This window comes from Pseudomonas sp. S2_A10 (assembly GCF_054668465.1).
In genome coordinates, this window is the sequence record NZ_CP162773.1 from 805,086 (window position 1) to 1,033,013 (window position 227,928).

Annotated in this window: 212 protein-coding genes, 8 tRNA genes, 3 rRNA genes, 1 other RNA gene, 2 pseudogenes and 1 riboswitch (2 of these 227 running past the window's edge); of the genes and pseudogenes, 106 read left to right on the forward strand and 120 right to left on the reverse strand. The window is 60.0% G+C overall.

The features are described from left to right. On the forward strand, positions 1–167 hold the 3' end of the coding sequence (locus tag AB4N41_RS03620) for a hypothetical protein (protein WP_252876867.1). The gene continues 568 nt to the left of window position 1, outside the view; only the last 167 of its 735 coding nucleotides appear in the window; its start codon lies off the left edge, out of view; the stop codon is at positions 165–167. 71 nt (positions 168–238) lie between these two features. Further along, positions 239–2,158 (forward strand): alkaline phosphatase D family protein, encoded by a 1,920-nt coding sequence (locus AB4N41_RS03625; RefSeq protein WP_252876868.1) that lies wholly within the window; start codon positions 239–241, stop codon positions 2,156–2,158. Between the two features lie 123 nt (positions 2,159–2,281). On the opposite strand, the gene AB4N41_RS03630 is transcribed toward AB4N41_RS03625, so the two are convergent. After that, positions 2,282–3,454: an aspartate aminotransferase family protein gene (locus tag AB4N41_RS03630; RefSeq protein ID WP_252876869.1), complete on the reverse strand. Its 1,173-nt coding sequence runs from the start codon at positions 3,452–3,454 to the stop codon at positions 2,282–2,284. Positions 3,455–3,556: 102 nt separating this feature from the next. Here AB4N41_RS03630 and AB4N41_RS03635 point away from each other — a divergent pair, with 102 nt between their 5' ends. Beyond that, positions 3,557–4,483 carry a LysR family transcriptional regulator gene (locus AB4N41_RS03635; RefSeq protein ID WP_252876870.1) on the forward strand — a complete coding sequence of 309 codons (927 nt, stop codon included), beginning with the start codon at positions 3,557–3,559 and terminating at the stop codon, positions 4,481–4,483. A gap of 134 nt (positions 4,484–4,617) precedes the next feature. Further along, positions 4,618–5,319 carry a hypothetical protein gene (locus AB4N41_RS03640; RefSeq protein WP_016773307.1) on the forward strand — a complete coding sequence of 234 codons (702 nt, stop codon included), beginning with the start codon at positions 4,618–4,620 and terminating at the stop codon, positions 5,317–5,319. 267 nt (positions 5,320–5,586) lie between these two features. Here AB4N41_RS03640 and AB4N41_RS03645 read toward each other — a convergent pair whose 3' ends face one another. The 10 genes from AB4N41_RS03645 to hmpA form a co-directional block, all read right to left on the reverse strand. Next, on the reverse strand, positions 5,587–6,078 hold the full coding sequence (locus AB4N41_RS03645; RefSeq protein ID WP_016773306.1) for a RidA family protein: 492 nt from the start codon (positions 6,076–6,078) through the stop codon (positions 5,587–5,589). A 187-nt stretch (positions 6,079–6,265) separates the two neighbouring features. After that, positions 6,266–6,580, reverse strand: a complete 315-nt coding sequence (locus tag AB4N41_RS03650; protein ID WP_041479944.1) for a helix-turn-helix domain-containing protein — start codon at positions 6,578–6,580, stop codon at positions 6,266–6,268. After that, positions 6,577–6,921, reverse strand: a complete 345-nt coding sequence (locus AB4N41_RS03655) for a toxin (RefSeq protein ID WP_252876871.1) — start codon at positions 6,919–6,921, stop codon at positions 6,577–6,579. Before AB4N41_RS03655 ends, AB4N41_RS03650 begins: the two co-directional genes overlap by 4 nt. A gap of 115 nt (positions 6,922–7,036) precedes the next feature. Continuing rightward, positions 7,037–7,924 carry a heme o synthase gene (cyoE, locus tag AB4N41_RS03660; protein ID WP_016773305.1) on the reverse strand — a complete coding sequence of 296 codons (888 nt, stop codon included), beginning with the start codon at positions 7,922–7,924 and terminating at the stop codon, positions 7,037–7,039. A 10-nt stretch (positions 7,925–7,934) separates the two neighbouring features. After that, positions 7,935–8,270 carry a cytochrome o ubiquinol oxidase subunit IV gene (gene cyoD / locus AB4N41_RS03665; protein ID WP_011335842.1) on the reverse strand — a complete coding sequence of 112 codons (336 nt, stop codon included), beginning with the start codon at positions 8,268–8,270 and terminating at the stop codon, positions 7,935–7,937. Then, complete coding sequence (gene cyoC / locus AB4N41_RS03670) at positions 8,270–8,893, reverse strand: cytochrome o ubiquinol oxidase subunit III (RefSeq protein ID WP_016773303.1); 624 nt, start codon at positions 8,891–8,893, stop codon at positions 8,270–8,272. The genes cyoD and cyoC overlap by 1 nt, the downstream gene beginning before the upstream one ends. Before the next feature lie 3 nt (positions 8,894–8,896). Continuing rightward, positions 8,897–10,927 (reverse strand): cytochrome o ubiquinol oxidase subunit I, encoded by a 2,031-nt coding sequence (cyoB, locus tag AB4N41_RS03675; protein WP_041479948.1) that lies wholly within the window; start codon positions 10,925–10,927, stop codon positions 8,897–8,899. Positions 10,928–10,930: 3 nt separating this feature from the next. Beyond that, a complete protein-coding gene (cyoA, locus tag AB4N41_RS03680) occupies positions 10,931–11,872 on the reverse strand; it encodes a ubiquinol oxidase subunit II (protein ID WP_024014231.1) in 942 nt (313 codons plus the stop codon). Positions 11,873–12,699: 827 nt separating this feature from the next. Next, positions 12,700–13,209 carry a disulfide bond formation protein B gene (locus tag AB4N41_RS03685; RefSeq protein WP_041479949.1) on the reverse strand — a complete coding sequence of 170 codons (510 nt, stop codon included), beginning with the start codon at positions 13,207–13,209 and terminating at the stop codon, positions 12,700–12,702. A gap of 218 nt (positions 13,210–13,427) precedes the next feature. Then, the gene (gene hmpA / locus AB4N41_RS03690; protein ID WP_252876872.1) at positions 13,428–14,609 is read right to left on the reverse strand and encodes an NO-inducible flavohemoprotein; all 1,182 of its coding nucleotides are present in this window, start codon (positions 14,607–14,609) and stop codon (positions 13,428–13,430) included. Between the two features lie 163 nt (positions 14,610–14,772). Here hmpA and norR point away from each other — a divergent pair, with 163 nt between their 5' ends. From norR to AB4N41_RS03715, 5 genes are all read left to right on the forward strand, one after another. Further along, positions 14,773–16,335, forward strand: a complete 1,563-nt coding sequence (gene norR, locus AB4N41_RS03695) for a nitric oxide reductase transcriptional regulator NorR (protein ID WP_150741853.1) — start codon at positions 14,773–14,775, stop codon at positions 16,333–16,335. A gap of 579 nt (positions 16,336–16,914) precedes the next feature. Further along, complete coding sequence (locus AB4N41_RS03700; protein ID WP_016773296.1) at positions 16,915–17,817, forward strand: chemotaxis protein CheV; 903 nt, start codon at positions 16,915–16,917, stop codon at positions 17,815–17,817. A gap of 3 nt (positions 17,818–17,820) precedes the next feature. After that, positions 17,821–18,303, forward strand: coding sequence for a GNAT family N-acetyltransferase (locus tag AB4N41_RS03705; RefSeq protein ID WP_252876873.1), 483 nt, complete (start codon positions 17,821–17,823; stop codon positions 18,301–18,303). A 144-nt stretch (positions 18,304–18,447) separates the two neighbouring features. Continuing rightward, positions 18,448–18,774, forward strand: coding sequence for a hypothetical protein (locus AB4N41_RS03710; protein ID WP_056790191.1), 327 nt, complete (start codon positions 18,448–18,450; stop codon positions 18,772–18,774). Positions 18,775–18,857: 83 nt separating this feature from the next. Then, positions 18,858–19,607 (forward strand): YkgJ family cysteine cluster protein, encoded by a 750-nt coding sequence (locus AB4N41_RS03715; protein ID WP_252876874.1) that lies wholly within the window; start codon positions 18,858–18,860, stop codon positions 19,605–19,607. A 135-nt stretch (positions 19,608–19,742) separates the two neighbouring features. Here AB4N41_RS03715 and AB4N41_RS03720 read toward each other — a convergent pair whose 3' ends face one another. Continuing rightward, positions 19,743–19,982: a hypothetical protein gene (locus AB4N41_RS03720; protein WP_016773292.1), complete on the reverse strand. Its 240-nt coding sequence runs from the start codon at positions 19,980–19,982 to the stop codon at positions 19,743–19,745. A gap of 407 nt (positions 19,983–20,389) precedes the next feature. Between AB4N41_RS03720 and AB4N41_RS03725 the strand changes: the two genes are divergently transcribed. The 7 genes from AB4N41_RS03725 to AB4N41_RS03755 all read left to right on the forward strand — a co-directional run bounded on the left by AB4N41_RS03725 (position 20,390) and on the right by AB4N41_RS03755 (position 30,426). Then, positions 20,390–21,550 (forward strand): efflux RND transporter periplasmic adaptor subunit, encoded by a 1,161-nt coding sequence (locus AB4N41_RS03725; protein WP_252876875.1) that lies wholly within the window; start codon positions 20,390–20,392, stop codon positions 21,548–21,550. Next, on the forward strand, positions 21,547–24,660 hold the full coding sequence (locus tag AB4N41_RS03730; RefSeq protein WP_252876876.1) for a multidrug efflux RND transporter permease subunit: 3,114 nt from the start codon (positions 21,547–21,549) through the stop codon (positions 24,658–24,660). The genes AB4N41_RS03725 and AB4N41_RS03730 overlap by 4 nt, the downstream gene beginning before the upstream one ends. 7 nt (positions 24,661–24,667) lie before the next feature. Then, positions 24,668–25,345: a heavy metal response regulator transcription factor gene (locus tag AB4N41_RS03735; RefSeq protein ID WP_016773287.1), complete on the forward strand. Its 678-nt coding sequence runs from the start codon at positions 24,668–24,670 to the stop codon at positions 25,343–25,345. Next, complete coding sequence (locus AB4N41_RS03740) at positions 25,335–26,699, forward strand: heavy metal sensor histidine kinase (protein ID WP_252868270.1); 1,365 nt, start codon at positions 25,335–25,337, stop codon at positions 26,697–26,699. The genes AB4N41_RS03735 and AB4N41_RS03740 overlap by 11 nt, the downstream gene beginning before the upstream one ends. 299 nt (positions 26,700–26,998) lie before the next feature. After that, positions 26,999–27,220: a hypothetical protein gene (locus tag AB4N41_RS03745; RefSeq protein WP_016773285.1), complete on the forward strand. Its 222-nt coding sequence runs from the start codon at positions 26,999–27,001 to the stop codon at positions 27,218–27,220. A 194-nt stretch (positions 27,221–27,414) separates the two neighbouring features. Continuing rightward, complete coding sequence (locus AB4N41_RS03750; RefSeq protein WP_252876877.1) at positions 27,415–28,731, forward strand: OprD family porin; 1,317 nt, start codon at positions 27,415–27,417, stop codon at positions 28,729–28,731. A gap of 186 nt (positions 28,732–28,917) precedes the next feature. Next, a complete protein-coding gene (locus tag AB4N41_RS03755) occupies positions 28,918–30,426 on the forward strand; it encodes a sensor domain-containing diguanylate cyclase (RefSeq protein WP_252876878.1) in 1,509 nt (502 codons plus the stop codon). Positions 30,427–30,574: 148 nt separating this feature from the next. Here the strand turns inward: AB4N41_RS03755 and lpxC are convergent, their stop codons facing one another. The 18 genes from lpxC to rsmI form a co-directional block, all read right to left on the reverse strand. After that, positions 30,575–31,486 carry a UDP-3-O-acyl-N-acetylglucosamine deacetylase gene (lpxC, locus tag AB4N41_RS03760; RefSeq protein ID WP_007916984.1) on the reverse strand — a complete coding sequence of 304 codons (912 nt, stop codon included), beginning with the start codon at positions 31,484–31,486 and terminating at the stop codon, positions 30,575–30,577. Between the two features lie 112 nt (positions 31,487–31,598). Then, positions 31,599–32,795 (reverse strand): cell division protein FtsZ, encoded by a 1,197-nt coding sequence (gene ftsZ, locus AB4N41_RS03765; protein ID WP_016773283.1) that lies wholly within the window; start codon positions 32,793–32,795, stop codon positions 31,599–31,601. 68 nt (positions 32,796–32,863) lie between these two features. Then, positions 32,864–34,123, reverse strand: coding sequence for a cell division protein FtsA (ftsA, locus tag AB4N41_RS03770; RefSeq protein ID WP_016773282.1), 1,260 nt, complete (start codon positions 34,121–34,123; stop codon positions 32,864–32,866). Between the two features lie 15 nt (positions 34,124–34,138). After that, positions 34,139–35,005, reverse strand: a complete 867-nt coding sequence (locus AB4N41_RS03775; RefSeq protein ID WP_039761388.1) for a cell division protein FtsQ/DivIB — start codon at positions 35,003–35,005, stop codon at positions 34,139–34,141. A 4-nt stretch (positions 35,006–35,009) separates the two neighbouring features. Next, entirely contained in the window at positions 35,010–35,984 is a 975-nt protein-coding gene (locus AB4N41_RS03780) for a D-alanine--D-alanine ligase (protein ID WP_016773280.1), read from the reverse strand. Then, positions 35,981–37,441 (reverse strand): UDP-N-acetylmuramate--L-alanine ligase, encoded by a 1,461-nt coding sequence (gene murC / locus AB4N41_RS03785; RefSeq protein WP_024014243.1) that lies wholly within the window; start codon positions 37,439–37,441, stop codon positions 35,981–35,983. The genes AB4N41_RS03780 and murC overlap by 4 nt, the downstream gene beginning before the upstream one ends. Then, a complete protein-coding gene (murG, locus tag AB4N41_RS03790; RefSeq protein WP_460138345.1) occupies positions 37,434–38,504 on the reverse strand; it encodes an undecaprenyldiphospho-muramoylpentapeptide beta-N-acetylglucosaminyltransferase in 1,071 nt (356 codons plus the stop codon). The genes murC and murG overlap by 8 nt, the downstream gene beginning before the upstream one ends. Next, positions 38,494–39,711 carry a putative lipid II flippase FtsW gene (gene ftsW, locus AB4N41_RS03795; RefSeq protein WP_016773276.1) on the reverse strand — a complete coding sequence of 406 codons (1,218 nt, stop codon included), beginning with the start codon at positions 39,709–39,711 and terminating at the stop codon, positions 38,494–38,496. The genes murG and ftsW overlap by 11 nt, the downstream gene beginning before the upstream one ends. Then, entirely contained in the window at positions 39,708–41,054 is a 1,347-nt protein-coding gene (gene murD / locus AB4N41_RS03800; protein ID WP_076564071.1) for a UDP-N-acetylmuramoyl-L-alanine--D-glutamate ligase, read from the reverse strand. Before murD ends, ftsW begins: the two co-directional genes overlap by 4 nt. Positions 41,055–41,059: 5 nt before the next feature. Next, complete coding sequence (mraY, locus tag AB4N41_RS03805) at positions 41,060–42,142, reverse strand: phospho-N-acetylmuramoyl-pentapeptide-transferase (protein ID WP_016773275.1); 1,083 nt, start codon at positions 42,140–42,142, stop codon at positions 41,060–41,062. Further along, a complete protein-coding gene (locus AB4N41_RS03810) occupies positions 42,142–43,509 on the reverse strand; it encodes a UDP-N-acetylmuramoyl-tripeptide--D-alanyl-D-alanine ligase (protein WP_056790214.1) in 1,368 nt (455 codons plus the stop codon). The genes mraY and AB4N41_RS03810 overlap by 1 nt, the downstream gene beginning before the upstream one ends. After that, positions 43,502–44,965, reverse strand: coding sequence for a UDP-N-acetylmuramoyl-L-alanyl-D-glutamate--2,6-diaminopimelate ligase (locus AB4N41_RS03815; protein WP_016773271.1), 1,464 nt, complete (start codon positions 44,963–44,965; stop codon positions 43,502–43,504). Before AB4N41_RS03815 ends, AB4N41_RS03810 begins: the two co-directional genes overlap by 8 nt. Continuing rightward, positions 44,965–46,704 carry a peptidoglycan D,D-transpeptidase FtsI family protein gene (locus AB4N41_RS03820; RefSeq protein ID WP_174823877.1) on the reverse strand — a complete coding sequence of 580 codons (1,740 nt, stop codon included), beginning with the start codon at positions 46,702–46,704 and terminating at the stop codon, positions 44,965–44,967. Before AB4N41_RS03820 ends, AB4N41_RS03815 begins: the two co-directional genes overlap by 1 nt. Beyond that, positions 46,704–46,997: a cell division protein FtsL gene (gene ftsL / locus AB4N41_RS03825; RefSeq protein ID WP_016773269.1), complete on the reverse strand. Its 294-nt coding sequence runs from the start codon at positions 46,995–46,997 to the stop codon at positions 46,704–46,706. The genes AB4N41_RS03820 and ftsL overlap by 1 nt, the downstream gene beginning before the upstream one ends. Next, complete coding sequence (rsmH, locus tag AB4N41_RS03830) at positions 46,994–47,941, reverse strand: 16S rRNA (cytosine(1402)-N(4))-methyltransferase RsmH (protein WP_024014247.1); 948 nt, start codon at positions 47,939–47,941, stop codon at positions 46,994–46,996. The genes ftsL and rsmH overlap by 4 nt, the downstream gene beginning before the upstream one ends. After that, a complete protein-coding gene (gene mraZ, locus AB4N41_RS03835; protein ID WP_007917012.1) occupies positions 47,938–48,393 on the reverse strand; it encodes a division/cell wall cluster transcriptional repressor MraZ in 456 nt (151 codons plus the stop codon). Before mraZ ends, rsmH begins: the two co-directional genes overlap by 4 nt. A 402-nt stretch (positions 48,394–48,795) precedes the next feature. After that, positions 48,796–49,147, reverse strand: an RNA gene (gene rnpB / locus AB4N41_RS03840) — RNase P RNA component class A. Between the two features lie 73 nt (positions 49,148–49,220). After that, on the reverse strand, positions 49,221–50,126 hold the full coding sequence (gene rsmI / locus AB4N41_RS03845) for a 16S rRNA (cytidine(1402)-2'-O)-methyltransferase (RefSeq protein ID WP_252876879.1): 906 nt from the start codon (positions 50,124–50,126) through the stop codon (positions 49,221–49,223). Between the two features lie 177 nt (positions 50,127–50,303). On the opposite strand from rsmI, the gene AB4N41_RS03850 reads away from it, so the two are divergent. From AB4N41_RS03850 to AB4N41_RS03865, 4 genes are all read left to right on the forward strand, one after another. Then, positions 50,304–52,115, forward strand: a complete 1,812-nt coding sequence (locus tag AB4N41_RS03850; protein ID WP_252876880.1) for a penicillin-binding protein activator — start codon at positions 50,304–50,306, stop codon at positions 52,113–52,115. Then, the gene (locus tag AB4N41_RS03855; protein WP_016773265.1) at positions 52,115–52,477 is read left to right on the forward strand and encodes a YraN family protein; all 363 of its coding nucleotides are present in this window, start codon (positions 52,115–52,117) and stop codon (positions 52,475–52,477) included. The genes AB4N41_RS03850 and AB4N41_RS03855 overlap by 1 nt, the downstream gene beginning before the upstream one ends. A 101-nt stretch (positions 52,478–52,578) precedes the next feature. Next, positions 52,579–53,172, forward strand: coding sequence for a phosphoheptose isomerase (locus AB4N41_RS03860; protein WP_008082788.1), 594 nt, complete (start codon positions 52,579–52,581; stop codon positions 53,170–53,172). Continuing rightward, positions 53,169–53,747: a BON domain-containing protein gene (locus AB4N41_RS03865; RefSeq protein WP_024014250.1), complete on the forward strand. Its 579-nt coding sequence runs from the start codon at positions 53,169–53,171 to the stop codon at positions 53,745–53,747. Before AB4N41_RS03860 ends, AB4N41_RS03865 begins: the two co-directional genes overlap by 4 nt. A gap of 153 nt (positions 53,748–53,900) precedes the next feature. On the opposite strand, the gene AB4N41_RS03870 is transcribed toward AB4N41_RS03865, so the two are convergent. The 7 genes from AB4N41_RS03870 to rplM all read right to left on the reverse strand — a co-directional run bounded on the left by AB4N41_RS03870 (position 53,901) and on the right by rplM (position 58,790). Further along, positions 53,901–54,314: a ClpXP protease specificity-enhancing factor gene (locus AB4N41_RS03870; RefSeq protein ID WP_016773263.1), complete on the reverse strand. Its 414-nt coding sequence runs from the start codon at positions 54,312–54,314 to the stop codon at positions 53,901–53,903. A 16-nt stretch (positions 54,315–54,330) separates the two neighbouring features. After that, positions 54,331–54,948: a glutathione S-transferase N-terminal domain-containing protein gene (locus AB4N41_RS03875; protein WP_007961620.1), complete on the reverse strand. Its 618-nt coding sequence runs from the start codon at positions 54,946–54,948 to the stop codon at positions 54,331–54,333. Between the two features lie 146 nt (positions 54,949–55,094). Beyond that, a complete protein-coding gene (locus tag AB4N41_RS03880) occupies positions 55,095–55,877 on the reverse strand; it encodes a cytochrome c1 (protein WP_252876881.1) in 783 nt (260 codons plus the stop codon). Continuing rightward, a complete protein-coding gene (locus AB4N41_RS03885; protein WP_016773261.1) occupies positions 55,877–57,088 on the reverse strand; it encodes a cytochrome b in 1,212 nt (403 codons plus the stop codon). The genes AB4N41_RS03880 and AB4N41_RS03885 overlap by 1 nt, the downstream gene beginning before the upstream one ends. Beyond that, positions 57,088–57,681, reverse strand: a complete 594-nt coding sequence (gene petA / locus AB4N41_RS03890) for a ubiquinol-cytochrome c reductase iron-sulfur subunit (protein ID WP_007917031.1) — start codon at positions 57,679–57,681, stop codon at positions 57,088–57,090. The genes AB4N41_RS03885 and petA overlap by 1 nt, the downstream gene beginning before the upstream one ends. Positions 57,682–57,954: 273 nt before the next feature. After that, complete coding sequence (gene rpsI / locus AB4N41_RS03895; RefSeq protein WP_003228056.1) at positions 57,955–58,347, reverse strand: 30S ribosomal protein S9; 393 nt, start codon at positions 58,345–58,347, stop codon at positions 57,955–57,957. Between the two features lie 14 nt (positions 58,348–58,361). After that, complete coding sequence (rplM, locus tag AB4N41_RS03900) at positions 58,362–58,790, reverse strand: 50S ribosomal protein L13 (RefSeq protein WP_003228062.1); 429 nt, start codon at positions 58,788–58,790, stop codon at positions 58,362–58,364. A 244-nt stretch (positions 58,791–59,034) separates the two neighbouring features. Between rplM and AB4N41_RS03905 the strand changes: the two genes are divergently transcribed. Continuing rightward, entirely contained in the window at positions 59,035–60,075 is a 1,041-nt protein-coding gene (locus AB4N41_RS03905) for an NADP(H)-dependent aldo-keto reductase (RefSeq protein WP_252876882.1), read from the forward strand. Between the two features lie 156 nt (positions 60,076–60,231). Here the strand turns inward: AB4N41_RS03905 and AB4N41_RS03910 are convergent, their stop codons facing one another. Beyond that, positions 60,232–61,368 (reverse strand): acyl-CoA dehydrogenase family protein, encoded by a 1,137-nt coding sequence (locus AB4N41_RS03910; RefSeq protein ID WP_041479969.1) that lies wholly within the window; start codon positions 61,366–61,368, stop codon positions 60,232–60,234. 250 nt (positions 61,369–61,618) lie between these two features. On the opposite strand from AB4N41_RS03910, the gene AB4N41_RS03915 reads away from it, so the two are divergent. Then, a complete protein-coding gene (locus tag AB4N41_RS03915) occupies positions 61,619–62,515 on the forward strand; it encodes a GlxA family transcriptional regulator (protein WP_163012735.1) in 897 nt (298 codons plus the stop codon). 171 nt (positions 62,516–62,686) lie between these two features. Here AB4N41_RS03915 and zapE read toward each other — a convergent pair whose 3' ends face one another. From zapE to AB4N41_RS03930, 3 genes are all read right to left on the reverse strand, one after another. Beyond that, entirely contained in the window at positions 62,687–63,781 is a 1,095-nt protein-coding gene (gene zapE / locus AB4N41_RS03920) for a cell division protein ZapE (RefSeq protein WP_016773254.1), read from the reverse strand. Positions 63,782–63,871: 90 nt separating this feature from the next. Further along, the gene (locus AB4N41_RS03925) at positions 63,872–65,227 is read right to left on the reverse strand and encodes a tryptophan--tRNA ligase (protein WP_041479971.1); all 1,356 of its coding nucleotides are present in this window, start codon (positions 65,225–65,227) and stop codon (positions 63,872–63,874) included. 24 nt (positions 65,228–65,251) lie between these two features. Further along, positions 65,252–65,881: an alpha/beta hydrolase gene (locus AB4N41_RS03930; protein ID WP_252878192.1), complete on the reverse strand. Its 630-nt coding sequence runs from the start codon at positions 65,879–65,881 to the stop codon at positions 65,252–65,254. 144 nt (positions 65,882–66,025) lie between these two features. Here AB4N41_RS03930 and AB4N41_RS03935 point away from each other — a divergent pair, with 144 nt between their 5' ends. Continuing rightward, the gene (locus tag AB4N41_RS03935) at positions 66,026–66,460 is read left to right on the forward strand and encodes a Z-ring associated ZapG family protein (protein WP_042609742.1); all 435 of its coding nucleotides are present in this window, start codon (positions 66,026–66,028) and stop codon (positions 66,458–66,460) included. 255 nt (positions 66,461–66,715) lie between these two features. Here AB4N41_RS03935 and AB4N41_RS03940 read toward each other — a convergent pair whose 3' ends face one another. The 7 genes from AB4N41_RS03940 to AB4N41_RS03970 all read right to left on the reverse strand — a co-directional run bounded on the left by AB4N41_RS03940 (position 66,716) and on the right by AB4N41_RS03970 (position 77,464). Further along, entirely contained in the window at positions 66,716–67,450 is a 735-nt protein-coding gene (locus tag AB4N41_RS03940) for an OmpA family protein (protein ID WP_041479972.1), read from the reverse strand. 120 nt (positions 67,451–67,570) lie between these two features. Further along, on the reverse strand, positions 67,571–68,215 hold the full coding sequence (locus AB4N41_RS03945) for an MBL fold metallo-hydrolase (protein WP_024014263.1): 645 nt from the start codon (positions 68,213–68,215) through the stop codon (positions 67,571–67,573). Positions 68,216–68,275: 60 nt separating this feature from the next. Beyond that, entirely contained in the window at positions 68,276–71,011 is a 2,736-nt protein-coding gene (locus AB4N41_RS03950; RefSeq protein WP_460138346.1) for a LuxR C-terminal-related transcriptional regulator, read from the reverse strand. Between the two features lie 253 nt (positions 71,012–71,264). Continuing rightward, entirely contained in the window at positions 71,265–72,629 is a 1,365-nt protein-coding gene (locus AB4N41_RS03955) for a DUF1329 domain-containing protein (RefSeq protein WP_024014265.1), read from the reverse strand. 27 nt (positions 72,630–72,656) lie between these two features. Continuing rightward, on the reverse strand, positions 72,657–74,546 hold the full coding sequence (locus AB4N41_RS03960) for a DUF1302 domain-containing protein (protein WP_073473478.1): 1,890 nt from the start codon (positions 74,544–74,546) through the stop codon (positions 72,657–72,659). Between the two features lie 337 nt (positions 74,547–74,883). Next, positions 74,884–76,566 carry a fatty acid--CoA ligase gene (locus AB4N41_RS03965; protein ID WP_460138347.1) on the reverse strand — a complete coding sequence of 561 codons (1,683 nt, stop codon included), beginning with the start codon at positions 76,564–76,566 and terminating at the stop codon, positions 74,884–74,886. A 268-nt stretch (positions 76,567–76,834) separates the two neighbouring features. Then, the gene (locus tag AB4N41_RS03970) at positions 76,835–77,464 is read right to left on the reverse strand and encodes a LysE family translocator (protein WP_056790244.1); all 630 of its coding nucleotides are present in this window, start codon (positions 77,462–77,464) and stop codon (positions 76,835–76,837) included. Between the two features lie 286 nt (positions 77,465–77,750). Here AB4N41_RS03970 and AB4N41_RS03975 point away from each other — a divergent pair, with 286 nt between their 5' ends. The 3 genes from AB4N41_RS03975 (at position 77,751) to AB4N41_RS03985 (ending at position 80,583) form a co-directional block, all read left to right on the forward strand. Further along, positions 77,751–78,716: a 2-hydroxyacid dehydrogenase gene (locus AB4N41_RS03975; RefSeq protein ID WP_460138348.1), complete on the forward strand. Its 966-nt coding sequence runs from the start codon at positions 77,751–77,753 to the stop codon at positions 78,714–78,716. Between the two features lie 31 nt (positions 78,717–78,747). Then, positions 78,748–79,746 (forward strand): class I SAM-dependent methyltransferase, encoded by a 999-nt coding sequence (locus tag AB4N41_RS03980; RefSeq protein WP_056790248.1) that lies wholly within the window; start codon positions 78,748–78,750, stop codon positions 79,744–79,746. A gap of 39 nt (positions 79,747–79,785) precedes the next feature. After that, positions 79,786–79,910: riboswitch (yybP-ykoY riboswitch) on the forward strand. An 88-nt stretch (positions 79,911–79,998) separates the two neighbouring features. Further along, positions 79,999–80,583, forward strand: coding sequence for a TMEM165/GDT1 family protein (locus tag AB4N41_RS03985; RefSeq protein ID WP_016773243.1), 585 nt, complete (start codon positions 79,999–80,001; stop codon positions 80,581–80,583). 157 nt (positions 80,584–80,740) lie between these two features. On the opposite strand, the gene AB4N41_RS03990 is transcribed toward AB4N41_RS03985, so the two are convergent. Beyond that, positions 80,741–81,559 (reverse strand): M48 family metallopeptidase, encoded by an 819-nt coding sequence (locus AB4N41_RS03990; RefSeq protein ID WP_016773242.1) that lies wholly within the window; start codon positions 81,557–81,559, stop codon positions 80,741–80,743. Between the two features lie 1,430 nt (positions 81,560–82,989). On the opposite strand from AB4N41_RS03990, the pseudogene AB4N41_RS03995 reads away from it, so the two are divergent. Continuing rightward, positions 82,990–83,046 (forward strand): annotated as a pseudogene (locus AB4N41_RS03995) (hypothetical protein); the annotation flags it as partial. Between the two features lie 201 nt (positions 83,047–83,247). Further along, the gene (locus AB4N41_RS04000; RefSeq protein WP_370695149.1) at positions 83,248–83,952 is read left to right on the forward strand and encodes a methyl-accepting chemotaxis protein; all 705 of its coding nucleotides are present in this window, start codon (positions 83,248–83,250) and stop codon (positions 83,950–83,952) included. Positions 83,953–84,158: 206 nt separating this feature from the next. Here AB4N41_RS04000 and AB4N41_RS04005 read toward each other — a convergent pair whose 3' ends face one another. Genes AB4N41_RS04005 through AB4N41_RS04015 form a run of 3 tightly spaced genes read right to left on the reverse strand, consistent with a single transcriptional unit; the run spans position 84,159 to position 85,270 of the window. Beyond that, complete coding sequence (locus tag AB4N41_RS04005) at positions 84,159–84,782, reverse strand: SOS response-associated peptidase (RefSeq protein WP_039761324.1); 624 nt, start codon at positions 84,780–84,782, stop codon at positions 84,159–84,161. A gap of 35 nt (positions 84,783–84,817) precedes the next feature. Continuing rightward, positions 84,818–85,078, reverse strand: coding sequence for a putative signal transducing protein (locus AB4N41_RS04010; RefSeq protein WP_041479982.1), 261 nt, complete (start codon positions 85,076–85,078; stop codon positions 84,818–84,820). Between the two features lie 9 nt (positions 85,079–85,087). After that, positions 85,088–85,270 carry a CPXCG motif-containing cysteine-rich protein gene (locus AB4N41_RS04015; RefSeq protein ID WP_041479983.1) on the reverse strand — a complete coding sequence of 61 codons (183 nt, stop codon included), beginning with the start codon at positions 85,268–85,270 and terminating at the stop codon, positions 85,088–85,090. Between the two features lie 138 nt (positions 85,271–85,408). Here AB4N41_RS04015 and AB4N41_RS04020 point away from each other — a divergent pair, with 138 nt between their 5' ends. Continuing rightward, positions 85,409–86,575, forward strand: coding sequence for a 1-acyl-sn-glycerol-3-phosphate acyltransferase (locus tag AB4N41_RS04020; RefSeq protein WP_041479984.1), 1,167 nt, complete (start codon positions 85,409–85,411; stop codon positions 86,573–86,575). 132 nt (positions 86,576–86,707) lie between these two features. Here the strand turns inward: AB4N41_RS04020 and AB4N41_RS04025 are convergent, their stop codons facing one another. Beyond that, on the reverse strand, positions 86,708–86,986 hold the full coding sequence (locus AB4N41_RS04025) for a hypothetical protein (protein ID WP_016770663.1): 279 nt from the start codon (positions 86,984–86,986) through the stop codon (positions 86,708–86,710). 193 nt (positions 86,987–87,179) lie between these two features. Here AB4N41_RS04025 and AB4N41_RS04030 point away from each other — a divergent pair, with 193 nt between their 5' ends. Then, on the forward strand, positions 87,180–87,386 hold the full coding sequence (locus tag AB4N41_RS04030; RefSeq protein ID WP_095181665.1) for a hypothetical protein: 207 nt from the start codon (positions 87,180–87,182) through the stop codon (positions 87,384–87,386). A 348-nt stretch (positions 87,387–87,734) separates the two neighbouring features. Here AB4N41_RS04030 and AB4N41_RS04035 read toward each other — a convergent pair whose 3' ends face one another. Next, positions 87,735–88,319, reverse strand: a complete 585-nt coding sequence (locus tag AB4N41_RS04035) for a YajG family lipoprotein (RefSeq protein WP_039761315.1) — start codon at positions 88,317–88,319, stop codon at positions 87,735–87,737. Between the two features lie 205 nt (positions 88,320–88,524). Between AB4N41_RS04035 and AB4N41_RS04040 the strand changes: the two genes are divergently transcribed. Together AB4N41_RS04040 and mqo are read left to right on the forward strand one after the other, a co-directional pair. Further along, the gene (locus tag AB4N41_RS04040; protein ID WP_039761314.1) at positions 88,525–88,758 is read left to right on the forward strand and encodes a hypothetical protein; all 234 of its coding nucleotides are present in this window, start codon (positions 88,525–88,527) and stop codon (positions 88,756–88,758) included. A 703-nt stretch (positions 88,759–89,461) separates the two neighbouring features. Next, complete coding sequence (mqo, locus tag AB4N41_RS04045; protein ID WP_024014277.1) at positions 89,462–90,970, forward strand: malate dehydrogenase (quinone); 1,509 nt, start codon at positions 89,462–89,464, stop codon at positions 90,968–90,970. Between the two features lie 137 nt (positions 90,971–91,107). Here mqo and AB4N41_RS04050 read toward each other — a convergent pair whose 3' ends face one another. The 3 genes from AB4N41_RS04050 to AB4N41_RS04060 all read right to left on the reverse strand — a co-directional run bounded on the left by AB4N41_RS04050 (position 91,108) and on the right by AB4N41_RS04060 (position 92,676). Continuing rightward, complete coding sequence (locus AB4N41_RS04050; protein WP_041479985.1) at positions 91,108–91,395, reverse strand: PA4642 family protein; 288 nt, start codon at positions 91,393–91,395, stop codon at positions 91,108–91,110. Between the two features lie 63 nt (positions 91,396–91,458). After that, positions 91,459–91,938 (reverse strand): hypothetical protein, encoded by a 480-nt coding sequence (locus AB4N41_RS04055; protein WP_056790257.1) that lies wholly within the window; start codon positions 91,936–91,938, stop codon positions 91,459–91,461. Between the two features lie 180 nt (positions 91,939–92,118). Further along, entirely contained in the window at positions 92,119–92,676 is a 558-nt protein-coding gene (locus tag AB4N41_RS04060) for a hypoxanthine-guanine phosphoribosyltransferase (protein WP_016773231.1), read from the reverse strand. Between the two features lie 164 nt (positions 92,677–92,840). On the opposite strand from AB4N41_RS04060, the gene upp reads away from it, so the two are divergent. Then, positions 92,841–93,479: a uracil phosphoribosyltransferase gene (gene upp, locus AB4N41_RS04065; protein WP_024014279.1), complete on the forward strand. Its 639-nt coding sequence runs from the start codon at positions 92,841–92,843 to the stop codon at positions 93,477–93,479. Between the two features lie 2 nt (positions 93,480–93,481). Then, on the forward strand, positions 93,482–94,756 hold the full coding sequence (locus AB4N41_RS04070) for a uracil-xanthine permease family protein (protein ID WP_071173568.1): 1,275 nt from the start codon (positions 93,482–93,484) through the stop codon (positions 94,754–94,756). Positions 94,757–94,861: 105 nt separating this feature from the next. Here AB4N41_RS04070 and hemH read toward each other — a convergent pair whose 3' ends face one another. Together hemH and AB4N41_RS04080 are read right to left on the reverse strand one after the other, a co-directional pair. Next, positions 94,862–95,887: a ferrochelatase gene (gene hemH, locus AB4N41_RS04075; protein ID WP_129997672.1), complete on the reverse strand. Its 1,026-nt coding sequence runs from the start codon at positions 95,885–95,887 to the stop codon at positions 94,862–94,864. A gap of 13 nt (positions 95,888–95,900) precedes the next feature. Continuing rightward, on the reverse strand, positions 95,901–96,803 hold the full coding sequence (locus AB4N41_RS04080) for a TIGR01777 family oxidoreductase (RefSeq protein ID WP_056790263.1): 903 nt from the start codon (positions 96,801–96,803) through the stop codon (positions 95,901–95,903). 197 nt (positions 96,804–97,000) lie between these two features. On the opposite strand from AB4N41_RS04080, the gene AB4N41_RS04085 reads away from it, so the two are divergent. The 12 genes from AB4N41_RS04085 to AB4N41_RS04140 all read left to right on the forward strand — a co-directional run bounded on the left by AB4N41_RS04085 (position 97,001) and on the right by AB4N41_RS04140 (position 107,123). Further along, positions 97,001–97,987 (forward strand): NAD(P)/FAD-dependent oxidoreductase, encoded by a 987-nt coding sequence (locus AB4N41_RS04085; protein ID WP_041479990.1) that lies wholly within the window; start codon positions 97,001–97,003, stop codon positions 97,985–97,987. Next, positions 97,984–98,199, forward strand: coding sequence for a TIGR02450 family Trp-rich protein (locus tag AB4N41_RS04090; protein ID WP_252876888.1), 216 nt, complete (start codon positions 97,984–97,986; stop codon positions 98,197–98,199). Before AB4N41_RS04085 ends, AB4N41_RS04090 begins: the two co-directional genes overlap by 4 nt. A gap of 214 nt (positions 98,200–98,413) precedes the next feature. Then, on the forward strand, positions 98,414–99,376 hold the full coding sequence (locus AB4N41_RS04095; protein ID WP_041479992.1) for a YbgA family protein: 963 nt from the start codon (positions 98,414–98,416) through the stop codon (positions 99,374–99,376). Next, a complete protein-coding gene (locus AB4N41_RS04100; protein WP_056790272.1) occupies positions 99,376–100,317 on the forward strand; it encodes a MerR family transcriptional regulator in 942 nt (313 codons plus the stop codon). The genes AB4N41_RS04095 and AB4N41_RS04100 overlap by 1 nt, the downstream gene beginning before the upstream one ends. Before the next feature lie 16 nt (positions 100,318–100,333). Continuing rightward, positions 100,334–101,779: a deoxyribodipyrimidine photo-lyase gene (gene phrB / locus AB4N41_RS04105; protein ID WP_252876889.1), complete on the forward strand. Its 1,446-nt coding sequence runs from the start codon at positions 100,334–100,336 to the stop codon at positions 101,777–101,779. Then, the gene (locus AB4N41_RS04110) at positions 101,772–102,194 is read left to right on the forward strand and encodes a nuclear transport factor 2 family protein (RefSeq protein WP_041479995.1); all 423 of its coding nucleotides are present in this window, start codon (positions 101,772–101,774) and stop codon (positions 102,192–102,194) included. The genes phrB and AB4N41_RS04110 overlap by 8 nt, the downstream gene beginning before the upstream one ends. Further along, complete coding sequence (locus AB4N41_RS04115) at positions 102,191–102,973, forward strand: SDR family NAD(P)-dependent oxidoreductase (protein WP_041479996.1); 783 nt, start codon at positions 102,191–102,193, stop codon at positions 102,971–102,973. The genes AB4N41_RS04110 and AB4N41_RS04115 overlap by 4 nt, the downstream gene beginning before the upstream one ends. After that, positions 102,970–104,217 carry an NAD(P)/FAD-dependent oxidoreductase gene (locus tag AB4N41_RS04120; protein WP_252876890.1) on the forward strand — a complete coding sequence of 416 codons (1,248 nt, stop codon included), beginning with the start codon at positions 102,970–102,972 and terminating at the stop codon, positions 104,215–104,217. The genes AB4N41_RS04115 and AB4N41_RS04120 overlap by 4 nt, the downstream gene beginning before the upstream one ends. After that, a complete protein-coding gene (locus AB4N41_RS04125; protein ID WP_056790285.1) occupies positions 104,214–105,029 on the forward strand; it encodes a DUF1365 domain-containing protein in 816 nt (271 codons plus the stop codon). Before AB4N41_RS04120 ends, AB4N41_RS04125 begins: the two co-directional genes overlap by 4 nt. Then, the gene (locus AB4N41_RS04130) at positions 105,016–106,281 is read left to right on the forward strand and encodes an SAM-dependent methyltransferase (RefSeq protein ID WP_150638780.1); all 1,266 of its coding nucleotides are present in this window, start codon (positions 105,016–105,018) and stop codon (positions 106,279–106,281) included. Before AB4N41_RS04125 ends, AB4N41_RS04130 begins: the two co-directional genes overlap by 14 nt. Beyond that, positions 106,274–106,765, forward strand: a complete 492-nt coding sequence (locus AB4N41_RS04135; RefSeq protein WP_150741822.1) for a DUF2878 domain-containing protein — start codon at positions 106,274–106,276, stop codon at positions 106,763–106,765. Before AB4N41_RS04130 ends, AB4N41_RS04135 begins: the two co-directional genes overlap by 8 nt. Before the next feature lie 52 nt (positions 106,766–106,817). Then, positions 106,818–107,123: a YkgJ family cysteine cluster protein gene (locus AB4N41_RS04140; protein ID WP_024014290.1), complete on the forward strand. Its 306-nt coding sequence runs from the start codon at positions 106,818–106,820 to the stop codon at positions 107,121–107,123. A gap of 133 nt (positions 107,124–107,256) precedes the next feature. On the opposite strand, the gene AB4N41_RS04145 is transcribed toward AB4N41_RS04140, so the two are convergent. The 6 genes from AB4N41_RS04145 to hemA all read right to left on the reverse strand — a co-directional run bounded on the left by AB4N41_RS04145 (position 107,257) and on the right by hemA (position 112,616). Continuing rightward, positions 107,257–107,775: an acyloxyacyl hydrolase gene (locus tag AB4N41_RS04145; RefSeq protein WP_041480001.1), complete on the reverse strand. Its 519-nt coding sequence runs from the start codon at positions 107,773–107,775 to the stop codon at positions 107,257–107,259. Positions 107,776–107,886: 111 nt separating this feature from the next. Continuing rightward, a complete protein-coding gene (gene murI, locus AB4N41_RS04150) occupies positions 107,887–108,678 on the reverse strand; it encodes a glutamate racemase (protein WP_150638776.1) in 792 nt (263 codons plus the stop codon). Next, positions 108,671–109,426, reverse strand: a complete 756-nt coding sequence (locus AB4N41_RS04155; protein WP_024014293.1) for a molybdopterin-synthase adenylyltransferase MoeB — start codon at positions 109,424–109,426, stop codon at positions 108,671–108,673. The genes murI and AB4N41_RS04155 overlap by 8 nt, the downstream gene beginning before the upstream one ends. Then, positions 109,420–110,250: a peptide chain release factor N(5)-glutamine methyltransferase gene (gene prmC / locus AB4N41_RS04160; protein WP_252876891.1), complete on the reverse strand. Its 831-nt coding sequence runs from the start codon at positions 110,248–110,250 to the stop codon at positions 109,420–109,422. Before prmC ends, AB4N41_RS04155 begins: the two co-directional genes overlap by 7 nt. Further along, a complete protein-coding gene (prfA, locus tag AB4N41_RS04165; RefSeq protein WP_150638770.1) occupies positions 110,251–111,333 on the reverse strand; it encodes a peptide chain release factor 1 in 1,083 nt (360 codons plus the stop codon). It abuts the gene before it with no gap. Further along, a complete protein-coding gene (gene hemA, locus AB4N41_RS04170; protein WP_016773209.1) occupies positions 111,330–112,616 on the reverse strand; it encodes a glutamyl-tRNA reductase in 1,287 nt (428 codons plus the stop codon). Before hemA ends, prfA begins: the two co-directional genes overlap by 4 nt. Positions 112,617–112,798: 182 nt before the next feature. On the opposite strand from hemA, the gene AB4N41_RS04175 reads away from it, so the two are divergent. From AB4N41_RS04175 to ychF, 8 genes are all read left to right on the forward strand, one after another. Then, on the forward strand, positions 112,799–114,523 hold the full coding sequence (locus AB4N41_RS04175) for a tetratricopeptide repeat protein (protein WP_252876892.1): 1,725 nt from the start codon (positions 112,799–112,801) through the stop codon (positions 114,521–114,523). Positions 114,524–114,526: 3 nt separating this feature from the next. Beyond that, entirely contained in the window at positions 114,527–115,144 is a 618-nt protein-coding gene (gene lolB, locus AB4N41_RS04180; protein ID WP_016773207.1) for a lipoprotein insertase outer membrane protein LolB, read from the forward strand. A 3-nt stretch (positions 115,145–115,147) separates the two neighbouring features. Then, positions 115,148–115,999: a 4-(cytidine 5'-diphospho)-2-C-methyl-D-erythritol kinase gene (ispE, locus tag AB4N41_RS04185; RefSeq protein WP_122706695.1), complete on the forward strand. Its 852-nt coding sequence runs from the start codon at positions 115,148–115,150 to the stop codon at positions 115,997–115,999. A 37-nt stretch (positions 116,000–116,036) separates the two neighbouring features. Next, positions 116,037–116,111 (forward strand) — tRNA-Gln (locus AB4N41_RS04190). 45 nt (positions 116,112–116,156) lie between these two features. After that, the gene (locus AB4N41_RS04195) at positions 116,157–117,098 is read left to right on the forward strand and encodes a ribose-phosphate pyrophosphokinase (protein ID WP_003171603.1); all 942 of its coding nucleotides are present in this window, start codon (positions 116,157–116,159) and stop codon (positions 117,096–117,098) included. Between the two features lie 141 nt (positions 117,099–117,239). Further along, positions 117,240–117,842 carry a 50S ribosomal protein L25/general stress protein Ctc gene (locus AB4N41_RS04200; protein ID WP_056790308.1) on the forward strand — a complete coding sequence of 201 codons (603 nt, stop codon included), beginning with the start codon at positions 117,240–117,242 and terminating at the stop codon, positions 117,840–117,842. A gap of 170 nt (positions 117,843–118,012) precedes the next feature. Beyond that, positions 118,013–118,597: an aminoacyl-tRNA hydrolase gene (gene pth, locus AB4N41_RS04205; protein ID WP_016773203.1), complete on the forward strand. Its 585-nt coding sequence runs from the start codon at positions 118,013–118,015 to the stop codon at positions 118,595–118,597. Between the two features lie 22 nt (positions 118,598–118,619). Further along, entirely contained in the window at positions 118,620–119,720 is a 1,101-nt protein-coding gene (gene ychF / locus AB4N41_RS04210) for a redox-regulated ATPase YchF (protein WP_016773202.1), read from the forward strand. A 144-nt stretch (positions 119,721–119,864) separates the two neighbouring features. On the opposite strand, the gene AB4N41_RS04215 is transcribed toward ychF, so the two are convergent. Further along, entirely contained in the window at positions 119,865–121,082 is a 1,218-nt protein-coding gene (locus AB4N41_RS04215; protein ID WP_039761258.1) for an MFS transporter, read from the reverse strand. 436 nt (positions 121,083–121,518) lie between these two features. Between AB4N41_RS04215 and AB4N41_RS04220 the strand changes: the two genes are divergently transcribed. The 9 genes from AB4N41_RS04220 to ggt all read left to right on the forward strand — a co-directional run bounded on the left by AB4N41_RS04220 (position 121,519) and on the right by ggt (position 128,501). Further along, positions 121,519–123,576 carry a methyl-accepting chemotaxis protein gene (locus tag AB4N41_RS04220; protein WP_095181651.1) on the forward strand — a complete coding sequence of 686 codons (2,058 nt, stop codon included), beginning with the start codon at positions 121,519–121,521 and terminating at the stop codon, positions 123,574–123,576. Positions 123,577–123,691: 115 nt separating this feature from the next. Continuing rightward, positions 123,692–123,768, forward strand: a tRNA-Met gene (locus AB4N41_RS04225). A gap of 226 nt (positions 123,769–123,994) precedes the next feature. Beyond that, a complete protein-coding gene (locus AB4N41_RS04230) occupies positions 123,995–125,050 on the forward strand; it encodes an S-type pyocin domain-containing protein (protein WP_460138349.1) in 1,056 nt (351 codons plus the stop codon). A gap of 20 nt (positions 125,051–125,070) precedes the next feature. Next, positions 125,071–125,241 carry a hypothetical protein gene (locus tag AB4N41_RS04235; RefSeq protein ID WP_330221322.1) on the forward strand — a complete coding sequence of 57 codons (171 nt, stop codon included), beginning with the start codon at positions 125,071–125,073 and terminating at the stop codon, positions 125,239–125,241. 6 nt (positions 125,242–125,247) lie between these two features. After that, positions 125,248–125,523 carry a bacteriocin immunity protein gene (locus AB4N41_RS04240; RefSeq protein WP_076564112.1) on the forward strand — a complete coding sequence of 92 codons (276 nt, stop codon included), beginning with the start codon at positions 125,248–125,250 and terminating at the stop codon, positions 125,521–125,523. 97 nt (positions 125,524–125,620) lie between these two features. After that, positions 125,621–125,887 (forward strand): bacteriocin immunity protein, encoded by a 267-nt coding sequence (locus tag AB4N41_RS04245; protein ID WP_252876894.1) that lies wholly within the window; start codon positions 125,621–125,623, stop codon positions 125,885–125,887. Continuing rightward, complete coding sequence (locus AB4N41_RS04250) at positions 125,884–126,153, forward strand: bacteriocin immunity protein (protein WP_076564114.1); 270 nt, start codon at positions 125,884–125,886, stop codon at positions 126,151–126,153. The genes AB4N41_RS04245 and AB4N41_RS04250 overlap by 4 nt, the downstream gene beginning before the upstream one ends. Positions 126,154–126,203: 50 nt before the next feature. Then, positions 126,204–126,452, forward strand: a complete 249-nt coding sequence (locus AB4N41_RS04255) for a bacteriocin immunity protein (RefSeq protein WP_252876895.1) — start codon at positions 126,204–126,206, stop codon at positions 126,450–126,452. A gap of 216 nt (positions 126,453–126,668) precedes the next feature. After that, complete coding sequence (gene ggt / locus AB4N41_RS04260; protein ID WP_252868285.1) at positions 126,669–128,501, forward strand: gamma-glutamyltransferase; 1,833 nt, start codon at positions 126,669–126,671, stop codon at positions 128,499–128,501. Positions 128,502–128,554: 53 nt separating this feature from the next. Here ggt and AB4N41_RS04265 read toward each other — a convergent pair whose 3' ends face one another. The 4 genes and pseudogenes from AB4N41_RS04265 to AB4N41_RS04280 all read right to left on the reverse strand — a co-directional run bounded on the left by AB4N41_RS04265 (position 128,555) and on the right by AB4N41_RS04280 (position 132,115). Then, positions 128,555–129,154, reverse strand: coding sequence for a flavin reductase family protein (locus tag AB4N41_RS04265; RefSeq protein ID WP_252876896.1), 600 nt, complete (start codon positions 129,152–129,154; stop codon positions 128,555–128,557). 216 nt (positions 129,155–129,370) lie between these two features. Beyond that, complete coding sequence (locus AB4N41_RS04270) at positions 129,371–129,979, reverse strand: methyl-accepting chemotaxis protein (protein WP_370695150.1); 609 nt, start codon at positions 129,977–129,979, stop codon at positions 129,371–129,373. Beyond that, positions 129,959–130,687 (reverse strand): annotated as a pseudogene (locus AB4N41_RS04275) (PAS domain-containing protein); the annotation flags it as partial. The gene AB4N41_RS04270 and the pseudogene AB4N41_RS04275, both read right to left, overlap by 21 nt. Before the next feature lie 114 nt (positions 130,688–130,801). Then, a complete protein-coding gene (locus tag AB4N41_RS04280) occupies positions 130,802–132,115 on the reverse strand; it encodes an MFS transporter (RefSeq protein WP_460138350.1) in 1,314 nt (437 codons plus the stop codon). Between the two features lie 342 nt (positions 132,116–132,457). Between AB4N41_RS04280 and AB4N41_RS04285 the strand changes: the two genes are divergently transcribed. Next, a complete protein-coding gene (locus tag AB4N41_RS04285) occupies positions 132,458–133,876 on the forward strand; it encodes a short-chain fatty acid transporter (RefSeq protein ID WP_016773194.1) in 1,419 nt (472 codons plus the stop codon). A gap of 60 nt (positions 133,877–133,936) precedes the next feature. Here the strand turns inward: AB4N41_RS04285 and AB4N41_RS04290 are convergent, their stop codons facing one another. Next, positions 133,937–134,227 (reverse strand): nucleotidyltransferase family protein, encoded by a 291-nt coding sequence (locus AB4N41_RS04290; RefSeq protein ID WP_042609686.1) that lies wholly within the window; start codon positions 134,225–134,227, stop codon positions 133,937–133,939. A 217-nt stretch (positions 134,228–134,444) separates the two neighbouring features. Between AB4N41_RS04290 and AB4N41_RS04295 the strand changes: the two genes are divergently transcribed. Continuing rightward, complete coding sequence (locus tag AB4N41_RS04295) at positions 134,445–135,617, forward strand: hypothetical protein (RefSeq protein ID WP_460138351.1); 1,173 nt, start codon at positions 134,445–134,447, stop codon at positions 135,615–135,617. A 173-nt stretch (positions 135,618–135,790) separates the two neighbouring features. Next, positions 135,791–136,315, forward strand: coding sequence for an SET domain-containing protein (locus AB4N41_RS04300; RefSeq protein ID WP_460059174.1), 525 nt, complete (start codon positions 135,791–135,793; stop codon positions 136,313–136,315). A gap of 9 nt (positions 136,316–136,324) precedes the next feature. On the opposite strand, the gene can is transcribed toward AB4N41_RS04300, so the two are convergent. After that, positions 136,325–136,969: a carbonate dehydratase gene (gene can / locus AB4N41_RS04305; protein ID WP_039761245.1), complete on the reverse strand. Its 645-nt coding sequence runs from the start codon at positions 136,967–136,969 to the stop codon at positions 136,325–136,327. A gap of 140 nt (positions 136,970–137,109) precedes the next feature. Between can and AB4N41_RS04310 the strand changes: the two genes are divergently transcribed. After that, positions 137,110–137,514 carry a serine kinase/phosphatase gene (locus tag AB4N41_RS04310; RefSeq protein WP_095181643.1) on the forward strand — a complete coding sequence of 135 codons (405 nt, stop codon included), beginning with the start codon at positions 137,110–137,112 and terminating at the stop codon, positions 137,512–137,514. 119 nt (positions 137,515–137,633) lie between these two features. Here the strand turns inward: AB4N41_RS04310 and rimI are convergent, their stop codons facing one another. Together rimI and AB4N41_RS04320 are read right to left on the reverse strand one after the other, a co-directional pair. Further along, entirely contained in the window at positions 137,634–138,086 is a 453-nt protein-coding gene (gene rimI / locus AB4N41_RS04315; protein ID WP_039761243.1) for a ribosomal protein S18-alanine N-acetyltransferase, read from the reverse strand. After that, complete coding sequence (locus AB4N41_RS04320) at positions 138,079–138,825, reverse strand: energy transducer TonB (RefSeq protein ID WP_252878193.1); 747 nt, start codon at positions 138,823–138,825, stop codon at positions 138,079–138,081. The genes rimI and AB4N41_RS04320 overlap by 8 nt, the downstream gene beginning before the upstream one ends. 242 nt (positions 138,826–139,067) lie before the next feature. Between AB4N41_RS04320 and mksB the strand changes: the two genes are divergently transcribed. From mksB to mksF, 3 genes are read left to right on the forward strand one after another with little or no spacing between them, the layout of a single operon-like run. Next, positions 139,068–140,348: an Mks condensin complex protein MksB gene (mksB, locus tag AB4N41_RS04325; RefSeq protein WP_460138352.1), complete on the forward strand. Its 1,281-nt coding sequence runs from the start codon at positions 139,068–139,070 to the stop codon at positions 140,346–140,348. Then, positions 140,338–141,039 (forward strand): Mks condensin complex protein MksE, encoded by a 702-nt coding sequence (gene mksE / locus AB4N41_RS04330; protein WP_016773189.1) that lies wholly within the window; start codon positions 140,338–140,340, stop codon positions 141,037–141,039. Before mksB ends, mksE begins: the two co-directional genes overlap by 11 nt. Then, the gene (gene mksF, locus AB4N41_RS04335) at positions 141,036–143,876 is read left to right on the forward strand and encodes an Mks condensin complex protein MksF (protein WP_041480021.1); all 2,841 of its coding nucleotides are present in this window, start codon (positions 141,036–141,038) and stop codon (positions 143,874–143,876) included. Before mksE ends, mksF begins: the two co-directional genes overlap by 4 nt. A 176-nt stretch (positions 143,877–144,052) precedes the next feature. On the opposite strand, the gene AB4N41_RS04340 is transcribed toward mksF, so the two are convergent. From AB4N41_RS04340 to AB4N41_RS04405, 14 genes are all read right to left on the reverse strand, one after another. Then, positions 144,053–146,356 carry a PqiB family protein gene (locus AB4N41_RS04340; protein WP_041480022.1) on the reverse strand — a complete coding sequence of 768 codons (2,304 nt, stop codon included), beginning with the start codon at positions 146,354–146,356 and terminating at the stop codon, positions 144,053–144,055. Beyond that, a complete protein-coding gene (locus AB4N41_RS04345; RefSeq protein ID WP_071173597.1) occupies positions 146,349–146,972 on the reverse strand; it encodes a paraquat-inducible protein A in 624 nt (207 codons plus the stop codon). The genes AB4N41_RS04340 and AB4N41_RS04345 overlap by 8 nt, the downstream gene beginning before the upstream one ends. Then, positions 146,959–147,618: a paraquat-inducible protein A gene (locus AB4N41_RS04350; protein WP_056790348.1), complete on the reverse strand. Its 660-nt coding sequence runs from the start codon at positions 147,616–147,618 to the stop codon at positions 146,959–146,961. The genes AB4N41_RS04345 and AB4N41_RS04350 overlap by 14 nt, the downstream gene beginning before the upstream one ends. Before the next feature lie 148 nt (positions 147,619–147,766). Next, positions 147,767–147,882 (reverse strand): 5S ribosomal RNA (rrf, locus tag AB4N41_RS04355). A 154-nt stretch (positions 147,883–148,036) separates the two neighbouring features. Beyond that, positions 148,037–150,930 (reverse strand): 23S ribosomal RNA (locus AB4N41_RS04360). Between the two features lie 238 nt (positions 150,931–151,168). Then, positions 151,169–151,244 (reverse strand) — tRNA-Ala (locus AB4N41_RS04365). A 10-nt stretch (positions 151,245–151,254) separates the two neighbouring features. Further along, a tRNA-Ile gene (locus tag AB4N41_RS04370) sits at positions 151,255–151,331 on the reverse strand. 123 nt (positions 151,332–151,454) lie between these two features. Then, a 16S ribosomal RNA gene (locus tag AB4N41_RS04375) occupies positions 151,455–152,991 on the reverse strand. The 16S, 23S and 5S rRNA genes sit together here with 2 tRNA genes alongside, the layout of an rRNA operon. 541 nt (positions 152,992–153,532) lie before the next feature. Next, positions 153,533–154,156 (reverse strand): protein-methionine-sulfoxide reductase heme-binding subunit MsrQ, encoded by a 624-nt coding sequence (gene msrQ, locus AB4N41_RS04380; protein WP_252876900.1) that lies wholly within the window; start codon positions 154,154–154,156, stop codon positions 153,533–153,535. Continuing rightward, on the reverse strand, positions 154,156–155,169 hold the full coding sequence (gene msrP / locus AB4N41_RS04385) for a protein-methionine-sulfoxide reductase catalytic subunit MsrP (protein ID WP_056790377.1): 1,014 nt from the start codon (positions 155,167–155,169) through the stop codon (positions 154,156–154,158). The genes msrQ and msrP overlap by 1 nt, the downstream gene beginning before the upstream one ends. A 63-nt stretch (positions 155,170–155,232) precedes the next feature. Then, complete coding sequence (pssA, locus tag AB4N41_RS04390; RefSeq protein WP_016773182.1) at positions 155,233–156,090, reverse strand: CDP-diacylglycerol--serine O-phosphatidyltransferase; 858 nt, start codon at positions 156,088–156,090, stop codon at positions 155,233–155,235. A 148-nt stretch (positions 156,091–156,238) separates the two neighbouring features. Next, positions 156,239–157,255, reverse strand: coding sequence for a ketol-acid reductoisomerase (ilvC, locus tag AB4N41_RS04395; protein ID WP_003228216.1), 1,017 nt, complete (start codon positions 157,253–157,255; stop codon positions 156,239–156,241). 46 nt (positions 157,256–157,301) lie between these two features. After that, positions 157,302–157,793 carry an acetolactate synthase small subunit gene (gene ilvN / locus AB4N41_RS04400; RefSeq protein WP_003176102.1) on the reverse strand — a complete coding sequence of 164 codons (492 nt, stop codon included), beginning with the start codon at positions 157,791–157,793 and terminating at the stop codon, positions 157,302–157,304. Between the two features lie 2 nt (positions 157,794–157,795). Next, positions 157,796–159,520 carry an acetolactate synthase 3 large subunit gene (locus tag AB4N41_RS04405; protein WP_252876901.1) on the reverse strand — a complete coding sequence of 575 codons (1,725 nt, stop codon included), beginning with the start codon at positions 159,518–159,520 and terminating at the stop codon, positions 157,796–157,798. A 399-nt stretch (positions 159,521–159,919) separates the two neighbouring features. On the opposite strand from AB4N41_RS04405, the gene AB4N41_RS04410 reads away from it, so the two are divergent. Then, positions 159,920–160,336 (forward strand): DUF4124 domain-containing protein, encoded by a 417-nt coding sequence (locus AB4N41_RS04410; RefSeq protein WP_252876902.1) that lies wholly within the window; start codon positions 159,920–159,922, stop codon positions 160,334–160,336. Positions 160,337–160,451: 115 nt separating this feature from the next. On the opposite strand, the gene AB4N41_RS04415 is transcribed toward AB4N41_RS04410, so the two are convergent. Genes AB4N41_RS04415 through mrcB form a run of 3 tightly spaced genes read right to left on the reverse strand, consistent with a single transcriptional unit; the run spans position 160,452 to position 163,877 of the window. Beyond that, positions 160,452–160,787: a YqcC family protein gene (locus AB4N41_RS04415; RefSeq protein ID WP_016773180.1), complete on the reverse strand. Its 336-nt coding sequence runs from the start codon at positions 160,785–160,787 to the stop codon at positions 160,452–160,454. Beyond that, complete coding sequence (locus AB4N41_RS04420) at positions 160,787–161,536, reverse strand: tetratricopeptide repeat protein (protein ID WP_041477844.1); 750 nt, start codon at positions 161,534–161,536, stop codon at positions 160,787–160,789. Before AB4N41_RS04420 ends, AB4N41_RS04415 begins: the two co-directional genes overlap by 1 nt. Positions 161,537–161,552: 16 nt before the next feature. Further along, positions 161,553–163,877, reverse strand: a complete 2,325-nt coding sequence (mrcB, locus tag AB4N41_RS04425) for a penicillin-binding protein 1B (protein WP_095181816.1) — start codon at positions 163,875–163,877, stop codon at positions 161,553–161,555. Positions 163,878–163,993: 116 nt separating this feature from the next. Here mrcB and AB4N41_RS04430 point away from each other — a divergent pair, with 116 nt between their 5' ends. The 4 genes from AB4N41_RS04430 to AB4N41_RS04445 all read left to right on the forward strand — a co-directional run bounded on the left by AB4N41_RS04430 (position 163,994) and on the right by AB4N41_RS04445 (position 167,358). Next, complete coding sequence (locus tag AB4N41_RS04430) at positions 163,994–165,550, forward strand: bifunctional aminoglycoside phosphotransferase/ATP-binding protein (protein WP_056790394.1); 1,557 nt, start codon at positions 163,994–163,996, stop codon at positions 165,548–165,550. A 91-nt stretch (positions 165,551–165,641) separates the two neighbouring features. After that, on the forward strand, positions 165,642–165,986 hold the full coding sequence (locus AB4N41_RS04435) for a pentapeptide repeat-containing protein (RefSeq protein WP_041477841.1): 345 nt from the start codon (positions 165,642–165,644) through the stop codon (positions 165,984–165,986). A gap of 289 nt (positions 165,987–166,275) precedes the next feature. Then, complete coding sequence (locus tag AB4N41_RS04440) at positions 166,276–166,548, forward strand: TfoX/Sxy family protein (RefSeq protein WP_016773175.1); 273 nt, start codon at positions 166,276–166,278, stop codon at positions 166,546–166,548. A gap of 15 nt (positions 166,549–166,563) precedes the next feature. Then, a complete protein-coding gene (locus tag AB4N41_RS04445) occupies positions 166,564–167,358 on the forward strand; it encodes a Crp/Fnr family transcriptional regulator (protein WP_252876903.1) in 795 nt (264 codons plus the stop codon). A 232-nt stretch (positions 167,359–167,590) separates the two neighbouring features. Here the strand turns inward: AB4N41_RS04445 and AB4N41_RS04450 are convergent, their stop codons facing one another. From AB4N41_RS04450 to AB4N41_RS04465, 4 genes are read right to left on the reverse strand one after another with little or no spacing between them, the layout of a single operon-like run. Then, positions 167,591–168,439 (reverse strand): ChaN family lipoprotein, encoded by an 849-nt coding sequence (locus AB4N41_RS04450; protein WP_252876904.1) that lies wholly within the window; start codon positions 168,437–168,439, stop codon positions 167,591–167,593. Between the two features lie 19 nt (positions 168,440–168,458). Beyond that, positions 168,459–169,226, reverse strand: a complete 768-nt coding sequence (locus AB4N41_RS04455) for a heme ABC transporter ATP-binding protein (protein ID WP_252876905.1) — start codon at positions 169,224–169,226, stop codon at positions 168,459–168,461. Beyond that, positions 169,226–170,209 carry a FecCD family ABC transporter permease gene (locus tag AB4N41_RS04460; RefSeq protein WP_162999784.1) on the reverse strand — a complete coding sequence of 328 codons (984 nt, stop codon included), beginning with the start codon at positions 170,207–170,209 and terminating at the stop codon, positions 169,226–169,228. Before AB4N41_RS04460 ends, AB4N41_RS04455 begins: the two co-directional genes overlap by 1 nt. 50 nt (positions 170,210–170,259) lie before the next feature. Next, positions 170,260–171,132 carry a heme/hemin ABC transporter substrate-binding protein gene (locus AB4N41_RS04465; RefSeq protein WP_252876906.1) on the reverse strand — a complete coding sequence of 291 codons (873 nt, stop codon included), beginning with the start codon at positions 171,130–171,132 and terminating at the stop codon, positions 170,260–170,262. A gap of 164 nt (positions 171,133–171,296) precedes the next feature. On the opposite strand from AB4N41_RS04465, the gene AB4N41_RS04470 reads away from it, so the two are divergent. Next, positions 171,297–171,614 (forward strand): Rieske (2Fe-2S) protein, encoded by a 318-nt coding sequence (locus AB4N41_RS04470; RefSeq protein ID WP_122506697.1) that lies wholly within the window; start codon positions 171,297–171,299, stop codon positions 171,612–171,614. Here AB4N41_RS04470 and sfsA read toward each other — a convergent pair. Next, entirely contained in the window at positions 171,611–172,324 is a 714-nt protein-coding gene (gene sfsA / locus AB4N41_RS04475) for a DNA/RNA nuclease SfsA (protein WP_024014329.1), read from the reverse strand. The genes AB4N41_RS04470 and sfsA overlap by 4 nt on opposite strands. After that, positions 172,324–173,493: a pyridoxal phosphate-dependent aminotransferase gene (locus AB4N41_RS04480; RefSeq protein WP_095181823.1), complete on the reverse strand. Its 1,170-nt coding sequence runs from the start codon at positions 173,491–173,493 to the stop codon at positions 172,324–172,326. Before AB4N41_RS04480 ends, sfsA begins: the two co-directional genes overlap by 1 nt. Before the next feature lie 332 nt (positions 173,494–173,825). Between AB4N41_RS04480 and dksA the strand changes: the two genes are divergently transcribed. The 14 genes from dksA to AB4N41_RS04550 all read left to right on the forward strand — a co-directional run bounded on the left by dksA (position 173,826) and on the right by AB4N41_RS04550 (position 193,531). Continuing rightward, on the forward strand, positions 173,826–174,269 hold the full coding sequence (gene dksA, locus AB4N41_RS04485) for an RNA polymerase-binding protein DksA (RefSeq protein WP_041477831.1): 444 nt from the start codon (positions 173,826–173,828) through the stop codon (positions 174,267–174,269). A 209-nt stretch (positions 174,270–174,478) separates the two neighbouring features. After that, positions 174,479–175,372: a tRNA glutamyl-Q(34) synthetase GluQRS gene (gene gluQRS / locus AB4N41_RS04490; protein ID WP_150638523.1), complete on the forward strand. Its 894-nt coding sequence runs from the start codon at positions 174,479–174,481 to the stop codon at positions 175,370–175,372. Positions 175,373–175,449: 77 nt separating this feature from the next. Next, positions 175,450–175,626: a hypothetical protein gene (locus AB4N41_RS04495; RefSeq protein WP_003176118.1), complete on the forward strand. Its 177-nt coding sequence runs from the start codon at positions 175,450–175,452 to the stop codon at positions 175,624–175,626. Then, positions 175,610–178,564 (forward strand): sensor histidine kinase, encoded by a 2,955-nt coding sequence (locus AB4N41_RS04500; protein WP_024014332.1) that lies wholly within the window; start codon positions 175,610–175,612, stop codon positions 178,562–178,564. The genes AB4N41_RS04495 and AB4N41_RS04500 overlap by 17 nt, the downstream gene beginning before the upstream one ends. Before the next feature lie 22 nt (positions 178,565–178,586). Further along, entirely contained in the window at positions 178,587–180,023 is a 1,437-nt protein-coding gene (locus AB4N41_RS04505; RefSeq protein WP_039761623.1) for a sigma-54-dependent transcriptional regulator, read from the forward strand. A 733-nt stretch (positions 180,024–180,756) separates the two neighbouring features. After that, positions 180,757–182,157 carry a polynucleotide adenylyltransferase PcnB gene (locus tag AB4N41_RS04510; RefSeq protein ID WP_039761624.1) on the forward strand — a complete coding sequence of 467 codons (1,401 nt, stop codon included), beginning with the start codon at positions 180,757–180,759 and terminating at the stop codon, positions 182,155–182,157. Between the two features lie 3 nt (positions 182,158–182,160). Beyond that, a complete protein-coding gene (folK, locus tag AB4N41_RS04515; RefSeq protein ID WP_252876907.1) occupies positions 182,161–182,646 on the forward strand; it encodes a 2-amino-4-hydroxy-6-hydroxymethyldihydropteridine diphosphokinase in 486 nt (161 codons plus the stop codon). Between the two features lie 436 nt (positions 182,647–183,082). Continuing rightward, positions 183,083–183,883: a 3-methyl-2-oxobutanoate hydroxymethyltransferase gene (gene panB, locus AB4N41_RS04520; protein WP_041477826.1), complete on the forward strand. Its 801-nt coding sequence runs from the start codon at positions 183,083–183,085 to the stop codon at positions 183,881–183,883. Continuing rightward, positions 183,880–184,740 (forward strand): pantoate--beta-alanine ligase, encoded by an 861-nt coding sequence (panC, locus tag AB4N41_RS04525; RefSeq protein ID WP_252876908.1) that lies wholly within the window; start codon positions 183,880–183,882, stop codon positions 184,738–184,740. Before panB ends, panC begins: the two co-directional genes overlap by 4 nt. A 358-nt stretch (positions 184,741–185,098) precedes the next feature. Continuing rightward, entirely contained in the window at positions 185,099–186,763 is a 1,665-nt protein-coding gene (gene pgi / locus AB4N41_RS04530) for a glucose-6-phosphate isomerase (RefSeq protein ID WP_016773160.1), read from the forward strand. Positions 186,764–186,964: 201 nt separating this feature from the next. After that, positions 186,965–188,902 (forward strand): acetate--CoA ligase, encoded by a 1,938-nt coding sequence (gene acs, locus AB4N41_RS04535; protein WP_041477824.1) that lies wholly within the window; start codon positions 186,965–186,967, stop codon positions 188,900–188,902. A gap of 142 nt (positions 188,903–189,044) precedes the next feature. Then, positions 189,045–190,061: a class I SAM-dependent rRNA methyltransferase gene (locus AB4N41_RS04540; RefSeq protein ID WP_252876909.1), complete on the forward strand. Its 1,017-nt coding sequence runs from the start codon at positions 189,045–189,047 to the stop codon at positions 190,059–190,061. 222 nt (positions 190,062–190,283) lie between these two features. Further along, on the forward strand, positions 190,284–193,235 hold the full coding sequence (locus tag AB4N41_RS04545; RefSeq protein ID WP_252876910.1) for a DUF748 domain-containing protein: 2,952 nt from the start codon (positions 190,284–190,286) through the stop codon (positions 193,233–193,235). Continuing rightward, complete coding sequence (locus tag AB4N41_RS04550; RefSeq protein WP_252876911.1) at positions 193,232–193,531, forward strand: DUF2845 domain-containing protein; 300 nt, start codon at positions 193,232–193,234, stop codon at positions 193,529–193,531. The genes AB4N41_RS04545 and AB4N41_RS04550 overlap by 4 nt, the downstream gene beginning before the upstream one ends. 264 nt (positions 193,532–193,795) lie before the next feature. Here AB4N41_RS04550 and AB4N41_RS04555 read toward each other — a convergent pair whose 3' ends face one another. Together AB4N41_RS04555 and AB4N41_RS04560 are read right to left on the reverse strand one after the other, a co-directional pair. Next, positions 193,796–194,149: a BON domain-containing protein gene (locus tag AB4N41_RS04555; RefSeq protein ID WP_071173629.1), complete on the reverse strand. Its 354-nt coding sequence runs from the start codon at positions 194,147–194,149 to the stop codon at positions 193,796–193,798. A gap of 295 nt (positions 194,150–194,444) precedes the next feature. Then, positions 194,445–194,867 carry a pilin gene (locus AB4N41_RS04560; protein WP_252876912.1) on the reverse strand — a complete coding sequence of 141 codons (423 nt, stop codon included), beginning with the start codon at positions 194,865–194,867 and terminating at the stop codon, positions 194,445–194,447. 226 nt (positions 194,868–195,093) lie between these two features. Between AB4N41_RS04560 and pilB the strand changes: the two genes are divergently transcribed. From pilB to yacG, 5 genes are read left to right on the forward strand one after another with little or no spacing between them, the layout of a single operon-like run. After that, complete coding sequence (gene pilB / locus AB4N41_RS04565; RefSeq protein ID WP_056790439.1) at positions 195,094–196,794, forward strand: type IV-A pilus assembly ATPase PilB; 1,701 nt, start codon at positions 195,094–195,096, stop codon at positions 196,792–196,794. 2 nt (positions 196,795–196,796) lie between these two features. After that, on the forward strand, positions 196,797–198,014 hold the full coding sequence (locus AB4N41_RS04570) for a type II secretion system F family protein (RefSeq protein WP_252876913.1): 1,218 nt from the start codon (positions 196,797–196,799) through the stop codon (positions 198,012–198,014). A gap of 1 nt (position 198,015) precedes the next feature. After that, the gene (locus AB4N41_RS04575; protein WP_252876914.1) at positions 198,016–198,888 is read left to right on the forward strand and encodes a prepilin peptidase; all 873 of its coding nucleotides are present in this window, start codon (positions 198,016–198,018) and stop codon (positions 198,886–198,888) included. After that, positions 198,885–199,508 carry a dephospho-CoA kinase gene (gene coaE, locus AB4N41_RS04580; protein WP_252876915.1) on the forward strand — a complete coding sequence of 208 codons (624 nt, stop codon included), beginning with the start codon at positions 198,885–198,887 and terminating at the stop codon, positions 199,506–199,508. Before AB4N41_RS04575 ends, coaE begins: the two co-directional genes overlap by 4 nt. Continuing rightward, a complete protein-coding gene (gene yacG, locus AB4N41_RS04585) occupies positions 199,505–199,705 on the forward strand; it encodes a DNA gyrase inhibitor YacG (RefSeq protein ID WP_016773149.1) in 201 nt (66 codons plus the stop codon). Before coaE ends, yacG begins: the two co-directional genes overlap by 4 nt. Positions 199,706–199,712: 7 nt before the next feature. Here yacG and AB4N41_RS04590 read toward each other — a convergent pair whose 3' ends face one another. Then, entirely contained in the window at positions 199,713–199,928 is a 216-nt protein-coding gene (locus tag AB4N41_RS04590) for a hypothetical protein (protein WP_016773148.1), read from the reverse strand. A gap of 65 nt (positions 199,929–199,993) precedes the next feature. Further along, the gene (locus AB4N41_RS04595) at positions 199,994–200,683 is read right to left on the reverse strand and encodes an energy-coupling factor ABC transporter permease (protein WP_236168695.1); all 690 of its coding nucleotides are present in this window, start codon (positions 200,681–200,683) and stop codon (positions 199,994–199,996) included. A 117-nt stretch (positions 200,684–200,800) separates the two neighbouring features. Between AB4N41_RS04595 and AB4N41_RS04600 the strand changes: the two genes are divergently transcribed. The 6 genes from AB4N41_RS04600 to AB4N41_RS04625 all read left to right on the forward strand — a co-directional run bounded on the left by AB4N41_RS04600 (position 200,801) and on the right by AB4N41_RS04625 (position 204,837). After that, on the forward strand, positions 200,801–201,427 hold the full coding sequence (locus tag AB4N41_RS04600) for a DUF1780 domain-containing protein (protein WP_007909887.1): 627 nt from the start codon (positions 200,801–200,803) through the stop codon (positions 201,425–201,427). Continuing rightward, positions 201,424–201,951 carry an MOSC domain-containing protein gene (locus tag AB4N41_RS04605; protein WP_252876916.1) on the forward strand — a complete coding sequence of 176 codons (528 nt, stop codon included), beginning with the start codon at positions 201,424–201,426 and terminating at the stop codon, positions 201,949–201,951. Before AB4N41_RS04600 ends, AB4N41_RS04605 begins: the two co-directional genes overlap by 4 nt. A gap of 51 nt (positions 201,952–202,002) precedes the next feature. Beyond that, on the forward strand, positions 202,003–202,176 hold the full coding sequence (locus AB4N41_RS04610; protein ID WP_007909875.1) for a DUF3094 domain-containing protein: 174 nt from the start codon (positions 202,003–202,005) through the stop codon (positions 202,174–202,176). A 66-nt stretch (positions 202,177–202,242) separates the two neighbouring features. After that, positions 202,243–203,541 (forward strand): NAD(P)/FAD-dependent oxidoreductase, encoded by a 1,299-nt coding sequence (locus tag AB4N41_RS04615; RefSeq protein ID WP_016773144.1) that lies wholly within the window; start codon positions 202,243–202,245, stop codon positions 203,539–203,541. Between the two features lie 160 nt (positions 203,542–203,701). After that, positions 203,702–204,004, forward strand: a complete 303-nt coding sequence (locus AB4N41_RS04620; RefSeq protein WP_252876575.1) for a transposase — start codon at positions 203,702–203,704, stop codon at positions 204,002–204,004. Beyond that, on the forward strand, positions 204,001–204,837 hold the full coding sequence (locus AB4N41_RS04625) for an IS3 family transposase (protein WP_041475818.1): 837 nt from the start codon (positions 204,001–204,003) through the stop codon (positions 204,835–204,837). The genes AB4N41_RS04620 and AB4N41_RS04625 overlap by 4 nt, the downstream gene beginning before the upstream one ends. Positions 204,838–204,945: 108 nt before the next feature. Here AB4N41_RS04625 and AB4N41_RS04630 read toward each other — a convergent pair whose 3' ends face one another. The 8 genes from AB4N41_RS04630 to rluD all read right to left on the reverse strand — a co-directional run bounded on the left by AB4N41_RS04630 (position 204,946) and on the right by rluD (position 211,823). Beyond that, positions 204,946–206,571, reverse strand: coding sequence for a methyl-accepting chemotaxis protein (locus AB4N41_RS04630; RefSeq protein ID WP_041477812.1), 1,626 nt, complete (start codon positions 206,569–206,571; stop codon positions 204,946–204,948). Between the two features lie 161 nt (positions 206,572–206,732). Continuing rightward, positions 206,733–206,809 (reverse strand) — tRNA-Pro (locus AB4N41_RS04635). A 97-nt stretch (positions 206,810–206,906) separates the two neighbouring features. Further along, a tRNA-Lys gene (locus AB4N41_RS04640) sits at positions 206,907–206,982 on the reverse strand. 5 nt (positions 206,983–206,987) lie between these two features. Further along, a tRNA-Pro gene (locus AB4N41_RS04645) sits at positions 206,988–207,064 on the reverse strand. A gap of 9 nt (positions 207,065–207,073) precedes the next feature. Then, positions 207,074–207,149: transfer RNA gene (locus tag AB4N41_RS04650), tRNA-Asn, on the reverse strand. A gap of 297 nt (positions 207,150–207,446) precedes the next feature. After that, the gene (clpB, locus tag AB4N41_RS04655; protein ID WP_073475480.1) at positions 207,447–210,011 is read right to left on the reverse strand and encodes an ATP-dependent chaperone ClpB; all 2,565 of its coding nucleotides are present in this window, start codon (positions 210,009–210,011) and stop codon (positions 207,447–207,449) included. A gap of 130 nt (positions 210,012–210,141) precedes the next feature. Next, positions 210,142–210,864: a peptidoglycan editing factor PgeF gene (gene pgeF / locus AB4N41_RS04660; RefSeq protein ID WP_252876917.1), complete on the reverse strand. Its 723-nt coding sequence runs from the start codon at positions 210,862–210,864 to the stop codon at positions 210,142–210,144. Beyond that, complete coding sequence (gene rluD, locus AB4N41_RS04665; RefSeq protein WP_016773140.1) at positions 210,861–211,823, reverse strand: 23S rRNA pseudouridine(1911/1915/1917) synthase RluD; 963 nt, start codon at positions 211,821–211,823, stop codon at positions 210,861–210,863. The genes pgeF and rluD overlap by 4 nt, the downstream gene beginning before the upstream one ends. Before the next feature lie 151 nt (positions 211,824–211,974). Between rluD and AB4N41_RS04670 the strand changes: the two genes are divergently transcribed. The 4 genes from AB4N41_RS04670 to AB4N41_RS04685 all read left to right on the forward strand — a co-directional run bounded on the left by AB4N41_RS04670 (position 211,975) and on the right by AB4N41_RS04685 (position 216,273). Continuing rightward, positions 211,975–212,991, forward strand: coding sequence for an outer membrane protein assembly factor BamD (locus AB4N41_RS04670; protein WP_056790462.1), 1,017 nt, complete (start codon positions 211,975–211,977; stop codon positions 212,989–212,991). A gap of 126 nt (positions 212,992–213,117) precedes the next feature. Continuing rightward, the gene (locus tag AB4N41_RS04675) at positions 213,118–213,351 is read left to right on the forward strand and encodes a PP0621 family protein (protein ID WP_252868302.1); all 234 of its coding nucleotides are present in this window, start codon (positions 213,118–213,120) and stop codon (positions 213,349–213,351) included. Beyond that, positions 213,341–214,930, forward strand: coding sequence for a sensor histidine kinase (locus tag AB4N41_RS04680; RefSeq protein ID WP_252876918.1), 1,590 nt, complete (start codon positions 213,341–213,343; stop codon positions 214,928–214,930). Before AB4N41_RS04675 ends, AB4N41_RS04680 begins: the two co-directional genes overlap by 11 nt. After that, a complete protein-coding gene (locus tag AB4N41_RS04685) occupies positions 214,927–216,273 on the forward strand; it encodes a sigma-54-dependent transcriptional regulator (RefSeq protein ID WP_252876919.1) in 1,347 nt (448 codons plus the stop codon). The genes AB4N41_RS04680 and AB4N41_RS04685 overlap by 4 nt, the downstream gene beginning before the upstream one ends. A gap of 92 nt (positions 216,274–216,365) precedes the next feature. Here the strand turns inward: AB4N41_RS04685 and thiO are convergent, their stop codons facing one another. The 7 genes from thiO to AB4N41_RS04720 are packed head-to-tail and all read right to left on the reverse strand — an operon-like array spanning position 216,366 to position 223,136. Next, positions 216,366–217,466 carry a glycine oxidase ThiO gene (thiO, locus tag AB4N41_RS04690; RefSeq protein ID WP_460138353.1) on the reverse strand — a complete coding sequence of 367 codons (1,101 nt, stop codon included), beginning with the start codon at positions 217,464–217,466 and terminating at the stop codon, positions 216,366–216,368. A gap of 57 nt (positions 217,467–217,523) precedes the next feature. Continuing rightward, entirely contained in the window at positions 217,524–217,925 is a 402-nt protein-coding gene (locus AB4N41_RS04695; RefSeq protein ID WP_252868305.1) for a type IV pilin protein, read from the reverse strand. Between the two features lie 15 nt (positions 217,926–217,940). Then, positions 217,941–221,030 carry a pilus assembly protein gene (locus AB4N41_RS04700; protein WP_460138354.1) on the reverse strand — a complete coding sequence of 1,030 codons (3,090 nt, stop codon included), beginning with the start codon at positions 221,028–221,030 and terminating at the stop codon, positions 217,941–217,943. Then, entirely contained in the window at positions 221,017–221,496 is a 480-nt protein-coding gene (locus AB4N41_RS04705) for a pilus assembly PilX family protein (protein WP_041477802.1), read from the reverse strand. The genes AB4N41_RS04700 and AB4N41_RS04705 overlap by 14 nt, the downstream gene beginning before the upstream one ends. A gap of 10 nt (positions 221,497–221,506) precedes the next feature. Next, positions 221,507–222,220 carry a PilW family protein gene (locus AB4N41_RS04710; protein WP_073475497.1) on the reverse strand — a complete coding sequence of 238 codons (714 nt, stop codon included), beginning with the start codon at positions 222,218–222,220 and terminating at the stop codon, positions 221,507–221,509. After that, positions 222,217–222,666, reverse strand: a complete 450-nt coding sequence (pilV, locus tag AB4N41_RS04715) for a type IV pilus modification protein PilV (RefSeq protein WP_252876922.1) — start codon at positions 222,664–222,666, stop codon at positions 222,217–222,219. Before pilV ends, AB4N41_RS04710 begins: the two co-directional genes overlap by 4 nt. Next, positions 222,663–223,136: a GspH/FimT family pseudopilin gene (locus AB4N41_RS04720; protein WP_122698535.1), complete on the reverse strand. Its 474-nt coding sequence runs from the start codon at positions 223,134–223,136 to the stop codon at positions 222,663–222,665. The genes pilV and AB4N41_RS04720 overlap by 4 nt, the downstream gene beginning before the upstream one ends. 130 nt (positions 223,137–223,266) lie before the next feature. Between AB4N41_RS04720 and AB4N41_RS04725 the strand changes: the two genes are divergently transcribed. Then, complete coding sequence (locus AB4N41_RS04725) at positions 223,267–223,836, forward strand: GspH/FimT family pseudopilin (RefSeq protein WP_252876923.1); 570 nt, start codon at positions 223,267–223,269, stop codon at positions 223,834–223,836. Here AB4N41_RS04725 and ispH read toward each other — a convergent pair. The 4 genes from ispH to ileS all read right to left on the reverse strand — a co-directional run. After that, positions 223,793–224,737: a 4-hydroxy-3-methylbut-2-enyl diphosphate reductase gene (gene ispH, locus AB4N41_RS04730; RefSeq protein ID WP_016773129.1), complete on the reverse strand. Its 945-nt coding sequence runs from the start codon at positions 224,735–224,737 to the stop codon at positions 223,793–223,795. The genes AB4N41_RS04725 and ispH overlap by 44 nt on opposite strands. 206 nt (positions 224,738–224,943) lie before the next feature. Continuing rightward, positions 224,944–225,396 carry an FKBP-type peptidyl-prolyl cis-trans isomerase gene (gene fkpB, locus AB4N41_RS04735; protein WP_056790492.1) on the reverse strand — a complete coding sequence of 151 codons (453 nt, stop codon included), beginning with the start codon at positions 225,394–225,396 and terminating at the stop codon, positions 224,944–224,946. Next, positions 225,389–225,901: a signal peptidase II gene (gene lspA / locus AB4N41_RS04740; protein WP_095181846.1), complete on the reverse strand. Its 513-nt coding sequence runs from the start codon at positions 225,899–225,901 to the stop codon at positions 225,389–225,391. Before lspA ends, fkpB begins: the two co-directional genes overlap by 8 nt. Further along, positions 225,894–227,928: the 3' portion of an isoleucine--tRNA ligase gene (gene ileS / locus AB4N41_RS04745; RefSeq protein WP_041477795.1), read on the reverse strand. Its footprint extends 797 nt past the window's final position; the window shows 2,035 of its 2,832 coding nt (coding positions 798–2,832); the start codon falls outside the window, past its right edge — the gene reads right to left on this strand; it ends in the stop codon at positions 225,894–225,896. The genes lspA and ileS overlap by 8 nt, the downstream gene beginning before the upstream one ends.

Below are 227,928 nucleotides of genomic sequence, written 5' to 3' on the forward strand. Positions count from 1 at the left end.
ACAAGGATCAGGTCTACAGCTTCAGCAACAGCGTAACTGCGCGCAACATGAATGGCGACGATGTCACCTACCGTTTCGATTGCTCCGTGCAGGAATTGCCACGGGTTGATGCGACGGCTGGGGAATGGCGTTTGCTGGCGCTGAAACTTGAAAAAGCCGACTCTTAAGGCTCGTTTAAGCGATCAAGGCGCCGGCTGCGCTATCATCGCCAGCCTGTGCGCCTTGAACTTTATCCTCAATGTTTCCAACACCCGATAACCTGATCTCGCTGCCTCCTGTCCTGGCCGGCCCGCTGCTGCGGCGGCTGGAGCCGACGCGCGTGGTGCTGTGGCTGGTGGGCTCGCGTGAACTGACGCTGACCTTGCGCCTGCAAGGTGTAGGAGATATTCCGCTCGACTCAGAGAAATGCACGGTCATTGCCGTAGGCCGTCATGCGTTCGTGCATCTGATAGACGTTCAACTTGAAAGCGCCCTGCCCTGCGACACGTTTATCGCTTACGACCTGCTGATCGACGACGCCATCGGTATGGCTGAGTGGGCGCCTCATCTGCTTTACCCTGGTGCCAGCTGCGCGAACCTCGTAGTGCGTTCGCGGATCGACCAATTGCTCCACGGCTCCTGCCGCAAGCCGCATCATCCGGCAACCGACGGTTTGCTCTGCGTCGATCAATTGCTGGCCGACGAAACCGATGCGCAACGGCGCCCGGCGCTGCTGATGATGAGCGGTGATCAGGTCTATGCCGACGATGTTGCCGGGCCGATGCTGCGGGCGATTCATGGCTTGATCGAGCGTCTGGGTCTGTTCGATGAGCACCTTGACGGTGCCGTGGTCAGCGACAGCGCCAAGCTCTACCAACACCCGGCCAGCTACTACCACCGTGCGGATTTGTTACCGGCGCTGGAGAGCAACGAGACCTTGCGCGAGCGATTTTTCGGTGGCGCGCGTAAGCCGATTTTCACCAGCAGCAGTGCCGACAACCATCTGGTGACGTTCGCCGAAGTCATGGCCATGTACATGCTGGTGTGGTCGCCGACGCCGTGGTCGCTGATCAATCCGAGCGCGCCGACGCTGACGCCGGAACGCCGCAAGCGCTACCACCTCGAGCAGACGCGCATTGATGCCTTCAAGACGGGCCTGGGCAACGTCGCGCGGGCGCTGGCGCATCTGCCGAGCCTGATGATTTTCGATGACCACGACATCACCGATGACTGGAATCTTTCTGCGCAGTGGGAGGAAACCGCCTACGGCCATCCGTTCTCCAAACGCATCATCGGCAACGCGCTGATTGCTTATCTGTTGTGTCAGGGCTGGGGCAACAATCCTGATGCCTTCAAGGACGTGCTGGAGCAGACCGCGCAACTGAGCGCCAGCGGTGACGACGGCTATCTGGACATGCCGGTGCAGGACGATCTGATTGATCAGTTGCTGCGTTTTCAGCAGTGGCATTTTGTGTTGCCGAGCAGTCCGGCACTGGTGGTGATAGATACGCGCACCCGGCGCTGGCGCAGCGAGATGGCCCTCAAGCAACCGTCGGGCCTGCTCGACTGGGAAGCCTTGAGCGAACTGCAACAGGAACTGCTCGATCACCCTTCGGCAATCATCGTGTCGCCGGCGCCGATCTTTGGCGTGAAGCTGATTGAAACCGTGCAGAAAGTGTTCAGCTGGTGCGGTTATCCGCTGCTGGTCGACGCGGAAAACTGGATGGCCCATCGCGGCGCGGCGCAGGTGATCCTGAACATTTTCCGACACTCGCGCACACCCGGAAACTACGTGGTGCTGTCCGGCGATGTGCATTATTCCTTCGTCTACGAAGTCCTGATCCGCCACCGCAAGGCCGGCCCACGGATCTGGCAGATCACCAGCAGCGGCATCAAGAACGAATTCCCGCCAACGCTGCTGGAATGGTTCGACCGTCTCAACCGTTGGCTCTACTCACCGCGCTCGCCGTTGAACTGGTTCACCAAACGCCGCCTGATGCGCATCGTCCCGTACACGCCGGAACATGCCGAGGCCGGGGAGCGGCTGTGGAATTCAGCGGGGATCGGACAGGTGTTTTTCAATGAACAGGGGCAGCCGAGCGAGATTGTTCAGCACAACTCGAATGGGGCGGAGAAGACGAGGATGCTGGCGCCGGAGTTTAAAGATGTGCCGGACTAAAGCCATGCGCTGACCTGTGGGAGCGAGCCTGCTCGCGAAGGCGCAATTTCAGTCGACATCTACTGTGAATAGTCGACCGCTTTCGCGAGCAGGCTCGCTCCCACAGGATTTTGCGCAGACCAATCAATGTGCGGCCAGAGCCCGCCCAACCCCTCTGACAATCATCCCCACCTCGCGCTCATCAATCGTCAGCGGCGGGAGCAATCTGATGGTCTTGCCACGAGTCACGTTGATCAACAAGCCGTGATCCCGCGCAGCGATCAGCGTCAGGTCGCGCACCGGTTGTTTCAGTTCGATACCGATCATGAGACCCTGCCCCCGGATTGCCAGCACGTTCGGGTTGTCTGCCAATTCGGCGCGCAAGCGTTCCAGCAGCCGTGCGCCCTGCACCCGCGCATTCGCCAGCAGGCCTTGTTCTTCGATGATGTCCAGCACCGTGCAGCCGACCCGGCAGGCCAGCGGATTGCCACCGAAAGTGCTGCCATGGCTGCCCGGGGTGAACAGGTCGGCCGCGCGGCCGCGGGCCAGGCAGGCGCCGATCGGCACGCCATTGCCCAAGCCTTTGGCGAGGGTCATGACGTCGGGCACGATGCCTTCGTGTTGAAAGGCGAACCACTGCCCGGTGCGGCCGATGCCGGTCTGGATTTCATCGAGCATCAGCAGCCACGCGTGGCGATTGCACAGGTCGCGCAGGGCCTTGAGATAACCCGGAGGTGCGACTTGTACGCCGCTTTCGCCCTGGATCGGTTCGACCAGAATCGCCACGATGCGCGCGCCGTGTTTGCGCTGTATTTGCTCCAGCGCCGGGAGATCGCCGAACGGCACTTTGACGAAATCCCCCGGCAGTTCGTTGAAGCCCAGGCGCACCGCCGGGCCATCGCTGGCAGACAGCGTGCCGAGGGTGCGGCCATGAAACGCGTTGGCCATGACCACCACCAGCGGCTGCTCGATGCCTTTGCGCCAGCCGTAAAGGCGCGCCAGTTTCAGTGCCGTCTCGTTCGCTTCGGCGCCGGAGTTGTTGAAAAACGCGCGCTCCATCCCCGACAACACAGTCAGCCGCTTGGCCAGTTGTTGTTGCCAATCGATGCTGTACAGGTTGGAGGTGTGCAGCAGCAATCCCGCCTGCTCGCTGATCGCCGAGACAATGCGCGGATGCGAGTGGCCGACATTGGTCACTGCCACACCGGCAACAGCGTCCAGATATTCGCGCCCCGCCTGATCCCACAGGCGCGTGCCCAAGCCCTTGGTGAAACTCAGGGCCAGTGGTTGGTAGGTGTTCATCAGGGCGGCGGTCATGACGTGAAACTCCATTGCAGGTCGGTGTTTTTGCAGTATGGTTAGCCACCTGAGCTGGATAAACCCGGAAAAACTTCAATCATTTAAAAGCCGAGCTTGATAATGGATTTGTTTCAGTCGATGGGCGTGTACGTCAAAGTGGTGGAAACCGGGAGCATGACGGCCGCCGCTGCGAAGTGCGAAATGTCGACGACGATGGTGGGCAATCATCTGCGCGCGCTGGAGCAACGGCTCGGCGTGCAACTGCTGCAACGCACCACGCGCCGCCAGCGCCTGACCGAATTCGGCAGTGTCTATTATCAGCGCTGCCTGGAAGTGCTCGGCCTGGTGGCCGACTCCGAACGCCTGGCCGAACAAGCGTCGGACGAGCCGCGCGGTTTGCTGCGTATCACCGCGCCACTGACCTTCGGCGTCGAACGACTGACCCCGGCGCTCAGCGAATATTCCTTGCTGTATCCGCAAGTGAAACTCGACGTGGTGCTGACTAACAGCCGCCCGGATCTGCTGGAGAACGGCCTCGATGTCGCCTTCCGCCTGGGCAATTTCGACCAATCCAACCTGATCGCTCGCCCCCTGATCGACTACACCCTGACGGTCTGCGCCTCCCCTGATTACATCGCGCGGCGCGGCATGCCGCACACGCCCCAGGATTTGCAGCAACACGATTGCCTGTCCTTCGCCTACCCGGCTGGGGATGACTGGCAATCGGTGGAAAAACGCTGGCGTCTGAGCGGCCCGGAAGGTGAAGTCCTCGTCGACGTCAGCGGACCGATGCTGATCAACAGTTCCGCCGGTTTGCACCAGGCAGCGCGCAACGGCATGGGCATCATGATGCTGCCCGACGCGCTGGTGGAGCAGGATCTGCGCGACGGCAAACTGGTCAGGGTAATGACGGATTACCAACCGCCAAGCAGGCCGATGCACCTGTTGTATGCGCAGGATCGCTATCGATTGCCGAAGCTGAGACGCTTTGTCGAGTTTGCGATGCGTACGTGGGGGAAACCCACTGACGCCATGCTCGGAATATAACGCACGCCGGGAAAAATCCCGACCACCAGACCGTTGCTCCGTGACAACGCCGCCCCGCTCCCCTAAATTAGTCGGCCTGAAAAAGACCTCGTGCTTTCTCGCCTCAACTCAAGTTAAAAAGTAGTGAAATTTCAATGTCCGATTTCAACACCGCTGAATCCGTAGTCACCCAGTCGTCCAAAGCGGAATACGAAAACTCCATCAATCTTTCACAACACCTGCCACAAGCCAAAATCATCAGCGAGATGGTCCTCGACGCGTTCCAGTCGACCCGCGAGAGCGACCAGATCCGCGAATTGCGTGCGGCGATCCGTCAGGCGCATGACAGTTTTGATGACGACAAGGCGTACGAGCTGATGGGCGAACTCAAGCGCCTGAAAGACGCCGAGGCAGCCGACATTGCCGCGCTGGAAGACCTGAGCAGCAAGTTCTCGATCGGACGCATTCTGTCCAGCTTCAAGGACGATCCGGCATTCCAGGAAATCGTTTATGGCCTGGCGCTGAAGGTGTTGAATCAGACCCATCAGGCGATCAGCAATCCGAGCGGCGGCAAGAGCAAAGCTGCGAAGAAGAAAGAAGTGGAAATCTTCACCATCAGCAAGGACGGCGCCAGCGTGACCCTGCCAATGCGCACCCCGCGTTCGCGTCTGAACGTAGATCGTGAGGCACTGGAATTCCTCGGTTTCACTTTCGTGGGTGAAGGCGATGAAGCCGAGCTGGAAAGCGAAACCTTCGTCGATAACGCCGGTACCGAACAGGCGGTGAACCGCAAGAACATCATCACCGCGCTGCAGCAGCAGACGGCGTTTGACGGGTACAGCATCGCGGCGCAGTAATAGCGCAGCCGCTGTACGAAAAAGCCCCGCACTGAGATTCAGGCGGGGCTTTTTGTTGTCCGGCTTGTGATTCGTGAGGAGGCGAAAATCGTCGCCCCTCACCCCAGCCCTCTCCCGAGGGAGAGGGAGCCGAATTGTGTGATTTTCAAACCTGAGTTCGGCTCGGTATTTCAGGTCGGCGTATATCTTGAAAGCCTCTCAGTCAGTCCCCTCTCCCTCCGGGAGAGGGTTAGGGTGAGGGCAAACCGCTCCCCCACCTCCCCCCCCTCAAGCCGAAGGATGCAACGCCGCAATCATGTCCACTTCAATCGCCGCATTCTTCGGCAACTGATACACGCCGATGGTCGTGCGCGTATGCCGTCCGGCATCGCCCAGCACATGGCTGAACACATCCGAAGCGCCGTTGGCCACTTCGCTCAGGTCCACAAAGTCAGCAGTCGACTTCACATACACCGTGACACGCAACAACGCACGAATCTTGTCCAGCGAACCCACCGCATCGACAATCAGCGCCAGGCAACGCATGGCGCTGATGCTCGCCGCGGCTTGCGCATCCTTGAGGTTCAATTCCAGCCCCACGCGACCGGGATACAGAATCTTGCCATTGACCCGCGGCACCATGCCGCTGATGTAGAGCTCGTCGTGATGACGGATCAGCGGCGCGTAATTGCCACCGGCGGTGTTCTCGCCATAGATGTCATAGTTGAGTTCTTCGGCCAAGGCGATAAAACGCTCATCGCAGGTCATCCGTTCGGTCATTGCGCCCAGCCTTTTGATCAATGCACGGGTTGAGACAGTCGAGCACCGGGGGATGGCTTGGAGCTACTACTGTCGGGGTTGGATCCAAATCTATGGCGTTTGCCTAAGTTGTGCAACCAGCGTAGATGGAACAAAAGGCCCTAAACCTTTCGGATGCCCCGGACCACAAGCTGGTCTTCAGCGGCGCTCAAACAGTGTTCAAGCGCTCAACCATATCTGGAAATTTTTCAACCAGTCGTATCAATAAGGCTGCTTGAGCATTGGGCTTCGACTTTTCCTGCTCCCAATTTCGAAGGGTGTTTGGACTTGTCCTGATTCGACTGGCAAAAACAGCTTGAGACATATGCAGTTTTTCTCGAAGAGCAACAATTTCCTGTGCGCCCACTTCAGGTACAGGCTTGTCCTCAAGCACTGTATTGCGCAGTGTGATCTTGCCCTCGCGTTGAGCCGCCATCTCATCAACGCCCTGCATTAACTCTGCAAACAGGTCGCGTTTTTTCATGGGGTACCTCGTTTTTTCAACTCTTTATCAATGGCTGTCCTGAGTGCCCTCTCTTGCTCGGCAGTCAGCTTCTCAAGCTCATCTTTGTCGTAAATGGCGAACATCCAGAACTGACCATCATTCATAAGCCAATAGTAGAGAACCCGCAAGCCGCCCCGTCTTCCCTTGCTACGGCGAGAATCAGCCCAGCGCAGCTTACGGAAGCCACCCGTTCGAGGCATTACATCGCCCGCAAGCGGATTGCTCTGAAGGTAGTTCTGCAATGTTCGATATTCGTCGTCCGTCAGATAGCGGCCAACGCTTTTGGTAAATATCGTTGTTTCAAAAAAGATTGTTCGCATAGCCAAACTATAAGCAGCTTGACTATAGACAGCCTATCAACAAATCGCTGCTCGAATAAACAAAAAACCCCGCACATCTCTCAACGTGCGGGGTTTTTCCTGAAGCTTGCAAACCTTACGGCGCGTACGTCAGCAACAGCTCTGTCGGCACCTTGAAGTCCAGGGACATCATGACGCTCAACGCAGTGATGGTGAAGATCGAGAACACGAACAGCTTGCGTGCCCAGACGGTGTCATCGACTGCCTTGTAGCCGGTCCAGGCCATGTACAGCCAGTACATGCCCATGGCGGCGGCGACGGCTAGGTAGCTCATGCCGGCGTAGCCGCTGAAGGTCAGCATCAAGGTCGCCACGAGGAACGCCAGGATGTAGAGCAGGATGTGCTTCTTCGCCACTTGAATGCCGCGTTTCACTGGCAGCACCGGAATCGATGCGGCCAGGTAATCATTGAAACGGAAAATCGCGATGGCGTAGGAATGCGGCATCTGCCACAGGCTGAACATCACCAGCAGGGTAAGTGCGGCCATGTCGAAGCTGTTGGTCACGGCAACGTAACCGATCACTGGCGGCATGGCGCCCGACAGACTGCCCACCAGCGTGCCGTGAACCGACTTGCGCTTGAGGTACAGGCTGTAGAAGCCGACGTAGATGATGAAGCCGATTACTGCGAACAAGGCAGCCAACGGGTTGGCCACCTTGTACAACAAGGCAACGCCGAGAACACCCAGAATGGTCGCGTAAACCAGGGCCAGTTTCAGGGAGATGAGGCCCTGGACCAGCACACGGTTCTTGGTGCGTTCCATCTTCAGGTCGATGTCGCGGTCGATGCAGTTGTTGAACACGCAACCGGAGGCCACGACCAGGGAAGTACCGATCATGGCGGCCAGAAACACCGCCAGATCGACATGCCCTTTCGAGGCCAGGAAGAACCCGCCTGCCACAGAAAGCACGTTACCGAAAATGATCCCCGGTTTGGTGATTTGGATAAAGTGCTTGAGCGACATCGGGTCTACCTCACTTCGCCATCATGTACGTGTGGATGCTGAACATGATCCACAGCGACAGGCCAACCAGCAGCACGATCACAATCGCCGTGAAGACGAACGCGATCACGTTGTTACGCTGTGCAATGGAACGGTCCAGGTGCAGGAAGTAATACAGGTGAACGATCACCTGGATCACTGCGAACAGTAGAACGATTGCCAGCGTCGTCGACTTCGGCAGGGTCGGGTACATCACCAGACCGAACGGAATGACGGTCAGGATTACCGACAGGATGAAGCCGATGGCGTACGACTTGACGCTGCCGTGGCCAGCATCGTGGCTGTCATGGGAGTGTGCATTAGCCATTACAGAGTCCCCATCAGGTAAACAACGGTGAAGACGCAGATCCAGACCACGTCCAGGAAGTGCCAGAACAGGCTCAGGCAGCTCAGACGGGTCTTGTTGGTCGACGTCAGGCCATGCTTGTTGACCTGATACATCATGATGCCCATCCAGATCAGACCGGCCGAAACGTGCAGACCGTGGGTGCCGACCAGGGTGAAGAACGCCGACAGGAAGCCCGAACGGCTAGGACCGAAGCCCTCGGAGATCAGCAGGTGGAACTCGTTGATCTCCATGGCGATGAAGCCCGCGCCGAGCAGGAAGGTCATGAACAACCAGCCCAGGACCGCCTGCTTCTTGCCCTTGTACAACGCCAGCATGGCGAAGCCGTAGGTGATCGAACTGAACAACAGCAGAGCGGTTTCGCCCAGCACGTAAGGCAGTTCGAAGATGTCGTGGCCCGACGGGCCACCGGCAACGTTGTTTACCAGTACTGCGTACACCGCGAAGATCGACGCAAACAGAATGCAGTCGGTCATCAGGTAGAGCCAGAAACCGTATACGGTCATCTCGCCCGAGTCGTGGTGATGGTCATCGTGCCCATGGTCACCATGGGCGTGTCCAACATTGGTCACTAAGTTCGACATGGTTTAAGCCTGTTCCAACGAGGTTTCAACACGGGTGGCATTGGCCGGGATTTTCCCTGCCGCGACCAGACGCTTGTGCTGCTCGGCTTCGATACGCTCGATCGTTTCAACCGGAACCATATAGCCCTGGTCGTCACGTGCAGCGTGGATCACGAAGTACACGACGGTGCCCACCAGGCTCGCGATCGCCAGCCACCAGATGTGCCAGATCATCGCGAAACCGAAGACGGTCAACAGCGCGCCCATCACCACGCCAGTGGCGGTGTTGTTCGGCATGTGGATCGGCTCGTACTTGGCCGGACGCTGGTACGCAGTACCGTTTTCCTTGGCTTCGGTGAACGGGTCGATGCAGTCAGCCTTAGGCAGCACAGCGAAGTTGTAGAACGGTGGTGGCGACGAGGTCGACCATTCCAGGGTGTGTGCATTCCACGGGTCACCGTGATCGCAAACGTTCTCTGGCTTGTTGCGGTCGCGCACACTGACGTACAGCTGGATCAGTTGGCAGGCGATACCCACAGCAATCATCACCGCACCGAACATGGCAACGTACAGGTACGGTACCCACTCAGGGTTGGTGGTGGCGTTCAGACGACGGGTCATGCCCATGAAGCCCAGTGCATAGAGCGGCATGAACGCGACGAAGAAGCCCGAGATCCAGAACCAGAACGCTGCTTTACCCCAGCCTTCGTGCAGCTTGAAGCCGAACGCTTTCGGGAAGTAGAACGCGAAGCCAGCGATGTAACCGAATACCGCACCGCCGATGATCACGTTGTGGAAGTGCGCGATCACGAACAGGCTGTTGTGCAGCACGAAGTCAGCACCCGGGATGGCCAGCAGTACGCCGGTCATGCCGCCGATGGCGAAGGTCACCATGAAGCCCAGTGTCCACATTACCTGGCTGGTGAAGCGCAGACGACCCTGGTAGATGGTGAACAGCCAGTTGAACAGCTTCACACCCGTCGGGATGGAAATCAGCATCGTCGCCAGACCGAAGAAGGCGTTGACGCTCGCACCCGAACCCATGGTGAAGAAGTGGTGCAGCCAGACCATGAAGCCCAGTACCGAGATCGCGCCCGAGGCGTAGATCATCGAGTGGTGGCCGAACAGTTTCTTGCCGGTGAACGCCGAGATCACTTCCGAGAAGATGCCGAATGCCGGCAGGATCAGGATGTAAACCTCAGGGTGGCCCCAGGCCCAGAACAGGTTGACGTACATCATTGGATTGCCACCAAGTTCATTGGTGAAAATGTGGAAATCCATGTAACGGTCAAGGGTCAGCAGTGCCAGGGTAGCGGTCAGGATCGGGAACGAAGCCACGATCAGAACGTTTGCCCAGGTGCAGGTCCAGGTGAAGATCGGCATGTCCATCAGTTTCATGCCAGGGGTACGCATTTTCAGTACGGTCGCGAGGAAGTTGACCCCGGTTAACGTCGTACCCAATCCGGATAGCTGTAGCGCCCAGATGTAGTAATCCATACCCACGCCAGGACTGTATTGCAGACCCGACAGCGGCGGATACGCAACCCAACCGGTCTTGGCGAACTCGCCGACGCCCAGGGACAGGTTGATCAGCACAACGCCGGACACCAGCAGCCAGAAGCTCAGGGAGTTCAGGAACGGGAACGCAACGTCACGCGCGCCGATCTGCAGCGGCACTGCAAGGTTCATCAGGCCGGTGAAGAATGGCATCGCCATGAAGATGATCATGATCACACCGTGAGCGGTGAAGATCTGGTCATAGTGTTCAGGTGGCAGGTAGCCAGGCGAACCCTCGGTGGCCATGGCCAGCTGGGTACGCATCATGATCGCGTCGGCAAAGCCGCGCAGCAGCATGACCATGGCGACGATGATGTACATCACGCCGATTTTCTTGTGGTCGACCGAAGTCAGCCACTCGGTCCACAGGTACGTCCACTTCTTGAAGTAAGTGATCGCAGCGAACAGCGCCAGACCACCGAGGGCGATCATGGCGATGGTCACCATCACGATCGGCTCGTGGAATGGGACTGCTTCCCAACTTAATTTACCAAACATCGTTTACTCCTCTGCCCCGGCAGCTGAATGCGAACCCGCGTCAATATCCGTGGCCGCCACTTCTTTCTCTTTCTTCTCGTGCTTCAGCGGCTTGCCCGGCTTCATACCTTCGTACTTGTCGACGATGATCTGGAACTGGTTCGGCGTGACCGACGAGTAGAGTTCGACTGGGTTGTTCTGGCTCGGTTTGGCCAGGGCCGCGTATTCAGCCTGATCAAGCTGTTTAGGCGACTTCTTGACTTCACTTACCCAGGCGTCGAAATCTTCCTGAGTGGTGGAGATAGCCTTGAATTTCATACCGGTGAAACCGGCACCGCTGTAGTTGGCGGAGATACCGTCCATTTCAGCGTTGCGGTCAGCGATCAGGTGCAGCTTGGTCTGCATGCCCGCCATCGCGTAGATCTGGCCGCCCAGGCCCGGGATGAAGAACGAGTTCATCACGGCGTCGGAGGTGATCTTGAAGTTGATTGGCGTGTGCGCCGGGAACACGATCTTGTTGACCGTGGCAATGCCTTGTTCCGGGTAGATGAACAGCCACTTCCAGTCCAGCGCGACGACTTCGATGGTCACCGGCTTGACGTCAGACTCGATCGGACGATACGGGTCCAGCTCGTGAGTCGAGATGTAAGTGATGTAGCCCAGGGCGATGATGATCAGCACCGGGATGGTCCAGACGGCCACTTCGATCTTGGTCGAGTGCGACCACTTCGGCGTGTAGACGGCGTTCTTGTTCGAAGCGCGGTACTTCCAGGCAAACAGGAAGGTCATGACGATGACCGGCACGACGACCAACAGCATCAGCAGCGTGGCGGTGATGATCAGGTTGCGCTGTTCCAGGCCGACCTGGCCCGTTGGATTGAGCAAGGTCATGTTGCAGCCTCCCAGCAGCAACGTGCCGAGCAGCGGCACTAGGCCTAGTAATCTGGGGTACCTGTTTTTACTCATCTCACGACCTCTAAAGCAGCTTGCGCAATGCAGTTGGGTTTTGATCGCCAACACTTCACCCTGCCAAGGGTTGGCATTTTCTTTGGATTGAATAAGGGCCGCCCGTCGCGCGTCTCACGCTCGACAAAACCTTGGGACAGCGTTCAGTTCTTATTCGAATTCGTGGTCAAAGGCCTTGTTACAGACCAATTCCATTTGGTGCGGAAAATTGGAAAGGCACCGACACCAGGGTGTCTCGAAAGCCTCGCGGCTCGCTCGACACCCGACCTCCTGATCAGTTCCTTGATAAAGGCTGAACAGCGTCGGGAATTCAGTGCGGGCGATTGTAGATAGGTAGCGCCCTATACACCATGTCTTATCCCGAAATAATTTTTATCACTCAGAGCAACAATCCATCGCCATTTTTGCAAAAGTTGCGCAAGTTATCGAAAGCGTTTCTCAATAAAAGCGGCAAAATCTGCCAGCGTAACCGCCTCAAATCAGACAGCTCTGCACCCGATCTACAAACGCTGGAGCGGCGCAAAGCCCGATGTTCCAAGGGCTTCGTCCATCTGCCGGCGCCTGTTAAAACTGCCTGCTCTGGTACGTCCGTGCTCAAGCCCGAAAACACTAAAACTGGCCAATGTTTTTATGTAACAGGCGGCCAATCCGCCGCATCCCGAGTCCCTGCGACAGCCCCTGTGTGACAACATGTCGCACATTTGCCGCACGCTTCATTGCCGTTCGTCACGGTGTTTTCACAAACGCTCTGAAATGCAAAACGCCCCGATTTTCATCAACGAAAATCGGGGCGTTTTGTTTATCGGCAGCTCTGCCGAGAAGTTGACTCAGCGCAGCGCTTTTCGATTACGCGAGGTCAGCAACGGCACCAGAATCACCACCAGCACGAACGCCACCAGCGCCCACTGTGCCAGCGACAGGCCGAGGATCGGCGGATACGGCGTCGAGCAGAAACCGTCGACCTGGAAGCCCAGCGGGAAAATTTTCGCCAACGGCAGATCATCGACAATCGGTTGCAGCACATCGACGCCACAACTCACCGCCGGATAGAACTGCGTATAGACGTGATGCCCGGCCACTCCGGCCCCGGCAATCGCACAGATCACTACCAGTGTCTCGAACACGGTGATGCTGCGACGGCTACGCATGCCCGCACCGATGAAGGCGAACACTGCAATCAGCAACAGTGCATAGCGCTGCAGAATGCACAGTGGGCAAGGTGCTTCGCCGAGCACGACCTGCATGTATAGTGCGCCGCCGATCAACGCCAGGCAGATGATCCCCAGCAACACCAGATAGCGCCGCTCACGCCCCAACCGCATCGTTTCCTCGCTCATTGCCTTTCCTTTGTAAGTCCATGGTCCAGCCGGCCGGCGGCTGAAATTGTCGCAAGTCTACACCGGGGCAATAAACGATAGAGCGGTTAAGGAATGATTAACCAACATGGCTTTGCGGCGCGCAGAAGATTCGCGAGCAGGCTCGCTCCCACAATGGATCTGCGTCGCACGCAATTCCTGTGGGAGCCTGCTCGCGAACGAGACAACTCGGTCTCGGATCACTCCAGAGCAGCAGCCGGCCCGAAGAACTCGTAACGGCTCTGCTTCTCCGGCACGCCCAACGCTTTCAGGTGCCGTTTGATCGCGCCCATGAACCCTTTCGGCCCCAGGAAGTAAGCATCGACATCACGCTGCGCCGGCAGCCACTCGCCGAGCAGCTCCTGATTGAGCATCCCAACCTTATCCGCCGCCGGACTGATGCCATCTTCTTCGGCATAGCAATAGAAGCGTTTGAGTTGCGGATGACGCGCCGCCAGCCCATCGACCCAGTCGCGGAACGCGTGGACGCTGCCGTTGCGCGCGCAGTGGATAAAGTGCACCGGACGCTCGGTTGCCAACGCTGCTTCCAGCATCGCCAGAGTCGGAGTGATGCCGACGCCGCCGCTGATCAGCACCAGCGGCTTGTCGCTGGCCGCCAGGGTGAATTCGCCCGACGGCGGGAACAGTTGGATGCTCGAGCCGACGTGCAGTTGATCATGCAGATAGTTGGACGCGCGACCATTCGGTTCACGCTTGACGCTGATGCGGTACTGACCGTTATTGGCCAGTGCCGACAGCGAATAGTTGCGACGGATTTCTTCGCCGTCGAGCATCAGCTTCATGCCGATGTACTGACCCGGTTCGGCCGCAAGAATCGGCCCTTTGTCTGCCGGTTCGAAGTAGAACGAGGTAATTTCGGCGCTCTCTTGCACTTTAGCCGCAACGATGAATTCCCGCGCACCGCGCCAGCCGCCGACAGCTTGTTCCTTCTGGTCATAGATCGCGGCTTCCGCGCCGATCAGGATGTCGGCCAGTTGCCCGTACGCAGCGCCCCAGGCACTCATCACCTCAGGTGTGGCGATCTCTTCGCCGAGCACTTCGGAAATGGCGCGCAGCAGGCAGCTGCCGACGATCGGGTAATGCTCCGGCAGAATCTGCAGGGCGACGTGTTTGTTGATGATCTTCGCCACCAGATCGCCCAACTGGTCGAGCTGATCGATGTGCCGCGCGTACATCAGCACGCCGTTGGCCAAGGCACGCGGCTGATCGCCACTGGCCTGATGCGCCTGGTTGAACAGCGGGCGCACCTGCGGGTATTCGGAGAGCATCATGCGGTAGAAATGCGTGATCAACGCCTCGCCGCCGCTTTCCAGCAGAGGCACGGTGGATTTGACGATGGCACGATCCTGGACGCTAAGCATAAGGTGACTCCTGGGCTTTCTGGAAAGATTGCCTTAGGGATATCAGCTTTCATGCCAACTAATTAATCTTTTAAATTCAATAGCTTGAAACCTTCATAGTCATTTCGACACAAATGAACGTATAGTCATCTCGACTACACCTTGTCTCTTTGACTACATAACCATGACCGCTAAATCCCTGCTTACCGCCCTGCTGCCTCTGGTCGCCGACCTCTCCCGCGAACTGCCCGAGGGCGAGCGCTACCGGCGCCTGCTCGAAGCCATGCGCGCTTTGCTGCCTTGCGATGCAGCCGCGTTGTTGCGTCTGGATGGCGAATCATTGGTGCCGCTGGCGGTGGATGGCTTGAGTACCGACACCCTCGGCCGGCGCTTCAAGGTCAGCGAGCATCCGCGCTTCGAAATTCTGCTGGCCGGCGCCGGGCCGACGCGTTTTGCCGCCGACAGCGACTTGCCCGATCCTTATGACGGATTGGTCGATGGCCTAGACGATCATCTTGAAGTTCACGACTGCCTCGGCTGTCCTTTATTCGTCGATGAAAAACTCTGGGGCCTGATCACCCTCGACGCGCTGGACCCGGAGCGTTTCGAGCCGATCGAACTCGACGCCCTGCAAGCCTTTGCCAGCCTCGCCTCGGCCACGGTCAATGCGGCCGAACGCATCGAACGTCTGGCCACCCGCGCCGAAGACGAGCATCAGCGCGCCGAGGTCTACCGTCAGGCCAGCGGCCAGCAGCACCGCGAAATGATCGGCCAGAGCAAGGCGCATAAACGTTTGGTGGAAGAAATCAATCTGGTCGGCGGCAGTGATCTGACTGTTCTGATCACCGGCGAAACCGGCGTCGGCAAAGAGCTCGTGGCCCAAGCGATCCACGCCGCCTCCGCGCGCGCCGACAAACCGATCATCAGCCTCAATTGCGCCGCCCTGCCCGACACGCTGGTCGAAAGCGAACTGTTCGGCCACGTGCGCGGCGCCTTCACCGGCGCCACCAGCGACCGTCGTGGCAAGTTCGAACTGGCCAATGGCGGCACGCTGTTTCTCGATGAAGTCGGCGAGTTGTCGCTGACGGTCCAGGCCAAGTTGCTGCGCGTGCTGCAGAGCGGTCAGTTGCAGCGCCTGGGTTCGGACAAGGAGCATCAGGTCGATGTGCGTCTGATTGCAGCGACCAATCGCGATCTGGCCGAGGAAGTGCGCAGCGGTCGCTACCGCGCCGACTTCTATCACCGTTTGAGCGTGTATCCGCTGCGAGTGCCGGCGCTGCGCGATCGTGGGCGTGATGTGTTGCTACTCAGTGGCTTCTTTCTGGAACAGAACCGCTCGCGCATGGGCCTCAATAGCCTGCGCTTGAACAGTGATGCTCAGGAAGCGCTGCTCGCCTACACCTGGCCGGGGAATGTCCGGGAGCTGGAGCATTTGATCGGGCGCAGTGCGCTGAAGGCGCTGGGTAACTGCAAAGTGCGGCCGAAGATTTTGAGTCTGAGCGCGGCGGATCTGGATTTGCCCCGAGAGGTTGTGGATAACGTGGTTGCGCCTGCCAATGCTGACTTGGCCAGTGTGATGCCGATGATCACCGGGGATTTGCGCAGTGCCACCGATGAGTTTCAGCGGCGGTTGATCGGTGCAGCGCTGGAGCGTCATCAGGATAACTGGGCAAGTGCGGCGCGGGAGTTGGGGGTGGATCGGGCGAATCTGGGGCGCATGGCCAAACGACTAGGCATGAAGAGCTAAAAGCACACCCTCACCCTAGCCCTCTCCCAGAGGGAGAGGGGACTGATGGGGGGATATTGAAGAATTCCACTGACGTGAAAGATTTCTTCCGAATCCATAATCGACTCGGTCGTTCAGGTCGGTGTAAAACGCCAGACACCTCCGTCGGCCCCCTCTACCTCTGGGAGAGGGGACTGATTGGGGGATACTGAAGAACTCCACTGACGTGAAAGATTTCTTCCGAATCCATAATCGACTCGGTCGTTCAGGTCGGTGTAAAACGCCAGACACCTCCGTCGGCCCCCTCTACCTCTGGGAGAGGGGACTGATCGGGGGATATTGAAGAATTCCACTGACGTGAAAGATTTCTTCCGAATCCATAATCGACTCGGTCGTTCAGGTCGGTGTAAAACGCCAGACACCTGCGTCGGCCCCCTCTACCTCTGGGAGAGGGCTGGGGGTGAGGGGCAGTGATAGAGAGAACAGCGATCAACTCAAGCCGACTAGCCGACAACTAACCTAAAGCCCACCCCTTTAACGCCGATAACACGGCATCAAAGGTTTCTGGCGATTTCCACTCTCGCCCCACAGAAGGTTCTTATGTCCTCCACCAAAGCCCGCGCAGATTCACTTTCGCTTCTGCTGTTTACCTTGCGCAGCGGCAAGCTGATGGCGATCAACCTGCTGAAAGTCAGTGAAATCATCCCCTGCCCGCCGCTGACCAAGCTGCCGGAGTCGCACCCGCACGTCAAAGGCATCGCCTCCCTGCGCGGTGCCTCTTTGTCGGTGATCGACCTCAGCCGCGCGATCGGCGAACGGCCGCTGGAGGATCCCAACGGTGGCTGCCTGATCGTCACCGATGTCAGCCGTTCCAAGCAGGGTCTGCATGTGCAGGCGGTGAGCAAGATCGTCCATTGCCTGACCACCGACATCAAGCCACCACCTTTCGGCTCCGGCGGCTCGCGTGCCTACATCACCGGCGTGACCTCGGTGGACGGCACGCTGGTGCAGGTGCTGGATATCGAAAAAGTCATCCACAGCATCGCCCCGGCGCAGATCGAAATGGCGCCGACCGACCTGACCATGGAAGACGCCGAAGTGCTCGGCAACGCGCGCATTCTGGTGGTCGACGACAGCCAGGTGGCGCTGCAGCAATCGGTGCACACCCTGCGCAACCTCGGCCTGCAATGCCACACCGCGCGCAGTGCCAAGGAAGCCATCGACTGCCTGCTCGACCTGCAAGGCACCGCGCAGCAGATCAATCTGATCGTCTCCGACATCGAAATGTCGGAAATGGACGGCTACGCCTTCACCCGTACCCTGCGCGAAACCCCGGATTTCGCTCACTTGTACGTCTTGCTGCATACCTCGCTCGACAGCGCGATGAACAGTGAAAAAGCTCGCCTGGCCGGTGCCAACGCGGTGCTGACCAAGTTCTCCTCGCCGGAGCTGACCCAACGCCTGATCGAAGCCGCCAAGCACGTCGCGGCCAACGGGCACTGAGTCTTGGCCGAAACGTTTTGCTTTCTGCTGCGCCGCGACTTGAGTGGACCTCTGCCGGATGCTCAGTGGCCGGACGGGATTGAGCTGTCCGTCTACCGCGAGGAACTGGCGCCGGCAGTGCATCAGTTGATGCAGCTCGGACAGCTGGAAGGTGGCGGTCGAGTGCCGTCACTGGACGATTGGCAGCGGCGCTTTGCCAGCGACCCTGAATACGACCCTGCGTTGTGTTTCATTGCCTGCGATGCCGAGGGCGTGGTGGGCGTGGCGCAGTGCTGGACCAGCACATATATCAAGAATCTGGTGGTGCACCCGCGAATGCAGGGCCGGGGGCTTGGACGCGCGTTGTTGCTGCATGCCTTCAGCGTCTTTCAACAGCGGCGCGAGGGGTTTGTCGATTTGCGGGTTCTGGAGGACAACCTGCGGGCGCGGCGGTTGTATGAAAATGCCGGGATGGTTGTGGTTCGGCGCGAGCCTGTGCCCGACTGATCTACCGCTTTCGCGAGCAGGCTCGCTCCCACAGGTGGATTGCATTTCAAACTGTGGGAGCGAGCCTGCTCGCGAAGGGCAGCACTGGCAACTTCCGCTATCCGACAGACTCCAACCTTGGCCATAACCAAGGATGCCCCAACCATGAAAGCCATCACCCTGGCGCTGCTCAGCCTCATCGCCCTCGCCTCCCAGGCCCATGCCTCCAGCCCCGACGCCTGGGCTGCCTATGACAAGACCGTCCTCGCCAGCTGCACCAAGGCCAGCGGTCTGAAAAACGTCAAACCGGTCGGCACACCGGCGCAATTCGACGACCGCGTCGGTTACACCGCCGTTCTGCTGCAAGGCCAATACCCGCAAAAACACATGAAAGGCCAGCAAGGCAGCGAGCTGTGCCTGTACAACAAACAGTCGAAAACCGCGTACGTCACCGAGTGGGATTCGATTCGCCCGACCGCCAAACCTCAGTGAATGGCGCACAACTTGCTTCGACCCGGCCCTGTGCGGTGGTTTTCCGCCACCGTTTCACACCCTGATTGAAGACAGATCGCTCAATGAATACGACGTTTTCCTGCGTAGGTTGCGGCAAATGCTGCACCGATCACCATGTCCCGCTGACGCTCGCCGAAGCCCGCATGTGGGCGGCGGATGGCGGTCAGGTGATCGTGCTGGCCGAGGCTTTTCTCGGCAATGGCCTGGGGCTGCCAGCGCAACAGCGCGAACATGCCGAGCGCCGTTCGGCGGTGGTCCGCAGTGGCACTACTGATGCTCACGTGGCGATCACCTTTGCCGCCTACAACGTCGGCCCCTGCCGGAATCTTGACGACGAAAAGCGCTGCCGGATCTACGAGCGTCGCCCGCTGGTGTGCCGGATTTACCCGGCGGAAATCAATCCGCACATCCCGCTCAATCCTGCTGCCAAGGATTGCCCACCGGAGTCCTGGGAACAGGGACCGGAGCTGATTGTGGGGGGCGAGTTGGTTGATCGGGAACTGGTTGAGTTGATTCAGCGTTCACGTCAGGCGGATCGGGACGACATCAGACTCAAGGATGCGATCTGCGCAACCCTGGGAATTCGCACCACGGCGCTCAAGGGCGACGGGTTCACCGCGTACTTGCCGAACATGGATGCCTTTGCGGCAGTGATCGACCAAGTGAGCGCGCAACCGCTAGCGGCGCAAACCAGTGAATGGCTGTTTCATTTGTCCGGCGATGACGTGGCCGGACAGGTGCTGGCTGCGGGTGGGCTGGTGGTGACTGAACCGGCGCAGACTTATGGGTTTATTTCATTGCGCGCGGCTTGATCTGACATTTGTGCTGTAGCGGCTGTCGCATTCGCGAGCAGGCTCGCTCCCACATTGGATCTGCGCCAAACACAAAACCTGTGGGAGCGAGCCTGCTCGCGAAGAGGCAAGCACAAGCACCATCACTTTCCGATGTCAGCGCTTGCCCATCGACCGACGCGTCCCCGGCGGCGCCATGCCCGGGGTTTTGGTGTGGCCATTCTTCGCGCCATTCTTGTACCACGGCTGATTCGAGCCTTTCGCCGAAGCCAGCTCGCCCGGCTTGAACGGGAACTTGAACGCCGGGATCTCGGCCTTGGTTTCGCTGGCATCAGCCACTTCAGCCGGGACGTCGCTCACAGCGTCGTCAACCGGCGGTTGGGTCGGGGAAGTCATAAAAGCTCCGGGAACAAAAAGTCGGCCCGATCAGTGAGCCGCAAAGGCGCGCAGTATACCTGTGCGCTCTGGCTCGGCATCTGAAGATTTGCACCGTGCGCTGAACGGTTTTCCCCTCCCCCTAACCCTCGCCCTGGGGAGGGGACAGACCGAGGTGTTTACTCGAGGTTCGCCGACATGGGATACCGAGTCGAACTCAGGTTCGAAAAGCCCACAAATCGGCTCCCTCTCCTTGGGGAGAGGGCTGGGGTGAGGGGCGAATCCAACACAAGACCATCGCCGCACACTGCTACTCCCCATCTATACAAACGAAACTGACAATCCTGACAGCCAGCCGTCACCCTGCCGACCGCCTGAGCGGTTTATAACTGGTCAATCTGCCCAAACTCCAGACTTCGGCGCCGCGCATGTCCATCCAGAAAAACAAAATCCTGCTGGCCACTCTCCTGATTCTGCTGGCAGCCGCCGGCCTGTGGTTCGCGCTGAAACCGGCGCCGGCCAAACTGGCCAGCCCGACCGCCATTCCTGTGCGGGTGGTGACGGTCAGCGCCAAAGACGTGCCGCGTTACACCAGCGGCATCGGCTCGGTGCTTTCGCTGCACAGCGTGGTGGTGCGTCCGCAGATCGACGGCATTCTGACGAAAATTCTGGTCAAGGAAGGCCAACGGGTCAAAGCAGGCGACCTGCTCGCCACCATTGACGACCGCTCGATCCGCGCCAGCCTCGACCAGGCCCGGGCGCAGTTGGGCGAGAGCCAGGCGCAGTTGCAGGTAGCGCTGGTCAATCTCAAGCGCTACAAACTGCTCAGCGTCGACGACGGCGTGTCGAAGCAGACCTTCGACCAGCAGCAAGCGCTGGTCAACCAGCTCAAAGCCACGGCACAAGGCAATCAGGCCTCGATCGATGCGGCGCAGGTGCAGCTGTCCTACACGCAGATTCGCTCGCCGGTCACCGGGCGCGTCGGTATTCGTACGGTCGATGAAGGCAACTTCCTGCGCATGACCGACACCCAGGGCCTGTTCACCGTCACGCAGATCGACCCGATCGCCGTCGAGTTCTCCCTGCCGCAGCAGATGCTGCCGACCCTGCAGAGCCTGATCAGCGACCCGCAACGCGCCCCGGTCAAGGCGTACATCGGAGCCGATACTGATGGCGAAACCGGCAATCTGCTCGGCGAAGGTCAGCTGACCCTGATCGACAATCAGATCAACGCCAACACCGGCACCATCCGCGCCAAGGCAGAATTCGCCAATGCCAGCCAGAAGCTCTGGCCGGGTTTGCTGGTGACGGTAAAAATTCAGACCGCTGTGGATAAAGACGCGCTGGTGGTTCCGCCCACCGTCGTACAGCGAGGCCTCGAACAACACTTCGTTTACCGCGTGAAGGACGACAAGGTAGAGGCGGTGCCGGTGCAAATGGTTTATCAGGGCAGCGGTCAGGACATCATCAAAGGCGTCAACGCCGGTGACGTACTGGTGACCGACGGCCAGTCGCGGCTCAAGCCCGGGGCGAGCGTGCAAGTCATGAGTGAGCCGCCGCAAGTGGTACAGGCGGAGCCCAAGCCATGAACTCGCACAAGGGCATCTCGACCTGGTGCATCGATCACCCGGTAGCGACGATTTTGCTGACGTTCGCTCTGGTACTGGTCGGCGTAATTGCCTTCCCGCGTTTGCCGATTGCGCCACTGCCGGAAGCGGAGTTTCCTACAATTCAAGTGTCGGCACAGTTGCCCGGCGCCAGCCCCGACACCATGGCTTCCTCGGTGGCGACGCCGCTGGAGGTGCAATTCAGCGCCATCCCCGGCATGACCCAGATGACCTCGAGCAGCGCGCTGGGCTCAACCCTGCTGACCTTGCAGTTCACTCTCGACAAAAGCATCGACACCGCCGCCCAGGAAGTGCAGGCGGCGATCAATACCGCCGCCGGCAAGTTGCCCAAAGACATGCCGACGCTGCCAACGTGGAAGAAGGTCAACCCGGCCGACAGCCCGGTGCTGATCCTCAGCGTCAGCTCGACGCAAATGCCCGGCACCGAACTCAGCGACCTGGTGGAAACCCTGCTCTCGCGTCAGATCAGCCAGATCGACGGCGTCGGCCAGATCAACATCACCGGTCAGCAACGCCCCGCGATCCGAGTGCAAGCCTCGGCGGACAAACTCGCGGCGATTGGCCTGACCCTGGCCGACATTCGGCTGGCGATTCAGCAGACCAGCCTCAACCTGGCCAAAGGTGCGCTGTACGGCGAGTCGAGCATTTCCACGTTGTCGACCAACGACCAGTTGTTCCACCCTGAGGACTACAGCCAGCTCATCGTTTCCTACAAGGATGGCGCCCCGGTTCACCTGCGCGATGTCGCCAAAGTCGTCAACGGTGCGGAAGATGCCTACGTGCAGGCCTGGGCCGGAGATCGACCCGGCGTGAATCTGGTGATTTTCCGCCAGCCCGGCGCCAACATCGTTGAAACCGTCGACCGCATTCAAGCCGCCCTGCCCGGCCTCGAAGCGATGCTGCCGGCCTCGGTGCAGGTGAAAACCCTGATCGACCGCACGCAGACCATTCGCGCCTCGCTGCATGAAGTGGAAATCACTTTGCTGATCGCGATCCTGTTGGTGGTCGCGGTCATGGCGCTGTTCCTGCGCCAGTTGTCGGCGACGCTGATTGTCTCGGCGGTGCTCGGTGTCTCGCTGATCGCCAGTTTCGCCCTGATGTACGTCCTCGGCTTCAGCCTGAACAACCTGACGTTGGTGGCGATCGTCGTCGCGGTCGGCTTCGTTGTGGACGATGCGATCGTGGTGGTGGAAAACATTCATCGCCATCTCGAGGCCGGTGACGATATGCGCGAGGCGGCGATCAAGGGAGCCGGCGAGATTGGCTTCACCGTCGTTTCGATCAGTTTCTCGCTGGTGGCGGCGTTTATTCCGCTGTTGTTCATGGGCGGTGTGGTCGGAAGATTGTTCAAGGAATTCGCCTTGACTGCGACATCGACCATCATGATTTCGGTGGTGGTGTCGCTGACGCTGGCGCCAACCCTTGCTGCACTGTACATGCGCAAACCGGTGCATCACGCCAGCGCCAAACCGGGTTTCAGCGAGCGCTTGCTCGGCTGGTACGAAAAAGGCCTGCGCCGCGCCCTCGATCATCAGAAATTGATGATTGGTGTGTTCGGCTTATCTTTGGCGCTGGCTGTTGCCGGTTACATCTTTATTCCCAAGGGTTTCTTTCCGGTGCAGGACACCGGATTTGTCCTCGGCACCACCGAAGCCGCTGCGGATATCTCCTACGGCGACATGGTGAAAAAACACTTGGCGATGGCCGAAATCGTTGCAGCCGATCCGGCGGTGCAGGCGTTCTCGCACTCGGTCGGGGTTTCCGGCAGCAACCAAACCATCGCCAACGGGCGCTTCTGGATCGCCCTGAAAAAACGTGGTGATCGCGATGTCAGCGCCAGCCAGTTCATCGATCGCATCCGCCCGCAACTGATGAAAGTCCCCGGCATCGTTCTGTATTTGCGCGCCGGGCAGGACATCAACCTCAGCTCCGGCCCGAGCCGTGCCCAGTATCAATACGTACTGAAGAGCAATGACGGCGCGACCCTCGCCACCTGGACCCAGCGCCTGACCGAGAAACTGCGCAGCAACCCGGCGTTTCGCGACATTTCCAACGATCTGCAACTGGGCGGCAGCATCACCCACATCAGCATCGATCGCAGCGCAGCGGCGCGTTTCGGCTTGACGGCAAGCGATGTCGACGAGGCGCTGTACGATGCGTTCGGCCAACGGCAGATCAATGAATTCCAGACTCAGGTCAATCAGTACAACGTGATTCTGGAACTGGATACCAAACAACGCGGCAAGGCCGAAAGCCTCAACTATTTTTACCTGCGCTCACCACTCAGTGGGGAAATGGTGCCGCTCTCGGCTCTGGCCCGATTCGACGCGCCGACCATCGGCCCGCTGTCGATTGCCCATGACGGTATGTTCCCCGCCGCCAATATGTCATTCAACCTCGCCCCCGGCGTGGCATTGGGCGATGCGGTGATTCAGCTCAATCAAGCCAAGGCCGAGATCGGCATGCCCATCGCGATCAGCGGCAATTTCCAGGGCGCGGCGCAGGCGTTCCAGAGTTCGCTGGCCAGCCAGCCATGGCTGATTCTGGCGGCGCTGGTGGCGGTGTACATCATTCTCGGCGTGCTTTATGAAAGCTTCGTGCATCCGCTGACGATCATTTCGACCCTGCCGGCAGCAGGCCTCGGCGCGGTGATCATGCTGTGGATCTGCGGCCAGGACTTTTCGATCATGGCGTTGATCGGTCTGGTGCTGCTGATCGGCATCGTCAAAAAGAACGGCATCCTGATGATCGACTTTGCGCTCGAGGCGCAGCGCCAGCGCGGCCTGGCGCCGCAGGAGGCGATTTTCGAAGCGTGCATCACCCGGTTCCGGCCAATCATCATGACCACCCTCGCCGCCCTGCTCGGCGCATTGCCGCTGATGCTCGGTTACGGCACCGGCGCCGAACTGCGCCAGCCGTTGGGCATTGCCGTGGTCGGTGGTTTGCTGGTCAGCCAGATGCTGACGCTGTTCACCACGCCGGTCATATACTTATGGCTCGAGCGGCTGTTTCACCGGCACTCACACCCACCAGCCCCAACGCCCGCAACGGCACTGGCGACCACAGACTGAGGCGGTCATGCGCGTTCTGATTATCGAAGACGAAGAAAAAACCGCGGACTATCTGCACCGGGGCCTGACCGAACAGGGCTATACCGTGGACCTTGCCCGCGACGGCGTCGAAGGCCTGCATCTGGCGCTGGAATGCGATTACGCCGTGATCGTCCTCGACGTCATGTTGCCGGGGCTCGATGGCTTCGGCGTACTGCGCGCATTGCGTGCGCGCAAGCAGACCCCGGTGATCATGCTCACCGCCCGCGAGCGCGTCGAAGATCGGATAAAGGGCCTGCGCGACGGCGCCGACGATTATCTCGGCAAACCGTTTTCCTTTCTCGAACTGGTCGCCCGCCTGCAAGCGCTGACCCGGCGCAGCGGCGGCCACGAACCGGTGCAAGTGACCATCGCCGACCTGTGGATCGATTTGATCAGCCGCAAGGCCACCCGCGCCGGCACGCGCCTGGACCTGACGGCGAAAGAATTTTCCCTGCTCAGTGTGCTCGCCCGGCGCCAAGGCGAAATTCTCTCGAAAACCGCCATCGCGGAAATGGTCTGGGACATCAATTTCGACAGTGACGCCAACGTCGTCGAAGTCGCGATCAAACGCCTGCGCGCCAAGCTCGACGGGCCGTTCAACGAAAAACTGCTGCACACCATTCGCGGCATGGGTTATGTGCTGGAGAGCCGTGGTGTCCAGTAACTCGATTGCCTTGCGCCTGAGCGGCATGTTCACGCTGGTGGCGCTGGTGGTGTTTCTGTTAATTGGCGGCGCGCTGTATCAACAGGTCGACAAGGGCTTGGGATTGTTGCCCGAAGCCGAGCTGGATGCGCGGTACAGCGTGCTCGAATCCACCGTCGGGCGTTACGGCACGCCGGAGCATTGGGTGAAGATCAACAACAAGCTCAAACTGCTCGGCGAGGAAGACAAGCGCATCAGTTTCTGGATCAGCAGCGGTGATCCGCGCTACGAATACGGCAATCTCACCCCGCAGATTCGTGCCGCCATCAATGGCCCGTTGGGCATGCACGATCTGCAACTGCCCGATCAACCCTACCCACTGAAAGTGCTGGTCAGTCAGTTCCCCGCCAAGGATCAGCGCCCGCCGCTGCGCTTCATGATCGGCATCGACACCGAGACGCTGCATCAGACCCAGCATCACTTGCTCATCGCCCTGATCAGTCTGGCGATTGTCGGGGTGCTGCTGGCCTCGGCATTGGGCTATTGGGTCGCAAGAATCGGTCTGAAGCCGTTGATCAAACTGTCGCAGGAAGCCCAGCGTCTGGCACCACCACTGCGCGCCGGGCGCTTGCGTCTGTCGCCGCTGCCGCCGGAACTGGAGCAGTTTGTCGAATCGTTCAACTCAACTCTGGAACGGGTTGAACTGGCCTATTCGCGGCTGGAATCGTTCAACGCCGACGTCGCCCATGAACTGCGTTCGCCGCTGACCAACCTGATCGGCCAGACCCAGGTCGCACTGACTCGCGGGCGCTCCGCCGAACACTATTTCGAAGTGCTGCAATCCAATCTCGAAGAGCTTGAGCGACTGCGCTCGATCATCAACGACATGCTGTTTCTGGCCAGCGCCGATCAGGGCAACAAGGCGACCAAACTGACCTCGACGTCACTGGCTGATGAGGTGGCGACGACACTGGACTATCTGGATTTCATTCTTGAGGACGCGCAGGTTGAAGTGCAGGTCAGCGGCGATGCGCAAGTGCAAATCGAGGTCGCGCACCTGCGCCGGGCGTTGATCAACTTGCTCAGCAACGCGGTGCAGCATACCGATCCGGGCCAGGTGATCGAGGTGCGCATCGAGGTTGAAGAACACCAGGTGAGCATTGGCGTGGCCAATCCCGGGACGCCGATTGCCAGCGAGCATCTGCCGAGGTTGTTCGAACGGTTTTATCGGGTCGATGCCTCGCGTAGCAACAGCGGCAATAACCACGGCCTGGGGCTGGCGATCGTCAAGGCGATTGCGCTGATGCATGGCGGGGATGTGTTTGTGCGCAGTGATCGGGGCATGAACACCTTTGGCATCCATCTCCCGGTCTGAATGCTCAGCCAAGCCCTGTGGCGAGGGGATTTATCCCCGCTCGGCTGCGCAGCAGTCGCAAATCCTGTGCACAAGGTCCAAGAATCTTTGAGGCTGGAATTCTTGGGGCCGCTTCGCAGCCCAACGGGGATAAATCCCCTCGCCACAGGCCACCATCACGCACAGACCGGGTTGTTACCCGTGCCGATCTTTGCTTTTGCTGTAACAGTCATTTATGAAAATCGCGCTGTTTCCCAACCCCCGGCAACCTTATCTTTGCCCGCACCAAACAGCACTCGCCAAGCGAGAAGGTTTTCAAGATGTCCAACAGTATGGGTATTGCCAGCGCATTCGTTTTGTCCTCATTGATCCTGTCGCCGATGGCGATGGCTGAAGAATCGCAAGCGTTCGTGGCGCACAACGTCGCGCGCGCACAGGCATTCGATCAGCATCAGGCCGAAGTGATGGCCAAGGCTCAAGACGCGACGCAATCCCCGCAGGCCGCTACTTCCCAGGCTCAAGCGCTCGAGAAAGACAGCTGAGTCGCACCGCGAAAGGTTTCCCTCGACGCGGTTGTTTGGCTCTTCCCGTTCAACCGTCGTCACTCCAGGCCGCTGCCATTCAGCGGCCTTTTTTCGTTGTGGTCTGAAAGCCGTCTGGCGCGTCTGAAAAAACAAGAAACATCAAGCCGCTCATGAACCAGAGCGGCCCGCTGACCCAAGGAGCTCCACCGCACGTGTTTTACCCTGCCTGCCTCACCCCGCTGTTCATTGCAATTGCCGCAACGATTGCTTCCGCCGCCCACGCCGACGAGCTCGCTGAACAAAGTTTCGTCGAAGGCTCAAGCCTCAGCCTCAATGCCCGCAACTACTACATGAATCGCAACCGCTTGCAGAAAGCGGACGACAACATTGAATGGGGGCAAGGTTTTCTCGGGGTTTTCGAATCGGGTTATACCGAAGGCACGGTCGGCTTCGGCGTCGATGCTCATGCCATGCTCGGCTTGAAACTCGATGGCGGAGGCGGTACCGACGGTTCGAGCATCCTGCCGATCAGCGACGGCAACGGCAAAGCGCCGGGCTCGTTTTCAACCGCCGGCGGGACCCTGAAGCTGCGAGCATTCGATACCGAACTGAAGGCCGGTGACCAGTTCCTCACCAACCCGGTGATTGCCGGCGGCGACACGCGGATGCTGCCGCAGACCTTTCGTGGCATCAGCCTGAGTAACCGCAGCTTCGACGGCTGGCTGATCGAAGGTGGCCAGGCCAGTTTCACCAAGCCGTATAACCAGAGCGGTCATACCCGAATCGGCACGTCCTACGGCACGCTCGCCGATGGCGATGACAGCCAACACTTGAACTGGGCCGGAGTGGCCTGGAGCGGCGTTGAAGGCCTGACGAGCAGCCTTTACGCGTCCGAGCTCAAGGACATCTGGAACCAGTACTACTACGACCTCGACTACACCTGGCACTTGAACGATGTGATAAGCCTCAACCCGGGCGTGCACTTCTACCACACGCAAGACACCGGTGATGCGCTGCTCGGCGATATCGACAACAACACCTGGAGCGCGCATCTCACCGTCGGCATCGGCAGCCACAGCGTCACTGCCGCCTATCAGCGGGTCAACGGCAACACGCCGTTCGACTACATCAGCCAGGGCGACAGCGTTTACCTCGACAACTCGCAGCAGTATTCGGACTTCAACGGCCCGAACGAACGCTCCTGGAAGCTCAAGTACGCTTACGACTTCACTGGCCTCGGCATGCCCGGATTGACCTCGGCGCTGTCCTATTCACGCGGCACGGTGGATCTGACCAAAGCCGACCCGAACAGCGCAGGCTATTCCAGCTGGTACAGCGCCGACGGCCATAACGCCAAGCATTGGGAACGCGACATCGATTTGCAGTACGTCGTGCAAAGCGGCCAGGCCAAGGATCTCGCGGTGCGCCTGCAATGGGCCACCAACCGTGGCGGCAACGGCTACGGCGCGATTGATTCGGATACAGATGAATACCGCGTGATCATCGACTACCCGGTCGACGTCTTCTAAGATCGGCGCTGCGTTTTTCAGATCCTGTGATCTACCCTGTGGGGAGCGAGCCTGCTCGCGAAAGCTGATTGTCAGTCAACATCTGTGTTGAATGACACACCGCTTTCGCGAGCAGGCTCGCTCCCACAGGTTCGTCCGGCGTCAGCCCAACTAAGCTTATGAAACCACTCCAACCGGCTCCCCATCATGATCGCCAGCCGCACGCCCTCCATCACAGGCCTTACCGGTCGCCCCGAGCGCCTGCTGATCCTTGGCAGCCTGTTGACCGTGATTGCGATGGTGTGCATCGTCACCTTCCTGCTGATCCGCGAGTACGCCAGTGCGCAGGAAACCGCCACCCGTCGCGCCACCACGATTGCGCAATTGATCGATGCCGATGTGCTGCGCACCGTCGAGCTGTACGACCTGACGCTGCAAGGCCTGATCGCCGCCGCTCAGCGTGACGACCTGCAGAACGTCTCGCCGCAGATCCGTCATCTGGCACTGTTCGATCGCTCTGCCACCGCGCGTTTCAAGGGCGACATCCTCCTGCTCGACAAGCATGGCGAGGTGATCGCCGACTCCTCGCGCATCGAACCGAAACCGGGCAATTTCGCCGACCGCGATTATTTCCTCGCCCATGCGTTCAACCGTGACATGGGCATGTTCATCAGCCGCCCGTTCAAGACCCGTTGCGATTGTGAAGAAGCCGATCAGTGGCGCATCAGCTTCAGCCGGCGCATCTCCGCGCAGACCGGTGAATTCCTCGGCGTAGCGGTGGCGTCGCTGAAACTCGACTACTTCGACGACCTGTTCAAAAGCCTCGACATCGGCACCGACAGCACACTGAACATCATCAACAGCGATGGCGTGCTGCTCGCGCAGAAGCCCTATTTGCAAAGCGATTCGGTCGGCAAGAGTTTCGGCAACCGGCCCAACGTCGTGCGGATTCTCAACGATCGCGATGGCAGCGGCAGTTTCACCAGTACCTCGAGCATGGATAAACAACGCCGGCTCTATACCTACTCGCGGGTGGGCAATCTGCCGTTGACGGTGATGGTCGCGCTGTCCAGCGAGGAGGTGTTCGGCACTTGGCGGCGCACGGCGATCCTGATCAGCGGCGCCACCGGCGTCTTGTGCCTGGGGCTGTTGTGGCTGACCTGGCTGCTCGCTCGGGAACTGCGTTTGCGCCATCGCGCCGAACGCGAACTGGCGCAACTGGCTGCCACCGATGATCTGACCGGCGTTGCCAACCGACGCATGCTCGACCAGACCCTGCGCCACGAATGGTTCCGCGCGCAGCGCTCCGGCCAGCCGCTGTCGGTGATGATGATCGATGCTGACCACTTCAAGGCCTTCAATGACCGCCATGGCCATCAGGCTGGGGATCAGGTGTTGCGCGAACTGGCCAAGGTAATCACCGCGAACGTGCGGCGCCCGGCGGATTTGGTCGCGCGGTATGGCGGTGAAGAATTTTCGGTGATTCTCGCCGAGACCGACAGCGCCGGGGCGCAGCAGATCGCCGAGCAGATTCGCCGGGCTGTGGAAAACTTGCCCTGGGTTGAAGGCGCTGAGCGGGCGATGACGGTGAGTATCGGCATCGCCACATGGACGACGGCGAGCGAGATGACCCTGGAGCAGTTGCTGTTTGCGGCGGACAAGGCGCTGTATCAGGCCAAGGAAGGCGGGCGTAATCGCATTGTAGTGTCAGTTTAAAGTCAAAAGATCGCAGCCTTTTGCAGCTCCTACATCTGGAATGTGTTCCCCTGTAGGAGCTGCCGAAGGCTGCGATCTTTTGCTTTTGAAAGGGCATAAAAAAAGGCCATCCGAGGATGGCCTTCAAAAAACTAGAGAGGTTTTTTACTTACACCGCCGCAACCGGGCGCATGTAAGAGATTGGTGCGGTGCTGGCGTCTTCGAACGTCACCACTTCCCAAGCGTCTGTCTGCTCAATCAATTTGCGCAGCAGCTGGTTGTTCAGTGCATGACCGGACTTGAAGCCTTTGAACTCACCAATCAGGCTGTTGCCCAGCAGGTACAGGTCGCCAATCGCGTCGAGGATCTTGTGTTTGACGAATTCGTCTTCATAACGAAGGCCGTCTTCGTTCAACACGCCATCAGCGTCGACCACGATCGCGTTTTCCACGCTGCCGCCGAGTGCGAGGTTGTGCTTGCGCAGGTACTCGATGTCACTCATGAAACCAAAGGTACGGGCGCGACTGACTTCTTTTACGAACGAAGTGCTGGAAAAATCCACGCTTGCACTCTGGGTGCGGTCCCGGAATACCGGGTGATCGAAATCGATCTCGAAGCTCACCTTGAAGCCTTCGAAAGGGACGAAAGTGGCGCGCTTGTCGCCGTCTTCCACTGTCACTTCACGCAGGATGCGGATGAATTTCTTGGCGGCGTCCTGTTCTTCCAGGCCTGCCGATTGAATCAGGAATACGAAGGGTCCAGCGCTGCCATCCATGATCGGGACTTCGGACGCGGAGAGCTCGACGTAGGCGTTATCGATGCCCAGGCCAGCCATGGCCGAGAGCAAGTGCTCTACCGTGTCCACTTTGACGTCGCCATTGATCAGCGTCGTCGACATAGTGGTTTCACCGACGTTTTCCGCGCGGGCAGGAATCTGCACCACAGGGTCGAGGTCAGCGCGACAAAACACAATGCCAGTGTCGACAGGCGCAGGCTTGAGGGTCAGATAGACCTTCTCGCCGGAATGCAGGCCTACACCTGTGGCACGGATAATATTTTTCAGTGTGCGTTGTTTAATCATGGCTTGGGCCGCTTCAGCGCAAATTGCGAACTGGTATCAACAAAGGCTGGCGATGATAGCAGACCATGCCTTTGCTGAACACCAATCACCTTCATAGCCCTGATACATTCCATCAATCGGCCTGACGACGCAGGAATGCCGGAATGTCCAGGTAATCCAGGTCATCCTGCGGATTCATCTTCGCGGCAGCCGCAGCACCGGCCTGAGCCTGGTTGCGCATGACGGTCGGACGGTCCAGATCACGGTAGTTCACCGCTGGCTGCTCCTGACGGGCCGGAGCCGGTTGTTGCACCTGCGCCGAAGCCATGGAGGTGTGAACGGTGTTGTCGATGACCTTTACAGGCTTCTCGATTTTCGCGCCCAGACCGGTGGCAACCACAGTCACGTGCAGCTCGTCGCGCATGTCCGGATCGATAACGGTACCGACCTTGACCATCGCGTGCTCGGAAGCGAAGGCTTCGATGATCGAACCCACGTCGGAGTACTCACCCAGGGACAGGTCAGGACCGGCGGTGATGTTCACCAGAATGCCGCGCGCGCCTTGCAGGTTGACGTCTTCCAGCAGCGGGTTGCGGATTGCCGCTTCGGTGGCTTCACGTGCACGATTCGGACCGCTGGCGCAGCCAGTGCCCATCATCGCCATGCCCATTTCGCTCATCACGGTGCGTACGTCGGCGAAGTCGACGTTGATCATGCCCGGACGCTTGATGATGTCGGAGATACCGCGAACGGCACCGGCCAGGACATCGTCAGCCTTGGCGAAAGCCGACAACAGGCTTGCGTCTTTGCCGAGAATGGTCAGCAGTTTTTCGTTCGGAATGGTGATCAGCGAGTCGACGCTTTCCGAAAGCATGCGAATGCCTTCGTCGGCGATCTGCATACGCTTGCGGCCTTCGAACGGGAACGGACGGGTCACGACCGCAACGGTCAGGATGCCCATTTCCTTGGCCACTTCGGCGATGATCGGCGCTGCACCGGTACCGGTACCGCCGCCCATGCCGGTGGTGATGAACACCATGTTGGTGCCAGCCAGGACTTCAGCGATGCGCTCGCGGTCTTCCAGAGCGGCTTGACGGCCGACTTCCGGGTTGGCGCCGGCACCCAGGCCTTTGGTCACGCCGGTGCCCAGTTGCAGGATGGTCCGCGCGCCGATGTTTTTCAGCGCTTGAGCATCGGTGTTGGCGCAGATGAACTCAACGCCTTCGATGTTGCTCTTGACCATGTGATTGACAGCGTTGCCGCCGCCACCGCCGACACCGATAACTTTGATTACCGGGCTTGCGGGGATGTTGTCTACGAGTTCGAACATTTTCCCTCTCCTTACATTCTCTAGTTTTTTCGCCTACTGCTGTTTGTAGCGGTGTTGCGGTAAAGCTTTTAAAAATTGCCCTGAACCCACTTTTTCAGTCGGTCCAGCAGCGGCGCCTGAGGCTCTTCGCTGCTGTAGCTGTCGCGGCTGCCGATGCCGGAGAACGAAACTCCATCGGACTGCTTTTGCAGGCCGTACATCAACAAGCCGACGCCAGTGGAATAAATCGGGTTGCGCACCACGTCATCCAGACCTTTCACGCCATGCGGCACACCGAGGCGCACCGGCATGTGGAAGATTTCTTCGGCCAGTTCAGTGGCGCCTTCCATTTTCGACGTACCGCCGGTGAGCACGATGCCCGCCGGGATCAGGTCTTCGTAGCCGCTGCGACGCAGCTCGGCCTGGATCAGGGTGAACAGTTCGTCGTAACGCGGCTCGACCACTTCGGCCAAGGCCTGACGCGACAGCTCACGCGGTGGACGGTCGCCAACGCTCGGCACCTTGATGGTTTCACCGGCACCGGCCAGTTTGGCCAGGGCGCAGGCGTAACGGATCTTGATCTCTTCGGCGTACTGGGTCGGGGTGCGCAACGCCATGGCGATGTCGTTGGTCACTTGATCACCGGCAATCGGGATTACGGCGGTGTGACGGATCGCGCCTTCGGTGAAGATCGCGATGTCGGTGGTGCCGCCGCCGATGTCGACCAGGCACACGCCCAGTTCTTTCTCGTCGTCGGTGAGGACCGAGTAGGCCGAGGCCAGTTGCTCGAGAATGATGTCGTCGATTTCCAGACCGCAGCGACGCACGCATTTTTCAATGTTCTGAGCAGCGTTGACGGCGCAGGTAACCACGTGAACCTTGGCTTCCAGACGCACGCCGGACATGCCCAGCGGCTCGCGCACGCCTTCCTGGTTATCGATCACGTAATCCTGCGGCAGGGTGTGCAGCACGCGCTGGTCAGCCGGGATCGCTACGGCCTGAGCGGCGTCGAGCACACGCTCAAGGTCAGCCGAGCTGACTTCGCGATCACGGATCGCAACGATGCCGTGGGAATTCAGGCTGCGGATGTGATTGCCGGCCACCCCGACGAACGCCGAGTGAATGCGGCAGCCGGCCATCAGTTGGGCTTCTTCGATCGCGCGCTGGATCGACTGCACGGTGGATTCGATGTTGACCACCACGCCCTTCTTCAGGCCGCGGGACGGATGCGTGCCGATCCCGACGATTTCCAGCTGGCCGTCGTCCGCGACCTCGCCTACCAGCGCCACCACTTTGGAGGTGCCGATATCCAGACCGACGATCATTTTGCCGCTTTGCACGTTTGCCATGGGTCCTGCCTCTTCTTAATTCTTTGCGACAGCGGGTTGGGCTGTCGTCGGCGCTACGGGTTCCCGCCAGCCAACAGCGAGGCCGTTGGCGTAGCGCAGATCGATGCGCGCAATGTTCGTAATCTGCTCTTTCAGCGTCTTGTCATAGATGGCGATAAAGCGGCGCATCTTTTCCACCAGGTTGCCGCGTCCCAGCAGCAACTCGATGCCGGGGCCGGAACTGCCGGCACCGGTGGTCAGGAACCAGCTGCCGCGTTCACGCAATTCCAGGCGTGCGATCGAAAAACCCAGCGGCCGCAGCATCTGGCTCAGCACCTGATACTGCTGCATTACCTGCTGCTGAGCCCGTTGTGGGCCGAACAGCTGCGGCAGGTGTTCATAATTCGCCAGTTCCTTGGGCGTGAACGCCTGGCCCTGGTTGTTGAGCAACGACTCGTCGCCCCAACGCGCCACCGGCAATTGCTCTTCGAGGCGGATCACTACCTGATCCGGCCACACCCGACGCACTTCGGCGTGGGCGATCCAGGGCATCTGCTCGAGCTCGGTACGCATACCGGCGAGGTCGATGGTGAAGAAGCTCGACGCCACGAACGGCGCGATCCGCTGCTGCACCGCCTGCTGGCTGATGTAGCTGAGGTCGCCCTGCACCGCGATCTTGCTGATCGGCCGGTCGGCGTACGGCAGCAAACGCTGCGCGCCTTCGTAGGTGCCAAACCCCAGCGCCACCAGCAGCACCGGCCAGAACAGACTTTTCAGAAAGCTGAAATTGGCTTTCGGCAGGCGCGCGGACATCGGCTCTTTCGCCACCATTCGGCTGGCACCCCGCGGCACCGGCTTGCGGCCGGGTGCGGGTGGCTGATGTCTGAGATGAGCGCCTTGCATGGTCTTAACCTCGCGCCTCTGTTGCGCCTGCGTCTTCAACGCTGGCGGCCAGAATGGCCAGAACCAGTTGCTGGAAATCCAGACCGGCAGCCCGCGCCGCCATCGGCACCAGGCTGTGATCGGTCATGCCCGGTGCGGTATTGACTTCGAGGAACCAGAACTGCCCGTCGGCGTCCTGCATCACGTCCGCCCGACCCCAACCGGCGATACCCAGCGCCTCACAGGCCTTGGCCGTGAGTTCCATGAGTTCCTGTTCCTTGGCCGCGTCCAGCCCGCACGGAATGCGGTACTGGGTATCGTTGGCGATGTACTTGGCGTCGTAGTCGTAAAATGTGTGCGGTGTACCCAGGGCGATTGGAGGCAACACCTGGTCACGCAGGGTGGCGATGGTGAACTCCGGACCTTGAATCCATTGCTCAACCAAGACTTGCGAATCGTAGGTACTGGCCGCTTTCCATGCGTCGATCAACTCGGACGCAGAATTCACTTTGGCCATCCCGATACTTGAACCTTCATGCGCCGGTTTGACGATCAAAGGCAGGCCCAGTTCCGTCGCCGCCGAAATACAATCGGCTTCGCTGCACAGCACGGCGTGACGTGGCGTCGGAATGCCAAGGCTGTGCCAGACCTGCTTGGTGCGCAGTTTGTCCATCGCCAGTGCGGAAGCAAGAATGCCGCTGCCGGTGTAAGGGATGCCAGCGCACTCGAGCAGGCCCTGCATGCTGCCGTCTTCACCGCCGCGACCGTGGAGAATGATGAACGCGCGGTCGATCTTTTCGCTGAGCAGACGCTGCAGGAAGTCTTCACCGACATCGATGCCGAACGCATCGACGCCAGCGCTTTGCAGCGCCTCGAGCACGGCGTTGCCGGATTTCAGCGAAACCTCACGCTCGGCACTCAGGCCGCCGAAGAGCACGGCGACGCGGCCGAAGTCTTTCGGCGCGATGGTGGAGAACAGCTTGGCGTAGGCAGCAGTCATTTCAACTTCCCCTCGACCGGCGCCGCCACGGCGCCGGCGAACAATTCACTTTTCAACAGCTTCGGCGCGAGACCGCCGATATCACCAGCGCCCTGGCACAGCAGAATGTCGCCGGCGCGCAGCAGCGGCTTGACCAACGGCGCCAGGTCAACGCCCCGCTCGATGTAGATCGGGTCGAGCTGACCGCGCTGGCGGATGCTGTTGCACAGCTTGCGGCTGTCGGCGCCAGGGATCGGCTCTTCGCCGGCCGGATAGACTTCCATCAGCAGCAGCACGTTGGCGTCGGCCAGTACATTGACGAAGTCGTCGTACAGATCACGGGTGCGGCTGTAGCGGTGCGGCTGGTAGACCATCACCAGACGACGCTCCGGCCAGCCACCGCGCACAGCTTTGATCACCGCAGCGACTTCGGTCGGGTGGTGACCGTAGTCGTCGACCAGCATCACGTTGCCGCCGTCCACCGGCAGCTCGCCGTAGACCTGAAAGCGTCGACCGACGCCCTGGAAGCCTGACAGGCCCTGAACGATGGCTTCATCGCTGACGCCTTCGTCGGTGGCGATGCAGATGGTCGCCAGCGAGTTGAGCACGTTGTGGTTGCCGGGCATGTTCACCGACACATCCAGCGGCTCGCGATCCGGGCGCAAGACGGTGAAGAAGGTCTGCATGCCCTGCTGACGGACATTGATCGCGCGCACATCGGCGTCTTCGCTGAAGCCGTAGGTCACGGTCGGACGCTTGACCAGCGGCAGGATTTCGCGCACCACCGGATCGTCCAGGCACATCACCGCCAAACCGTAGAACGGCAGGTTGTGCAGGAATTCGACGAAGGTTTTCTTCAGTTTGTTGAAGTCACCGTCGTAGGTCGCCATGTGGTCGGCGTCGATGTTGGTGACCACGGCCACCAGCGGCTGCAGATGCAGGAAGCTCGCATCGCTTTCGTCGGCTTCGGCAATCAGGTAACGGCTGGTGCCGAGCTGGGCATTGGTGCCCGCTGCATTGAGGCGACCACCGATCACGAATGTCGGGTCCAGACCACCGGCCGCGAACACCGAAGCGATCAGGCTGGTGGTGGTGGTTTTGCCGTGGGTACCGGCGACGGCGATGCCGTGGCGATAGCGCATCAGCTCGGCGAGCATTTCTGCGCGCGGCACCACTGGAATGCGGCGCTCAAGGGCAGTCGCCACTTCCGGGTTGGACGTGTTTACCGCGCTCGACACCACCAGCACGTCGGCGGTAGCGGCGTTCTCGGCACGGTGACCGATGAAGATCTGCGCGCCGAAGGTTTCCAGGCGCTCGGTGACCGGCGAGGCTTTCAGGTCGGAACCGGAGACTTGATAGCCCAGGTTCAACAACACTTCAGCGATACCGCACATGCCCACGCCGCCGATGCCGACGAAGTGGATGCGACGGATGCGGCGCATTTCCGGTTGTGGCATGGCTTTCTGATTCTCAACCATGGGCCACCTCCAGACAGGTATCGACCACGCTACGGGTGGCATCGGGTTTGGCCAGTCGGCGGGCCACTTGGGCCATTGCTTCAAGTCGTTGCGGTTGCATCAAGACCTCTGTCAGGCGCGCGGCAAGATCCGCGGCACCAGTCGTTCTTTGCGGCATCAGGAAGGCAGCGCCTTCGCGGGCCAAATAATCGGCGTTGCGGGTCTGGTGATCGTCGATCGCGTGGGGCAAAGGCACCAGCATCGAGGGCAGACCGGCGGCCGCCAGCTCACTGATGGTCAACGCGCCAGCGCGGCACACCACCAGGTCAGCCCAGCCATAGGCCTGGGCCATGTCTTTGATGAACGGCTGCACCTGCGCTTCCACACCCACGGCGCGGTAACGCTCGGCAGTCACTTCATCGTGATTTTTGCCGGCCTGATGAAACACTTCCGGGCGCAGGTCGGCAGCGACTTGGGCCAGGGCTTCAGGCAGCAATTTGTTCAACGGTTCTGCGCCCAGGCTGCCGCCAAGGATCAGCAAACGCGCTTTGCGCCCGGTCAGCGCCGGTCGCGATGTGTCGAGGAACAGCTCGCTGCGCACCGGATTACCGGTGGTACGGCGGCTGTCCGACAGAGTAAAGGTGTCGGGGAACGCTTCACACACTCGGGCGGCGAACGGCACCAGCAACCGATTGGCGGTGCCGGCGACAGCGTTCTGCTCGTGAACGATCACTGGCACGCCGGCCAGTTTTGCGGCAAGACCGCCGGGGCCGGTCACATAACCGCCGAAGCCAACCACGCACACCGGTTTCAGGCGGCGCATGATCGCCCGCGCCTGCCACACCGATTTCAGCAGCATCAGCGGCGCCTTGAGCAGCGACAGCTTGCCCTTGCCGCGCAGACCGCTGGCGTTGATCCGGTGCAGTTCAAGCCCTGCCGCCGGAACCAGTTCGTTTTCGATCCCGCGTGGCGTGCCGAGCCAGTGCACGGTGTAGCCGCGCGCCTGAAACTCGCGGGCACAGGCCAGCGCCGGGAACACGTGGCCGCCGGTACCGCCGGCCATGATCAATACGTTAGCGCCCATGAGTCGGCTCCTCGGCGAAGTCGCTCTCCTGGAATTCCATCTCTTCGCTGCCCAGGTGGGTTCGACTCTCCCACTCGATGCGCAGCAACAGGCCCAGACAGGCGCAGCAGATCACCAGCGAGCTGCCGCCGTAACTGAGGAACGGCAAGGTCAGACCCTTGGTTGGCAGCAGGCCGACGTTCACACCGATGTTGATCAGGAACTGACCAATCCACAGGAACGACAAGCCGTAAGCCACGTAAGCGGCAAAGAACTGCTTGGCCTTCTCCGCCCACAGGCCGATGTACATGCCGCGAATACACACGAACACGAACAGCGCGACGGTGCACAGCGAACCGACTGCACCGAGTTCTTCGGCGAGCACTGAGAACACGAAGTCGGTATGCGCTTCCGGCAGATAAAACTGTTTCTGCACGCTGTTGCCCAGGCCGACGCCCAGCCACTCGCCGCGACCGAAAGCGATCAAGGCCTGCGACAGCTGATAACCGGCGCCGAACTGGTCGGCCCACGGGTCGGCGAAGTTGGTCAGACGCGCCATTCGATACGGCTGCATCTGGATCAGCAAAACCACCGCGCCAACCGCCAGCACCACCATCAGCGAGAAGCGGAACAGCCCGACCCCGCCAAGGAACAGCATCGCCGCCGCCGCGCCCATCATGACTACGGTGGCACCGAAGTCCGGTTCCATCAGCAACAGACCGGCCATCGGCAGCAGGACGATGAACGGCTTGAAGAAGCCCATCCAGCTCTCGCGCACTTCTTTCTGCCGGCGCACCAGATAACCGGCGAGGTAGATCACCACGAACACCTTGGCGATTTCCGACGGCTGCACGTTGAAGAAGCTGAAACCGATCCAGCGCATCGAACCGTTCACTTCGCGGCCGATGCCGGGGATGATCACCATCACCAACAGGCCGAACGCACCGATCAGCATCATCCAGCCGAGGCGCTGCCAAGTGGCGATCGGGATCATCATGGTGACAATGCACGCACCCAGGCCCAGCACCACATAGATAAGGTGGCGAATCATGTAATACAGCGGACTGCCCGACTGCGCCGCCGCCACTTCGGTGGACGCCGAAGCGATCATGATCAGGCCCAGGCCGAGCAGCGCCAGGCAACCGGCGAGCATCGGGAAGTCGAGGTCGATGCCACGCCCGGTGATCAGCGGCGACGGGTACGGCTTGATGATGTTTCTCAAGTTCATGCCAGTTCCTCCACAGCGCGGACGAACTGGTGACCACGGTCTTCGTAATTCTTGAACATGTCGAAACTGGCGCAGGCCGGCGACAGCAGCACCACGTCACCCGGCTGGGCAGCGGCGCGGCATTGCGCGACGGCGTCGACCAGCGAGGTCGCGCGGATCAGCGGCACGGCATCGCCAATGGCCTCGCCGATCTTGTCGGAGTCACGCCCCATCAGCACCACGGCGCGGCAGTTGGCCGCCACCGGATCGCGCAGATCGTTGAATTCGGCGCCTTTGCCGTCACCGCCGGCGATCAGAATGACCTTGCCGTCGATGTCCGCGCCCAAACCTTCGATGGCGGCCAGAGCCGCACCAACGTTGGTGGCTTTGGAATCGTTGTAATAGGCCACGCCGTCGAGATCGCGCACCCACTGGCAGCGATGCTCGAGGCCGGCAAACGTACGCAATGCAGAGAGCATGGCGTCGAACGGCAGGCCCACCGCGTGACCCAGTGCCAATGCGGCGAGGGCGTTGGACTGGTTGTGCGCGCCGCGAATCTTCAGTTCACGCACCGGCATCAGGTTCTGGAATTCGAAGGCCAGGTACTTCTCGCCGTCTTCTTCGCGAATACCGAACGCCTTGAAATCCGGTTTGCTCAGGCCAAAGGTCCAGCATGGCTGACCTTCACCGATCAATGGACGGCTCAGGGCATCCTGACGGTTGACCACAAATTGCTTCGCGCCCCGGAAGATCCGGTGCTTGGCCAGGTGATAGGCCGGCAGACCGCTGTAGCGATCCATGTGGTCTTCGCTGATGTTCAGCACGGTGGCGACTTCGGCGTTGAGCTGGTCGGTGGTTTCCAGCTGGAAACTCGACAACTCCATGACGTACAGCTCGACGTCATCGCTGAGCAGGTCCAGCGCCGGGGTGCCGAGGTTGCCGCCAACGGCGACGCGTTTGCCCGCCGCAGCCGCCATCTCGCCGACCAGCGTGGTCACGGTGCTTTTCGCGTTGGAGCCGGTGATCGCGACGATCGGCGCCCGCGCGTTACGCGCGAACAGTTCGATGTCGCCGGACATTTTCACGCCACGGGCAGCGGCGGCTTGCAGGGCCGGGGTCGCCAGCGCCAGGCCGGGGCTCACGTAAAGCTCGTCGGCACGGCAGAGGAATTCGACGTCCAGCTCGCCACAACGCACTTCCACGTGCGGATAGTCACGCTTGAGCGTGGCCAGTTCCGGTGGATTTTCCCGCGTGTCGGCCACAGCAAACGACGTGCCCCGGTTCGCCAGGAAGCGAACCAGGGACATGCCGCTCTTGCCGAGGCCGACAACGATGCGGAAGTGGTCAGAAGCGATCAGAGACACTCGTTCTACCTCAGCTTCAGGGTGGCAAGGCCGACCAGGACAAGAATCACGGTGATGATCCAGAAACGGACGATCACGCGCGGCTCGGGCCAGCCCTTGAGTTCAAAGTGGTGGTGAATCGGCGCCATGCGGAACACGCGGCGACCGGTCAGCTTAAAGGAGGCAACCTGAATGACCACTGACAGGGTTTCCATCACGAACACGCCGCCCATGATGAACAGGACGATTTCCTGACGAACGATCACCGCGATGGTGCCCAGTGCCGCGCCGAGTGCCAGGGCACCGACGTCGCCCATGAACACTTGCGCCGGATAGGTGTTGAACCAGAGAAAACCGAGACCGGCACCGATCAGCGCACCGCAGAACACGATCAATTCGCCTGCGCCCGGCACGTAAGGAATCAGCAGGTATTCGGCGAATTTCACGTTACCCGACAGGTAGCAGAAAATCCCCAGGCCACCGCCGACCATTACGGTTGGCATGATCGCCAGGCCGTCGAGGCCGTCAGTCAGGTTGACTGCGTTGCTCGAGCCGACAATCACGAAGTAGGTCAGCACGATGAAACCGGCGCCCAGCGGAATGCTGTAGTCCTTGAGCATCGGCAGAATCAGCGTGGTTTCCACCGGCGTCGCGGCAGTCATATAAAGGAAGATCGCAGCGCCGAGACCGAACACCGACTGCCAGAAATACTTCCAGCGGCTCGGCAGGCCACGGGAGTTCTTCTCGATGACTTTGCGGTAATCGTCGACCCAGCCGATGGCGCCGAACAGCAGGGTCACCAGCAGCACCACCCAGACGTAGCGGTTGCTCAGGTCAGCCCAGAGCAAGGTGCTGACGCCGATCGAAGACAGAATCAGCGCGCCACCCATGGTCGGCGTACCGGATTTTGACAGGTGCGATTGCGGGCCGTCGTTACGTACCGATTGGCCGATCTGACGGTTCTGCAGAGTACGGATCATCCACGGGCCATAGCACAGCGACAAGACCAGCGCGGTCAGCACACCGAGAATCCCGCGCAGGGTCAGGTACTGGAAGACCGCGAAGCCTTTGTAGAACTGTTGCAGATACTCCGCTAGCAGCAGCAGCATTAATGTTTCTCCAGACTGGACCCGCACAGAGCCGCAACGATGTTTTCCATCGCTGCGCTGCGCGAACCCTTGATCAAAATGGTGGTGTTTGTGTCCTGCTCGGCGGCGAGGGCCTGGATCAGCTCGGCCTGGGTGCCGAAGTGCTGCGCCTGCTCACCGAAAGCGTTTACCGCGTGGACCATGTTCGGCCCGACCGCGTAAAGCGCAGAAACCTTGCCTCGGGCGTACTCGCCCACGTCGCGGTGCCCCTGCTCCGCCCAGTCGCCCAACTCGCCGATATCGCCGAGCACCAGGACGGTGCGGCCGGAAAAGCCGGCGAGTATATCAACGGCCGCGCACATCGAGGTGGGGTTTGCGTTGTAGGTGTCATCGATCACGCGCATGCCGTTTTTTGCCAGTTGCGCGACGGTGCGCCCCTTGACCGGTTGCACCGCACCGAGGCCGGTGGCGATGCCGAACAGCGACACGCCCAAGGCGTGAGCAGCAGCGGCGGCAGCCAGGGCATTGGCGACGTTATGAGTACCGAGCAGGTTCAGTTGCACGCGCTCGCTACCTTCAGGGGTGTGCAGGTTGAACGCCGGGCAACCACGGGCATCAGTGGCCAGATCGCTGGCGTGGAAATTCGCCTCGCTGTTGCTCAGGGCGAAGGTCAGCACCTGACGGCCGGCCGCGCGGGTCTTCCAGATACCAAAAGCCTTGTCATCGAGGTTGAGCACGGCGATGCCATCGGCGGCCAGACCCTCGATGATTTCGCCTTTGGCTTCGACGATTTTTTCCGGACCGCCGAACTCACCGACGTGAGCGGTGCCGGCGTTGTTCAGAATCGCTACGTGCGGCTTGGTCAGGCCGACGGTGTAGGCGATTTCACCGAGACGCGAAGCGCCCAGTTCGATCACGGCGGAGGTGTGTTCCGGCGCCAGTTCGATCAGGGTCAGCGGTACGCCGAGGTCGTTGTTCAGGTTGCCACGGGTCGCCAGCACCGGACCGCGCGTGCGCAGGATGCTCGCGAGCATTTCCTTGACCGTGGTCTTGCCACTGGAACCGGTCACCGCCGCCACTGGCTGGGTGAACGCAGCACGGTTCAACGCGCCGAGTTGGCCGAGGGCCTGACGGGTGTCCTTGACCAGCAATTGCGGCAACGCGCTGTCGGCGACTTCGCGCTCGACCAGTGCCGCCACGGCGCCTTTGCCGGCAACGTCGTTCAGGTAGTCATGACCGTCGAAACGCGGGCCGGTCAGGGCGATGAACAACTGGCCGGGCTGGATCGCACGGCTGTCGATACTGACGCCGTCGAAACTCGCGTCAGCGCCGATCAAACGGGCTTCGAGGACGTTGGTCAGTTCACTGAGTGTCAGGGCCTTAAGCATGGGCCACCTCCCACGCGGTCAGGGCATGATCGGCCTCGACCAGATCGGAAAAGGCATGGCGCACGCCGTTGATTTCCTGATAGTCCTCGTGACCTTTGCCGGCCAGCACAATGACGTCATCAGCGGTTGCGCCAGCAATCAATTGCGCAATGGCCTGGCCGCGACCGGCGACGAAAGTGACTTTATCCACAGCGGTGAAACCGGCGCGGATGTCGTCGAAAATCACCGCAGGATCTTCGGTGCGCGGGTTGTCGTCGGTGACCAACACCTGGTCAGCCAGACGCTCGACCACTTCGGCCATCAACGGACGTTTGCCGCGATCACGATCGCCACCGCAACCGAACAGGCACAGGAGCTGGCCTTTGACGTGCGGGCGCAGTGCTGTGAGAACTTTTTCCAGTGCATCAGGGGTGTGGGCGTAATCGACCACCACCAGCGGCTGCGTGCCGCCACCCAGACGCTGCATGCGACCGGCCGGGCCTTCGAGCTTCGGCAGCACTTTGAGAATTTCGTCGAGGGCGTAATCCAGACCGAGCAAGGCGCCGACTGCGGCCAGCACGTTACTCAGGTTGAAACGACCAAGCAGCGTACTGCGCAGGTGATGCTCGCCCTGCGGCGTGACCAGCGTGGCGCGCACGCCATGATCGTCGAACTGCGCTTCGCGGCAAAACAGGTAGGCGCTGCTATCCAGCAGGCTGTAGGTGATCAAACGCGACTCGCGTTTTTCCGCCGCCAGTTGCCGGCCGAAATCGTCGTCGAGGTTGACCACGCGGCACTTCAGGTCATTCCAGGCGAACAGCCGGGCCTTGGCCTCGGCGTACGCCTGCATGGTGCCGTGATAATCCAGGTGATCGCGGGACAGGTTGGTCATCACCGCCACGTCGAAGGCCAGCGCGGTGACCCGGCCCTGATCCAGACCGTGGGACGACACTTCCATGGCCACGGCTTTCGCACCGGCCTTTTTCAGGTCACCCAGGGTTGCTTGCACGGCAATCGGATTCGGCGTGGTGTGCAGGCCGCTTTCCAGCGCACCGTAGAAACCGGAACCGAGGGTGCCGACGATGCCGCAATGCTGGCCGAGCAGATCAAGTGCCTGCGCGACCAGTTGGGTCACGCTGGTCTTGCCGTTGGTGCCAGTGACGCCGATCAGGTTCAGGTGATGACTCGGCTCACCGTAAAAACGCCCGGCAATGTCCGAAAGTTGCGCCGCCAGACCCTTGACCGGGATCAGCGGCACGTCAGTGATCGGCAATACGGTGGCGCCTTCGACCTCATACGCCACGGCAGCTGCGCCGCGTTGCAAGGCATCCGCGATATGCGCACGGCCATCGAAACGGCCGCCGGGCACGGCGAGAAACAGATCGCCGGCGCGCACGTTGCGGCTGTCCAGCGCCAGTTCACGGATCAACAGATCGTGGCCGGCGTGGGGAAATATCTTGTTCAGACTTAATGACATCAGCCGCGCCCTCCATTGGCTTTCAGCGGAACGACCGGGGTGGCGTTGGCCTGTTGGGTGGTCGGCAGGTTGTCCGGGGTCACGTTCATCAGGCGCAGGGTGCCGGACATCACACGGCTGAATACCGGCGCGGACACCAGACCACCGAAGTAACCGGCCTTGGTTGGCTCATCAATCACCACAACAATGGCGTAACGCGGATCGCTCATCGGGCCGAAGCCGGCGAACAGCGAACGGTAGGAATTTTCTGCGTAGCCCTTGGTGCCGACCGAGGTCTTGCGCGCGGTACCCGACTTGCCGCCGACGTGATAAGCCGGCACCTGCGCACGGAACACGCCGCGCGGCGCTTCGATTACCTGCTGCAACATGCCCTGCATGGTTTTCGCCACGGCTTCCGGCAGCACTTGGGTGGTCTGCGGCATCTTGTCGGTTTTGATCAGCGTCAGCGGCGCGAGACGACCGTTGTTGGCCAGTGCCGAGAACGCGTGCACCAACTGGATCGCGGTCACGGAAATACCATAGCCGTAAGACAAGGTTGCAGTTTCAGCCTTGCGCCATTCGCGGTAGTTGGGCAGATTGCCGACGCGTTCGCCGGGGAAGCCCAGGCCGGTGTCCTGACCGAGGCCGACTTTCTGCGCGAGACGGAAAATGGTTTCGCCGCCGATATCGAAGGCGACTTTACTCATGCCGACGTTACTGGAATTGATCAGGATGCCGGTCAGATCGAGCACTGGCCCTTCGGTCTTCGACACGTCTTTAATGGTGTATTTGCCGATCTGCAACGAGCCCGGATACACCTCGACGGTGTCGCTCGGTTTCCAGCGGCCGGTTTCGATTGCCGCGCTCATGGAAATGGCTTTCATGGTCGAACCCGGCTCGAACACGTCGATCATGGCGCGGTTGCGCATCATCGCCGGTTGCAGGTTGCGACGGTTGTTCGGGTTGTAGGTCGGCTGGTTGACCATGGCCAGGATCTCGCCGGTCTTCACATCCATGATCACCAGACTGCCGGCCTTGGCACCGTTTTCGATGATCGCGTTGCGCAGCTCGCGGTTGGCCAGGTATTGCAGACGCAGGTCAATCGACAACGCCAAGGGCTTGCCAGCCTTGGCGTTCTTGGTGACTTGAACATCCTTGATCAACCGGCCACGGCGATCCTTGATGACTTGTCGTTTGCCCGGCACCCCGGCCAGCCATTCGTCATAGGCCAGCTCGACGCCTTCGCGACCGTGATCGTCGATGTCGGTAAAGCCGACCATGTGCGCGGTGACTTCACCGGCCGGGTAGAAGCGGCGGAATTCTTCGATGCCGTAGACGCCCGGCACTTTCAGATCGAGCACAGCCTGACCCTGCTCGGGGGTCAGCCCGCGCACCAGATAAATGAATTCTTTGTTGGCCTGGGCTTCGAGGCGTTCGCTCAGGGCTTTCGGGTTCTGGCCCAGCGCGGCGGCGAGTGCCGGCCACTTCTCTTTGGCCGACTGCATTTCCTTGGCGTTGGCCCACAGCGTGGTCACTGGGGTACTGACAGCCAGAGGCTCGCCGTTACGGTCGGTGATCAGGCCACGGTGCGCCGGAATCGGAATATGCCGCAGGCTGCGCGCATCGCCCTGCCCTTTGAGGAAGTCACGGTCGACCACTTGCAGGTCGATGATCCGCCAGCAGATCGCCGCGACCATCAGACCGAGTAGCGCCACCATCAGGCGGAAGCGCCATGGGAACAGCGCGCCTTCGAGTTTCATCATGGCGCCACCATCTTCACGTCGGCGGCGCCAGGGATGTGCATCTTCAGTTGTTCGGTGGCCAGCACTTCGATGCGGCTGTGCGCAGTCCAGGTGCTCTGCTCGAGAATCAAGCGGCCCCACTCGGCCTGCGCCTTGTCGCGCACGCTGAGTTCGTTATAAAGGGTGTTGAGCAACTGCCGGTTCCAGTGTGCGCTGTACGACACGGCAATGGCCGAAAACAGCACGCCGATAAACAGCAGCAGCATCAGAAAGCTGCCGCCGGGCAGTGGTTTGGCGAAAAGCTTGCTCACCGCAACTTCTCCGCGACACGCATGACGGCGCTACGGGAACGTGGGTTGGCTTTGAGTTCGGCGTCGGAGGCCGTCTGCGCTTTGCCGTGGATTTTGATTTTCGGTTCGAAGGCGACGTGGCGAACCGGCAGGTTGCGCGGCAAATTGTCGGCCTCACCTTTCACCAGCTTGCGCATGAACAGTTTGACGATGCGGTCTTCCAGCGAGTGGAAGCTGATCACCACCAGACGGCCGCCAACTTCCAGCGCTTCCAGCGCGGCGTCGAGACCGGCTTCCAGATCGCCGAGTTCGTTATTGACGTGAATGCGCAACCCCTGGAACGCGCGGGTGGCCGGGTTCTTGCCCTTTTCCCACGCCGGGTTGGCGACTTTCAGCACTTCGGCCAGATCGGCGGTGCGCTCGAACGGCTTGATGTCACGACGCTCGGCAACGGCACGGGCCATACGCCCGGAGAAACGTTCTTCGCCGTATTCCTTGAACACCCGGGCGATTTCTTCCACAGGCGCGGTGTTGACGAATTCGGCAGCGCTGATGCCACGGGACGGGTCCATGCGCATGTCCAGCGGCCCGTCATTGAGGAAACTGAAGCCGCGCTCGGCGTCATCGAGCTGCGGCGACGACACGCCGAGGTCGAGCAGAATGCCGCTGACCTTGCCGGTCAGGCCTTGCTCGGCAACCACCGAACCGAGCTCGGCAAAGCTGCGCTGCACAACGACAAAGCGGCCGTCTTCGGCCGCTAGCGTTTGCCCGGTGGCAATCGCTTGAGGATCCTTGTCGAATCCGATGAGTCGACCGTCCGGCCCGAGCTGGCTGAGGATCAACCGGCTGTGCCCGCCGCGCCCGAACGTGCCATCCAGATAGCAGCCATCAGGACGTACGGCGAGAGCCTCGACGGCTTCGTCAAGCAGTACGGTGATGTGGTTAAAGCCGCTATCAATAGTCACAGGATCAAATCACGCAGTTCATCAGGCATCGCGCCCGGTTGTTGAATAGCAGCAAGGTCAGCGGCAGATACCGCGTTCCATGCATCCTCGTCCCACAATTGGAACTTGTTCAGTTGGCCGACCAGCATCGCGCGCTTATCGAGCTTGGCGTATTCGCGCAAACGCGGCGGAACCAGGAAACGACCACTGCCATCGAGTTCGAGGTCGACGGCATTACCAATCAATAAACGTTGCAGGCGACGGTTCTCTTCGCGAAGCGAAGGGAGTGCGCGCAACTTGGTTTCAATAATTTCCCACTCATCGAGCGGATAGACACACAGGCATGGATCAACGGCATCAATGGTCACGATCAATTGGCCGGAACTGCGCGAATCGAGCTCGTCACGGTACCGGCTCGGCATGGCGAGACGGCCCTTTGCATCGAGACTGATAGCGTTAGCTCCGCGAAACACGTCAGCGTTTCTCCAATTTTTATCGTTTTGAGCTCAAAAAACCCACTTCATGCCACTTTCCGCCACTTGCGCACACTATAGGAATGCGCCCACCACACCGTCAAGGCGCGGATTAAAGGAAAAGCCTTACAGAACGGAGATTTAGCGACGTAAAAGGAGGTTCAACGAGAATCTGACGTGAAGTTTTGGTCAATAACTTGATGCAGCACTGAAAGCTGCGCTCGAAAGTTAAAGTAGTTTGTTAAGAGTAAGATTTTTTCGGTATTACAAAGGCGCTTCGGCTGTTGATTGAAGCAGGGTGGGAAAAGGCTATTACCGCGTTTGCCGCTGCCGGAATTTCAGACCAGGCCGGCTGATATTACACAGCCGCGTCTTCTTTGTTTCAAGCAGGGAAAGAAAAAGGTGGAGAGTCGATCTGTAAGCCGGGTTCTGTCTTGAACAGTCATTCGTCTACGATGGCCATCACTGGACATCTTTAGCAACCTACCCGGTCCCAGCGCGGGCCACGCCTTGGGACCCTATTTGGTCTTGCTCCAAGTGGGGTTTACCTAGCCACGAACTGTTGCCAGACGTGCGGTGCGCTCTTACCGCACCTTTTCACCCTTACCGGCGCTTGCGCGCTTAGGCGGTTATTTTCTGTGGCACTTTCCGTAGGCTCACGCCTCCCAGGCATTACCTGGCACTTCGCCCTATGGAGCCCGGACTTTCCTCCCCCCTAATTCTCATAGAGGGCAGCGACTGTCCGATCGACTCTCCGCCGCGAAGGTTAACGGCAGAGCGCCGGAAGAACAAGCGCTAAAACCCTCCATACCGCCATGGGCGACGGCTTACACGCCTTTCTGTTTATCCAGCGCCACCTGATACAACACGTTTTTGCGCTCGCCAGTGATTTGCGCTGCCAGTGCGGCGGCGCGCTTGAGTGGCATTTCCTCCAGAAGCAGATCGAGGATGCGCATGGCTTCGCTGCTGACCGCGTCCTCCGACTCCGGCGCGGTCCAGCCGGCCACCAGCACTACGCACTCACCGCGCTGCTGATTGCTGTCGGACTCGACGAACGCACGCAGCTCGCTGAGCGGCAGGCCTTTAAGGGTTTCGAAGGTTTTGGTGATTTCCCGCGCCAGCAGAGCCTGACGCTCGCCGCCAAACACTGCTTCCATATCCTGCAGGCATTCGAGAATGCGATGCGGCGCTTCATAGAAAATCAATGTGCGCGGCTCTTCTTTAACCGCTTCCAGACGCGCCTTGCGTCCGACCGACTTGGCCGGCAGAAAGCCTTCGAAGATAAAACGGTCGGACGGCAAGCCCGCCGCCGACAGCGCTGCGATCAACGCACAGGCACCCGGCACCGGCACCACGTTGATCCCGGCCGCACGGGCCTGACGCACCAGGTGATAACCCGGATCGGAAATCAGCGGCGTGCCGGCATCGGAGATCAGCGCGATGTTGTCGCCCGCCAACAACCGCGTAATAAAGCGGCTACCCTCATCCCGTTCGTTGTGTTCGTGACATGCGGCCAAGGGCGTGCCGATGCCGAAGTGCTGCATCAGGCGCGCCGAATGCCGGGTGTCTTCCGCTGCAATCAGGGCCACTTCACGGAGGATTTTCAAGGCCCGGGCGCTGATGTCGTCCAGGTTGCCGATGGGCGTCGCCACCACATAAAGCGAGCCAGCAGCGGAATTCAAAGGACCTGGAGCAGTCAAAGCGCACACCTCGTGATCGGTAAAAGCGGCCATTGTAGCGCGTCATGAGGCTTGCGATGCGCTCCGGCCGAGTGCGGTTTTTCGCCCGGTTGTGCGCTGCCGCAACATTTACTCCAGCTAAATTGACCGATTCACGCCAGTAACATCGCGCCCCGGCCAGTGCTTGGGTACAATTCCACGCTAATTTGATCGAGTATCAGGAACACTTACATGATCGCTTGCCTGCGGCTGTTCACTGCCCTCTGCCTCGCTGCCTTGTTGGCCGCGTGTGCCAGCTCCCCTTCCTCCAGCCTTGGCGAACTTCCACGGACTCCGGACGCCAGCATCGAGCAACTGCTCGAACAGGCTGCGCAGGCTAAAACCCCGGAACAAGCCGCCCTGCTGCGCCTGAGCGCGGCGGACCAGGCTTACCGCCAAGGCAATGCCGGCCAGTCCGCGCAAATCCTGCAACAAGTGCCGGTGGAGCAACTCAAGCCAGGCCAGCAGATTTTCGCCAATACGCTTTCCGCCGAACTGGCCATGACGCGCAATCAGCCGAAAGCTGCGCTGACCGCCCTGAGCCATCCTAGCTTCCAGAAGCTCGGGGAAATGCCGGAAGAGCAGCAAGTGCGCACTGGCACCGTTCACGCCCGCGCCCTTGAAGCCGATGGCCAGACGCTGGCCGCTGCCCGTGAGCGTGTGTTCATTGCACCGATGCTGGAAGGCGAAGCGGCGAGCAAGAACCACGAAGCGATCTGGACCCTGATCGCTTCGCTGCCAACCGATCAATTGCAACCGAACAACACCGACGATCTCGGCGGCTGGATGGCACTGGCGCAAGCGGTGAAAACCGCAGGCACGCTGGAACAGCAACAAGCCGCGATCGACAACTGGCGTGCGCAGAATCCAAAGCACCCGGCGGCGATCAACCTGCCGCTGCCGCTGACCAAGCTCAAGGAACTGGCCAGCCAGCCACTGAGCAAAATCGCCCTGCTGCTGCCACAGGACGGCCAGTTGGCGTCGGTCGGCAAAGCGCTGCGTGAAGGCTTCATGGCCGCGCATTATCAGGCGCAACAGGCCGGCCAGAACCCACCTGCCATCGAGTTCTACGACAGCTCGAAGCTGACCTCGATGGACGAGTTCTATCGCAAGGCTCAGGCTGACGGCGTGCAACTGGTAGTCGGCCCGCTGGAAAAACCACTGGTCAAGCAACTGAGCACTCGCCCGCAACTGCCGATCACCACCCTGGCGCTGAACTACAGCGAAGGCGAACAAGGTCCGGCGCAGTTGTTCCAGTTCGGTCTCGCTGCTGAAGACGAAGCTCGCGAAGTTTCCCGTCGCGCTCGTGCCGACGGCCTGCATCGCGCCGCGATCATGGTGCCGAAGGGCGAATGGGGCGATCGCGTCCTGCGTGCCTTCAGCCAGGACTGGCAAGCCAATGGCGGCAGCATCGTTGCCACCGAGCGTGTCGATCAGCCGGTGCAACTGGCCCAGCAGATCGCCGACATGTTCCAGCTGCGTCAGAGCGAAGCTCGCGCCAAGAGCCTGCAGAATGTTGCCGGCACCAATGTCGCCGCGCAGCCTTCGCGTCGTCAGGACATCGAATTCATCTTCTTGGCCGCCACGCCGCAACAGGCCCAGCAGATCAAGCCGACCCTGAATTTCCAGTACGCCGGTGACGTGCCGGTCTACGCGACCTCCCACGTCTACAGCGCCAGCGGCGACGTCAATCAGTACAACGACATGAACGGCATTCGCTTCTGCGAAACCCCATGGCTGCTGGAAACCAGCGATCCGCTGCGCCAGCAAGTAGCTGCGCAATGGCCGCAAGCCAATGGCAGCCTCGGTCGCCTGTACGCCATGGGCGCCGATGCCTATCGCCTGGCACCGCGCCTGGGTCAACTCAAGGCCCTGCCGGACAGCCGCATCGAAGGTCAGTCGGGCAGCCTCGGCATGACCCAGACCCAGCGCGTTGTGCGCCAGTTGCCGTGGGCACAGTTCGTCAGCGGTCAGGTGCAGCGTCTGCCGGACACCCCGCACTGATGCCCGACAGGTCACGCTCGCAAAGCGGCAAGGATGCCGAGCGCCAGGCGCTCGAACATCTGCAACAACAAGGGCTGCGCCTGCTGGCGCAGAACTGGTTATGCAAACGCGGCGAGCTTGATCTGGTCATGCTTGATGGCGATACAGTAGTATTCGTTGAAGTTCGCTACAGAAAAAACACTCAATGGGGTGGCGCGCTCGCCAGTATCGACGAGCGCAAGCAGCAGAAACTGATCTTTGCAGCACAGTATTTTCTTCAGCGCGAGTCGCGTTGGGCCAATTCCCCCTGCCGCTTCGATGTGGTGGCGATCGACAGCCACCCGAATCAGCTGAACTGGTTGCAGAATGCTTTCGACAGTTGATCGCCTGCACCCTGCCCTGTTTTCGTCCGACACATTTTGCTCTTTGCTTTGCCGGCTGCACATTCACGTGCCGAACAGCCGCGCCACTTAAGGTCACACAGATGGACATGCAATCCCGAATTCGCCAGCTTTTCCAGGCCAGTATCGACACCAAGCAACAGGCGATGGACGTACTTGCACCGCACATCGAGCAAGCCAGCCAGATCATGGTCAATGCCCTGCTCAACGAAGGCAAAATGCTCTCGTGCGGCAACGGTGGCTCGGCCGGCGATGCCCAGCATTTTTCTTCGGAGCTGCTCAACCGCTTCGAGCGCGAGCGTCCGAGCCTGCCGGCGATTGCGCTGACCACCGACACTTCGACGATCACCTCGATCGCCAACGATTACAGCTACAACGAAGTGTTCTCCAAGCAGATCCGCGCCCTCGGCCAGCCGGGCGATGTATTGCTGGCGATTTCGACCAGCGGCAACTCGGCGAACATTATTCAAGCGATCCAGGCCGCACATGATCGCGAAATGATTGTCGTAGCTTTGACCGGACGCGATGGCGGCGGCATGGCGTCGCTGCTGTTGCCCGAGGACGTCGAGATTCGCGTACCGGCCAACGTCACTGCACGTATTCAGGAAGTCCACTTGCTGGCGATCCATTGCCTTTGCGATCTGATCGACAGCCAACTGTTCGGGAGTGAAGAATGACCCCTAATCGCCTTGGCCTTCTGGCCTTGACCCTGTGCCTCGGCATCAGCGGCTGCACTTCGGTGGTGAATGCCAGCCGTGAAGCGCCGATCGAAGACGACCGTGGCACGCGCACCTTCGGCAGCAAGATCGACGACTCGCTGATCGAAACCAAAGCGGGCGTGAACATCGCCAAGGCCGATCCGGCACTGGACAACGACTCGCACATTGTCATCACCAGCTTCAACGGCGTGGTCCTGCTCGCCGGCCAGACTCCGCGCGAAGACCTCAAGGCCAAAGCCGAACAGGCCGCCGCCAACGTCCAGCGCGTGAAGAAGGTGCACAATGAACTGCAAGTGCTGCAACCGTCCTCCCTGCTCGCGCGCCAGAACGACGCGTGGCTGACCACCAAGATCAAGACCCAGATGCTCACCGACGCCAGCATTCCTGGCTCGCGCATCAAAGTCGTGACCGAGAACGGCATCGTCTATCTGCTGGGCCTGCTGACCAAACAGGAAGCCACTCAGGCAACCAATCTGGTTCAGGGTGTGTCCGGTGTGCAGAAGATCGTGAAGCTGTTCGAATACATCGACTGACCTGATTACGCAGGAGTTGTGCAGGAGCTGACGAGTGCATCGAGGCTGCGATCTTTTGATCTTGCTTTTAAAAATCAAAAGATCGCAGCCTCCGGCAGCTCCTACACGACCAATGCAGGCACAAAAAAGGCGATCCATCCGGATCGCCTTTTTTTATTTCACAACCTTCAAGCTTGGCCGGCCACTCGGACGTGGCGGCTCGCTGCCCGGTGGCGGCGAGTCGTCATCCGGATCAATGTCTTCCTCGTCGTCCATCGGCAACTCGAGGTCAAACACCATGCCCTGGCCGTTCTCCCGGGCGTAGATGCCCAGGATCGCGCTGATCGGCACGTAGAGACTGTGCGGAACACCGCCGAAGCGGCCTTCGAACGTCACCACGTCGTTGTCCATGTGCAGATGACGCACGGCACTCGGCGAGATGTTCAGGACGATCTGGCCGTCACTGGCAAAACCCTGTGGCACCTGCACCGCCGGGTACTCGGAGTTGACCAGCATGTGCGGGGTGCAATCGTTATCCACAATCCACTCGTAGAGCGCGCGGACCAGATAAGGTCGACTGGAGTTCATAGCGGCTCCTTAAGCCTTAGCGCATATCGCGTTCGACACCAGACAGACTCGCCTGGAAAGCCTCACGCGCAAACTGACGCTCCATATAATCAAGCAGCGGCTTGGCCGGCCGCGGCAGTTCAATACCCAGAATCGGCAAACGCCAGAGTATGGGTAATAGGCAGCAATCCACCAGACTTTGTTCCTCACTGAGGAAGAACGGTTTGTCGGCAAACAGCGGCGAAACGCCGGTCAGGCTTTCGCGCAGTTCCTTGCGCGCCACGACCCGTGCAGCTTCTTTGCTCTTGGGATCCAGAATCAGATCCACCAACCCGCACCAGTCACGCTGAATCCTGTGGATCAGCAGACGGCTGTTGGCCCGCGCCACCGGGTAAACCGGCATCAGCGGCGGATGCGGGTAACGCTCATCCAGATACTCCATCACCACGGTCGACTCCCACAACGCCAGGTCACGATCGACCAGCGTCGGCAGACTGCCGTAAGGGTTCACCTCAATCAGTTTAGGCGGCTGGCGGCCCGCTTCCACGTAAATGATTTCGGCGCTGACACCCTTCTCTGCAAGCACGATGCGCACTCGGTGGGAATAGTGGTCGGCGGGGTCGGAGTAACAGGCCAACCGATTGGTCACGCCCATGGCGATCCTCCTCGCTTGTTGAATTTGTCGGAACCGGAAAAACGCGCGCGCCCAGAGGGCACCTCCCGCAGGGTCTGACTGAGCAGACCCTGCTTTAGCGGAGGCGCCCTTGGGCGCGCGCGATTAACAGCAATGCTTGAAGCGTATCAGTGCACGTCTTTCCAGTATTCACGCTTGAGCAGGTAGGCGAACACAAAGAAGAACGCCAGGTACAGCAAGACATAAGTACCGATGCGCTGATGTTGCAGCTTAACCGGGTTAGCCGAGTAAGCCAGGAAGGTTACCAGATTCTTGACCTTCTCATCGAACTGCTCTTCGTTCAGAGCACCGGACTTAGGCACGATGGTCAACTGATCACACGCTTCATGGGTCAGCGGCGTGCCGGTCAGCGGATCGTATTGCTTCTTGCCTTCCTCCACGATCTGCACCTGCTTGCAGCCGACGACCTGCCGACCTTGCAGGCCGACCAGCACGTTAGGCATGCCGACGTTCGGGAAGACCTTGTTGTTCACGCCCCATGGACGCGCCGGGTCTTCGTAGAACGACTTCAGGTAACCGTACAGCCAGTCGGTGCCGCGTACCCGCGCCACCAGAGTCAGGTCCGGTGGCGCCGCGCCGAACCAGATCTTGGCGTCGGCCGGCTGCATGCCGATGTTCATGTGGTCGCCAATCTTGGCACCGGTGAATACCAGCTTCTCCAGCATCAACTCGTGCGGAATGCCGAGGTCATCGGCAACGCGCTCGTAACGCTGGAACTTGGCGCTGTGGCACCCCATGCAATAGTTGGCAAAGGTCCGTGCACCATCCTGCAGGGCGGCTTTGTCGGAGACGTCGATATCGACACTTTCCAGTTCCGGACCATGGCCCCCGGCAGCAAAGGACAGGGAAGGCAGCGCAGCAAAAATCAGAGCAAGAAATAACTTTTTCATCAGCCAGTCACCCTTTCCGGAACCGGTTTGGTCTTCTCGAGCCGGGTGTAGAACGGCATCAGAATGAAGTAGGCGAAATACAGGAAGGTGCAGACCTGCGACAGCAACGTGCGCCCCGGCGTCGGCGCAAGAACGCCGAGGATGCCGAGAATCACGAAAGAAATGCAGAACACCACCAGCCAGATTTTGCTCATCCAGCCCTTGTAGCGCATCGATCTCACCGGACTGCGATCCAGCCATGGCAGCACGAACAGCACCGCAATCGCCGCGCCCATGGCGATAACGCCCATGAGCTTGTCCGGCACCGCACGCAGGATTGCGTAGAACGGAGTGAAGTACCAGACCGGGGCAATGTGCTCAGGCGTCTTGAACGGGTTAGCCGGCTCGAAGTTTGGTTTTTCGAGGAAGTAGCCGCCCATTTCCGGGAAAAAGAACACAATGAAGCAGAAGATGAACAGGAACACCACGACGCCGACAATGTCCTTCACCGTGTAGTAAGGGTGGAACGCGATGCCGTCCAGCGGGATGCCGTTTTCGTCTTTGTGCTTCTTGATATCGACGCCGTCAGGGTTGTTCGAGCCCACTTCATGCAGCGCCAGAATGTGCAACACCACCAGACCGAGAATCACGATCGGCAGCGCGACAACGTGCAAGGCGAAGAAGCGGTTCAGGGTGATTCCGGAGATCAGGTAGTCACCACGAATCCACTGGGTCAGGTCATCGCCGATCAGCGGAATCGCACCGAACAGCGAGATGATCACCTGGGCGCCCCAGTACGACATCTGGCCCCACGGCAGCAGGTAACCCATGAACGCTTCGGCCATCAGCGCCAGGTAGATCAGCATGCCGAACACCCAGACCAGCTCGCGCGGTTTCTGGTACGAGCCGTAGAGCAGGCCGCGGAACATGTGCAGATAGACGACGATGAAAAACGCCGAAGCGCCGGTCGAGTGCAGCAGACGCAGGATCGAACCGTACTCGACGTCGCGCATGATGTATTCGACGGAAGCAAATGCCTCTTCTGCCGACGGCGTATAGCTCATCGTCAGCCAGACGCCGGTGACGATCTGGTTGACCAGCACCAGGAGCGCCAGCGAGCCGAAGAAATAGAAGAAGTTGAAGTTTTTTGGTGCGTAATATTTGCTGAGATGGTCTTCCCACATTTTGGTCGCGGGAAAGCGCGCATCAACCCAATCCATGAACTTGCTCATCACGCTTTCTCCGTATCGACGCCAATGACAATCAGGTCATCGGTCTCATAGGAATGCGGGGGAACTGGCAGGTTCAAAGGCGCAGGTTGCGACTTGTAGACGCGGCCAGCCAGATCGTAGTGGGAACCGTGGCACGGGCAGAAATAGCCGCCTACCCAGTCCTTGCCCAGATCCGCAGGTGCCACTTCGGGACGGAAGGTCGGTGAGCAACCCAGGTGCGTACAGATCCCGATCAGCAGGAGAATTTCCGGCTTGATCGAACGTACTTCCGGGTCGACATAAGTGGGTTGCGTGGAGTTTTTGGAGGTCGGATCGGAGAGCTGACCCTCGATCTTCTTGAGATTCCCCAGGATTTCCTCGGTACGGCGGACAATGAACACCGGCTGGCCGCGCCATTCAGCAATCATCTGCTGGCCTGGCTCGATTTTGCTGACATTCACTTTCACCGGTGCACCGGCAGCTTTCGCCTTGGCACTGGGAAACCATGACCCCACGAACGGGACCGCAGCCCCCACCGCTCCTGCAGCACCCACCACGGATGTGGCTGCCACCAGGAAGCGACGCCGGCCTGCATTCACGCCGTCATTGCTCATTCAGTCCTCTCCCATCAGCTTTTTTGGCCTGTTAAATCAGGCGTCTACTAAATAAATCAAATGTTACTTATAAAAATTTTGCCCGAATGGTAATGAAAACCCCCAATTCTGACAAGGTTAATTCCCTGGGGCTCAACCCCTCAAGCCTTGGAGTATAGGGGGTCTACGGCTGTGGCAAGTTGTCACAACGCAATTCTTTGATAAATCGCACGCATAAAAAAACGCCCGCTTCCGTGAGGAGGCGGGCGTTCTTTTTTGAACGTGGAAGCGGAATTAACGCTTCGAGTACTGCGGACGCTTACGCGCTTTACGCAGACCAACTTTCTTACGTTCAACTTCACGGGCGTCGCGGGTAACGAAGCCAGCTTTGCGCAGAGCGCTACGCAGGGTTTCGTCGTAGTCCATCAGAGCGCGGGTGATGCCGTGGCGGATTGCGCCAGCCTGACCACTTACACCACCGCCGATCACGGTGACGTAGATGTCGAACTTCTCGACAGTCTCGGTCAGCTCCAGCGGCTGACGAACTACCATGCGGGCAGTTTCGCGGCCGAAGAAGTTATCCAGCGAACGGTTGTTGATGGAGATGTTACCAGTACCCGGACGCAGGAAAACGCGTGCGGTTGCGGTCTTGCGACGGCCAGTGCCGTAATTTTGAGTCGCCGACATAATGAACTATTCCGTTAAATCTTCAGTTCTTGGGGCTGCTGAGCAGTATGAGGGTGTGCAGCGCCCGCATAGACTTTCAGCTTACGGTACATGTCGCGACCCAGTGGGTTTTTAGGCAGCATGCCTTTAACCGCGGTCTCGATCACGCGCTCAGGGGCTTTGGCGATCAGCTTTTCAAAGTTGATCGACTTGATGCCGCCCGGGAAACCGGAGTGGGAGTAGTACATTTTGTCAGTGGTTTTAGCGCCGGTAACACGGATCTGCTCGGCGTTGATGACGACGATGTAGTCGCCGGTGTCAACGTGAGGAGTGTACTCAGGCTTGTGCTTGCCACGCAGACGGCTCGCGATTTCGGTGGCCAGACGACCCAGGGTCTGACCAGCAGCGTCGACGACAAACCAGTCGCGCTTTACTGTTTCCGGTTTAGCAGTAAAAGTTTTCATTCTTTATAGCCTCAGGGGCCGCCTGTAAATAAGACGGCGGATCTTACTGAATAGTGCGTACTTTGACAAGTCAAAGGCAGCCGGATACAGACGCTTTCGGGGGCTCGGGTCGGCGCGTCCGTTCAACGGCAAGATTCTTCGGCGGCGGCGCATCACTTCCACTGCAGAAAGAGGTCGGCAATTATGCAGATTGCGAAAAATTTTTCAACCTGCTTTTATGATTGTTTTGCCCAAGGAGCACCCGATGGACTATCGCCAGCTAGGCCGTACCGACCTGAACGTGAGTGCAATCTGCCTCGGCACCATGACCTGGGGCGAGCAAAACACTGAAGCTGACGCCTTCGCCCAGATCGAAAGGGCCAAGGAAGCCGGGATCAATTTCCTCGACACCGCCGAAATGTATCCGGTGCCGCCCAAAGCCGAAACTTACGCCACCACCGAGCGCTACATCGGCAATTACTTCAAGAGTCGCGGTGACCGTGCCGACTGGATCCTCGCCAGCAAGATCGCCGGCCCCGGCAACACCATCGACTACATCCGCGACAAGAACCTGCGCCACAACCGCCAGCACATCACCGAGGCGCTGGACGGCAGTCTCAAGCGCCTGCAGACCGATTACATCGATCTGTATCAACTGCACTGGCCGGAACGCAGCACCAACTTTTTCGGACAGCTGGGCTACAAGCACAAGATCGAAGCCAACCTGACGCCGCTGGAAGACACCCTCGAAGCCCTCGACGAACAGGTGAAGGCCGGCAAGATCCGCCACATAGGCCTGTCCAACGAGACGCCGTGGGGCACCATGCGCTTTCTGGCTCTGGCCGAAGCCCGTGGCTGGCCGCGTGCAGTGTCGATCCAGAACCCGTACAACCTGCTCAACCGCAGCTTCGAAGTCGGCTTGGCCGAGATCGCCATTCGCGAACAGTGCGGCCTGCTCGCCTACTCGCCACTGGCGTTCGGTTTCCTCTCCGGCAAGTACGAGGGTGGCGCCCGTCCAGCTAAAGGCCGTCTGAGCCTCTACAGCCGCTTCAGCCGCTATTTCAACCCGCAATCCGAAGCGGCGTGCAGCCGTTACGTTGCATTGGCCCGTGAACACGGTCTGGACCCGGCGCAAATGGCACTGGCCTTCGTGACCCAGCAACCGTTCGTCACCAGCAACATCATTGGCGCGACGACGCTTGAGCAACTGGACAGCAACATTGCCAGTTTTGATCTGAAACTGTCCGATGAAGTGCTGGCCGGGATCGAGGCGATTCACAAGGATCATCCGAATCCGGCGCCGTAACTGACCGCCAAAAGCTTCGCGAACAGGCTCGCTCCCACAGTGGAACACTGTACCTGTGGGAGCGAGCCTGCTCGCGAAGGGGCCAGTCGGATTACCTCAACAGCGGAACGCGGAGCGTCCCCGGCGGCATTCCCACGCAGAGCGTGGGAACGATCATCAGAGCGACCGCGCAATAATCTCTTTCATGATTTCATTGGTGCCGGCATAAATCCGCTGCACCCGCGCATCCGCCCACGCCCGGGCCACCGGGTATTCCCACATGAAGCCGTAGCCGCCATGCAGTTGCACGCATTCGTCGAGCACTTTGCATTGCAGGTCGGTGCCCCAATATTTGGCCATCGCCGCCGTCGGCACATCGAGTTTGCCTTGCAGATGCAACTCCAGGCAGCGGTCGACAAAAACCCGGCCGATCTGGATCTCGGTAGCCATCTCGGCCAGTTTGAAGCGGGTGTTCTGGAAATCGGCAATCGACTTGCCGAACGCCTTGCGATCACGGGTGTAATCCAGCGTCCATTGCAACGCCGCTTCAGCCGAGGCCAGGCCGCCAATCGCCACGGTCAGGCGCTCTTGCGGTAACTCCTGCATCAGATAGGCAAACCCGGCCCCCGCCTGGCCGAGAAGGTTCTCCTTCGGCACGCGCACGTCCTGGAAGAACAATTCGGAGGTGTCCTGCGCTTTCATGCCGACCTTCTCCAGGCGCTTGCCTTTCTCGAAGCCCGGCGTATTCGCCTCCACCAGAAACAGACTGGTGCCCTTGGCCCCAGCCTTGGGGTCGGTCTTGGCCACCACGATGACCAGATCAGCCAAAAAGCCGTTGGTGATAAAGGTTTTCGAGCCGTTGATCACATATTCGTCACCGTCCAGAACCGCCGTGGTTTTCACCCCTTGCAGGTCGGAACCGGCGCCAGGCTCGGTCATGGCAATCGCCGTAACCATTTCGCCCGAGACCAGTTTCGGCAGGTATTTGTGTTTCAACGCCTCGCTGCCGTAATGCAGGATGTACGGCGCGACGATGTCCGAGTGCAGGGAAAAGCCGATGCCGGTGAGTCCCAGACGCCCGACTTCCTCAATGACCACGGTGCTGTAGAGGAAATCCGCGCCCAGCCCGCCGTACTCTTCCGGCAGGTGCGAACAAAGCATCCCCGCCTCCCCCGCCTTGTTCCACAGTGCGCGATCGATGTGCCCCTGCTTCTCCCACTGCGCGTGATACGGCACGGCCTCTTTCTCGAGGAAAGTTCGCACACTGTCGCGGAACAATTCGTGCTCGGGGCTGAACAGGGTTCTAGGGATCATGCGGCACCTTTCTTTGTTGTTGGAGGGATTCGGCTCTCAGAGACTAAGCCCCGCTTCCGCTACGGGACACTGGACACATCCGACAAAAAATAAGACGATCCAGCCGTCTGGTGACCACTTTCCCTTATAAAAACAAAACAAAAGTTGAATTATGTCTAAGCACGTCTCCCCGCCCTTGCGGCGCGTCAGCATCCTGGCCATCGATCGGGTTTTCGCTTACACCCTCATGCAAGCCAAGGATTTTTTCCATGTGGCCAGCCTGCGTTACGGCAAACAACTGGGCCACGGCCTGACACCGGCGTTTGAAACGCGCCTGGTCAGCCCGGATGGCAAACCGGTAAAAAGCTTCAGCGACGTGGTCATGCCGGTCGACGGTGGCCTGGAAAACGCCGATGTGATCATCCTCCCGGCGTTCTGGGACGACTTCGATACGCTGTGCGGCCGTTATCCGCAAATCCTGCCGTGGCTGCGCGAACAGCATGCGCGCGGCGCGGTGTTGTGTGGCGAAGCCACCGGGGTGTTCTGGCTCGCCGAAGCCGGACTGCTCAACGGCAAGGAAGCGACCACCTACTGGCGCTTCTTCAATGCCTTCGCCGAGCGTTTCCCCAAGGTCTATCTGAATCAGGACAAGCACCTGACCGATGCCGACAATCTCTACTGCGCCGGCGGTACTACCTCGGCATGCGATCTCTATATCTATCTGATCGAACGCTTCTGCGGCGCGAACGTGGCGCAAGCCGTGGCCCGCGACATCCTCTACGAAGTGCAGCGCAGCTATTCGCCGGGACGTATCGGTTTCGGTGGGCAGAAGCTGCATCAGGACGTGATCATCCTGCAGATCCAGCAGTGGCTCGAAGAGCATTTCGCCGACAAGTTCCGCTTCGAAGACGTCGCCCGCGAGCACGGCATGAGCATCCGCAACTTCATGCGCCGCTTCCAGACCGCCACCGGCGACAAGCCGCTGCATTACTTGCAACGCCTGCGCATCGAGACGGCCAAGGGCTTGCTTTCGGGCACGCGCAAGAGCATCAAGACCATCAGTTATGAGGTCGGTTACGACGATGCGAGCTTCTTCGCGCGACTGTTCCGCCAGCACACCGAACTGTCGCCTAACCAGTATCGGCAGCAGTTTCAGCAGGCTGCGTAACTCAACTGCGCGATCCAATGTGGGAGCGAGCCTGCTCGCGAATACGTACTTACCTGCAACATTGACGTTGCTGACACTGCGCTTTCGCGAGCAGGCTCGCTCCCACAGGGAAAAACTTCAGCGCATAAAAAAGGCCTGCAATCGCAGGCCTTTTTTTTGCCGAGACTCCGCTTAAGGCTTGTGCGCCCGCGACAGAAACTCGTGGGATTGCATCTCCAGCAGTCGGCTCAGCGTGCGCTGAAACTCGAAGGTCAGGCGTCCGCCGGTGTACAGATCCTTCAACTCGACTTCGGCAGAAATGATCAGTTTGACGTTGCGGTCGTAGAATTCGTCGACCATGTTGATGAAGCGACGGGCGATGTCGTCGGTGGTGACGCTCATCTGTTCGACGCCGCTGAGCAGCACGGCGTGGAAGATCTTGCCCAGTTCGATGTAGTCGTTCTGGCTGCGCGGGCCGTCGCACAGTTCGCGGAAGTCGAACCAGGCCACGTCGTCGCAGGTGCGTAGAGCGCGGATTTCGCGGTTCTCGATGATCAGCACATCGTTTTCCACCGCTGCCGTGCACTCCGGCGTCAGCGCCTTGAAGCTCTTGCGCAGGCTTTCGTGGGCGGCTTCGTCGAGCGGATAGTGGAACAGCTCGGCTTGCTCGAGGTGACGCAGACGATAGTCAACACCGCTGTCGACGTTGACGATCTCGGTGTTCTGCTTGATCAACGCGATGGCCGGGAGGAAGCGCGCGCGCTGCAGGCCATCCTTGTACAGGCCGTCCGGAACGATGTTCGACGTCGCGACCAGGGTCACGCCGTTCTTGAACAACTCCTCCATCAGCGTGCCGAGGATCATCGCGTCGGTGATGTCGGAGACGAAGAATTCATCGAAGCAGATCACCCGCGACTCGGCCGCGAAGCGCTTGGCGATGATGGTCAGCGGGTTTTTCTCGCCGCCCAGGGTCTTCATTTCTTCGTGCACACGCTTCATGAAGCGGTGGAAGTGCGTGCGGGTCTTTTCCTTGAACGGCAATGCTTCGAAGAAGGTGTCGACCAGGTAAGTCTTGCCACGACCGACGCCGCCCCAGAAATACAGGCCCTTGACCGGTGCCTGATCCTTTTTGCCAAACAGCTTGCCGAGCAAGCCCGGCTTGTTCTGGTCAGCGGCGATCAAGTCGTCGTACAGACGCTGCAAGTGACGCACAGCAGTTTCCTGCGCGGCGTCATGGAAGAAGTCCGGGCGTTTCAGATCAGCTTGATATCGTTCTAGGGGCGTCATAATTCGTTAGCAAGGCAACAAAAACGGGCCGTCACTGTAGCGACGGCCTGTGGGAATGGCAATCGGCCCTTGGTCGGGTCGTGCCGCCGATCAGTCTTGAGCTGGAGTCAGCGCGACGCGCAACGCCTCGATGGCGGCGTCCCGCGCACCGATGTCGGCAAACGCCGGGCTGTCGCCCACGCACTCACCGGCCAGCCAGACGCTGAAGCTCAGTTCTTCAGTACGCACATCCAGGGGCTCGCCGGACTGCAACTGTTTGGTCGCCTGGCCGGCGGTTTTGCCGTCGGCGAAGTTACGCGACAGCAGCAATTGCTCGCCATCGGCCGCCAGCAGACGGAAACGGAAGCTGCCGTCGTCCTCGCGGAAGCTGACGAAACGTGCGGCTTTCGCGGCTTTCTTCTTGGTAGTCGCGGCCACCTGAACCTGATTGACGAAAGAACGCAGGCCAACGGCTTCACGCAATTCGTTGAGGAACGGAGTGGCCACGGCGCGAGCCTTCTTCGCACCAATCTGCAGGATGTCTTCCAGGTCCGCCGGACGCTCGATCAACTGGTGATACTTCTCGCGCGCCTCGCCCAGCTCATTGTCGAGCAACTGGAACAGGCGATTCTTCGCCTCGCCCCAACCCAGACCACCGAGCAGTTCGCTGCGGAATTCGTCAGCCTGCGCCGGGGTGGCGAAGGCCTGGAACAGAGTGAACAGGTGCGAGTTATCGGGATCTTTCGCTTCGCCCGGGGCCTTGGAGTCGGTGACGATCCGCGAGATCGCGTCCTTCATTTCTTTCGCGCTGCTGAACAGCGGAATGGTGTTGTCGTAGCTCTTCGACATCTTGCGACCGTCGAGGCCTGGCAAGGTCGCCACGCTTTCTTCGATCAGCGCTTCGGGCATGGTGAAGAACTCTTTGCCCTGGCCGAACAGATGGTTGAAACGCTGACCGATATCGCGGGCCATTTCCACGTGCTGAATCTGATCGCGACCGACCGGCACCTTGTGCGCGTTGAACATCAGGATGTCCGCTGCCATCAGCACCGGGTAGCTGTAGAGGCCCATGGTGATGCCGGCATCCGGGTCTTCACCGGTTTCGAGGTTCTTGTCCACCGACGCCTTGTAAGCGTGCGCACGGTTGAGCAGGCCCTTGGCGGCGACGCAAGTCAGCAGCCAGGTCAGCTCGGGGATTTCCGGGATGTCGGACTGGCGGTAGAACGTCACGCGGTCGACATCGAGGCCACCGGCCAGCCAGGTCGCGGCGATTTCCAGACGCGAGCGCTGGATGCGCAGCGGGTCATCGCATTTGATCAGGGCGTGGTAATCGGCCAGAAAATAGAACGAATCTGCCTGGCTGTCGCGGCTGGCGAGGATTGCCGGGCGAATGGCCCCAGCGTAGTTGCCCAGGTGCGGCGTGCCAGTGGTGGTGATGCCGGTGAGAATGCGGGTACGGTTGGTCATGGGTAATCGCTTGTCAGACTGCAATCAATTCGAGAGACGCGGCAGCAGCAGATCCTTGAGATCGGTCAGCTTGCCGTGAAAAAAGTGTCCGCATTCTGCCACTTTCAGCAGCTCATGGGGGCGCTGGAGTTGTTCCGACCACTGGTAGACCAGTTGCGGATCGATGACTTCATCGGTTTCCGGCTGGATCACGGTCAACCCGCCGTGCTGCGGCAGTTGATCCTCCTCGCCCAGACGCATCACCGCCGGGGCAACCATGAACAGGTGCTCAAGCTGCACGCCCTGGGCTTCGAGACGGCCGCCGAGACTTGCTGCAACAAATCCGCCGAAGGAGAAACCGAACAGGGTCAGCGGCAGATCCGGGTGTTTTTCCCGCAGCCATGTGGCGGCGGCCTGGGCGTCGTCGACTTCACCGGTGCCCATGTCGTGCGTGCCCTGGCTGGCGCCGACGCCGCGATAGTTGAAACGCAAGGTGATCAGGCCTGCATCGCGCGCGGTGCGCTGCAGGGTCGAGACGACCTTGTTGAGCATGGTGCCGCCCTGTACCGGGTTCGGATGGCAGATCAGCGCGATGCCGCGCGGCTGCTCGTTATCCAGATACAAAGCCTCAATTTGGCCGACAGGGCCGTCAATCACTACAGGGGTTTCACGCATCAGCAAGGGAGGAACTCCGTGACCTCGAATCGGGTCGACTCGTCTAGCAAATTGTCTGTGCCAATCTATTGCGAGTGAATCGCGGTATACAGCGCAGGTTCGAGCCGTTAACGTAAAGCAAAGCCGTTTATAGAGGAAGGACTCGTGGAACACTCGCTCTTAGTTTGGTTGTTACCGACTCTTGCCCTGGTTGTGGGTGTCGCCATTGGATTCCTGATCGCGCGCGTTGCGCCGAACGCCGCACCGAGCCGCACGCAGCGTCAACTGGATGATATCCAGGAGCGTTTCGACAGTTATCAGAACGAAGTGGTCACCCACTTCAACAGCACCGCGATGCTGGTCAAGAAACTGACCCAGAGCTATCAGGAAGTGCAGGACCACCTCGCCGAGGGCGCCAATCGTCTGGCCCTGGACGAGCAGACCCGCCAGCGCCTGATCGCCGCCCTGCACGCCGACGCAGCGCAGGCACCACGTGAACGCCTGACGCCACCGCGCGATCAGGAACCACCGCGTGACTATGCACCGAAGAATCCAAACTCGCCGGGCATGCTCGATGAGCATTATGGTCTGAAGAAGTAATCGGGTTTCGCGCCCAACAAAAAGCCTCCGGACAATGCTGTTGTCCGGGGGCTTTTTTGTATCGGCTGATTTTGCGGTGACAACACTGGCCTTTTCGCGGGCAAGCCCGCTCCCACAGGGGTCAGGTGTGGAACACAGATTTTGTGGCCACCGCCAATACCTGTGGGAGCGGGCTTGCCCGCGAAGAGGCCGGCACTGCCCAGACAAAAAAATGCCCGATCACAGGATCGGGCATTTCTTCATTCAGGCAATCGCTTATGGATACTGCTGCACCGTACCCGGCTGTTGCTGCTGACCACCATACTGCTGGCCCGGAATCGCCTTCAGGTTGACTTCGACCCGGCGGTTCTGCGCGCGGCCATTCACGTCGCCGTTGCTGGCAATCGGGTTATCCGGGCCGGCGCCACGGGCCGACAGGTTGGCACCGCTGACACCTTGCGAGGTCAGGTAGGTCGCCACGCTCTGCGCACGACGCTGGGACAGGTCCATGTTGTGCTGGCGGCTGCCGGTGCTGTCGGTGTAACCGACGATTTCGATCTGGTTCTGGTTGAACTCCTTCAGCGAGTTGGCCAGGTTGTTCAACGGCTGGTAGAAACTCGGGGCAATGTTCGCCGAATCGGTGGCGAAGGTGATGTTGCCCGGCATGATCAGCTTGATCTGATCGCCCTGCCGCTGCACTTCAACGCCAGTGTTGGCCATGCTCGCGCGCAGTTTCTTTTCCTGCTGGTCGGCGTAGTAGCCGTAGCCTGCTGCGGAGGCACCGACGACAGCAGCGCCGATCAAGGCGCCCTTGCCACGGTTGTCGTGACCGATGGCGGCACCGGCGAGTGCGCCGGCCAGTGCACCGAGGCCACCGTATTTGGCGGTTTTGCTCATGCCTTGCGAGCCACCGTCGGCCTGACCCTGATTGTCATACGGATTAGGCGAGGCGCAGCCGGACAGCACGGCCACGGCAGTAGCGACAATAATCAAACGACGCGTGGTGAACATGGAGAGCTCCTGGTTTTCTGCATTCTGTGGTGCAGCGGCCACTGATCAATCAATGGACCTGCGCGGGCGTTGGATCATGACAATGCCTAAAAATTCCGCCCGCTGCCCGTGACAAAAAATTCAGGCACGCACAAACGGGTTCTCGCGCATCTCATCACCCAGACGCGTGTCCGGGCCGTGCCCGGTGACAACCGTTGCGTCCTCGTCCAGCGTATACAGCCGCTGCTTGATTGAACGCACGATGGTCGCCTGATCGCCACCCCACAAATCCGTGCGCCCTACCCCGCGACGAAACAGCGTGTCGCCGGCTATCAACAGCTTAGCCTCGGAAAACCAGAAGCTCATGGAACCGGGTGTATGTCCCGGCGTGTGCAGGGCCACGCCGCAACCGCAGGCGAGTTCTTCGTCATCGCTCAGCCAACGATCCGGCGACGGCACCGGGGTGTAAGGCACGCCAAACATCTGGCATTGCATTTCAAGGTTGTCCCAGAGGAACTGGTCTTCCTTGTGCAGATGCAGGGTCGCACCGGTTTTCTCCTTCATTTGGCCGGAAGCCAGGAAGTGATCGAGATGGGCGTGGGTGTGGATGATGCTGACGACTTTCAGGCCATGCGCATCGAGACGCGCCATGATCAGGTCGGGGTTGCCACCCGGGTCGACGACAATGGCTTTTTTGGTGATCGGGTCGCCGATGATCGTGCAGTTGCACTGCAATGGGCCGACGGGGAAGGTTTCGCGGATAAGTGCAGGGCTGGGCGTGGTCATGGAAAAATCCTGGACAGGGTCAACGCCGTTGGCAACGGCCGATGGCGAATTTTACCGTCGCTAAAGCAATAACCCCAACGCCTTCGCCCGCGCCACTGCCTGCGTACGCCGCTCAACCCCGAGCTTGCTGTTGATATGGCTGGCATGGGTTTTCACGGTGTGCAGGGAAATGAACAACTGCTCGCTGATTTCCTGATTGGAACAGCCTTGAGCGATCAGGCGCAGCACCGCCAGTTCACGGCTGCTGAGCTGTTCGGTAGCGGAGCTTTCCACAGCCGGGCGTGGCGCGGCTGTTGGAAAATGCGTGAGCAATTGCTGGCCGACCGCGTTGCAAGTGAGCGCCTGCAATTGCCCGCGCAACCAGTCGGCATGGTTTTTCAGCAGCGCATCAAAGGGTTGGTAGACGCCGCCGGCCGCTGCTTCCAGGGCCTGACTCAACACCTTGCGCGCCTCGGGCTCGCGTCCACTCGACAGCAACAGCGCCACCTTCTGCGTCAACGCCATCACGCTCAGCAACTGCCGCCCGGTCCGCTGGCCGTTTTCATACAACACGTTCAGCCGCCCTTCGGCGAGCATCGGTTGCCCCTGAATCACATCAAGCAGCGCCTGTTGCAGTTCCACATGCAGCGGCAGCTGCGGATGAAACTCTGGCGGTGCCGCAGCGTGTTCGCCGGTGTAGGTCTGGCCCAGGCGTGCAAGCCACGCCTCGGCAAGATCAATCCGGCCCTGAGCCAGCCACAGTTCGCATTTAACCAGGGTGATCATCGCCAGATAGTAGATCGGCGGTACGTCCCAGATGTGCATCAAGCGTTCGGCTTCGGCGAGTTCGGCGAAGGCCTTGGCGAACTCGCCGCTGGCGCCGTCGAGGCGGGCAATCACGCAGTGGCCGATCAGCACGCTGATGTCGCGACAAGCCCGCGCCTCGCCAATCCCGGCGAGCAGGCGTACGCGTGCAGCCTGCGGCTGCAAACGCATCGCCAGCAGGAAACCTTCGTACAACGTCAGCCGTGCGCGTACGGCGTACAGGCGTTGCGGCGACAGACCGCGCAAGCGTTCCAGGCCCTGATGCACTTCATCCAGCGCGCGCAGAATCTCGCCCCGCGATTGCAGAACCCGCGCCCTGTCGTAATGCGCCAACGCTTCGAATAATGGATTGCCGACCCGTTGCGCCAGCTCGAGGGATTCACGGTTCAGGCCACGGGCGCGCCACAGATCGCCGTCGGCGATCGCCAGATTGGACAAGGTCGACAGGCACATCAGCCGCTGGCCATAACGCTTGGCCGGCAGGCTTTCCAGCGCCTCGCTGCAATAGCGCAGGGTCAGTTCGCGATGGCCGCGTCCGCGAGCGATGATCCCGCTCAGCGCCAGCCATTGCGCCAGCATGGATTTCTGCGCAGTGGCCGAAGGCGCCGGCAGGAAACGGCTCAAATGGCTGGCCAGCTCTTCAGCGGCGTCGAGCTGACAGGCCAGCCCCAAGGCCCAGCTGTAGAGCACGATCAGCCGTGGCGTGCTGATCAGCAGGCTGTCGGGCAAGTCCATTTTCCAGCGCAGCAGCATGCCGACGTTCTGCTCGGCGAGCAGCTGTTCTTCGGACAAGTTCTGGACCAAATTAGCCGCGACATCGAGATGCCCGGCACGCAACGCCTGCTCCACCGCTTCGTCGAGCAGGCCTTGCGCATTGAACCAGCGGCAGGCGCGCAAATGCAGGGTAGCGTTGGGCACCATCGCCTGGGCGATCGGCCGGCTGCGCAACAAGTCAGAAAACAAATGGTGATAGCGGTACCAGTGACCGTGCTCGTCCAGCGGCACCAGAAACACCTGATGGGCGAGCAGAAAGCGCAGGATTTCCGCGCTGTCATGGGCTTCGCGGACCGCGTCGCACAGCTCGCTGCAAAAGCGTTCCTGCGGTGCGGTTTCGTAGAGAAACGATTGCACTTCGGCCGGCAGGCAATCGATGACTTCTTCGAGCAGATAGTCGCGTATCAACCCCTCGCCGCCGTTCAGCGCCTGCGGCAGCGCGGCATCGTTACCCGCCTCGGCCACCGCCAGCAGCCAGAAGCGCAGGCCGGCGACCCAGCCTTCGCTGCGCTGGATCAGGCTCTCCAGCGCCTCACCGCGCAGTGAGCTGCTGTGCCGATCGAGCAGAGTCAGGGCTTCGTCGTGGGTCAGGCGCAAATCCTGTTCATGCAGCTCGAGCAACTGCCGCGACAGGCGCAGACGTGCCAGATGCCAGTCCGGGCGCTGGCGGCTGGTGACCATCACCAGCAAGCCATCGGGCAGATGATTGAGGAAAAATTGCAGGCAACGATCCAGCACCGGCCCTTGGGCGAGGTGGTAGTCGTCGAGCACCAGCAGCAGCGGTGCAGCAGGATCGAGATGCAGCGCCAGCTCATCAAGCAGACCGTCGAGCCATTCTTCAAAAGCGAATGGCTGATGACGCTGACGCATTTTCAGCAGACCAAGAGCGCCAGCGCCCAAGGCCGGAAAGTAGTCCAGCAGACCTTCGAGCAAGCGCTCAAGAAAGCGTCCGGGATCGCTGTCACGCGGACTCAAACCCAACCATAGACTTTGCCAGTGGGCCGGCAGACTCTGACAGAACTCCACTGCCAGCGAGCTTTTGCCGAACCCGGCCGGGGCGCTGACCAGCAGCAACCGACCTCCGAGCCCGGCCTGCAGACGCTGGCAAAGGCGCGGCCGCAAGACATAGCCATCAGGCAGCGGCGGGCGAAAAAAACGCCCGTCCAGCGCTGCGACGGTGATGCTTGCGGGACCCGGAAGTGGGGACAGATCAGTCATGGCCGGCTCTTGTTCGAAGGCGATTGGCGGCGTTGCAGATGTCCGCAGCCTAGCCTTAAACGAAGAGGTAATGAAGGTCACTGCTACAAATGGCTACAAAAAGCCTACACAGCGCCGCCAAAATCCGGCATCACCGACCAATCGCGGCCACGATGAATCCGTGTAGGAGCTGAGGCGTGAAACCGCACGCAAAAAAACGCCCCGAACCGGTCGGGGCGTTTTTACGAGGATGCGGCCTCGGGTTTACGCAGGTTTAGCGAACACCATCCTGACGCAGAGCGGCCGGGGTGAAGTCGCTGGTGGTAGCGGTGAAGCCGAAGTCATACGCCTGCTTCTCTTCGTTCTTCATGCCCAGTGCCAGATAACGGCCGGACTGCAGGTCGTAGAGGGTTTCGAGGGCGTACCACGGCACTTGCTTGTCGTAGTAGTTCTCGGCATGTGCCTCGGCTACACGCCACAGTTGGCCACGACCGTCGTAGTGGTCGATGACCGCTGCCTGCCAGGTGTCCTCGTCGATGTAGAAGTCACGTTTGGCGTAGATGTGGCGCTGGCCTTCCTTCAGGGTCGCGACCACGTGCCAGACGCGGCGCAGCTCGTAGCGAGCCAGGTCCTGGTTGATGTGACCGGCCTTGATGATGTCCGAGTACTTCAGTTTCGGATCGTCGAGCTTGTAGCTGTCGGAGGCGATGTACATCTCTTTCTTACCTTCGAGCTTCCAGTCGTAACGATCCGGCGCGCCGTTGTACATGTCGAGGTTGTCCGAGGTACGCAGGCCGTCGGCGGCAGTACCCGGGCCGTCATACGACACTTGCGGTGCACGGCGCACACGACGTTGCCCGGCGTTGTAGACCCACGCCGAACGCGGCTCTTTGACCTGGTCGAGCGTCTCGTGCACCAGCAGTACGCCACCGGCCAGACGCGCCGGCGCGGTCACTTTCTGCTTGAAGTAGAACAGGATGTTGCCCGGGTTCGCCGGATCGTAGTCCTTCATCTTGTCGCGGAACACGAACTGATCCTGGAAGTACACCAGGCTGTACGAGCCGTTCGGTTGCGGCGTGGCCTGGGTCACCAGACGGGTCACGCTGCCGCCGCGATAGCGGGTGATGTGGTTCCAGATCACTTCCACACCGGTTTTCGGGATCGGGAACGGCACGGCGGTATCGAAGTTTTCCAGACCGTTGCCGCCGGACACCAGGTTGGTGCTGGTGGCGTTCTTCTTGATCGCGGCGAACACGTCATCCGGCACGGTGGCGCCGCGATGGGACGGATAGACCGGCATCTTGAAGGTTTCCGGGTAGCGCTTGAACATCGCGTACTGGCCCGGCGCAAGCTTGTCCTTGTACTTGTCGACATCCTTGGCGGTGATGGTGAACAGCGGCTGCTCACTGGCGTAAGGGTTGGACAGGAAGCCCTTGCTGTCGACGCTGCCGGCATTTTTCGGCAGCGGTTTCCAGGCCGGGATCGAACCGTCGGCATTACCGGCCATTTCCGCGCCCATCGGCGTCAGGCTCTTGCCCAGTTTATCCGCTTCGGCAGCAGGCACCGCCGCCATGACACTGGTCGCCAGCAGCGACAGGCCCAGAACACCGGCGTGGAACAGACTCTTTGTTATTTTCATAAATTCGTTCGTCCTGAAATGCAGTGCTTAGAAGTTCACGCCGAAGCTGAGCGCCACGAAGTCGCGGTCATCCACGGTGGTGTACTTGCCGTCGAAGAAATTGGTGTAAGCCAGGCTCGCGGTGTAGGTGTTCTGGTATTCGGCGTCGACGCCCAGGCTGACCGCTTTGCGACCTTCCTCGAAGTTGCCGCCAGGGCCTGGCGAGTAACCGCTCACGTCGTGGGACCAGGCCACGTTCGGCTTGAGGTTCACACCGGCAAACACGTCGTTGTATTCCCAGATCGCCCGACCACGGTAGCCCCACGACATCGACGTGGTGAAGCCGTCGTTTTCGCAATTGCGGCTGCGGTTGTTCTGCGGCGAACCCGGGCCTGCGCCGTTGATGGTGCTGTTGTTGAGGATGTTGGCGCAGGTATCGACTGTGCCAGTAGCCGGCAACTCACCCGGACCGTAGACCGGATCGCGGCCATAGCGCTTGTCGGAACGGCTTTCCAGGCCACCGACGTAGGTCGCGCCGACTTCACCGACGAGGGTCAGACGGCTGGCGCCCATGACCTGATCGAAGAAGTGCGTGAAGGTCGTCTGGATCTGGGTGATTTCCTTGCGCTCATAGCCGTGCAGGTCCTGACCCGGCACGCCAGTGAGCAGCGAAGCGTTGGTCAGCGCGCCGCCCAGTGGACGCACGCCGGCAAACAGGATGTCGGTGGAGTTCAGTTGTACCGGCGCGTTCGGACGGTAGCTGATCTCACCGCTCCACGCCGTACCGGTAGGCAGGGTGGTGGAGAAACTCAGGCCGTAGAGACGAATGTCTTCCGGGTATTCGATGAAGTAATTCGAATTGCCCGCGACCAGCAGCGGTGCGAGTGCGGCGAACGGCCCCGGCAGCGCGGCGGCAGTGTTGTAGACCGACTGCGGTGCGCCGGTTGCACTGAAGATCGGCGCACGGCTGTGGTAGTTCATGAAGTAGGCGCCGAACTCGGTGTCGAGTGGCTCGAACATGTATTTGAGGGACGCGCCCCACTGACCGCTGTCGCGCGCGTCACGGTCCGGCCCACGGCGCACCAGCACGCCTTCTTGGTCGACGTTCACACCGTTGGCGGCCAACGGCCCCAAAGCGATCGCCGGAATCTGCGAACGCTTGTTCAGTACGCGCAGATTGCTGTCGCAACCGTCAGCAACGATGTCCGGCTGGGAGAAGAAGGTGCCGCAGTTGTCGACGACGGTCTGGTCCCATTCCAGTTGGTAGAACGCTTCGGCCGAGAGGTTATCGGTGAGGCTCTGCGACACGTAGAACATGTTGACCGGAATCAGGCCTTCCTTGATCTCGGCGCCCGGACGACGGAACGCGGAGACGTCGATCGGGTTGATCGAGTTGATGCCGCCGCCGATGAAGGTACTTTCACCCCAGCTCACTACCTGCTTGCCCAGACGCACGGAGCCCGGCTGATCGGCAATCGCGTAGTTGTGGTAGACGAAGGCGTCGAGGATCTGCCCGCCGGAGGACTTGGCGCCCTCTTTACGGTTGCTGTCGCTGATGTCCTTGAACTGGCGGCTCTCGTCCTTCAGTTCGAAGTCGTACCAGTACTTGCCACGGACGAACACGCCGGTGTCGCCGTATTTCAATTCAAGGTCATGGATGCCCTTGAAGATCTTCGAAAAGGTTTCGCCGCTCTTGAAGTTGGCGTGCCCGTCATCGGAAGTCTGCGACAGGCCACGGCCGCCGTTGTTGACGCCGATAAGGTTCTTGTTCGGGCTCTGAGTAGACCAACTGGCACCGATCGACAGGGACGAGTCGAACTGGCCTTCGATTTCACCGACGTTGAAACTGACGCCGAATGCAGGCCCGGCGAGCGAGGAGGCAAGACTGACCGCCAGAGGCAGTTTCGCCCGGCGCCAGAACTGGTTTACTGAGGTCATCGACGCTACTCCATGTGCATTATTGTTATGGCAGTGAGTACTTTTAAAAACGCTGTGGAGGACCGGGCGCCAAGGCTGCCCGAAATCGCTCCAGAGTTGCTCGCCCCGATCAGTGCGTGTGCTCCGTTTCTAAAAAGTCCTTGAGCGGACTATATCCAGCGGGTGGTAGTGCTTGATCCCTCTAAAGTGTGATTTGCAGCCGCCAACCACTCTGGAACAGTCCTTTCGCCAGTCCGACACACGTCGGCAGGGCAAGGATGGCTGATTTTTTCGATTTCACAAGCCAAGCGCTTGCTTGGTGGGTCTGGCGCGCCGGTTTCGGCGCGCCAGCAGGCACTCAAAGTGTGGAAAGGAAGGTGCTGTTGTTGGCTTGCCACTCGGTGATGTCGAGGCGAATGCGCTTCTTGTCGAGCTTGCCGACGCTGGTCTTGGGAATTTCGGTAACAAGGGCGATCTGACTGGGGATCGCCCACTTGCTCAAGTGTCCCAGCTCGACGAACGGCTTGAGGTGTTCCTTCAGTTCCCGTGCACCGATCACCTGCCCTTCGCGGACCACCAGCAAGGCAAACGGGCGCTCGCCCCACTGCGGATCGGCGATGCCCACCACTGCTACTTCGCGTACCGCCGCATGCCGGCTGATGAGGTCTTCGAGGTCAAGGGAGGAGATCCACTCGCCGCCGGTCTTGATCACGTCCTTGATGCGATCACGAATATCAATCACGCCCATGCTGTCGAGCGTGGCGACGTCGCCGGTGTGCAACCAGCCACCGGCCCAGAGCTCGGCGCCCTTCTGCGGTTCATTGAAATAGCCTTCGGTCAGCCACGGCGCGCGCAGCACCAGTTCGCCCTGGGTTTCACCGTCGGCGGGAAGGAAATTGCCGTCGCCGTCGACAATCGCCGCTTCGACCAACGGCCCCGGCACGCCAGCCTTGATCCGGTAAGTGGTGCGCTCGTCTTCGCTGCCGGCCATCAGTTCGTCGTTGAGGTGCGCGCAAGACACCAGCGGCCCGGTTTCCGACATGCCGTATGCGGCTGTCAGCTGAATGCCACGGGCCTTGGCGTTTTCATAGAGGCTGCGATTGAGTGCGCTGCCGCCGATGACGATCTTCCAGCCGCCGAAGTCGGCACTCTGCGCGGCTTTGGCGTTGAGCAGCATCTGCAGGATGGTCGGCACGCAATGGGAAAAGGTGACCTTCTCCTTGCGCCACAGCTCCACCAGATACTCCGGGTCGTAGCGCCCCGGATAAACCTGCTTGAGCCCGAGCATGGTCGCCACGTACGGCAAACCCCAGGCGTGGACGTGGAACATCGGCGTGATCGGCATGTACACATCGTTGGTGCCGAGCAGCCGTACGCTGTCGATCGAACCCATGATCGTCGCCACGCCGATGGTGTGCAGCACCAATTGCCGATGGGTGAAATACACGCCTTTCGGATTGCCCGTGGTGCCGGTGGTGTAGAACGTGGTGGCGACCGAGTTTTCGTCGAAGTCCTGGAAATCGTACTGCGCACTCGCAGCGGCCAGCAGTTGCTCGTATTCGCCGACGAGGTTCGGCAGCTCTGCGGTTTTCTCCGGGAGATCAGTCAGCAGCAGGGTTTTCCCCACCGTGGTCAGCTGCGGCGCTATGGCCTGATACAGCCCGACGAACTCGCTGTTGACCAGCACGAAGCGGTCCTCGGCGTGGTTCATGGTGTAGAGGATCTGTTCTGGCGACAGACGCACATTGATGGTGTGAATCACCGCGCCGATCATCGGAATGGCGAACATGCATTCCAGATAACGGTGGCTGTCCCAGTCCATCACCGCCACGGTGTCACCAGCCTTGACCCCGGCAGCCGTCAGCACATTGGCCAGCCGCGCAACCCGCTCGATCAGGGTCGGATAGCTATAGCGCAACTGGTCGCGGTAGATGATTTCGCGGGTTTTCTCGTAACGGGCGCCGGACATCAGCAGCCGTTTGATCAGCAATGGATACTGGTAGGCCCCATCGGCCGGCGGAATGACCCGAGTCTGCAACATAAGAATCCCTTTTCTGACTGCACGGTGTTGGCGGAGAGATTCGTACTCTAGTGCGCCAGCATGACAGTCAAATCAGCCAAAGGAATGATTTGCAGAGCCGTACAAATGCTAGCTTTGCGCCAGCACCCCAGGTATCGGGAAATTGGATATGGCCCCTGTAGGAGCTGCCGAAGGCTGCGATCTTTTGATTTGCTTATGAAAAGACAAGATCAAAAGATCGCAGCCTCGTTGCACTCGTCAGCTCCTACAAGAGAACAATGCGGCCCGGTCAGTGCATCTCGGTGAACGCGATTTTCACGCCGAGAGCGATCAGCACCGCGCCCATGGTGCGGTCGAACCAATGGCCCATGCGCGCGAAGCCGGCGCGCACGCGGTGTTGGCTGAACAGCATCGCCACCAGACAGAACCAGATCGCCGTCGCCACCGCCAGGTAAACGCCGTAACCGGCCTGCACGGCCAGCGGCGTGTGCGGATTGATCACCACGGTGAACAGCGAGAGGAAAAACAGCGTGGCTTTCGGGTTCAGACCGTTGGTGACGAAGCCCGAGGTAAACGCGCCCCGCGCGGTGCGTACGCCGGTTTCCCGGTGCAAGTCATCGGTGACGGTTTTCGCCGGTTGCGCGCGCAAGGCCTTGAAGCCGATGTAAAGCAGATACGCGGCGGCGGCCCACTTCAGCGCGTTGAACAGCACGATCGATTGCGACACGATCAGACCGATGCCGAGCAACGAATAGCCGACATGCAGGAAAATCGCCGAGCCCACGCCCAGCGCGGTCCAGGTGCCGGCGCGGCGACCATGGGTCACGCTCTCGCGCACGACCACGGCAAAGTCCGGGCCAGGGCTGGCGACGGCGAGCAAGTGGATCAGGGCAACGGTCAAGAACTCGGTCCAGTACATGGGGGCTCCTTTGGGGCAGCTTGGTCAATAAAAAATCTGAAAAGAACGCAGTCCTGTGGCGAGGGGATTTATCCCCGATGGGTTGCGAAGCAGCGCCAAAAACTTCTGCCTGGCCCGCAGGCAGTGATTTTGCGACTGCTGCGCAGCCGATCGGGGCGGTGCGACGTTTCGCTAAATCCCCTCGCCACAAGGTTATGTGTCCGCTGCGGGGTCAGCGTAACGATTTGTTTCATCTGGTAGGCTCGGCAGGGTACGCCCTCCGCTCACAGCACAAAAGGTACAGTTGATGACGAACACGCGCCGCGCGGTATTCCTTGATCACCCTTCGCTGGATCTCGGCGATCTGGACCTCGGTCCGTTGCGCGAATGCTTCAGCGACTTGCAGCTGTTCGCCCAGACGTTGCCGGAACAGGTCAGCGAACGCCTGCACGGCGCCAGTGTGGCGATCACCAACAAAGTCGTGATCGACGCCGCTGCAATGGCTGCCAACCCGCAACTGAAACTGATCCTGATCAGCGCCACCGGCACCAACAATGTCGACCTCACTGCCGCCCGCGCTCACGGCATCACCGTGTGCAATTGCCAGGCTTACGGCACGCCGTCGGTGGCGCAACACACGATCATGCTGTTGCTCAACCTCGCCACGCGCCTGGCCGACTATCAGAAAGCTGTGAGCGCAGGCCGCTGGCAGCAGGCGAAACAGTTCTGCCTGCTCGACTACCCGATCGTCGAACTGCAAGGCAAAACCCTCGGCCTGCTCGGCCATGGCGAGCTCGGTGGCGCCGTGGCGCGATTGGCCGAAGCGTTCGGCATGCGTGTGTTGCTCGGGCAGATTCCCGGGCGCCCGGCTCGGCCGGATCGCTTGCCGCTGGAAGAACTGCTGCCGCAGATCGACGCCCTGACCCTGCACTGCCCGCTCAACGAGCACACCCGGCATTTCATCGGTGCCCGCGAACTGGCCTCGATGAAGCCTGGCGCATTTGTGGTCAATACCGCCCGTGGCGGCTTGATCGACGAGCAAGCGCTGGCCGACGCTTTGCGCAGCGGTCACCTCGGCGGTGCGGCGACCGATGTGTTGAGTGTCGAGCCACCGACCCAGGGCAATCCGCTGCTCGCCGCCGATATCCCGCGCCTGATCGTCACCCCGCACAACGCCTGGGGCAGCCGCGAGGCACGCCAGCGTATCGTCGGGCAACTGAGCGAAAACGCCCAGGCGTTCTTCAGCGGTGAGGCGCTGCGGGTCGTCAGTTGATAAACTGCGGCACTTTTTTCAAGGAGCAGTTATGGATCCGCGCAGTGAAGTACTGCTTCGTCAGGCCGAGTTATTCCAGGGTTCGCTGCTGTTGGCCGGCCTGCCCGCCGATGATTTGCTCGGACGCCTGCCCAATGCATTCGGCTGGTGCTGGCACGCTGGCGATCAAGCCGCACTGGACGCGCGTTTCGAGGGCCGCAGCCAGTTCGGCGTGAACGTGCCCGAGCGTGAGTTCGACAGCGCTGTGGTGTTTCTGCCCAAATCCAAGGACCTGACCGATTACATCCTCAACGCCGTGGCGTCGCGTCTGGCCGGGCGTGAGGTGTTTCTGGTCGGGGAAAAACGCAGCGGCATCGAAGGAGCGTCCAAGCAGCTCAATCCGTTTGGCAAGCCGCGCAAACTCGACAGCGCCCGTCACTGCCAGCTCTGGCAAGTCACCGTGGCCAATGCGCCTGAAGCGAAATCCCTGGAAAGTCTTGCGCAGACCTACGAACTGCCCCTGGCCGAAGGGCCGTTGAAAGTCATCAGTTTGCCGGGCGTGTTCAGCCACGGTCGACTGGATCGCGGCAGCGCCCTGCTGCTGGAGCATCTGGACAAACTGCCGAGCGGCCATCTGCTCGATTTCGGTTGCGGCGCCGGCGTGCTCGGGGCTGCGGTGAAACGTCGCTATCCGCACAATCAGGTGACGTTGCTGGATGTCGACGCGTTCGCCGCCGCCAGCAGCCGTCTGACCCTGGCCGCCAACGGCCTGGAGGCGGAAGTGCTGACCGGCGACGGCATCGATGCCGCGCCGATGGGTTTGAGCGCGATTCTGAGCAATCCGCCGTTCCATGTCGGCGTGCACACCGATTATTTCGCTACGGAGAACCTGCTGCGAAAAGCGGCAAAACATCTGAAAAACGGTGGCGAACTGCGCCTTGTGGCGAACAGCTTTCTCAAGTATCAGCCGTTGATCGAGGAGCACCTGGGCGTGTGTGCGATCAAGGCTGAAGGCAATGGTTTCCGGATTTACCGGGCCAAGCGCGGTTGAAAATTTGTTCTTGCCCAATCGGATTTGCCTAGGCAGAATCCGCTCCGTCCTAGGGGAGTAGTCTCCCACGAGCGCCAAGCTCGTCCGGCATACGTCAACATACTTGATCCTCAGATCATGGCGTATGCGACCCAAGCGTCCGCACCAGACGGATCGCAGGGTTTGACAAGACCTATGACACGCACACCTTACCCGGGGCGGGAAGGCTGTACGTGTCATAGCCGTGTCGACCCGCCCCTTAGGAAATCCCTGATGCTGGACTCGTTACTCGTTCCCACCGCAATCGTTGCCTTGGCCGAAATCGGCGACAAGACGCAACTGCTCGCGCTGATTCTCGCCGCTCGCTTCCGCAAACCCTGGCCGATCATCGCCGGGATTGTCGCCGCGACCCTGGCCAACCACGCAGCAGCCGGTGCGGTAGGTGCCTGGTTCGGCAGTTTCTTCTCCGACGCCGTTCTGCACTGGATCCTCGCCGCCAGCTTCGCCGCCACGGCGCTGTGGACGCTGGTCCCGGACAAGATGGATGACGACGAGGCCAGCACGGCGCGCAAGTTCGGGCCGTTCCTGACCACACTGATCGCATTCTTCCTGGCGGAAATCGGCGATAAGACCCAGATCGCCACGGTGATGCTCGCCGCGCAATATCCGGAACTTTGGCTGGTGATCATCGGCACCACCGTGGGCATGCTGATTGCCAACGTGCCGGTGGTACTGGCGGGTAACTTTGCCGCAGAGAAACTGCCGCTGACCCTGATCCGCCGCCTCGCGGCTTCGGCGTTCATGATTCTGGCGATTGTTGCGGTTTATAAAGCGATGCAGAGCAGTGGCTGGGTTTAACCCCGTCTACTGAACTACCCAAAACCTGTGGTGAGGGGATTTGAAGGATCGTTCCCACGCTCTGCGTGGGAATGCCTCAAGGGACGCTCCGCGTTCCAATGGGACGCAGAGCGTCCCGGGCTGCATTCCCACGCAGAGCGTGGGAACGATCATTGGCTCAGGACTTCGGCGCTTTTTCGTACAACGGCATCACCTTCGGAATCGCTGCCTGCAACGCAGCAATGCGGCTGCTCGATGCCGGGTGAGTACTCATGAATTCCGGTGGCGCGCCTTCGGAAGCCTTGCTCATCTTGTCCCACAGGGTGATCGCCGCGTTCGGGTTGTAACCGGCGCGGGCGGCCAGTTCCAGGCCGATCAGGTCGGCTTCGTTTTCGTTGGCGCGGCTGTTGGGCAAGGTCATGCCGTAGTTGGCGACAGTGTCGGCCAGCGCCAGGCTGTCCTGGCCCAGACCGAACAAAGCGCCGGCGCCCTGCTTGGCCATTTCCATGCCATAGGCTTTGGACATCGCCTCACGGCCGTGCTCGCGCAGGGCGTGGGCGATTTCATGGCCCATGACCGCAGCGATTTCATCGTCGGTGAGTTTCAGGCTGTCGATCAGCCCGGTGTAGAAAATGATCTTGCCGCCGGGACCGCAGTTGGCGTTGAGCTCATCGCTCTTGATCAGATTGACTTCCCATTGCCACTGCGCCGCGTCCGGGCGGAAGGTTGGCGCCTGGGCGATCAAGCGGTTGGCGATGGTCTGCACGCGTTTGGCTTCCGGGCTGGTCTTGTCCAGCACACCTTTGCTCGACGCCTCGCCGACGGTCTTCTGATACGACTGCGCGTACATCTGGTCGACCTCTTGCGAGGACAGCATGCTGAACATGTACTGCTTGCGCTCCACGCCCACGGCGCCGCCGCTGGTGGTGTTGACCGACTGACAACCGGCCAGCAACAGCGCTGCGCTCAAAGCACTTACCACTAATGTCTTGTTCATTCAAAAGCTCCCTGAAAACCTGAGGCGTATCCTAGGCGGCTAATTGTATTGGCGCCAGATACAACGCACGCATTGCGCGTACATCCACCTAAGGCCGCAAGACTGGCTGGAAATTCCTCGACGCGCATTGAATCCGCCGTGCACCGATCCATCAGCGACATCGCGCGGCGATTCCGACCAGCGTCTCTCATGGCCGCGCCCACCCCGCCGATAAATCCCTCGCAGAATGTCCTCTTGCGTGCGGAGCTCCCATGAAGTTCAAGTCGATCCAGTTTTCCGTCGCCGCTCTGGCCGGCGCCATCGTCCTCAGCGTGGTCGCGGCGCTGGTGCTGTACGCGCTGTTCTCCGGCGCCCGCACTCAAGAAATGGTGCAACAGCGCACCCAGGCGCAGTTCGAGCAAGTCATCGAACAGCGCCTGACCTCGCTGGCGCAGACCCAGGTCAGCCAGATCCAGCGCGAACTCGAAGCGCCGCTGCTGATTGCCGGCGGTCTGGTACGGGTCAACGCCCTGCTCGGCACAACCGGCGCCGACGGCCAGCCGCGCCTGAGCGTCAGCCGCGAGCAACTGATCAGCCTGATCAAGGAAAACGTAGAAAAGAACCCGAAGGTTCTCGGCACCTACATCGGCTGGGAAAAAAACGCACTGGACCACAATGACGCGGCCTACATCGGCAGCGCCGTGGTCGGTATCGATCCAGCCACCGGGCGCTTTTTGCCGTGGTGGTTCCGCAATACCGACGGCAGTCTGGGCGTGGACAAACTGGCCGATGTCGACGATCAGAAAACCTTGTCCACCGGGGTGCGCGCCAGCGAGTACTACCTGTGCTCGAAAGAGACGAAGAAAGCCTGCGTGATCGACCCGGCACCGTACAAGGTCGGCGACAAGATCGTCATGCTCGCCTCGTTCATTGAACCGATCATGGTCAACGGGGCGTTCCAGGGCATCGTCGGCGCCGACCTCTCGGTGAACTTCATTCAGGACATGCTCCTTGCCGCCAACCAGAAGCTTTACAGCGGCGCCGGTGAAATGGCTCTGGTCGGCGGCAACGGGCGGATCGTTGCCTACACCAAGGACTCGAGCAAATTCGGTGAAAAAGTCAGCGACATCCTCGACGCCGAACAGGCCAGCAATCTCGCCAATCTCAAGCGCGATCAGGTCACCTATTCGATGAATCAGGCCAAGGGCCGCATCGAACTGTACCTGCCGTTCGGCATCGGCCAGACCGACGCACGCTGGACACTGATGCTGCAATTGCCGCTCAACGCGGTCATGGCCGATCTGCAAAACCTCCAGGCTGATCTTGATGCCCAGCGCAAATCCGACACCTTCGGCATGGCCATGGTCGGCCTGATCATCGCCGGCATCGGCCTGCTGGTGATCTGGCTGGTGGGTCACGGCATCGCGCGGCCACTCAAGCAAATGGTCGCCATGCTTGATGACATCGCGCAGGGCGAAGGCGATCTGACCCGGCGTTTGAGCAGTGACCGCAGCGACGAATTGGGCTCGATTGCCAAAGGCTTCAATACTTTCCTCGCGAAGTTGCAGGTGATGATTACCCAGGTGGTGACCTCGGTGCAGAGCGTCAGCGATTCCTCGGAACACACCGCTGACATCGCCATCCGCACCAACATCGGCGTGCAGAAACAAATGGCCGAAATCGATCAAGTGGCGACAGCGGTGCAGGAAATGACCGCCACCGCCCAGGACGTGGCGCGCAACGCGACCCAGGCAGCACAAGCGGCAAGCCACGCCGATCAGGCCGCCAGCCAGGGCATGCAGATCGTCCGTGACACCTCGAATTCGATTGGCGTACTGGCGGTGGAAATCGGCAAGGCTGTCGAGGTGGTGCAGACGCTGGCCAAGGACAGCGAAAACATCAACGCCATCCTCACCGCCATTCGCGGCATCGCCGAACAGACCAACCTGCTGGCACTGAACGCGGCAATCGAAGCCGCGCGCGCCGGCGAGCAGGGTCGCGGTTTTGCGGTGGTCGCCGACGAGGTGCGCAATCTGGCGCAGAAAACCCAGAAGGCCACCGAAGAAATCCAGAGCATGATCCAGCAGTTGCAACAGGGCACCCGCGATGTGGTGCGCGTCATGGAAGACAGCCAGAACCGCACCGACGAAAGCGTGCAGCACGCGGCGAAAGCGGCCGAAGCGCTGGAGACGATCACCCAGGCCGTGTCGGTGATCAACGACATGAACACGCAGATCGCCAGTGCGGCAGAAGAGCAAAGCGCAGTGGCCGACGACATCAACCGCAATGTGATCAACATCGGTCAGGTGGCGAATGAAGTGGCCGGCGGTGCGGATGAATCGAGTTCGGCGAGCGCCGGGTTGACCAAACTGGCGGAGCAGCAGCGGCGGTTGATCAATCAGTTCAAGGTCTGAAAGATCAAGAGCCCCTCACCCTAGCCCTCTCCCGGAGGGGAGAGGGGACCGACCGCGATGTCTTGCGCTATACATCGACCTGAAAAAAACAGTCGATTATGGATTCACAACAGATCGTTCAGGTCGGTGTACCTCTGAAGTATCCCCATTCGGCTCCCTCTCCCTCCGGGAGAGGGCTGGGGTGAGGGGCTTTTGATCCACGCAAATCAAGCCGGGGTCAAACACTCCGGCCCATTCAACTTCGGATCATTCACCAGATTCGCCAACACCCGCTCACGCAGCGCCGCCGGTTCACTGGCGAGCAAACCCTGCAACACATGAAGCGGCGTTTCGGGATCAAGCCAGGCAGCCTGCCCCGCTTCATCGAGAATCAACGGTCGCCGCTGACTCGCCGCCGATTGAGTGATTACCGCCGTGCTCAGCCAGACCTGTTCCTGCACCGGATACGCTTCCCAGATCGCGGCGAAAAACAACGACGAGCCCTCCCCCGGCGTCAACCAGTACGGCCGTTTGCGCTGAGTGCCGCGCCATTCGTAGAAACCGTTGGCCGGCAGCAGGCAACGCCGCAGACGCAGCGCCTCACGAAACATCGGCTGCTCGGCCACGGTTTCGGCGCGAGCATGGGCCGGGGTCTTCGACAGATCGGTCAGCCACGGCGGTGTCAGGCCCCAGCGCGCACGGGCCAACGTGCGCTGGCCGTCTTCGTCGGCACGCAGCATCAACACCGAATCATTGGGGGAAATGTTCCACTGCGCCTGTTGATCGGCGGGAAAACCTGGCAGGGCCGCAAAGTCGCGGTTCCAGCGAAACAGGGCATAACGTCCACACATGGGGCAACATAACTCTGAATAAAACCAGCGCCAGCCTAACAGACCAGCGTCCCGGGGAAGCTCTCCGGTTCGTCGCCGTGTAGCGGCAGCGCGGCATTGTACAAGTTGATCAGCTCGCGGGCGTATTCGGCCTGATCGTTATCCACCGACAGCCCGAGCAGGCCGAAGATCGGCAGTTCACCCGTACCGCCCACCAGATCACAGCCGATCAGGTGTGCCTCGATTCCTTCGTTGGCGAGCATGCCCTTGAGCATCTCGCCTTCCATCAGGTTCGCCGGTTCGTAGATGCGCTGCATACGCGGCCCTCACTCGTTTTCGCTGAAGACTTCCAGATGCCACTCGTCCTCATGGACTTGCAGGACAAAGGTGATCGGACGACAGCACACCTGGCAATCCTCGATATACGTTTGATCGCCGCCGGACAAATCCAGCGTGGTCTCGACTTCCTCACCGCAATACGGACATTCATACCGTGCATCTTCCAGCATCGCGGTCTCCCAAGTGACTTGTGCGTATAATCGCCGGTCTATTTGCAGGGCTATTTTTGTCTGGCTACTTTTCAGACCGTGCCCTGCGGGTTTTCGATCAAACCCTTTACTTACCCTAGCCGTTTCCAACAAGAGAGCATGATGGGCGAATTCGATGCCATCCGACCTTACGACGACAGCGAAGTACCTGCGGTACTGGCAAGGCTGCTCGGCGACAAGGCGTTTCTAGATATCCTCACCCACTTCCGCTTCCCGCGTTTTGCCGGTGCCTTCGGCTGGATGCTCAAACCTCTTATAGCCCATCGGCTGCGTCGTGAGTTTGCCGACGTGAATTCCGTGGCTACCTTACAGGACAAAGTCGAGTTCTACGTCGACCACACCATTGAGCGCGCCACCGACGGCGTGACGTATACCGGTGTCGAGCAGTTCAAGTCCGGCAGCGCCTACCTGTTCATCGCCAACCACCGGGATATCGTCATGGACCCGGCCTTCGTCAATTACGCCGTGTACCACGCCGGCCTGCCGACGCCGCGCATCGCGATTGGCGACAACCTGCTGCAGAAGCCTTTTGTCAGTGACCTGATGCGCTTGAACAAGAGCTTCATCGTCCACCGTTCGATCACCGGCCGTCGCGAGAAAATGGCGGCGTATCAATTGCTGTCGGCGTACATCAATCACTCGATCCGCAACGATTGCGCCTCGATCTGGATTGCTCAGGCTGAAGGTCGGGCGAAGGACGGCGACGACCGCACCGAGTCGGCGATCCTCAAGATGTTCCACATGAGCCGCAAGGACGAGCCGTTCGGCGAAGTGATCCGCTCGCTCAACGTGACGCCGGTGTCGATCAGCTATGAGTACGACCCCTGCGACCAGGCCAAGGCCCGCGAACTCTACATCCGCGCCACCACCGGCACCTACGCCAAGGCGCCGGGCGAGGATGACGTGAGCATTGCCAAGGGCATCACCGGCTACAAGGGCCGGGTCCACGTGAACTTTGCCGCGCCGATCACTGAGGTGTTCGAGGACACCAAGCAATTGGCGATCGAGATGGACAAGCAGATTCTCGGCGGCTACCGGTTGTTCCCGGTGCATTACCTGGCGTACGCGCAGTGGGCGGATGCCGATCCGCAACTGAATGTGCCGACGGCGGCCGAGGTGTTCCCGGCTGACGAACTGGCCAAGGCGCAGGATGAGTGGCAAAGCCGTCTGGACGCCTGCCCCGCTGAGCATCGTCCGTACCTGGTGCTGCAATATGCGACGCCGGTGCGCAATCAGTATCGGGTCAAGGCTGGGTTGCCGCTGTAGGCAACGGCTGTGGCGAGGGGATTTATCCCCGTTGGAGTGCGCAGCGCTCCCAAGTTTTTACCTGAGAAAAACGGGACCTGCTACGCAGTCCAGCGGGGATAAATCCCCTCGCCACAGGGTTTGCTTTTGCTTTCAGAAGCGCGTGCTGATCCACGAGACGATCAGGGCCAGGCCCAGGCAAGCAAATCCGAAGCGATAGAAAAACCGGTTCATGCGCAACGTCGCCCAATCGAGCATCGGCTCGGCATTGGGCTGCGCCTGGCGCTGTGCCGCCAGACTGGCCTGGGCGCGTTGCTCGCGGCGGCGGGTCGCGTGCAGCAGCCAGCTGCCGGGAAAGGCCAGCAGCAAGGCCAGCAGGTTGATCAACTTGGCGGGATGGGCGGTAAACAGCGTCATCAAGTGCAGCGACATCACAGACCTCGAACTTAACCGGTGTGGCAGACGCCAGACCGACGACCGCGGCGCGGATTCTACCCAAACCCTGACGCCCTGCCCCAGCCTTTGCGACAAATAACCTGACAATCGACCGATGGCTGTCCTGTGTCATGGCATCGTCACGTGGATGCTTCACCCTGCGCGCCTCGAAACCCGAATGGAATGCGACATGCTGCACGCGGAAAACCAGGATCGCCTGTACCTCATCACTCCTTACGACGACCAGCAAAGCCTGATCGGCAGCCTTGCCTTCAACGTGCAGGATCGGCACTGGCTGGTGTATTGCGCGCTGGGCGGGCATCAGCATGCGGACCTGCCCGAGACAGATTTGTTGACTGGCGTGAGCGTGCTTGATTTCTATTCTCAGGCTGCCTGAACGTCAAAAGACCCTCACCCTAGCCCTCTCCCAGAGGGAGAGGGGACTGACCGAGGTGTTTGCGGTAGATACGCCGACTTGAGATACCGCGCCGAACTCAGGTTTTGAAGCACACGCGATCGGCTCCCTCTCCTTGGAGAGAGGGGACTGACCGAGGTGTTTGCGGTAGATACGCCGACATGAGATACCGCGCCGAATTCAGGTTTTGAAGCACACGCGATCGGCTCCCTCTCCCTCGGGAGAGGGCTGGGGTGAGGGGAATCGATTTCCCATACGACACAAATCTCAGATCCACAAAAAAGCCCGGAACCATCACTGGCCCCGGGCTTTTTCATATTCGCTGCAAGCTTACTCAGCGAGCACCTGACCCACGGTCGGGTCCTTGAACAGACGCGTCAGTGCGTCACTCAATACATCGCTGACCAGTTTGGTATTGGTCTCCTGATTCGGCGCCATGCCGAAGCGCTGGTCCAGCGACGCACCGTAACGGCCGCTGTAACGGCGGTTGGCGTTCTGCACGTCGGAGCGGAATGTCGCACCGATGGTGGCTTCGGTCACGTACATGCCTTCTTTCGGCGACTGGTATTTCAGCTCGGCCAGGGTAACGGTCAGCTGCGGCGCGTTAGGTGCGCTGGTGGTCGGGGTGAAGCCGAGCAGACGTACGGCAGCTTCGGCCTGGGCCTGCAGCTTCGGCAGGATCTGCTCGCGCTGCACGGTGATGGCGCTGGTTTCCGGATACAGACCGCCACGGGTACCGAGGGTCGGCGACGGACGACCGTCGACCACACGCACGATGACAGGCTGGCCGCGACCGACCGCTGGCAGTTGCGTGGTCAGCTTTGGCTCCGGATTCAGTTGTTGCGGGCTATGGGCGCAGCCGGCGAGGGTCAAACCGGCGACAGTGATCAAACCGAACAACAGGCGTTGCAACATGCTCTTCTCTCCAGAATCAGGCACAAACAGGCCGGCAGTATAGCGGTGGGCCACTGCGCGTAACCAGCGTCGCACAGTGAATACTGAAATGTCTGACAAACCCCGCTGAAAGCGGTTCCTGTCACACATTCTTCACCGTCCATACACCGCGACGTCACGGCCCACCGGCAAGCTTCACAGCAGTCCTCCTTCAAGGAACTCTGCCATGCGTTATCTGATCTCGCTGTTCGCCCCACGCCCGCTGCATCGCAGCTTTGCCCTGCTCGACCGCAACGGTCATTGCCAGGCCTTCAAGCAGTGCAGCCTGCAACCGATGGGCGACGGCTGGGTGGAAATCGAAGAAATCCGCCTGACCTGGCTGAACCAGCCGCTGCCCGCCAGCGCCCGGGTCGTACCGCGACAAATGCGCGCACGGGGTCAGGTGCAGTTGAGCATCTGACCGGATGCCTAATAAAAGTCATTAAACACGAGCAACTGCGCGCATTTCTTCGCTACAATCTCCCCCCGATTATAAGGACGTCTCCTGATCGGGCCCCGCAACAGCGTCAATGCGCATGCATCGACATCAAAATCGCCCACAGAGAGCCGCCCACACAGATCGAGTGAAGTTGGCGCGCTTGCCTGTTCTTCCGGCAAAAACCCGCTTTTCGCGAATCTGCAGAGCTGTCATTCGCTCGGCCACCGCGTTGTTTTGCCCTAGCGGGCAGGTGCCAGGCCAAGGCAGCCCTTTTTGAGGTTCACGTCTTCAAAAGAGCGTGAAAAAAACGGGTTTTCACAACTTCACAAGAGTGTGGCGAGCAAATGAATAGTTTTGCGTCTGAACATGCACCATTAGCGTCTGAAACAGCCCAACGACACAGGACCGGGTATACCTCGAACATCGGAGCCTGAAGCCTGTCCGCTACGGATTTGGTTGCACGAAAACGGATGACTCGACCATAAGTCGAATTGCCAGCCCTGCGCGAAAATGCGTTCATGGAACGCTTGAAACCAGGCCGCACGCATCCGTCGAAGTTGCGAAAAATTGCGAAGATTCGGACATGGCCCACCTGACCACGGATAGCCCGGGCCCACTGACCTGCCCTGGAACGCCTGGCAGCCATGCCGACAATTTGGTGCTGCAGATTTGGGAGACGCGTTAAATGGCGCATAACGAAGCAGTCGACGTAGTTCTGGTAGGGGCCGGCATCATGAGTGCCACCCTGGCCGTACTGCTCAAAGAGCTCGACCCCGCGATCAAGCTGGAAGTCGTCGAGCTGATGGATTCCGGCGCCGCCGAGAGTTCCAATCCGTGGAACAACGCCGGTACCGGTCACGCCGGCCTGTGCGAGCTGAACTACACGCCGCAGGCCGCCGATGGCAGCGTCGACATCAAGAAAGCCGTGCACATCAACACCCAGTTCGAGGTGTCGAAGCAGTTCTGGTCGTACCTGACCAAAAAAGGCACGTTCGGCTCGTGCAAATCCTTCATCAGCCCGGTTCCGCACCTGAGTTTCGTTCAGGGCGAGAGCGGTGTGTCGTTCCTCAAGGAGCGCTTCAATGTCCTGAGCAAGCACCACGCGTTTGCCGACATGGAATACACCGAAGACAAGGGCAAGATGGCCGAGTGGATGCCGCTGATGATGCCGGGCCGCTCGCCGGACGAAGTCCTCGCCGCCACCCGTGTGATGAACGGCACCGACGTCAACTTCGGCGCCCTGACCAATCAGTTGCTCAAGCACCTCAGCAGCGCCCCGGACACTCAGGTCAAATACTGCAAGCGCGTGACCGGCCTCAAGCGTAACGGCGCCGGCTGGACCGTCAGCATCAAGGACGTCAACAACGGCAACACCCGCGAAGTCGACGCAAAGTTTGTCTTCCTCGGTGCCGGTGGCGCGGCCCTGCCGTTGCTGCAGGCTTCGGGCATCGAAGAAAGCAAAGGCTTCGGCGGCTTCCCGATCAGTGGCCAGTGGCTGCGTTGCGATAACCCGGAAGTGGTCAAGCACCACCAGGCCAAGGTTTACAGCCAGGCGGCCGTGGGTTCGCCACCGATGTCGGTGCCGCACCTCGACACTCGCGTCGTCGACGGCAAGAAATCCCTGCTGTTCGGGCCATACGCCGGGTTCACCACCAAGTTCCTCAAGCATGGCTCCTTCATGGACCTGCCGATGTCGGTGCGCGCCGGCAACATCGGGCCGATGCTGGCGGTGGCGAAAAACAACATGGACCTGACCAAGTACCTGGTCAGCGAAGTGATGCAATCGATGGAACAGCGCCTGGAATCGCTGCGGCGTTTCTACCCGCAGGCGAAAGCCGAAGACTGGCGCCTGGAAGTGGCCGGGCAACGGGTGCAGATCATCAAGAAGGACCCGAAAAAGGGCGGCATCCTGCAGTTCGGTACCGAACTGGTCGCGGCGAAGGACGGCTCCCTCGCCGCCCTGCTCGGCGCTTCGCCAGGCGCGTCGGTGACCGTTTCGATCATGCTCGAACTGATCGAGAAGTGCTTCCCGGCCAAGGCGTCAGGCGAGTGGGCAAGCAAACTCGCGGAAATCTTCCCGGCCCGTGAAAAGGTTCTGGAAACCGATGCTGCGCTGTATCGCAAGATCAACACGCAGAACAACATCGCCCTGGAACTGGTTGAAGAAAGCAGCGAGACGCCAAGCTTCGCTTGATCTTGCGGCATGAAAAAACGCCCCGATCGGGGCGTTTTTTATGGCCTTGAAAAGCAAAAGATCGCAGCCTTCGGCAGCTCCTACACGGGATTGATTTACACCCTGTAGGAGCTGCCGAAGGCTGCGATCTTTTGATCTCAAGAGCGGGACTTTTCGATCAGCTCGATGTAGTCCGGGGCGTTGCGCTGATCGGCGATCAGGTCAACAAAGGTCTTGCCCTGCTCATCCTTGCCATCAACGTCATAACCCGCCGCAACGAAGAAGCCCAGAAAGCGCTCGAAATCATCGATGCGCAAACCGCGATAGGCCTTGATCAGTTTGTGCAGCGACGGCGAAGTGGCGTCGACCGGCTCAAAATCGAGGAACAGCTTGATCTGCTCATCGCCGATCTCGTCACCAATCACTTGTTTCTTATCTTTACGCATTGCCGACTCCAGCTCGCAGACATGACACGGGGCGGGCAGTTTACCCTTGCCCGGCCGCCCGGCTCAACGCGGACGAATCGCCCCGGTATGAAGATCGGCCCAGATATGGCCATTGGCATAACTGAGGAACTGCACATACACCGTGTCGTTGCGCAGCAGATCCATCACCACGCGGTATTGAGCGAGCGGATAGAACAGCGTCAGGGTTTTGCTTTTGTCGTCGTAGGCCGGTTTTTTCAGGCTTTTGCTTTCGCCGTCGAAACTCACCAGCACCTGGTTGATGTTCGCGCCTTTGTTCAGAGACTTGCCCTTGAGGCGGATCAACAAGGATGAGGTGACCGGAATCGGCTGCTGATTGGACTGGCGCTGCGCACCGACCACCACCGAATACTCGCTGACTTGCAGCAGTTGCTGCTGCTCGGGTTCAGCGTCGCGCAGGGTCAGATCGTCCGGCGGCAGGAACTGGCTGTGCATCGGCGCGGCGGACAGCGGCAGGCTGAGAGACAGCAACAGGGCGGCGAGACTGCGGATCAAGAGGCGCATGACAGGCTCCGGAGGGCGGGGCCGAGCACTCTAGCATGGCTGTCGCGCAAGGATCAGCACACACAAAAACAACTGTGGGAGCGAGCCTGCTCGCGAAAGCGGTGTGTCAGTTTTCAATGATGCTGACTGACACGACGCCTTCGCGAGCAGGCTCGCTCCCACAGGGGGCAATGCAGGTTCTTACATGCCTTTAACGGCGTAAATCCCGTTGGCGTTGCGCCAGTAGCCCTTGTAGTCCATGCCATAACCGAAGATGTAGCGGTCGATGCATGGCAGGCCGACGAAATCGGCTTTCAGGTCAGGACGTGCCTTGCGGTCGTGGTCCTTGTCGATCAGCACGGCGGTGTGCACTTTGCGTGCGCCGGCGTGTTTGCAGAAGTCGATGATCGCGCCCAGGGTATGACCTTCATCGAGGATGTCGTCGATGATCAGCACGTCGCGGTCGATGAACGAGACTTCCGGCTTGGCTTTCCAGAACAGGTCGCCGCCGCTGGTTTCGTTGCGATAACGGGTCGCGTGCAGGTAGGACGCTTCCAGCGGGAATTGCAGATGCGTCAGCAGTTTGCCGGAGAAGATCAGGCCGCCGTTCATCACGCAGAACACCACCGGATTGCTGTCAGCCAGTTGTTCGTTGATTTGTGCACCGACGCGAGCGATGGCCGCCTCGACTTCAGACTCGGTGTACAGGCAGTCAGCCTCTCGCATGATTTGACGGATATGCTCGAGATCAGCGGACATGGCGCTCTCCAGGGGTTGGCGGAATTGGAAAAGCGGGCAAAGGTACGCATCCCGCGAGGTCGAATCAAGCTCTTATGGGCTAACGTACAGAATGTCCTATAGGACATCACCCTCGGATAGATTAATCTAGGCCGGTTTTTTTGCCCGCCGCCGGAGCCTTTCCCATGCCCATCCTCGAGATCCGCCATCCGCTGATCCGTCATAAACTCGGCCTGATGCGCCGCGCTGACATCAGCACCAAGAATTTCCGCGAGCTCGCTCAGGAAGTCGGCGCCCTGTTGACCTATGAAGCTACAAAAGATCTGCCGCTCGAATCCTACGACATTGCCGGTTGGTGCGGCACCGTGTCGGTGGAGAAAATCGCCGGCAAGAAGATCACCGTCGTGCCGATCCTGCGTGCCGGTATCGGCATGCTCGAAGGCGTGCTCAGCCTGATCCCGGGCGCCAAGGTCTCCGCTGTGGGCGTTGCCCGCAATGAAGAAACCCTGCAAGCGCACACCTATCTGGAAAAACTGGTACCGGAAATCGACGAGCGCCTGGCGATGATCATCGACCCGATGCTCGCCACCGGCAGCTCCATGGTTGCCACCATCGACCTGCTGAAAAAGGCCGGTTGCCGCGACATCCGCGCCATGGTCCTGGTGGCCGCGCCGGAAGGCATTGCTGCGGTCGAACAGGCGCACCCGGACGTGACCATCTACACCGCGTCCATCGATGAACGCTTGAACGAGCACGGCTACATCATTCCTGGGCTTGGCGACGCCGGTGACAAGATCTTCGGCACCAAGCAGAAGGACGCGTGACCATGCAGCAAGAGTTCAACGATCCGCTCTGGCGCACGGTGCTGTCCGGCGCGCAGATGCTGTTCGTGGCCTTCGGCGCCTTGGTGCTGATGCCGCTGATCACCGGCCTGGACCCGAACGTGGCACTGTTCACCGCGGGTCTGGGGACGATCCTGTTCCAGATCGTCACCGGGCGACAGGTGCCGGTGTTCCTGGCGTCGAGCTTCGCCTTCATCACGCCGATCATTCTCGCCAAGGGCCAGTTCGGCCTCGCCGCGACCATGGGCGGGGTGATGGCGGCCGGTTTCGTCTACACCTTCCTCGGCCTCGCCGTGAAGATCAAAGGCACCGGCTTCATTGACCGTCTGCTGCCACCGGTAGTGATCGGTCCGGTGATCATCTCCATCGGCCTGGCCATGGCGCCGATTGCCGCGAACATGGCGATGGGCAAGGCCGGCGACGGCAGCGAGCTGATCCACTATCAGACGGCGATGATGATTTCCATGCCGGCGCTGCTGACCACGCTGATCGTGGCGGTCTTCGGCAAGGGCATCTTCCGTCTGGTGCCGATCATTTCCGGCGTGCTGGTGGGCTTTGCCATGTCGTTCTATTTCGGCGTGGTCGACACAGCGAAAATTGCTGCAGCGCCATGGTTCGCCCTGCCGCACTTCACCGCGCCCGAGTTCAACTGGCAGGCGATTCTGTTCATCGTTCCGGTGGCGCTGGCCCCGGCGATCGAACACATCGGCGGCGTGATTGCCGTGGGTAGCGTGACCGGTCGCGATTACCTGAAGAAGCCGGGCCTGCATCGCACCCTGCTCGGTGACGGCATCGCCACCACGGCCGCCGGCCTGTTCGGTGGCCCGCCCAACACCACTTACGCCGAAGTGACCGGCGCGGTGATGCTGACCAAGAACTACAATCCGAAAATCATGACCTGGGCGGCGATCTTCGCCATCACCCTGGCGTTCATCGGCAAGTTCGGCGCGCTGCTGCAGAGCATTCCGGTGCCGGTGATGGGGGGGATTTTGTGCTTGCTGTTCGGTTCGATCGCGGCAGTGGGCATGAACACCCTGATCCGCCACAAGATCGACCTGGGCGAAGCGCGCAACCTGGTGATTGTTTCGGTGACGCTGGTGTTCGGTATCGGCGGCGTGCTGGTCGGCACCGGCACCGGTCCTGATGACTTCGGCCTCAAAGGCATCGCGCTGTGCGCGGTGGTGGCGATTGCGCTGAACCTGATCCTGCCGGGCAATGATGGCTGGAAGCAGAAGAAGGCGGATGAGCCGCTGATCTAAGGCTTTCGGATCTTCATCGCCTGACAGATAGCATTCGCGAGCAGGCTCGCTCCCACAGGTCTGGAATGCATTTCAACCTGTGGGAGCGAGCCTGCTCGCGAAGCTTTAAAGGGCCAGCGGCGCTCTTTCGCAGAGGGTCGCCAGCGCCTTGGCCCATTGCGGGTCGTCGTTCAGGCACGGCACCAGCACCAACTCCTCGCCCCCCGCTTCGCGGAACTGTTCCTTGCCGCGATCGCCGATCTCTTCCAGCGTCTCGATGCAATCGGCGACGAACGCCGGGCACATCACCAGAATCTTTTTCACCCCGCTTTTGGCCAGTTCATCCAGCCGCACTTCGGTGTACGGCTCGATCCATTTCGCCCGGCCCAGGCGCGACTGAAACGACACCGACCATTTGCCGTCCGCCAGGCCCATACTTTTGGCGAAGGCGGCGGCGGTACGGAAACACTGCGCGCGATAACAGGTCGCCAATACCTCCGGCGAGGCGGTCTGGCAGCAATCGGCGCCCTTGAGGCAGTGATTGCCCGTCGGGTCGAGTTTGCTCAGATGCCGCTCAGGCAAGCCGTGAAAGCTCAGCAGCAGATGATCGTAGTCCTGCTGCAGATGTGGTCGAGCGCTGGCGGCCAGTGCCTCGATGTATTCCGGCTGATCGTAGAACGGTTGCAGGATCGACAACTGCACGTCGAGTTTCTTCTCGCGCAGCACGCGGCGGGCTTCTTCGATCACCGTGGTCGTGGTGCTGTCGGCGAACTGTGGGTACAGCGGCGCCAAAGTGATCTTCTTATGTCCCGCTTTGACCAGACGCAGCAGACAGGTTTCGATCGACGGCTCGCCATAACGCATCGCCAGATCTACCGGGCCGTGTTTCCACGTGCGGGTCATCTGCTCTTGCAAACGGCGGCTGAGCACCACCAGCGGCGAGCCCTCTTCCCACCAGATCGAGGCATAGGCATGGGCCGATTGCTCGGGACGCTTGATCAGGATCAGCGACACCAGCAGCCGCCGCAGCGGCCATGGCAGGTCGATCACGTAGGGGTCCATCAGAAATTGATTGAGATAGCTGCGCACATCGGCCACCGAGGTGGAGGCCGGAGAGCCCAGGTTGACCAGAAGCAAAGCGTGATCGGTCATGCAACGTCCTATTTCAGAGGCGGCTGGAGAGATCATCCAGAGCCGCGCGTAAATCCGTAAAGCGGAAGCTGAACCCCGCTTCCACCAGGCGTGCCGGCGTCGCACGCTGGCCGCCGAGCAATAACAGTGACAGCTCGCCGAGCATGACTTTCAGCGCCAGGGTCGGCATCGGCATGAACGCCGGGCGGTGCAACACACTGCCCAGGGTCTTGGCAAATTCGCGGTTGCGCACAGGTTTCGGCGCGCAGGCATTATAAGGACCGCTCGCCTGATTCCGGTGCAGAAGAAAATCAATCAGGGCGATTTGATCGTCGATGTGAATCCACGGCATCCACTGCCGACCATTGCCCAAAGGCCCGCCCAGCCCGAGCTTGAACGGCAGCAACAGCCGCGACAAAAAGCCGCCCTCAGCCGACAGCACCAGACCGGTTCGCACCAGTACCACGCGGATGCCGAGGTTTTCGGCGCGCAGGGCGGTTTCTTCCCAGGCGATGCACAACTGACTGGCGAAGTCGTCGATGCCCGGCGGTGATTCTTCAGTCAACTCGCGTTCGCCACCGTCGCCGTACCAGCCGATCGCCGAGCCGGAAATCAGCAGCGACGGTTTCTGCGCGCGAGTTTCCAGCCACGCCAGCAGCGTTTCCGTCAGGGTGATGCGGCTGCTCCACAGCAACGCCTTGCGACGATGGGTCCAGGGGCGGTCGGCAATCGGCGCGCCGGCGAGATTGACGATCGCATCCAGCGGCTCTTCGCCGAGGTCCTCCAGACGCGAAATTCCGCGCACCTGCGCGCCGCAGATCTGCGCGACTTTTTCCGCGCGGCGACTCCACACCGTCAGCCGATGGCCCTGCTCCAGCCAGTGCCGGCAGAGCTGACGTCCGATCAAACCAGTACCGCCGGTCAGCAATATGTGCATGACATCTTCCTCGCGTGGCGTTTAACCCGGATCACTAGTCTATTTTTATAGGCAGGGATCTTTTCGATCGGGCAGGCTCTATGGTTTAACAATAGGCCAAGCTGTCAGAACGAGAACGCTAGAAGTTATACCAAAAAACAGAATTGTACAGGTTTCATCGACGGCGTAGTCTGTACAGAAAGGTAAACGAGGCCCCTATGACTGTACCTATCGCAATCATCGGCACCGGCATCGCCGGGCTCTCCGCCGCTCAGGCTCTGACAGAGACCGGGCATACCGTTCAACTGTTCGATAAAAGCCGCGGCAGCGGGGGGCGCATGTCGAGCAAGCGCAGCGACGCCGGCTCGCTGGACTTGGGCGCTCAATACTTCACCGCGCGCGACCGGCGCTTCGTCACCGAAGTGCAGCGCTGGCAGAGCCGGGGCTGGGCCGCTGAGTGGACGCCGCAGCTGTACACCTTCCAGGGCGGCCAACTGAACATGTCGCCGGACGAGCAGACCCGCTGGGTCGGCACGCCGCGCATGAGCGCCATCACCCGTGGCCTGCTCGATGGCCTGGACGTGCAGTTTGCCTGCCGCATCACCGAGGTCTATCGCGGCGAAGAACACTGGCATCTGCAGGACGCCGACGGCTGCACCCACGGCCCCTTCAGCCATGTGGTGATCGCCACACCGGCACCGCAAGCCACCGCGCTGCTGGCCGCCGCACCGAAACTTGCCGGCGTCGCTGCCGGGGTGAAAATGGAGCCGACCTGGGCCGTCGCCCTCGCATTTGAAACCCCGCTCGATACGCCGATCGAAGGCTGCTTCGTGCAGGACAGCCCGCTCGACTGGCTGGCGCGCAACCGCAGCAAACCCGGGCGCGACAGCACTCTCGACACGTGGGTGCTGCATGCAACCAGCGCCTGGAGCCGGCAACACATCGACCTCTCCAAGGAAGCAGTAATCGAACATCTGCACGGTGCGTTCGCCGAATTGCTGCACAGCGCCATGCCTGCGCCGACCTTCAGCCTCGCCCACCGCTGGCTCTACGCCCGCCCCGCTACCGGCCACGAGTGGACCACGCTGGCCGACGCCGACCTGGGCTTGTACGCCTGCGGCGACTGGTGCCTGTCGGGCCGCGTTGAAGGCGCTTGGCTGAGCGGTCAGGAGGCTGCACGTCGCTTGCACGAACACCTGCAATGAATCGCATCAATCCGCGCAAATTGCTGCTGTCGAAGTGGACAGCAGCCCACCCGCAAAATCGCGAAAAACATTTTCTGGTCACCGAACTGATCCGCGACGAGGAAGGTACGGTGCTGGACGTTGAGTTGCAGGCGGTGCTGACCCAGCGTAGCGAGCGACTGGATTGGCAGGTGCTGAAAGACAGCGAGCACTGGTTACTGGGCTGGAAATAGATTTCCCTTGTGGGAGCGAGCCTGCTCGCGAAAGCGCTGTATCAAATGCAATTTCATTCACTGACCCACCGCTTTCGCGAGCAGGCTCGCTCCCACATATTCAGCGCTGTAGAAAAATCTTATACAAATCATTTGACTTGTACATCCATCGATCTATGCTGAGGAAAAGTTGTACAGAGATAACTCTCTGTACAGGTATAGATTCGAGGTGCTCATGTCTACTGCTTCCCTGTCCAAGCCGAAGATCGCCATCAGCGCCTGCCTGTTGGGCGAAGAAGTGCGCTACAACGGTGGGCACAAGGAATCGCGGCTGTGCAGCCGTACCCTTACCGAATATTTCGATTTCGTCCCGCTTTGCCCGGAAGTTGCTATCGGCATGGGTATTCCCCGTGAGCCGATTCGGCTGGTCGGCGACCCTGAGCAACCCGAGGCGGTCGGCACCGTTGACCGGACCATCAACGTGACCAGGCCGCTGGCCGAGTACGGCGAGAAAATGGCCGCCGAGTTGCAGGACCTGTCCGGCTACATCTTCATGCAGCAGTCGCCCTCCTGCGGGCTGGAACGGGTCAAGGTCTATCACGACAACGGCGCGCCAGTGAATGGTGGCGGACGCGGAATCTATGCGCAGGCATTCTGTGCACAGCATCCGGATCTGCCGGTGGAAGAAGCCGGACGCCTCAACGATCCGGTGCTGCGGGAAAACTTCATCACCCGCGTCCTGGCCTACAGCGCCTGGCAACAAGTGCTCGCCGAGGGCCTGAGCCGCCGCGCCCTTACCGAGTTCCATTCGCGCTACAAGTACCTGCTGATGGCGCACAACCCGCTGCAATACAAAAACCTCGGCAAGATGCTCGGCAACATGGCCGACAGCGATCCCGCCGAACTCGGCCCGCGCTATTTCAGCGAGCTGATGGCCGCGCTGAAGAAATGCGCCACTCGCGGCACCCATTGCAACGTGCTGCTGCACCTCAGCGGTTATTTGAAACAATCGCTGAGCGCCGAAGACAAACAGGAAATGCAGCAGATCATCGGCCAGTACCGCCAGGGCATCGTGCCGCTCGTGGTGCCGTTGACGCTGCTCAAACACCATTTTCGACTCCATCCGGACCCGTACATCGCGCAGCAGGTTTACCTGCAGCCGCATCCGGAAAACCTCAGTCTGCGAAACGCGATCTAATGAACGATAAAACCGATAGCAGCGCCCAGGAAGACCTCGGCGCCGACTTCAAGAAAGCCCTCGACGAGGGCTGGTTGCCGATTCGCGAAGTCGCGCGGCAGACCGGCGTCAACGCCATCACCCTGCGCGCGTGGGAACGTCGCTATGGGTTGGTGGTGCCCCAGCGCACGCCCAAGGGCCATCGACTGTATAGCGCTGAACATGTGCAGCGGATCATGGCCATCCTCACCTGGCTCAACCGTGGCGTTGCGGTGAGCCAGGTCAAGCCACTGCTCGATGCGCCGCAGGCCTTCACGGAAACCGTGGAAAACGATTGGCAGCGTCTGCATCAGACGTTGCTGTCGGCGGTCACCTCGCTCAATGAGCGCGCGCTGGATGACAGCGTCAATCAGGCCATCGCCTTGTATCCGCCACGGACGTTGTGCGAGCAATTGCTGATGCCGCTGCTGGCCGAGCTCGAACAGCGCTGGCAGGGCCAGTTCGGTGCGCAGATGGAACGGACGTTTTTCTTTTCCTGGTTGCGCAGCAAATTCGGCGCACGCATCTACCATAACAACCGTCAGCTGCATTCGGCGCCGCTGTTGTTGATCAATCATTCCGACCTGCCGCTGGAGCCACATCTGTGGCTGTGCGCATGGCTGATCAGCAGTGCCGATTGCCCGGTGCAAGTGTTCGACTGGCCACTGCCGGCCGGTGAACTGGCGCTGACCGTCGAGCATCTGCAAGCCCGTGGCGTGCTGCTGTATTCGAGCAAAGCCATGCAACTGGCGCAGTTGCCCAAGCTGTTGGCAAACGTCAATTGCCCGACCTTGATTGCTGGCCCCACGGTGCACATCCACCACACCGAGTTGTCCGCACGCACCGCCCAGACTGCCGATCTGTTCCTGGCTGAAGATCCGCTTGCCGCACACCAGGCGCTGCTCGAGCGCGGATTGATTTGATGATGGGTTTAATCACATGCAACTGATCTGGCTGCGCAGCGACTTGCGCCTACATGACAACACAGCCCTCGCGGCCGCCGCAGCGCGCGGCCCGACCGTGGCGGTGTATCTGTTGAGTCCGCAGCAGTGGCTGGAGCACGACGATGCGCCGTGCAAAGTGGATTTCTGGCTGCGCAACCTGCGCGAACTGAGTCAGAGCCTCGGCGCGCTGAACATCCCGTTGTTGATTCGCAGCGCACCGCACTGGGATCAGGCACCGGCGGAGCTGCTCAAACTCTGCCGGCATTTGAAGATCGAGGCGGTGCACGTCAACGAGGAATACGGCGTTCACGAAAGCCGCCGTGATGAAGCCGTGGCCGAAACGTTGCGAGCCGAAGGCATCGAATTCCACAGTTACCTGGATCAGTTGCTGTTCAAACCCGGCACAGTGCTGACCAAGACCGGCACCTACTTCCAGGTGTTCAGTCAGTTTCGCAAAGTCTGCTACGAACGCCTGCATCGCTCGATGCCGGCACTGGTCAAGGCACCCGGCAAGCAGGCCGCGCTGGATATCGCCAGCGATGCAATTCCGGAGGCGGTAAAAGGTTTCGCCACACCGAGCGAATCCCTGCGCGCCCTGTGGCCGGCCGGCGAGCAAGAGGCGCGACGCCGCCTCGATACCTTCACCGACGCGCAGATCGACTACTACCGCAGTGAACGCGACTTCCCGGCCAAACCTGGCACCAGCCAATTGTCGGCGTATCTTGCCGCCGGCGTGATCTCGCCACGCCAGTGCCTGCACGCTGCACTGCAAAGCAATCAGGGCGAGTTCGAAAGCGGCAAGGTCGGCGCAGTGACCTGGATCAACGAGCTGCTGTGGCGCGAGTTCTATAAACATATTCTGGTCGGCTACCCACGTGTCTCCCGGCATCGCGCCTTTCGCCCGGAAACCGAAGCGCTGGCCTGGCGCGATGCGCCGGAAGAACTCAAGGCCTGGCAAGAGGCACGCACTGGGCTGCCGATCATCGACGCGGCGATGCGTCAACTGCTGGAAACCGGCTGGATGCACAATCGCCTGCGCATGGTCGTGGCGATGTTCCTGACCAAAAACCTGCTGATCGACTGGCGCGAGGGCGAACGCTTTTTCATGCGCCACCTGATCGACGGCGACCTGGCGGCCAACAACGGTGGCTGGCAGTGGAGCTCGTCGACCGGCACCGACTCGGCGCCGTACTTCCGTATCTTCAACCCGTTGAGCCAGTCGGAAAAATTCGACGCCGAAGGCGTGTTCATCAAGCACTGGTTGCCGGAACTGGCCGGGCTCAACAAGAAGGAAGTGCACAATCCGGCGGCAGCCGGAGGACTGTTCGGCGTGGCCGGTTATCCGGCGCCGATCGTCAACCTCAGCACTTCACGCGAGCGTGCGCTGACGGCGTTCAAGAACCTGCCGTCGCGCCAGCCTGTGGGCGGCAGCGATGAGTGAATTCCTGCGCAGCTTCGCCCGCGAGTTTTGCGGGTTGAACAAAGACAACCTGTATCGCCTCGGCGAGCTGTACAGCGACGACATTCATTTCACCGATCCGCTGCACGAAGTTCAGGGCCTGGCACAACTGCAGGATTACTTCAGCGAGCTGTACGCCAACGTCAGCGATCTGCGTTTCGATTTTCATGGTTTCGACCAGATCCGCGAAGGTGAGGGTTACCTGCGCTGGGTCATGAGTTATCGCCATCCGCGCCTGGCCAACGGTCGGGAAATCAGAGTCGGTGGCTGTTCGCACCTGCTCTGGCGCGACAAGGTCTATCGCCATCGGGATTATTTCGATGCCGGGGCGCTGCTGTATGAACACTTGCCAATATTGGGCCGGGTGATTGCCTGGCTGAAAAGGAGAATGGGATGAGTCGTACACCTCCACGGCGGTATTGGTTGACCGGGGCCAGCAGTGGCATCGGTGCAGCCTTGTGTGAGGACATTCTGAAAAGCGGCGCGCACCTGGCGGTCAGCTCGCGCTCGGCCGCGCCGCTCAAGGTCTTGTCCCAGCGTTATCCGGGCCAGGTGCTGGTGGTGCCCGGCGATCTGACCAACAGTCAGACCGTGCGCGAAATCGGTGAGCAGATCACCGAGGCCTGGGGTTCGCTGGACAGCGTGATTCTCAACGCCGGCACCTGTGAATATGTCGACGCGCGCCAGTTCGATTCGTCGATCATCGAGCACGTGGTGCGCACCAATCTGCTCGCCAGCAGCTATTGCATCGAAGCCGCCCTGCCGCTGTTGCGCAAAGGCACCGCGCCGCATCTGGTCGGCATGGCCAGCTCGGTGACTTACCTGCCGCTGCCACGGGCCGAAGCCTATGGCGCATCGAAGGCCGGGCTGCGTTACCTGTTCGAATCGCTGCGCATCGATCTGGCGGATGAAGGTATTGAAGTCACCATCATCAGCCCGGGTTTTGTCGAAACGCCGCTGACCGAGAGGAACGATTTCCCGATGCCGCTGAGCTGGCCCGCAGATAAAGCGGCGCGGCACATCTTCGCCAAACTCAAGGACCGTCCGCTGGAAATTGCCTTCCCGGGGCTGTTCATGGCCGCGCTGTGGCCGCTGTCCAAGCTGCCCGCCCGCGCGCAACTGGCGATCGGCAAACGCATGGTGCGCAAGAACCCTCCGCAGCGGGACCCGATATGAAAATCGCCGTAATTGGCAGCGGTATCGCCGGGCTCACCTGCGCCTACCTGCTGAACCGCCGCCACGACATCACCGTGTTCGAAGCGAGTGACTGGGTCGGCGGCCACACCCACACCGTACCGGTCAGCGTGGCTGGGCAATCGTTCGCCATCGACACCGGTTTCATCGTCTTCAACGACTGGACCTACCCGAACTTCATTCGCTTGCTCAACCAGCTCGGCGTGGCGTTCAAGCCGACCGAAATGAGCTTTTCGGTAACCGATCCGGACACTGGCGTGGAGTACAACGGCAACAACCTCAACAGCCTGTTCGCCCAGCGCAGCAATCTGTTGTCGCCCGGGTTCTGGGGGATGCTGCGCGACATTCTGCGCTTCAACAAAGAAGCCCAGCGCGACCTGGTGGAACTGCGCATCGCCGCCGATACCACGCTCGATGATTACCTCAAAACCGGCGGCTACGGCGAGCGCTTCATCCTGCACTACATCGTGCCGATGGGCGCGGCGATCTGGTCGATGCCGATGGCGGAAATGCTCAATTTCCCGCTGCAATTCTTCCTGCGTTTCTTCAAGAATCATGGCCTGTTGTCGGTCAGTGATCGGCCGCAGTGGCAGGTCATTGAAGGCGGTTCCAGTGCCTATGTGGCGCCGCTGACCGCTTCGTTCAGCGACAGGATCCGCCTGAACTGCCCAGTCAAGCGCGTCGAGCGCAACCAGCACGGCGTAGTTATCCACAGCCCGGCCGGCCTCGAACATTTCGACAAAGTGGTGTTCGCCTGTCACAGCGATCAGGCGCTGAACCTGCTGGCCAACCCGAGCGACGCCGAGCGCTCGATTCTCGGCGCCCTGCTCTACGCCGACAACGATGTCGTGCTGCACACCGACACGCGCCTGCTGCCGACGCGCAAACTGGTCTGGGCCAGCTGGAATTATCGCCTCGGGGGCGCCGGCCATACGCGCGCGGCGGTCACCTACAACATGAACATCCTGCAGGGCATCGAAAGCGACACTACGTTCTGCGTCAGCCTCAACCAGACCGCCGGCATCAGCCCGGACAAGGTACTGGCCCGCTACACCTACGCCCACCCGCAATACACGCTCGCCGCAGCGGCCGCGCAAAACCGTTGGGGCGAACTCGATGGCGAGCAGCACACGCATTATTGCGGCGCCTACTGGGCCAACGGCTTTCATGAAGATGGCGTGGTCAGCGGTTTGCGCGTGGCCGCCGCGTTCGGTGAAACCCTGTGAACAGCGCACTGTATAGCGGCGTGATTGGCCACCGACGTTTTGCGCCGCGCCGCCACGAATTCCGCTACCGCATTGGCCTGCTCTATCTCGACCTGAGCGAACAGGACGCCGTGCTGGCCTTGTCGCCGCTGGCGGGGCGCAGTCGTTTCGCGCCCTTCTCGTTTCGCGAAACCGATTACCTCAAAGCCTTCACCGGCAAGGGCATGCGCCTGATCGACGCCGTGCGTCAGCAGGTCGGTGCAGCCATCGGTCATGAACCACAAGGCGCGGTATGCCTGCTGACCCAGCCGCGCAGTTGGGGGCTGTCGTTCAATCCGGTGAGCTTCTTCTACTGCCATGAAGCCGACGGACAACTGGCGGCGATCGTTTGTGAAGTCACCAATACGCCATGGCGCGAGCGTTTTCATTACGTGTTGCCGGCGCAGACGCCGACCAGTCTGGTGGATTTCCACCAACATTTTGCTGTAGCCAAGGCGTTTCACGTTTCACCGTTTCTGCCCCGCGACCTCGAATACCGCATGAGCTTCAGCCCGGCCGCGCAAAGCCTGGGTGTGCACATGGCCGATTGGCAGGGCAGCGAGAAACTGTTCGACGCCACACTGAATCTGCGCCGCGAACCGCTCGATCGTCGCAGCCTGCATCGCTACCTGCGGCGCTTCCCGTGGATGACCGCAAAAACCGCTTTGGCGATTTATTGGCAAGCACTGCGACTGCTGCTCAAGCGCGCGCCGATCTTCCCTCACCAGGCTGCCGACGGCAGCTTTAAAACCGCCACTGTGCCTCCGAAGGAGCCGCACCATGAAATCCTCTAGCCTGCCGCTCGGTCGCTTCAGCACCAACGGTTTGACCGGCTCGCTGCTGCGCCGTGGCGTGTTGCGCCAATTGGCCCAGCTCAAACACGGACAATTGATGGTCGTCGAGGATGGCGAACAAATGCTTTTCGGCACCCCGGGCAGTGCTCTGCTCGGCGAAGTCCATGTACTCGACCCGGCCCTGTGGGGCATGGTCGCCAGTAGCGGCTCGATCGGCGCCGGCGAAGCATTCATCCACGGCTATTGGAGTTCGCCGGACCTGACTGCTGTGGTGCGCGTGTTCGTCAGCAATCTCGATGTACTCGATGCCATGGAAGGTGGCCTGGCGCGTCTGGGCCGGCCCTTCGTGCAAGGCCTGCACTGGCTCAATCGCAACACGCGCAAGGGTTCGCAGAAAAACATCGCCGCGCACTACGACCTCGGCAATGAACTGTTCGAACAGTTTCTCGACCCGACCATGATGTATTCCGCCGCCCAGTTCCTTTCGCCGAGCGACACCCTGGAACAGGCGCAATTGAACAAACTTGAACGCATCTGCCAGAAACTCGCGCTCAAACCCAGCGACCACCTGCTGGAAATCGGCACCGGTTGGGGCAGCATGGCCCTGTACGCAGCGCAGCATTACGGTTGCCGCGTGACCACCACGACGCTGTCGAAAGAGCAATTTGCGTTCACCGCCAAGCGCATCGAACAACTCGGCTTGCAGGATCGCGTCACCCTGCTGCTCAAGGACTACCGCGACCTCAGCGGCGAGTACGACAAACTGGTGTCGATCGAGATGATCGAAGCGGTCGGCCATCGGTTCCTGCCCACCTACTTCAAGCAATGCGCGCAGTTGCTCAAGAGCAACGGCCTGATGCTGCTCCAGGCGATCACCATTCGCGAACAACGCTACGAACAGGCCAAGCGCAGCGTCGACTTCATCCAGCGCTACATCTTCCCCGGCGGCGCCCTGCCCTCGGTGCACAAGATGCTCGATGTGGTCGGCCGCGAAACCGACATGAACCTGCTGCACATGGAAGATTTCGGCCTGCATTACGCCAAGACACTGCGCCTGTGGCACGAGAACTTTCGCCTCGCCCATGGTCGTCTGAACGAATTGGGCTATGACGATTATTTCCTGCGTTTGTGGGAGTTTTACCTGTGCTATTGCGAGGGCGGGTTCCTCGAACGCACCATCGGCACCGCGCAATTGCTGCTGGCCAAACCGGCGGCGATGACCGCGCCGCTGCTCGGACGCTTCGATGCGTGAGCGAATCGCCAATGCCGTGCTGTTTCAGCTCGGCTGGCTGGCCTGCGTACTTGGCGGCAACAGTTTGTGGCTGCTGCTGGCACTGGCGGCTCTGGTGATTCATTTGCGCTGGATCAGCAGTTGGGCGGCAGAAGGTCGTTTGATTCTGTGCGTGGTGATTGTCGGCACGGCGGTGGACAGCGTCTTGCGTTACCTCGACGTGTTCCGCTTTGCAGACGCCTCGCCGCTGATTCCGCTGTGGCTGATGCTGCTATGGGCACTGCTCGCCACCACGTTGCGCCACTGCCTGGCCTGGAGCGCGCGGCCATGGTGGCTGGCCAGCGGACTTGGCGCGGTGGGCGGGGCGTTGTCGTACTACGGTGGCGGACGCCTGGCCGGCGTACATTTCCCTTACGGCGAAGTGTCGACGCTGATCGTTATCGGGCTGCTCTGGGCAGGGCTGTTCCCGCTGTTGCACTTGATGGCACGGCGTCTGGCCCCGTGAGCGTCCGTCAGCGCTTTCACACCCACCGCGATCACTGCCTTACACTGCCACGATGAAAACCATCCCTCACACACAAATCGCCGAACCGGCGGTCACCTGCTCGACCTGTGCGGCGTGCTGCTGCCAGCTCGAAGTGATGCTGATCACCGACACCGGCGTGCCTGATCGCTTTATCGATACCGATGAATGGGGCGGCGAAGTGATGCTGCGTCTGGACGACGGCTGGTGCGCGGCACTGGATCGCGACAGCATGATGTGCACGATCTATGAACGACGCCCGCTGATTTGCCGCGAGTTTGAAATGGGCGCGCCGGAGTGCATCGAAGAGCGCCGGGGAATTGCTACAGCCTACCGCTGATTTCTTTGACGGCGCAGAAACAACTGTGGGAGCGAGCCTGCTCGCGAAGGCGGTGTGTCAGCCACCATTTGAATTGGCTGACACTCTGCTTTCGCGAGCAGGCTCGCTCCCACGTTGGTTCCGCGTAGGCGGATTACAGCGGCATTGTGTAATGCAGCGCGTAGCTTTCTACACCATCGTTGTCGCTGGACAGGCCGGCGTTGGAGTAGTGCGTGGCGCGGATGCCGACTTCGTGGCCGCCGTTGAAACGCAGGCCGACACCGATGCGGTCTTCAAACTGGAAGGAGCCGCCCAGGTTGTTGCTTTCGTATTCGGTGTTGGAGAAGAACGCCACGCCGATACCCGCTTCCACGTATGGCTTGACCGACTGACCGGCAAACTCGTAAACGAATACAGGCGAGAACGACAGGCTGTTGTTGCTGGAAGTCTTGTCACCTTCCCAGTACGTGTAGGCACCGCTCCAGTAGCCGGTCAGGCGACCCACGTCGCTCTGCAGCCAGCTCTTGTCCCAGTCGAAATTCATGCCTAAGCGATACGTCATTGTCGAATCGCTGGTACCGCCGACGGCGAATTCAACGCCAGCGGCTTGTGCAGTAATGCTTTGCCCCATCAGTGCGGCCGCAATCGCGGCCAAGCAGAATAGTCGCTTCACTTTGAAACTTCCTTTTCCGGAACGATCGTTTGGTTTTTAGTTGCTGCTGTCGCTATAGAAATCCGCGCTTGGTCAGAAGTTCAGCGTTTTTTTAGTTATTTCACATTTTTTTTACAAGTCGAAGTTTTGCACATTCGACGCAGTTTGGCCCAGCAACGGTAGGATTTTTCTGAGAGATTGCGGATCGCCGCTGGTCCAGAACTTCACCGGCTGGCTCGGACGTTGCGCCAGCAGATCACGCTCGGCGAGCAAGCGTTGCAACTGCCGGGCCACGGCAGCTCCGGTATCGATCAGGCTGACATCGTCGGCGATCATCGACCTGAGTAGCGGCTTGAGGAAGGGATAATGGGTGCAGCCAAGAATGATCGTGTCGCAGTTTTGCGCCAGCAATGGAGCGACGTAACCTTGCAATAAAGTGCGTAATTCGGCGCTGTGCAGATCACCCGTTTCGATCAGTTCGACCAGTCCCGGACAGGGCTGGGTGATGACTTTAATGTCGGCCGCGAAGCGATCGAGCAACGCGGCAAACTTCGCGCTCTGCAACGTGCCGGTCGTGGCCAGGACGCCAACCACGCCGCTTCGTGTGGCCGCTGCGGCCGGTTTGACCGCCGGTTCCATGCCGACAATCGGCCAGTCGGGGAAATCGCGACGCAGATCGGCAACCCCCGCTACGGTCGCGGTATTGCACGCTAGCACCAAAGCTTTGGCCCCCTGCTCGCGAAAGAACCCGGCCATCACGCTGCAACGCTCGCGGATGAATTCCGGGGTTTTCTCGCCGTAAGGAATGTTCCCGCAATCGGCGACATAAAGCAGCGATTCGTTGGGCAGCAAGCGCTGGATTTCGCCGAGGACCGACAAGCCGCCGACCCCGGAATCGAACACGCCGATCGGCGCTTCACGCATGGCGGGCGCCACAGACGCTGCAGCCCGGATCACGCTTGACCCGCAGCTCACGGAAGCGCGAACCCAGAGCGTCGATCAGCAACAACCGCCCCACCAACGGTTCGCCAAAGCCGACCAGCACCTTCAACGCTTCCAGCGCCTGCAAGCTGCCGACCAGACCGACCAATGGTCCGACCACGCCAGCCTCGCTGCACGTCAGTTCGGCTTCGCTGCCGTGCCCGTAAAGGCAGTGGTAGCAAGGGCTCTCGGCACGCCGTGGATCGAACACCGACAGCTGCCCTTCCAGACGAATTGCCGCACCGCTGACCAAGGGCTTGCGCGCGGCAACACAGGCGGCGTTGACCGCCTCACGGGTAGAGAAGTTGTCCGAGCAATCGAGCACCAGATCCACCGCCGCCACCACTGCGGCGAGGGAATCGGCGTCCAGCGCCTGACGATGGGCGACCAGTTGAATCTCGGGATTGATCGCGCCCAGGCGCTTGAGCGCCGAGTCGACCTTGGACATGCCGACACTGTCGGTGTCGTGAATGATCTGCCGTTGCAGATTGGTCAGATCGACCGTGTCGAAATCCGCCAGATGCAACTCGCCGACGCCCGCTGCCGCCAGATACAACGCCACCGGCGCGCCGAGGCCGCCAAGGCCGACGATCAGCACGCGGCTGGCCTTGAGCTTCAGCTGCCCGTCGATGTCGATGTGTTGCAGCAGAATCTGCCGGCTGTAGCGCAGCAATTCCTGATCATTCAGCACGGCAGGCGCCCCAGACTGATGCGTTGATGGCCGCCCAGATCGGTGCGGCTGTGGACTTCTTCAAAGCCACGAGTGAGCAGCAGATCACGCACGGCTTCGGCCTGATCATAGCCGTGTTCGAGCATCAGCCAGCCGCCGGTTTCAAGATGATCCGGCGCCTGCGCAACAATCAGGCGCAGATCATCGAGGCCATCTTCACCGGCGACCAGCGCACTGGCCGGTTCGAAACGCACATCACCCTCGACCAGATGCGGATCGGCGGCGGCAATGTACGGCGGGTTGCTGATGATCAGTTGGAAGCGCTGGCCCTCGAGGGCGCTGAACCAATGGCTGTTCAGCACCGTAGCGTTGTTCAGGTGCAGACGCTGGCGATTGCGTTCGGCCAGGGCCACGGCTTCAAGCACACGATCCACGGCGGTGACTTTCCACGCCGGGCGTTCGCTGGCCAAAGCCAAAGCAATCGCGCCACTGCCGGTGCCCAAGTCGAGGACCTTGGCCGGGGTTGCCGGCAGCAGCTCAAGGGCTGCCTCTACCAAAAGTTCTGTATCGGGACGCGGGATCAGCGTGTGCGGCGCGACTTCCAGATCCAGCTTCCAAAAGCCCTGCTGGCCGAGAATGTAGGCCACCGGCTCACCGCTACGCCGCCGTTGCAAATACTCGGCAAAGGTCAGCGCAGCCTCGCTTGGCACGATGCGCTCGGGCCAGGTGTGCAGGAAGCTGCGCGACTTGCCCAGTGCGGCGGCGAGAAGCAATTCAGCGTCCAGACGCGCAGTCGGCGAGTCCGGCAACTCGGCAGCGCGCAACAGGCTGGCGATGATGGTCATTTATTCACCTATCGCTGCGAGTTGGTCAGCCTGATATTCGGCCAGCAACGGCTCGATCACGGCTTCAACGCCACCTGCGAGAATTTCATCCAGCGAATACAGGGTCAGGTTGACGCGATGGTCGGTGACCCGGCCCTGAGCGTAGTTGTAGGTGCGGATACGCTCGGATCGATCGCCGGAGCCGACCAGCAACTTGCGCTCACTGGCAATCGCGTTGGCCGCCGCAGCGTTTTGCTGATCGTTGAGCTTGGCCGACAGCCACGCCATCGCCCGCGCGCGGTTCTTGTGCTGGGAGCGCTCTTCCTGGCATTCGACGACAGTGCCGGTCGGGATGTGGGTAATGCGGATCGCCGAATCGGTGGTGTTGACGTGCTGACCACCGGCCCCGGAGGAACGGTAAGTGTCGACGCGCAGATCCGCCGGGTTGATCTCGATGGCTTCGCGCTCATCCGGCTCAGGCAACACCGCCACGGTGCACGCCGACGTGTGGATCCGGCCCTGGGATTCGGTAGCCGGTACGCGCTGAACGCGGTGCGCGCCGGACTCGAATTTCAGCTTGCCGTAAACGTTGTCGCCTTCAATGCGCGCGATGACTTCTTTATAGCCGCCGTGTTCGCCTTCGTTTTCCGAGAGGATCTCTACCCGCCAGCCACGCCGCTCGGCATAACGCGAGTACATGCGGAACAGGTCGCCGGAGAAGATCGCCGCCTCGTCGCCACCGGTGCCGGCGCGGATTTCGAGGAAGACGTTGCGGCCGTCATTCGGATCTTTAGGCAGCAGCATGCGCTGCAGATCGGATTCCAGCTTGACCAGCAACTCCTTGGCTTCGCGAACTTCTTCCACGGCCATTTCGCGCATGTCCGGGTCGTTATCCTTGAGCAGCGCCTGCGCGCCTTCAAGATCGCTTTGTACGCCGAGCAGCTTTTTATAGGCGGCCACTACCGGTTCGAGTTCGGCGTATTCCTTGGAATAGGCGCGGAATTTGGCCTGATCGGCAATGACTTCACCGTCGCCGAGCAGCGCGGTCAGTTCCTCGAAACGGTCCTGGAGAATGTCCAGCTTGTTGAGCAGTGACGCTTTCATTGCGGTTTTTTATCCGAAAAACTATCCGGTGAGCCCTCAAGGGCAAAGAGTTCCTGGGCCATGGCCAGCGCATCGAGGCGGCCTTCGGCAGACAGCTTTTTCAACTGCACGCTGGGCGCATGCAAGAGTTTGTTGGTCAGGCCACGGGCCAGTTGCCCGAGCACGTCTTCGGCGTTGCCGCCGTTGGCCAGCAGACGCAGGGCCTTCTGCAATTCCTCGTCACGCAAGCGTTCGCTCTGTTGACGATAGGCCTTGAGCACATCGACTGCCGCCAGTTCGCGCAGGCGCACCATGAAATCGTCGGCGCCGACCGAGACCATCTCCTCCGCCGCTTGCGCAGCGCCCTGACGGCTCTTGAGGTTCTCGGCGACCACTTCGTGGAGATCGTCGACGCTGTACAGGTAAACGTCGTCGAGCTCGCCGACTTCCGGCTCGATATCGCGCGGTACCGCAATGTCGACCATGAAGATCGGCTTGTGCTTGCGCAGCTTCAGCGCACTTTCCACCGCGCCCTTGCCGAGGATCGGCAGCTGACTGGCGGTCGAACTGATGACGATGTCGCTGCGCACCAGTTCCGCCGGAATGTCCGAGAGCAGCACCGCATGAGCGCCGAACTGCTCGGCCAACTGACTGGCGCGCTCCAGCGTGCGGTTGGCGACGACGATGCGCTTGACCCCCAGCTCATGCAAATGGCGCGCGACCAGCGTAATCGTCTCGCCGGCACCGATCAGCAGCGCCTGGCTGCGTTGCAGATCGCTGAAAATCTGTTTGGCCAGACTCACCGCAGCAAACGCCACCGACACCGGGTTCTCGCCGATCGCGGTATCGGTACGCACTTGCTTGGCGGCATTGAACGTCGCCTGAAAGAGCCGCCCCAGCAGCGGACCGATGGTGCCGGCCTCGCGGGCCACGGCGTAGGCCGATTTCATCTGGCCGAGAATCTGCGGTTCGCCCAGCACCAGCGAGTCGAGCCCGGAAGCGACGCGCATCATGTGACGAACAGCCGCATCGTCTTCATGCACATAAGCACTGGCGCGCAGCTCGTCGAGACTCAGATGGTGATAATCGGCCAGCCAGCGCAGCACGACATCGGCCGACAGCTGATCCTGTTCTATATAAAGCTCACTGCGATTGCAGGTGGAGAGGATCGCGGCTTCGCGGCTGTCGGTCAGTCGGCAGAGCTGCTGCAAGGCCTCCACCAGCTGCTCAGGGGTAAAGGCCACGCGCTCGCGGACGTCTACTGAAGCAGTCTTGTGGTTAATACCGAGTGCAAGGAAGGCCATTCAAGGTCGCTGGTGGTGACGTGAAGCCGGCAATTGTCCTACTTCGAAAGATTCAGAACAACTACCGCTGACTATTGTCCCAATCGTCAGCCCCTATAATGGCCACAATTGAGTCTCGGTTATGTTTGGCCGAAGGCTTGTGTCATGATGATCCGACCGCAGGTTAGTCGTCCTCTTCCTATATGAATAGATCTTCCGCGTTGCTCCTCGCTTTTGTCTTCCTCAGCGGCTGCCAGGCCATGGCGCCCGTTGCGCCGGACGGCACCCCGCCGGTCGAAGACACCACGCCCGCACCTGAAAAGCCCAAGGTTTACGGCTCGTTCAGCGAGGAAACCGTGTTCAGTCTGCTGAGCGCCGAACTCGCCGGCCAGCGCAATCGTTTCGACATTGCCTTGGACAATTACGTGACCCAGGCCATCAACACCCAGGATCCGGGCGTTTCCGAGCGTGCGTTCCGCATCGCCGAATATCTGGGCGCCGATCAACCGGCCCTCGACACCGCGCTGATCTGGGCGCGCAACGCTCCGGATGATCTCGAAGCGCAACGCGCCGCTGCCGTGCAACTGGCCCGCGCCGGGCGTTACGACGACTCCATGGTCTACATGGAGAAAGTCCTGCAGGGCAAGGGCGACACCCATTTCGATTTCCTCGCGCTGTCGGCCGCCGACACCGATCAGGAAACCCGCAACGGCCTGATGAAAAGCTTCGACCGTTTGCTCCAGCGCCACCCGAACAATAATCAGCTGATTTTCGGCAAGGCTCTGCTGTTGCAGCAGGACGGCGACAATCAAGGCGCGCTGACTCTGCTCGAAGACAACCCACCGGAAGACGGCGAGATCGCACCGATCCTGCTGCGCGCGCGCCTGCTTCAATTGCTCAACCGTGGCGACGAAGCGCTGCCGCTGTTGCAGAAAAGCATCAGGAAATACCCGGAAGACAAACGCCTGCGCCTGACTTACGCGCGCATGCTGGTCGAACAGGACCGCATGGACGACGCCAAGGCCGAATTCTCCACGCTCGTTCAGCAATACCCGGAAGACGATGAACTGCGTTACTCGCTGGCACTGGTGTGCCTGGAAGCCAAGGCGTGGGATGAAGCCAAGGGCTATCTGGAAGACCTGATCGCTCGCGAAAGCCACGTCGATTCAGCGCATCTGAATCTCGGCCGGATTGCCGAAGAACGCAATGACCCGCAAGGCGCGCTCATCGAATACGCCCAGGTCGGCCCGGGCAATGACTATCTGCCGGCACAGCTGCGTCAGGCCGATATCCTGATGAGCAACGGCAAAACCGTCGAAGCGCAGAGCAAGCTGGCGGCCGAGCGTGACGAGCAACCGGATTACGCGATCCAGCTGTATCTGATCGAGTCGGAAACCCTGTCGGCCAATAAACAGGACGACAAGGCCTGGAAAGTTCTGCAACAAGCGCTGCAGAAATACCCGGACGATCTCAATCTGCTCTACACCCGCGCCATGCTCGCGGAAAAACGCAATGATCTGGCGCAAATGGAGAAAGACCTGCGCCTGATCATCAAGCGCGACCCGGACAACGCCATGGCGCTGAATGCGCTGGGCTACACCTTGTCCGATCGCACCACCCGCTACGCTGAAGCAAAAACGCTGATCGAGCAGGCGCACCAGATCAATCCGGAAGACCCGGCGGTACTCGACAGCCTCGGCTGGGTGAACTATCGCCTGGGCAATCTGGACGACGCGGAGAAATACCTGCGCCAGGCGCTCGAGCGTTTCCCTGACCACGAAGTCGCCGCGCACCTGGGCGAAGTCCTCTGGGCCAAGGGCAATCAGCGCGAAGCCAAACAAGTGTGGGGCAAGTTCCTCAAGGATCAGCCCGACAGCACCATTCTGCGCAGCACCATCAAGCGCCTGACCGGATCCGAGAATCTTTAAACCATGCTTTTGCGCCACGTTATTGTTTTCAGCTTCATCGCCCTCCTCGCCGGCTGCTCGGGCTTCGGCACTCGCGAATCGGTCGAGGGCCACGGCAGCCCGGCCCAATGGGCGGCAAACAAACAGCAACTGACCGGCCTCGATGGCTGGCAGATCGACGGCAAGATCGGCATCCGCGCGCCGAAGGATTCCGGCAGCGGCACGCTGTTCTGGCTGCAGCGTCAGGACTACTACGACATTCGCCTGTCCGGCCCGCTGGGTCGTGGCGCGGCGCGCCTGACCGGGCGCCCGGGCAAGGTATCGCTGGAAGTCGCCAACCAGGGCCGCTACGAATCGCAATCTCCTGAAGCCTTGCTCGAAGAGCAACTGGGCTGGAAATTGCCGGTGTCGAATCTGGCCTGGTGGGTTCGCGGCCTGCCAGCGCCGGAAAGCAAGAGTCGCTTGAACCTGGACGCCGACAGTCGCCTGGCCAGCCTTGAGCAGGACGGCTGGAAAGTCGAATACACCGCCTACACCGAACAGAATGGTTATTGGCTGCCCGAGCGCATCAAGCTGCACGGCACCGATCTCGACGTGACGCTGGTGATCAAGACCTGGCAACCGCGCAAGTTGGGGCAATAAAGCATGACCGCTGCACGCCTGACCCTGCCCTCGCCGGCCAAACTCAACTTGATGCTGCACATTCTCGGTCGCCGTGAAGACGGTTATCACGAATTGCAGACGCTGTTTCAGTTCCTCGATTATGGCGATGAAATCACTTTCGCCGTGCGCGATGACGGCGTGATTCAGCTGCACACCGAGTTCGCCGGCGTGCCCCACGACAGCAACCTGATCGTGCGCGCGGCGAAGATGTTGCAGCAACAGTCCGGCTGCGCGCTCGGCATCGACATCTGGATCGACAAGGTGCTGCCCATGGGCGGCGGCATCGGTGGCGGCAGTTCGAATGCGGCGACGACTTTGCTCGGCCTCAACCATCTCTGGCAGTTGGGCTGGGATGAAGATCGTCTGGCGCAACTGGGCCTGTCACTCGGTGCCGACGTACCAGTGTTCGTCCGTGGCCATGCGGCATTTGCCGAGGGCGTCGGCGAGAAACTGACCCCGGTCGACCCCGAAGAACCGTGGTATCTGGTGCTCGTGCCGCAAGTCGCTGTTAGTACGGCAGAAATTTTTTCCGATCCTTTGTTGACACGTAACACACCGCCCATTAAAGTGCGCCCCGTTCCCGAGGGAAACAGTCGAAATGACTGCTTGCCGGTGGTAGCAAGGCGTTATCCAGAGGTACGTAACGCATTGGATTTGTTAGGTAAATTTACCGAAGCAAAGCTCACCGGAACTGGAAGTTGTGTGTTTGGGGGCTTCCCAAGCAAAGCTGAAGCTGATAAAGTCTCGGCCCTTCTGACAGAGACCCTTACAGGGTTTGTAGCGAAAGGAAGCAACGTTTCGATGTTGCATCGCAAGCTGCAAAGTCTGCTCTAAAGGAATCAAGTGCCCGGCACTTGTAAGCAACAGATACAGGGGCGTCGCCAAGCGGTAAGGCAGCAGGTTTTGATCCTGCCATGCGTTGGTTCGAATCCAGCCGCCCCTGCCATTTTCTCTACTCATCCAGGTTACCCTCAGCCTCTAGGTACTGCGCGTGTCCAAGATGATGGTCTTTACGGGGAATGCCAACCCCGATCTGGCTCGGCGTGTCGTACGTCAGCTGCATATCCCTCTCGGTGACATCTCTGTCGGCAAGTTTTCCGACGGCGAAATCACAGCCGAGATCAATGAAAACGTTCGCGGTAAAGACGTCTTCATTATTCAGCCGACCTGCGCTCCGACCAACGACAACCTGATGGAACTGGTAGTGATGGCTGATGCCTTCCGCCGCTCCTCAGCTACTCGTATCACTGCTGTTATTCCTTATTTTGGTTATGCCCGTCAGGATCGCCGTCCGCGTTCCGCACGTGTGGCTATCAGCGCGAAAGTCGTTGCTGACATGCTTACCGTAGTCGGCATCGACCGTGTTCTCACGGTTGATCTGCATGCTGACCAGATTCAGGGCTTCTTCGATATTCCGGTAGATAACATCTACGGCTCCCCGGTTCTGGTGGATGACATCGAAGATCAGCGCTTCGAAAACCTGATGATCGTGTCCCCGGACATTGGTGGCGTCGTGCGTGCACGGGCTGTTGCCAAGTCGCTGGGCGTCGATCTCGGGATCATCGACAAACGCCGTGAGAAAGCCAATCACTCTGAAGTGATGCATATCATCGGTGATGTCGAAGGGCGTACCTGTATTCTGGTCGATGACATGGTCGATACCGCCGGCACCCTGTGCCACGCGGCCAAGGCCCTGAAAGAGCATGGCGCAGCCAAGGTCTTTGCCTACTGCACACACCCTGTGCTGTCGGGCCGGGCCATCGAGAATATCGAAAATTCCGTGCTGGACGAGCTGGTGGTCACTAACACCATCCCGCTGTCCGCTGCAGCACAAGCCTGTGCACGTATCCGTCAACTGGATATCGCACCGGTTGTTGCCGAAGCGGTTCGCCGCATCAGCAATGAAGAATCGATCAGCGCGATGTTCCGTTAAGGGCCCTGCCCTTCGCGAAATGTCTCGTTGACGAAAAGCGCCCCGCCCCGGCATTCCTGTCGGGGCGGGGCTTTTTTGCCCATACCGTGTTCGGCGCTGGTCGCAAACGCCACTCGGTCATGGCTATTTTGGAGATACAAAATGAACGATTTTACTCTGAATGCTGAAGTGCGTTCCGACCTGGGGAAAGGTGCGAGCCGCCGCCTGCGTCGTCTCGCCGCTCTGGTTCCAGCTGTTGTTTACGGTGGCGACAAAGCCCCTGAATCCATCAGCATGCTGGCCAAAGAAGTTGCCAAACTGCTCGAAAACGAAGCGGCTTACAGCCACATCATCGAGCTGAACGTTGGTGGCACCAAGCAGAACGTCATCATCAAGGCGCTGCAGCGTCACCCGGCCAAAGGCCACGTGATGCACGCTGACTTCGTACGCGTTGTTGCCGGCCAGAAACTGACTGCCATCGTGCCTGTACACTTTGTTGGCGAAGAAGCTCCAGTGAAGAAAGGCGGCGAAGTTTCGCACGTTGTTGCTGAAATCGAAGTGACCTGCCTGCCAAAAGATCTGCCTGAGTTCATCGAAGTCGATCTGTCGAAAGCAGAAATCGGCACCATCATTCACCTGTCGGACCTCAAAGCTCCTAAAGGTGTTGAGTTCGTTGCTCTGGCACACGGCGATGACAAGGCTGTTGCCAACGTCCACGCTCCACGTGTTGCTGCAGAACCTGCCGAAGAAGGCGAAGCAGAGTAATTCACTCTGTCATGCCGGAGTGAGCAAGTAACATCGCGGACTGGAACGTAGCGAGAAAGCGGGCGAGAACGCGGAGTTTACATCCATGGTAAATGAGCATTTTTCGTCCACTTTCGCCGCTTTCCCGATCGCGGCGATGTTATCCACCACTCCAAGGAAGGGCCCCTATCGTGACTGCCATCAAACTGATCGTTGGCCTGGGAAATCCAGGCGCTGAATACGAACAGACCCGGCATAACGCAGGGGCCCTTTTTGTTGAGCGCATCGCCCACGCACAGAATGTGAATCTTGTGGCCGATCGCAAATATTTCGGCCTGACCGGGCGCTACTCGCATCAGGGTCAGGATGTTCGTCTGCTGATTCCCACCACCTACATGAACCGCAGCGGCCAGGCCGTGGCGGCACTCGCCGGTTTCTTCCGCATCAAGCCTGAAGAAATCCTCGTGGCGCATGACGAACTCGACTTGCCTCCGGGCGTTGCCAAGCTCAAGCAGGGCGGCGGCCATGGCGGTCACAACGGGTTGCGCGACATCATTGCGCAACTGGGCAATCAGAATACGTTCTACCGCCTGCGGCTTGGCATCGGCCACCCGGGCGTTGCCAGTATGGTTTCAAATTTCGTCCTGGGTCGTGCGCCACGCGCCGAACAGGAAAAACTCGATGCCAGCATCGACTTTGCCCTCGGCGTGCTGCCGGATATCCTCGCCGGGGAATGGAACCGCGCGATGAAAAACCTGCACAGCCAGAAGGCCTGACTTTTACCCGAGGGGAAACACCATGGGATTCAATTGCGGCATCGTCGGCCTGCCTAACGTCGGCAAGTCCACCCTGTTCAACGCCCTGACCAAATCCGGTATCGCGGCGGAGAACTTCCCCTTCTGCACCATCGAGCCGAACAGCGGCATCGTGCCGATGCCGGATCCGCGCCTGGAAGCGCTGGCGGCCATCGTCAATCCCAAGCGCATCCTGCCGACCACCATGGAATTCGTCGACATCGCCGGCCTCGTCGCCGGCGCCTCGAAAGGTGAAGGCCTGGGCAACAAGTTCCTGGCCAACATCCGCGAAACCGACGCTATCGCTCACGTGGTGCGCTGCTTCGAAGACGACAACGTGATTCACGTTTCCAACAGTGTCGACCCGAAACGCGACATCGAAATCATCGACCTGGAACTGATCTTCGCCGACCTCGACAGCTGCGAGAAACAACTGCAGAAAGTCGCGCGCAACGCCAAGGGCGGTGACAAGGACGCCGTGGTTCAGAAGGCTCTGCTCGAGCAACTGATCGCGCACTTCACCGAAGCCAAACCGGCACGCAGCCTGATGAAGAACATGAGCGCGGATGAGAAAGCCGTGATCAAGGGCTTCCACCTGCTGACCACCAAACCGGTCATGTACATCGCCAACGTGGCTGAAGACGGTTTCGAGAACAACCCGCACCTGGACGTGGTCAAGGCCATCGCCGAAGAAGAAGGCGCCATGGTGGTTCCGGTGTGCAACAAGATCGAAGCGGAAATCGCCGAGCTCGACGACGGCGAAGAGAAGGACATGTTCCTCGAAGCGCTGGGCCTGGAAGAGCCTGGCCTGAACCGCGTGATCCGCGCCGGTTACGAAATGCTGCACCTGCAGACCTACTTCACCGCCGGTGTCGAAGAAGTCCGCGCCTGGACCGTCAAGGTCGGTGCCACCGCACCACAGGCCGCCGGCGTGATCCACACCGACTTCGAAAAAGGCTTCATCCGTGCCGAAGTCATCGCCTACAACGACTTCATCCAGTACAAGGGCGAAGCCGGCGCCAAAGAAGCCGGCAAGTGGCGCCTGGAAGGCAAGGATTACATCGTCAAGGACGGCGACGTGATGCACTTCCGCTTCAACGTCTAAGCAACAGCCGCACAAGAAAAAGCCGCGTTTGATACGCGGCTTTTTTGTGCCCGAAAGATTGTTAAAAGATCGCAGCCTTCGGCAGCTCCTACAGATGTACATCTATCCCCTGTAGGAGCTGCCGAAGGCTGCGATCTTTTGATCTCAAGCTTTTTTAGTACGCGGGAGAAAGATCGCCAACACACCAAACAACGGCAGGAATGAGCAAAGGAAATACACGTACTCAATCCCGTGCACATCCGCCAGATGCCCGAGCAGCGCCGCGCCAATCCCGCCGAAACCGAACATCAGGCCGAAGAAAATCCCGGCAATCATCCCGACATTACCCGGCACCAGTTCCTGCGCGTACACCACGATCGCCGAGAATGCCGACGCCAGAATGAAGCCGATCACCACGCTGAGAATGCTGGTCCAGAACAGATCGACATGCGGCAGGATCAGGGTGAATGGCGCCACCCCCAGGATGGAAAACCAGATCACTGCCTTGCGCCCGATCTTGTCGCCGATAGGCCCGCCGAAGAACGTCCCCGCCGCCACTGCGCCCAAAAACAGGAACAAGTGCAATTGTGAACTCGCCACCGACAGGTCGAACTTCTCGATCAGGTAGAAGGTGAAGTAGCTGGTGAAACTGGCCATGTAGAAATATTTGGAGAACACCAGCAGCCCCAGGACCACCAAGGCACTGGTCACCCTGCCCTTCGATAAGCCGTGCGTCGCGGCTTGGCCGGCCTTGAGCTTGAACAAGTTGAGGTGATTGGCGTACCAGCGGCTGATGCGGTACAGCACGAACAGCGCAAACACCGCGAACAGACCGAACCACGCCACATTGCCCTGGCCGAAGGGAATGATGATCGCCGCCGCCAGCAATGGGCCGAACGCGGAGCCGGCATTGCCGCCGACCTGAAAGGTCGATTGCGCCAGACCAAACCGGCCGCCCGAGGCCAGCCGCGCAACACGCGAGGCTTCCGGGTGAAAGGTCGACGAGCCGATACCAATCAGCGCCGCCGCCAGCAGAATCAATGGGAAGCTGCCGACCACCGACATCATCAGAATGCCGATCAAGGTACACACGGTGCCCGCCGGTAACAGCCACGGTTTAGGGTGCCGGTCAGTGTGATATCCGACCCACGGCTGCAACAGCGACGCGGTCAACTGGAAGGTCAAGGTGATCAGGCCGACCTGGGTAAAGGTCAGGCCATAGTTGGCCTTGAGCATCGGGTAGATCGACGGCAGCACCGACTGGATCAGGTCATTGATCAGATGCGCCAGCGCCACCGCGCCGATGATGCGCATCACCAAGGGGCTGCTTTGCGGAGCAGCGGTCGCCGAGGCAGCGGCGGTCTGGACGTTGCTGATAGCCATGGAAAATTCCGGACAGCAGATGGGTGCCCGCAGGCAGGTGCGTCAATGTGCCATTTTTCGGTGCGCCAGCGCTATCCCCTTAGCCAGCTAACTAAGTTATTGATGACACACCACCGTGTAGGAGCGGCCGAAGGCTGCGATCTTTTGATCTTGCTTCTAAGCATCAAAGTCAAAAGATCGCAGCCTTCGGCAGCTCCTACAGGGGATCGCTGGTGGCGAAGGTGATAGCTCAACGCCATGGTCTGAATCTTGCCTTGCTTCTGCCCTTGAACACGATCGCCTTACAAAGGCGCTCGACAATGGGAAGTTTCGCTACAGAGCCGGCCTACAGAGCGGGCGAGGGTGAACTTTCGAGGCCTTTTAGAGGGCACGGGTCGTGAGCCAACAGCTCGCGATGCACGCCAATGGTGCGTGGTGTCCAGAGGAGTCATGAGGCATGCAGGCTTTCCTTTCACCGGGGATCAAATTGCTGGGGCGGTTTGGCTTCGCAGGTAAATTCCAATTGTTGTTTCTGCTGTTCATTCTGCCGCTGGCCGGCAGCCTGTTGATGATAGGCCATGACTATCGCGAGAAGCTCAATCTGATCTCGGGCGAACGTGCCGGCGTGCGTCAGCTGCTCGCGCTGGATGCGCTGGACAACCTGCTCGCCGCTCAACGCGACCGCGCCGCCCGCTGGCGCGCCACCGAGACCAATCGTCAGCCGACACCGGCCACCCTCGCCGCCATGGCCGCCTTCGACGGCGTGCAACCGGCGGTGCTGCAAGCCACCACAGAGCTGGGCAATGCCCTGAACCAGCAAGGCGCCGACGGCGCAATCCTCGAACGCTTTCAGGCGCTGCAAACCGCACTCAATGGCCTTGATTCGAAAAGCCTCAGCAGTGTCGGCTGGTGGCCGGACGGTTATGACCGCTTCACCAATGCCCTGGGCGCGCTGCAAGCCTTGCGCGAGCAGATCGTCATGGACAATCGCCTGACCCTCGCGCCGTGGCTGGAAACCTACCTGCTGACGCAGATTTCCACGCAACACGCACCGGACCTGATCGAGCGGGTCGGCCGTCTGGCGGCGGTCGGTCAGGCCTCAGTCGTTTCCGGCCAGTTCACCCTGCAGAGCCGCTTGCAGTTGCGCGACCTGCGCAGCCGCATCGGGGACGCCCGCGAGCAACTGGTGAAAACCGCCGGCCTGCTGGAGGCGCGTCTGCCAGCCGAGCTGCAAGCCTGGGCCGGCCAGTATCACGACAGCCTGAAACACCTCGACAGCGGCCTGAAAGTCCTCGACGACGGTGTGTTTGGCGGCAGCATCAACCTAAAGCCAGAGGACTTCGAACGCAGCCTCGACGCGCTGCTCACCGACCTCGCTTCCCTGCGCCAGCAATCCCTGGTCGCGCTGGATCAGCGGCTCGATGCGTATTACAGCTCGGCGATCCGCCAGTTCATTGTTGTCGCCGCAATCTTCGGTTGCCTGCTGTTGGCCGCGTTATACCTGTTCGTTTGCCTGCAAGCCTCGATCCGCCGTAGCGCCAGCGGCATCACCTTGCTCGCCGAAGCCTTGCGCGACGGTAACCTGAGCCTGCAAGTGCCGGTGGTGGGGCGCGATGAGCTGGCAGCGATCAGCACCGCGCTCAACGTCGCTGTGGTGCAATTGCGCAGCAGCATGCTCGGCGTCGACCACGAGACCTCGCAGTTGAGCAACGCGGTGCGCAGCCTCAACCAACACTCCAGCGGCGCCCTGAGCGAAGTCGAAGCGCAGCAATTGCAGATCAGCCAGATCGCCGCTGCCGCCACGCAATTGGCCGCCACCTCGCAAGGCGTCGCGCAGAGTTGCGAACAGGCCTCCGGCAGCGCCCAGCAAACCCGGCGCATCGCCGCCGACAGCAGCCGCGACAGCCAACGCACCACGGCGAGCATTCAGCAGCTCAATCAGCGCCTGAACGACACCGCCGCCGCGCTCGGCCGGGTCAGCGAGCAAGGCCAGCAGATTCAACTGGTCGTGGACACCATTCGCGGCGTCGCCGAGCAGACCAACCTGCTCGCGCTCAACGCCGCCATCGAGGCCGCCCGCGCCGGCGAACAGGGTCGCGGCTTTGCCGTGGTCGCCGACGAGGTGCGCAGCCTCTCGCAACGCACGCAATCGTCCACCGCGCAGATCGCCGGCACCGTCGACAGCCTGCGCGCCACGGTCAACGAAGCGGTAAGCCTGATGGAAGCCGCCTGTGGTCAGGCGCAATCGGATGCCGAAGCGGTCACCGGACTCGGCGAACGCCTGGGAGAAATCGCCAGCGCCGTACAGAGTGTCACCGACACCCTGGCGCAAATCGCCACAGCGGTTGAAGAACAGGCCAGCACTGCCGACGAAGTCAGCGGCAATATCCAGCAGGTCGATCAAGCGGCGGTGCGTTTGCTCGAAGGCGCACGCGCCGTAAACCTCGCGGCGGACACCTTGAGCCAGGGTAGCGAGGCCCTGAGCGCCAATACCGCCAGATTCCAACTGCGCTGACGCCCTCCCCGGCCCCGATTTTCGGGGCCGGAGGATAAGCAGTTGAAAACAGGAAGAAATATTTTCGATTTACGCTTGACGCCTTGCCATTTCAGGGGAATAATGCGCGCCACTTGGCTACATAGCTCAGTTGGTTAGAGCATAGCATTCATAATGCTGGGGTCCGGGGTTCAAGTCCCTGTGTAGCCACCAAGTACTAAAAACGGCTTACCGAAAGGTAGGCCGTTTTTTTATGCCTCGAGAAAAGTCCTTTTCCTCCCGCTCCCTGCATGCAATTCAGATGCCTCCGTAAGAAAAAAGTAGATCTCTGGTACGAAACGGATCTTTCGTAGCATCAGCCACCTGTCGCTCTCTCCCCGAATCGCTCCTATACCGACAAGCTCCCCTGGCTCGACTCAGCGCCATACAGGGAGTTGGCATGCCTCAATACAAATACCTTCTCGACGATGACTGGTTATTAAATCCGTATAGCGGTGGCAGGGCCTGGTTTACTTTGCTTCCACCGAAAGCACCGGAGCCGGTGTACATCGAGAAGGATGAGTGGCCTGCGCCCAAGCCACGCGAAGACAGGGTCTTTGCCAAGTCCTGCACGCCGGACAACTGGTGTCGCACGGACGCTGGCACTGCCGAGGAGCCAGCCAGCAACTTCGGCAAGATCATGGTCGCCGGCGCCATGCTCATGCCCTCCGCCAGCACCGCTATCGCGACGGCGATAGGTGCCGACCTGGCTTTGGGGCGTCTGGCCGGCGGCGGGATTTTGCAACAGCGCCTGAACTGGGCCATCCGTGGCGCCGGCGGGCCGGCCAGCGTCTTTGTGCTGGGAATGCTGCCGAGCAAAATGGCCGACGGCACGTTTCACACCGACGAAGAACTACGCCGCATGAACCGCGCCACCACGCGCGTGCGCTTCCAGTTTCGTCGTGATGCCGAAGGTGTTCTGCGGGTCTACGGCATCCACTCCGGCGCCTCTGGCGACGACGCCGTACGCACGGTGAACGTCAAGTGGAACGCCGACAAGACCGCCATGGAGGCCAAGCTCAACGGCATCACCATTCTCTGGACGCCGCAACGCGGGCCGTTGGGATCGATGCCTCCGCTGGTTTATCCCGACCACGGTGAGGCACTCGGCCCGATCCTCGTCCACCCGATCCCAGACAACACCGATAGCCAGATTGAGGGTCTGCCGGGCGAGGATGTAACAGCCGAGGATTGTATTCTGGTGTTCCCGGCGGACACCGGGCTGAAGTCGTTGTATGTGGTTTATTCAAGGCCGGCGAGGCAGACGCCTGGGATCGTTACGGGGGTGGGAGAGGATGTGGCGGGGATATGGCTTGCGGGGGCTGATTCGGACGTGGGGGTTCCGATTCCAACAGACGTTGCCAACTCTCTACGAGGACGAGAATTCAAAAACTTCGACTCATTCAGAGCAACCTTTTGGAAAACTGTTGCAGAGTCAACATCGGGGGGGAGTTGATTGAACAGAATGTTGGTCGCATGCGTAAGGGTAAGGCGCCACGTGTGCGTAAAGCCGATAGAGTCGGCGGTAGAAAGTCTTATGAAATTCACCATCTCGAAAAAATATCCAAGGGTGGTGGCGTATATGACCTAGATAACCTTCGAGTAAATACTCCTCGGAACCATATCGATATACACCGGCGTGAATAGGCAAATATGAAAGACACCTTATTAAAAGCCAGCATTTCTGAATACACAGAGGCCGAATTCGTCGCGCTACTACAAGAGCTCGCGAAAGAGGATGAAGAAGCTGAAAACGATGATCGTGCTGATTTACTGTTGGCGCACTTCGAGACAATCAGCGAGCATCCAGCAGGATCGGACTTGATCTACTACCCGGAGCCTGGTGCTGATAACTCCCCTGTGGGGGTAATGCAAAGTGTCAGGGACTGGCGAGAAGCACAGGGATTGCCGGGGTTCAAAGGCTCTTGATAAATCGTGTCGTTGAGGGTTCGAGCCGTCGAGTTAACTTTGGCTGTCACGATTTATTGCGTCTCAACACATCCAAGATTCGTGCATGAGATAGGCAATGGCAACGGAATTCCTTATTAAAGACGATTTGTCAGATTACACCGAGCAAGAATTCATCAACATCCTTGAGGGCATTATCGGAAATGAGGGGAGCGAAGAAGAAGAAAGCAAGCTCGTTCTTCACTTCAATTTGATTTGTGGACACCCAACAGGATCCGATTTGATTTTTTACCCTGAAGATGGCGCCGATGACTCGGCACAGGGAATCATTGAGTCATTGAAGAAATGGCGTAGTGACCATGGGCTGTCGGGCTTCAAGCAATGATAAGAAAACGCACCAAGCAAAGCATAGCTGACTACACAGAATCAGAATTCATCTGTTTCGTGAAAAATATAAGAGCAGTCAACAGAAGTGGGTCTGACAAGGAGCTTGGCAGATTGCTGGCGGAATTCAGGGCTTTGACCGGCCACCCCGCTGGAACAGACCTGATCTTCTACCCCGAGCCCGGAGCAGATACAACATCTGCCGGAATAGCTCGTACAGTCATGGCATGGCGCGAAGCGAATCGACTACCCGGGTTCAAGACATGAATCCTGCCGCCCGTTTCATTTGAACTGTGGAACTTCAACTTGGGAACGTTATGACTAACATATCCGACTACACCGAAGCAGAATTCTTGAAATTTGTGCAATCTGTTCTTGCAGCCAATACAAGCCCAGACGAGATTCTCGATCCGCTGTTGTTTGAATTTGTACATCTGTGTGAGCACCCAGCGGGCACTGACCTTATCTATTGGCCCGAGGATATGAAACAACAAACAGCCGAGGGCATTACCGAAATCGTGAAAAAGTGGCGCTGTACCCATGGTCTACCCGGATTCAAACAATAAGTTTCTGACTCACTAACCCTGCATCACTCTCAAGAAGATCGCACCACCCGAGTTACCGCTTTCGCGAGCAGGCTCGCTCCCACAAGGGCATCGTTTTCGGCCAATCGATTGGCGCGGCCGCTGAGCGGGAGGGCTGTAATCCTCACGCAGTTTGCACCCCGCCGGCCCGCTCGATAAAGTCCCCGAAGACTTTTACCCCACGGACGGAGAGCCCGCGTGTTTCCAGCCCAGCCCTTGAAGCGCTTTCACCTGCCAGCCCTGACACTGCTTGTCAGCGCTCTGACCCTCACCGCATGCAACGCCCCGCCCTCTTCTTCGTTGCCGCTGGCACCGGAAGCCGCTTCCGGTTACCGCACTGATCTGCAAACCCGTCATGCCAATAAACACATGGCCGCTGCTGCCAATCCACTCGCGGCCGAAGCCGGGCGGGAGATGTTGCGTCAGGGTGGTTCGGCGATTGATGCGGCGATTGCGATGCAGGCGGTGTTGACGCTGGTTGAGCCGCAGTCTTCCGGGATCGGTGGCGGGGCGATGATTGTGTTGTGGGATGGCAAGCAGGTGCGCACCTATGACGGCCGCGAAACGGCGCCGGCCGGGGCCACCGAGAAGCTGTTCCTGAAGGCTGACGGTAAACCGATGGCCTTTACGCAAGCGCAGATCGGCGGGCGCTCGGTCGGTACGCCCGGGGTATTGCGGGCGCTGGAGCTGGCGCATCGACAACACGGTCGCTTGCCTTGGGCGAAGCTGTTTGAGCCAGCGATCAAACTGGCCGAGCAAGGCTTTGCGATTTCCCCGCGCCTGCATTCGCTGCTGACTGCCGATCCACTGATACGCCAGTCGCCAGACATGGCCGCGTACTTCCTCAATGACGATGGCAGCGTCAAAGCTGTCGGCACACGCCTGCAAAACCCGAAATTGGCTGCCGTGTTCAAACGTATCGCCAGCGAAGGTGCCGATGCGCTGTACAAAGGTCCGATCGCCGAAGAGATCGTCGCCAGGGTTCAACAGCACGCCAACCCCGGCAGCCTGTCGCTGAACGATTTGCAGCGTTATCAGGCCAAGGAGCGCGCGCCGCTGTGTACCGACTACAAGCGTTGGCAGGTCTGCGGCATGCCGCCACCGTCGTCGGGCGGGATCGCCGTGGCGCAGATTCTCGGCACGTTGCAGGCGCTGGAGACTCGCGACCCACGCCTGTCGCTGACCCCGCTCAAACCAACGAAAACCGATAAGCCGGCCGGCATCGAACCGGTGCCGCAAGCAGTGCACCTGATCGCCGAGGCTGAACGTCTGGCCTATGCCGATCGTGCGCAATACGTGGCCGACACCGACTTCGTCCCGGTACCGGTCAAAGGTCTGCTCGATCCGGCCTACCTGGCCAGCCGCGCCAGCCTGATCGGCGAGCGCAGCATGGGCAGCGCCAAACCGGGCACACCGCCGGGCGTGCAGGTTGCCTACGCACCGGACCGCTCGCCGTTGCGCATCTCGACCTCGCAAGTGGTGGCGGTGGATGATCTCGGCGGCGCAGTATCGATGACCACCACCATCGAAGCCGCGTTCGGCTCGCACCTGATGGTTCAGGGTTTTCTGCTGAACAACCAGATGACCGACTTCTCGTTCATCCCCGAAGAGAACGGGCAGAAAGTCGCCAACCGCGTCGAACCCGGAAAACGCCCACGTTCGTCGATGGCGCCGACGCTGATCTTTGATCGCAACACTGGTGAATTTGTCGCCACGGTCGGCTCGCCCGGCGGCTCGCAAATCATCGAATACGTGGCGAAAACCACCATCGGCCTGCTCGACTGGAACCTCGATGCACAAAGTGCAATCAACCTGCCCAACTTCGGCAGCCGCAACGGTCCCACCGAACTGGAACAGGGACAGTTCAGCCCGGTGCTGATTCAGGCGTTGAAAGACAAAGGCCACACGGTCAGTGAAATCGACATGACCAGCGGCACCCAAGCGATCGTGCGGGTGAAGGATGCGCAGGGCAAAGCGACCTTGACGGGGGGTGCCGATCCTCGGCGTGAGGGAGAAGCGTTGGGGGACTGAAACACCGCATTGAAAAAGGCCTGCCGAGCAGCAGGCCTTCTCCCGGGAGTAAATCAGACCGCCAACGTCTTGCCATCCACCCCGTCCCCAATCTTCAGGAAATGCCCCCCCGCCACGTGGTGCAAGGTACGCAATCCATCCTGCCCTTCGAAATGCCAGCGCCCATCGCTGAACACACGCTCGTCGGCCTGGGCGGCGATGACTTCGGCAAGGAACAGGTCGTATTGCTCGTGATTACGCGGCTCCGGCAGCAGGCGGCATTCGAGCCAGGCAACACAACCCTCGAGCAGCGGCGCTTCAACCTGTTCGCCGGCAAAGGTGTGCAGGCCGTACGCCTGAAATTTGTCGTGCCCCTGGTTGCGGGTGATTTCCAGACCGGACGTATTGCCGACGGTTTGCACGATATCGGCCTGATTGACGCAAGGCACGTTCAGCACAAAAGTGCCGGAGACTTCGAGCAACTGGCGGGTCCAGGTGGATTTGTCGAGGACGACGGCGACTTTCGGTGGTTCGAAATCCAGCGGCATGGCCCAGGCGGCGGCCATGATGTTGCGCTGGCCGTCGTGAGCGGCGCTGACCAGCACGGTCGGCCCGTGGTTGAGCAGGCGGTAGGCTTTGTTCAGAGGCACCGGACGGCGGTGGGAAACGCTCATGGGATTTGCTCCGGAGGAAAAGGAGCCGATTGTAGCGCTGTCACTGGCGAAACACAGAACCTGTGGGAGCGAGCAGATGCGGCGCTGCCCCTCGGTGATCGTTCCCACGCTCCGCGCGGGAATGCATCCTGTGACGCTCTGCGTCACGCCAGCGAAGGAACGCGGAGCGTCCCGGGCGGCATTCCCACGCAGAGCGTGGGAGGGATCAGTGCGGTGTCAGTGAGAGAGCTGATTGGCAAACTGCCCCACCGCATCCACCACTTTCTGCGCACCGTCCTGAATCTCGACGATCACCGTGCCCGCCTCCGCCGCCAGCGCCAGGCCCTGTTCAGCCTGGAGCTTGCCGTCGGTCATCAGAGCCACGGCATTGCGGGCCATTTCCTGGTTCTGCCGTACCACGCCGACGATTTCGTCCGTCGCCTGGCTGGTGCGCGAGGCCAGTTGCCGGACCTCGTCCGCGACCACGGCAAAACCACGGCCCTGCTCGCCGGCCCGGGCGGCTTCGATCGCGGCGTTGAGCGCCAGCAGGTTGGTCTGTTCGGCAATGCCGCTGATGGTTTTGACGATCGTGCCGATCACCAGCGACTGCTCGTTGAGCGCCTCGATACCTTCGCCAGCGGCTTGCATGTGCCGCGACAAATCACGCATCACGTTCACCGCTTCGGTGACGACCGTGGTGCCCCGTTGCGCGGTGCTGTCGGTTTGTTGCGAGGTGCTGTAAGCGATGCTGGCTGCATCGGCAACCGCCTGTTCGCGGTTGACCTGATCGGTGATCACCGTGGCGAACTTCACCACTTTGTACAGTCTGTCGTTGGCATCGACCACTGGGTTGTAGGACGCTTCCAGCCACACCGTACGACCATGGCTGTCGATACGCTTGAAGCGGCCTGCGACGAATTCGCCACTGTTCAAGCGCCGCCAGAAGTTCTGGTACTCGGCGCTGTTGTACTCTTCCGGGGCGCAGAACGTGCGGTGATGTTTACCCTTGATCTGCGCCAGGCTGTAACCCATGCCGTTGAGGAAGCGATCATTGGCGCTGAGCACATTGCCGTTGAGGTCGAATTCAATCACGGCGGTGGAACGCACCAGCGCACCGATCAGGTTCTCATGCTCGCGGGAGGCCTCGATGGTGCGGGTCAGGTCGCTGGCGTAGAAGGAAATGTGTCTGATCCGGCCATCGGACGAGCGTACCGGTTGCACGATGGAACGCAGCCACGCCTCGTCGCCATTGCCGCGCAACAGGCGCACGGCGCCGGCAAAATGCTCGCCACGGCTCATCGAGTTCTTGAAGCGCTGATGGAATTCGTCGGTTTTGACGTGGGCCGGGACGATGTCTTCGATTGCCCGGCCGATCAGGTCCTGGCTCTTGTAGAACATTTCATCGAGAAAATTCTGGTTGACCGAACGAATCCGCCCGTCGGGCTCAAGGGTCAGCGCGAGCATTTCGCTTTCCAGGCTTTCCTTCACTTGTACAAGGCTGGAGAGTTCTTCGCGCAGAGCGGCCAGCTCTTGCTTCAAGCGTTTATTGAACATGGGAAAGCACCGATGGCAGGGTAGTTAGCGGATACAACCTAGCCATCGGCCTTGCACAGCTTTTCTGAAGCCAGCGCCAGACCCGTCAGTCGAAAATAACCCGGCGCTTGCGGATCAGGCAGCGCCGGCCGCCTGACACGGTCCGCTACGTGGCATGCGCGCACCGAAATACGCCGCCGTCACAATCCCCACAGCGCCCATCACGGCACAAAAGATCACGCAGATCCATGGACTCCACGGCATCAGACCAATCAGCAACAGCGGTGTGATACTTGCCCAGGCGGCGTAGGCAATGTTGTAGGTGAAGGAAATGCCCGACACGCGAATCCGCGCCGGGAACAACCCGACCATCACCGAAGGCACCGCACCCACTACCCCACAAGCCAGGCCGGCGACCGCATAGGCCATGCCGATCCAATGCCCGCCCATGATCAGACAGCCATACAACACGCCAATGCCCAGCGGCAGCAACAGGCTGTACAGCATGACCGTGCGCCAGGCGCCGATGCGGTCGACCAGCAGTCCGGCGATCACGCAGCCGATATTCAGAAAAACGATGCCCAAGGCACTGAGGCCGAAGGTGTGGCTGGCGGTCATGCCGAAGGTTTTCTGCATCATCGTCGGGGTGATGACCACGAACACCACCACCGCCGAGGTCAGCACACACGTGAGCAACATGGCCGGCAGCATGGCCAGACGATGTTCACGCAGCACCGTGCGCAACGGCAGTTCGACCCGCGCCTCGCGCTGCGCTTCCATGGCCATGAACACCGGGGTTTCGCTGAGCCAGCGGCGCAGGTAAACGCCCACCACGCCGAACACGCCGCCGAGCAGAAACGGATAGCGCCAGGCGTAATCGAGAATTTCGGCAGGCGTGAAAACCTGTGCCAGGAAGGTCGCAGTGAGTGCGCCGATCAAGTAACCGAACGTCAGGCCGGCCTGCAGAAAGCCCAAGGCGTAACCGCGATGGCCGGTAGGCGCATGCTCGGCGACGAACACCCAGGCACTTGGCACTTCGCCGCCCACCGCAGCGCCTTGCAGGATGCGCAGCGCCAGCAACAGCAAGGGTGCGAAATAGCCGATCTGCGCGTAGGTCGGCATGATCCCGATCAGCAGGCACGGCAGGGCCATCATCAGGATGCTCAGGCTGAAGACCTTTTTGCGGCCCAGACGGTCGGCGAAATGCGCCATCAGAATCCCGCCCAGAGGCCGCGCCAGATAACCGGTGACGAAGATGCCGAAGCTTTGCAGCAAACGCAGCCACTCCGGCATTTCCGGCGGGAAGAACAACTGACTCAGGGTCAGCGCGAAGAATACGAAGATGATGAAATCGTAGATTTCCAGCGCCCCGCCAAGCGCAGCAAGGCCGAGGGTCTTGTAGTCGGCACGGCTGAACGGCGCCGGTCGGGCTGGAGAATTGGCAGTCATGACAAAGAACTCAGGCATCGGCAAAAACCAAGGCGCCCATGGTCTACGCAAAAGCACGGATCGACAACCCGTCAGACCATAGTCTCGGTTTGCGAAAACCTGCTCAACAAAAGGGCGGCGCTTGATTTACTGTTAGCGCCTGTCCAAGGGACCACTCCAACACCGACCAGCCGCCCATATGGGAGCGAGCCTGCTCGCGAAAGCGTCAGTTCAGACAACCTGATGCTGAATGTGCCGACGTCTTCGCGAGCAGGCTCGCTCCCACAGGGGTCTCTGTGGCTGTCGAGCCGGGCGACTGCTCCCACGGATCAAAATAACCATAAAAAATCCGAGGTACTTCCCGTGGCCGTTGATATCGAAGATAGCCGCTCCGCGCGCTTTGCCCTGCGCTGTTCCAGTTTTGCCGAACGCTGGTTTCCCGATTCCTGGGTATTCGCCGCGTTGGCCGTGATCATCGTTGCGCTGGCCACCCTGGCCATGGGCGCCAAACCCACCGCTGCAGCGATGGCCTTCGGCGACGGCTTCTGGAGCCTGATCCCGTTCACCATGCAGATGGCCTTCGTGGTGATCGGCGGCTACGTCGTCGCCAGCTCTCCGCCCGCAGTCAAACTGATCGACAAACTGGCACGCATCCCGAAAAACGGCCGCTCCGCCGTGGCCTGGGTGGCATTGATCTCGATGGTCGCCTCCCTGCTCAATTGGGGTCTGTCGCTGGTATTTGGCGGGCTGCTGGTACGCGCCCTCGCCCGCCGCACCGATCTGAAGATGGATTACCGCGCCGCCGGTGCCGCTGCTTACCTGGGCCTCGGCGCGGTGTGGGCGCTGGGCTTGTCATCGTCGGCCGCACAGTTGCAGGCCAACCCGGGCAGCCTGCCGCCGTCGATCCTGTCGATCACTGGCGTAATCCCGTTCACCGAAACCATTTTTCTCTGGCAATCCGGGGTCATGCTGCTGGCGCTGATCGTGATCTCGATCATCATCGCCTACGCCACCGCGCCCGGGCCGAACTCGGCACGCGACGCCAAGGCCTGCGGCATCGATCCGGCCTTCAACCTGCCACCGCTGCAACCGCGTACTCGCCCCGGTGAATGGCTGGAACACAGCCCGTTGCTGATCATCGTATTGGTGCTGCTCGCAGCAGGATGGCTGTTTCACGAGTTCTCGACCAAACCAGCGATTACCGCGATTTCCGGCCTGAACACCTATAACTTCCTGTTCATCATGCTCGGCGCGCTGCTGCACTGGCGCCCGCGCAGCTTCCTCGATGCCGTGGCCCGTGCGGTGCCGACCACCACTGGCGTGTTGATCCAGTTTCCGCTGTACGGCTCGATCGCCGCGCTGATGACCACGGTCAAAGGCGCCGACGCGCAAACCCTCGCGCATCACATCTCGACTTTCTTTGTCAGCATCGCTTCCCACGACACCTATGCGCTGCTGATGGGCGTGTATTCGGCGATTCTCGGTTTCTTCATCCCGTCCGGCGGCGGTAAATGGATCATCGAAGCGCCCTACGTGATGCAAGTCGCCAATGACCTGCAGTACCACCTCGGCTGGGCGGTGCAGATCTACAACGCCGCCGAAGCCCTGCCGAACCTGATCAATCCGTTCTATATGCTGCCGCTGCTGGGCGTGCTCGGGTTGAAGGCGCGGGATTTGATAGGCTTCTCGTTTGTGCAACTGCTGGTGCACACGCCGCTGGTGCTGCTGCTGTTGTGGGCGCTGGGGACGACATTGGCGTATACGCCGCCGGTGATGCCGTAAGTCGATAAAAACGCACCTGCTCAAGGGCAGGTGCTCTCAAAACTTGGTTTGATCGCTGCTTTAGACGGGTCGCGCCTGATCAAGCACCTGCTGACGAAATTTCACTGGCAGGTCGCCGGGGGTCAGCACCTCGACCGCAACACCCAGCAGGTCTTCAAGCTCAACCTGAAGTCCGCCCAGATCAAAAAGCGTCGTGCCGGGCAGCGGGTCAACCAGCAGATCGAGATCGCTACCGTCCAGATCCGTCCCCAGCAATGCTGAACCAAATACACGCGGGTTGGCCACGCGAAAGCGCCCGATCACTTCGCGGACGGCGGACCTTTGCATGTCGAGAGCAGTAGAAGGCTTCATGACTCACCCTTGGAAAATTCGATGTCGCTGCAGTCTAGCAGTGCGGACGCGCACCAGGCAGCGTGCCTGTTGGCACAGCCGTAACAATATGTGCGCTGCTTGGGTAATACCGCATTCAGGCAAGAATCCACACTCAACCGCTTTTCTGTCAAACACCACTGATCCACTATGAAGCGCCCCCAAATCGAGGGGAACCCACGCTGAAAAGGATCTGAGCATGTTCAAACTCGCAGGACTTACCCTCGTTGCACTGACGCTAAGCGCCGCCGTCCACGCCGATGTCGACGTAAAACTGGGCAGCACCGAGCGCGTCACCCGCCTCTTCGCCTACCCCAACAATTGCAGCGTGATCTGCTTTCGCAACTGGACGCTGGAGCAGACCGTTGCTCACTACCTGAGCCAGAGCGTCCAGCGCGACGGTTACGCCGATGCCAAGGTGCTGGTGAAAACCGACAACGATCAGCTCTACGCCGAGATCACCGGAGTGCCGGACGGCTATGACAAGCCGCTGTCGGCGTTGCTCGACGCCGGCGACCTGGCTTATGCCGGCGCCAGCAAGCTGAATGCCGATGGCAAATGGGCCTACAGCTGGTATCTGTTCCTGCCGTTGGGCATGGCCTTGGAAAATCGCAAGAGCGTCGAGTTGCTGCACTTCCCGCCTGACTACTCGCTGACCCAGGCGCAGGACTATCTGCGCTCGAACACCACCGATCGCTGGGCGACGTTGCTGACCGATAACGGCATCCCCGCCGGGCAGACGCCGGCTTACCAGACCATCATCGACATCGCGCCGATCGCCGCGCCGTCCAATGCCGGCGGGGATCTGGAGGACGTCTACGACTACTTCAAGGATTACCAGACTACGCTGGTCAAGCAGTTCAGCCAGACCGCCAGCGGCACGACGCTGCCGATGGTTGCGTTCGGGGCGCCGGTGCGCAACTGGATCAAGGAACAATACGGGCCGACCGTGGGGGTGCTGGGGCTGGCGAGCATCAGTCCGGCCGAAGGAGTGAATGTGCCGGTGCTCGGCTCGAATCATCCGAGCTATATCTGGTACGCCGCCGATCCGAAGAGCTATACCGGCGAAGATGCCCAGGCGAAGGCTGACGCGGCGGGCCTGAAAGTCATGGGCCAGGATTTGAGCGCGGCTTGCTGGCAGGCCGGGATGGGCAGCAAACCGGGCAGCGATGCACAGGCCACGCTGAACAGTTGCACACAAACATGGCAGGTGACGCAAAAGGTCAAAACCTGCGAGTTGTTCTATACCTCGATCCGCAACCTCAGCGCTGAACAAGCGGTTGCCAAGTGCGCCACGCCATCGGTCAAGACACAACTGCGACAGCTGAAAGCGCCACTGCCTGCGGCCGCCGTGCCCGCACCAACTCTGTAATCGCTGCTGGAGTCCCCCGTGTCAGCCAATGCTGACGCGGGCCAGCGGTGATCGCGCCTGTCAGGTTTGACAGTAGACCGGTACCTTCAATTGCGCGACGCTTGGATCCAATCATGCTTCGCCTGACGGGCGTGGGGACAACCCGGAGGCAATACTCACCAACAAGGATCGTTATGAACAATCAAGCCATGGGCCGGCACCTGCCGCGCGACACAGAAGGCATCTATCCGTTCGCCGGACTTCCGGTGCGGCTGGGCTTCCCATCCTGCCAGGACTTTCAGATTATCCACGACGAACGTGGCATGGCCACGGCGGTGGTCGCGCGCCGCGAGTTTCTGCGCATTAGCCGAATGTGCCGGGTTTCCGGGCAATTGCTGCCCTATCGCCGTCGACAGACCCGTCAGTTGCAAACCGGCATCCACGTTTACGATCCGCGTTTTTGCGGGGTGCTCGAGCACGCCTGCGATCCGAATGTATTTCTCGACATGAGCGAGTTGTGGCTGTGGGCCTTGAAAGATATCCACAGCGGCGACCATCTGAGCATCGACTACGCATCGACCGAAGATAAACTGCTGCGCCAGTTCGCCTGCGATTGCGGTTCGTCGCGCTGCCGTGGCTGGATCACCGGTTACGACGAACCACCCACGCCTGAAGGCCAGCGCTTTTTACAGCGCTGGCGGCATCCAGGCCGTAACTGAACGCCGCGGTTACGGGGCGCCGACCGGACGTAAGCGGTATTGCGGCGGCAACTGTTCGAAACCACTGATGGTGGTATTGAGACTTTTCCAGCGGCCATCCTTGATGCCGTAGATGCAGCCGTGGATCGACAGCGGCTGCCCGCGATGCCAGGCGTTCTGGATGATGCTGGTATGCGCGACGTTGGCCACTTGCTGGATCACGTTGAGTTCGCACATGCGATCGACCTGCTCTTCTTCGGTCGCCAGCTTGGCCAGTTCTTCGCGTTTCTCGTAGTACAGGTCGCGGATCGAGCGCAGCCAGCCGTCGATCAGGCCGAACTGGCGATCCTGCATCGACGCGCGCACGCCGCCGCAGCCGTAGTGGCCGGTGACGAGGATGTGTTTGACCTTGAGCACATCCACCGCGTACTGGATCACCGAGAGGCAGTTGAGGTCGGTGTGCAGCACGACGTTGGCGACGTTGCGGTGTACGAACAGATCGCCCGGCAACATGCCGACGATTTCGTTGGCCGGTACGCGTGCGTCGGAGCAGCCGATCCATAGATATTCTGGGGTCTGCTGGCGCGCCAGTTTGGCGAAGAAGTCCGGGTCTTCCTTGGTGATCGCGTCAGCCCAACGCTCGTTGTTATCAATCAGGTCTTGTAGATCGTGCATGGATAAGGCCTCAAGAAAGATGCGCAGGTTTGATAGACGACCACCCGTCGAAGTCACGCCGCCAGCGCAAAGTGTTTTCGTTGGAATTCTCGCGCGCCCGGTGAGTCCACTCAGTAAGGCCCACAGTATGAGGAATTGCCATGACTGATTCACGACGCCCTTATGATGCGGTGCAACCGGAACCCATCGACGATAACGAAGACCGCATGGGCTCGGTGCACGAGCTGGATTTCGACGACGAAGAGCCCAGCGCGAAAATCGGAGATGAGCTGCCCGAGCGTGAACGCGAAAAATTGATGCCGGCTGAGCGAGTGCGTGAGGCGGGTATGACCGGGGCTTCGGTGGATGATCATCAGCCGACCGACGATGACCTGAGCCCGGAAACGTTGATTCGCGAGGATGGCGCGCGCGATGCCGATGAACTCGGCGAGGGCAATCCGGCGGATTGGGATTTGAGCGAGGTCAGTGAAACCGACATCGGCGGCGGTGACGGGCTGGATGAGGCGGAACTGGCGGATCTGGATCCGCTGGATGGCAAGCGCTGACCCGCTGACTTGAAATTCGCCCCCTGTAGGAGCTGCCGAAGGCTGCGATCTTTTGATTTTGCTTTGGATCTTACAAAAACAGGATCAAAAGATCGCAGCCTTCGGCAGCTCCTACAGGCCTAATCCACCAAGGTACAGGCCATCACCACCGCATCCTCACGCCCACCCACCGCCGGGTAATAATCGCGACGCCGGCCGATCTCGTTGAAGCCATACCGCTCATACAACTTGAACGCAGCCGTGTTGCTGTCGCGCACTTCGAGAAAACACTCGCGAGCCTCAGCCGCGTACGCTCGCGACATCAGATGCTCGAGCAACGTCAGGCCCAACCCCCGCCCCTGATTTTCCGGTTTGACCGTGATATTGAGCAGGTGCGCCTCATCAAGAATGATCTGCACCACGCCATGGCCAACCTGTTGCTGGCCTTCGAACATCAGCCAGATCTGGTATTTGCCCAGGCCATCGAGAAAAATCCCCCGGGTCCACGGATGGCTGTACGCGGCGTATTCGATCTTCAACACAGCGTCCAGATCCGCCTCGGTCATCGGGCGAAAGGTTACAGCCTCACTCATCGGATTGTTTCCAGCGCGCCATCAGCCGACGCATGGCTTGCCACACAGCGGCCTTGCGCTGTGGCTCTTCCATTAACAGTTCCAGACCGGGAATCGCCCAGGCCAGGCCCAGACCTTCGATCTGCAATTCACTATTGAACGCTTCGGCGTCCGCTTCCCCGGCAAACTTCAGCGCCGGCAGGCCGATCAGCCACAGACAGGCGCAGGGCGCGGCTTCCATCTGCACCGAGAGAAAACCCTGCACGAAATCGCGCGCCGCTTCCGGGCCTTGATCCAGCGTGCCGCGATTGAGCCAAGGCCAGCGCACCGGTTCGCCGACGATCTGCGGCGCATCCGGCAGACCGGCGGCGCGCAGCATGTCCTTGAGCAGCAGGTAGGCCGGATCGCGACTCTGAAACGCTTCGCCTGTGGGTAACTCGACCAGCAGCAGGCAGCGCCCGGCGCGCAGCAGTTGCAGGGCAAAACGCGGCGGCGGCACTGGCGCAGGCTTGACCACCACCGGCGTCTCGTCGATCTCTTCCACCGGTTTGGCGCCGTTGCGGGTACTGGCCAGCGACGGACGCGGCACCTCGATTTTCGGTCGCTCGACCTGACGCGCGGCAGGCTGCGCCGGTGCTTCGGCCAGAGGCGCCGGAGCAACCGGTACCTCGAGCTCGGGCTCGGGCATCTCCAGCAGCTCGGGCCGCGAAGGCGCGGCGAAAGGCAGTTCGGTGCGCGGCAGCCAGTTGACCACCTGCATGGCGTTCAAATAGGCGCGGCGGCGGGACTCGATAAGCAAAGGTCGGCCACTTGTGGATAACGGAAAGTGCGCTGATTCTACCGCCCTTCGCACAAGATCGCTCGCTGTTGATCGATACCCCGCGCTGCGCTGCGCCGCTGCCCTTTGGGCAAAGAATGCGACAGCCCGTCCCGAGAGTGAATCGCGGCGCCTGTGATGCAGTACAATCGCCGCTTTTAATCGCCAACCAGCCGGCCATTCCGATGATCGAACCCAAGCGCGTCTTGCGCGCCCTCGCTGAACACTGGGCACTTCTGGAGCCACTGTGCGAGCACTTCGACCAAGGCACCCTGAGCCTCAACGAACTGCGCACGCAACTGGCCGCCCAACAACTCGACAGCACGCCGCAGGACATCACCAGCCTGCTCGATGTGTGGATTCGCCTCGATATTCTGGTTCCGGTGGCGAAAAGCCCGAACCGTTTCGAGCTCAACGCGCAGATCCACGACTTCCTCGCCTACCTGCGCCGCGAACACCGCCTCGGTCTGTGCCTGGAAATCGAAGCCTACCTGCGTCACCTTGAGCGTCTGGCCGGTTATATTCAGGACGCTTTCGACGTTCGTGATGGCAACGATCTGGCGCGCCAGTTGCGCTTGCTCGACATGCGCGTGCGCGACGTACTGAAGAAACTCGACAACGACGAACAGGCGCTGGTGGCAGTCGCCGAACGGGCGAAGACCAGCGACCGGCAGATTCCGCTGCGTCAGCGTTACGCCGAAGTCCTGGCGACGTGGGACGAATACGTCGAGCCGATGATCGATCTGGTCAACGCCGATGGCGCCTTCGAGCAAGGCGTGCGCAAGGTCGAAACCGTGCTGCTGAAGATGCTCAGCGAACAGCAGCGCCTCGGCCATCTGGTCGATGACGACATGCTCCTGCGCACCCACGCACGCATCCTCGAAATGCAGACCAGCGCGCAACTGACCCTGCGTCATGCCCGCGAACTGCTGCTGCCGTTGCGTGAAGAAGCGCGTCGGCACAACGCCGTGACCCGTGGCGCCGCACTGGCGCTGGCGGCGATCCGGCGTAAGGGGATCGACGCCGTGCCGCAAGCGGCGATGCCACTGTTCACCCGTCCGCAAAGCACCTTCCTGGGCAGCGCCAGTCAGGTCGAAGCCTACGTCTACGCGCTGGCGCGTTTCGAGCCGAAACCGGCGCGCTTCCCCAAGGCGCACAAAACCCAGAAGGCTGGCGACGCCCCACGTGCACCGCGCACCGTGCGCGAGATGGTCGATCGTTACGAAGAGTCCCTGCCGATGCCGGACCTGATGACCTGGCTGCTGGAGCAGGAACCGGACGGCGCCACCGACGAATTGCTTTACTGGTTCTCGCGCCTGTCGCGGGAAAAACGCTTCAAGCGCGAGCGTCTGGAACGCCGCGAATACCATACTCACGAGCACCAGGTCAGCCTGCGCTCCTTCGCCCTGCTCTCGGCCAGCGATACCGCCGCCGAGGATTCTGCGAGCATCCCAAATGCATCTTGATCTTTCCGAACTGTCGCAACTGGCGCCGATCTTCCGCGAGTTGTTCAAGGGTTACCACGTCAGCCGCCGTGATCCTGAGCTGTACGCACAACTGTCAAACTTCCAGGATCAGTACCGCACGCTGTTCAAGGCGCTGGGCTTTGAACTGGTCTGCGACACCCGTGGCTTCTACTATTTCGTGCCGGACATGGCCGCCGCAGCGGTGAACAAGACCGCCCAGCGTCTGGCGCTGTTCACCTTCATCCTCGTCGAGCACCTGGCCGATCAGGGCCGCGACCCGATTGCCGTGCTCGACGGCGGCAGCCTCGGCCGCGAAGAATTGCCGTCGCTGCTGGACAAGTACCGCGACCTGTTCATTCAGGCCGAAGTGCAGACCGTCGAAGAACTCGAAGAAAAAATCATGCGCCGCATGACTCAGCTCGGTTTCGCCGGCGAAGAAAACGGTGTCTACCGCTTCCTGCCGCCGATGCACCGTTTCCTCGACGTGTGCCTGTCGGTGCAGCAGGACCGCGACCTGGCAGCCAGCGTCCACAGCGTTCTGCCGCTGCCGGCGCCGGTGCTGATCGACGAAGAAGCCGAAGCGAAATTCCTCGAAACCGACGATCCGCTCGATCTTTCCGAATTTGAAGAAGAAAGCGAAGAAGACGCACTGGCCCGCGCCATTGCCGAAGAACAGGAGTCCGATGCATGAGCCAGGAACGCTACGGCATCCGCCGCTTTGCCCTTTTGAACACCGCCGGTTACAGCCTCGGTCTGTTCCCGCTGGAAGAACCGTTGTCGGTTTACGGCGCGAACAACCTCGGTAAATCAGCGTCGATCAACGCCTTGCAGTTCCCGATTCTGGCGCGCATGTCGGACATGAGTTTCGGCAAGTACAGCCTCGAACAATCGCGGCGCTTCTACTTCGCCTCCGACACCAGTTACATCCTCGTTGAAGTCAACCTGCCCCACGGCCCCCACGTGATCGGCGTGGTCGGTCGCGGCCCGGGCGGCGGTTTCGGGCACCAGTTCTTCGCCTACGCCGGCAAGCTCGACCTGGCGCATTACCAGAAAAACGACACCTGCCTGCGCCAGAAAGAACTGTTCAGCAATCTCGAAAAAGAAGGCCTGAAAGCCTACGAACTCAAGCCGGATGAACTGCGCCGCTTGCTGGTTGGCGGCCACACGTCAATCCCGCTCGACCTGACCCTGATCCCGCTGCGCTCCACCAGCGAGCAAAGCCTGAAGACCTTCCGCGCGTTGTTCATCAACCTGCTGCACATGCGCGAAATCACCGCGGCCAAGCTCAAGCAACTGTTCCTCGATGCCTTCGAACACAGCCTGCGTTCGGGCAGCGTCGATTATATCGCCGCGTGCGAAGAAGCCTTCCGCGATGTGCGGCGCATGGAGCAGGACTACAACTCGCTGGTCGCCGCCGGCCCGTTGGTTGAAGCGCTGGCCAACGGCGTGAAACAGCGCGACGTGCTGCGCGGCAAACTGCATCGCCTGTCGCCGCTGCTCGATTCCTTGCTCGGCACCTGGTCGGACTACGCCACGGCGCGCAAGGAAGAGCTGACCATCCAGGCCGAACACTACCGTCGCGAGCAGGACGATCTGCAGAACGATCAACGCGGTGGTACTCAGGAACTGATGCGTCTGGAACGGGAAATTTCCGGTATCCAGCGCTGGCTCGGCGAGCTGTCGGTGCTGAAGAACCGCTTTGCCCTGGTCGATGACGTCAAAGTGCTCGAGCAACAATTGCTCGCCGCCAAGGATGCACACGACGAACTGGCCGGTGCCTTGGCGCAGTCGCGTCAGTTCAGCGCCGAAGATCTCGAAGAGCGTCTGCGCGATCTGGAAAAACGCCTGAAGTCGGTGAAGCAACAACTCGATCACGCTGATAACAACAGCTATGCCCGCCTGCGCGAAGAGTTCTCGCAACAGGACGTCGAGCGCCTGATGCGTCTGTTCAACAGCGCGCTGTTCAGCCTGCCGCTGGGCGAACATGGCATCACCCTCGACGAGAATGGCGAGTGGGTCAAATCCGTGGAGCTGATTCTTGATGGCTTCAAGGGCGAGCGCTTCGAAGTGCCGGGCCTGTCGATCGACATCTCGCACATTGAGCCGCCTGCCTTGCAGGCTCTGGCTGACCGCGCCGCGTTGCGTGATCAGAAAGAGCGTCTGGAAAAAGAGCTCAAGCAACTGAAAACCCAGCAGGCCGTGGCCGCCGACCGCGCCGCGAGCAAGACCCAGACCGAAGCGCTGTACCAGCAGGTGCTGGACGCGCAGAAGGCGCTGGAAGATTTCCGTCGCACCCAAACCCTGAGCGCCGAAGAAAGCGACAAGCTCGAGCAACTGGCGCAGATGGAAGCCGCGCAGGACGAACTCAAGCGCTCCAGCGATGCGTTCACCGAGCGCGTCCAGCAACTGTCGGCCAAGCTGCAACTGGTCGGCCGGCAGATCGCCGATATGGAGGCCAAGCAACGCACCCTCGACGACGCGCTGCGTCGTCGTCAGTTGCTGCCAGCGGATCTGCCGTTCGGCACGCCGTTCATGGATCCGGTCGATGATTCGATGGACAACCTGCTGCCGCTGCTCAACGATTATCAGGACAGCTGGCAGGGCCTCCTGCGTGCCGATGGCCAGATCGAAGCGCTGTATGCGCAGGTGCGTCTGAAAGGTGTGGCCAAGTTCGACAGCGAAGATGATATGGAGCGGCGTCTGTCGCTGCTGATCAACGCTTACGCGCACCGCACCGATGAAGCCCTGACCCTCGGCAAGGCGCGGCGTGCGGCGGTCACCGACATCGCCCGCACCCTGCGCAACATTCGCAGCGACTACGACAGCCTCGAGCATCAACTGGCGTTGTTCAACCGCGAGATCAACAAGCGTCAGGTCTCCAACCTGCAGAGCTTCCGCATCGTCCTCGCGCCGAACAAGGAAGCGCTCAAGCACATCGACCAGATCATCCACAGCGCCGGGCAATATGAGGAAGGCGAAACCCTGTCGGTGTTCGATCTCAGCCAGAGCGCCGAGCAGGACAACAAGAACGAAGAGGCCAAGGAATATCTGGCGCGGCTGGTGGCAGCGAACCACAACCAGCTCGGCCTCAAGGACTTGTTCGAACTGGCCTTCGAGATCACCAAGGTCAACGGTCAACCAGTCATCCACACCGACATCGACGGCGCGGCCTCCAACGGTACGACCATGACCATCAAGGCACTGACCAACATGTACTTGTTGCTGCACTTGATGGATCGCGATCTGGCCGGCCGCGTGCGTCTGCCGTACTACCTCGACGAGGCGGCGGACATCGACGAGAAGAACCAGGCGGCGCTGCTGGAAACCAGTCTGCAACTAGGCTTCGTGCCGATTCTGGCGAGTGTGAAGCCGCAGGTCTGCGCCAGTGTCGCAATCGACCTGGAAGGCGGCAGCGGCCCGGCCGGGATCTACATCGATGAGGCGGACTGGAAGTACATTCGCCGGCATGATGTGGTCAAGGCCACGCTGAATGTGCAGGCCGATGAGCCGGAGCTGGATGCGGTTTGATCGGCGGTAGCTGAAGCAAAAAAAGGGCCGCGATCTGATGAGATCGCGGCCCTTTTTTATCGCCTGGATTTTGTGTTGATTTGGCTGGCCCCTTCGCGAGCAGGCTCGCTCCCACAATTGGAATGCGTTCCCCTGTGGGAGCGAGCCTGCTCGCGAAGGCGTCTCAACAGACGCTGCTATTTACCAAGCTGAATCTTCGGCGCCCAGGTCAGCCATTCATCCTCGAACTTGTCGAACAACGGGAACGTCTGCTCGGCCCGCGCCGGATTGCCCATGCGCTCGCCATCCGGTGTGGCGAAGGCAATGCCACCTTGAATCAGCGTCTCCAGCGATTCGGTCCGAACCGTCACACCTTTGAACAAGCCGTAATCGAAGCCCACGCCGCTGGTGTTCCAGAAACGGCTGCCGCTGCGCACCAGTGGCGCATACTTCGGCTCGATCAGGATGTGCACCAACACACGGTCAGCTGTCTGGCCCAATTCATAACCGGTCACCTTTCCGACGGTGATCTCACGGTAAGTCACTGGTACGCCAGGCTTAAGCGAACCACGACGTGCGGCGCTCAACACCAGACTCAGACCCGCTTCCTGCCTGGTGACTTCCGGCGCTTCGGCCAAGGCAACGAAGTTCTTCTGCGGGCCGAGATTCTTCGCCGCCGGCTGGACTTCGATGTATTTGCCGGTGACCAGCGTTTCCAGATTCTGCGTCTTGATCAGACCCAGTTCCGGCTTGACCACCCAGAACTGACTGCCGACTCGCGCGATCTTCTCCGGCACTTCAGTGATGCGAGCGGTGAGGATTACCGACTGCATGTCATCGGTCAGATCGACGCTTTCAATCTTGCCGACATCCAGCCCCTTGAAACGTACCGGCGTACCGCTGCTCAAGCCGTCAGCGCGATCAACCTTGATCGTCACTACCGCACCTTTCTTGTTCGCCTCATCGTGATCGGCGAACAGACGGAAGCGCGGGATACGTTTCTTCAACGGCGCATTGGCTTGTGGGGTTTCGAAGGCAATACCACCGGCCATCAGGGTTTGCAAAGATTCACTTTTGACCTGAATGCCGCCGGTCAAGCCACCCGTGAGGGTAATGCCGCTGACGTTCCAGAAGCGCGTCGAGGCGTTGACCAGGTTTTCGTATTCCTTCTCGATGTGCACGCCGATGACCAGCTGCTTCTTGGTTCGGGAGAACTGGTAGCTCTGCACCGAACCGACCTTGACCTGCTTGTACAGAATCGGACTGCCGACATCGATCGAGCCCAGCGAATCGGTAAACAACACCAGATGCAGGCCTGGCGAACGCAGGTCCAGCGGTGGTGCTTTCGGTCGCGCCTCGAATTCGCGTTTCGGCGCAGCGCCTTTATCGCCCGGACGCACGGCGATGTAGTTACCTTTCACCAGCGCCTCCAGGCCGGTAATACCGGCAAGGGATATCGACGGCTTGACCACCCAGAACTGCGTGCCCTCAACCAGATAGTCTTCGGCCAACGGATCCAGAGTCAGCTCGGCTGTTGCACTGTTCAGGTCCGGATCGACTTTGAGCGCTTTCAGGTTGCCGACCTGAATGCCTTTGTACATCACCGGCGTGCGACCGGCTTGCAGGCCCTCGAAATCGCTGAGTTTGACCTTCACGCGAATGCCGGCAGCGGCAGCGTCGAAGTCTTCATAGAGACGGAATGGCAGGCTCGGGTCGGTCGCCGGACTGTCCTTGCGATTCTCCGGCGTGGCGAAGGCGATGCCCCCAGCGACGATGCTGGCCAGGGATTCACTGCGCACTTTCACGCCGGACAGGTTAGCGTCGATGCTGATGCCGCTGGCGTTCCAGAAACGAGTATGTTTGCGCACCAGTTTGGCGTAGGTCGGCTCGATGAACACCTTAAGTTCAACGGTGCTCTGATCCTCGGACAGCACGTAGCTTTTGACCTGACCGACCTTGATCTGTTTGTAGAACACCGGGCTGCCGCGATTCAACGAGCCTAGGCGATCGGCCTTGATGGTCAGGTGCAGACCGGGCTTGGCGTCGGACAGCGGCGGCTCTTCGGCCAAAGCCTTAAACTTGCGAACCGGCTCGCCTTCACCGGGACTGATGGCGACATAGTTACCCGAGACCAATGTTTCCAGACCAGTGATACCGGCCAGGGTCACGCTCGGTTTGACCAGCCAGAACCGCGTGCTGGTCTTCAGGTACTGCTCGACGTCCTTGTTCATTTCGATGGTGGCGATCACCCCTTTCGAGTTGCCTTCATCATCGAGCTTGAGCGTCTTGACCTTGCCGACCGGCATGCCTTTGTAGACCACTTCAGTCTTGTTGGCCTGGATGCCTTCGCCGCTTTCAAAGCGCACCTGAATCTCGATACCGGTCTCGGAATAAGCACGCCAGCCGAGCCAGCCGCCGATGATCAGCGCGATCAGAGGCAGCACCCAAATGGCCGACCAGTTCGAAGCCGGTCGGGTTTTCGCTACAGGCAAATCAGTCATGGTCGTCGTCCGACTCCGTGTTATCCCAAATCAGTCGGGGATCGAAAGTTACTGCGGCGAGCATCGTCAGAATCACCACAGAGGCGAAGGCGACGGCGCCCAGATTGGCTTCGACACTGGCTATCCGGCCGAAGTTGACGACCGCCACGAGAATGGCGATCACGAAAATATCGAGCATCGACCAGCGGCCGATGAACTCGATGAATCGGTACATCCAGATGCGCTGACGGGCCGACAATGGCTGCCGGCGCTGCACGGAAAACAGCAACAATGCGATGCCGACCAGTTTGAACGTGGGCACCAGAATACTGGCGATGAACACCACGCTCGCGATCGGAATCATGCCGTGCTGCACCAGTTCAATCACGCCGGACATGATGGTGCTTGGTTCACCCTGGCCCAGGGAGCTGACCGTCATGATCGGCAAGACGTTGGCCGGAATATAGATAATGGCTGCCGTGATCAACAGCGCCCAGGTGCGGGTCAAGCTGTTGGGGCGGCGAGCGTGAACCTGCGCGCCGCAGCGGGTACAGCTCTGCTCGTCGACGTCAGCTTCCTGCTTGTTCAGCTCGTGGCATTCGGTGCACACCAGAATGCCCGCATCAATCGCCCGCATGGGCATCCTCTCCTGATAATGCCTGCCAGATCTGATGCGGTGACATCACCACCTCCAGCCAGACTTGCACCAATAACAAGCCAATGAAACATGCCAGCCCGAGGCCGACGGTGATTGCTGCCATATCCGCCAGCTTCACGATCGCGACGAGGACGCCCATGAGGTAGACCTCGAGCATGCCCCAGTCCCTAAGGTGGTGGTAAATACGATAGAGCAGCAAACCGTAGCTTCGGCCGACATCGAAACGAATCGTCAGTAACACAAACAGCTGGCACAACAACTTGAGTAACGGTATGGCCATGCTGCAAAGGAAGACGACGATCGACACACCTTGCATGTCGGTGCTGAACAGGCCGACTACGCCACTCCAGACCGTATCCTGCGAGGATTGCCCGAGGATATTGAGTTGCATGATGGGTAAAAAGTTTGCCGGCACGTAAAGTAATAACGCGGCAATCACCAGGGCGAGGCTGCGCTGCACCACGTTATGGCGATGGGCGTACAACTCATAACCACAACGCGGGCAGAGTGCTTTCTCACCATGGGCAAGTGTCGGCTTGCGCATCAGCAAGTCGCACTCGTGGCAGGCTATCAAGTCTTCCAGCGGTAAATCTGACAGCCCGGGGGCGTCAACCGATTCTGACATACAGGCTCTGGCTCCGATAAAGATGGGGCTATTCTAGTGTTCTGCTTCGAAAATAACTGTGCAATTTTGTTCGCCATAGCTCTGAAAAACTTTCTCGCAGGCAAAACAAAACCCCAACTGCTTTCGCAATTGGGGTTTCGGAATTTAATCTTGACGATGACCTACTCTCACATGGGGAAACCCCACACTACCATCGGCGATGCATCGTTTCACTGCTGAGTTCGGGATGGGATCAGGTGGTTCCAACGCTCTATGGTCGTCAAGAAATTCGGGTACTGACTCGTGACCAGATGGCCTCGCTTCAGCAAATTGGGTATGTGACAGCTAGGTGTTTGTGAATTTCGAACTTTCGGTTCGTTTCGTCTTCACACACCGCAATCTGGTGCCTTTTCAGGTCAGCAAATTGCTTGGGTGTTATATGGTCAAGCCTCACGGGCAATTAGTATTGGTTAGCTCAACGCCTCACAGCGCTTACACACCCAACCTATCAACGTCGTAGTCTTCGACGGCCCTTCAGGGAACTCAAGGTTCCAGTGAGATCTCATCTTGAGGCAAGTTTCCCGCTTAGATGCTTTCAGCGGTTATCTTTCCCGAACATAGCTACCCGGCAATGCCACTGGCGTGACAACCGGAACACCAGAGGTTCGTCCACTCCGGTCCTCTCGTACTAGGAGCAGCCCCTCTCAAATCTCAAACGTCCACGGCAGATAGGGACCGAACTGTCTCACGACGTTCTAAACCCAGCTCGCGTACCACTTTAAATGGCGAACAGCCATACCCTTGGGACCGGCTTCAGCCCCAGGATGTGATGAGCCGACATCGAGGTGCCAAACACCGCCGTCGATATGAACTCTTGGGCGGTATCAGCCTGTTATCCCCGGAGTACCTTTTATCCGTTGAGCGATGGCCCTTCCATACAGAACCACCGGATCACTAAGACCTACTTTCGTACCTGCTCGACGTGTCTGTCTCGCAGTCAAGCGCGCTTTTGCCTTTATACTCTACGACCGATTTCCGACCGGTCTGAGCGCACCTTCGTACTCCTCCGTTACTCTTTAGGAGGAGACCGCCCCAGTCAAACTACCCACCATACACTGTCCTCGATCCGGATAACGGACCTGAGTTAGAACCTCAAAGTTGCCAGGGTGGTATTTCAAGGATGGCTCCACGCGAACTGGCGTCCACGCTTCAAAGCCTCCCACCTATCCTACACAAGCAAATTCAAAGTCCAGTGCAAAGCTATAGTAAAGGTTCACGGGGTCTTTCCGTCTAGCCGCGGATACACTGCATCTTCACAGCGATTTCAATTTCACTGAGTCTCGGGTGGAGACAGCGCCGCCATCGTTACGCCATTCGTGCAGGTCGGAACTTACCCGACAAGGAATTTCGCTACCTTAGGACCGTTATAGTTACGGCCGCCGTTTACCGGGGCTTCGATCAAGAGCTTCGCGTTAGCTAACCCCATCAATTAACCTTCCGGCACCGGGCAGGCGTCACACCCTATACGTCCACTTTCGTGTTTGCAGAGTGCTGTGTTTTTAATAAACAGTCGCAGCGGCCTGGTATCTTCGACCGGCATGAGCTTACGGAGCAAGTCCTTCACCCTCACCGGCGCACCTTCTCCCGAAGTTACGGTGCCATTTTGCCTAGTTCCTTCACCCGAGTTCTCTCAAGCGCCTTGGTATTCTCTACCCAACCACCTGTGTCGGTTTGGGGTACGGTTCCTGGTTACCTGAAGCTTAGAAGCTTTTCTTGGAAGCATGGCATCAACCACTTCGTGTTCTAAAAGAACACTCGTCATCAGCTCTCGGCCTTAAGATCCCGGATTTACCTAAGATCTCAGCCTACCACCTTAAACTTGGACAACCAACGCCAAGCTGGCCTAGCCTTCTCCGTCCCTCCATCGCAATAACCAGAAGTACAGGAATATTAACCTGTTTTCCATCGACTACGCTTTTCAGCCTCGCCTTAGGGACCGACTAACCCTGCGTCGATTAACGTTGCGCAGGAAACCTTGGTCTTTCGGCGTGGGTGTTTTTCACACCCATTGTCGTTACTCATGTCAGCATTCGCACTTCTGATACCTCCAGCAAGCTTCTCAACTCACCTTCACAGGCTTACAGAACGCTCCTCTACCGCATCACCCGAAGGTGATACCCGTAGCTTCGGTGTATGGTTTGAGCCCCGTTACATCTTCCGCGCAGGCCGACTCGACTAGTGAGCTATTACGCTTTCTTTAAAGGGTGGCTGCTTCTAAGCCAACCTCCTAGCTGTCTAAGCCTTCCCACATCGTTTCCCACTTAACCATAACTTTGGGACCTTAGCTGACGGTCTGGGTTGTTTCCCTTTTCACGACGGACGTTAGCACCCGCCGTGTGTCTCCCATGCTCGGCACTTGTAGGTATTCGGAGTTTGCATCGGTTTGGTAAGTCGGGATGACCCCCTAGCCGAAACAGTGCTCTACCCCCTACAGTGATACATGAGGCGCTACCTAAATAGCTTTCGAGGAGAACCAGCTATCTCCGAGCTTGATTAGCCTTTCACTCCGATCCACAGGTCATCCGCTAACTTTTCAACGGTAGTCGGTTCGGTCCTCCAGTCAGTGTTACCTAACCTTCAACCTGCCCATGGATAGATCGCCCGGTTTCGGGTCTATTCCCAGCGACTAGACGCCCTATTAAGACTCGCTTTCGCTACGCCTCCCCTATTCGGTTAAGCTCGCCACTGAAAATAAGTCGCTGACCCATTATACAAAAGGTACGCAGTCACAGAACAAAGTCTGCTCCCACTGCTTGTACGCATACGGTTTCAGGATCTATTTCACTCCCCTCTCCGGGGTTCTTTTCGCCTTTCCCTCACGGTACTAGTTCACTATCGGTCAGTCAGTAGTATTTAGCCTTGGAGGATGGTCCCCCCATATTCAGACAAAGTTTCTCGTGCTCCGTCCTACTCGATTTCATGACTAAGAGATTTTCGCGTACAGGGCTATCACCCACTATGGCCGCACTTTCCAGAGCGTTCCGCTAATCTCAAAGCCACTTAAGGGCTAGTCCCCGTTCGCTCGCCACTACTAAGGGAATCTCGGTTGATTTCTTTTCCTCAGGGTACTTAGATGTTTCAGTTCCCCTGGTTCGCCTCTTGCACCTATGTATTCAGTACAAGATAACCATCTTATGATGGCTGGGTTCCCCCATTCAGACATCTCCGGATCAAAGTCTGTTTGCCGACTCCCCGAAGCTTTTCGCAGGCTACCACGTCTTTCATCGCCTCTGACTGCCAAGGCATCCACCGTATGCGCTTCTTCACTTGACCATATAACCCCAAGCAATCTGGTTATACTGTGAAGACGACATTCGCCGAAAATTCGAATTTCTCAACTAAGAGAACTCACAAATTTTACCTTAGCCTGATCCGTTACCAGTGAAAGTAACGTTCAGTCTATCTTTCTATCACATACCCAAATTTTTAAAGAACGATCTAATCAAAAGACTAGAAATCAATATTCAGTACGAATATTCATTTCTAAACTCTCAAACTTCGAAGCAGTTTATGGTGGAGCCAAGCGGGATCGAACCGCTGACCTCCTGCGTGCAAGGCAGGCGCTCTCCCAGCTGAGCTATGGCCCCATAACAAAATTGGTGGGTCTGGGCAGATTCGAACTGCCGACCTCACCCTTATCAGGGGTGCGCTCTAACCAACTGAGCTACAGACCCAATTTCGAGCTTGTAACTGTTAGCTCAGAGCTATCAGCTTGGAGCTTAAAGCTGCTTCTATCGTCTTCTTCAATGAATCAAGCAATTCGTGTGGGAGCTCATGCAGCAGCTGATGTCGTCGATTAAGGAGGTGATCCAGCCGCAGGTTCCCCTACGGCTACCTTGTTACGACTTCACCCCAGTCATGAATCACACCGTGGTAACCGTCCTCCCGAAGGTTAGACTAGCTACTTCTGGTGCAACCCACTCCCATGGTGTGACGGGCGGTGTGTACAAGGCCCGGGAACGTATTCACCGCGACATTCTGATTCGCGATTACTAGCGATTCCGACTTCACGCAGTCGAGTTGCAGACTGCGATCCGGACTACGATCGGTTTTATGGGATTAGCTCCACCTCGCGGCTTGGCAACCCTTTGTACCGACCATTGTAGCACGTGTGTAGCCCAGGCCGTAAGGGCCATGATGACTTGACGTCATCCCCACCTTCCTCCGGTTTGTCACCGGCAGTCTCCTTAGAGTGCCCACCATTACGTGCTGGTAACTAAGGACAAGGGTTGCGCTCGTTACGGGACTTAACCCAACATCTCACGACACGAGCTGACGACAGCCATGCAGCACCTGTCTCAATGTTCCCGAAGGCACCAATCCATCTCTGGAAAGTTCATTGGATGTCAAGGCCTGGTAAGGTTCTTCGCGTTGCTTCGAATTAAACCACATGCTCCACCGCTTGTGCGGGCCCCCGTCAATTCATTTGAGTTTTAACCTTGCGGCCGTACTCCCCAGGCGGTCAACTTAATGCGTTAGCTGCGCCACTAAGAGCTCAAGGCTCCCAACGGCTAGTTGACATCGTTTACGGCGTGGACTACCAGGGTATCTAATCCTGTTTGCTCCCCACGCTTTCGCACCTCAGTGTCAGTATCAGTCCAGGTGGTCGCCTTCGCCACTGGTGTTCCTTCCTATATCTACGCATTTCACCGCTACACAGGAAATTCCACCACCCTCTACCATACTCTAGCTTGCCAGTTTTGGATGCAGTTCCCAGGTTGAGCCCGGGGATTTCACATCCAACTTAACAAACCACCTACGCGCGCTTTACGCCCAGTAATTCCGATTAACGCTTGCACCCTCTGTATTACCGCGGCTGCTGGCACAGAGTTAGCCGGTGCTTATTCTGTCGGTAACGTCAAAACAGCAAAGTATTAATTTACTGCCCTTCCTCCCAACTTAAAGTGCTTTACAATCCGAAGACCTTCTTCACACACGCGGCATGGCTGGATCAGGCTTTCGCCCATTGTCCAATATTCCCCACTGCTGCCTCCCGTAGGAGTCTGGACCGTGTCTCAGTTCCAGTGTGACTGATCATCCTCTCAGACCAGTTACGGATCGTCGCCTTGGTGAGCCATTACCTCACCAACTAGCTAATCCGACCTAGGCTCATCTGATAGCGCAAGGCCCGAAGGTCCCCTGCTTTCTCCCGTAGGACGTATGCGGTATTAGCGTTCCTTTCGAAACGTTGTCCCCCACTACCAGGCAGATTCCTAGGCATTACTCACCCGTCCGCCGCTGAATCCAGGAGCAAGCTCCTCTCATCCGCTCGACTTGCATGTGTTAGGCCTGCCGCCAGCGTTCAATCTGAGCCATGATCAAACTCTTCAGTTCAAACATCTTTGGGTTTTTAAGAAACCCTAAACTTGGCTCAGCAATCGTTGGTTACATCTTTGATTTCTCGCGGAGTAACTTGTGATGCTGATAATCTTGTTGACTATCAGTCTGACTGCACAAGCACCCACACGAATTGCTTGATTCAATTGTTAAAGAGCGGTTGGTTAAGATCTTTCGTCTCAACCGAGGCGCGCATTCTACAGCAGCCTCATTTGCTGTCAAGTGATTATTTTCAGAAGTTTTCGAAGAATTCTTCAACAACTTCAACCACTTGCGCTTCCGATCTCTCGTTAGCGGGAGGCGAATTCTACAGCGTTAATCGCTGCTGTCAACACCTCTTTTTCTCCGCTTTCGACCGAGAAGATCGAACCGTTAAAAGAGCTACACATCGCTGCTCTTTCAACTCCTTCCAGGCTTCGATGATCTGAAGCAAGCCGCTGTCGAAAACCGCGTAACTCTTTGAATCTCAAGGAGTTTTCCGTTTCGACTGCGCCGGAAGTGGGGCGAATTATAGACCTCTGGAATCTGCCGTCAACCGTTAATTTCGCTTTTCTTGCAGATTCTGCTTTTTAGCCATTAAACGCGGGATTCGTCTCATCACCGGCGGCACACGAAGCAGCAAGAGCACAGCGCCTATAAAGGCATAAATCGCCCACTCCTCTAGATCGGCCCGCACGATCCAGAGCATATGCAGCAAACCCAGCCCAAGTATCACGTAAACCAAGCGATGCAGCTTCTTCCAGCGAGCACCCAAACGACGCTGACTATAACGATTCGACGTCACTGCCAGTATCAGCAATCCGAGAAAGCCGAGTGCACCGACAATGATGTAAGGCCGCTTACGTAGCTCAACGCCCAACTGTGACCAGTCAAACCCGAGGATAAACGCCATATAGCTGAACAGATGCAGCGTCACATAAGCAAAACACCAAAGCCCTAACTGCCGGCGCACTGCAATCCACCCCGCCCAGCCGCTCAGCTTTTGCAACGGCGTCATGCTCAGCGTAATCAACAGCAACACCAGCGTGCCAAGCCCGAGACGATCAACCAGCACCTTGCCCGGATCAGGCCCGAGCAGATCGGCGAACGCCTGATAGAACCACAGCAATGGCCAGATCGCTGCCGCAATGAACACGCCCACTCGCCAGAACGGATAACGCATCAGTAGTTCTTCCGCAGATCGAGCCCTGTATATAAAGAAGCGACTTCATCCGAGTAGCCGTTGAACATCTGGGTATCGCGCACATTCGGTTTGAACAGACTGTTCGGCAGGCGCCGCTCGCGGGCTTGGGTCCAGCGCGGATGATCAACCGTCGGATTCACATTCGCGTAGAAGCCATATTCATCGGCAGCAATGCTTTGCCAAGTGGTCTTCGGCTGCTCGCTGACCAGACTGATGCGCACAATGGATTTCACGCTTTTGAAGCCGTACTTCCACGGCACCACCAGACGCAAAGGCGCGCCGTTCTGGTTCGGCAGTTCGCGTCCATACATGCCCACCGCCAGAATTGCCAAAGGATTCATCGCCTCATCCAGACGCAAGCCTTCGACGTACGGCCAGTCGATCAAGGCAAAACCGGAACGCTGGCCGGGCATGCTCTTGGGATCCTGCAGGGTTTCAAAGCGGATGTACTTGGCCTTGGAAGTCGGCTCGACCTGCTTGAGCAAGGCCGAGATGGGAAAGCCGATCCAGGGAATGACCATCGACCACGCCTCGACGCAGCGCAGACGATAAATACGTTCCTCCAGTTGATACGGCTTCATGAAGTCTTCCAGCGCATAACGCCCCGGCTTACCCACCTCCCCGTCAATGACCACGCTCCAGGGTTCGGTTTTCAGGTCGCCAGCGTTCCTCGCGGGATCGCCCTTGCCGGTACCGAATTCATAAAAGTTGTTGTAGTTCGTAGCGTCTTTATAAGGCGTGATCGCCTCGTCCTTGACATTGACCGCCCCCCATTGAGTAGAAGGAAGCTTTTCGGCAAACCAGGCCGGAGCCTTGCCGGATTCGACGTCAGAGTAGCGAGGGGTATCAGCGGCATTGGCCCAGCGCGGCAGGCTGCTCACGGCAATACCGGCAGCAGTGGCGCCGAGCAATTGGCGGCGGGAGAGATAAATGGCTTCAGGCGTGACATCCGACTCATGGCAGTCGGATGCTTTGGGGATCTTGATCAACATGACAACTCCGCAGCTTTGGAGGACAGGTGCACCCATAGACTGCGGAGTATGCGGGAAATTACATCACTCGGCGTTTTTGTGACGACGAAGGCGCAACAGATACTGCACCGGACCGGACGCCGCATAGGCGAGGAACACCAGCAGCAGAATGCGCGGCGGATCACTGAACACGACAGCGAATACCAGCACCACCGCCAGGATCGCCACGAACGGCACGCGACCTTTGAGATCCAGCTCCTTGAAGCTGTTGTACTTGATGTTGCTGACCATCAGCATGCCGGCCGCCGCCACCATCAACGCCACCAGGAACGACATCTTCGAACCCTGAATGCCGTAATCGCTGAACGCCCAGACAATGCCGGCCACCACACCTGCCGCCGCCGGGCTGGCCAGACCGATGAAGTAGCGTTTGTCCGCCGTGCCGACCTGGGTGTTGAAACGCGCCAGACGCAACGCCGCTCCCGCTACATATATGAAGGCGACCATCCAGCCGACCTTGCCCATGTCTCCCAGCGCCCAACCGAAGGCCAGCAATGCCGGCGCGACGCCGAAGGCGACCATGTCCGACAGCGAGTCATACTCGGCGCCGAAAGCACTTTGCGTATTGGTCATGCGCGCTACGCGACCATCGAGACCGTCGAGCACCATCGCGACGAAAATCGCGATTGCAGCGAAGGCGAAGTACTTGCTCGCATTCACCGAGTCGCCGGCGCTCAACGCGGCCTGCGCGCTCATCGAGTTGATGATGGAATAGAAGCCTGCGAACAGGTTGGCGGTGGTGAACAGGTTCGGCAGCAGATAGATACCACGATGCCGGACTTTACGACCTTCGGCGTCGTGCCCTTCTTCGATGTGTTCATCGATGGGCAGCAGGCTTTCGGCGTCGGAAGCCTTGTTCGGCTCTTCGGGACGTTCGCTCATGGACATTACCTTGCAACGGTTTGGAAAAAATTCGACAGAGGCTTGAGGACGACAGTTCGGCCACAAACGATGCAGCTTTATACCAGAAGCACCGGCCCAAACGAAAAAACGCGGCCTAGGCCGCGTTTTTCGTGCAAGGGACGACGACTTAGTTTTTGGCTTTGTCGACGATCTTGTTGGCACCGATCCACGGCATCATGGAGCGCAGTTGCTCGCCGATGATTTCGATACCGTGAGCGGCGTTGTTACGACGCTTGGCGGTCATCGAAGGGTAGCCGGTTGCGCCTTCGCTGATGAACATTTTGGCGTATTCGCCGTCCTGAATACGTTTCAGGGCGTTGCGCATGGCCTGACGGGATTCGGCGTTGATCACTTCCGGGCCAGTCACGTACTCGCCGTACTCGGCGTTGTTGGAGATCGAGTAGTTCATGTTGGCGATACCGCCTTCGTACATGAGGTCAACGATCAACTTCAGTTCGTGCAGGCACTCGAAGTAGGCCATTTCCGGCGCGTAGCCAGCTTCAACCAGAGTTTCGAAACCGGCTTTCACCAGTTCAACGGTACCGCCACACAGAACGGCTTGTTCGCCGAACAGGTCAGTTTCGGTCTCGTCCTTGAAGGTGGTTTCGATGATGCCGGTACGACCGCCACCGACGCCAGCGGCGTAGGACAGTGCAACGTTTTTGGCGTTGCCCGAGGCGTCCTGGTAGATCGCGATCAGGTCAGGGATACCGCCGCCTTTGACGAACTCGGAACGCACGGTGTGGCCCGGGGCTTTCGGCGCGATCATGATCACGTCGAGGTCGGCACGCGGAACAACCTGGTTGTAGTGAATCGCGAAGCCGTGGGAGAAGGCCAGAGTGGCGCCTTTCTTGATGTTCGGCTCGATTTCGTTCTTGTACAGCGAGGACTGGAACTCGTCCGGGGTCAGGATCATGACCAGGTCGGCAGCGGCAACAGCGGAAGCAACGTCGGTCACTTTCAGGCCGTGAGCTTCGGCTTTGGCAACGGTGGCCGAACCTTTACGCAGACCGACGGTAACGTCGACACCGGAGTCTTTCAGGTTGCACGCTTGAGCGTGGCCCTGGGAGCCGTAACCGATGATGGCAACTTTCTTGCCCTGGATGATCGACAGGTCGCAGTCTTTATCGTAGAAAACTTTCATGAATTTCCCCTTATATCCGGCCGTTCAGGCCATGCGCTAATTTGGTTTAGATGCTGAGAACTTTGTCGCCGCGAGCAATGCCGGTCACGCCGCTACGGACGGTTTCCAGAATCGATGCGGTGCCGATGGACTGAATGAAGCTGTCGAGCTTGTCGCTGGTACCGGTCAACTGAACGGTATACACGCTGGCGCTGACATCGACGATCTGCCCACGGTAGATATCTGTAGTGCGTTTGATCTCGGCGCGCTGGGCGCCAGTGGCCTTGACCTTGACCAGCATCAGTTCACGCTCGATGTGAGCGCTTTCCGACAGGTCCACCAGCTTGACCACTTCGATCAGCTTGTTCAGGTTTTTGGTGATCTGCTCGATGACTTCATCGTGGCCCACGGTGGTCAGCGTCAGACGCGACAGGGTCGGGTCTTCGGTCGGCGCCACGGTCAGGCTTTCGATGTTGTAGTTGCGCTGCGAGAACAGGCCGACTACACGAGACAGAGCGCCGGGTTCGTTTTCCAGAAGCAGGGAAATAATGTGCCGCATGATTAAGTACGCTCCGTCTTGCTCAGCCACATATCGCGCATGGAGCCGTCTTTGATCTGCATCGGGTAGACGTGCTCGCTGGTGTCGACCGCAACATCGATGATCACCAGGCGATCCTTCATGGCGAACGCTTCGGCCATCTTCGACTTCAAATCTTTCGATTCGGTGATGCGTACGCCAACGTGGCCGTAGGCTTCAGCCAGCTTGATGAAGTCGGGCAGCGATTCCATGTAGGAGTGCGAGTGACGGCTGCCGTAGCTCATGTCCTGCCACTGGCGAACCATGCCCAGCACACCGTTGTTGAGGATGACGATCTTTACCGGCAAGCCGTATTGCAGGCAGGTCGACAGCTCCTGGATGTTCATCTGGATACTGCCTTCGCCGGTGACGCAGGCAACGTCGTCGTCCGGAAAGCTCAGCTTGATGCCCATCGCTGCTGGCAGACCGAAGCCCATCGTGCCCAGACCACCGGAGTTGATCCAGCGGTTAGGCTTGTTGAACGTGTAGTACTGCGCAGCGAACATCTGGTGCTGACCCACGTCGGAGGTCACAAAGGCGTCGCCCTTGGTCACTTCGCAGAGGGTTTCGATCACGGTCTGCGGTTTGATCTTGCTGCCGTCGCCCTTTTCATAAGGGAACAGGCCGCGATCGCCACGCCATTCATCGACCTGCTTCCACCAACTGGCCACGGAATCCTTGTTCGGGGTCTCGCCGATTTCCTTGAGGATCGCGACCATTTCGGTCAGGACGCTCTCGACCGGACCCACGATTGGCACGTCAGCCTTGATGGTCTTGGAGATCGACGCCGGGTCGATGTCGATGTGGATGATCTTGGCGTTCGGGCAGAATTTCGCCGGGCCGTTGATCACCCGATCGTCGAAGCGTGCGCCGACGGCGAGGATCACATCGGCATGGTGCATCGCCAGGTTCGCGGTGTAGCTGCCGTGCATGCCGAGCATGCCGATGAACTGACGGTCAGTGCCAGGGAAAGCGCCCAGACCCATCAAGGTGTTGGTCACCGGCAGGTTGAGCATTTTCGCCAATTCGGTCAGTTGCGCGGAGCCATTGCCGAGAATCACGCCGCCGCCGGAGTACAGCACCGGGCGCTTGGCCGCCAACAACATTTCTGCCGCCTTGCGGATCTGCCCGGAGTGACCGCGAACGGCCGGGCTGTAGGAACGCAGCTTGGCTTTCTTCGGGAAAACGTATTCGAATTTCTCGGCCGGATTGGTCATGTCTTTCGGGATGTCGACCACGACCGGGCCCGGACGACCGGACTGCGCCAGGTAGAAGGCCTTCTTCATGACTTCCGGGATTTCCGAAGCGTGCTTGATCATGAAGCTGTGCTTCACGATCGGCCGGGAGATACCGATCATGTCGGTTTCCTGGAACGCGTCAGTGCCGACCATGGTGCTTGGCACCTGACCGGAAATGATCACCATCGGAATCGAGTCCATATAGGCGGTGGCGATACCGGTGATGGCGTTTGTGGCGCCTGGACCGGATGTCACCAATACCACGCCGGCTTTACCGGTGGCACGGGCGTAGCCGTCAGCCATATGGGTAGCCGCTTGTTCGTGACGAACCAGGATGTGGGTCACTTCCGGTTCTTTGAACAGGGCATCGTAAACATGCAGGAGAGCACCACCCGGGTACCCGTAGATATATTTGACGCCTTCGTCACGCAAAAAGCGGACGAGCATCTCACCGCCAGATAAAAGCTCCACGTTGTTCACCTCTAAAACGCCAGAATACCGTCCACAAAAAAGGGGCGGGTCTTAATAGGTTTACTTCTCGGCAGAGCATGAGCGACGGTGGTCGCCGACTACGTCAGCACTGACTGAGCAAGTATTGGGATCGTCCCAAGTGTTGCGGGCCTTTCCCACCCAGCGCGAGGTAACGCGTTGCGGGTGTAACAGGTCGGCGCGGATGTGCGCCTCATGATCTACCGAGTGGGTCTGCTTCTGGCAGTCCCTCTACAGCGGACTTTGGATTCTTCTGTTTCGCCCTCTGCAAGTCAAGTCGTCTGTGGGGTTAATTGTGGGTAAGCACATGAGAACGCAAGAAAAAACCTGAAAAGCGCTACTCTGTTAGCGTCAATTGCGCATTTTTGCCAAGGAATCAGCATGCGAACGCTCCTCCTCACTTTGCTGATCGGTCTCAGCCCATGGTGCTCGGCCGCTCAAATCTACAAATGGGTCGATGCCCAAGGCGTCACACATTTCGATGCACAACCGCCGCAGGGCCAACCGGCGACGACCCTGCAAACGCCCTCCTCACCCGCGCCGAAAGCCGCGCCGCTGCCGGGCGGCGGCGTACTCGGCGATCAGAAAGCCATTGATGCCAAGGTGAAGAAACAGGTCGCCGAGCAGCAGGCGCAGCTCAAGGCCTTTTGCGAACAGGCACGCACGAACCTGGCGCAACTGCAGAACAATCCGCGTTTGCGTGAGGAGGTCGAGGGGGATGTGCGCAGGCTCGACGATACACAGCGTCAGGAACGCATCGTCGAAGCGAAGAAGCAGATTGCCGAGAATTGCTCGTAATCGCTGCGAAGGAGCTGTGTAGGAGCTGCCGAAGGCTGCGATCTTTTGACTTGTTTCAAAGCAAGATCAAAAGATCGCGGCCTCGTTGCACTCGTCAGCTCCTACACAACCGCGCTCAGCGGGAGGCAGTGATCAGCAGGTCAAACTCTTTGAGCAGCACCTGCAACTGCCGATCCTTGCCGCCAAGGTTGCGCTGGGCGAAGACCATTTCCGCCATTTCCTGAATGCCCGAGGCGTTCGGCAAGGGCAGATCCTGTTCGAGGATCATCTTCATGCGCGGCAGGAAGATCCATTGCAGCCATTGCTCGAAGTCCAGCGTGTCGACCGAAAACGGCTCGACACTGCTCAGCGCTTCGGCCGATGGCTCAACCTCATCCCACCAGCCCTGGGTGCGCAGCTCGCGTTCAATCAACAACAGCTGATCGGCGATTTTCGGGAAACGCACGTCCATCACAGGGAAACCTTGGCCTTCTGACGGGCCAGCGCGGCGCCGGCGGAATCGCCTTGTTTCTCACGAGATTGAGCGATGATTTCCCACAGGCTGGCTTGCAGATCCGGACGACCGTTGGCCATGGTCAACGCGCGACGGGCAAATTGCTCGGCTTGCGGCGCATCGCCCTGGGCCATGCGCACCTGCGCCAGACGGTAAAGCACTTGTGGCTCCCGGGGGGCGACACGTTGCGCCCGCTCCAGGCTGGAAGAGGCACCGTTGAGGTCGCCGCCAGCCTGCTGCTGTTGCGCGGTGGTCAGCAAGGCGAGTACCGGACCGTCCAGTTGCTCATCCGCCGACAGACCACCGCCACTGCTGGCCGAAGGAATGCCACTTGGCGTCGACGGCATGCTGTAGCTGCCGGAGTTGATCGGCGCCGACTCAACCGCCGATGGGTTATACGGCCCCGACGTGATACCGCCAGATGCAGGCCCCGGGACGATCGGCGAAGAACTGATCGGTGTTGACACCGCAGCACCGCCGCCCGGCACCATCACCACCACGCCGGTATCGCCCTGCGGAATCGCCTGAGTCTGGCCCTGCGCCGGGCGCTTGACCGTGGTCTGGCGGAAACCGCCATTGGCGCCGATGCGTTCGCTGTTGGACACGGCCGTACCCGAATCCACTACCGGAATCGAACCACGCTGTACGGTGGAGCAGCCGCTGAGCAAAGCCACGGCGGTCACCGCTGGAATCAACCACTTGTTCACTTGAAACCCTCTTTGCTTAATTCATCCAGCCCTTGACCCAGTCCATCACCGACTCCGGCGAGGCAGGTGTTTCGCTTGCACACGCGGCGCCGGGTGGCGGCTCGCTGCCGCGAATATACGGCATCTGTACCGCGCCGGGGCAGTTGGCATCGGAACCCTGGCCGGTGCGCGAATCGACCCAGGCCTGCACGACGTTGTCCGGCTGCGGCATGTCCAGCGGCAGCGGATCGGCCTTGCGCATGAAACTGGTCCAGACCTGCAGCGCACCGGTCGCCCCGGTGAACGGCGTCTTGCCGTTGTCGTCGCGGCCGAGCCAGACCACTGCCAGCAGATCCTGACTGAAACCGGCAAACCAGCTGTCGCGCGAATCGTTACTGGTACCGGTCTTGCCCGCCAGTGTCAGGGTCTTGGGCAGCACGTTATAAACCGAACTGCCGGTACCTTCACGCATCACCCGCTGCATGGCGTTCTGGATCAGGTAAATCGAGGCAGGGTCGAAGCGCTGTTCGATCTGGAACGGATAACGCTTGAGCGGCTCGCCCTCGGCGGTCAGCACGCTGCGAATGCCGCGCATCGGCGTATTGAAACCACCGTTGGCCAGCGTCTGGTACATGGTCGCCACTTCGATCGGCGTCATACCGCCAGCACCGAGCAGCATCGACGGGAACGCCGGGAATTCACGGGTAACTCCCAGACGACCTACGGTCTTGAGCACGTTCGGCACGCCGACTTCCAGGCCCAGACGCGAGGTCGACAGGTTGTAGGAATGCGCCAGGCCCTGATAGAGGAACACTGTACCGTGGGAGCGGCGATCGTAGTTCTGCGGTTTCCACACCTGACCGTTGGCGCCCTTGACCGACAGTGGATCGTCCGACAGCCAACTGGTCAACGTGTACTGGCTCGGTTTCTCCAGCGCGGTCAGATACACCGCCGGTTTGATCAGCGAGCCGATCGGGCGTACCGCATCGAGTGCGCGGTTGAAACCGGCGTAACTGGCCTGACGGCTGCCGATCATCGCCTGGACTTCACCGGTTTCCGGGTTGGTCACGACCATCGCCGCTTCGACGTCATCCGAGCCCTTGCGCCCGGCCAGACGCTTGAACGTGTCGTTGACCGAGGCTTCGGCTTTCATCTGCAGAATCGGGTCGAAACTGGTGAAGATGCGCAGGCCTTCTTCGGTCAAGTCTTCGTCGCGGTAGTCTTCGCGCAACTGGCGTTTGACCAGGTCGATAAAGCCCGGGAACGAGCTGTCGGCGAGCTTGCCGCGAGTCGTCACACCGAGCGGCATTTTCTTCGCCGCTTCGACTTGTTCGGGGGTTGCCACACCTTGCTGCGCCAGCACGTCGAGGACCAGATTGCGCCGCTCCAGCGCGCGTTCCGGGTTGCGGCGCGGGTTGTAGTAGGACGGTCCCTTGACCATGCCGACCAGCATCGCAACCTGATGCAGTTTCAGCTCGGACAATGGCTGGCCGAAGAAGAACTGACTGGCCAGACCAAAACCGTGCACCGCACGCTGGCCGTCCTGACCGACGAAGACTTCGTTGAGGTAGGCCTCAAGAATTTCCTTCTTGTCGTAATGCAGTTCCAGCAGCAACGCCATCATCGCTTCGGTGAGCTTGCGGGTCAGGCTGCGTTCGCTTGTCAGGTAAAAGTTCTTCACCAACTGCTGGGTCAGCGTACTGCCGCCCTGGGTCATCTTGCCGCCGGAGGTGTTGATCCACACGGCGCGGGCGATCGATTTCGGCGACACGCCCCAGTGGCTGTAGAAGTCGCGGTCTTCGACGGCGATCAGGGTTTCGAGCAAGTACGGCGGCACCTGATCGAGTTTGATCAGGATGCGGTCTTCGAGATTTTTCGGGTAAATGCCGCCGATCATCAGCGGCTCGAGGCGCACCACCGACAGTTTCGAACCGTTGGTCGAGGACAGTTCGGCGACGTAGTCGCCGGAGAAGCGCACACGCACTGGCTGCGGCTTTTCCAGACCTTCATAGAACTGGAAGCCACGAGTGTTCAGGTCAACCGTATTGCCGCTGACGGCGGCTGCGCCGGGGCCATTGCTCACGGCTTCGCGGCGATAGCCGAGGGCATCGAGTTCGGTGAGGAAATCGTCCTTGCTGAGCTTCTGTCCGACGAACAGCTCAAGCGGGCGCGCGTACACCTTGGCCGGGATGGTCCAGCGCTTGCCGGAGAACTTCTCCTGCACCACGGCATCGAGGTAAACGGCAAAGCCGGCCAGCACTACAAGGCCGACCAGGCTGAGTTTAATGGCCCAGCTCAACCATGGGCTGAGGCCCTTGGCTGGTGGTTTTTTCTTGGTACGGGGGGATCGGGATCGAGTCATGGCGGCGGATTATACGCACTTTATCGATCCTCAACAGGCACGCGCGGAGGTTTGCGTCAGGCGGGCAAGCAGCCATAATGGCCGCCTCGAATTCCCCCGCCTCTGAAGGATCGCCCGTGAGCCAGTCCCTGATCGCTGCCCTGCAAAACCCGGCCCTCTACCCGCATCCCGTCGAAGGGTTTCAGGTCATCGAAACCCACATCTCGTGGGTGATTCTCACCGGGCCCTTTGCCTATAAAGTGAAGAAGCCGGTGAATTTCGGCTTCCTCGACTTCACCAGCCTCGACGCACGTGCGCATTTCTGCGCTGAAGAGCTGCGGCTGAACCAGCGTCTGACCGATGATTTGTATCTGGACGTGTTGCCGGTCACCGGCAGCGTCGAGGCACCGCAACTGGGCGGCGACGGCCCGGCTATCGAATACGTGCTGAAAATGCGCCAGTTCCCGCAGAGCGGCTTGCTCAGCACCCTGCAAGCCAATGGCGAACTGACCACTCAGCACATCGACGCGTTGGCCGAGCAGATCGCCCATTTCCATCTCAACGCCCCGAAAGTCCCGGCCGAACACGACGCCGGTACACCGGACAGCGTGATGGCGCCGGTCGCGCAAAATTTCGAGCAGATCCTGCCGTTCCTCAGCGACAAGAACGACTTGCTGCAACTTGAGGCATTGAAAGCCTGGGCCGAAAGCAGCTTCGAGCGCCTCAAGCCCCTGTTCGCCCAGCGCAAGACACAAGGTTTCACCCGTGAATGCCACGGCGACATTCACCTGGGCAACGCCACGGTCATCGACGGCAATGTGGTGATCTTCGACTGCATCGAGTTCAACGAGCCATTCCGTTTCACTGATGTCTGGGCCGACACCGGCTTCCTCGCCATGGACCTGGAAGACCGTGGCCTGAAATCGCTGGCGCGTCGCCTCATCAGCCAGTATCTGGAACTGACCGGCGACTATGAGGGCCTGGAAGTGCTGAACTTCTATAAAGCCTACCGCGCGCTGGTGCGGGCCAAGGTGGCACTGTTCAGCATGCCGGCGGACGCGACTGCGGTGCAGCGCGCCACCACCCTGCGCCAGTACCGCAACTACGCCAACCTGGCGGAAAGCTACAGCACCATTCCTTCGCGCTTCATGGCCATTACCCACGGTGTTTCCGCAGTCGGCAAGAGCCATGTGGCCATGCGCCTGGTCGAAGCGCTGGGCGCAATTCGCCTGCGTTCCGATGTCGAACGCAAGCGCCTGTTTGGCGAGCAGACCGTCGCCAACGATGTGCAGGCCGGCATTTACAGTGCCGACGCCAGCACCGCGACCTACGCACGTCTGCATGAAATCGCCGAGGTGATTTTGCACGCCGGCTTCCCGGTAGTGATCGACGCGACCTATCTCAAACGCGAGCAGCGCGATAATGCGGCGAAGATTGCCGAAGCCACTGGCACGCCGTTCCTGATCCTCGACTGCAACGCCCCGCAAGCGGTGATCGAGAGCTGGCTGGCGATGCGCCAGGCCGATCAGAAGGATCCGTCCGACGCCACCCTCGCAGTCATCGAAGCGCAGCAGGCCAACCGCGAAGCGCTGACCCCGGAGGAAATTCTGCGCAGCAAACGCGTGCAGACCAATGAATCCGGCACGCTGGACACTGTGGTCGCGCAGATCCGTCAGCGCCTGCCGGGCCTGTAAAAAACTATTTCGGCCGTGAAGCCCTCGCTCGCTTCACGGCCGGCAAATAGTGGCACTATACTGGCGTCATAAAACCAACAGGTGATCTGACATGAGCCAGCCTAAACTGCTCGACACTCCGCTTTACGCCCTGCTGCACAAAGATGACGTTGCAGGCTTCAACAAAGAACGTCCACAGGATGGTCTGATCGACATGGTGGGTGGCGATTTCCGGGGCCTCGACCTGCGTGAACTGAACGCCGATAACGTGGATTTCCGCGATGCGTATTTCCGCTCCGCCGATTTGCGTGGCATCGATTTCCGCAAGGCTTCGCTCGAAGGCGCCAGCCTGGCCCATGCACAGATTTCCGGTGCGTACTTCCCGCCGGAGCTGAGTGCCGACGAGATCCTGATGTCGATGAATTTCGGTACACGGTTGCGCTATCGCACTCGCTGATATCCGGAAATCTTCCTGACACCACGCCTTGCCCCTATGGGAGCGAGCCTGCTCGCGACGGCGTAGTGTCAGTCGATATTGATTGTATCTGATACGCCCTCTTCGCGAGCAGGCTCGCTCCCACATTGATAATCGTTTACCTCCCTTCCCTCTGCGTTCGCAGGTCCTTTATCCCCCTTTCTTAGAAGCTTTTGCGTCGAATCCGACCAAACAACCACGCTTTTCCTACTGATGGCTACACTGCTGAGAAGCTCGCCCACGCACCATTCGGCCGTCGCAAGGAGGCTTGATGAATGATGAACTGCAACACCTGAAAAATCTTGGCAAGACATCGGCGCAATGGCTGCATGCCGTGGGCATCCACAGCGCCTCGGACTTGCGTCGCCTCGGTGCAGTGGATGCCTACCGGGCCGTGCGTACTCGAGGCTTTCGCGCTTCAAAGGTGTTGTTGTATGCGATCGAAGGGGCGTTGATGGACGTGCACTGGAACGACATCCCTGCCGAGCGCAAGGACGCCTTGAACAAGCAGCTCGAAGCCATTTCCGCGCGCCATAAAAACTGAACAGGCGCTGACGCCATGTATTTGCTGGGGGAACAGTCGGCCCACGCCGACGCATTGATCAATCGCTTGCAGAGTCTTCCCGGGCAGTGGCTGCAGGATTTGTCGCCGTGCGCGCCTGTTGTCGAACTGGAGGCCACGGATGATTTGTTTGCGCAGTTGCCGGACGATCAGCTGTTTTTGCTGAGCGAGGGCGTTGTGCATGGCTGCATCGCGGGCCGCCCTCTGTTCTATTGGCAGGAAGGTGATCTGCTCGGTCTGCAACGTGGCGAGCAATGGAGCGACTGCCGCGTATGCAGCGACAGCACTGTGCGCCTGCTGCCCTATGGTCGCGCAGAGGTTTTGCAGCATTTGTATGCCGACCCTGATCGAGCCGAGCAGCTTCTGAGCTATCTGCTCGGGCAAATGGCGCTGCTCGCCCACGCTGTGGCCGAGTTGAAACCCCGGGAGTTCCGCAGCACCAACGGCTTCAAACGGGTCGAGGCCGGCGCCGTGCTGATTCAACAGGGCGATGCAGCGGACCATGTTTTCGTGATTATCGATGGGCATGCTGAGGCATTTGTTGACGGGCACAAGGTCGGTGACGTGCCGAAGGACGAGATTTTCGGCGCCATGGCGTTGTTTACCGGCGAGCCGCGCAACGCCACGGTAGTGACGTCCGAGCCGAGCACGGTGATGTTGATTCCTGGTGATCAGTTTTTGAGCATGACCCGCAGCAATCCGAAGATTGCCCACAGCCTGATTGAGGGGATGGCTCGGCGCATCGGACAGTTGAATCGCCAGATCACGCAGTTGACGACGCAGCGCACCTAGCGCATAGCCCTTTATTCACAGGGCCTCACCACCCCTCGCAAAACTAAATTACAGATTGGCAAAAACAGCGGTTGACTCGGTAATGAGAATCGCTATGATTATCACAACTGGTCGCGAGATCAGTCGATATTCTGAAAAGCCCTTGGTTCGGACTCTCAGATTATCTCCTCATCAGGCTAATCACGGTTATTTGACCCGGTTTTTACCGGGTCTTTTTTTGCCTGCCGAAAAGTCATTTGGCGAATTGCTGACGCATCTGCTCGCAGTAATCCGGCTTCGGCGTGGCCGGCGTGTACCAGACGTAATCGGCCATCGCCGCCGTTACCGCAGCGCCCTGCTCGGCGAGTATCAATACGATCGGTGGTTTGTCAGCGCCAAGATCCAGCAAATGCAGCGGCACGCCGACATCCTTGCGCGCATGCCAGGCACCGGCCAGCAGGATCGAAGGCATTGGCGCCGCCAGCATGCGTTCGGCCATGCGTCGATCACGCTGTTGCTGAATTGCCAGCATCGCCGGCATCCGTGATTCGGGCAGCAGGCCGCAGTGGGATTCACTGACTTGTCCAAGCAACGTGTTCTGCACGGACAACGCATTACTGCGAGGACCGTTCAGCGCAGGTGGATTTCGGTAAAACGCACGGATTTCCCTGTCATCGAGATTGGCCGCCAGCAGCGGATATGGCTGTGTCAGAGCGAAGCGCACGATCGGCCCGTAAAGATTCCAGTCCCAGCCCTCCTGCCAGGCCAATGCCGCAGGCAAATCAGCCGCGACGGACTTCGACTGGCGCAGCGCATCGACTTTCGCTTGTTGATCCGGCGTGAGCATTTCCAGCAGCAGACTGCCTTGCACCCGGCGCTCGCCCAGCGACTGCAACAGCCACAATTGCGCAGCATGATGATCGGCATTGTCGTGCTGCTCACCGATGATCAAACGCTCAGGTTCAGCGAGACGCACCAGCAGTTGCTGCGCGGTGAGCATCTCGCCGCTGCGCAGATCGCGGATATCGCCGCCCACCGGTGGAGCCACCACGTGCTGACACCCCGCGAGCAACACCAGTGCCAACAACCACAATCCACGCATGCGACACCTCGATGATTGATCAGCGGGCGATGATCAGCGGATGCCCACGCTCCGGGTGCGGTTGCACCAAAACCTCCAGGCCGAACACCGCTCTGAGCGTATCCGGACGCAGCACCTGCTGCGGGGTATCCAGCGCAACCGGGCGCCCCTCCTCCAGCAACAGCACGCGATCACAATAGCGCGCCGCAAGATTCAGATCATGCAGGATCACCAGTACCGCCGCGCCGCGATCGGCGAACTCGCGCACCGCCTGCAGGGTGGTGTGCTGATGCAGCGGATCGAGCATCGATGTCGGTTCGTCGAGCAATAAGGTTTGCCCGGCCTGACCCGGCCAGAGTTGCGCCAGCACCCGCGCCAGATGCACGCGCTGACGCTCGCCACCGGACAATGCCAGATAGCTGCGCCCACCCAAGTGACCGGCATCGGCGGCGGCCAGCGCTGCCGCGACGATTTCGTCATCACGTACGCGCCCGGTCTGGTACGGCAAACGGCCCATGCCGACGACCTCTTCGACGGCGAAGGCAAAATCCAGCGTCGACACCTGCGGCAACACCGCCAGTCGTTGTGCCCGCTGTGTTCCGCTCCAATAGCTCAATGCCTGTCCATCGAGCGAAACGTTGCCGTCACTGGCGAGCAACTCCCCGCACAAGGCGCCAAGCAACGTGCTTTTCCCGGCGCCGTTCGGCCCCAGCACCCCAAGCACCTCGCCGGGTTCGAGCCCGAGCGTGACTCCACTGAGCACCGCTTTGCGGCCACGGCGAACATGCAGATTGTGCGCAGACAACATCAGGCACGCCCTCGCAGCAGCAGATAAAGAAAGAACGGCGCGCCGATAAACGCGGTGACAATGCCGATTGGCAACTCCGCCGGCGCCAGCGCCAGGCGCGCCACCAGATCGGCGAGCAATAACAGGCTCGCACCCGCCAGGACCGAGGCTGGCAATAGCACTTTGTGATCCGGGCCGGCCAGCAGGCGCACCAGATGCGGCACCACCAGCCCGACAAAACCGATCATGCCCGCAGCGGCCACCGCCGCGCCAACACCCAGCGCGGTGCAGAACACCAGTTCGCGCTTGAGCCGTTCGACATCGATGCCCAGATGACCAGCCTCGGATTCACCGAGCAACAAGGCATTCAATGCCTTGGCCCGACGCGGCAGCCACAGCGCCACGCCGATGGTGATGATCAGCAAGGGCCACAACCGCGCGTAACTGGCGCCGTTGAGGCTGCCCAGGTTCCAGAAGGTCAGAGTGCGCAGCGTCGCGTCATCGGCCAGATAAGTGAACAGACCGACCGCCGAACTGGCCAGCGCCGTCAGCGCGATACCGGCCAGCAACATGGTCGCCACGTGGGTCTGACCGTTGCGCCGGCCCAGCCGATAGACCAGCGCCGTCACCCCGAGCCCGCCAAGAAACGCGCACACCGACAACAGATACGGCCCGAACCACTCCGGCAGGCCGCCAAAGAACGAGCCGCCGACAATCGCAATCGCCGCGCCAAGTGCCGCGCCACTGGACACCCCGACCAGCCCCGGGTCCGCCAGCGGATTACGAAACAGACCTTGCATCGCCACGCCGGACAGCGCCAGCACGCCGCCGACCGCCAAGCCGAGCAAGGTTCGCGGCAGACGGATCTGGCCGAGAATCAGCTCGGCCTGCTCCAGCCCCTCCGGCGCCAGCGGCACGCCAACCAGACGCAGCGCGGCGCGCAAAGTGTCAAACAGCGGCAGGCTCACCGGCCCCAATGCCAGCGACAGCCAGATCGCCAGCAGACACAGCAAGGTCAGGCCGATGAACAAGCCACGGGGTTTGACCAGTGTGGTCATTGGCCGCCCTTGGCCGGGTAGAAACCGTCCGTCAGGGTTTGCAAAGCAGCCGGCAACCGTGGCCCGAGACCGCCAACCAGCAGCGTCGGGTCCAGCTCCATCACCCGCCCGCTCTTGGCCGCGCGGCTGGAATTGAGGATGGGGTTTTCCTTGAACAACGCGGCTTTTGCCGCTTCGCCGGTCAACGCTCGGTCAGCGAACACCAGCACTTCGGGATCGAGGCTGGCGAGGGATTCGACAGAAAACGGTTTGTAGCCGGTATGAGTAGCAAGGTTGTGCCCGCCGGCCTGTTGCAGCAGCCAATCGGCGGCAGTGTCCTTGCCGGCGATCAACGGCTTGCCGCCGGCGTGCCCGAGCAGCAGCAACACACCGGGGGATTTCTGTGTGGTTTGCACTTGGGCAACTCGCACTGTCTGCGCCTGGAGCTGCTGTTGATAATTCTCCAGCAACTGCGCAGCCTTCTCTTGCGCACCGAGCAACTGGCCCAGATGAGTGACATTCTTTTCCAGCGTCGGCAGATCAGGCTGGGCTGAAAACAACTCGACTTTGACCTTGGCCGCTTTGACTTGCGCCAGAACCGGCGGCGGCCCCATTTCTTCGGTACCGATCAGAATGTCCGGGCGCAGGCTCAAGATGCCTTCGGCCGACAGGCTGCGCTGATAACCAATGCTCGGCAGCGTCTGCAACGATTGGGGATGCTGACTGGTGGTATCGACCCCCACCAGCTTCGACTCGCCGCCCAGTGCGCTGACCCATTCCGACAGCGCGCCACCGGCGCTGACCCAGCGTTGCGGTAAATCCGCCGCAGCCGCCTGATGGCAGAGCAAAAGGCCGGCGCACAGCACGGCAACGCGGGTTTTCAGGCGCATACACAGCTTCCTTGAACAAGGTTTCCCGGGCATCGGCGCAGCGAGCCAAGTATCCTCGGCAACGGCCAGACTCCTTCTGGGAGAAGGTCGCCATTTGATAATTGTTTGCATTTGAACGTCAAGCTCGGACATATCCCGACACGAGCGGACATTAGAGGATAGCCATGAAGTTTCTCTGCGCCGGCAGCGATCTGGCCGAAGCTGGCAGTCGCGGTTTCGAAATCGAAGGCAAAAAGCTGTTTGCCGTGCGTCGAGGTGGCCAAGTCTTTGTCTATTTCAATCGCTGCCCGCACCGGGGCGTAGGGCTGGAATGGCAGCCCGACCAGTTTCTCGATCCGAGCAACAGCCTGATCCAGTGCGCCACCCATGGCGCACTGTTTCTGATCGAGAACGGCGAATGCGTCGCCGGCCCCTGCGCCGGGCAGTCGCTCACGGCAATTGAATGCCGGGAGGATACACAAGGCGTGTGGATCGACGTTTAACCGTTGAGCCGCACGTCGAGTCGGCGATCGATGACCATCTCTTCATGGTCAAGGCGCACGCCATACGCCAACACCTCGACACCGCACGCGACCGCCTCACGCAGCGCCTCGGCGTAAGCCCAATCGATTTCCTCGGCCGGGCGCACGGCATCGATGCCGGTGAGGTTCACGCAGTACAACTGCACCGCCCGAATGCCGTCGCGCGCCAGATGCGCCAGCTCGCGCAGATGTTTGGCGCCGCGCTGGGTCACCGCATCGGGAAACGCCGCCACCGCCGTGCCGTCGAAGCCGAGGGTGACGCTTTTCACTTCGACATACGCCGGTCCGCTGGGGTATTCGAGGCGGAAGTCGATGCGGCTTTTTTCCTGTCCGTAGGCAACCTCACGCTTCAACGCGGTAAAGCCGTTCAACTCGGTAATCACGCCAGCCTGCAAGGCTTCCTCAACCAAGCCGTTGGCGCGCCCGGTGTTGACACAAAACAGCCGGCCCTGCGGTGTTTCGCCAATCTCCCAAGTGCCGGGCAACTTGCGTTTAGGGTCGTTGGAGCGGCTGAACCAGACCTGCCCGCCCTCGACCTGGCAATTGAGCATCGAGCCGGTGTTGGGGCAGTGAATGGTCAGCAACTCGCCGCTAACGGTCTCGATATCGGCGAGAAACCGCTTGTAACGTCGAATCAGCCGCGCTTCTTCCAGAGCAGGATAAAAGCGCATCAGCCTTGCCAGCTCTTCAAGCCGCGCGCGATGCGCTCCACGGCTTCCTGCAAACGTGCGAGGTTTTGTGTGTAAGCGAAGCGCACGTGATGACCGGCCTGATAACGACCGAAATCCAGTCCCGGCGTAAAGGCGACGTGCTCGGTTTCGAGGAAATGCCGGCAGAACGCGAAGGCATCGCCGCCGAAACGGCTGATATCGGCGTACAGATAAAACGCGCCTTCAGGCTCAACGGCAATGTTGAAACCAAGTTCACGCAGCGCCGGCAGGAGAAAATCGCGACGGCGCGCAAACTCGGAGCGGCGCTCTTCGAGAATCGCAATGGTGGCTGGCTCGAAACAGGCCAGCGCAGCGTATTGCGCCATGCTCGGCGCGCTGATGTAGAGGTTCTGCGCAAGCTTTTCCAATTCGCTGACCGCCGCGTCTGGCGCCACCAGCCAGCCCAGGCGCCAACCGGTCATGCCGAAATACTTGGAGAAACTGTTGAGGACAAAAGCGCCGTCATCGACTTCCAGCACACTGGCAGCATCAGTGCCGTAGGTCAGGCCGTGGTAGATCTCATCCACCACCAAGTGCCCGTGTCGGGCCTTGATCGCTGTGGACAGTCCGCCCAGTTCATCACGGGTCAGCAGGGTTCCGGTCGGGTTGGCCGGCGAAGCGACGAGGGCGCCGACACTGTCGTGGTCCCAGTGCCGCGCCACCAGATCCGGGGTCAGTTGATAACGCACCTCCGGCCCGACCGGCACCAATTGCGCCGCGCCTTCGACCAGCCGCAAGAAATGCCGATTGCACGGGTAGCCCGGGTCGGCGAGCAGCCAGTGTTTACCCGGATCGACCAACAGGGCACTGGCCAGCAACAACGCGCCGGAGCCGCCCGGCGTGATCAGAATCCGCCGTGGGTCGATATTCAGGCCATAACGCGATTGGTAGAAACCGGCGATCGCCTCGCGCAGTTCGGGAATGCCACGGGCGGCGGTGTAGCGGGTCTTGCCCGCCGTCAACGCAGCTTGTCCGGCGCGAATGATCGGCTCGGCGGTGGTGAAGTCCGGCTCACCGATTTCCAGATGGATCACGTCGTGGCCTTCGGCCTGCAATTCATTGGCCCGCGCCAGCAGCGCCATCACATGGAACGGTTCGATCGCACGACTGCGCGCACTGTAGGGGGCCATTGGAATGCCTTCGACGGAAAAAAGAGACGATTCTACCTGTCTGCCGGAACGAGCGAGAACCCGTGAAGGTCACAGCCTCAAGAACGCTGGACTGTAACGATCTGAACGTACGCTCCAGGATTGACTAAAATCAGTGATTGAACAGGTCTCCCTTCCCACAGACACGGCTTGTCAGACATCTGCAAGCGCCACCCGCCGGGGGCTCGACATCCGGGAGTAGCGCAGGCTGATTTGATCTGGTAAGTTCGCCCGCTTGCAGCCGCAGGGCCGGCAGGTGTCGGTGATGGAGCAATCCTGCGCAATGGATTACAAGAGTAGAGGCGGTCCATTTCATGCCCACCCAAGCAAAGCAACAGCAGCAAACGTCGATCAGCGGCTTCGAACCTTACGTTCAGAAGGCGGGTGAAGAGTACATGGGCGCTCCGATGCGCGCGCACTTCACCAAGATCCTGAACAAGTGGAAACTGGACTTGATGCAGGAAGTCGACCGTACGGTTGACCACATGAAAGACGAAGCGGCCAACTTCCCTGACCCGGCCGACCGTGCCAGCCAGGAAGAAGAGTTCTCCCTCGAACTGCGCGCCCGCGACCGCGAGCGCAAGCTGATCAAAAAAATCGACAAGACCCTGCAGTTGATCGAAGACGAAGAGTACGGCTGGTGCGAGTCCTGCGGCATCGAGATTGGCGTCAAGCGCCTCGAAGCCCGTCCGACCGCGGATCTGTGCATCGACTGCAAGACCCTGGCGGAAATCAAGGAAAAGCAGGTCGGCAAGTAATCTCGGCCTGAACGAAAAACGGAGCGTGTGAACGCTCCGTTTTTGTTTCTGTGTTTTGCCCGCGGAACCTGCGTCTGCCTCTGTGGGAGCGAGCCTGCTCGCGAAAGCGTCCTCTCAGATAACTCTTTCATGACTGACACAGCTTTCGCGAGCAGGCTCGCTCCCACAGAGGTAACCTGCTCAAATTCTGAATAGCCTTTATCGCCTCCATGACTGCCAAATCCCCCGCCTACATCGGCCGCTTCGCCCCTACCCCCAGTGGCCACCTGCACTTCGGTTCGCTGGTCGCTGCGTTGGCGTCTTACCTCGACGCCCGCTCCGTCGGTGGGCGCTGGCTGGTGCGCATGGAAGATCTCGATCCGCCGCGCGAAGAGCCCGGTGCGCAAGCGGCGATTCTCAAGGCGCTGGAAAGTTACGGCTTCGAATGGGACGGCGAAATGGTCCGCCAGAGCGATCGGCGCGCGGCTTATGCCGAAGTGCTCGACAGCCTGTTCAACCACGGTCTGGCCTACGCCTGCACCTGCTCGCGCAAACAACTGGAGCCCTATCACGGGATTTATCCGGGGTTTTGCCGCAATGCCGGCCATGATCAGCACGACGCCGCGATCCGCCTGCGCGTGCCGGAGCTGGAATACCACTTCATCGATCGCGTGCAGGGCGAATACCGTCAGCACCTGGGCCGCGACGTCGGCGACTTCGTCATCCGTCGGCGCGATGGTCTCTACGCTTATCAATTGGCGGTGGTGCTCGATGACGCCTGGCAAGGCATTACCGACATCGTGCGCGGCGCTGACCTGCTCGATTCGACGCCGCGTCAGCTGTACCTGCAAGAACTGCTCGGCCTGAAACAGCCGCGTTATCTGCACCTGCCGCTGATCACCCAGCCGGACGGCAACAAACTCGGCAAGTCCTATCGTTCGCCGCCGCTTGAGGCTGATCAGGCCACGCCGTTGCTACTGCGGGCCTTGCGCGCGCTGGGGCAGCATCCCGGCACCGAACTGGCTCACGCTTCGCCGCGCGAACTGCTGGCCTGGGGCAGCGCACATTGGGATGCTGCCAAGATCCCGCGCACACTGACCCTGCCCGAAGCGCAACTGCAATGACGACACTTGCAGTCGCGCGCCCATCCGTTACCATCGCCGCACGTTTTCGGGCACGCGCATAAAAAAGAGAGGCCGGGATGTACATCTATCGCTTGGTCCTGCTTTTGGTCGTCGGGATCTACCTGTTCTCCCCCGCCATCATGGATTGGTGGATCGACGCGACGGGCGCCTGGTATCGCCCTTATCTGCTCTGGCTGATCCTGATTGTCGTGACCTTCATCCTGCAGAGCCAAAAAGATGCCGATGAGCTTTAGCCTGACCCAGATGATCCTGATCAGCGCCGCGTACCTGGCGGCGCTGTTCGGCGTTGCCTGGGTCAGCGAACGGGGCATGATCCCGCGCGCGATCATTCGCCACCCGTTGACCTACACCCTGTCGCTGGGGGTTTACGCCAGTGCCTGGGCGTTCTACGGCACGGTGGGCCTGGCCTATCAGTACGGTTACGGCTTTCTGTCCAGTTATCTCGGCGTGTCCGGTGCATTCCTGCTGGCGCCGGTGCTGCTCTATCCGATCCTGAAGATCACCCGCACCTATCAACTGTCGTCGCTGGCCGATCTGTTTGCCTTCCGCTTTCGCAGCACCTGGGCCGGTGCGCTGACCACGATTTTCATGCTGATTGGCGTCTTGCCATTGCTTGCCTTGCAGATTCAGGCCGTGGCCGACTCGATCGGCATTCTCACCGGCGAACGTGTGCAGAGCCGCGTGGCGCTGGCGTTCTGTGCGCTGATTATTCTGTTCACGATCTTCTTCGGTTCCCGGCACATCGCCACGCGCGAGAAACATGAAGGGCTGGTGTTCGCGATTGCCTTCGAATCGATCATCAAACTGATCGCTCTCGGCGGCGTTGGCCTGTACGCGCTGTATGGCGTGTTCGACGGCCCGCAACAGCTCGAACTGTGGCTGCTGCAAAACCAGACGGCCCTCGCCGCCCTGCACACGCCGTTGCAGGAAGGCCCGTGGCGCACGCTGCTGCTGGTGTTCTTCGCCTCGGCGATCGTGATGCCGCACATGTATCACATGACCTTTACGGAAAACCTCAACCCGCGCTCGCTGGTCAGCGCCAGTTGGGGCCTGCCGTTGTTTCTGCTGTTGATGAGTCTTGCCGTACCGCTGATTCTCTGGGCAGGCCTGAAACTCGGCGCCACCACCGACCCGGAATATTTCACCCTCGGCATCGGCATTGCCGCCAACAGCAAACCGCTGGCCTTGCTCGCCTACGTCGGTGGCCTGTCCGCCGCCAGTGGCCTGATCATCGTCACCACCCTGGCCTTGTCGGGCATGGCGCTGAACCATCTGGTGCTGCCGCTTTATCAACCGCCGGCCGAAGGCAATATCTACCGCTGGCTGAAATGGACCCGCCGGGCGCTGATCGTGGCGATCATCATGGCCGGCTTCGGCTTCTACCTGATGCTCGGCGTCGAACAGGATCTGGCCAACCTCGGCATCGTCGCGTTCGTTGCGACTCTGCAATTTCTGCCCGGGGTGTTGTCGGTGTTGTACTGGCCCACCGCCAACCGCCGCGGCTTCATTGCCGGTCTGCTGGCTGGGATCACGGTCTGGGTGGTGACCATGCTGCTGCCGCTGGTCGGCAATCTGCAGGGCTTCTATATCCCGCTGCTGAACATGATCTACGTGCTCGACGACACCAGTTGGCACATGGCGGCCATCGCCTCGCTGGCCGCCAACGTGCTGATGTTCACTTTGATCTCGCTGTTCACCAACGCCAGCCCGGAAGAAGCCAGCGCCGCCGAAGCCTGTGCAGTGGACAACGTGCGGCGCCCGCAACGCCGCGAACTGCACGCCGCCTCGCCGCAGGAATTCGCCACGCAGCTGGCCAAGCCGCTGGGTGCCAAGGCTGCGCAGAAAGAAGTCGAGCAAGCGCTGCGCGACTTGTATCTACCCTTCGATGAACGCCGGCCGTATGCCTTGCGCCGGTTGCGCGACCGCATCGAGGCCAACCTGTCCGGCCTGATGGGCCCGAGCGTTGCGCAGGATATGGTGGAAACCTTCCTGCCCTATAAGGCTGGCGGCGAAAACTACGTCACCGAAGACATTCACTTCATTGAAAGCCGTCTCGAGGATTACCACTCGCGCCTCACCGGCCTGGCCGCCGAGCTCGATGCCCTGCGCCGCTACCACCGCCAGACCTTGCAGGAACTGCCGATGGGCGTCTGCTCGCTGGCCAAGGATCAGGAGATCCTGATGTGGAACAAGGCGATGGAAGAGCTGACCGGCATCGCCGCACAGCGAGTGGTCGGTTCGCGCCTGAGCACGATCGCCAACCCGTGGAAAGAATTGCTGCAAGGCTTCATCAACCTGCCCGACGAGCATTTGCACAAACAGCATCTGGCCCTCGATGGTCAGACCCGCTGGCTGAATCTGCACAAAGCGGCAATCGACGAGCCGTTGGCCCCGGGTAACAGTGGCCTGGTGTTACTGGTCGAGGATCTGACCGAAACGCAGATGCTCGAAGATAAACTGGTGCATTCCGAACGGCTGGCCAGCATCGGTCGACTCGCAGCGGGTGTGGCCCACGAAATCGGTAATCCGATCACCGGCATCGCCTGCCTGGCGCAGAACCTGCGCGAAGAGCGTGAAGATGACGGCGAGCTGACGGAAATCAGCGGGCAGATTCTCGAGCAGACCAAACGCGTCTCGCGCATCGTCCAGTCGCTGATGAGCTTCGCCCATGCCGGCAGCCATCAGCACAACGACGAACCAGTGTGTCTGGCCGAAGTCGCGCAGGACGCCATTGGCCTGCTGGCGCTGAACCGGCGCAATTTCGAAGTGCAGTTCTACAACCTGTGCGATCCCGATCATTGGGTCGAAGGCGACCCGCAACGGCTCGCCCAGGTGCTTATCAATCTGCTCTCCAACGCCCGCGACGCCTCGCCGCCGCACAGTGCGGTACGGGTCAAGAGCGAAGCCGGCGAACACACGGTCGATCTGATCGTCGAAGACGAAGGCAGCGGTATTCCGTCGAGCATCATGGACCGATTGTTCGAACCTTTCTTCACCACCAAGGATCCGGGTGAAGGCACCGGTCTGGGCCTTGCACTGGTCTATTCCATCGTTGAAGAGCATTATGGACAAATCACCATCGACAGCCCGGCTGATGTACAAAGCCAACGCGGCACCCGTATCCGGGTGACCTTACCGCGTCATGTCGAAGCGACGTCCGCTGTGAACTGAGACCGTCGAGAGTATCGAATCAATGCCGCACATTTTGATCGTCGAAGACGAAACCATTATCCGCTCCGCCTTGCGCCGCCTGCTGGAACGCAACCAGTACCAGGTCAGCGAAGCCGGATCAGTGCAGGAAGCACAAGAACGCTTCACCATTCCTACGTTCGATCTGATCGTCAGCGACCTGCGCCTGCCGGGCGCTCCGGGCACCGAGCTGATCAAGCTCGGGCAAGGCACACCGGTGCTGATCATGACCAGTTACGCCAGCCTGCGCTCGGCGGTCGACTCGATGAAAATGGGCGCGGTCGATTACATCGCCAAGCCGTTCGACCACGATGAAATGCTCCAGGCGGTTGCGCGGATCCTGCGTGATCGTCAGTCGGCGCCAGCTGCCGGCGAAGCCACGGCGAGCAAGCCTGCCGCCGGCAATGGCAAAGCCGCTGTGGATAACAGCAATGGCGAAATCGGCATCATCGGCTCCTGCCCGCCGATGCAGGACCTGTACAGCAAGATCCGCAAAGTCGCGCCAACCGATTCCAATGTATTGATTCAGGGTGAGTCCGGCACCGGTAAAGAACTGGTGGCCCGCGCCCTGCACAATCTGTCGAAACGCGCCAAGGCGCCGATGATCTCGGTGAACTGCGCGGCGATTCCGGAAAGCCTGATCGAGTCCGAACTGTTCGGCCACGAGAAAGGCGCGTTCACCGGCGCCAGCGCCGGTCGCGCCGGTCTGGTCGAAGCGGCGGACGGCGGCACCCTGTTCCTCGATGAGATCGGCGAACTGCCCCTCGAAGCCCAGGCTCGCTTGCTGCGGGTTCTGCAGGAGGGCGAGATCCGCCGCGTAGGTTCGGTGCAGTCGCAGAAAGTCGATGTGCGCCTGATCGCTGCAACGCACCGCGATCTGAAGAGCCTGGCGAAAATCGGCCAGTTCCGTGAAGACCTTTATTACCGTCTGCACGTGATTGCCCTGAAGCTGCCGCCGCTGCGCGAGCGTGGCGCCGACGTCAACGAAATCGCCAATGCCTTCCTCGCTCGCCAGAGCGCGCGGATCAATCGCACCGACCTGAAATTCGCTGCCGACGCTGAACAGGCGATCCGGCACTATTCGTGGCCCGGTAACGTGCGTGAGCTGGAGAACGCTGTCGAGCGCGCGGTGATTCTCAGCGAAAGCCCGGAGATTTCGGCCGACCTGCTGGGCATCGACATCGAGCTGAGCGATCTGGAAGACGACGAGTTCATCGGTTTGCCGCCGCAAACCGGCGGTAACGCCAGCAACAGCAGCCATGAGCCGACCGAGGATCTGTCGCTGGAAGACTATTTCCAGCACTTCGTCCTCGAGCATCAGGACCACATGACCGAGACCGAACTGGCACGCAAACTGGGCGTCAGCCGCAAGTGCCTGTGGGAACGCCGCCAGCGTCTGGGCATTCCACGACGCAAGACCGGGGTTGCCAGCGAGAGCTGAGCGTTACCCACCGCGTGCGCGGGTAACGCATGACAATGTGAAAAAACTGTTACCGCAGTCGATTCACGTAACAGAAGCCGGGGTTATCGGTAACGAAACCCCGGCTTTTTTTCGCCCCTGCAAAACGGTTATATCGACCTAACCCCTTGTTTTACTGGGCTTGGCAAAAGTTGGCACGCACCCTGCTATATGTTTGATACAAGAACAATAACAAGCAATGCACAAGACAATAAAAATAAGACGAATCGACTCACGCACAATAAAAACAAGACGGCGAGAGGCGCAGCTAACTGATTCTTTTGGAGAGGCGTTGTATTTGGGGCTTGCCCCACGACCAGGCCGAGAACAACAAAAACTGTCCTAAGACAGAGCCTGTACTGGTTGGATCGACAGATCACTGCAATTCAGCGACCAAAGCAATCCGTTTGCTCTTGGCTCCCGATTGGGAGGGTCACGAAGGAAACACTTCGTGGCGAGGGCACTCAACAAAAACAAGAAGCCCGAATCAATAATAAAAAGAGCACGCAACTACTTCTTGGGGAGCTTCGGCTCCCCTTGTAGTTTCTCCCTTCCGTGAAATTCCCCCGTTTTCCTCGCTGGACCCTTGTAGCTTGGGGCTTGCAGCTCATATCTGCCGCGTCCTACACCATCCCCCGACTAAATGCTAGAATCTGCGCCCATCATGCGGTCATTCTTTTGGTATGGCCGAACATTCCTTCAAACAGTGCATCCCATGCTGAAGAAGCTGTTCCAGTCATTCCGAACTCCCGTGCGTCGTACGCAACACATCCGCAGCACCCCTGAAGTGCTCAACAGCGGCCAACATTCGCTGCAGAAAACGCAGTTCAGCCGCTATGCGGTGAATATCGTCGAACGCCTGCAAGGTGCCGGTTACCAGGCTTATCTGGTCGGTGGTTGCGTGCGTGACATGCTGTTGGGCATCACGCCCAAGGATTTCGACGTCGCCACCAGCGCCACCCCCGAGCAGGTCCGTGCCGAATTCCGCAATGCGCGGATCATCGGTCGCCGGTTCAAACTGGTGCACATCCATTTCGGTCGCGAAATCATTGAAGTCGCGACCTTCCGCGCCAATCACCCGGTCAACGAAGACGAGGAAGACAGCAACCAGTCTTCGCGCAACGAGAGCGGGCGCATTCTGCGCGACAACGTCTACGGCACCCTGGAAGAAGACGCGCAACGCCGCGACTTCACCATCAATGCTCTGTATTACGATCCGGTCAGCGAGCGCATTCTCGATTACGCCAATGGCGTGCACGACATCCGCAATCACCTGATCCGTCTGATCGGCGACCCGAAGCAGCGTTACCAGGAAGACCCGGTGCGCATGCTGCGGGCCGTGCGTTTCGCCGCCAAGCTCAACTTCGGCATCGAGAAGCACACCGTGCAGCCGATCCGTGAGCTGGCGCCGATGCTGCGCGAGATTCCTTCGGCGCGGCTGTTCGAAGAAGTGCTCAAGCTGTTCCTCTCCGGGCACGGCGCGATCACCTTTGAAATGTTGGTTGATCTGCAACTGTTCGCCCCGCTGTTCCCGGCCAGTGCCGAAGCGCTGGAATACAATCCGGAATACACCCATACCTTGATCAGCGAAGCACTGACCAACACCGACCTGCGCATCAAGCAGAACAAACCGGTGACCCCGGCGTTCCTGTTTGCCGCCCTGCTCTGGCCGGCACTGCCGGCCCGCGTGTTGCGTCTGCAGGAACGTGGCATGCCGCCGATTCCGGCGATGCAGGAAGCCGCTCACGAGCTGATCGCCGAACAATGCCAGCGCATCGCGATTCCGAAGCGCTTCACCATGCCGATCCGCGAAATCTGGGACATGCAGGAACGCCTGCCACGGCGCAGTGGCAAACGCGCCGATCTGTTGCTGGACAACCCGCGTTTCCGCGCCGGTTACGATTTCCTCCTGCTGCGCGAAAGCGCCGGCGAGGAGACCGATGGCCTCGGCGAATGGTGGACCGATTATCAGGACGCCAACGACAGCGAGCGTCGCGACATGATCCGCGACCTCAGCGGCAAGGGTGACGATGCCAGCGGCGCGCCACGCAAACGTCGCCGCAGCGGCGGTTCCAAGCGCAAGCGCGCCGGCGCCTCGAGCGCGACGGGCGAGTAAGCGATGGAACGCATCTACATTGGTCTGGGCAGCAACCTCGCTGACCCGGCCGACCAGTTGCGCAGCGCCATCGCGGCGCTGGGGCAATTGCCGCAGACGAGTCTTGCCGGCATCTCAGCCTTTTATCAAAGCGATTCGCTGCTGCCGGGCCAGCCGCGTTACACCAACGCCGTCGCCGCCCTCGACAGCTCGCTCGCACCGATCGAGCTGCTCGACGCCTTGCAAGCGATCGAAAACGCTCAGGGCCGCGAACGTCTGGAACGCTGGGGACCACGCACGCTGGATCTGGATATTCTGCTGTTCGGCGATCGCCTGATCGACGAGCCACGGCTGAAAGTCCCGCATTACCAGATTCAGGAGCGGGCGTTCGTTCTCTATCCCCTCGCTGAACTGGCACCGCAGGATCTGCGTCTTGCCGACGGCCGCACGCTGACAGACCTCCTGGCCGCCTGCCCGTTTGTCGGCCTCGAACGCATCTCCCAGCCCTGACAAAAATCTTCTGTGAAATGTGGTTATGTGGCGAGGGGATTTATCCCCGCTGGACTGCGAAGCAGGCCCAAATCTGACCAAGCCGTATACAAACATGGGGCCGCTCCGCGACCCAACGGGGATAAATCCCCTCGCCACAGGTCACCTGCCAATCTCCAGTTTTTGTCAGACAAAAATCCCCCCAATCAGGCCCGCCGCGCCGCTGAATCGCATCAGTAACGCCGGTAACACCGCCCGCGTAACAAGGCGGTAACACACGCAATTGACTTCCTGTTGGCTCATCACGACTATAGGCGTCCCGCTGCCGCCAACCCGGCATGAACGGGCGCAATCCAGGCCTTTCAAAGCACGACACAAGACCGTGCGCCTGAGTAGATGAAGAATCACGCGCGTGACTCGCAGCAGTTTCCAGAGCGCCTGAACGAGGATTTTTTACATGCCAGCCATCACCCTGACCACGCTCCAGAGCCTCAAGCAGAAAGGTGAAAAAATCACCATGCTGACCTGCTATGACGCGACCTTCGCCCATGCCTGCAATGAGGCCGGTGTCGAAGTGCTGCTGGTCGGCGACTCCCTGGGTATGGTCCTGCAGGGGCACGACAGCACCCTGCCAGTGACCACGGCGGAAATGGCCTATCACGTCGCCAGCGTCAAGCGTGGCAATGGCGATGCCCTGATCCTCGCCGACCTGCCGTTCATGGCCAACGCCACCCTCGAACAGACCATGAACAACAGCGCCATGCTGATGCAGGCCGGCGCGCACATGGTCAAGGTTGAAGGTCAGCTGTGGCTGGCGGAGTCGATCCGCCTGCTCGCCGAGCGCGGTGTGCCGGTGTGTGCGCACATGGGCCTGACCCCGCAAGCAGTGAACATCCTCGGTGGCTATAAAGTGCAGGGCCGCAATGAGAACCAGGCGCGGCAGATGCGTGCCGATGCGATCGCGCTGGAGCAGGCCGGTGCGGCCATGCTGTTGCTCGAGTGCGTGCCGAGCGAACTGGCGGCAGAAATCAGCCAGGCCGTGGGCATTCCGGTGATCGGTATCGGTGCCGGCAACGCCACCGACGGCCAGGTACTGGTATTGCACGACATGCTCGGCCTGTCGATCACCGGCCGCGTCCCCAAATTCGTCAAGAACTTCATGCAAGGTCAGGACAGCATCCAGGCCGCGCTGAAGGCTTACGTCAGTGAAGTCAAAGCCACCACGTTTCCCGGCATCGAACACGGATTCTCTGCATGAACACCGTCAAAACCGTACGCGAACTGCGTGCCGCCGTCGCCCGCGCGCGCGGTGAAGGCAAGCGCATCGGCTTCGTGCCGACCATGGGCAACCTGCACAGCGGCCACGTCGCATTGATCACCAAAGCTACCCAGCGAGTGGATTTCGTGGTCGCGAGTATTTTCGTCAACCCGCTGCAATTCGGCGCCGGCGAAGACCTCGACAAATACCCGCGCACCCTCGCCGCCGATCAGGAAAAGCTCCTCGAAGCCGGTTGCGACCTGCTGTTCGCGCCGACGGTTGAAGAGATGTACCCGGACGGCATGGCCGGCCAAACCAGGGTCAGCGTGCCGCAATTGTCCGAAGGCCTGTGTGGTGCCAGCCGTCCGGGGCACTTCGAAGGTGTGGCGACCGTAGTCAGCAAGCTGTTCAACATGGTCCAGCCGGATCTGGCGATCTTCGGCCAGAAGGATTACCAGCAACTGGCGGTGATCCGCGCACTGGTGCACGACCTGAACATGCCGATCCAGATCATCGGCGAGCCGACCGTGCGTGCTGCGGATGGTCTGGCGCTGTCGTCGCGCAACGGCTTCCTCAATGAAGACCAGCGCGCCGTGGCGCCGGTGGTCTACCGCGTGCTGAGCAGCATCGCCGAAGCGATCAAGCAAGGTGAGCGTGATTACCCGGCGCTGATCGCTGCGCAGTTGCAGGTGCTGGAATCAGCGGGGCTGCGTCCGGATTATCTGGAAATCCGTCATGGCCTGACCTTGCGTCCGGCGACGGCGGAGGATCGCGATCTGGTGATTCTGGTAGCGGCGTTCCTCGGCACCACGCGGTTGATCGACAACCTGCACCTGAATCTCGATAGCCAGATTTAAGCAGCAACGAATTTCCCTGTGGGAGCGAGCCTGCTCGCGAAGGCGGTGTATCAGCGACTTATAAGTTGCCTGACACCACGCCTTCGCGAGCAGGCTCGCTCCCACATGTGTTTCCGGTGCATGCCGGTTGGGCGAAAGTCTTCCGGGCACCTCCGTTTGTCGGCCAGATTCCTCTGCGGATGTTAAAAAAGTACAGGGATCTGGTCAGACAAAGTCAAGACAGAACGCAGCGCGAGGTTTACTGTATTCGCCCTGTGTCCAGATCCCGTGTCGACGCAGTTGATCCCATGCGCTAAAACTCGTGGTTGATCTGTACCGTGTTCAAAAGGCCGTTCAAGTAAAAAGGAAAACCGCAGCGATGGCGTACTACCGCACTCCTCACGACGTTACCGCTCTGCCCGCCTGGCAAGCGTTGAAAGACCACCGCCAAGCCATGCAGGATTTCAGCATGCGCGAAGCCTTCAACGCCGATCCGCAGCGTTTCAATCAGTTCACCCTCAGCAGCTGCGGTCTGTTTCTCGACTATTCGAAGAATTTGATCAACGCCGAGACCCGCAACCTGCTCGTGGGCCTGGCCAATGAAGTCGATCTGAAGGGCGCGATCAAGGCGCTGTTCGACGGCGAAATCGTCAACGCCTCCGAAGGCCGCCCGGCACTGCACACCGCCCTGCGCCGCCCGGTCGGCGACAAATTGTCGGTCAACGGCGTCAACGTGATGCCGGAGGTGCACAAGGTGCTGAACCAGATCACCGATCTGGTCGGCCGCATTCACGATGGCTTGTGGCGCGGTTACACCGAGAAGCCGATCACCGACGTGGTCAACATTGGCATCGGCGGCTCGTTCCTCGGCCCTGAGCTGGTGTCCGAAGCACTGCTGTCCTACGCGCAGAAAGGCGTACGTTGCCACTATCTGGCAAACATCGACGGCAGCGAGTTCCATGAGCTGACGCAGAAACTGCGCGCCGAGACCACGCTGTTCATCGTTTCGTCGAAGTCGTTCAACACCCTCGAAACCCTGAAGAACGCGCAGGCCGCACGCGCCTGGTACCTGGCGCAGGGCGGTTCCGAAGCCGAGCTGTATCGCCACTTCATCGCTGTGTCGAGCAACAACGCCGCCGCTGTGGCTTTCGGGATTCGCGAAGAAAACATCTTCCCGATGTGGGACTGGGTCGGCGGGCGTTACTCGCTGTGGTCGGCCATCGGTTTGCCGATCGCACTGGCCATCGGCATGTCCAACTTCAAGGAACTGCTGTCCGGTGCCTACACCATGGACCAGCATTTCCAGACCGCGCCGTTCGAACAGAACATGCCGGTGCTGCTGGCCCTGCTCGGCGTCTGGTACGGCAACTTCTGGGGTGCGCAAAGCCACGCGATCCTGCCGTACGACCACTACCTGCGCAACATCACCAAGCACTTGCAACAGCTGGACATGGAGTCCAATGGCAAGAGCGTGCGTCAGGACGGCACCTCGGTGTCGACCGATACCGGCCCGGTGATCTGGGGCGGCGTCGGCTGCAACGGTCAGCACGCTTATCACCAGTTGCTGCACCAGGGCACCCAACTGATCCCGGCCGACTTCATCGTGCCGATCGTCAGCTTCAACCCGGTTTCCGATCATCACCAGTGGCTGTACGCCAACTGCCTGTCGCAGAGCCAGGCGCTGATGCTCGGCAAGACCCTGCCGGAAGCCGAAGCCGAACTGCGCGACAAAGGCATGGGCGAAGACGACGTGCGCAAACTGGCGCCGCACAAGGTGATCCCGGGCAATCGCCCGAGCAACACCTTGGTAGTCGAACGCATCAGCCCGCGTCGCCTCGGCGCCCTGGTTGCGATGTACGAGCACAAAGTGTTCGTGCAAAGCGTGGTCTGGGGCATCAACGCCTTCGACCAGTGGGGTGTGGAACTGGGCAAGGAATTGGGCAAAGGCGTCTACAACCGCTTGGTCGGCAGCGACGAGACCGTGGCTGACGATGCCTCGACTCAAGGCCTGATCAACTACTTCCGTGGGCGTCATCGCGGCTGATAAAAGCCTTCCGGCACAACGCTGTTCCCCTGTGGGAGCGAGCCTGCTCGCGAAAGCGGTTCGTCATTCAACACCTTCGTTGACTGACACTCCGCCCTCGCAAACAGGCTCGCTCCCACAGTTGTTTTGGCACATGACTTGAACCTGTGCAGCGCTCGGCGCATCTTTATTCGTGTCGCACCACAAGAATAAGGAACCGTCATGTTCGATATCAGCACGTTCCCCAAAGCCGATGCCGTGCGCCAGGCCGCTCAGTTGAGCCAGGACGAGTATCGGCGCCTGTACCGCGAATCGATTGAACACCCCAGTGCCTTCTGGGCCGAGCAGGCCACGCGTTTCCTCGATTGGAGCACGCCGTGGCAGACCGTTCAGCGCTATGACCTGAAAACCGGAGAAGCCGCCTGGTTTGCCGGCGGCAAGCTCAACGTCAGCTACAACTGCATCGACCGTCACCTCAAGCAACGCGGCGAGCAGACCGCCCTGCTCTGGGAAGGCGACGACCCAGCCGAATCGGCGCAGATCACTTACAACAAACTCCATCACCACGTCTGCCGTTTGGCCAACGTGCTGAAAAGCCGTGGCGTAAAGAAAGGCGACCGGGTGTGCATCTACATGCCGATGATCCCCGAAGCCGCCTACGCCATGCTCGCCTGCGCGCGAATCGGCGCGATTCATTCGGTGGTGTTCGGCGGATTTTCCCCGGATTCCCTGCGTGATCGAATTCTCGACGCCGACTGCCGTACCGTGATCACCGCCGATGAAGGCGTGCGCGGCGGCCGCTTCGTGCCGCTGAAAAACAACGTCGACAAAGCCCTGCAAAGTTGCCCGAACGTCAGCACCGTGGTGGTGGTAGAGCGCACTCAGGGCCAGGTCGACTGGGTCGAGGGCCGTGACCTGTGGTACCACCAGGCGGTGCGCGAGGTCAGCGACGACTGCCCGCCGGAACCGATGGACGCCGAAGATCCGCTGTTCATCCTCTACACCTCCGGCAGCACCGGCAAACCCAAAGGCGTGCTGCACACTACCGGCGGCTATCTGCTGCAAGCGGCGATGACCTTCAAATATGTGCTCGACTACCGCGACGGCGAAGTGTTCTGGTGCACCGCCGACGTCGGCTGGGTCACCGGCCACAGTTACATCGTCTACGGGCCGCTGGCCAACGGTGCGACCACACTGATGTTCGAAGGCGTGCCGAGCTACCCGAGCAGTTCGCGCTTCTGGCAGGTCATCGACAAGCACAAGGTCAACATTTTCTACACCGCACCCACCGCCCTGCGCGCGCTGATGCGCGAAGGCGCCGGACCATTGAAGGAAACTTCACGCGCCAGCCTCAGATTGCTCGGCAGCGTCGGTGAGCCAATCAACCCGGAAGCGTGGGAATGGTATTTCAATGCTGTCGGTGAACAGCGCTGCCCGATCGTCGACACCTGGTGGCAGACCGAAACCGGCGGCATCATGCTCAGCCCGCTGGTCAGCGCCCAACGGATCAAACCCGGCTGCGCGACGCAACCGATGTTCGGCGTGCAACCGGTATTGCTTGACGAAGCCGGCAAGGAAATCAAAGGCGCCGGCAGCGGCGTGCTGGCGATCAAATCCAGCTGGCCGGCGCAGATTCGCAGCGTCTACGGCGATCCGCAGCGGATGATCGACACCTACTTCAAACCCTACCCCGGCTATTACTTCACCGGCGACGGCGCCCGCCGTGACGAGGACGGCGATTACTGGATTACCGGACGCATCGACGATGTGATCAACGTCTCCGGCCACCGCATCGGCACCGCCGAAGTGGAAAGCGCCCTGGTGCTGCACGACAGCATCGCCGAAGCCGCCGTGGTCGGTTATCCCCACGACGTCAAAGGCCAGGGCATCTACGCATTCGTGACGCCAATGAACGGCACCGAGGCCAACGAAGAGCTGAAGAAAGACCTGCTGGCGCATGTCAGCAAGGAGATCGGCAGCTTCGCCAAACCGGACCTGATCCAGTGGGCGCCGGCGCTACCAAAGACCCGTTCGGGCAAGATCATGCGGCGTATTCTGCGCAAGATTGCCTGCAATGAGCTCGACAGTCTGGGCGATACTTCGACTCTGGCTGATCCAAGTGTGGTGCAGGACCTCGTTGATAAACGGCTCAATACTTGAGAGCTGCAAGTTTCTAGCTACAAGCTGCAAGCTAAAGCGGTCCGCGCAGCTTTTCGCTTTTCGCTTTTAGCTTGCAGCTAGAAACTTGCCGCTTGTAGCTCCGCGACTGCTAAGCTTCGCGTTTTTTCAGCAAGGCGCCCGCATGTCTTCCTTGAATCAGGCGCTGCGCGCCGCCCTCGATCAACGCCAGGACCTGCTCGCTGTGCTGCACAGCCAGGGCACCGATTGCTATCGGCTGTTCCACGGCAGCCAGGAAGGCGCCGGCGGCCTGACCATCGACCGCTACGGCCCGCAATTGCTGGTACAGAGTTTTCACCAGACGCTCGAACGTGACGACCTGCTGCAACTGCATGCCATGGTCAACCAGACGCTGGGCTTCGACAGCCTGCTGGTCTACAACGACCGTTCCCATGGCAACTCGCGGATCGATCGCGAAGACAGCGTCTATAACGCCGATGACGCTGCACTGGCCGATCTGGTCGGGCATGAATGGGGTCTGAACTATCGAGTGCGCGGGCGTCATGCCGGGCAGGATCCGCTGCTGTTCCTCGACCTGCGCAACACCCGTGGCTGGGTCAAGGACCACGCGCAAGGCAAAAGCGTGCTCAACCTCTTCGCCTACACCTGTGGCGTTGGTCTCAGTGCTGCGGCAGGCGGTGCGCGCGAGGTGTGCAACCTGGACTTTGCCGAGGGCAATCTGGCGGTCGGTCGCGAGAATGGATTGCTCAACCCGCAACTGCCGGAGATGCAATTCATTCAGTCCGATTACTTTCCGGCGATCCGCCAGCTCGCCGGCCTGCCGATCAGCCAGCGGCGCGGGCAGAAGCTGCCGAGCTATCAGCGCGTCGAACAGCGCCAATACGATCTGGTCCTGCTCGACCCGCCGGCGTGGGCCAAAAGTGCGTTCGGCACCGTCGATCTGCTGCGCGATTATCAGAGCCTGCTCAAACCCGCGCTGCTGGCCACCGCCGACAATGGCGTACTGATCTGCTGCAACAACCTGGCGAAAGTCAGCATGGAAGACTGGCGCGAACAAGTGCTGCGCTGCGCCGAAAAGGCCGGCCGCCCGGTGCGCGAATGGAGCGTGATGACCCCGGGTGCGGACTTCCCCTCGCGGGACCAGCAGCCACCGTTGAAGACGCTGATTTTGCAGCTCTAATCCATCAAGCATGAGCGATTACATTTCCCTGTGGGAGCGAGCCTGCTCGCGAAAGCGCAGTGTCAGTCGACTTGTTTTTCACTGAACCAGCGCATTCGCGAGCAGGCTCACTCCTACAATGGGTATCTGTTCCTACAGAAATTTCTGAACAATCCTGTCCCACATCAAGCACTTCGGAACCAGAATCGCGTGCCATACTCCAAGGCACTCCGATTCAGACAGATGAAGCCGCACATGCCCAAAGGATTGATTCGCGCGATTGGCGCACTGCTGACAGCCCTGGCCCTCTACAGCCTGCTGGGGTTTCTGATCCTGCCGGGCATTGCCTTGCGCGTGGCCAACCAGCAACTGGCGAACTACGCGACGGTGCCGGCGCATCTGCAGCGCATCGAACTCAACCCCTTCAGCCTTGAGGTCACCCTGTGGGGGCTGGTCATCGGCGAGCCGGGCAAGGAGCAGGTCGGCTTCGATCGCCTCTATGCCAACCTGCAAATCGACAGCCTGTGGACCAAAGCGCTGCATCTGTCCGACATCGAACTGGACAAACCCAAAAGCGAAATCCTCTTCGCCAAGGACGGCAAGCTCAACCTGCTCGGCCTGTTCAACGTGCCGCCGAGCGAGCCGACACCCGCCGATCCCGACGCCAAGCCATTCCCGCTGCGTATCGACAACATCAAACTGGCCGGCGGCGTGGTGCATTTCGAGGATATGCGGCCCAGCGAGCCGATCGAATTTCTTTACGACGACCTCAGTTTCGAGCTGAAAAACCTCAGTACCCTGCCCGAGGACAGCGCCGACATGACCCTCGTCGCCATCGGCCCCGCTGGCGGGCGGATCGACTGGACCGGCAATTTCAGCCTGATCCCGTTCACCTCCGAAGGCACCCTGAAAGTCACCGATGGCCAGATGAAATCCTTCTGGCCCTACGTGCGCGACGCCGTGCCGCTAGTGCTGGAAAACGGCGTGGTCAGCCTCAGCACCGAGTACAAACTCAACCTGTCGAAACAGACCGAACTGCTGCTGAACAACGTCGCGGTGAGCATTGCGCCGTTCGCCATCAAGGCTCCGGACGGACGTCCGCTGGCCAGGCTCGAACGCCTCGACGTCAGCGAAACCTCGCTGGACCTGGCCAAGCAGCAAGTGGTGGTCGGCAAGATCCGCAGCAACAAACTGGAAACCTGGGCGGCGCTGGAAGCTGACGGCCAACTGGACTGGCAGAAGCTGTTCGCCAGCCAGCCGTCGAAACCGGCTGCCAAAGCCGCTGCCGAACCGGCGGATACACCGGCCGCCGCCGACTCGCCGAAACCTGAGCCAAGCGCCCCGAGCAAGCCATGGCAGGTGCTGGTCAAGGATGTGCAACTGCGCAACTACACGGTCCATCTCGCTGACCGCTCGGCGCAACCGGCGGTGGCGCTGGACATCACCCCGCTGAACGTCGACCTGCAGGATTTCGACAGCCTCAACGGCTCGCCTTTCAAGCTCAAGCTCGACAGCGGTCTGGGCAAGCAAGGCAAGATCAGCGCCGACGGCACGGTCAATCTGGCCCCGGTCAACGCGCAGCTCAACGTGAAAACCCAGGACGTCGACCTGCGTGTCGCGCAGTCCTATATCAACCCGTTCATTCGCCTGGAACTGCGCAGCGGCATGCTCGGCAGTGACCTCAAGGTCAACCTGAAAAGCACCGAACCACTGGCCCTCAGCGTCACCGGCCGCGCGCAGATCGATCAACTGCACACCCTCGATACGCTGAAGACCCGCGACTTCCTCAAATGGCAGCAAGTCGTGGTCGACGGCATCAATTATCAGCACGGCGACAGCCTGTCGATTGACAAGGTCAACCTGTTGCAGCCGTATGTGCGCTTCATGATCAACGACGATCGCACCACCAACGTCGACGACCTGCTGATCCCGCAACCGGCCGACAGCGGTGCCAAACCTGCCGGAGCCAAACCGCCCGGCAAGGACAAACCACTGGGCATTCACATCGGTGCGATTGCGATCAACGACGGCTCGGCCAACTTCGCCGACTTCAGCCTGACGCCGAATTTCGCCACCGCCGTGCAGCAGCTCAACGGTCAGATCGGCACCATCGACAGCCGTCAGGCAAAACCGGCCAGCGTCGATATCAAAGGCAAGGTCGACCGCTATGCGCCGGTGACCATCAAGGGGGCGGTCAATCCGTTCGACCCGATGGCCAGCCTCGACATCGCCACCAGCTTCAAGCGCGTCGAACTGACGACCCTGACGCCCTACTCCGGCAAATTCGCCGGCTACCGCATCCGCAAGGGCCGGCTCAACCTCGATCTGCACTACCTGATCACCAAAGGCCAGCTGAAAGCCGAGAACAAAGTCGTCGTCGAGCAGCTGCAACTGGGCGAGAAGGTCGACAGCCCTGATGCAGTGAGTCTGCCGCTGAAACTGGCGATCGCCCTGCTCAAGGACGTCGACGGCAAGATCTCCATCGAATTGCCGGTGACCGGCGACCTGAATAATCCACAGTTCAGCGTGATGCCGATCGTCTGGCAAACCCTGCGCAATTTGATCGTCAAAGCGGCCGCCGCACCGTTCAAAATGATCGGCGGGCTGGTCAGTGGCGGCGGCTCCGAAGACCTCGGCACGGTGTCCTTCGCGCCGGGCTCCAGCGATCTGAGCAAAGACGCCGAAGCGGCGCTGGTGAAACTGTCGCAGGCACTCAAGGAACGTCCGGCGCTGCGCCTGGAAATCGAAGGCACTGCTGCGAAGAGCAGCGATGGGCCACTGCTGGCCGAGCAACGTCTGGAACGCGAATATCAGTACAACTACTACAAGATGCTCCAGCGCCGTGGCGACAAAGTTCCGGCCCAGGCCTCGCTGCTGCAAGTGCCCGAAAGCGAGAAAGGCGCGTTGCTCGAAGGCATCTACCGCACCCGCCTGAAAACCCAGCCACCGGCAGAATGGAAAGATCTGGGCAAGGAAGAACGCACGGCGAATATGCGCCAGGGCGTGATCGCATTCTGGAGTGGCAGCGAGGTGCTGTTGCGCCAGTTGGGCCAGGACCGCGCCAGCACCATCAAGGATTACCTGGTCGACAAGGGCAAGCTCGAGGATGACCGCGTGTATTTCATCGACGCCAACCTCGGCGAGGCCGAAAGCGATGGCCGCGTGGTCACGCAAATGCACCTGGATGCCGAATGACCGTGCGTAACTGGTTGATGGCGCTCGCTCTCACGTGCGCCGCCGGCCATGCGTCGGCTTCGGATACATTGCGCTGCGGCAGCCAATTGATCAGCCTCGGCGACCGCGCCAGCGAAGTGCTGCAAAAATGCGGCGAGCCGGTCAGCCGCGATGTGCTCGGCTACAAGCGCAGTACCAATCGCCGCGAAGAGTTTCAGGTCGAGGAATGGACCTACGGGCCGAACAACGGCATGTACCAGTACCTGCGCTTTGAAGGTAATCGCTTGAGGCAGATCAACAGCAAACGCGGTAACTAAGCCGAACGAAATTCACCCTGTGGGAGCGAGCCTGCTCGCGAATACGGTCTGTCTACTGACGAACTTGTCGGCTGACACTACGCATTCGCGAGCAGGCTCGCTCCCACATTGGTATTGCCCAAAATAGAACAGGCCCCGGCACAAGTGCCGGGGCCTGTAATGGTCACATCCGTGTGACCGTTCGCATGAACTCTAAAGTTGCGGCAGACGTATTGCTCGGCCCGTCTGTCGCGTCTTCTCCCGGTTCAGGCGAGAAGTCTTGCCTTACTCGGCTTTCAGGCCGTCAGCGGAGACCGCTTTAACGCCTTTGATTTTCTTGGCGATGCCTACGGCGACTTCTTTCTGCGACTCGGTTACCGCAGTGGTCGACGACAGGGAAACTACACCCTTGTTGGTTTCGACTTTGATATCAGTGCCTGGAATGCCTTTTTCGGTGACCAGATCAGCTTTGACCTTGGTGGTGATCCAGGTATCGGAAGTCTCTTCTTTAGCCTTGGTCATTTCACCAGCAGCCAGAACCATTGGCGACTGGGTAGCCTGAGCGGACTGGGCGAAAGCGCCACCAGCCATGGTCAGGGTCAGAGCGGTAGCAGCGGCAGTGATAGCGAACTTCTTCATACGAGTAACTCCTGTTTTTACTGGAAGTCTGCTGTAACGCTTGTCAGCAGGGTTACCGGATATATTGCGAACGCTGTGCCAACTTTTTTTGCCATATAAATTCTTTTAAAAACAATGAGTTATGAAAAATGCCAATTTTCATTTTCATGCAAAATGCATGACTCGCTCAATCTTCGCATGCAAGTTGCGGTTTTTTGGAAAGTTCATAAGCTGCTGAAATTATTGGAGCTTTTGTTAAGTGGTCAGGGTATGAAAATGCCCCGCGATGCGGGGCATTCTGGGTGCAACAAATGGATCAAGTCCCACTGGCAGCGCAGCCTTTTGGCGAGTAGTCAGGAGCGACCGTAGTGCCACAACTCCAGCCGCCGGCCGCCGTACGAGTCAGCGTGATGGTTTTGCCCAATACAGGCGCTGGCGCGTTGGCCAACGTACATACAATCGTTCCAGCTCCGTCTGCAGCGGTACCTGAGGCAGTCAGAGCGCAATTGGAGGTAGTGGTGACGTTATCGCCTTTCACCGCCGCCAAGCTTGGATTTGTCCCCTGATTGATCAGGTCTTCAAACGGCACCTTCATCGCGCTGATCTCCGCCAGCCCCGCCGTCACCTTCGACCGCGCCTGATACTTCGAATACTGCGGCAGGGCGATAGTCGCCAGAATGCCGATGATCGCCACAACGATCAGCAGCTCGATCAATGTAAAGCCTTGTTGTTTTTTCATAGACACGCTCCATGCATGAGTCGAAATCTCATGATCTGAACAAGGCCCAGCACAGCCCATGCCAACGCCCATTTGCCCCCGTCTGCTGGGCGCGCTCATTCCCCAACGCCGTTTCCTACAACCGGCAATCGCACTATCTGACACTTTTTGTCACCTGCACCGGCCGTGTTTGGCGCTGTCACTTGACTAGGCTATAAGTCATGAACGGCAAGCGTGCGGAATCCCCATGAATGACATCGCTCTGAGCGGTCTGGCCAAGCAATTGGTCCAGGCCGAACTGCTCACGGAAACAAGCGCCCGGCAATCCTGGGCGCAGGCCCAGCGCAATCGCGTGTCGCTGGTCAATTACCTGGTGCACAACAAACTGGTCAACAGCCGGCAAATTGCCGAGATCGCCTCGGAACATTTCGGCATGGCCCTGCTCGATCTGCATTGCCTCGACAAAGAGACTCAGCCCAAGGGTCTGGTCAGTGAGAAACTGGTTCGCCAGCACTGCGCCCTGCCCCTCTGGCGGCGCGGCAACAAACTGTTCGTGGGCCTTTCCGACCCAAGCAATCAGCAGGCGATCAGCGACATCCAGTTCAGCACCGGCCTGAGCACCGAAGCGATTCTGGTGGAGGACGACAAGCTCAGCGACGCCATCGACAAGTTCTTCGACAGCCATGCCTCGGGCCTGGAGGAAATGGCCGATGTCGATCTCGACGGCCTCGACGTCGAGTCCATTGATGACAACAAACAGGACGTGATCGGCGGCCTCGATGCCGACGACGCCCCGGTCGTACGTTTTGTGCACAAGATGCTGCTCGATGCGATCAAAAGCGGCTCTTCCGACCTGCATTTCGAACCCTACGAAAAAAACTATCGGGTGCGCATGCGCACCGACGGCATGCTGCGCGAGGTGGCCAAGCCGCCGATCCAGTTGGCCGGGCGCATTGCCGCGCGCTTGAAGGTAATGGCCAGTCTGGATATCTCGGAACGGCGCAAACCTCAGGACGGCCGCATCAAAATGCGCCTGTCGAAAAGCAAATCCATCGATTTCCGCGTCAACACCCTGCCGACTCTGTGGGGCGAAAAAGTAGTGATCCGGATTCTCGACCCGTCCAGTGCACAAATGGGCATCGACGCACTGGGTTACGAAGCCGAACAAAAAGCCTTGTACCTCGCCGCGCTGAAACAGCCGCAAGGGATGATTCTGGTCACCGGCCCCACCGGCTCCGGTAAAACCGTGTCGCTGTACACCGGGCTGAACATCCTCAACACCGTCGACATCAATATTTCCACCGCCGAAGACCCGGTGGAAATCAACATGGAAGGCATCAATCAGGTCAACGTCAATCCCCGCCAAGGGCTGGACTTTGCCCAAGCGCTGCGCTCGTTTCTGCGTCAGGACCCGGACGTGATCATGGTCGGCGAGATCCGCGATCTGGAAACCGCCGAGATCGCAATCAAGGCTGCGCAGACCGGACACCTGGTGCTATCTACCCTGCACACCAACAGCGCGGCGGAAACCCTGACACGCCTGCACAACATGGGCATTCCCGGTTTCAACATTGCCACCTCGGTCAGCCTGATCATCGCCCAGCGGCTGGCGCGCAAATTGTGCGCGCACTGCAAGCGGCCGCTGGAAATCCCGCACGAGACCTTGCTCAAGGAAGGCTTCCCCGAGGAACGCATCGGCCATTTCACGATCTACGAGCCGGTCGGTTGCGATCACTGCAACGGCGGTTACAAAGGACGCGTGGGGATTTATGAAGTGGTAAAGAACACACCGGACCTGCAGCGGCTGATCATGGCCGAGGGCAATTCGCTGGAAATCGACATCCAGATGCGTCGCGACGGTTTCGCCGATCTGCGCACTTCCGGGCTGCACAAGGCCATGCAAGGCATCACCAGCCTTGAGGAAATCAACCGGGTCACCAAGGATTGAACATGGCGGTCAAGGCAGCGAAAGTCAGCATTTACGCCTGGGAAGGCACGGACCGCAAAGGCAGTAAAGTCAGCGGCGAGTTGAGCGGACAGAACCCCGCACTGATCAAGGCGCAACTGCGCAAACAGGGGATCAACCCGGGCAAGGTGCGCAAGAAATCCGCGTCCCTGCTGACCTTCGGCAAACGCATCAAACCGCAGGACATCGCCCTGTTCACCCGGCAGATGGCAACGATGATGAAGGCCGGTGTACCGCTGTTGCAGTCCTTCGACATCATCGGCGAAGGCTTCGAAAATCCGGCCATGCGCAAACTGGTCGACGAGGTCAAACAGGAGGTCGCGGCCGGTAACAGCTTCGCTACGGCCCTGCGCAAGAAACCACAATACTTCGACGAGTTGTACTGCAATCTGGTCGACGCCGGCGAACAGTCTGGCGCCCTCGACACCTTGCTTGAACGTGTGGCGACCTATAAGGAAAAAAGCGAAGCGCTCAAGGCCAAGATCAAAAAAGCCATGACCTATCCCACCGCCGTGGTGCTGGTGGCGGCAGTGGTAACAGGCATTCTGCTGGTCAAAGTGGTGCCGCAGTTCCAGTCGGTGTTTTCCGGGTTCGGCGCCGAACTGCCGGGCTTCACCCTGATGATCATCAGCCTGTCGGAATTCATGCAGCAGTGGTGGTGGGCCATTCTTTTTGCGCTGGTGGCGGTGTTTTTCGGCACTCGCCACGCGCTGAAGACATCGCAGGCCCTGCGTGACCGCCGCGATGCCTGGCTGTTGAAGCTGCCACTGGTGGGCACCTTGATGTACAAGTCCGCCGTCGCACGTTTTGCCCGCACCCTGTCGACCACATTCGCAGCCGGTGTGCCGCTGGTGGAAGCGCTGGATTCGGTCGCCGGTGCCACCGGCAATGTGGTGTTCAAGCGCGCGGTGTTGCGGGTGCGGCAGGACGTCTCGACCGGCATGCAGCTCAATTTCTCAATGCGCAGCACCGGTGTGTTTCCGAACATGGCAGTGCAGATGACCGCCATCGGCGAGGAATCGGGCGCGCTGGATGACATGCTCGACAAGGTCGCCGGTTTTTATGAAGCGGAAGTCGATAACATGGTCGACAACCTCACCAGCCTGATGGAGCCGTTCATCATGGTGGTGCTGGGGGTCATCGTCGGTGGACTGGTGGTGGCCATGTACCTGCCGATCTTCCAACTCGGCTCAGCGATCTGACATGCCTATCGAAGAACTGTTTGCTGTGTATCCGCGGGCCTTTGTGGTCAGCGCGCTGCTGCTCGGGCTGGTGGTCGGCAGCTTCCTCAATGTTGTGGTCTGGCGCTTGCCGAAAATGCTCGAGCGCGACTGGCGCCAGCAGGCCCATGATGTGCTCGGCCTGCCTACTGAAACGCCTGTGCCGACCTACAACCTGATGCTGCCGCACTCCGCGTGCCCGCATTGCGGACACCGGATCCGCCCTTGGGAAAACATTCCGCTGCTCAGTTATCTGCTGCTGCGCGGGCGCTGCTCGGCCTGTTCGGCGCCGATCAGTAAACGTTACCCGCTGACCGAACTGGCCTGCGGCCTGCTGTCGGCATTCATCGCCTGGCATCTGGGCTTCGGCTGGCCGGCCGGCTTGCTGATTTTGCTGACGTGGGGCTTGCTGGCGATGAGTCTGATCGACTGCGAACATCAGCTGCTGCCCGATGTGCTGGTGCTGCCGCTGCTGTGGCTGGGGCTGATCGTCAACAGCTTCGGCGTGTTCGTGGCGTTGCCCGATGCATTGTGGGGCGCAGTCGCGGGTTATCTGGCGCTGTGGTCGGTGTTCTGGCTGTTCAAACTGCTCACCGGCAAGGACGGCATCGGTCATGGCGATTTCAAGCTGTTGGCCTTGCTTGGCGCTTGGGGTGGCTGGCAGATTCTGCCGCTGACAATTCTGTTGTCATCCTTGGTGGGAGCGATTTTGGGCGTCGTCATGCTGCGTCTGCGCGCCCAGGCAACCTCGACGCCGATCCCCTTCGGACCCTTTCTGGCAATTGCCGGCTGGATTGCCTTGCTCTGGGGTGGTCAAATAACCGACTTCTATTGGCAGTCTGTCGGTTTGAAATGAATACCCCTGTGGAAAAACCCTGGATCCTCGGCCTGACCGGCGGCATCGGCAGCGGCAAAAGCGCGGCGGCGCAGCACTTCATCGACCTCGGCGTGCACGTGGTGGACGCTGATCATGCGGCGCGCTGGGTAGTCGAGCCGGGGCGTCCGGCGCTGGCGAAAATCGCCGAGCATTTCGGTTCCGGCGTGTTGCAGGCCGACGGCACACTGGACCGTGCCGCCCTGCGCAAACTGATTTTTGAAGACCCTGAACAGCGGCGTTGGCTCGAAGCGCTGCTGCATCCGTTGATCGGCGAAGAAATCGATGATCATCTGGCGCAGGCAAAATCGCCTTACGCGATTCTGGTGTCACCGTTGCTGATCGAGTCCGGGCAATACGCGATGACCCAGCGCATTCTGGTCATCGATGCGCCGCAACAACTGCAGATCGAACGCACCTTGCAACGTGACCAGACCAGCGAAGCGCAGGTGCAGGCGATCCTCAAGGCGCAATCGAGCCGTGAAGATCGCGTGAGCCGTGCCGACGACGTGATCGTCAATGACCGCGACCTCGCCTGGCTGCACAGCGAGGTCGAGCGTCTGCATCACTTTTATCTGACTTTATCCGGAGGCCAAGCATGAGCCAGATTCCAACCGTTGAATGCCCAACCTGCGGCGCCCCCGTCGAATTCACCCCGGCGAACAAATTCCGTCCGTTTTGCTCCGATCGCTGCAAACTGATCGACCTCGGCGCCTGGGCCTCGGAAGAACACAAGATTCCGGTCGCCCCGGATGCCGAGGACGAGCTGTTTTCCGGCGATTTCGATCCGCGTCACTGATCGCTGATCAGGGCCGCATAAAGCCGTAGTCCTGACTGTCGTCGAGGTTCTCCGCGAGAAAGCGCAACTCGTCGGCCAGGTCTTCGGCATTGCGCACTGCCTTGCTCTGCTGCACCACGGCGCTGAGCAGGGCGCGCAAACTCAGGCCCGGGTCAAAGCCCACTTCCTGCGCCAGCTCCAGACTCTGCCGGGTTTCCTGCCGCGCCCATTCATAAACGCCCATGCCACTGCTCCTGAAGGGATTTGCGCGAGCATGAAATCTCTGCGGCCTGGCCGGTTTGATGTGGATCAAGACTTCGGATCGTCGTCCTTCCACGGCGCCGAAAGGTAGCGGGTGCGGTTGAAGGTCTCCAGCCACTCCGGGCAGAACACCACCAATGCACTGACGACCATGCCGTTGATAAAAGCCTCGGGAAACAGCAGCAACCACAGGTAGCCGACGAAATCTTCCAGCCATTCCGGCATGGCGAAGAGGCCGTCGTACCACAGCAGCGTCAGGCTGAGGATCAGGCACAACAGGCCTGACAACGCAGCGGCGAAGAAACCGGAACAGAAGATGTAAACGAATGGATTGCGTGGCTGCGCACGCTCGACCAGAATCGCCACGCATTCGGTGATCAGCACTGGCAGCAGAATCAGCAACGCGCCATTGACGCCGACCGCTACGAGATCCTGTCGACCCAACAACACCAGGCCGATCTGCGCAACCAGCCCGCCGACGATCGCCAGCGGCCAATCGAGCAGCAGCGTCACCGCCGTCATGCCGATAAAGTGGTAAGACACACCGGTGTCGAAATCCCTGCGCACCAGCCACAGCAGAAACAGCGCGAACACCGTGCCGAACAGCAAGTGCTGCCGGCGACTGTCGCTGAACAGCTCGACCCATGGCGCACGCATGATCGCCCAGAGCAGCACCGGTAGATAAATCAGCCAGCCGAGCGTCAGGCTTGCCGTTGAAAGCAGTTCGGCACCGATCATGATTCCCTCACCTTCTCCATGGGCTTACCGCTTTGTCGCAGTCTACACCGCCGATGTATGTGCACCAGCCGATGCAAAGCTATCTGCTTGTCGCATTTGGACGCTAAGCTTGGGCTTATGGATGATTCAGATTATTTACGCCTGCTGACCATCGCGGCCGAGCAGGCCAATGCGTTCCTGTCCAATGCCCGCAAATGGGAGCGTGAGCGTTGGGTCTGCCAGCGCCTGCTGCAAGGTCTGAACATCCCCTACCGCGCCGACGAATTCGCCCCGGCCGGTGAGCCGCCGGACGTGTTGTTCCGCGATGCCAATTTCGAAGTTTTTTTCGTCCTCGATGAAGGCCGCCGTCTCAATGATGAATGGCGCGACGAGTTGCAGCGTCGGCGCAGTGCGTTCTCCCTGAGCCAACTGGTGCGCCGCGAAGCCAAGCCCAAACGCATCCCGGCCAATGAATTTCTCCTGCGTCTGGCGCCAACGCTGCGCAAGAAGGCGCACAACTACAAGGAACGCGGCATGGATCTGGGTGAGCTGGACATCATCGCCTTCGCCAGCCTCAAACGCGAAGTGCTGGACCTCAACAGTCATTTCCCGCCACCGACCGAATACCTGCGTCAGGGCTGGCGCTCGCTGTCGCTGGTCGGCCCGACATTCGCAAGGGTGCTGTTTGCTCATCCCGACGCGCCGGACTTTCTGCGCAGTAACCTCGGCCGCAGCATTGTGTTCGACGTGGGTATCAGCCTGTGACGCCGCTGCAGCAGTTGATCGCCGAGGTTCCGCAAACCGGTCGTGTGCGCTGGATCGGTGTGCGTCCAGAATCCCGTGGGCCGATGCTTGAGCTCGAGGCGGTCGAGGCGCGGCTGGAAGCCGGGCTCACCGGCGACCACGCCCGCCCGGGCGTTCGTAATGCGCGACAGGTGACGCTGATTCAGTGGGAGCACTTGGCGGTGATCAATGCATTGATGGGCCGTCCCGATAACGAGCCGGTCCGGCCTGAAGATCTGCGGCGCAATCTCGTTATAAGCGGAATCAATTTGTTTAGCCTGAAGGGGCGGCGCTTTCGCATCGGGCAAGCGATACTCGAAACCACTGGCTGGTGTCAGCCCTGCGCACGCTTGCAGAACAATCTCGGCCCGGGCACGTTTCAAGCCGTGCGCGGGCATGGCGGGATCACTGCCCGGGTGTTACAAAGCGGCATCATTCGCCTCGACGATAGCGTGTGCGTCGAACCGGTCCCGGACAGCGGCTACGCTGCGTTCAATCCGGGCTGAAAACCGCTGTAGCCTGTGCTCATTCAGTAACGTCTACCTGACGAGGCAAATATGACCAGCCGCCTGAACCCCGAAGACCAAAAGCATGTCGAAGAGTACCTGCAATTGTCCCAACACCGTGTCGAGCGCCGGCCTTTCCGGCCGTGGATGCTCCTGGTGCTGGTGCTGGCAGTGACCATCGGTCTGGGCCTGTTGAGCCGATTTATCAGTTATCTGACGCTATGAGCTGCCTGGCGCTCGCTCGGGTAACTGCGAAAAAGATTTCCTTTAAAAACCTTGCGAGTTATCCCTATGTCCCATCGTATTGTCATTGTCGGCGGCGGCGCCGGCGGTCTGGAGTTGGCTACCCGTCTGGGTAAGACTCTGGGCAAGCGCGGCACGGCCAGCGTGATGCTGGTCGACGCGAACCTGACCCACATCTGGAAGCCGCTGCTGCACGAAGTGGCCGCCGGTTCCCTGAACTCCTCCGAAGACGAACTCAACTATGTCGCGCAGGCGAAATGGAACCACTTCGAGTTCCAGCTCGGGCGCATGAGCGGGCTCGATCGCGCGCAGAAGAAAATCCAGTTGGCCGCGACCTATGACGAAAACGGCGTCGAGCTGGTGCCGGCGCGTGAAGTGGCTTATGACTCGCTGGTGATCAGCGTCGGCAGCACCACCAACGATTTCGGCACCCAGGGCGCGGCGCAGCATTGTCTGTTCCTTGATACGCGCAAACAGGCTGAGCGCTTCCACCAGCAATTGCTCAACCATTATCTGCGCGCCCACGCCGGGCAGACCGACGTGGTCGAGCAGATCAGCGTGGCCATCGTCGGCGCTGGCGCCACTGGCGTCGAACTGGCGGCAGAGTTGCACAACGCCGCCCATGAATTGGCCGCGTATGGTCTGGACCGGATCAAACCGGAAAACATGCACATCACGCTGATCGAAGCCGGCCCACGGGTGCTGCCTGCCCTGCCGGAGCGCATCAGCGGGCCGGTGCACAAGACCCTGGAGAAGCTCGGGGTCAATGTGATGACCAACGCAGCAGTCAGCGAAGTGACTGCGGACAGCCTGATCACCGCCGATGGCAACGAGATCAAGGCCAGCCTGAAAGTCTGGGCTGCCGGCATCCGCGCACCGGGTTTCCTCAAGGACATCGACGGTCTGGAAACCAACCGCATCAATCAGCTGCAAGTGCTGCCGACTCTGCAAACCACGCGCGACGAAAACATCTTTGCCTTCGGTGACTGCGCGGCGTGCCCGCAACCGGGCACTGATCGCAACGTCCCACCACGGGCACAAGCGGCGCATCAACAGGCGTCGCTGCTGGCCAAGTCGCTGAAACTGCGCATCGAAGGCAAGACCCTGCCGGAGTACAAATACACCGACTACGGCTCGCTGATCTCGCTGTCGCGTTTTTCTGCTGTGGGTAACTTGATGGGTAACCTGACCGGTAGCGTGATGCTCGAAGGCTGGCTGGCGCGGATGTTCTATGTGTCGCTGTACCGCATGCACCAGATGGCACTGTACGGCCCGTTCCGCACGGCGATGCTGATGCTGGGGAGCAAGATTGGTCGTGGCACCGAACCGCGTCTGAAACTGCACTAAAGCGCCAACCTGTGGGAGCGAGCCTGCTCGCGAAAGCGGTGGATCAGTCAACACTGTCGTTGAATGATCCGGCCCCTTCGCGAGCAGGCTGAACTGGCCTAATGATTTTGGACACTTCAATCAGGCGCTATGATGGCGTCCAAATCTGAGGTGTTCGGATATGCGTAACTCTTATTCAATTGAATTCAAACTCAAGGCTGTCGGCATGGTATTGGACGAGGGGATATCGGTTCCCGAAGTCTGTGCCAGTCTAGACATCGGCCCTACCGCGTTGCGTCGCTGGGTCGCCCAGGTTCGCAAAGAGCGCCTGGGTACAACGCCGGTGGGGGCCAAAGCGATTACAGCTGACCACCGAGAGATTCAAGAACTCAAAGCCTTGCTCAGGCAAAAAGACCGGGATATTGAAATCCTAAAAAAAGCCAGTGCTCTGCTGCTATTGGACGCCAAAGATCATTCTCATTGATCAATGAGCTGGCAGAGCTATACGGCGTTAACGACTGTTGCCGTGTGTTTGATGTTTGCCGCAGCAGCTTTTATGCCTGGCGTCAGCGCCAAGGCAAGGTGAGTCCTGAGCGGGAGAAACTCAAAGCCATGCTGGTTGAGCATCATAAGGAATCGAGAGCATCGGCCGGGGCACGCACCCTTTCCCGGGAACTACAGGCCAAAGGACATCGAGTCGGGCGGTACATGGCTCGTAGTTTGATGCGTGAAGCCGGAGTGACTAGCCGTCAGCGCCGGCGCCATAAATACAAATCATCAGGCGTAGAGGCTTTGGTCGCACCGCACGTGCTCAAGCGCCAGTTCGATGTCACATCAATCAATGAGGTGTGGTGCGCCGATGTCACGTATATCAAGGTCGGCACCCGGTGGATGTATTTCGCTGCGGTTTTGGATCTCTTCGCCCGCCGACTGGTGGGTTGGGCGTTTTCAATGATCTCGGATGCGGAACTGACCTGTGAGGCCTTACGAATGGCCGTTGAGTTGCGAGGCAGACCTAAAGACGTGCTGTTTCACTCCGATCAAGGCTGCCAGTACACCAGCCATAAATTCAGGAATGAGCTGCTAGCGCACGGGCTGAGGCAGAGCATGAGTCGCAAGGGAGAGTGTTGGGACAACGCACCGATGGAGCGTTTCTTTGGAAGTCTGAAATCGGAGTGGGTACCTGAAGCGGGGTACCGCTCCGAGTACGAAGCACGGGTTGATTTGCAGCGCTACCTAATGCGCTACAACAACACCAGACTCCATAGCTACAACAACTACCGGTCACCGGTCGCCATGGAGAAAATGGCGGCCTGAAAACCCTAACTGGTGTCCAATATTACTTGACCAGTTCAGGCTCGCTCCCACATTGTTGCGTGCTGTTCTCAAATCAGTAGGCGAAGGCCTGCAATGAATCGCTGCTCATCAGAGCTGGAAGCGCCGCACCATGCCCTGCAGCGCATTGGCCAGTTGCGACAGTTCGTGGCTCGATGCGCTGGTCTGATCAGCCCCCGCAGCCGAACGCACCGACAGGTCGCGAATGTTCACCAGATTGCGATCAACTTCCCGCGCTACTTGCGCTTGTTCCTCAGCCGCACTGGCGATCACCAGGTTGCGCTCGTGAATCTCGTGCACCGACGCCGTGATCGTCACCAACGCCTCACCTGCCCGCTCTGCGAGAACCAGCGTACTCGCCGCACGAGATGCGCTGGCCTGCATTGACTCCAGCGCCTGGCTCGAACCGCTGCGCATGCCTTGCACCATCTGCTCGATTTCCTGCGTCGATTGCTGGGTGCGATACGCCAGCGCGCGCACCTCATCGGCTACCACCGCAAAACCTCGACCGCTTTCGCCCGCACGTGCTGCCTCGATGGCAGCGTTGAGCGCCAGCAGATTGGTCTGCTCAGCGATTGCGCGAATCACGTCCAGAACCTTGCCGATGTCTTGCGATTGATTGGCCAGCGACTGCACCAGCTCGCCGGTGTTTTGCACATCACTGGCCAGGGCATTGATCGCGCTGGCGGTTTCGCTGACGCGCTCCTGGCCCAATTGCGCTGATTGACTGGACTGGCGCGTGGCATCGGACGTCGATACCGCGTTGCGCGCGACCTCCTCCACCGCAGCGGTCATCTCGTTGACCGCAGTGGCAGCTTGTTCAATTTCGTTGTTCTGCTCTTGCAGGCCTTGGGTGCTGTCGACAGTGACGGCGCTCAGTTCGTCAGCGGCGGTGGCCAGTTGTGTGGCTGAGCCGCTGATACCTTGCAGGGTCTCGCGCAGGTTCTGTTGCATCGTCGCCAAGGCTTTGAGCAAGCGGCTGACTTCGTCGTTGCCATGGGTTTCGATCGGCCGCGTGAGATCGCCCTTGGCGACACTTTCAGCGGCATCCACAGCGCTGCTCAGCGGGCGCACGATACTGCGCGTGAGCAACATCGCCAGCGCCACTGTGGCCAGCGCTGCCAATCCAATGAACAGGCTGACGATGGTCCGCGAGGTTTCATAATGCGCGGCGGACTTCTCGCTTTCGGCGGCGACCTGGCGGGCGAACAGATCGGCGAGATCGTTGAGTTGCTTGCCGGAGCCGTCGACCACGGTCTTCATGTCAACCAGCAACAATTTGGTCAACTCGTCACGCTTGCCTTGCTCGGCAAGGGTGAATGACTGGGCGATGCCGGTGCGATAGGCGGCGAAGGTTTTCTTGAACTGGTCATACAGCTGCTGACCTTCGGCAGTGTCGACCAGTTTGTCGTAGGCGGCGATTTTCTCGCTCAGTTCCTTGTCGCGGGTGTCCATCTGGCCGCGATAGGTGGCGATATTGGCCGGATCCTGATCGAGCGCCATGCGCAGGGAGATGGTGCGGATGCGCAGCATCAGTTCGCGGATCTCGTCGCCGCCACGGATGCTCGGCAACCAGCGGTTCTCCACCGCCACCTCGCTGTCGCGAATGCTCGACATCTGCCCCAGCGCAAACACGCCGAGCAAGGCCACCAACACCGCGATCAGGGCAAATCCCAGGGCAGCCCGGGGAGCAATATTCAACTGACGAAGCAACATGACGAACGCCCTTATTCTTGTAATGGCCAGATCAAGGGGCGAAGCGTTGGCAGTCCCCTCGTGTTAGCGGGCTATCGGCAGGTTGTATGACGACTTGAAGGGATTCGCCTTTCAGCAGGCAAAAAAAATCCCCGCATCTTTCGATACGAGGATTTTCAATATGGTCGGGGTAAGGGGATTCGAACTCCTGACATCCTGCTCCCAAAGCAGGCGCGCTACCGGACTGCGCTATACCCCGGTAAAAAAAAGGCGACCTTTCAAAGATCGCCTTCTTCGATCAGCGCTTTTGGCCTCTGATCTTAAGATTCGATCCCAGCGCAAACTGGTTTCAAAAATGGTGGGTCGTGTGGGATTCGAACCTACGACCAATTGGTTAAAAGCCAACTGCTCTACCAACTGAGCTAACGACCCAAATATGGTCGGGGTAAGGGGATTCGAACTCCTGACATCCTGCTCCCAAAGCAGGCGCGCTACCGGACTGCGCTATACCCCGGTTTGAAATTGGCTCCGTGACCAGGACTCGAACCTGGGACCCAATGATTAACAGTCATTTGCTCTACCGACTGAGCTATCACGGAACTACATATTTCAATTTACAACGGTGAAGCTTTGTTGCATCTCGCCACCCGTTCGCATCGCTGCGTTCGTGTGTCTGAGGCGCGCTATTCTACAACCTAGAACACCTCTGTCAACCCCCTAAATTGCTTTCAAGTTAATGATTTGCAACTTATTTCAGATTCCAACCCGGTGGGTTGAAACGCTGCCGGTGACTGACTGCGGGGCGCACTTTACAAGCCTTTTCCTTTGAGTTCAACAGCCTGGCGAAAAAAAGGCCTCGCAATGCGAGGCCTTCCCGGTTTCATTGCCGCTGAGGCTTAGCCGAAAACGATTTCGTCGTTCTCGACCTTGCCGGTGGCGGTGTCGCCCGGCATGAAATGACCCGACAGGATCAACTGCGCCAGCGGGTTTTCGATCCAGCGCTGGATCGCCCGTTTCAAAGGACGTGCGCCATACACCGGGTCGTAACCGACGGCGATCAGCTTGTCCATCGCCTCCGGGCTCAGCTCCAGCTTCAGCTCGCGCTCGGCCAGGCGGCTGCGCAGGCGGCCCAACTGGATCTCGGTAATGCCGGCGATCTGATCCCGCGCCAGCGGCTCGAAGATCACCACTTCGTCAACGCGGTTGATGAACTCAGGACGGAAGTGCGAGGTCAGCGCGTCCATCACAGCAGCACGCTGCGCCTCACGATCACCGACCAGTTCCTGGATCTGCATCGACCCGAGGTTGGACGTCATCACGATCACCGTGTTGCGGAAGTCCACCGTACGCCCGTGACTGTCGGTCAGACGGCCATCCTCAAGCACTTGCAGGAGGATGTTGAACACATCCGGGTGCGCCTTCTCGACTTCGTCCATGAGGATCACCGAGTACGGCTTGCGACGCACCGCTTCGGTCAGGTAACCGCCCTCTTCATAGCCGACGTAGCCTGGTGGCGCACCGATCAGACGAGCCACGGAATGTTTCTCCATGAACTCGGACATGTCGATCCGCACCATCGCCTCTTCAGTATCGAAAAGGAATTCGGCCAGCGCCTTGCACAGCTCGGTTTTACCGACACCGGTCGGGCCGAGGAACATGAACGAGCCGCTCGGACGATTCGGGTCGGACAGTCCGGCGCGGGAACGCCGCACGGCATTGGCCACAGCCACGACCGCTTCTTCCTGACCGATTACCCGTTTGTGCAACAGGCTCTCCATTTTCATCAGCTTGTCGCGCTCGCCTTCGAGCATTTTCGACACCGGGATGCCGGTCCACTTCGACACGACTTCGGCAATCTCTTCTTCAGTCACCTTGCTGCGCAGCAACTGGTTCTCGCTCTTGCCGTGCTGGTCGACCATTTGCAGGCTGCGTTCCAGATCGGGGATCACCCCGTATTGCAACTCGGCCATGCGATTCAGGTCGCCTTTACGGCGCGCGGCTTCCAGTTCCTGGCGCGACTGTTCGATCTTCTGCTGAATCTGCGCAGAACCCTGCACCTCGGCTTTCTCCGAGTTCCAGATTTCCTCCAGATCGGAATACTCACGCTCGTGACGCTCGATTTCTTCCTGGAGTTTTTCCAGGCGTTTCTTCGCCGCGTCGTCGCTTTCTTTCTTCAGCGCCTGGGATTCCACCTTCAGCTGAATCAGGCGTCGCTCCAGACGATCGAGTACTTCCGGTTTGGAGTCGATCTCCATGCGGATACGGCTGGCCGCCTCGTCGATCAGGTCGATGGCCTTGTCCGGCAGCTGTCGATCCGTGATGTAGCGATGGCTGAGCTTGGCCGCAGCGATGATCGCGCCGTCGGTGATCGCCACCTTGTGGTGAACCTCGTAACGTTCCTTGAGGCCACGCAGAATGGCGATGGTGTCTTCTTCGCTCGGCTCGTCCACCAGGACTTTCTGGAAACGCCGCTCGAGCGCCGCATCCTTCTCTATATATTGGCGATACTCGTTGAGCGTGGTCGCGCCGACGCAGTGCAACTCGCCGCGAGCCAGCGCAGGCTTGAGCATGTTGCCAGCGTCCATCGAGCCTTCGCCTTTACCGGCGCCGACCATGGTGTGCAGTTCGTCGATGAACAGAATGATCTGCCCTTCCTGCTTCGACAGTTCGTTGAGCAACGATTTCAGGCGCTCTTCGAACTCACCGCGATACTTGGCGCCGGCAATCAGCGCGCCCATGTCCAGCGACAGCAGGCGCTTGCCCTTAAGGCCGTCCGGCACTTCGCCGTTGATGATGCGCTGCGCAAGCCCCTCGGCGATTGCGGTTTTACCCACGCCAGGTTCACCGATCAGCACCGGGTTGTTCTTGGTGCGGCGTTGCAGAACCTGAATGGTGCGACGGATTTCGTCGTCGCGGCCGATCACCGGATCAAGCTTGCCGTCTTCGGCGCGTTTGGTCAGATCGACGGTGTACTTGTCCAGCGCCTGCCGCGACTCTTCGTGGTTGGCGTCATTTACCGCTTCGCCACCACGCAGGTTGTTGATCGCGTTTTCCAGGGCTTTCTTGCTCACGCCTTGGCCGAGCAGCAACTTGCCGAGCTTGCTGTTCTCGTCCATCGCGGCGAGCAGCACCAGTTCGCTGGAAATGAACTGGTCGCCCTTCTGCTGAGCCAGACGGTCAGCCTGATTGAGCAGGCGCGCCAGATCCTGCGACATGTTGACGTCGCCGGTCGGGTTCTGGATTTTCGGTAGTTGATCGAGCTCTTTGGTCAGCTCTTTACGCAAGCTGTTGACGTCGAAGCCTACTTGCATCAGCAACGGCTTGATCGAACCGCCCTGCTGTTCAAGCATGGCCTGCATCAAGTGCGCCGGCTCGATGGCCGGATGATCGTGGCCAACCGCCAACGACTGGGCGTCGGACAGGGCCAACTGTAATTTGCTGGTTAAACGGTCAATACGCATGGGTCACCTTCCTTTTGAGCAGGCCGGACCTAAGAAACCATCCTGAATAAAGAAACCTGCCAGATACCACTGTAGATGCGGTCGATTCTGGGAGATTCAAGCGTCGGAGAGTTGATGCAGATCAGAGAGTTTAGCGGGTGAGCCAAACAAGGGAGGCGAAACGACCGGTGCGCGACGCACGGCGATAGGAGAAGAAGCGCGGATCGGTCACGGTGCAGAAACCGCCACCATAAACAGCCGTGACACCCCGTTCAGCCAGACGCAGGCGCGCCAGCAGATAGATATCAGCCATGAACTTGCCGGCATTGTTGCTCGGTACGAACGCTTCTGCTGCTTCAGGCAGTTGATTGATGAAGACTTCCCGTACTTCCGGACCGATTTCAAAGGCTTTGGGGCCAATGGCCGGGCCGAGCCAGACCAGTACCTCGTCAGCAGGAACATCGAGGCTGTCGAGAGTTGCCTCAAGCACACCCGCCGCCAGACCACGCCAACCGGCATGAGCGGCCGCGACACGCGTGCCGGCACGATCGCAGAACAATGCCGGCAAACAGTCTGCCGTCATCGCCGCACAGGCAATACCCGGCGTTGCCGTCCAACTGGCATCTGCAGTCGCAACGATGCCCGGATCAGCATGGGCAACGGTGATCCCGTGCACTTGCTGCAACCAGGCAGGCTGTATGGAGAAGTGTTCGGTCAAGCGGCGACGATTTTCGGCCACCGCTTGCGGGCGATCATCGACATGATCGCCCAGATTGAGGCTGTCGAACGGCGCCTCGCTGACACCACCCTCGCGGGTGGTGACACAGGCCCTGACGCTGGCCGGCGCAGGCCAGTCCGGCGTCAGCCAGTTCATCCGACGAAGGCCTCGCGATCCTGCTTGAGCAGGGTCAGCAGCCAGACGAAATCTTCCGGCAGCGGCGATTCCCAGCTCATGCGCTCACCGCTCGTCGGGTGATCGAGTTCAAGGAAGCGCGCGTGCAGCGCCTGACGCGGGAAGTGCTTGAGCGATTCCACCATGGTCGGGTTGGCCGCAGGCGGAATGCGGAAACGCCCGCCGTACGCCGGATCGCCGACCAACGGGAAGTTGATGTGCGCCATGTGCACGCGGATCTGGTGGGTCCGACCGGTTTCCAGTTTCACCCGCACGTGGGTGTGCGAACGGAAACGCTCGAGCACGCGGTAATGGCTGACGGCAGGCTTGCCGCCTTCCATCACTGCCATGCGCTGGCGTTGCTGGCCGTGACGACCGATCGGTGCGTTGATCTTGCCACCGGCGGTGACCACGCCAATGACAATGCACTCATAGATGCGGCTGACACTGCGGCTCTGCAATTGCGCAACCAGTTTGGTCTGCGCCTGAATGGTCTTGGCCACCACCATCAGACCGGTGGTGTCCTTGTCCAGACGATGCACGATACCGGCGCGCGGGACATTGATGATGTCCGGCACATGGTGCAACAAAGCGTTGAGCAGGGTGCCATCGGCGTGACCGGCAGCCGGGTGCACCACCAGGCCCGCAGGCTTGTTGATCACCAGGATGTCGTCGTCTTCATAGACGATGTCGAGCTCGATGTCCTGGGCGATCCACTCGCCCTGGGCTTCCTGCTCGGCAGTCAGCTCAAGGACGGCACCGCCATGCACAATGTCGCGCGGGCGGATCACCGCCCCGTCCACAGTCAGGCGACCTTCTTTGATCCAGGCGGAAAGGCGCGAGCGTGAGTGCTCAGCGAAGAGTTGGGCGGCGACTTGATCGAGGCGTTGGCCGCCCAATTCGGACGGCACCTCTGCGCGAAGTTCAATTTTATCGGACATGCTCGGACTGGGCGTCGGCACAGCCTTTGGTTTCGGCTGCGCGCTTGTGGTTAAATACGGCGTCTTTTGCCCCGAGGCTTTTCAACGGGGCGCTCATCATAACAGGACGGCCCCGCCCAAGACAGCGGCCGTCATAGGGACGCAAGCCGCCATGCAAGTGAAACACCTGCTGCTGATCGCCATCCTCGCATTGACCGCTGCTTGCTCATCGAAGGAAGTCGTAGACGAAAACCTCAGCGAAGCCGAGCTGTATCAGCAGGCTCAGACTGACCTGGACAACAACAGCTACACCAGCGCCACAGCCAAGCTGAAGGCTCTGGAGTCGCGTTATCCGTTCGGTCGCTACGCCGATCAGGCTCAGCTGGAGTTGATCTACGCCAACTACAAGAACGCCGAGCCGGAAGCTGCAAAGTCTGCCGCCGAGCGTTTCATTCGTTTGCATCCGCAGCATCCGAACGTGGATTACGCGTACTACCTCAAGGGTCTGACTTCGTTCGACCAGGACGTCGGCCTGCTGGCGCGCTTCCTGCCGCTTGACATGACCAAGCGTGACCCGGGCGCCGCCCGCGACTCGTACAACGAGTTCGCGCAGCTGACCAGCCGCTACCCGAACAGCCGCTACGCGCCGGACGCCAAGCAGCGCATGATCTATCTGCGCAACCTGTTGGCCGCCTACGAAATCCACGTCGCTGACTACTACCTGACCCGTCAGGCTTATGTAGCCGCTGCCAACCGTGGCAAGTACGTCGTGGAGAACTTCCAGGAAACCCCATCGGTCGGCGACGGCCTGGCGGTGATGACTGAAGCCTACCAGCGTCTGCACCTCGACGATCTGGCGGCCACCAGCCTGGAAACCCTGAAGCTCAACTACCCGGACCACCCGAGCCTGGAGGATGGCCAGTTCGTGCCACGCGTAGCCGAAGCTGACAACCGTTCGTTCCTGAGCAAAGCGACTTTGGGCCTGATCGAATCGCGTCCACCGCTGCCGCCGGGCGAAACCCGCGCCAACCAGGACGTGCAGAAGCAGTTCCAGGACGCGAAAGATGCGATCCCGAACGAGCTCAAGCCTAAAGACGAAAACGGCGACGTGATCGAAGAGCCAGAGCCGGAATCCAGCGACACCGATCGCTCGTGGTTCAGCTACATGACCTTCGGCGTGTTCGACTGACCACAACGGCTGTACGAAAAAGGGAGATCTGCGGATCTCCCTTTTTTATTGCCGCGCTTTAATAGGCTGTGCGCTGATCGGGTCCTTGGCTAAACTGCCGGATCATCAGTCGAAAAGCCGCTCATCATGCTTCGTTTATTGTTCTGGATTGCCCTGATCTTCGCCGCCATCTGGCTCTGGCGCAAATTCAAGGCCCCCGCCTCGTCCACCCGATCGTCGCGCGAACAGGACGCGCCGCCGATGGTGCGTTGCGCCCACTGCGGCGTGCACCTGCCGCGCGACCGCGCGCTGGGCAACCAGCAACTGTGGTATTGCAGCCAGGCTCATCTCGAGCAAGGCCCGGGCGCCAGTGGTCGCTGAGGCCGTCAACGCCGACCAGAAACAGGCGCAGCGTCTGCTGCGCCTTTATCACCTGTACCGTTTAAGTGTCGGCATCACTCTGGTGTTGCTGATCTCCAGCAACATGGACAACCGCCTGCTGACGTCGGCCAACGACGATCTGCTGCGCGGTGGCAGCTGGCTGTACCTGATCATCAATATGCTGCTGGTGGTGTTCCTCGAAAACACCCGGCGCCCGGCGCAGTTGTTCACCCTGGCACTTGTCGATGTGCTGCTGTTGTGCGGCCTGTTCTACGCGGCCGGCGGCGTGGCCAGTGCGCTGGGCAATCTGCTGGTGGTCTCGGTGGCGATCAGCAACACCCTGCTGCGCCGACGCATCGGCCTGCTGATTGCCGCCATCGCGGCGATCGGCATTGTCGGCCTGAGCTTTCTGCTGGGTCTCAGCCGCCCCTTGAGCGCCAACGCCTACTTGCAAGCCGGCACCCTCGGTGCGCTGTGCTTTGCCGCATCGCTGCTGGTGCAAGGGTTGATCCGCCGCCTCGAAGTCAGCGAGACCCTGGCCGAACAGCGCGCCAGCGAGGTGGTCAGCCTGGAGGCGCTGAACGCGTTGATCCTGCAACGCATGCGCACGGGGATTCTGGTGCTCGACGAACAACGCCGGGTGCAACTGGCCAATCACAGTGCGCAGAGTCTGCTCGGCCATAGTCACCTGCAAGGTCATCTGATCGACGAATATTCGCCAGCGCTGGTCGAGCGCCTGCAATTGTGGCGTAACAATCCGACCTTGCGCCCGCAGAGCCTGAAAATTCCCGGCAATGGCCTTGAGCTGCAACCCAGCTTCATCGCTCTCGAGCAGAGTCCGAACCAGCAGACGCTGGTGTTTCTCGAAGACCTGGCGCAAATCACCCAACAAGCACAGCAACTCAAGCTCGCTGCGCTCGGGCGTTTGACCGCCGGCATCTCCCATGAAATTCGCAATCCACTGGGCGCGATCAGTCATGCCGCGCAGCTGTTGGCCGAGTCCGAGGAACTCGATAGCGCAGATCGACGTCTGACGCAGATTATTCAAGACCACTCCCAGCGCATGAACCGAGTCATCGAAAACGTCCTGCAACTGTCCCGTCGCCAGCAAAGCGCGCCGCAACGGCTGGACCTCAAGCCGTGGCTGGAAGACTTCGTCGGCGAAACCCGCGAGCAGGCCAACGAACGCCAGCACATTCATCTGCGAATCAATTCCGGCGATTTCACCACACTGATGGACCCCAACCAGCTGCGGCAGATTCTCGACAATCTGATCCGCAACGCCTGGCGTCACAGTGCCCAACTGCACGAGCAGGCCGACGTCTGGCTGGCACTGTTCGTCGACCCCGACAGCCAATTGGCAGTGCTCGAAGTGCAGGACAACGGCCCCGGCGTGTCGGCCGATGAACAGGCGCATCTGTTTGAGCCGTTCTTCACTACGAGCAGCCAGGGCACCGGTCTTGGCCTTTATCTGTCCCGTGAGCTGTGCGAAAGCAACCAGGCACGCCTAGACTTCAAATCACGCCAAGGCGGCGGCTGCTTTTGCATCACTTTTGCTCACGGACGGAAACAAAGTTGAATACAAGCCCACGGCAAAAAATTCTAATCGTCGACGACGAACCGGATATCCGCGAGCTCCTGGAAATCACCCTGGGACGGATGAAACTCGAGACCTTCAGCGCACGCAATCTGGGCGAGGCTCAGGCGCTGTTGCAGCGCGAGCACTTTGACCTGTGCCTGACCGACATGCGCCTGCCCGACGGCACCGGGCTGGAGCTCGTGCAACACATTCAGCAACGCGATCCAAACCTGCCGGTGGCGATGATCACTGCGTACGGAAGCCTGGAAACGGCCATCAATGCATTGAAGGCCGGGGCGTTCGATTTCCTCACCAAACCGGTGGAGCTGCCGCGATTGCGCGAACTGGTCAGCTCGGCGCTGCGCCTGCCGACAGCGGGCGGCCTGAGCACGGCAATCGAGCGACGGTTGCTGGGCGACTCGCAGCCGATGGCCAATCTGCGCAAGCAGATCGACAAGCTCGCGCGCAGCCAGGCGCCGGTGTACATCAGTGGTGAATCCGGCAGCGGCAAAGAACTGGTCGCACGTCTGATTCACGAACAAGGCCCGCGCGCCAGCCAGCCGTTTGTGCCGGTGAACTGCGGGGCAATTCCGTCGGAACTGATGGAAAGCGAATTTTTCGGCCACCGCAAAGGCAGCTTCACCGGTGCCGTCGAAGACAAGCCGGGGCTATTCCAGGCGGCCCATGGCGGCACTCTGTTTCTCGATGAAGTCGCCGACCTGCCGCTGTCGATGCAGGTAAAACTGCTGCGAGCGATCCAGGAAAAAGCCGTGCGCAGCGTCGGCGGCCAGCAGGAAACGGTGGTCGACGTGCGTATCCTTTGCGCCACGCACAAAGACCTTGAAGCCGAAGTTTCGGCCGAACGCTTCCGCCAGGATCTGTATTACCGGCTCAACGTCATCGAACTGCGCGTGCCGTCCCTGCGCGAACGCCGCGACGACATCGAGGCGCTTGCCATGCACGTGCTCAAGCGCCTGGCCAAAGACACCGGACAACCCGAAGCGCGCCTGCATCCGCAAGCGCTCGAGGCGCTGAAGAACTATCGCTTTCCCGGCAATGTGCGCGAACTGGAGAATGTTCTCGAACGCGCGCACACCCTGTGTGAAAACCGCACGATCGAAGCGCAGGATCTGCGTTTGAGCGAAGGCAATTGCACGGCGGACGGGGCGATGGCCGATCTGACGCAGGTCGACAATCTTGAGGATTATCTGGAGAGCGTCGAGAGGAAGCTGATTTTGCAGGCGCTGGAGGAAACCCGCTGGAACCGCACGGCGGCGGCGCAGCGGTTGAGTCTGTCGTTCAGGTCGATGCGTTATCGGCTGAAGAAATTGGGACTGGATTGAAGGCCCCTTCGCGAGCAGGCTCGCTCCCACATTTGGAATGAGTATTCCTGTGGGAGCGAGCCTGCTCGCGAAGGCGGTCTACCAGCCTCTGACTAAATCCGGCCCTCAGGCGCATACGGCGCCGGATCAATAATCGGCGCTCGCCCCAGCATGACATCGGCGAACAACTGGCATGACGCCGGCGCCAGCACCAGCCCGTTGCGGTAATGCCCGCAGTTCAGCCACAAACCTTCGGCCCCCGGTACCCGACCAATAAAGGGAATGCCTTCCGGCGACCCCGGCCGCAGCCCGGCCCAGTGCCCGACCACCTCGGCATCCGCCAACGCCGGCAGCAATTCGATTGCCGAGGCCTTGAGGCTTTGCAGCGCTATGTCGGTCGGGGTCTTGTCGTAACCTTCGTGCTCCAGCGTGCTGCCAATCAGAATGTGACCGTCGCGACGCGGGATCGCATATCGCCCCTTGGCCAGCACCATGCTCGGCAGGAAATCAGCCGCACACTTATAGAGAATCATCTGGCCTTTGACCGGCTCGACCGGCAACGTCAGGCTCAGCGTCTTGAGCAGATCGCCGCTCCACGCCCCCGCCGTCAGCACAAACTCGTCGCCGCTCATCACCCCAGTGGAGGTTTGCACGCCAACCACGCGCTCGCCCTCGCGGACGAAACCACTGACTTCGCATTGCTCGTGAATCGTCACGTTCGGCAGCGCCAGCAGCGCGGCTTTCAGCGATTTGACCAGCCGTGGATTGCGCACGTTGGCGACATCGGCCATGTAGATCGCTCGGCTGAAACCGCTGCCGAGCACCGGCACCGCGTCATGTGCCGCCGAGATATCCACAGCCCGCAGCGGCCGATTTTCCCGCGCGGCCCAGGCCATGGCTGCGGCTTCATCGTCCAGATCCAACCAATACAGACCAGTGGTGTGCACTTCAGGATCAACGCCAGTGTCAGCAAACAAGCGCTCGCCGAGCTGTGGATAAAAATCCTGCGACCAATGCGCCAGCGCGGTGACTGCCGGACTGTAGCGCCACGGGTATAACGGCGAGACGATGCCGCCGCCAGCCCAGGACGATTCCTGGCCGACATTCGAGCGATCCAGCAGCACCACGCTGCGCACTTCGGAGGCGAGATTGTAGGCAGTGAGCAGGCCAATCACCCCGCCGCCGACAATCACCACTTGCTGTTGCCTGGTCATGTTTGATCCAACCGTAAAAAAGACAGTGGGCGCAAAAGGCGCCCGAAAAAGAATGCGTCAGCGGCCCCAGCAATCCTTGGCGGTCACTCCGGTGGTCGCGTTGTTCATGCTTCGCACGCCGGTGTTGGTCAGGGTGAAATCCCCGCATTTGTCGGTGGCCATGGCCGAGCCGGTTTTACGAATCGCGGTGAGCACAAAGGTCTGGTCGGTCAGCGTCGGGGTGATGGTATAGAAATCATTGCCCGTGCTCAGTCCGGTGACGCCGGTGTAGACATTGTTGCGGGTGTAGAAGCGTTCGAGGGTCTGCGCCTGCTCCGAGAGCAGCGAGACCACTTCGGCGCGACGGCCCTTCTTCACGTATTCGTTGTAGCTGGGAATGCTGATGGTGAGGATGATCCCGATAATCGCGATGACGATCATGATCTCGATCAGGGTAAAACCTCGGCTGGATCTGCGCATGCCTCAAATTCTCGCTTACTGGATTTGTCGCCACATGATACGACGGCTGCCGCCGCCACCTTTTTCCACAATGACCGTGACCGCGCCGCTGGTGTCAGTCGTGCCCTTGCGCTCGCCGTTAGCCGAGATGAAGTTCAGGGTCGGAATGCCGCCGGTAAAAATCACGCCACTGGATATCGTATCGTTGCTGTCGACCAAACGGTCACCGGTGGTGTCGATCACGGCGTAGTTGAGCATCTTACCGTTGAACGCATCGAGTTCGACCAGTCGGCCCGTACCAAAACTCGAACAAGGGTCGGTGGTATCGACGCTGGCAGTGGTGAAAACAACTCGCCCCAATACAATACTGGCCTGATTGATCACGCGTTCACCGGTCAGCACGTTGTTATACGCCAGCGGCAGATACCACCCTTTCTCTGCCGGATACGTCGTTTCATTCTGGCTGGTGGTCAGAAACTGCCCGGAACTGCCGGAGAACGAGCCGGTAATCGCCTGTGCCTGCAAGCTGCTAACGGTGATTTGCCCTGAGCCTCCTTCCGCATCCCAGATCGAATAGAACGCCTGCAGATCCTTGTTGGTCTTGTCGGCAGTCTCGTTGAACTTGCCGGTGCCAAAGAACACCTGCTTGCCGCCCTGCGGATTATCCGCCAGCAGCGGTTGCGCGGTGATCGGCTGCGTTGCCCCGCCCGGGGCGGTGAACAATGGCTTGCCGGCAAACGCCACGCCCCAGCTTTCTGCCCCGGGTGCGCTCAAGTCGAATTTCCACATACGCCCCTTCAGGTCACCAGCGTAGGCAGCCTGCACTACGTTCGAGGAATTGACCCTGAGTTTTACCGAAGACAGACCGTTAGTGGTTTCCGTGCTGTCGATGACGATTTTCCTGATCAGCGAACCATCCAGCGCATCCAGCACATACAACGCTGCAACCCCCGAATTGCTGCCGTAACCATTGGCGATGAATGTCGCCCAGCGACCATTGGCCAAGCGTGCGACTTCCGGACGGGCGTAGGCGTAACCCAGATCATTGAAAGCATTCGACGCATTGGCCGTAGCCGGCGCACTGACTTCCCACAGTGCCTTGATCACATTGCCTGCCGAGGCATCGAACAGTTGCAGTCCGTAGAAGGTTTTACCACCGGCCCCCGTTCCGCCAATGGCCAGCGTTCTCCAGGTGGTGCCGGCCTGCGCATCGAACACGCCGACCTGACCGTCCACGAGAAACTTGTGGCTGACGCCGTTGACGTAATTGGTATCCGCAATCAGCCGCAACGAAGGCAGCACGCTGGAGGGCATGTAGGCATAACGGCGGGTGCCGTTCGTCGAATTGATCACATTGACGAAACCGTCGTTGGCGTTCACTACCAGACTGGTATTCATGTTCGCAGCCTTGGTGGTCAGGTAGTTGGTGTAACTGCTGTCACCCGTCAAGTCGGATGCGGTCTTGTCCGAAGGCGACGCGAGCACCAGCGGCGAATTGATGATGTCACCCAGCAGCGCAGTGCGCACTTTGAGCCCGGCCCTGTTGGTCCCTTTGCTCCACTCCACCAGATCATTACCGTTGATTCCGGCGGGCAACCCCTGATTCAGCGTAGTCTGCTGCGCCGGGGAAAAGTTGAGGAGTGCCAGGGCAATGGGCGTGTTGCTCAAGGTGTTCCATGACTGGAAATTCGGCGCTGTGGCAGAGGGCACGATGGTGGTGTCGGTCGACCATTGCGCCGCCGAGGTATTTACCGTGCCGGTCGAGGTAAAGCCGAACGACCTGATCGTGCCGCGCCAATCCTTGGGATCGTAGGTTGTCTGGTAAAAACTGCTGCCACTGGTCAACGTACTGCTGCTGGCAACACCGGCACCACCGGAGCCGGCCTTGGAAGTGATATCGCTCAATGCCGACGATAACGCCGCATTGAGCCCGGAGCTGTCGGTCGCCTGGTAGTACCTGCCCTGCCCGTAACTGGCGGCGTCGGACAACATGTCGTTATCCGCCGCGAAACCCACGGTGTAGGTGTTCATGTTCTGCCGGGGAAAATCCACCGCGTTCCAGCTCTTGCCTGCTGCGTCAGTACCGGTCGAACGCATGTCGATGTCGAAGGCGAATTTGGCGATGTCATCCAGATACAGAGTGTCACCTTCGCCGTCGCCGTTGAGGTTGTCGCCATCGTTATTCACGCCATCCCAGTTCGGTAGCCGGCTGCCTCCCAGCGGATCGTTGGTCGGGAAGGTACGGTCATAGGTCGGCAAGCCATCGGTAATCACCACGCCGTAGTTTTTCTGGCAGCGGTATTGAATCGGACTGGTATAGCTCGCCGGCGTGCCGTTGTAGTAAGGCGCCAACCCACGCATGTAGCGCGTGACTTCGTAATAGCTCTCGGCCAATGGCGTGTTGGCCACGGCGTTCAAGCCGTTGATCGATGAGATCAGCGCGTTGTAGTTGGTGTCTACCTGGGCCTGGGTGACGCTGCCCGCGACGGGTGACAAATCGGTGATCGAGCGGGCGATGAAACCGCCGTTGCCCGGGTTGCTGCTGGTCGCCGGATTGAATGTCGACAGGCCCATGCGCAAAGTGCGGTTGCTGCTCACCAGTGCGGTGGAAACGTTGCGCGCCACGTTCATCCGGTAATCGTTGGGAATCGCCCCCGTAGTGAAGTCGCGGGTGCCGGTGCTGTTGGCGAGGCTGACTATGTAGGAAATGTAATCGGCGGAATACCGAGTGTTCTCGTTGCCTACCGGGTCTGGGAGCTTGAGGCACAACGGCGCCACGCTGTTGTTGTAGAACGCATAGGCGCCTCCCGAGCACCCGGAAGTCGGCAGGCTCGATAGAAACACTGTGTCGCCAGTAATCTGCGGCGCATTGAGTGCAGAGCACAATCCGAGGAAGGCATTGCACTGCCGGGCGGGAGTGCGGTTGACGTTTGGGTCGAATCCGGCGGCGTAGATGATGCTGTTCATACTCCCCGAGTCATCGATCAGCAGCATCACGTTGGGCGCCACCGCAGCCGCGCTCAGCAATGGCGAATCGGAAGGCGTGAAAGCCCAGGCCGGTGCCGCCAGGTAGCAACTCAGCAGCATGCCGATCAGCAGCGACAGGCCGCGCTCAATACTTCGCATAGACACTCTCCACCACGCTACGCGAATTGCCGGCGATGCCGACCGCAGTGACTCGATACAACGTCGCCGAAGTGTTACTCGGCACGTTCACCGCCGTCAGGGTCGTGCCGATGTTCTGCACGCCATAAAAGCCATTACCGGCGGCGATCCAGGTCACCCCGGAGGTCGAATTGAAGCCGGCCGAGCTGACCACTGACGACTCCGCCGGCGGCAGACATTGGTTCGTGCCGCTACACACCGCCAACGAGTAACTGTCCAGCTGCACCGCACTTTCGCCGATACGCAACGCCGCTTCCGCAGCCTGAAACGATTGATTGCGCAGGCTTACGCTGCCGGCCATTTTCTCTTGCAGGTTGGCGCTCTGCATCGAGGACAAACCGATCAATGTGAGCAACAGCAGAAACACCAGGCTCACCAACAGGACCATGCCGCGCTGGGCCTGACGTTGTTGCAAGGATATCCTCATCGCCGCCCCCTCATGGCAAGCGGTTGCGCAATGCCGCAACCACGTTGAAGGTTTGATTGCGCACCCGATTGTTCGGGTCGGTGAGGGTCAGGCTCAGGCGCACGCTGCGGATGCGCGCGGGATCGCCAGGGTTGCTGCTGTAGGTTGAGGCTGCGACGTCGGTCGCCGAACTGGCAAGGCCGAAGGTGACGTTGAAGGCGCTGACGTTGTTCACCAGCACTTGCTGCGCCGGATTGCCGCTGCCAGTGCCCATGAGGATCTGGTTATTGCTGAAACTGTAGATCAGGCGCCGGATCGGGAACGCGATCTGGCCCGTGGTCGGGTTGCGCAATCCGCTGTAGGCGACTGCACTGTTGCGGCAGTCGGAAATCACCGTCCAGGTCGGCGTTCCCCCGCCGCTGCCGACATCGGCGGTGACCAGGGTCAGCTTGAGACTGGCGTTATCCCAGTTGATCGGGATGAGTTGCGCAGTGTTGAAATCCCCTGCTGAGCTGGAGTCGACGATGGTGCCGAGGCAGCCGAACATGCCGACCATGCGGATTTCCTGAATCATTTTGCTGAGAACGAAGCGCGCGTCTTCCTGCATCGCTGCGGCGCTGTTCTGACTGACGTAGGTGTTTTTTGCGGCGATGAAAATCTGTACCACGCCGAGCACGACGATCAGCCCCAAAGCCAGGGCAATCAGCAACTCGATCAGGCCGAAACCACGACTGGCACGCTTCATGGTGTGGCCACCGGATCGACCGCCGCACGGCTGCTCAGGACGAAACTGCGCTGGGCACTGGCAGCGTTGGCCGCGCGCGCGTCGCTCCAGGTAATGGTGATGGTGTAGACCCGCTGGTTGAGGGTGATGCTGCCCGTCGCGGTCGGGCCGCCGAAGTTGGCGATGTTGGTGGTGAAGTCGTAGAGGTCCTGGTCCCGCGCATTACTGAGATTGCCCGAGGTCGGTGGCGTAACGGTGTAGTTGGCGCCGGAATTGGCGCGGATGCGATCCATCATGTCATAGGCGATGAAGCTGGCCTGACTGGTCATCCGCGAACTGTCGGTGTACTTCAGCGCATTGAGCTGCACCGCCGCTGCGCCCAACAGCCCGACGGTGAGAATCAGCAGCGCGACCAGCACTTCGATCAGCGTCATGCCCTCCTGTGGGTTTTTGCTCCCTGCCCTCATCCGCAATTTCCACCCAGTTGAATGCGTCCGTTCAAACACACGTTCAGCGTCCTGCTTTGCGTGCCCAGCGTGTAACCGATGACTACCGCCGTCGACGGTGCCGCCAGACCACCAAGATTGTTGAAATCCAGTGCGGTCACTCCTGAGGGTAGCGTCAGAGTCGCGCCACTGCTCATTGCTGGAACAACCCGCAACACATTGGCCGGATTGCCAGTACTGTCGTAGACCGCCAGTTCACCGGTCCAGACACTGCCGCCAGCGGTCGGACGCAGACGCGTGGTCACGCCGCGATTGATTGCCTCGAGGCGAGCGAAATTGATCGCCCGCTGCAAGTCGCCGACTTCGGTATCCGCCCTGCTGCTCTGGATCGTACGGGTAAAGGCCGGCACCGCCAGCGTGATCAGTATCAGGAACACCGCGATGGCGACCAGCAACTCGACCAGCGTGAAACCTTTTGTACGAAGATCCATCGGTGCCCTCCGTTGCCGTCGGCTATACCTGCTTTTACACGCTAGAACATTCGCTCGGCACGCGCCGACTGATTTGCCCTGCGCGGCGCACGGATTGCGCTGCTCATACCATTCCACGGAGGGATTTTTCATGCCGCAACACGGTTTCAGCCTGATTGAACTGCTTATGGGACTGGCGATTGGCGCAATTGTTCTGCTGCTGGTCAGCCCGGCGTTCGCCGCGCTCAAGCAAGCGAATCAGCGCGACCACGCAGCGCAGTCGCTGCTCGAAGGCATCCGCCACGCTCGCACACTGGCCATCACGCACAATCAGAGCGTGGTGATCCATGGCATCGGGAGTGACTGGAGTCAGGGTTGGCGGATCATTCTGGATAGAAGCGGCAAGGGGCCGGAGGACAGCAGCAATCCGCTGCTGGTTGAACGCGCCAGTGAGGCGAAAGTGCCGATTGTCGGCAACTGGTGGGTGAGCCGCTATGTGCGCTTCAGTCATCTGGGGCAGCCACTGATGCCGGGGCGGCGATTTCAGGCGGGGACGATACACATCTGCTCGCCGCGCGAGCCGGTCAGCCAGCGGCAGATCGTGCTGGCGGCGACCGGTCGCGTGCGCCTGAGCAGTCAGGAGACCGAACAGGCGCTGTGCGACAAAAGCAGAAGCGTCAGATCGAACGGACGCGCAGCTCTTTCGGCATCGAGAACGTGATGTTCTCCTCACGGCCAGCCAGCTCATCGGCACCGGTCGCGCCCCAGGCCTGCAATTGCTGGATCACGCCCCGGACCAGCACTTCCGGCGCCGAGGCGCCAGCGGTAATGCCAATGCGCTCGACGCCGTCGAACCAGCTCTGTTGCAGGTCCTCGGCACCGTCGATCAGGTACGCCGGAGTCGCCATACGCTCAGCCAGTTCACGCAGACGGTTGGAGTTGGAACTGTTCGGGCTGCCGACCACCAGCACCACGTCGCACTCGTCGGCCAGTTGCTTGACGGCGTCCTGGCGGTTTTGTGTGGCGTAGCAGATGTCGTCCTTGCGCGGACCACCGATGGCCGGGAAGCGCGTGCGCAGGGCATCAATCACGCGACTGGTATCGTCCATCGACAAGGTTGTCTGGGTGACGAAAGCGAGTCTTTCCGGATCGCGCACCTGCAATGCGGCCACGTCCTTTTCGTCTTCAACGAGGTAGATCGCGCCGCCATTGCTGGCGTCGTACTGGCCCATGGTGCCTTCGACTTCCGGGTGACCGGCGTGGCCGATCAGGATGCATTCACGACCGTCGCGGCTGTATTTGGCGACTTCGATGTGCACCTTCGTCACCAGCGGGCAGGTTGCATCGAAGACTTTCAGGCCACGACCTGCAGCTTCATTGCGCACGGCTTGGGAAACACCGTGGGCGCTGAAGATGACGATCACGTCATCGGGCACCTGATCGAGCTCTTCGACGAAAATCGCGCCACGGCTGCGCAGGTCTTCGACGACGAACTTGTTGTGCACCACTTCATGACGCACATAGATCGGCGGCCCGAAGACTTCCAGGGCGCGGTTGACGATTTCGATCGCCCGGTCCACACCGGCGCAGAAGCCACGGGGGTTGGCGAGTTTAATTTGCATGCTGTGCCTCGTGTCTTGCGCGCGAAAACAATGGAAAACAGACTGTGGAGACCTGCTTGTTGTGGCGAGGGGAATCATCCCCGCTCGGCTGCGTAGCAGTCGCAGACCTTCAACGGACTTATCTCAGAATCCGTTGACTGGTCTGGGGGCGCTTCGCACCCCAGCGGGGATGAATCCCCTCGCCACAGAAGCTCACTCCTGCATTTTTAGATCGCTTTGACGGAAATGATTTCCACGTCAAAGGTCAGCGTCTTGCCCGCCAGCGGGTGGTTGAAGTCGACGGTCACTTGCGTGTCATCGAATTCCTTCACCACTCCTGGCAATTCAGTATTGGCCGCATCGTTGAAGATCACCAGCAGACCCGGCGACAACTCCATGTCGTTGAACTGCGAACGCGGGATGGTCTGCACGTTCTGCGGGTTTGGCTGTCCGAAAGCGTTTTCCGGCTCAACGGTCACTGTGCGCCTGTCGCCGGCCTTGAAGCCAAACAGTGCGGCTTCGAAACCCGGCAGCAGGTTGCCATCGCCGACCTTGAAGGTCGCCGGGGCCTTGTCGAAGGTACTGTCGACGGTGTCACCGTTTTCCAGGCGCAAGGCAAAGTGCAGGGTGACTTCGGTGTTCTGGCCGATGCGTTGCTCAGTCGATTGCGGTTCAGTCATGAGCAGCCTCTTCGGTTTTCTTCGATTTGAACATGTCCAGTGCCAGCATGATCGCGCCAACGGTGATCGCGCTGTCGGCAATGTTGAACGCCGGGAAATACCAGCGGTTCTGCCAGTGCACCAGAATGAAGTCGATCACATGGCCCAGGGCAATGCGGTCATACAGGTTGCCCAGCGCGCCACCCAGCACCAGTGCCAGGGCGACGGCCAGCCAGGTTTCGTTGCGACCCAAACGCTTGAGCCAGACCACCAGTACCGCACTGACGACAATGGCGATCAGCGCAAACAGCCAGCGCTGCCAGCCGGAGCTGTCGGCGAGGAAGCTGAACGCAGCGCCAGTGTTGTAGGCCAGCGTCCAGCTGAACAGATCGGGAATGATCACGATCTGTTGGAACATTTCGAGCTTGCTTTCGAAGTAGAACTTGCTGGCCTGGTCAATGACCAGGACCAGCAGGCTCAACCACAGCCAGCTCAGCCGTCCGAAACGGCCAATGGCATCAGGCATAGTGACGAACCTCGCCAGCACCGCTGATGTTGTCGACGCAACGACCGCAGATTTCCGGATGCTCCGGGTTCACGCCGACGTCTTCGCGGCAATGCCAGCACCGCGCGCATTTCGGGAACGCCGATTTGACGATCTTCAGTTTCAGACCGCTGACTTCGGTGGCCACTGCATCGGCCGGAGCCTGCACGAATGGTGCAACGCTGGCAGTCGAGGTGATCAGGACAAAGCGCAGCTCGTTGCTCAGCTTGGCCAGGTCGGCGCTCAGCGCCTCTTCGGCAAACAGCGTCACTTCGGCCTGCAGGTTGCCACCGACGGCTTTCGCCGCACGCTGGATTTCCATCTCTTTGTTGACCGCGACTTTCACTTCCATGATGCGATCCCAGTAGGCGCGACCCAGCTCGAAGCCTTCCGGCAGCTCGGTCAGGCCTTCGTACCAGGTGTTGAGCATGACCGACTCGTTACGCTCGCCCGGCAGGTATTGCCACAGCTCGTCGGCAGTGAAGGCGAGGATCGGCGCGATCCAGCGCACCAGCGCCTCGGAGATGTGGAACAGCGCGGTCTGGCACGAGCGCCGGGCCTTGCTGTCGGCACCGGTGGTGTACTGGCGGTCCTTGATGATGTCGAGGTAGAAACCACCCAGCTCCTGCACGCAGAAGTTGTGGATCTTCGAGTACACGTTCCAGAAACGGTATTCGCCGTAGTGCTCTTGCAACTCGCGTTGCAGCAGCAGCGTGCGATCCACCGCCCAGCGATCCAGCGCCAGCATGTCTTCAGCCGGCAGCAGGTCGGTGGCCGGATTGAAACCGGTCAGGTTGGAAAGCAGGAAGCGCGCGGTGTTACGGATACGACGATAGGCATCGGCGCTGCGGGTCAGGATCTGATCCGACACAGCGATTTCGCCAGAGTAGTCGGTCGACGCGACCCAAAGACGCATGATGTCGGCGCCCAGCGTATCGTTGATCTTCTTCGGCTCAATCACGTTTTTCAGCGACTTGGACATCTTGCGGCCGGACTCGTCCACGGTGAAGCCGTGCGTCAGCAGCTCGCGATAAGGCGCGTGGTTGTCGATGGCGCAACCGGTGAGCAAGGACGAGTGGAACCAGCCACGGTGCTGGTCGGAACCTTCCAGGTAGAGGTCGGCACGCGGGCCGCTCTCGTGGCCCATCGGGTGCGAACCGCGCAGGACGTGCCAGTGCGTGGTGCCGGAGTCGAACCAGACGTCAAGGGTGTCGCTGATCTTGTCGTATTGCGGCGCTTCATCGCCCAGCAGTTCGGCGGCGTCGAGTTTGAACCAGGCTTCGATGCCTTCGACTTCAACGCGTTTGGCGACTTCTTCCATCAGCTCGACGGTACGCGGGTGCAGCTCGCCGCTTTCCTTGTTGAGGAAGAACGGGATCGGCACGCCCCAGTTGCGCTGACGCGAGATGCACCAGTCCGGACGATTGGCGATCATCGAGTGCAGGCGCGCCTGGCCCCAGGCCGGAACGAACTTGGTGTCTTCGATGGCTTTGAGCGAGCGCACGCGCAGGGTGTCGCCGCTGGTTGGCTCCTTGTCCATGCCGATGAACCACTGCGCAGTAGCGCGGTAGATCAGCGGGGTCTTGTGGCGCCAGCAGTGCATGTAGCTGTGTTCGATGACGGTGGTGTGCATCAGCGCACCGACTTCGGTCAGTTTTTCGACGATGGCCGGGTTGGCCTTCCAGATGAACTGGCCGCCGAAGAATTCCAGCGACGGCACGTACACGCCGTTGCTCTGTACCGGGTTGAGGATATCGTCGTTGACCATGCCGTATTTCTTGCAGGTCACGAAGTCGTCCACGCCATAGGCCGGGGCGGAGTGAACCACGCCGGTGCCTGCGCCCAGTTCGACGTAGTCAGCCAGGTACACCGGCGACAGACGATCATAGAACGGGTGACGGAAGTTGATCAGCTCCAGCTCTTTACCGGTGGTGGTGGCGACGACCGAACCTTGCACGCCATAGCGCGCCAGACAGGCTTCGACCAGCTCTTCAGCCAGCACCAGCAGC

Bases quoted from the DNA above. Each gene is read 5' to 3' on its own strand.
- AB4N41_RS03625 (WP_252876868.1), top strand. From the start codon at position 239: ATGTTTCCAACACCCGATAACCTGATCTCGCTGCCTCCTGTCCTGGCC.
- AB4N41_RS03630 (WP_252876869.1), bottom strand. From the start codon at position 3,454: ATGACCGCCGCCCTGATGAACACCTACCAACCACTGGCCCTGAGTTTC.
- AB4N41_RS03635 (WP_252876870.1), top strand. From the start codon at position 3,557: ATGGATTTGTTTCAGTCGATGGGCGTGTACGTCAAAGTGGTGGAAACC.
- AB4N41_RS03640 (WP_016773307.1), top strand. From the start codon at position 4,618: ATGTCCGATTTCAACACCGCTGAATCCGTAGTCACCCAGTCGTCCAAA.
- AB4N41_RS03645 (WP_016773306.1), bottom strand. From the start codon at position 6,078: ATGACCGAACGGATGACCTGCGATGAGCGTTTTATCGCCTTGGCCGAA.
- AB4N41_RS03650 (WP_041479944.1), bottom strand. From the start codon at position 6,580: ATGAAAAAACGCGACCTGTTTGCAGAGTTAATGCAGGGCGTTGATGAG.
- AB4N41_RS03655 (WP_252876871.1), bottom strand. From the start codon at position 6,921: ATGCGAACAATCTTTTTTGAAACAACGATATTTACCAAAAGCGTTGGC.
- cyoE (WP_016773305.1), bottom strand. From the start codon at position 7,924: ATGTCGCTCAAGCACTTTATCCAAATCACCAAACCGGGGATCATTTTC.
- cyoD (WP_011335842.1), bottom strand. From the start codon at position 8,270: ATGGCTAATGCACACTCCCATGACAGCCACGATGCTGGCCACGGCAGC.
- cyoC (WP_016773303.1), bottom strand. From the start codon at position 8,893: ATGTCGAACTTAGTGACCAATGTTGGACACGCCCATGGTGACCATGGG.
- cyoB (WP_041479948.1), bottom strand. From the start codon at position 10,927: ATGTTTGGTAAATTAAGTTGGGAAGCAGTCCCATTCCACGAGCCGATC.
- cyoA (WP_024014231.1), bottom strand. From the start codon at position 11,872: ATGAGTAAAAACAGGTACCCCAGATTACTAGGCCTAGTGCCGCTGCTC.
- AB4N41_RS03685 (WP_041479949.1), bottom strand. From the start codon at position 13,209: ATGAGCGAGGAAACGATGCGGTTGGGGCGTGAGCGGCGCTATCTGGTG.
- hmpA (WP_252876872.1), bottom strand. From the start codon at position 14,609: ATGCTTAGCGTCCAGGATCGTGCCATCGTCAAATCCACCGTGCCTCTG.
- norR (WP_150741853.1), top strand. From the start codon at position 14,773: ATGACCGCTAAATCCCTGCTTACCGCCCTGCTGCCTCTGGTCGCCGAC.
- AB4N41_RS03700 (WP_016773296.1), top strand. From the start codon at position 16,915: ATGTCCTCCACCAAAGCCCGCGCAGATTCACTTTCGCTTCTGCTGTTT.
- AB4N41_RS03710 (WP_056790191.1), top strand. From the start codon at position 18,448: ATGAAAGCCATCACCCTGGCGCTGCTCAGCCTCATCGCCCTCGCCTCC.
- AB4N41_RS03715 (WP_252876874.1), top strand. From the start codon at position 18,858: ATGAATACGACGTTTTCCTGCGTAGGTTGCGGCAAATGCTGCACCGAT.
- AB4N41_RS03720 (WP_016773292.1), bottom strand. From the start codon at position 19,982: ATGACTTCCCCGACCCAACCGCCGGTTGACGACGCTGTGAGCGACGTC.
- AB4N41_RS03725 (WP_252876875.1), top strand. From the start codon at position 20,390: ATGTCCATCCAGAAAAACAAAATCCTGCTGGCCACTCTCCTGATTCTG.
- AB4N41_RS03730 (WP_252876876.1), top strand. From the start codon at position 21,547: ATGAACTCGCACAAGGGCATCTCGACCTGGTGCATCGATCACCCGGTA.
- AB4N41_RS03735 (WP_016773287.1), top strand. From the start codon at position 24,668: ATGCGCGTTCTGATTATCGAAGACGAAGAAAAAACCGCGGACTATCTG.
- AB4N41_RS03745 (WP_016773285.1), top strand. From the start codon at position 26,999: ATGTCCAACAGTATGGGTATTGCCAGCGCATTCGTTTTGTCCTCATTG.
- AB4N41_RS03755 (WP_252876878.1), top strand. From the start codon at position 28,918: ATGATCGCCAGCCGCACGCCCTCCATCACAGGCCTTACCGGTCGCCCC.
- lpxC (WP_007916984.1), bottom strand. From the start codon at position 31,486: ATGATTAAACAACGCACACTGAAAAATATTATCCGTGCCACAGGTGTA.
- ftsZ (WP_016773283.1), bottom strand. From the start codon at position 32,795: ATGTTCGAACTCGTAGACAACATCCCCGCAAGCCCGGTAATCAAAGTT.
- ftsA (WP_016773282.1), bottom strand. From the start codon at position 34,123: ATGGCAAACGTGCAAAGCGGCAAAATGATCGTCGGTCTGGATATCGGC.
- AB4N41_RS03775 (WP_039761388.1), bottom strand. From the start codon at position 35,005: ATGCAAGGCGCTCATCTCAGACATCAGCCACCCGCACCCGGCCGCAAG.
- AB4N41_RS03780 (WP_016773280.1), bottom strand. From the start codon at position 35,984: ATGACTGCTGCCTACGCCAAGCTGTTCTCCACCATCGCGCCGAAAGAC.
- murC (WP_024014243.1), bottom strand. From the start codon at position 37,441: ATGGTTGAGAATCAGAAAGCCATGCCACAACCGGAAATGCGCCGCATC.
- murG (WP_460138345.1), bottom strand. From the start codon at position 38,504: ATGGGCGCTAACGTATTGATCATGGCCGGCGGTACCGGCGGCCACGTG.
- ftsW (WP_016773276.1), bottom strand. From the start codon at position 39,711: ATGAACTTGAGAAACATCATCAAGCCGTACCCGTCGCCGCTGATCACC.
- mraY (WP_016773275.1), bottom strand. From the start codon at position 42,142: ATGCTGCTGCTGCTAGCGGAGTATCTGCAACAGTTCTACAAAGGCTTC.
- AB4N41_RS03810 (WP_056790214.1), bottom strand. From the start codon at position 43,509: ATGCTTAAGGCCCTGACACTCAGTGAACTGACCAACGTCCTCGAAGCC.
- AB4N41_RS03815 (WP_016773271.1), bottom strand. From the start codon at position 44,965: ATGTCATTAAGTCTGAACAAGATATTTCCCCACGCCGGCCACGATCTG.
- AB4N41_RS03820 (WP_174823877.1), bottom strand. From the start codon at position 46,704: ATGAAACTCGAAGGCGCGCTGTTCCCATGGCGCTTCCGCCTGATGGTG.
- rsmI (WP_252876879.1), bottom strand. From the start codon at position 50,126: ATGGCCGCTTTTACCGATCACGAGGTGTGCGCTTTGACTGCTCCAGGT.
- AB4N41_RS03850 (WP_252876880.1), top strand. From the start codon at position 50,304: ATGATCGCTTGCCTGCGGCTGTTCACTGCCCTCTGCCTCGCTGCCTTG.
- AB4N41_RS03855 (WP_016773265.1), top strand. From the start codon at position 52,115: ATGCCCGACAGGTCACGCTCGCAAAGCGGCAAGGATGCCGAGCGCCAG.
- AB4N41_RS03860 (WP_008082788.1), top strand. From the start codon at position 52,579: ATGGACATGCAATCCCGAATTCGCCAGCTTTTCCAGGCCAGTATCGAC.
- AB4N41_RS03865 (WP_024014250.1), top strand. From the start codon at position 53,169: ATGACCCCTAATCGCCTTGGCCTTCTGGCCTTGACCCTGTGCCTCGGC.
- AB4N41_RS03870 (WP_016773263.1), bottom strand. From the start codon at position 54,314: ATGAACTCCAGTCGACCTTATCTGGTCCGCGCGCTCTACGAGTGGATT.
- AB4N41_RS03875 (WP_007961620.1), bottom strand. From the start codon at position 54,948: ATGGGCGTGACCAATCGGTTGGCCTGTTACTCCGACCCCGCCGACCAC.
- AB4N41_RS03880 (WP_252876881.1), bottom strand. From the start codon at position 55,877: ATGAAAAAGTTATTTCTTGCTCTGATTTTTGCTGCGCTGCCTTCCCTG.
- AB4N41_RS03885 (WP_016773261.1), bottom strand. From the start codon at position 57,088: ATGAGCAAGTTCATGGATTGGGTTGATGCGCGCTTTCCCGCGACCAAA.
- petA (WP_007917031.1), bottom strand. From the start codon at position 57,681: ATGAGCAATGACGGCGTGAATGCAGGCCGGCGTCGCTTCCTGGTGGCA.
- rpsI (WP_003228056.1), bottom strand. From the start codon at position 58,347: ATGTCGGCGACTCAAAATTACGGCACTGGCCGTCGCAAGACCGCAACC.
- rplM (WP_003228062.1), bottom strand. From the start codon at position 58,790: ATGAAAACTTTTACTGCTAAACCGGAAACAGTAAAGCGCGACTGGTTT.
- AB4N41_RS03905 (WP_252876882.1), top strand. From the start codon at position 59,035: ATGGACTATCGCCAGCTAGGCCGTACCGACCTGAACGTGAGTGCAATC.
- AB4N41_RS03910 (WP_041479969.1), bottom strand. From the start codon at position 61,368: ATGATCCCTAGAACCCTGTTCAGCCCCGAGCACGAATTGTTCCGCGAC.
- zapE (WP_016773254.1), bottom strand. From the start codon at position 63,781: ATGACGCCCCTAGAACGATATCAAGCTGATCTGAAACGCCCGGACTTC.
- AB4N41_RS03925 (WP_041479971.1), bottom strand. From the start codon at position 65,227: ATGACCAACCGTACCCGCATTCTCACCGGCATCACCACCACTGGCACG.
- AB4N41_RS03930 (WP_252878192.1), bottom strand. From the start codon at position 65,881: ATGCGTGAAACCCCTGTAGTGATTGACGGCCCTGTCGGCCAAATTGAG.
- AB4N41_RS03940 (WP_041479972.1), bottom strand. From the start codon at position 67,450: ATGTTCACCACGCGTCGTTTGATTATTGTCGCTACTGCCGTGGCCGTG.
- AB4N41_RS03945 (WP_024014263.1), bottom strand. From the start codon at position 68,215: ATGACCACGCCCAGCCCTGCACTTATCCGCGAAACCTTCCCCGTCGGC.
- AB4N41_RS03950 (WP_460138346.1), bottom strand. From the start codon at position 71,011: ATGACTGATCTGTCCCCACTTCCGGGTCCCGCAAGCATCACCGTCGCA.
- AB4N41_RS03955 (WP_024014265.1), bottom strand. From the start codon at position 72,629: ATGAAAATAACAAAGAGTCTGTTCCACGCCGGTGTTCTGGGCCTGTCG.
- AB4N41_RS03960 (WP_073473478.1), bottom strand. From the start codon at position 74,546: ATGACCTCAGTAAACCAGTTCTGGCGCCGGGCGAAACTGCCTCTGGCG.
- AB4N41_RS03965 (WP_460138347.1), bottom strand. From the start codon at position 76,566: ATGTTGCAGACTCGGGTCATTCCGCCGGCCGATGGGGCCTACCAGTAT.
- AB4N41_RS03970 (WP_056790244.1), bottom strand. From the start codon at position 77,464: ATGTACTGGACCGAGTTCTTGACCGTTGCCCTGATCCACTTGCTCGCC.
- AB4N41_RS03975 (WP_460138348.1), top strand. From the start codon at position 77,751: ATGACGAACACGCGCCGCGCGGTATTCCTTGATCACCCTTCGCTGGAT.
- AB4N41_RS03980 (WP_056790248.1), top strand. From the start codon at position 78,748: ATGGATCCGCGCAGTGAAGTACTGCTTCGTCAGGCCGAGTTATTCCAG.
- AB4N41_RS03985 (WP_016773243.1), top strand. From the start codon at position 79,999: ATGCTGGACTCGTTACTCGTTCCCACCGCAATCGTTGCCTTGGCCGAA.
- AB4N41_RS03990 (WP_016773242.1), bottom strand. From the start codon at position 81,559: ATGAACAAGACATTAGTGGTAAGTGCTTTGAGCGCAGCGCTGTTGCTG.
- AB4N41_RS04000 (WP_370695149.1), top strand. From the start codon at position 83,248: ATGACCGCCACCGCCCAGGACGTGGCGCGCAACGCGACCCAGGCAGCA.
- AB4N41_RS04005 (WP_039761324.1), bottom strand. From the start codon at position 84,782: ATGTGTGGACGTTATGCCCTGTTTCGCTGGAACCGCGACTTTGCGGCC.
- AB4N41_RS04010 (WP_041479982.1), bottom strand. From the start codon at position 85,078: ATGCAGCGCATCTACGAACCGGCGAACCTGATGGAAGGCGAGATGCTC.
- AB4N41_RS04015 (WP_041479983.1), bottom strand. From the start codon at position 85,270: ATGCTGGAAGATGCACGGTATGAATGTCCGTATTGCGGTGAGGAAGTC.
- AB4N41_RS04020 (WP_041479984.1), top strand. From the start codon at position 85,409: ATGATGGGCGAATTCGATGCCATCCGACCTTACGACGACAGCGAAGTA.
- AB4N41_RS04025 (WP_016770663.1), bottom strand. From the start codon at position 86,986: ATGTCGCTGCACTTGATGACGCTGTTTACCGCCCATCCCGCCAAGTTG.
- AB4N41_RS04030 (WP_095181665.1), top strand. From the start codon at position 87,180: ATGCTGCACGCGGAAAACCAGGATCGCCTGTACCTCATCACTCCTTAC.
- AB4N41_RS04035 (WP_039761315.1), bottom strand. From the start codon at position 88,319: ATGTTGCAACGCCTGTTGTTCGGTTTGATCACTGTCGCCGGTTTGACC.
- AB4N41_RS04040 (WP_039761314.1), top strand. From the start codon at position 88,525: ATGCGTTATCTGATCTCGCTGTTCGCCCCACGCCCGCTGCATCGCAGC.
- mqo (WP_024014277.1), top strand. From the start codon at position 89,462: ATGGCGCATAACGAAGCAGTCGACGTAGTTCTGGTAGGGGCCGGCATC.
- AB4N41_RS04050 (WP_041479985.1), bottom strand. From the start codon at position 91,395: ATGCGTAAAGATAAGAAACAAGTGATTGGTGACGAGATCGGCGATGAG.
- AB4N41_RS04055 (WP_056790257.1), bottom strand. From the start codon at position 91,938: ATGCGCCTCTTGATCCGCAGTCTCGCCGCCCTGTTGCTGTCTCTCAGC.
- AB4N41_RS04060 (WP_016773231.1), bottom strand. From the start codon at position 92,676: ATGTCCGCTGATCTCGAGCATATCCGTCAAATCATGCGAGAGGCTGAC.
- upp (WP_024014279.1), top strand. From the start codon at position 92,841: ATGCCCATCCTCGAGATCCGCCATCCGCTGATCCGTCATAAACTCGGC.
- AB4N41_RS04070 (WP_071173568.1), top strand. From the start codon at position 93,482: ATGCAGCAAGAGTTCAACGATCCGCTCTGGCGCACGGTGCTGTCCGGC.
- hemH (WP_129997672.1), bottom strand. From the start codon at position 95,887: ATGACCGATCACGCTTTGCTTCTGGTCAACCTGGGCTCTCCGGCCTCC.
- AB4N41_RS04080 (WP_056790263.1), bottom strand. From the start codon at position 96,803: ATGCACATATTGCTGACCGGCGGTACTGGTTTGATCGGACGTCAGCTC.
- AB4N41_RS04085 (WP_041479990.1), top strand. From the start codon at position 97,001: ATGACTGTACCTATCGCAATCATCGGCACCGGCATCGCCGGGCTCTCC.
- AB4N41_RS04090 (WP_252876888.1), top strand. From the start codon at position 97,984: ATGAATCGCATCAATCCGCGCAAATTGCTGCTGTCGAAGTGGACAGCA.
- AB4N41_RS04095 (WP_041479992.1), top strand. From the start codon at position 98,414: ATGTCTACTGCTTCCCTGTCCAAGCCGAAGATCGCCATCAGCGCCTGC.
- AB4N41_RS04100 (WP_056790272.1), top strand. From the start codon at position 99,376: ATGAACGATAAAACCGATAGCAGCGCCCAGGAAGACCTCGGCGCCGAC.
- phrB (WP_252876889.1), top strand. From the start codon at position 100,334: ATGCAACTGATCTGGCTGCGCAGCGACTTGCGCCTACATGACAACACA.
- AB4N41_RS04110 (WP_041479995.1), top strand. From the start codon at position 101,772: ATGAGTGAATTCCTGCGCAGCTTCGCCCGCGAGTTTTGCGGGTTGAAC.
- AB4N41_RS04115 (WP_041479996.1), top strand. From the start codon at position 102,191: ATGAGTCGTACACCTCCACGGCGGTATTGGTTGACCGGGGCCAGCAGT.
- AB4N41_RS04120 (WP_252876890.1), top strand. From the start codon at position 102,970: ATGAAAATCGCCGTAATTGGCAGCGGTATCGCCGGGCTCACCTGCGCC.
- AB4N41_RS04130 (WP_150638780.1), top strand. From the start codon at position 105,016: ATGAAATCCTCTAGCCTGCCGCTCGGTCGCTTCAGCACCAACGGTTTG.
- AB4N41_RS04135 (WP_150741822.1), top strand. From the start codon at position 106,274: ATGCGTGAGCGAATCGCCAATGCCGTGCTGTTTCAGCTCGGCTGGCTG.
- AB4N41_RS04140 (WP_024014290.1), top strand. From the start codon at position 106,818: ATGAAAACCATCCCTCACACACAAATCGCCGAACCGGCGGTCACCTGC.
- murI (WP_150638776.1), bottom strand. From the start codon at position 108,678: ATGCGTGAAGCGCCGATCGGCGTGTTCGATTCCGGGGTCGGCGGCTTG.
- prmC (WP_252876891.1), bottom strand. From the start codon at position 110,250: ATGACCATCATCGCCAGCCTGTTGCGCGCTGCCGAGTTGCCGGACTCG.
- prfA (WP_150638770.1), bottom strand. From the start codon at position 111,333: ATGAAAGCGTCACTGCTCAACAAGCTGGACATTCTCCAGGACCGTTTC.
- hemA (WP_016773209.1), bottom strand. From the start codon at position 112,616: ATGGCCTTCCTTGCACTCGGTATTAACCACAAGACTGCTTCAGTAGAC.
- AB4N41_RS04175 (WP_252876892.1), top strand. From the start codon at position 112,799: ATGAATAGATCTTCCGCGTTGCTCCTCGCTTTTGTCTTCCTCAGCGGC.
- lolB (WP_016773207.1), top strand. From the start codon at position 114,527: ATGCTTTTGCGCCACGTTATTGTTTTCAGCTTCATCGCCCTCCTCGCC.
- ispE (WP_122706695.1), top strand. From the start codon at position 115,148: ATGACCGCTGCACGCCTGACCCTGCCCTCGCCGGCCAAACTCAACTTG.
- AB4N41_RS04200 (WP_056790308.1), top strand. From the start codon at position 117,240: ATGAACGATTTTACTCTGAATGCTGAAGTGCGTTCCGACCTGGGGAAA.
- ychF (WP_016773202.1), top strand. From the start codon at position 118,620: ATGGGATTCAATTGCGGCATCGTCGGCCTGCCTAACGTCGGCAAGTCC.
- AB4N41_RS04215 (WP_039761258.1), bottom strand. From the start codon at position 121,082: ATGGCTATCAGCAACGTCCAGACCGCCGCTGCCTCGGCGACCGCTGCT.
- AB4N41_RS04220 (WP_095181651.1), top strand. From the start codon at position 121,519: ATGCAGGCTTTCCTTTCACCGGGGATCAAATTGCTGGGGCGGTTTGGC.
- AB4N41_RS04230 (WP_460138349.1), top strand. From the start codon at position 123,995: ATGCCTCAATACAAATACCTTCTCGACGATGACTGGTTATTAAATCCG.
- AB4N41_RS04235 (WP_330221322.1), top strand. From the start codon at position 125,071: ATGCGTAAGGGTAAGGCGCCACGTGTGCGTAAAGCCGATAGAGTCGGC.
- AB4N41_RS04240 (WP_076564112.1), top strand. From the start codon at position 125,248: ATGAAAGACACCTTATTAAAAGCCAGCATTTCTGAATACACAGAGGCC.
- AB4N41_RS04245 (WP_252876894.1), top strand. From the start codon at position 125,621: ATGGCAACGGAATTCCTTATTAAAGACGATTTGTCAGATTACACCGAG.
- AB4N41_RS04250 (WP_076564114.1), top strand. From the start codon at position 125,884: ATGATAAGAAAACGCACCAAGCAAAGCATAGCTGACTACACAGAATCA.
- AB4N41_RS04255 (WP_252876895.1), top strand. From the start codon at position 126,204: ATGACTAACATATCCGACTACACCGAAGCAGAATTCTTGAAATTTGTG.
- AB4N41_RS04265 (WP_252876896.1), bottom strand. From the start codon at position 129,154: ATGAGCGTTTCCCACCGCCGTCCGGTGCCTCTGAACAAAGCCTACCGC.
- AB4N41_RS04280 (WP_460138350.1), bottom strand. From the start codon at position 132,115: ATGACTGCCAATTCTCCAGCCCGACCGGCGCCGTTCAGCCGTGCCGAC.
- AB4N41_RS04290 (WP_042609686.1), bottom strand. From the start codon at position 134,227: ATGAAGCCTTCTACTGCTCTCGACATGCAAAGGTCCGCCGTCCGCGAA.
- AB4N41_RS04295 (WP_460138351.1), top strand. From the start codon at position 134,445: ATGTTCAAACTCGCAGGACTTACCCTCGTTGCACTGACGCTAAGCGCC.
- AB4N41_RS04300 (WP_460059174.1), top strand. From the start codon at position 135,791: ATGAACAATCAAGCCATGGGCCGGCACCTGCCGCGCGACACAGAAGGC.
- can (WP_039761245.1), bottom strand. From the start codon at position 136,969: ATGCACGATCTACAAGACCTGATTGATAACAACGAGCGTTGGGCTGAC.
- AB4N41_RS04310 (WP_095181643.1), top strand. From the start codon at position 137,110: ATGACTGATTCACGACGCCCTTATGATGCGGTGCAACCGGAACCCATC.
- rimI (WP_039761243.1), bottom strand. From the start codon at position 138,086: ATGAGTGAGGCTGTAACCTTTCGCCCGATGACCGAGGCGGATCTGGAC.
- AB4N41_RS04320 (WP_252878193.1), bottom strand. From the start codon at position 138,825: ATGCAGGTGGTCAACTGGCTGCCGCGCACCGAACTGCCTTTCGCCGCG.
- mksB (WP_460138352.1), top strand. From the start codon at position 139,068: ATGATCGAACCCAAGCGCGTCTTGCGCGCCCTCGCTGAACACTGGGCA.
- mksE (WP_016773189.1), top strand. From the start codon at position 140,338: ATGCATCTTGATCTTTCCGAACTGTCGCAACTGGCGCCGATCTTCCGC.
- mksF (WP_041480021.1), top strand. From the start codon at position 141,036: ATGAGCCAGGAACGCTACGGCATCCGCCGCTTTGCCCTTTTGAACACC.
- AB4N41_RS04340 (WP_041480022.1), bottom strand. From the start codon at position 146,356: ATGACTGATTTGCCTGTAGCGAAAACCCGACCGGCTTCGAACTGGTCG.
- AB4N41_RS04345 (WP_071173597.1), bottom strand. From the start codon at position 146,972: ATGCGGGCGATTGATGCGGGCATTCTGGTGTGCACCGAATGCCACGAG.
- AB4N41_RS04350 (WP_056790348.1), bottom strand. From the start codon at position 147,618: ATGTCAGAATCGGTTGACGCCCCCGGGCTGTCAGATTTACCGCTGGAA.
- msrQ (WP_252876900.1), bottom strand. From the start codon at position 154,156: ATGCGTTATCCGTTCTGGCGAGTGGGCGTGTTCATTGCGGCAGCGATC.
- msrP (WP_056790377.1), bottom strand. From the start codon at position 155,169: ATGTTGATCAAGATCCCCAAAGCATCCGACTGCCATGAGTCGGATGTC.
- pssA (WP_016773182.1), bottom strand. From the start codon at position 156,090: ATGAGCGAACGTCCCGAAGAGCCGAACAAGGCTTCCGACGCCGAAAGC.
- ilvC (WP_003228216.1), bottom strand. From the start codon at position 157,255: ATGAAAGTTTTCTACGATAAAGACTGCGACCTGTCGATCATCCAGGGC.
- ilvN (WP_003176102.1), bottom strand. From the start codon at position 157,793: ATGCGGCACATTATTTCCCTGCTTCTGGAAAACGAACCCGGCGCTCTG.
- AB4N41_RS04410 (WP_252876902.1), top strand. From the start codon at position 159,920: ATGCGAACGCTCCTCCTCACTTTGCTGATCGGTCTCAGCCCATGGTGC.
- AB4N41_RS04415 (WP_016773180.1), bottom strand. From the start codon at position 160,787: ATGGACGTGCGTTTCCCGAAAATCGCCGATCAGCTGTTGTTGATTGAA.
- mrcB (WP_095181816.1), bottom strand. From the start codon at position 163,877: ATGACTCGATCCCGATCCCCCCGTACCAAGAAAAAACCACCAGCCAAG.
- AB4N41_RS04435 (WP_041477841.1), top strand. From the start codon at position 165,642: ATGAGCCAGCCTAAACTGCTCGACACTCCGCTTTACGCCCTGCTGCAC.
- AB4N41_RS04440 (WP_016773175.1), top strand. From the start codon at position 166,276: ATGAATGATGAACTGCAACACCTGAAAAATCTTGGCAAGACATCGGCG.
- AB4N41_RS04445 (WP_252876903.1), top strand. From the start codon at position 166,564: ATGTATTTGCTGGGGGAACAGTCGGCCCACGCCGACGCATTGATCAAT.
- AB4N41_RS04450 (WP_252876904.1), bottom strand. From the start codon at position 168,439: ATGCGTGGATTGTGGTTGTTGGCACTGGTGTTGCTCGCGGGGTGTCAG.
- AB4N41_RS04455 (WP_252876905.1), bottom strand. From the start codon at position 169,226: ATGTTGTCTGCGCACAATCTGCATGTTCGCCGTGGCCGCAAAGCGGTG.
- AB4N41_RS04465 (WP_252876906.1), bottom strand. From the start codon at position 171,132: ATGCGCCTGAAAACCCGCGTTGCCGTGCTGTGCGCCGGCCTTTTGCTC.
- AB4N41_RS04470 (WP_122506697.1), top strand. From the start codon at position 171,297: ATGAAGTTTCTCTGCGCCGGCAGCGATCTGGCCGAAGCTGGCAGTCGC.
- sfsA (WP_024014329.1), bottom strand. From the start codon at position 172,324: ATGCGCTTTTATCCTGCTCTGGAAGAAGCGCGGCTGATTCGACGTTAC.
- AB4N41_RS04480 (WP_095181823.1), bottom strand. From the start codon at position 173,493: ATGGCCCCCTACAGTGCGCGCAGTCGTGCGATCGAACCGTTCCATGTG.
- dksA (WP_041477831.1), top strand. From the start codon at position 173,826: ATGCCCACCCAAGCAAAGCAACAGCAGCAAACGTCGATCAGCGGCTTC.
- gluQRS (WP_150638523.1), top strand. From the start codon at position 174,479: ATGACTGCCAAATCCCCCGCCTACATCGGCCGCTTCGCCCCTACCCCC.
- AB4N41_RS04495 (WP_003176118.1), top strand. From the start codon at position 175,450: ATGTACATCTATCGCTTGGTCCTGCTTTTGGTCGTCGGGATCTACCTG.
- AB4N41_RS04500 (WP_024014332.1), top strand. From the start codon at position 175,610: ATGCCGATGAGCTTTAGCCTGACCCAGATGATCCTGATCAGCGCCGCG.
- AB4N41_RS04505 (WP_039761623.1), top strand. From the start codon at position 178,587: ATGCCGCACATTTTGATCGTCGAAGACGAAACCATTATCCGCTCCGCC.
- AB4N41_RS04510 (WP_039761624.1), top strand. From the start codon at position 180,757: ATGCTGAAGAAGCTGTTCCAGTCATTCCGAACTCCCGTGCGTCGTACG.
- folK (WP_252876907.1), top strand. From the start codon at position 182,161: ATGGAACGCATCTACATTGGTCTGGGCAGCAACCTCGCTGACCCGGCC.
- panB (WP_041477826.1), top strand. From the start codon at position 183,083: ATGCCAGCCATCACCCTGACCACGCTCCAGAGCCTCAAGCAGAAAGGT.
- panC (WP_252876908.1), top strand. From the start codon at position 183,880: ATGAACACCGTCAAAACCGTACGCGAACTGCGTGCCGCCGTCGCCCGC.
- pgi (WP_016773160.1), top strand. From the start codon at position 185,099: ATGGCGTACTACCGCACTCCTCACGACGTTACCGCTCTGCCCGCCTGG.
- acs (WP_041477824.1), top strand. From the start codon at position 186,965: ATGTTCGATATCAGCACGTTCCCCAAAGCCGATGCCGTGCGCCAGGCC.
- AB4N41_RS04540 (WP_252876909.1), top strand. From the start codon at position 189,045: ATGTCTTCCTTGAATCAGGCGCTGCGCGCCGCCCTCGATCAACGCCAG.
- AB4N41_RS04545 (WP_252876910.1), top strand. From the start codon at position 190,284: ATGAAGCCGCACATGCCCAAAGGATTGATTCGCGCGATTGGCGCACTG.
- AB4N41_RS04550 (WP_252876911.1), top strand. From the start codon at position 193,232: ATGACCGTGCGTAACTGGTTGATGGCGCTCGCTCTCACGTGCGCCGCC.
- AB4N41_RS04555 (WP_071173629.1), bottom strand. From the start codon at position 194,149: ATGAAGAAGTTCGCTATCACTGCCGCTGCTACCGCTCTGACCCTGACC.
- AB4N41_RS04560 (WP_252876912.1), bottom strand. From the start codon at position 194,867: ATGAAAAAACAACAAGGCTTTACATTGATCGAGCTGCTGATCGTTGTG.
- pilB (WP_056790439.1), top strand. From the start codon at position 195,094: ATGAATGACATCGCTCTGAGCGGTCTGGCCAAGCAATTGGTCCAGGCC.
- AB4N41_RS04570 (WP_252876913.1), top strand. From the start codon at position 196,797: ATGGCGGTCAAGGCAGCGAAAGTCAGCATTTACGCCTGGGAAGGCACG.
- AB4N41_RS04575 (WP_252876914.1), top strand. From the start codon at position 198,016: ATGCCTATCGAAGAACTGTTTGCTGTGTATCCGCGGGCCTTTGTGGTC.
- coaE (WP_252876915.1), top strand. From the start codon at position 198,885: ATGAATACCCCTGTGGAAAAACCCTGGATCCTCGGCCTGACCGGCGGC.
- yacG (WP_016773149.1), top strand. From the start codon at position 199,505: ATGAGCCAGATTCCAACCGTTGAATGCCCAACCTGCGGCGCCCCCGTC.
- AB4N41_RS04590 (WP_016773148.1), bottom strand. From the start codon at position 199,928: ATGGGCGTTTATGAATGGGCGCGGCAGGAAACCCGGCAGAGTCTGGAG.
- AB4N41_RS04595 (WP_236168695.1), bottom strand. From the start codon at position 200,683: ATGATCGGTGCCGAACTGCTTTCAACGGCAAGCCTGACGCTCGGCTGG.
- AB4N41_RS04600 (WP_007909887.1), top strand. From the start codon at position 200,801: ATGGATGATTCAGATTATTTACGCCTGCTGACCATCGCGGCCGAGCAG.
- AB4N41_RS04610 (WP_007909875.1), top strand. From the start codon at position 202,003: ATGACCAGCCGCCTGAACCCCGAAGACCAAAAGCATGTCGAAGAGTAC.
- AB4N41_RS04615 (WP_016773144.1), top strand. From the start codon at position 202,243: ATGTCCCATCGTATTGTCATTGTCGGCGGCGGCGCCGGCGGTCTGGAG.
- AB4N41_RS04620 (WP_252876575.1), top strand. From the start codon at position 203,702: ATGCGTAACTCTTATTCAATTGAATTCAAACTCAAGGCTGTCGGCATG.
- AB4N41_RS04630 (WP_041477812.1), bottom strand. From the start codon at position 206,571: ATGTTGCTTCGTCAGTTGAATATTGCTCCCCGGGCTGCCCTGGGATTT.
- clpB (WP_073475480.1), bottom strand. From the start codon at position 210,011: ATGCGTATTGACCGTTTAACCAGCAAATTACAGTTGGCCCTGTCCGAC.
- pgeF (WP_252876917.1), bottom strand. From the start codon at position 210,864: ATGAACTGGCTGACGCCGGACTGGCCTGCGCCGGCCAGCGTCAGGGCC.
- rluD (WP_016773140.1), bottom strand. From the start codon at position 211,823: ATGTCCGATAAAATTGAACTTCGCGCAGAGGTGCCGTCCGAATTGGGC.
- AB4N41_RS04670 (WP_056790462.1), top strand. From the start codon at position 211,975: ATGCAAGTGAAACACCTGCTGCTGATCGCCATCCTCGCATTGACCGCT.
- AB4N41_RS04675 (WP_252868302.1), top strand. From the start codon at position 213,118: ATGCTTCGTTTATTGTTCTGGATTGCCCTGATCTTCGCCGCCATCTGG.
- thiO (WP_460138353.1), bottom strand. From the start codon at position 217,466: ATGACCAGGCAACAGCAAGTGGTGATTGTCGGCGGCGGGGTGATTGGC.
- AB4N41_RS04695 (WP_252868305.1), bottom strand. From the start codon at position 217,925: ATGCGCAGATCCAGCCGAGGTTTTACCCTGATCGAGATCATGATCGTC.
- AB4N41_RS04700 (WP_460138354.1), bottom strand. From the start codon at position 221,030: ATGCGAAGTATTGAGCGCGGCCTGTCGCTGCTGATCGGCATGCTGCTG.
- AB4N41_RS04705 (WP_041477802.1), bottom strand. From the start codon at position 221,496: ATGAGGATATCCTTGCAACAACGTCAGGCCCAGCGCGGCATGGTCCTG.
- AB4N41_RS04710 (WP_073475497.1), bottom strand. From the start codon at position 222,220: ATGAAGCGTGCCAGTCGTGGTTTCGGCCTGATCGAGTTGCTGATTGCC.
- pilV (WP_252876922.1), bottom strand. From the start codon at position 222,666: ATGAGGGCAGGGAGCAAAAACCCACAGGAGGGCATGACGCTGATCGAA.
- AB4N41_RS04720 (WP_122698535.1), bottom strand. From the start codon at position 223,136: ATGGATCTTCGTACAAAAGGTTTCACGCTGGTCGAGTTGCTGGTCGCC.
- AB4N41_RS04725 (WP_252876923.1), top strand. From the start codon at position 223,267: ATGCCGCAACACGGTTTCAGCCTGATTGAACTGCTTATGGGACTGGCG.
- ispH (WP_016773129.1), bottom strand. From the start codon at position 224,737: ATGCAAATTAAACTCGCCAACCCCCGTGGCTTCTGCGCCGGTGTGGAC.
- fkpB (WP_056790492.1), bottom strand. From the start codon at position 225,396: ATGACTGAACCGCAATCGACTGAGCAACGCATCGGCCAGAACACCGAA.
- lspA (WP_095181846.1), bottom strand. From the start codon at position 225,901: ATGCCTGATGCCATTGGCCGTTTCGGACGGCTGAGCTGGCTGTGGTTG.